The organism is Streptomyces sp. NBC_00859, from assembly GCF_045161865.1.
Lineage (GTDB): Bacteria > Actinomycetota > Actinomycetes > Streptomycetales > Streptomycetaceae > Streptomyces.
Window position 1 is genome coordinate 2,580,558 of sequence record NZ_CP108826.1, and the last position, 230,686, is coordinate 2,811,243.

The window sequence follows — 230,686 nt, forward strand, 5'->3', positions numbered from 1 at the left end:
CCGCGCGCTCGGCGACCTCGGCGGGTCCGAGCTCCACAGCCCGGTTGCACCACTTCTGCCCCTCGGGCAGCTCGCCGCGGCGGATGGCGAGCAGCGCGAGGCGCAGGGCAGCCCGGCCGTGGCCCGCGTTGGCCGCCCTGGCCCACCAGAGACCGGCCTCCCGCTCGTTGCCCTCACGGGCAAGGAGCAGCCCGAGGTTGAAGGCGCCGTTGCGGCTGCCCGCCTCGGCGGCCTCGCGGTACCACCCCGCGGCCGCCTCGACGTCGTTGCGGGAGGCCGCGAGCATGCCGACCCGGACCTGGGCACGGCGGTGCCCCTGCTCGGCGGCGCGCTCGTACCACTCCTCGCACTCGCTCTTCTCGGTGACGGGCTCGCCGAGCACGGGCGGGCCGGGCGGGGGCATCCTGGCGTCGAGGAGCGAGCCGAGCCGGAAGGCCGCCTCAGTGCTGCCGCCGCCCGCCGCGCAGCGCAGGTGGCGCTCCGCCGTGTGCTCCTCGCCGTCCCTGAGCAGGGCTATGCCTACCTGGAGCGCGGCCTCGGTGTGACCGGCCGCCGCCGCCCGCTCGTACCAGACGAAGGCACCCCGGTCGTCGTCGCGGCCCGCGTGCAGGATGCCCAGGTTGAAGGCGGCGTCGACGCTGCCCGCCTCGGCCGCCTTGGAGAACCACGGCTCGGCCCCGGCCGGGTCGCCGTTCTGCAGGAGCAGCACGGCGAGCGCGTTCGCCGCCTCGCGGTGCCCCGCGTAGGCCGCGCGGCGGTACCACTGCTCGGCCTGCGCCGTCCGCTCCTGGGCGGCGCAGAGCAGTGCCAGGTTGTACGCGCCGTTGACGTCGCCCGCGTCCATGGCCGCCCGGTACCAGCGCTCGGCTGTCTGCTGCTCGCCCCGGGCCGCGTGCAGCGCTCCCAGTGCGTTGGCGGCGTTCCCGTCGCCGTCCTGGGCAGCACGCAGCCACCAGACGGCGGCGCTCTCCTCGTCGCCCGCGTCGCGAAGCAGGAAGCCGAGCGCGCAGGCCGCGCGGGCCTCGCCGTCCTTGGCGGACGTCAGGTACCAGCGGCCGGCCTCCTTGAGGTCACCGCGCTTCTCCAGGATCACACCGAGGTGCAGCGCGGCACGGCGGTGGCCGCGTGCGGCCGCCTGCCGGTACCAGCGCTCGGCCTCCGCCGCGGGGTCCTTCCCCGCTGCGGCACGGTCCAGTGCGCGCGCCAGCCGGTAGGCGGCCTCGCGGTGGCCCTGCTCGGCCGCGGCGCGCAGCCAGCGCTCCGCGCCGATGTCGCCGCGGTGCTCCAGCAGGTCCGCGAGGGCGTACGCCCCCAGCGCGTGGCCCGACTCGGCGGACTGGCGCAGCCAGTACTCGGCCGCGGGCTCGTCCCCTCGTTCCCGGTAGTGCCTGCCCAGCGCGTGAGCGGCGGCCGCGGAGCCCGCGACGGCGGCGATACGCCACCAGCCGGCCGCCTCGTCCGCGTAGCCCCGCTGGTGCAGCAGTACGCCCAGGTTGTTCGCGGCGGCCCGGTCGCCCTCCCCCGTGGCGGCGCGCAGCCAGCGCTCCGCGCCGTCCAGGTCCCCGCGGCGCAGCAGCAGCGCGCCGAGCACGCTCATGGACGCGGCCTCGCCGCTCTCGGCACCGCTCCGGTGCCGCGCCTCGGTCTCGGCGTCAGCCGTGTCCTGCGCGTTGACGGCGTCGTGGCCGTCATCGGCGTGCCTCTGCACAAACCGCCCTGTCTCCAACAGAGTTGCCCTGTCCCCCATAAACACCATCGTCCCACTACGTGCAATCCGCGCACACCTGGTATATCGCAGCCGACAAGGTCACTACAGCGTTTTGTCGACTTCCCGCAGCGCGGTAAGTGAAACATGAACCAGTCCCAACTTCCCGTAGGCGGCGCCTTCTTCACAGGAGTCGCACGGACGGGCAAACGGGCGGACACGTCGGACAGGCGCATGAAGAAGGCCCGGATCTCTTTCGAGATCCGGGCCTTCGACTTCAGTAGCGGGGACAGGATTTGAACCTGCGACCTCTGGGTTATGAGCCCAGCGAGCTACCGAGCTGCTCCACCCCGCGCCGTTGTGTTGCAACCGTACCACGGCGCGGGCCCCTGCCTTACCGGCCTGCGATCGGGCCTGATCAGGGCTTTTACCTCCCGATCAGGCCCGAGCCCAGCCACGGTCAGCCGGTCTTGCCGCTCGGCTTGATCTTGGCTCCCGCGTCGGAAGCCCGCTGCAGGGCGTCCTGCAGCGCCTTCTGCGACTTGCCGTAGGCGGTCCAGTCCTGCGGGTTCTTCGCCAACGCGGCCTGGCCGTCCTCGTACGCCTTCTGAGCGTCGGAGATGGCCTTCTTCACCGTGTCGTTCTCCGGCGGTCTCGTGGTGTCCCCGGTGGACGGCGGGTTGGTCTCCTGCCCGTCGACCCCGAAGACCTTGTTCAGCGCCTCGCCCAGGCTGTTCTCGAACGCGGTGGTGTCCCCCTCCGAAGAGTCGGCGTCCGCGTACGAGACGGCCACCTTCTTCAGCAGCGGATAGTGCGCGTTGCGACCCTGGGCGTACACCGGCTCGACGTAGAGGAATCCGCCGTCGAGCGGCACGGTGAGCAGGTTCCCGTACTCGATGTCCGAGTCGGCGCCCTTCATGTCCCGGACGAACGTGCCGACGCCCGACGAGCCGTTCAGCTTGTTCTGCACCTGTTCTGGGCCCGGCACTTCGGATGTGACTCTGAGGAGTCTGATCGTGCCGTAGTCCGGACTCGCGGCGTCCGCGTTCACCGCCATGAAGCCGCCCAGGTTGGGACGCCCGCTGGGGGTGAAGGTGGTGGTGAGCGAGAACTGCTGTTTGTCGCTCTTCTGATCCGGCATCTTCAGTGACAGATAGTAGGGCGGTACGGCCCTGTTGTCCCTGGTGGTCGGGTCGTTGGGCACCTGCCAGGCGTCACTGCCGCTGTAGAACTGCTTGGGGTTCGTGACGTGGTAGCGCGCCAGCAGCTCCCGCTGGACCTTGAACATGTCCTGCGGATAGCGCAGATGAGCCTTCAGGGCAGCCGGAATGTCCGCCTTCGGCTTGACCGTACCGGGGAACGCCTTCATCCAGGTCTTGAGGACCGGATCCTTGTTGTCCCACTGGTACAGCTTCACCTCGCCGGTGTACGCGTCGACCGTGGCCTTCACCGAGTTGCGGATGTAGTTGACCCGGTTCTGCTGGGCGACCACCGCCCGCTGGTTGTCGGTCAGCGAGTCGGCGGTGCTGTCACCCAGCGTCGTACGCGAGGCGTACGGGTACCCGTTCGTGGTCGTGTACGCGTCGACGACCCACTGGATCCGTCCGTCGACCACCGCCGGATAGGAGTCGCCGTCGATGGTCAGCCAGGGGGCGACCGCCTCGACGCGCTGCTTCGGGGTGCGGTTGTAGAGGATCTTCGAACCCTTGCCGATCGCTCCCGAGTAGAGGATCTGCGGCTCGTTGAAGGCCACCGCGTACGCGGCGCGGTTCACCGGGTTTGAGATGTCCACCCCGCTCTTGCCCGTGTAACGGGTGGTCTTCTCACCGTTGTTCTCGTAGTCGAGTTCCTTCTGCGGGCCCCCGACGATCGAGTACTGGGTGGTCTTCTCGCCGTAGTAGATCCGCTGCTTGTACGGGGGAAGAGTGCCCTTGGTCGGCAGATCCGACTCGGTGAAGACCGGAGCCCCGTTGCTGTCCGTGGCCGTGCCCTTGGCCGCGATGGCGCCGTAGCCGTGGGTGTAGGTGAAGTGGTCGTTGATCCAGTTGTGCTTCGGGATGCCCGCGATGTTCAGCTCGCGCAGGCCGATCACTGTGTCCTGGCCCTTGTAGCGGTCCACGTCCAGCGTCGCGGGGAAGCCGTAGTACTTCCGCTTCTGCTCCTGCTGCTGGAAGGTCGGCGAGACGACGTTCGGGTCGATCAGCCGGTAGCTGGCCGCCGAGTTCGCATCGTCACGCTGCTTGGTCGTGTCCTTGGTGTTGCTCTTGCCCGAGTAGTCGTCGACGTCGGTGCCGGCGATGTTGTACGCCTGGCGCGTGGCGTTGATGTTCTTCTGGATGTACGGCGCTTCCTTGGCCTGCTCGTTCGGCTCGACCGTGAACTTCTGCACGATCGCCGGGTAGAGCCCGCCGATCAGGATCGCGGAGAGCACCATCAGGCCGAAGCCGATCACCGGCAGCTGCCAGGTGCGGCGCCAGAGCGTCGCGAAGAACAACAGGGCGCAGATGACGGCGATGCAGAACAGGATCGTCTTCGCCGGAAGATAGGCGTTGGCGTCCACGTACCGCAGGCCCGTCCAGTTGCCCGTGGCCTTGAAGTCGCTGGACTTGACCGCGAGCCCGTACCGGTCGAGCCAGTACGCCACCGCCTTGAACGCGACGAAGATCCCGAGCAGCACCGACAGATGACCGGTGGCGGCCGATGTGGCGCGCGCCCCCGGGCTGGTGACGCGCAGCCCGCCGTACAGGTAGTGCACCAGGGCGGCGGCGATCAGCGAGAGCACCGCGGCGGCGAAGCCGAAGCCCAGCAGGAAGCGGTACCAGGGCAGGTCGAAGGTGTAGAACGACACGTCCAGCTTGAACTGCGGGTCCTTCTGGCCGAACGGCACACCGTTGACGAACATCAGCCAGGTACGCCACTGCCCGGAGGCGGAGGCGCCCGCGATCAGCCCGACGACCGCCGTCACCCCGAGCAGCAGCCACTTCTTGTACGGGGCGATGCCCATCCGGTAGCGGTCGAGGTTCTGCTGCTCCAGCGACATCGCGCTGAGCGGCGGCCGGAGCCGGTGCGCCAGCCAGATGTTCAGCCCGACGGCGGCCGCCATCAGCACGCCGAAGACGAGGAAGAGCCCGATCTTCGTCCACAGGGTGGTGGTGAAGACCGATGAGTAGTGGACGGAGCGGTACCAGAGCCAGTCGGTCCAGAACCCGGCGAACATGACGAACGCCATGGCCAGGACCACCAGGACACCCAGTGTCATCAGCAGGGTCCGGGCCCGGCGGGACGGCCGTCCCACTCTGATCCGTGGCCCGGTCGGGCCTCCGCCGCGGTCCGGCATCTGGAAAGCCAACGTGCGCACCTCGAAGTCTGCGGTCGTGTGGAGCAGGCCCCGCGATCGTAGAGCCCACTCATGCAACTTACTGAGGCTTTACCCAGTTCCCGTTCCGGGGGTGGAAGAGGGCAGGATATTGCCCATGCCCAACCTTTCTTCGCCCTCAGGCCCTCCGATGGCCGCCAGTCCGCTCACTGTGGCGGTGCTCGAAATCGACGAGTACGCGTCCGGTCTCGGCTGGGACCAGCCCGCCCGGCTCTTCGCACTCGTGGACACCGCGAAGCTCCGCACCCAGGAGCCGGGCCTCGCCGCCCAGCTCGGTCTCGACGACGGGGAGCCCGCGGCGTCGCTGACCCCCGTCGAGCAGGACGAGATCCCGGACACCACGCCGCTCGACGAGTTCCTCGCCACCATCGCGTGGCCCGACGCGGTGGCAGGCTGCGCGATGACGGTCGAGCGGCTCATGCTGCCGCCGTCAGCCGAGGCGGCCGTACCGGACGGGATGGACGAGGCGCAGCTGACCTCCTGGGTTGCCCAGCACCCGGACCGGCAGGAGGTGCGGATGACCGTCGCGGTGCTGCGGGACGGCACCCGCGAATCGGCGCTGCGGCTGCGTGTGAAGGACTCGCCGAACGAGGTGCTCACCGGGTCGGAGCTGGTCCCCGGCCTGGCGGATGCGCTCTCGGTGACGTTCGAGGCGTAGCCGGCCCCGGCCGGAGCGGCTCCGCCGCTCCGGCTACCTGGCCGAGCAGCTCGGCAGTCCGGCGGTGTGCCCGGAGCGGATCTTGTCCATCGCCTGCTTCGCGTCCTTCATCGCCTTCACCTTCACCAGGGTGAGCCCCGCCGGGGTGTCGGCGGCGGCCGCCGCGCAGTTGTCGCTGGGCGTCAGGAAGTACTGGGCGCCCGCGTTGCGTGCCGCGACGAGCTTCATCTCGATGCCGCCGATGGGCCCGACGACGCCCTTGTCGTCGATCGTGCCGGTGCCCGCGACGAACTTGCCGCCGGTCAGATCGCCCGGTGTCAGCTTGTCGACGAGGCCGAGCGAGAACATCAGCCCGGCGCTGGGTCCGCCCACATCGGCGAGCTTGATGTCGATGTGGAACGGGAAGGTGTGGTCGGTGCCGGCCTGGATGCCGACGATGGCCCGGCCGGGGTCCGGAGCGGGGGCCTTGGCGGTGACGATCGAAACCTTCTTCGTGCCCTTCGGTTCGGCACCCGCCTTCTCGGCGGCAGCCGCGGTACCGGCCGGTACGACCGTGAAGACGACCGGCTGGCCCGGCTTGTGCCTGGTGACCAGTCTCGCCACGTCCCCGGGCTCCTTGACGGCGGTGCCGTCGACGGCCCTGATCACATCTCCCGCGTGCAGCTTCCCCTGAGCGGGGCTGTCCTTGACCACCGTGGAGACCACGGTCCGCGACTTGACCGGGATGCCCAGTACGTCCAGGGCGGAGACCTTGGCGCTCTCCTGGGACTGGCTGAACTCCTCGGCGTTCTGCTGGGTCGACTGCTGTTCCGTCGTGCCGTCCGGGTACAGCGTGTTGTGCGGGACGACCACACTGTCGTGGGCGAGCCAGCCGTAGACCGCCTCGACCAGGTTCATGTTGTAGTCGGACCTCGTGACCCTGACCGTCACCATGTTGAGGTGGCCGCTCGTCGGGTAGGTCTTGTGCCCGGAGATCTGCAGAACCGGTTCTCCACCGGCCTTGCCGAGCGTGTTCACGGTCGGCCCCGGGCTCATCTCGGCGTACGGGACGGTGAGGAACACTCCGCCGCACAGCAGCGCGATCAGCACGAGAGTGGACGTGAGCAGCGTCAGGGTGCGGCGTGGCATGGAACGACAGTACGGGACGGGTCTGCGCCCCACCGCTCGGGGCCGGGGCCTCGCCTCGTATGCGGATCGCTCCGGACCCGCTGGTCAGGGACCGTCGGGCTCCGAGCCCTTGTCCATCACTTCCCGGAACCGGGCGTAACCCTCCAGTTCGGCGCCGTCGCCGGCCGTGCGCTGCCGCGCGGCCCACCTGCCCCACAGGGCGGCTCCGACCGCGGCAAAGAGCGGAATCAGCAACCAGGCGAGCGCACCCATACCGACCTCCGGACCCCCGTGAACAGCCGCGAACCGACTGATCAGCAGATTAGTCATCTGCTGCTCCAACGCTCACGGCAGGGGTCCGGTTACGCAAATCGGGCACATGGCGGACACGGACAACCCGACAGGGGTGCCGCAGCCCGGCCGCCGTGCCCCGCGACCGCGTCAGATGCCGACCCACTCCTCCGTACCGTCCGAGAAGGTCTGGTGCTTCCAGATCGGCACGTCGTGCTTCAGTTCGTCGACGAGCATCCGGCAGGCTTCGAACGCCTCACCGCGGTGCGCGCACGAAACGGCGGCCACCACGGCCAGATCTCCCACGGCGAGATCGCCCACCCGGTGCACAGCGGCCAGCGCCCGCACCGGGAACTTCTCGGCGACCCGCTCGGCGACCCGGCGCATCTCGTCCTCGGCCGACGGATGGCAGGAGTAGCCCAGCCCGTCGACATCGGATCCGCCGTCGTGGTTGCGCACCGTGCCGATGAAGAGCGCCGTCCCGCCCGCCGCCTCGTCACCCACGACCTTGAACACCTCGTCGATGCTGAGCGGGGTGTCACGGATCTCCAGGAGCCGGATGGGGTCCTGAGCCGCGTGTTCGCCCGGGTGGTCGTCGGTGAATGCCATGCCTCCATGGTGCCGCACCGGACCGGCGGCACGGAATGCACCTTTCGACCGGCGCCGGCGCGTTTTACTTGGAGCGTCGTACAGGGTGGCGGCCCGGCCACCCCCGCGGCCGGGCACCGAGCCGTCAGATGCGGCCCCGCCGCGCCCTGCGCGCCCGGCGCACCAGCGCCGCCGTACCGAGCAGCGCGACCGTCGCGCCCGCCGCGCCCGCGGCCGTGGCGTCCTTGCGGCCGAGCCTGCGGCCCGCGACGGTGTGCCGTCCCGCCACCTCTTCGAGCAGTTCGGTCAGGACTTCCTCGTTCGTCCACCGAGGCCGCCAGCCCGCGTCGTGCAGCCTGCCGACACTGACCACCCAGGGGTGCATCGTGTACGCGAGATCACCCGCAGGCGACGGGGTCAGACCGATCCGGTGCAGCCGGGCGGCGGCGCCCAGGGCGACCGCCGACGGCAGTTCCATCCGGCGGATGGAGCTGAGCTCCTCCACCTCGTCCTGTTCCAGCCAGCCGTCGCAACCGACCGCGAACTCGCCGTCGACCTTTTCGAGTGCGGCGTACTCCAGCGCGCTGACGAGGTCGTCCACATGGCAGAACTGCCAGGTGGGGCGGGTGCCCGCGACCACCAGCAGGCGCGGGGACTCGAAGTACCGCGTCAGCGCGGTGTCCGTGCCGCCCACCAGAACAGCCGGCCTGACCACCGTGACGTTCAGCCCGGGGTGCGCGCGCGGCGCACGGCGGCCCAGGCGCTCGATCTCCAGCAGGTCGCCCACGCCGGTGGCCTCCGCGGTCGCCCGCAGCTCGGCGTCCTCGGAGAGCGGGATGTCGTTGTCCGGCAGCGCGCCGTAGACCATCGCCGACGTACAGAGCACGACACGGTGGACACCGGCGGCCGCCGCGGCCGTGAGGACCGTCTGGGTACCGCGGACGTTGTAGGCCGAACGAGCGGCCGCGTCCGTCTCCAGATCGAGGTCGAGTGCGAGGTGGACGACGACGTCTGCGCCGCGCAGTTTCTCGGCGATGGCCGGATCGCGTACGTCCAGGATGTGCCACTGGGCCTCGGCCACGTCGCCGCGCCGCTCGTCCAATGCCACGACCTGCTTGACCTCGTCCGACGCGGCCAGGCGCCGGGTCAGCAGGGCGCCGGTACCGGAGGCGGCTCCGGTGACGGCGATGACAGGTCCTCGGGAGGGCTTGGTTGAGAGGTTTCGCGCTGCGCGAACCTGCGGATCTGGGGAACTCACCGGGCGTCTCCAGCGGTTGTCTTCAGTACGTACGCGAACTGACACGTACGGACCAGGTGGCGTCCATCCTGCCGCAGCCCATGCGTCAGCCAAGCACTGAGCCCTCATCGGGCAGCGGTGTCTGTGGAGAGCCGCCCGGTCGGACCCGGCTTGACCGGGCGGTCACCCCCTACCCTGGGTGGTGTTGTCGGGCAATCGCTGTCGGCCAGTCGGCCGACGGCCCTACGAGCCGAGGAAACCCGTGAGTGACACTCCATTCGGATTCGGCCTTCCGCCGGAGGAGCCGGAGGACGGCGACGAGGGCAAGAACAAGGACAGCCGGGGCGGCGGAGGCTCCCCGCAGAATCCCCTCGGGTTCGGCCCCGGCAGCGGCGGTGACAATCCCTTCGCCGCGATGTTCGGTTCGATGAACCCGAACGACCTGGGTGCGGCCTTCCAGCAGCTCGGCCAGATGCTGAGCTACGAGGGCGGCCCGGTGAACTGGGACATGGCCAAGGACATCGCACGTCAGACGGTCGCCCAGGGCACCGCGGACGGCACCAAGGACACCAGTGTGGGCCCGGCCGAGCGGTCGGCGGTCGAGGAGGCCGTACGTCTGGCGGACCTGTGGCTGGACGGCGCGACCTCGCTGCCCTCCGGAGCCGGCACGGCCGTCGCCTGGAGCCGCGCCGAGTGGGTCGAGGCGACCCTGCCGGTGTGGAAGGAGCTCGTCGATCCGGTCGCGGAGCGTGTCGGGGCCGCCATGGGCGGGGTGCTCCCGGAGGAGATGCAGGCCATGGCGGGCCCGCTGCTCGGCATGATGCGGTCCATGGGCGGCGCGATGTTCGGCCAGCAGATCGGCCAGGCGGTCGGTGTTCTGGCGGGCGAGGTCGTCGGCTCCAGCGATATCGGCCTGCCGCTCGGCCCGGCCGGCAAGGCCGCACTGCTCCCGCTGAACATCGAGGCCTTCGGCAAGGACCTGGGCGTCGACAAGAACGAGGTCAGGCTCTACCTGGCACTGCGCGAGGCCGCCCACCAGCGGCTCTTCGCCCACGTTCCGTGGCTGCGCTCGCATCTGTTCGGCGCGGTCGAGGGGTACGCCCGGGGGATCAAGGTCGACACCTCGAAGCTGGAGGACGTCGTGGGCCAGCTCGACCCCTCGCACCCCGAGCAGCTGCAGGAAGCCCTTCAGCAGGGAATGTTCCAGCCGGAGGACACCCTGGAGCAGAAGGCAGCGCTCGCCCGGCTCGAAACGGCGCTCGCGCTGGTCGAGGGCTGGGTGGACGCCGTGGTCCACGAGGCCGCGAAGACCCGGCTGACCTCGGCGGACGCACTGCGCGAGACGCTGCGCAGGCGCCGGGCGTCCGGTGGCCCCGCCGAGCAGACCTTCGCCACGCTGATCGGCCTGCAGCTCCGTCCGCGGAGGCTCAGGGACGCCTCGCGGCTGTGGGCCTCCCTCACGGACGCGCGCGGTGTCGACGGCCGTGACGCCATCTGGGAGCACCCGGACATGCTGCCGACCGCGTCCGACCTCGACGACCCGGACGGTTTCGTCCACCACGAGCACCTGGACTTCTCCGAGCTCGACAAGATGCTCGGCGAGGCCGCAGGCGGCAGCGGCAAGCCGGGCACGGGCAAGCCCGACCTGTCCAAGAGCGGCGAGTCGGAAGCAGGGGCCGAGGACAGCTCCGCGGACGATTCCGGCGAGACCGGCACCACCGGCGAGAAGAAGGACGAAACCGACCAGTGACTTCCCGGAGCACCCTCCAGGACGACGCGGTCCTCGTACTGAAGAACCACCGGGGTCAGGAGGAGCTTCGGCAGAGCTATCTGGATCACCTCTCCGCCCACCCGGACGGGATGTGGAAGGCATGCGGCGCCGGGCACCTCACCGCGAGCGCCCTCGTCCTGGCCCCGGAGCGCGGACAGGTGCTGCTCACCCTGCACCGAAAGCTGCGGATGTGGCTCCAGATGGGCGGGCACTGCGAGCCCGGCGACCGCAGCGTGGCGGCGGCCGCGCTGCGCGAGGCGACCGAGGAGTCCGGCATCGAGGGTCTGACGCTGCTGCCGGGCGGGCCCCTGAGGCTGGACCGGCACTCGATTCCGGCACCCTGCACGCAGCACTTCGATCTGCAGTACGGCGCCGTGGTCCCGCCCGGAGCGGTTGAAATGATCAGCGACGAATCACTGGACCTGCGGTGGTTCGCCTATGACGAGGTGGCGGCCGTCGCCGACACGTCGGTCCGTCGGCTGGTGGACGCCGCCCGCGCGGCGCTCTGACCCGCGGCGGTGAGGGCAGAGATGGGTGAGGGGCCCGGCTGAGGCCCCTCACCCATGCGCCGGCGTTCAGTTCCAGGCGTTGCCCTGGTTCAGCCCGTGCGCACCCTGCTGCCCCATGCCGAACTGGGCGAGCACGCCCTCCCCGATGTTCGCGTTCTGCGGCGGCATCACCTCGCTGGGCTGCACCAGCGCGAAGCCCTGGCCGAGGAAGCTGAGCTCCCAGCCCTCCCCGGTGCTGCCGCGCCGCCGCCGTACCCCCGACGAGTGCGTCTGCGCCTGCATCTGCACCCGCAGGCCGGACGACCAGGCGACGACCGCGTCGGCGTCCGCGTTGATGTACTTGTCCGGTGTGACCTGCATCATCAGCGGCTGCCCCGAGGTCATCAGCGCGACCTTGCCCCGGCCGGTGATGTTGAGCTGGTACTTGCCCGACCCCGAGATGCCGTACTGGCTGTCGACCGCGATGACCGTGTGGTTCAGGCTGGAGTCCATCGCCAGGACATAGGCGCTGTCCACCGTCAGTCCCTCGTGGTCGACATCCACCAGGTGCACATGCTGTGCCAGGTTGGCGAAGTAGACCGTGCCCTGCCCGTGGCAGCGCATCAGGTCGAGTCCCTCCCCGGTGTACGCCCGCGCGCGCTGCTGCTGGTTCGACTGGTACTCGCCGTCGAATTCGACCAGCCCCTGGTACGCGACCATGGCGCCCTTGCGGGCGAGTACGTCGTCGTGCCCGGTCAGCGCGACCCGCAGCAACTGCGGATTCTGCACCGTGTACCGGTCCTGGGTCTGCTGTTCCGTATAGCTGAAAAGCGGGCTCTGCATGGTGTTCTGGCTCCCCTCAGTTCCGGATCCGCAGACGGTCGGTGCTGTCCTCGCTGGGCTGTACGACGACGATGCCCTGTCCGGAGAAGGCCATCTGGTACGCCTCTCCGCTGCCCCGCCCGATCAGCGAACCGGCCTTGAAGCTGCGCTTGCCCTTGACCTTGAGGTTCGGCGACCAGGCGACCAGGGCGTCCGGGTCGACATACGTCTCGTCCTCGCCCCTTCCGCAGTCGACGACGATCGGCGTGCCGCGGGAGGTGATGGCGACCCAGCCGGTGCCGGACACCTGGATGTTCCAGAGCCCCTGGCCGGCGAACTTCGCCATGCCCTTGACCCGCTCCACGCCCCAGGTGAGGCCGGCGTCGAAGGCGAGCAGATTGCTGCCGTTGACCGACAGCGCGTCGTTGTTGAGGTTGATCACGACGACGTCCGCCCCGTAGTCGGCGAGGTACAGCAGACCGTCGCCCGAGCACTTCATGAGCGGCGCGCCCTCGCCGGTGATCCAGTCACGGGCGATCTGGCGGACGGCGGGCGGATTCGGCTCGTACTGCACGAAGCCCTCGTAGGCGACCATCGATCCGGTCCGCGCGAGAAGGTCCTGGCCTGTCTGCATGGCGACCTTCAGCATTTTGCTGCCGTGGTTCTCCATGCGGGCCGTGACCGGGGTCGGGGCGTAGCCCGCGAACTGCTGATTCATGACGGGCTCCCTCAGACCTCGTACGGCTGGACGATGATGAAGTTTCCGGGGGCGCCCCGGAACTGGAGGTTCACGCTCTCGCCGCTGTCGCCCGCGTAGGCGTTCTGCCGCAGCCGCACCTGGCTGGAGACGATCACCTGCGAGGCAGAGGACCAGGCGACGACCGCGTTGCAGTCGGCGAAGGTGGTGGGGGTCACCGGAAGGACCACCGGCACCCCGTGCGTCTTGACGATCACCGTGCCGGTGCCCTGGAACTGCATCGTGAACAGGGCTCCGCCGGGGATGCCGTGTCCCTCGATCCTGCGGACCTCGTACTGCAGGGTCTCGTCGAAAGCGAGGACGTTCTCCGCTGAGACGCAGATGCCGTCACCCTGGAGCTCGATGGGGTGCAGGTGGGCGCTGTTCTCCGCGAAGAAGACCTGGCCCCGGCCGGTGCAGCGCATCAACTGCATTTCCTGACCGGTCGCGTGGCCCACGATCCGCCCCGCGAAGCCGGCTCCCTTGTAGCTGAAGTCGACCTTGCCCTGGTACATCACCATGCTGCCCTGTCGGGCGAGGACGGGGGTGTCACTGACGGTCAGGTCGGCGCGCACCAGGTACTTGTTCTGCGGGGTCCAGCGCTGGCCTGTGTCCGTTTCGCGGTACTTCTCGAAGGCGGCCTGCAGACCGGGGACCACGACCGTCGGCTGCTGCTGTCCGTAGGGAGCGGGCTGCCCCGGCGCCGGCTGCTGACCGTACGGGCCCGGCTGGCCCGCGGGGGCGCCGTACGGGCCCGGGGCTCCGGGCGGCGCCGCCTGGCCGGGCAACTGGCCGAACTGCGGGGGTTGTTGCTGCTGCGGAAGCTGGGGCGGCTGTGCGTACGGCGCCGGCGCGGGCGGCGGCGGGCCGCCCCCTTGCAGATTCATCGGGGCGGCCATGGTGGGCGCCGAGTGCAGCGGTGGCGGGGCGGGCGCCGGGAGCGGGGGCGGGGTCGCTGCTCCCGCGGACGCGGGCGCGGGCTGCGGCGGCGGGGCCGCAGCGGCCGGCGCTCCGAAGGACGGGGCGGGATCGGGAGCAGCGGCCGGCGCGGCGAAAGCGGGCGCACCGAAGGCGGGTGGCGCGGTCTGCTGCGGCGCGGCGGGCTCCTCTTCGGCGACCTCACCGCCGAAGTTCCTCAGGAGCGCGTCGAGTCCTCCGTCGAAGCCCTGGCCGACGGCGGCGAACCGCCAGACGTCCTTCAGGTAGAAGTCGCCGAGCATGACAGCGCGCTCGGTGGTGAATTCGGACCCGGTGAAGGCGTATCTGACGACCTCGTCGCCACCGGCGACGATCCGGATGTACCCGGGCCCGGCCTGCGACATCTGGCCGGCGCCGTCGATCGTCGCGGTGAACGAGAGCTTCTGGATGTTCGCGGGGATGCGATCGAGCGTGACCCGGAAGGATTCGGTGTCACCGGCCTGCGCCCCGAGGAGCTGGACCGACTCCTCCGGCGACTTCGGCTGGTTGAAGAAGATGAAATACCGGTCGTCGGAGAGCTGTTCGTCGGCGTCGAGCCCGAAGCAGCTGATGTCGAAGGTCAGCCCGGCACCCGCGATCTGTACACCCACATACAGATCCGTGCCCGCTGTCAGGTCACTGACCTTGGCCTTGTGCCCGCGTTGGAATTGCCTGGCCATACGTAACGACCGTCCCCCATCCCGAATGTGTTTCCGTCGCGCCAGGCTAACGGCTGGGACCGACATCCGGCCAAGCCGGGACGCACCCGGTACGCGGCCGGTACAGAGTCACGCGGTGCTGCGGAGTCACCGGGCGTCACTCACCGCGGGCGGCGGGGAGATGCGGCAACCGCTCGGCCGCCACCACACCTTCGAGGTACCCGCGGGCCCGCTCGGTGCGCGGGTACGCCTCCAGGAGCCGCCAGAACCGCGGGCCGTGTCCTGGCACCAGGAGATGGGCGAGTTCGTGGAGCAGCACATAGTCGACGACGTACTCCGGCATGCCCTGCAGCCGGTGCGAGAGCCGGATGCTGCCCTCCGACGGGGTGCAGGAGCCCCACCGGGTGTTCTGGTTGGTCACCCAGCGCACCGAATCGGGGCGGGCCCGGCCGGAGAAGTACTGGCCGGAGAGCCGCTCGGCGCGGTCCGCGAGCTCGGAGTCGCCGAGGACCCTCTTGCTCTCCTGAGCCGCGAGCTTGTCGAGCATCACGGTCACCCAGCGCCGTTCCTCCGCGTCCGACATCCGGGCGGGGATGAGCACGATGGTGCGGCCACCCTCCCGGTAGGCGGAGACCGTCCTGTTGCGCCGGGCGCTCCTGCGGACCTCGACCGGGCTCGTCGCCGCGCCACGGGGCGGCTGGCTCTTCGCGCTGCGCGGTGGACTTCCGGCGGTGTGCAGAGGGTCGACGGGCACGCCTCGACGTTACCCGCTGTCAGTGGGGGAAGTCCCGCGCCCAGGGCGGTCGAACCTTGATCCATTCCATAGAGTGCAGCATTCGACGTATCAGCACACCGGACCTGTGGATAACTTTTCGCACCGCCCGTGACCTCACGGCATTCTGACCACGGAGCCGCCGGAGCACCCGGCGGACGGTGGACGGGGGGCGTGCGATGCATCCGATGGTGAAGCCCGCGCTGCGGCGCGCATGGCGTGACCGGCAGGCCGTGCAGTTCGGGGTGACTCCCGCGCAGGCGGTGGTGCTCGGCCCGGTGGACCCGGCAACCGGCTGCCTCATCGGGCTGCTGGACGGCACGCGGGGAATGGACCTGCTGCGCGATGAGGCGCGGGCCATGCGACTGCCCGACGGCCAGGTGGACGAGCTGATCGCCCGGCTGGCCGGGGCGGGACTGATCGACGACGCGACAGCGGGAGGTGCGGCCGCCGATGCGCTCCGGAAACGGCCCGGCGCGCTGGACCGGTTACGCCCCGACCTGGCGTCGCTCTCGCTGGTCCATCCGGAACCTGGCGGTGGCACGGTCCGCCTTGCGGCGCGGCGGGCCATGCGGGTCCAGGTCCGGGGCGGCGGCCGGGTCGGCGCCACGCTCGCGGCGCTGCTCTCGGCTTCCGGTGTGGGCCGCGTGGAGATGCTCGACGGCGGCTGTGTCACCCCTGGCGACGTGGCGCCGGGCGGCTACCCGGCCGAGGCCGTCGGGGAGCGCCGGGACACTGCGGCGCGTCGGCTGGTCCGGCGCGTCGCGCCCGGACCACCACCGCGCGCGTCGGCCACCGCTCCGGGCGGAGACGGCGGGCCTGGGCTGTCGCTGATCGTTGTGGCACCGCGGGACGGGCTCGACGCCTACGCTCCCGACCCCGCACTCTCCTCTGAGTGGATCACTTCGGGGACGCCTCATCTCTATACGGGCGTGCTCGAAGGCACGGGACTGGTGGGGCCGCTCGTGCTGCCGGGCGGCACAGCGTGTTCGGGCTGCCTGGCGCTGCGCCGGACGGAGCGTGATCCGGGCTGGTCCCGGATGGTCGCGCAGTGGCGCTCGGGACGGCGTGGCCCCGTACCGGCGTGCGATCTCGGGCTGGCGACGGCGGTGGCCGGGCTCGCTGCCGCTCACACGCTGACGTTTCTCGACGGCGAACTGCCGGCGTCCACGGGCTCGCGTTGGGAGGCTTCGCTGCCGCTGCTCGACTGGCGATCGGCCCGTATCGCACCCCACCCCGACTGCCGCTGTGGTGCGGGTGGGCACACTGGAGGGGAGCGCGCCTCGGAGGCCGGGGCTCCGCACGACACAATGGCCGGGTAACCGCCGTACGCTCCACGGCAGTCTGGGATTTGGAGGGGCGCATGTCTGATCTTCCCCGGAAAGCGGTCACACGTACCGCCAAGCTGGCGGCACTCCCGCTCGGTTTCGCCGGCCGCGCCACCTGGGGCCTGGGCAAGCGGATCGGGGGCAGATCCGCGGAGATCGTGGCACGCGAGGTGCAGCAGCGCACCGCCGAACAGCTCTTCAAGGTGCTGGGCGAGCTGAAGGGCGGGGCCATGAAAATGGGGCAGGCCCTCTCGGTCTTCGAGTCCGCGCTCCCCGAGGAGGTCGCGGGGCCCTACCGGGCGGCGCTGACCAAGCTCCAGGAATCCGCTCCGCCCATGCCCGTACAGACCGTTCACGGCGTGCTGGATGCGCAGCTGGGGACGGAGTGGCGTGAGCTGTTCATGGAGTTCGACGACAAGCCGTCCGCGGCGGCGTCCATCGGGCAGGTGCACCGGGCGGTGTGGCACGACGGGCGCCCGGTGGCAGTCAAAGTGCAGTATCCGGGGGCCGGTGAGGCACTGCTGTCGGACCTCACCCAGTTGAGCCGCTTCGCCCGCCTGCTCGGCCCACTCATCCCCGGCATGGACATCAAGCCGCTCATCGCCGAACTGCGCGACCGCGTGTCGGAGGAGCTGGACTACGGGCTGGAGGCGGAGGCGCAGCGGGAACACGCCGCGGAGTTCGCCGGGGACCCTGACGTGGTGGTGCCCGATGTGGTGCACCAGAGCGACCAGGTGCTGGTGACCGAGTGGATCGACGGGATCCCACTGGCCGACGTGATCACGGACGGCACCGAGGAGCAGCGGGACCGGGCCGGTCAGCTGCTCGCACGGTTCCTCTTCTCGGGCCCGGCCCGCACGGGCCTCCTGCACGCCGATCCCCATCCGGGCAACTTCCGGCTGCTGCCGGCCGAGGCGCCTGACGGCCGCGGCGAGGCCGGAACCGCCGGGAGCCTCGCGGCCACGGACGGCGGAGCCGCGGACGAGGTGGCCGCGGACGGCGGGGCTTCCGCCGAGGAGGCGCCGGGCGACGAGGCACCGGCCGACGTGTCCGTGGCGGAGTGGCGGCTGGGGGTGCTCGACTTCGGGACCGTGGACCGGCTGCCGGGCGGGCTTCCCGCCACGATCGGCCACTCCCTGCGGATGACGATCGAGGGGGAGGCCTCCGCTGTCTACGAGATGCTCTGCGAGGAGGGGTTCGTCAAGGACTCCATCGATCTCGACCCGGAGGCGGTGCTGGAGTATCTGGTACCGATCATAGAACCGGTCCAGGCCGAGGAGTTCAGGTTCAGCCGGGGGTGGATGCGGACACAGGCGGCCAGAATCGCCGACCCCCGCTCCCCCGCCCACCAGCTGGGCAAGCAGCTCAATCTGCCGCCCGCCTACCTGCTGATCCACCGGGTAACGCTGAGCACCATAGGAGTGCTCTGCCAGCTCGGCGCGACCGTACGGCTCCGGGACGAACTCGAAGCCTGGATGCCGGGCTTCCTGCCGGAGACAGAGGAGGCCGAGCTGCCGGAGCAGGAACTGCCCCCCGCCGAGGCGCGCACCTGACCGGACCGGCGCCCGCGCCCACACTCACCCCCGCACCGGCACCGGCACCGGCACCGGCACCGGCATCGGCACACCAACGAGGGGGCCGGTCACCTGACCGGCCCCCTTTGTACGCCTCCTGCGCCTAACCCGCGCTTTCTCTGCGCTCGTCTCGGCGCTGTCTCGGCGCTGTCTTGGCGCCTTCTGCTTCTTCTCTGCTCTTCTCTTCGCTGCTTCGCCCTTCGCCGCCGCTGGGCGACGGCTGCTACCGCACAAGGGCCGCTACTGCATGACCGCTGTTACTGCATGACCGCCATGGCGAGCGCCCGGCGGGCGCGCAACGACACACGTTCGGCGCGGCGTTGCATACGGCGGGCGGCCACCAGGCGCAGGGCCTGACGTTCGACGTCGGCCTCCCTGCGGCGCTCGTGCATATGAGCACGGGCCATGGCTTCTGGAATGAGTTGCATCTCACGGGTCCTGTTCTGACGCGACGCGGTCGCGCCGATGGTGGTGACGACTGGTGTTGCGGAGCCGGACGGCTCACTGGTGGAAGAGGTCATCGGGTCCTGCTTCTGGGGATCGTGCTTGTGGGGACGGTCGATCGTTCCGGGGCCGGTGAGTTTCATGCCGCGACCGGGTTCTTGCGCGGACGCCCACGCGGACGCTTGCGGGCGACGACGACGCCCTGAACGAAGAGCTCGCCACCCCAGACGCCCCACGGCTCGCGGCGGTCCTTGGCCCCGGCAAGACAGGCCTCGACGAGCGGGCAGGTACGGCAGAGCGACTTGGCGTACTCGACATCGGCCGGGGTCTCGGCGAAGAAGACCTCCGGGTCGTAGGCACGGCAGGGCACGGGCACCTCGAGGCTCTCGATGGCGTCGTCGAGAACGGTCAGCGCGGTGAGCGGGAACACGGTGGGATCCTCCGGGGCATCAGGGGGCGAGAGTGTCTGTGAGGGCGGTACGGACGGGGCGTGCGCTTCGATTTGCACGGTGGTTTCGTTCCTCGTCTGGTCGTTCCGGTCTGTTTGACCGAAGGTCGTCTGGTGGCCCAGTACAAACAAAAGGGCCGCGGATCCCGGGTGGGGTTCCGCGGCCCTGAAGGCGCCTGCCTGATGCTGAATCAGACTGGATCACTCCAGGGTTCGAGCCCACGGAAGGCCCACATCGTGTGATGCTGCGTTGCCTGCTTCCCGAATTCGGCACCGGCTGCCGCAAACGCATAGGACGGCATCCCCGCGATTGCTACTGCTGCTTCCGGTGCCTTGGTCGGTCGCTCATTACGGTCCCGGACGGGAAGACCCGCCAGGGAAACAGGGCTGACGGCAGAGATGCCGGACAGACCGGTTCCACGAAGAGAAGCGCCGAGCAGGCAGGTGACGACGACCGAGCGGTCGGTCATTTTGGTGTTCAGGATGATTGCCACTGGTCTCGCCTCCTCTCGGCGTCTCGGGGACCGGAGGCCCGAGGGCCTCGTTCCCATGCGTATGTGGGTGAAGTACAGCACGGAGTCAGGGCTTCAGAGAAGTCGCTGTTCCCGTGGTTAAGAACCTAAGGGGGTTCCTGGGGCGTGCGCAAACTATTTTCTCAACGAGTTTCGGTCAGTCTTCCCCCTCGACATCCGCAAGCTCCTGACCTGCACAGATCGTCAGCACATCGGCTCCGAACCGCGCGATCTTCCGCGCCGGGACACCGGCGATCCCGGTCAGCTCGCTCTCGGTGGACGGCACGGCCTCAGCGATGGCCATCAGCGTCTTGTCGGTGAACACGCAGAACGCCGGCTGCCCGGTCACCTTCGCCTGGACCGCGCGCCACTCGTGCAGTCGCTCGTAGAGCGCCTCGTCCATGTCGGAGGGGCAGTCCTCACAGCGCATCAGCTTCATCTCGCCGCCGTCCGTCAGCGTCTTGCCGCAGACCCGGCACCGCACCGGTCCACGGTGCTTGCGGCGGGCCGCCACCCCCCGCTCGATCCCGCCTGCGCCACCGGCGGCGCCGCGCTGTCCGGCGGTGACAGCCGAGCCCGTCCGCAGGCCGCTCAGAAAGCGGCTGGGGCGACGGGAGGCCCTGCCGCCGGGCGACCTGGACAGCGCCCAGGAGAGTGTCAGGTGCAGCCGGGCCCTGGTGACACCCACATAGAGCAGCCGGCGTTCCTCCTCGACCTGCTCGTCGGTCTTGGCGTAGGTGATCGGCATCATGCCCTCGGTCAGCCCGACCAGGAACACCGCGTCCCACTCCAGGCCCTTCGCCGAGTGCAGCGAGGCCAGGGTGACGCCCTCGATCGTCGGGGCGTGCTGAGCCGCCGCCCGCTCATCCAGCTCGGCGACGAGATCCGACAGGGTCGCCCCCTCCCTGGCCCCGGCGAAGTCCTCGGCGAGGCGCACCAGCGCCGCCAGCGACTCCCAGCGGTCCCGGACCGCCCCGGATCCCGCGGGGGCCTCCGGCCGCCAGCCCTTGGTGCCCAGCACCGCCCTGACCTGGGACGGCAGGTCCGCCGCGTCGTCGAGCAGTGGGTCATTGCCCCCGGCCCTGGCCGCTCCGCGCAGCGCGACACCGGCCTCCCGCACCTCGGGCCGCTCGAAGAACCGCTCGGCCCCGCGCAGCTGGTAGGGCACCCCCGCGTCGGCCAGTGCCTGCTCGTACACCTCGGACTGGGCATTGATCCGGTACAGCACGGCGATCTCCGACGCGGGGACACCGGAGGCGATCAGGTCCCGGATCCGGCGTGCGGTGCCCTCGGCCTCGGTGGGCTCGTCCCCGTACTCCGTGTAGACGGGGTCGGGCCCCGGGCCGCGCTGGGAGATCAGCTCAAGCCGGTGCTCGGCCGCCCGGCCGCGGGCCTGGGCCAGCAGCCCGTTGGCCAGGTGGACGACCTGGGGTGTGGAGCGGTAGTCCCGGACCAGCTTCACCACCGTGGCCTGCGGATGGCGGACCCGGAAGTTGAGCAGGTGGTCGGGGGTGGCGCCGGTGAAGGAGTAGATCGTCTGGCTGGCATCCCCCACGACGCAGAGGTCCTCCCGGTCCCCCACCCACAGTTCGAGCAGCCGCTGCTGGAGCGGGCTGACGTCCTGGTACTCATCGACCACGAAGTGCTGGTACTGGCTGCGGATCCGGTCGGCGATGTCGTGCCGGTCCTGGAGGATACCGACGGTCAGCAGCAGTACGTCCTCGAAGTCGATCACTCCGCGGTCGCGCTTGAGCTGCTCGTACATCGCGTAGATCTGGGAGATCTCGGCCGGGCTGCGGGGCGCCTCACGAACCGATTTCGCGATGGCCGCCGGATAGTCGGCGGGGACGGTCTGGGTGACCTTGGACCACTCGATCTCGCCCGTCACGTCCCGCAGCTCGTTGCGGTCGAGCCGGACACCGCAGCGCGCCGCGGCCTCCGCGACCAGCTGGACCTTGCGCTCGACCAGCCGGGGCACCTCGCCGCCGACCGCCTTGGGCCAGAAGAACTGGAGCTGGCGCAGCGCAGCGGAGTGGAACGTGCGTGCCTGGACACCGCCCGCGCCGAGCTGGCGCAGCCGCCCGCGCATCTCGCCCGCCGCGCGGTTGGTGAAGGTGACGGCGAGCACCGTGGAAGGCTGCAGGATGCCGGCGCGCACGCCGTAGGCGATGCGGTGGGTGATCGCGCGGGTCTTGCCCGTACCTGCACCGGCCAGCACGCACACCGGTCCGTGCAGGGCGGTCGCGACCTCGCGCTGCTCCGGGTCTAGCCCGTCGAGCACCGCGTCGGCGGAGTCCGGAACCTGCGGGAAAGGAGAGGCGTGCGTTGCTGCTGTCACACCGCCATGCTGCCAGGTCCTACGGGACCGGCGGCCCCGTTGTCCACAGGGCCGCGGTCGCGGTCGTATTAATCGGTGCCATGTGACGGACGGCCGCCCCGGTACTCCCAGTGCCCTCGCCGGTCCGCACGTCCCGCACCACCGCATGCCGAGCACCCCGAACCCCGACCCCCCGAACCCCCGAGCAGCGCGGAGCCCTCCGAGCCCACCCAGCACCCCGAGCCCTCCCAGCACCCCGGGCCCTCGCCGAAATCGGGAATGGTGGCCGGGTCACGTACGTTCTACGGCATGTGACTTTCCCGGGTCCGCCCGCGGGAATCCCCATGTATCGGACGAAGCAGCACAGAAGGCTGCCACCGAAACAGCAGCAGAGGAGCGCGAGAGACATGCCGGGCACTGTGACGATGTACAGCACCACGTGGTGCGGCTATTGCCGTCGGCTGAAGGGCCAGATGGACCGTGAGGGCATCGCGTACACCGAGGTGAACATCGAGCACGATGCCGACTCCGCGGCTTTCGTGGAGAAGGCGAACGGTGGCAACCAGACTGTTCCCACCGTTCTGGTGGTTCCCGCCGACGGTGGGGCCGAGTCCGTCATGACGAACCCGAGCCTCGCCCAGGTCAAGCAGGCGCTCGGCGCCGCCTGATCTCCCCGCACACACAGAGTGGCCCTCGCCCCGGCGGGGGCCTTCTGCATCACCGAGGGCGCTCGGCGTACCAATCGCCACGGGTCTGAGCCGTGACCGGCAGGGCTTCGATGGCGTCGTCGCGCGGAATCCGCTCGGCGGTCTCCCCGGAGCAGCCGACACAGGTGGACAGCAGGTCATAGTCGGTGGTGACCACCCAGCCGCGATCGTCCGGCCACCAGAATTCCGGACCGCACTCACCGTCAGGACTCCCAGGACTTCGGGTCCCGATCCCGCTCGAACTCCTCCTCGCAGGGGATCAAGCCCTTACCGTTCGCCTCACCCCACTCGATGACGTCCGAGAGGCGACGGACCGACCGCTCGATGCGGTCGATCTTGAGGATGATGATGTGGTCGAAGTCGTCCTTCTTGTTGTTCGACCTGTCCCGCCCTCAGGGCGCGGGGCTCCCGCACACCCCCGGCAGCAGGTCGGTGCCCGGCAGTCTCCGGCGTTCCTCCTCCAGCTGCGTCAGCAGCTTGTCCCGAGTGGCGCTGTCGGGTGTGCTGAGGAATTTGAGCACCGCGTGCTGGAAGGCGTCGCGCAGCGTGGGAGGCATGGTGTCCGAGGCGTCGAAGCACAGTTCGTGCGTCGGCGCCTCGCTCGTACCCCCGGTGAGGAGCGTCGCGGCCTTACGGCCGAGCGGGTCCGTGGGCTGCGGGTCCGCCGCGCTCGGGAAGTGCGGTTTCAGCTGCTGTTCGGCCTGCGCCATCCAGATCCTGCGCCCCTCGGGTCCGGCCAGCCGGCTGAGCAGTTTCATCGCCGCCGGGCTGTCGCGGAACACCGCGGCCATGTCGGCCGACACCTCGTACGCGTCCTTGTGGGCGCCCAGCCCCGGGATCGTTCCGGCCGACGGCTCGAACGTCACGTCCGGGCCGTAGAGGTAGCGGATGAAGGTCCCCGCGTGCTCCTCCGTGCAGGTACCCGAGTTGAGCAGCCCCTTGCCTCCCCGCCCGGTGTACGGGATGTCGAGCGCGTTCCTGGTGTTCTGTCCCGCCATCAGTGAGGCCCACGTGCTCCATGCGTCCCGCACTTCGGGGCTGGTCCACGGCAGGGCTCCGGTGGCCCACTTCTCGTACGCGTCGGGGCCCGACCTGTGCAGCAGGATGTCCTCGATCCAGTCGGTGCCCGGCCAGCCCGTCGTGGCCTGTGCGCTCATGCCGAGGCACCAGCTGTGCGGCCGGACCGGCTGCGACGTCCGGGTCCACACCAGGCTCTTGATGTCGACCTTCAGCGGGACCCAGTAGCTGTGCCTGCTGCCGTTGACGACCAGCTCGGGGGCCCACGGCGGATACGCCTTGCTCGCCAGGCCGTTGCTGAGCGGGGTCAGCGCGCCCTCACGCGCGTACTCCAGGAGCTCGCCCTGGCTGTTGAGAATCGCCACGTCGGGCGGCGCGCCCGCCTCCAGCTGCGCGACCAGGGTCTCCCGCAGCGAGCTGGTGCCCTGGTAGCTGTAGGTGTACGGGGTGCCGTTGTCGAGCAGGTCCAGTGTCCTGGTGAACGCCGCCGCTTCGTTCCCCGTCCACGGCCCGAGGACGACGACCGTCTGTTTCCCTCCGCCGGAGCAGCCGCCGCTCAGCGCGGCGGCGAGCGCGATGAGCGTGCCGGCCAGCAGCAGACGCAGGCCGGTGCCCGGCCGGACGAGTCCGGGGCGGGCCACTGGGCGGCGAATCACTGGAAGGCCTCCCTCGCCGGTACCCGTACGTAGTCGCGCCGGTAGGCGAGGAGCGCCCAGCCGGTGACCGCCGCGCCGACAAGGCCGACGGGCAGGATGTACCCCGTCACCGAGGCCCAGCCCGCGCTGTGCGCCCGCCGCATTGCGCCGTCGATCCGCTGCTGCGACGCGTCGACCGAGCCCGGCACGGGCGCCGCGCCGCTGGTCCGGGCCGGCTGTACCGCTGGTGAGGTGGAGGAGATCCGGGCCAGATCCCCGTCGGCGATCCGGCGCACGGCCCCCTGCGCGTGCTGTACCTGCAGCGTTCCCAGCACCAGCACCGGCACGGCGAGCAGCGGCAGCGCGGTCGCCGCCAACGGCAGGCTCAGCAGCCGGAAGCGCTCCTTCAGGAAGACCAGGGTGCGGACCAGTCCGACCGCGAGCAGGGCGTACGCGGCGCAGGCGACGGCGGCGAGGACCGCGGGGCCGGTGCCCCACCCCGCCTCGTCGTCCAGATCCGTGCGCAGACTCCGCTCCAGCGAGCCGATGCGGTCCTGGATGGTGGTCGCCTCGTAGCCGCGTACGGCACGGTCGGCGCACCGCGCCGGGGTGCCCGCGCCGCCCCCACTGCCCGCCCCCTTGCCCGCGCTGCCCCCGCTGTCCGTCGTCTCGCAGAGCATGCTGAGCGCGTAGGAGAGGTAGGCGCGCTTGAGGGTGGGGTCGTCCCTGTTGCGGTCGGCGGTGCCGATGTAGCCGTTGTAGTCGACGACGAGACCGGACACCACCTGCAGGCCCTGGCGCTGGGAGGCGCTGAGCGCCGGCGACTGGGCCGCCTCGTTGAGGTTCTGGGTGGCCCTGGTGATCAGGGTCGGGTAGGTCTGGCCCAGGCCGATGAGTTCCGGTCCCCCGAGGACCGACTCGGCTTCCTTCTGTGCCTGGTCCAGGGCGATTTCGGCCCGGGTCAGTTCCACCAGGGCCGGGCCGGTGCGGTGGGCGATGCGGGACGAGTCGTCGTGCACGTCGCCGTACGCCAGGGCCAGCGATCCGAACGCGATCACCGTGAGCAGTGGCAGGGCGAGCAGCCGGTCGCGGAGGAAGGCGGGGCTCCGGCCGGCCGGCACCGGAGCCAGGCACAGCACGCGGCGGAGCGCGCCGAGCAGTGTGGACACCCGGTTCGTGCCGCTCATCGGGGGCTCTTCGTGTAGCTGGTGCGGATCCGGGCGTTCTCGATGTCGAACCGTCTGATGCGGGGGTGGAGTTGCACCTCACCGTCCGGACCGGGTGCGACCAGTTTCTCCAGGTGCTCCCGCATGGCGCCGTCGCCGACCTCCACCGCGAGCCGCCACGCCCTGCCGAGGGCCCGGCGTGCGGTCTCGGGGTCCCTGGCCCGCAGCGCCGCGCAGCCCTCCTCGAAACACCGGACCAGGTCCTCCTGGTGCAGGAAGTGCCCGACCTCGGGGTGCACCCGGCTGTACAGCCCGTGGTCGCCGGACCAGCGGACCACGACGGGCTGCGACGGCGGCAGTTCCACCGGCGGTCCGGCGCCGGTCTCACGGACCAGCTCCACCTCGGTCAGCATCAGTTCCGCGCCCCCGGCCCCAGCGGTGTGGCGGGCGGTGAGCGAGAGGAGGTAAGAGCGGGTCTCGTCGCCCCAGGGTTCGGTCGCGAACTCCCGCAGGTACTCCGTCTCCTCCACCGGTCGCAGCGTCCGCCGTGTCGGGTGCACTTGTCCGAAGGACCGAAGTTCGGCGTTGTCACTGCGGTAGAGGCGCAGCCGCAGCCCGGTGAGGTCACGTGCTGCCGCTCGTCTGGTCAGGTCGTGCAGTCTGGCGGGGAGCAGGCCGGTCTCCTCGAAGGCGTGCGCCGTGCCGTTGAGGCCGGTGGTGATCAGGAGCAGTTCGCCGGTGTCCCATCCGTCGCCGATGCCGATCGCGTCGCAGGTGAACTGCCCGGTGCAGTCCGCTATGCGGTCGGTCAGCTCCTCGCGGGACTCGTACCCCGGTTCGTTCCGGCCGTCGGTGAGCAGCAGCGCGTGCCGTACGAAGCCGGCGCCGCCGCCGGGGAGCCCGGCGAAGAGTTCCCGGGCCCGGCCCAGCCAGCTGCCGATGGCGGTGCCGCCGCCGGGATGGCAGGCGCGCAGGGTGTCCTGCGCCTCCTGCCGGGTGGCGTCGTCGGCGACAGCGAGGGTGCGGGGCGCGCCGGGCCGCTGCTTCGGGTAGACGGTGTCGGGCCGGTCGCGGCCCGCGACGACCGCGAAGTACGTCCCGTCGGGCACGGCTTGCACGGCGGCGGCTGCCGCGTTCCTGGCGGCGGTCATCCGGGCGGGCGGGTTCACCATCGACGACGAGTGGTCGATGAGGAACACCACGGCGTGGCCCGGCCCCCGGCCCGGCTCCGCGGCACGCCGGGCGTCCGGACCCGCGGGACGCCGCACGGTCACGGTGACGACGGCGTACATCCGCGCCCCGTTCCCCGCGTCGGGCACCGGCAGTTCGGGGACCTGGCTCACTTCGAGGAGGACCGTGGGCTCAGCCGGTCCCGGATGCGCTGCCGGTATGCCTTCCGCAGCCATGGGTGCCTCCTGTCGTGGCGGAAGCCCAGCGGGCGGACGCTGTTGGCCCGGTCGATGAGCGCTTCCGCGATCTCGGTGCTGTCCGGCAGGTCGGAGCGTCTGGCCTGGTCGGCGAGGCCCCGGTAGAGCAGGGAGAGCATTTCGGCCAGTTCCTGCGGGCTCTGCGGCGCGGTGAGCCGGCTGTCGAGCCCCGCGGTGAACTCGGCCAGCGACAGGTGCGGGACACGTTCGATGACCGTCTCCCAGAGCTCCGTCTCCAGCCGGCGGCGGGCACGGGGGTCGGTCAGGCCGTGCTCGTGGAAGAGAGGCCCCAGGCGGTGCAGGGCGTCCTTGAGCGCATCGTCGTCGGGGGGCGAGTTCCGTGCCCGTGCGGCCCTGATCCGGACGATGGCGGTACGGGCCGCCGTCAGATGGCGCGAGTGCGCCGGGACGAGTTCCAGTGCGGCCAGCGCGCCGGCCAGTCCTGCGGCGCGGTCGGCCGGGCCGCCGGTCGCGTCCGGTGCCCCCTGCGCGCCGTGCTCTCCCGCGGCGGCGGTGCTCCCGGCGGCATCCGTGCGGGGCGCCGCCTCGGCCAGGAGCACCCGCGCGCAGCCGAAGGCCGCACCGCCGAGGGAGTGGTTGCGCCGGCGGACCGCGTCGTAGAACCGCAAGGCCTGCGGCCACTGCCGGCGCCGCTCCGCGCAGTAGCCGAGTGCGATCTTGGGCGCGTACTCGCCGGGGATGGCGTCGTAGATGGCCTCGAACCGAAGTGCCGCGCGGTCGGTGTCGCCGGCCGCGAGTGCCAGGAGTCCCAGATGCCAGTCGATCCGCCAGTCGTACGGCGCCCAGCCGGGGGCGATGGCGCGCCGGGCCCTGCTGACCTCGGCGTACGCCCACCGCAGTGGCCGGGTGTCGCTGCCGGTGACCGCGAGCGCCATGTACAGGCGGCAGCGCAGCAGATGGAGTTCGGCCGATGGCTCCCATCCGCTGGTGCGCTGGAGCAGCGCGGTCGCGTCGTCCTCGGCGAGCCGGTCGAGGCGGGGCGCGTTCCGGTCGTCCGGGTCGGGCTTCGGTACGGGCAGTCCGCAGGCCATCTCCCCCGGTTCCGGGGGGACCGGCCCGAGCGGCACGGCGGGCGCGGCACCGCTCGCCCAGTGGCTGAGCGGCGGCGGTGAGCCGATCGCCCCGTCGAGGGCGTGGGCGGACTGGACGAAGACGGGTGACGGTTCGAAGGACTCCTGGGCGGTTCGCAGGGAGCGCAGTTCGCGCAGCACTCCGCGGAGCTGGAGGGCCATCTCGTCGGCGGTGGCGAATCTGGCCCTGCGGTCCGCGTGGGTGGCCCGGTCCAGCGCCCTGCGCAGGGACTCGGGGCCCAGCCCCTGCGCGGGCGGGGCCGCGGCGCTGAGTTCGCGCAGGGTCACGCCGAGACTGAAGAGGTCGTCCTGGAAGCGGGTCTCTCCCCTGGGACCGACACCGGGCGCGAAGTATCCGGCGGTCACCGGACCTTCGGCCCGCTCCTGGCGCACGCTCCCCACGTCGACGATCTTTATCTCGGTGCCGCAGTGCATGACGTTGTGCGGCTTGAGGTCGCCGTACACCTTCCCCTTCTGCTGGTGGAGGTAGCTGAGCGCGTGCAGGATGCGGATGCCGTAGCCGAGTACGAACTCGTGGAAGCGCACTCCGCCGAAAGCTCCGGGGTCGTTGACGACGCGGGCCCTGACTTCTTCCAGGCTCAGCCCGTTCGCGTATTCGAGCACCAGGAACTCGCCTGCGGGGTCGTGGCTGCCGTAGTTGAACACCCGGATGAGATCGGGGTGGTTGAGTGCGACGAGCTCCTGGCGTTCACTGCGCATCGCCTTCTCGTTGAGCCGGATGTCCTCGCGGCGCACGCTGTCCGGGTCCCCGTCGGGCTGGTGCAGGAACTTGACTGCCACCGGGCGGTTCTCGAGCCGGGTGTCCTCGGCGAGGTGCACCTCGCCCATGCCTCCGTACCCGATGCTCCTGATCAGCCGGTACTGCCCTGCGAGCATCCGGTCGGGCCCCAGGCCGAGGCTCCGCCGGAGGCCGGCGTCGTACGGTCCTGCCACCGGTGTCGCGGGCCGCACCTCGGGGAGAACCAGCGGGTCGTGTTCCCTCTCCGGGGGCGGGAGCAGCACCGTGGCGGCGGCCGGCCCGCCGTCGTGGTGGCCCGCCCGGGGCTGCGGGCCGGCGGGCCGGGCGGCCCCCGCGTGGCGGCGGGTCGCGGAGTCGACGCGCCGGCCGCTGCGCTGGCAGAAGCCCGCGGGGGTGACCCGGCTTCCGCAGCCGGGGTGGGGGCACGGGGTCACGGGTTCCCTCCCTCTCCGGTGGCTGGGGCTGCCTCGGACCCCTCACCGTCCCGCTCCGGACGGTCTTCTCCGGTGCCGGGTCCGCTGTCCAGCCGGGCGTGCACGGTCGTCACGAACGCCCCGACCGCGCGCTCCATGTCATCGAGGCTGTTCGGCCCCTCCGTCAGCAGCAGTTGCGCCTTCCGGTACTGGCCGGCGGCCACGGGGTCCTCGGCGCGCCGGTGGTCGGCGAGCCGGGCCTGCTCGGCGGCGAGCAGACCGCGCAGGTTCAGCATCCGGTCGAGGGCGGCGCGCAGCCGCTGTTCGATGTCCTCGGCCCGCAACAGCGAGCCCAGGACGGACTGTTCGGCGTACGACAGCATCTGCAGAAGGCCGGCCGCGGCGGTCCAGCTCCCCCGGGGCGCGGCTCCGTCCCGCCCGGCCCCTCCCCCGCTTCCGCGGGCCTCCCCGTACGGCGCGCCCTCCCCGGACCCCCGGCGCTCCGCCGGGTACGGCTCCCCCGGCGTGTGCTCCCGCGTCCGTTCCAGTTCGGCGGCGAGCTGCGCGGTCCACAGCTGGGCCTCCGGGCCGCGGCGTCCGGGCGGTCCGGGCAGTCCGCTCACGCGCGGCTCCAGCCTCCGCACGAGCTCCCTGATCGCGCGTTCGGCGCCGGAGAGCCGGTCCGCGTGCCCGGTCAGCCGCTCCAGCCACTGCGCGGCGCGGTCGGCAGGCAGCAGCTCACCGGTGAGTACGGGAGCGGGGCCGTGCAGTACGAGGAGGAGTCTGGCCCCGCGGTCCGCCAGTCGGCGCAGCAGCGCGGCAGTCTCCGCGGGGTCAGCTGCCGCCCGGTCGGGCAGGGAGACCACGACGGAGGTCAACTGCCTCGGCGGCTGAGGCTCCAGGTCCTGCGCGAGCTGTTCCCGGGAGCGGCCGGCCGCGGCGACCGCGAGGCTGATACTGCCGCGGTGCGGCACCGCTGGGCCGCCCGGCCGGCTGCTCCCGGTGGCCGAGAGCCCGGGTGAACGCTCACGGTCGGCCAGCCCCAGGGTCGTACGGAGAGCGACATCGGCCTCCTCGTCGTCCTCGCGCAGGTGGACGGTCTCGATGTCCCAGCTGCCGTCGTCACCGTTGAGCCAGCGGGTCAGCGTCGACTGGAGGCCCAGTGGGCGTCCGGTCCGCTGGCGCCCCGGGGCCACCGACAGCTGTGGGGGAATGACCGGGGGGCCCGTCATATGGTGTTCCGCCACGATCGGGAGATGGCCGGCGATGGTCGCGGCCGGGATCATATAGAAGTGGAAGAACTGGCTCCGGTCGGCGGACATGTCGTACACCGCCACCATGATCCCGAGCAGCCGGCCGCTCCCGGCCTCGGTGACCCCGGCCCCGCTGAAGCCGCGGGGATCGGGGTCGTGGAAGTCGAGCGGGTTGATCTGCACCCACTCGTCGCCATGACCCCCGGGCCCCTTCAGTAACGCGTCCACCCAGAGGCCGCCGGAGCGGTGCCGGGGGAAGCCGTCCACCATCACGCGGGTGTCGTACGGGGCCGGGTCGCGGTGGAGTACCGCCGTGGAGGTCACCGGGGCAGGCTCGGTGAGCCGCAGCAGCGCGAGATCGCCCTCGTCACGGCCGTAGCGCTTCACCCAGTGACCGTCGATGACCCTCGCCGAGCGTGAGACGCCCTTCGGTTCCCCGGCCAGCACCGGGAATTCGACCCGCACCGGCTCGGTGGGCCCCGGAACCACATGAGCACAGGTCAGCACCAGATCCCGGCCGAACAGGACTCCGGCGCCGAGCACGTCCCCCGGCTCGCCCCCAGGCAGCTCCGCATGCAGGCGCAGCCGCCAACTCTGTTGATCCATAAGCATGTTGAGCCATAACGGCTCCCCCTCCATGCTTCCCCAGAGTAGGCGCAAGGCGCGACAATGGGACCCGGGCTGCACCAGGGCCCGTCGAGGCAGCACCTAGGGGGAGCGATGAACGACGGGGCAGTGGCCGCACCGGTGACGGGACTGGCGGAGCTGATCAGCCAGGTCCGGACCGAACTGGCCGAGGCACAGCGCCGCATCGGGGACAGCGCGCTGCGCCTCAGCGTGGAGAAGGTGACCCTGGAGATCGCGGTGCAGGTCAGCCGGGAGGTCGACGGCGAGGGGAAGCTGCGGATCGGCGTGGTCACCGTGGGCGGCAGCCGGTCCGTGACGCGCGACAACACCCACCACATCAAGGTGGAACTCCAGCCCCGCAACACGGACGACACTCCGGGGTGGATCCCGGTGAGCCGCTGAGGGCCGTCCCGTCGTCGTACGTACCGCCGGCCTTCGGCACCGCACTCCCTGAAACACTGAATTCAACGTAAAATGCGGTCAATTCGAACAAGAAACGCCACTGTGGGACGGCACGCGCCACTGGCCGAGGGGGGTACGGGGCGCGACTGCGACGGACCCCGCATGCGGGACGGGAAGAAGTTTCCCCGCCCCCGGCGCCGGACCACACGGGCGACCCTTCTGCCCTCGCTGCTGATGGCCGTGCTCCCGCTCGCCGTGGTCCGCACGATCGGCGCCCACGCCGGTCCGCTGGCACCTGCCGTGCCGGCGCTCACCGGGCTGGCCGTACTGGTCTCGCTGTTCCTGCTCAAGTTCTGGCTCGCCGGCCTGACCGGCGCGGGAGGCCCGGCCGGGCCCGCCGAGCTGCGCCGGGATGCCGCCGTCGGGAGCGTCACGGCGTGCCGGGTCACGGTGGGGCCCGCCGTGTGGGCCGGCGAAGGCAGCGGGAGCTGCGTCGCGTCGCGCAGGCTGATGCTGTCGGGCGACGGGATGACGATCGCGCTGCGGACTCCGAACGAGGAGAGCCCGCAGTTCCCGTGGCTCGACCTGGAGTCGGCCGGTGTCCAGCAGGGCCGTGAGGCATGGCTGTGCTGGGCCGAGCCCAAGCCGACCTGGGTGCACACGGTGAGCCAGGTATGTGCCGCTCTGGTCACCGACGACGGCTGTGTGGTCTGGGGTTCCACGGAGCGTGGAGCCGCCGAAATCGCCTACAGATCGGGGCGTTGCTCCTCCCGCACAGCACCCCGCCGGGTGCGCCGGTCCCCGCGCGTCTCCCTCTACCGTCCCGATGTCCACGGGTACACGCTGGCCATGGCGGCGTTGACGCTGCTGGCTCTCCTCGCCGCCGAACGCGGGCTGGGTCCCGACCCGCTGTCCTGGTGCCTGGCGCTGCTCGCCGCCTTCACGGGTGTCCGTGCGGCGTTCGGCTTCACCGAGCGGCTCGCCGACCGTCCGGGCCCCGGCTGGGCCCCGGCGCCCGTCCGGGGGCGCCGCGGCCGGCGCAGCCCGGAAGCGCCGCCGGCCGCCCGCTGAAACGGGCCCGTCCGGTCGGCGCTCCTGCGGGCGACGGCCCTCCTCCGCGCTCCGGCCATGCCGGCCGGTGTGCGGTGAGGTGCCCCGGTCCGGTGTTCCTGCCGGGTGTTCCTGGCACGCGTCCTGTCACACGTTCCTGCCGGGAGAGCCGTCCCCGTCAGGGCAGTGGCTTCGGCAGCGGCTTGCCGTACCAGAGCTCCACCAGACGGGCCGCGATCGAGATACCTGCCGGGGGCAGCACCTCGCCGGACTCGATGGCGGCCCGCAGGTCCTCCCGCGAGAACCAGCGGGCCTCGCTGATCTCCTCGCCGTCCACGGTGATCTCGGACGACGTGGCCTGCGCCATGAAGCCGAGCATCAGACTGGACGGGAAGGGCCACGGCTGGCTGGCCACGTACTGCACCGTACCGACCGTGACGCCCGCCTCCTCGAACACTTCCCGTGCCACGGCGGCCTCGATGGACTCGCCGGGCTCGACGAAACCGGCAAGCGTGGAGAACCGCCCCTCGGGCCAGTGCACCTGCCGGCCGAGCAGCGCCCTGTCGTGCTCGTCCGTGACGAGCATGATCACGGCCGGGTCGGTGCGCGGGTAGTGCTCGGCCCCGCACGCCTGGCAGCGCCGGATGTGCCCGGCGGCGGCGATGACGGTGCGCTCTCCGCAGCGGGAACAGAAGCGGTGCAGCCGCTGCCAGTTCTCCAGCGCGACCGCGTGGACCAGAAGTCCGGCGTCGAGCGGCGAGAGCAGCAGCCCCGCCTCACGCAGACCGGCCGGACGGGCCGACTGGTCCATCCGGCCCGGCAGGGAATCCTTCTGGAGCGCGAAGTACCGCACTCCGTCCGTGTCCGTGCCGAGGAAGTAGCGGTGCTCCTCGGTGAGGGGCGCCTCGAAGGACGGGGTCTTGAGCAGCTCCGTCCGGCCGTCGGGCGTCTCGTCGATCAGCGCCTGACCGCCGGAGACCACGAACACCCGCGTCGTCGGGTGGCTCCAGGCCGCCGCGAGCCACGCCTCGTCGAGGCGGTGGTGCGCGGCCCTGTCGATGCCGTTCGGGGCCGTCAGGCCGATCGGCCGGTGCGGATCCTCCGGGGCGCGGGCCCCGGTGGGCCGGCCTTCGGCGGCATGGTCTTCGGTGGCATTGCTGAAGTTGCTCACAGGTGCTTCCAACTCCCCCTCATGGACTGGGTGGTTCGGCTCGGCGTCGTTCTGTTCAGCGGTCTCGCCGCAGGGCGGCGGCCAGGTCGCCCCAGAGGTGGGCGGTGGTCTCAACACCCTTGAACAGCAGGTCGAGTTCGACCTTCTCGTTCGGCGCGTGCCAGCCGTCGGACGGTACGGAGATCCCCAGGAAGAGCACCGGCGCGCCGAGGACGTCCTGGAGGTCGGCGGCGGGCCCCGAGCCGCCCTCCCGGGTGAACCGGATCTTCTCGCCGAACGCCCGGCCCATGGCCCGTACGACCGACTGGAGAGCCGGGTGGTCGAGCGGGGTCAGGCAGGGGCGGGTACCGGCGCTGAAAGTGATCTTCTGGCGGATTCCGGGCTGCGCCCGGCCGGCCGCCCACTCGGTGACCAGCTTCTCGATCCGCACCGGGTCCTGGCCCGCGACCAGACGGAACGACAGTTTCACCATGGCCGACGACGGGACGACCGTCTTGCCGCCCACGCCCTGGTAGCCGCCGCCGATGCCGTTGACCTCGGCGGTCGGGCGGGCCCAGATGCGCTCCAGCGTGGTGTGGCCCCGCTCACCGGCTGCCGCACGTGACTTCGCCGTACGCAGCCATTCGTCCTCGTCGAAGGGCAGCTCGGAGAAGAGCTCCCGCTCGGCGTCCGTGAGCTCCGCGACACCGTCGTAGAAGCCGGGGACCGTGACGCGCCCGTCGGCGTCGTGCAGCGCGGCGACCAGCCGGGCGGCCGCCGTGGCCGGGTTCGGGACGGCGCCGCCGAACGAGCCCGAGTGGATGTCCTGGTCGGGGCCTTCGAAGGTGACCTCGCACTCGGCGAGACCGCGCATGCCGGTACAGACGGTCGGTGTCGTCTCGGACCACATACCGGTGTCGGAGACGATCACGACGTCGGCGGCGAAGCGCTCGGCGTGCTGCTCGGCGAGGGCCCTGAAGTGCGGGGAACCGGACTCCTCCTCGCCCTCGACGAGGAGCTTGAGGTTGACCGCGGGCGCGGTCCGGCCGGTGGCGGCGAGGTGGGCACGGACACCGAGTGTGTGGAAGAACACCTGGCCCTTGTCGTCGGCGGCGCCCCTGCCGTACATCCGGCCGTCCCTGACGACCGGCTCGAAGGGGTCGGTGTGCCAGCCGTCCTCGACCGCCGCGGGCTGGACGTCGTGGTGACCGTAGACGAGCACGGTCGGCGCCTCGGGGTCGCCGGACGGCCACTCCGCGAAGACCGCAGGGGCACCGGGTGTATCGAGGATCTCGGTGACCGGGAAGCCGGTCTGCCTGAGGGTGGCGGCCAGCCAGTCGGCGCTGCGGCGTACGTCGGCTGCGTGATCCGGCTGCGCGGAGACGGAGGGGATGCGCAGCCAGTCGGCCAGGTCTTCGAGGAAAGGCCCGCGGTGCCGGTCTATGTACGTGCGGACAGCGCTGTCCGGGGTGTCGCTCATGCAGTCGAGCCTAACCGGCCGGAGGAGGTGGATCATCCGGTGGATCTCCCAGCAGGATCCGTTCGAGACCGGCCCGGCCCGGCAGCCGTGTGGGCCTGACCACTTCCCCGGTCCGTACGTAGAGGAACGCGGCCGTGACCGAGGTGAGCGGGATGTGGTACTGCTCGGCCCAGGCGAGCCGGTAGACGGCGAGCTGGAGCGGGTCCGCGGTGTGGGCGCGGTGGGTCTTCCAGTCGACGATGTCGTACGTGTCACGGGAGGTGCGGTAGACGGCGTCCATCCGGCCGCGGATCACCCGCCCGGCGAGGGTGAGGGTGAACGGGGCCTCGACCCGGTGGGGTGTCCGCCCGGCGTACGGGGTGCGCTCGAAGGCCGCCTTCAGTTCGGCCAGATCGCGCTCGTCGGCGATCTCCGGTTCGTCGTCGTCACCGCCCGGCAGTTCGTCGGGGCCGAGCATGGGCAGCGGCAGTTCCTCGAAGCGCGACTCGACCCAGGCGTGGAAGCGGGTGCCCCGGCGGGCTGCGGGCTGCGGCGGGCGGGGCATGGGGCGGGCGAGCTCGCGCGCGAACCCGTCGGGGTCCTCTGCGAGGCGCAGCAGCTGAGTGGCGGTGAGGGTGAGCGGCACCGGGACGTCGCGCACGGTGCTCCGGGCGCGGAGCAGCTCGGCCGTGAGGGCCTCCAGGTCACGGTCCCAGGAGGTGATGGTGCGGGCGTCCTCGGGGGTGAGCGGGGCTCGGGCGTGCGGCACGGGTGCCGTGGCGGGGGCGCCGGGCGGGGCCGCGTCGGGCGGGCCGGGCTTGTCGTGCGGGGCGGAGCCGTCGTACGGGGCGGAGCCGTCGAGCGGGGCCGGGGCCGCGGTGAGCTGGTTCAGTTCGTGCAGGACCAGCTCGGCCGCCGCCCTGCGGCGGGTCAGGGACGTCTCGTCCAGGGGCAGCGGCCAGGCGTGGTCCGCCGCCGCCTCCCGCAGGGCGGGGTTCTCCTCGTCCTCCTCCGGGGAGTCCGCCCAGACCTCCGTCTCGCCGTACCCCGCGGCGCAGTGTTCCTGCAGCGCCAGCAGGAAGTCCGACGGACCGCGCGGGCGCTTCTGGCTCGGGCCCCACCAGTGGGCGGAGCCGAGCAGCAGTGAGCGGGGCCGGGTGAAGGTGACGTAGCCGAGGCGGAGTTCCTCGGTGTGCTGGTGGGACTTCATCGCCGCCTTGAATCCGGCGAGTCCCTTCGCGTCCCACGCCGTGACCCCGGGGAGCGTCGCCGCGTCGCCGCGCAGCGCGTGCGGCAGCACCTTCGGCTGCGCCGTCCACGACTCGCGGGACTGCTCGCTCGGGAACTGCCTGGCCACCAGGCCGGGGACGGCGACCACATCCCATTCCAGGCCCTTGGACTTGTGCGCGGTCAGGACCTTCACGGTGTTCTCACCGCCGGGCAGCGCGTTGTCCAGACCCTTCTCGTACTGGGCCGCCGTCCGCAGAAAGGCCAGGAAGGCCAGCAGGCTCGACTCGCCGTCCAGCGAGGCGAAGCCGGCCGCCGTGTCGAGGAAGTTGGAGAGGGTCTCGCGCCTGCGGGCGGCCAGGGCGTGCGGTGAGGCCGAGAGTTCCACCTCGAGGCCCGTCGTGGCGAGCACCCGGTGCAGCACGTCCATGAGGGGGTCGGCCAGCGAGCGGCGCAGATCACGCAGTTCGGCTGCGAGCCGGGCGAACCGCACGCGGGCGTCGGCGGAGAACGGAAGCCCGTCGTCCGCCCGGCCGCCGCCCGCTCCGTCCGGGGAGCGGGCATCGGCGGACCCGGTGGCCAGGAACGTGTCCAGCGCGTCCGCGAGCGACACCACCTCGGCCGGGTCGACCCCCTCGACGGACTCGGCGAGCCGCTGGTCCGGGTCGGCGCCCCCGTCGCCCGCCGCCCTGTCGTGCTGCACGAGGAGGCGCGCCCGGCGCCCCAGCAACGCCAGGTCACGCGGGCCGATCCGCCAGCGCGGGCCCGTCAGCAGCCGGACCAGCGATGCGTTGGCCCCCGGGTCCTGGAGCACCTCGCAGACCGCGACCAGATCGGCGACCTCGGGCAGGTGCAGCAGCCCCGAGAGACCGACCACCTCGACCGGCACGTCGCGGGCCACCAGTGCGCCCTGGATCTCCGCGAAGTCGCCCGCGGTGCGGCAGAGCACCGCGATCTCGGCCGGTTCCTTGCCCGTGCGCACCAGGTGCGCGATCGAGTCGGCGAGCCAGCCGATCTCCTCGTCGTGGGTACGGAGCAGGGCGCACCGCACCATGCCGTCCCGCTCGGCGCCCGGCGCGGGCCGCAGCGCCTCGACACCGGCGTGCATCGCGCGCAGCGGCTCCGCCAGACCGTTGGCCAGGTCGAGGAGACGCCCGCCGCTGCGGCGGTTCTCGCTCAGCGAGAAGCGGGTCGCGGGGCGCCCGTCGGCGTACGGGAAGTGCTCGGGGAAGTCGTCCAGGTTGGCGACGGACGCGCCGCGCCAGCCGTAGATCGCCTGGCAGGGGTCGCCCACGGCGGTCACCGCGTGGCCGCTGCCGCCCCCGAAGAGCCCGGAGAGCAGCAGCCGCTGGGCGACTGACGTGTCCTGGTACTCGTCGAGGAGGACCACCCGGAACTCGTCCCGCAGCAGGACGCCCACCTCGGCCCTCAGCGCCAGTTCGGCGGAGAGCGCGATCTGGTCGCCGAAGTCGAGCAGATCACGGCTGCGCTTGGCCTCGCGGTAGCGGCCCACCAGGTCGAGCAGTTCACGGCGCGCCACAGCGGTCTCGGGGACCTTGCGCAGCTCGGCGTTGGACAGCCGCACGCCCTCCAGAGTGCCCAGCAGCCCGGAGTCGTACGCGCGCAGGTCCTCCGGGGTCACCAGATGCTCGGCCAGCTCCCCGTCCAGCGCCAGCAGGTCGCTGACCAGCGAGGAGAAGGACTTCGTCAGCGCCGGATAGGGCCCTGGTGCTTCTTTCAGTACCCGCGCGGCCAGCTGGTGGCGGGTGGCGTCGGCGAGGAGCCGGGAGGCCGGCTCCAGCCCTATGCGCAGCCCGTGGTCGGTCAGCAGCTGCCCGGCGAAGGCGTGGTAGGTCGAGATGCGCGGCTCACCGGGTGAGTAGTACGGGTCGGCGCTCGGCATCGGGTCCGGGGGGTGGCCCCCGCCGGGCGGGCCGATGGCGTCCGGGTCGGTCACCCCGGCACGCACCAGCGCCTTGCGGACCCGCTCGGCCAGCTCGCCCGCCGCCTTGTTGGTGAAGGTCAGACCCAGCACCTGCTCGGGCGCGACCTGTCCCGTCCCCACCAGCCACACCACCCGCGCGGCCATCACCGTGGTCTTCCCCGAACCGGCTCCGGCCACGATGACCTGCGGGGCGGGCGGCGCGGTGACGCAGGCCATCTGCTCCGGGGTGAAGGGGATGCCGAGGAGCTCCTTGAGCTGCTCGGGGTCAGTGATGCGTGGGGTCACATCGGAAAGGCTAACGGCGCCCTGTGACATTCAGCCGGGGAGCGGGCAGTGCGGCCGTCACTCGACGATGTGGCGGCCCTCGGGCAGGGCGCTGCAGGACGCGCGGAACGCGCAGTGCGTGCAGTGGCTGCCCGTCGTCGGGGTGAAGCGCTCGTCCAGCACTTTTCCGGCTGCGGTGGCCAGCAGGTCCCCGACCCACTCCCCCGCGAGCGGTTCCTGCGACTGGACCTTGGGCAGCGCGTCGCCGCCCTCCTTCCTGGTGGCGGCCTGCCGCAGCTGGACGAGTTCCGCGCCGCCCGGTTCCGGGCGCAGCCCGCCGAAGACGTCGTCCACCGCGCCCTCGCGCACCGCGAGCTGGTACACCGCGAGCTGCGGGTGCCGGTCCACCTCGTCCTTCGTGGGCGCCTGCTTCCCGGTCTTGAAGTCGACGACGTACGCACGGCCTTCCGCGTCCCGCTCGACGCGGTCCATGGAGCCGCGGATCCGGACCTGGAACTCACCGGCCTCCAGGGTGACGTCGAAGCCGTGCTCGGTGGCGGCCGGGGCGCGGCCGGCCCGGTCCATGACGTGCCAGCGCAGGAACCTCTCCAGTGCGGCGCGCGCGTTCTCCTTCTCCTGGCCGGACTTCCACGGGGCGTCGAAGGCGAGCGAGCCCCAGACCGAGTCGAGGCGCTCCATCAGGACGGCCAGATCAGCGGGGGTCCGCCCGGACGCCACCTCGTCCGCGAGGACGTGCACCACGTTGCCGAACCCCTGGGCGGCGGTGGCGGGCGCGTCCGCCTTCACCTCCCGGCCCAGGAACCACTGGAGCGAGCAGGTACGGGCGAGCTGGTCCAGCGCGCTGCCGGAGAGCGCCACCGGCTGCGCGGGGTCGCGCACCGGGGCCGCGGAGTGCGTCGGTTCGTACAGCCCCCACCAGCGGTACGGGTGCGCGGCGGGTACCAGCGGCTGGCCCTCCTCGTCCGCGAGGGCGGCAAGCCGGGCGAGCCGGTGGGCGGCGGCCTCCCGGAGCTCCGGGGATGCCGCGGTGTCGACGGTGGTCGCGCGCAGCTCCGCGACCAGCGGGGCCACCGCGAGGGGGCGCCGGGGACGGCCCGTGACGTCCCTGGGCTCCACCCCGAGCTCGGTGAGGAAACGCGAAGGCTGGTCCCCGTCGTCGGCCGGTGCCTTCACCGCCGTCACGACGAGACGCTCGCGGGCGCGGGTGGCCGCGACGTAGAAGAGCCTGCGCTCCTCGGCGAGGAGGGCCCCGGGGCTGAGCGGTTCGGCCAGCCCGTCGCGCCCGATCCGGTCCGCCTCGAGGAGCGATCCGCGCCGCCTGAGGTCGGGCCACAGCCCTTCCTGCACACCGGCGACGACGACCAGGCCCCACTCCAGGCCCTTGGCGCGGTGCGCGGTCATGAGCTGCACCGCTGCGGGCCGCACGGTGCGCTTCGACAGGGTGTCGGCGGCGATGTCCTGGGCGTCGACCTCTTCGAGGAAGTTCAGCGCGCCGCGCCCGCCGGTGCGTTCCTCGGCGCGCGCCGCGGTATCGAAGAGCGCGCAGACGGCGTCCAGGTCTCGGTCGGCGTTGCGCCCTGCGGCGCCGCCCCGCAGAGTGGCGCGCTCCAGACGCCGGGGCCAGCCGGTGCCGCTCCACAGCTCCCAGAGGGCCTGCTCGGCGGTGCCGCCGTTCTCCAGGAGCGCGCGGGTCCTGCTCAGGAGCTTGCCCAGCTGCTGCGCGCCCCTGGCGTACGCGGGGTCGTGCGCGATCAGCCGTCCGGGCTCGGCGAGCGCACGGGCCAGGAGTTCGTCGGACGGTGCCGGCAGCCGGTTGCCGCCGGCCCGTTCCTCGTCGCGCAGGGCGCGGCCCAGCCGGCGCACATCGGCGGCGTCCATGCCGCCCAGCGGCGAGGCGAGGAGAGTGAGGGCGGTATCGGTACTCAGCCGGGCCGCCGGCCTTCCGGGCCCGTCCCCCGCGCCGTCCAGCGCTGCCTCCGCCACCGCCCGCAGCGCCGTCAGCAGCGGGGTGACCGCGGGCTCGTGGCGCAGCGGTACGTCGTCGCCCGCGATGTCCAGCGGGACCCCGGCCGAAGTCAGCGCACGGCGCACCGCCGGGATCGAACGGCCGCCCGCACGGACCAGGACCGCCATGTCGTTCCACGGCACGCCCTCCTCCAGGTGGGCGCGGCGCAGGATGTCCGCGACGTTGTCGAGTTCGGTGCCGGCCGTCGGGTAGGTGTACGCCTCGACGCGGCCCCCGGCCCGTACCGAAGCGAGCTCCCGGTGCGCGCGGACCTTCGCCGCCGGCAGCCTGGGCAGCGGCATGCGCCGGGTGAGCAGCCGGGTCGCCGTCAGCAGGCCGGTGGCGGAGCGGCGTGAGGTGGTCAGCACCTCGACGGGGGCCGGGTGGCCGTCCCTGCGGGCGAACGCGTCGGGGAAGTCCAGGATGCCGTTCACATCGGCACCGCGGAACGCGTAGATCGACTGGTCGGGGTCGCCGAACGCGACGAGCGTCCGGCCGCCGCCCGCCAGCGCGTGCAGCAGCCGGACCTGAGCCGGGTCCGTGTCCTGGTACTCGTCGACGAAGACCGCGTCGTAGCGGAGGTCCGCCCGCTCGGCCAGTGGCACCGCCCGGTGCACCAGCTCCGCGTAGTCGATGACACCCTGCGCGTCGAGGACGTCCAGGTACTCGGCGAGGAATCCGGCCGCCGCCCGCCAGTCGGGGCGGCCCGTCCGGTCCGCGAACGCGGCCAGGGTGTCCGGGCCGAGGCCCAGCTCCCTGCTGCGGGCGAGCACCGCGCGCACCTCGTCGGCGAAGCCGCGCGTGGTCAGACAGGCGCGCAGCTCGTCCGGCCAGCGGATCCGGCCCAGGTCGAGCTGCCCGGCCAGCAGCTCCCGCACCGCGACATCCTGTTCCGGCCCGGACAGCAGCCGCAGCGGCTCGGCGAAGAGATCGGCGTCCTGGTGGGCGCGGACCAGGGCGTAGCAGAAGGAGTGGAAGGTGGTCGCCTGCGGCCCGTACGTGCCGAGCATCGCTCCGCCGCTCCCGCTGGTTCCGTCACCGGGGAGCGGCCCGCCACCGCCGCCCTGGATCCGGACGGCCATCCGGTCGCGCAGTTCCACCGCGGCCCTGCGGCTGAACGTGAGGACGAGAATCCGTTCCGGGTCCGTGCCTTCGGCGATACGCCGGGCCACCGCCTCGACCAGCGTGGTGGATTTGCCGGTCCCGGGGCCGGCCAGCACCAGCAGCGGCCCGGCGCGGTGGTCAACCACCGCATGCTGCCGTGCGTCCAGTACAGGTGGATCTACCGTGCCCGGCGGCGTGCGCACCAGTCGGTACGCGCCCGGGGCCCGTTGCCGTACCCGGTGGGAAGTGGAGGTGCTCACGTGGATCGCCGGTCCTGGAAGGGGTGCGTGGATGTGCGGGCGGGAGAGGCGGGGCCGGGCCCGCGCTGCCGGTCCGACGCTACGCCGTCGGCCCGGATGGCCGGGTCGGCAGGGGCCGGGGGCCCCACGCGTACTCCGTACGGGTCTCAGACCACCCGCCGGGCCACCGAATGGCGGAAGCTGTCAGACATGAGAGCCGTCGCCGCCGTCCCACCGCGCCCGCCGCATGTCCAGGCGCTGCAGATGGCCGTCCGATTCGCGTGCCGCCCGCGAGGCGTCCCGCAGCGGGGTGGACTCCGCGCGGTAGCGCTCCAGCGCCCGCAACTCGTGGCCCGCGAGCAGCGCGCCGTCCGCGCGCACCACCCGCCACCAGGGGGCAGCACCGCCGTAGAGAGCCATCACCCGGCCCACCTGGCGCGGGCCGCCCTCTCCCAGCCACTCGGCGATGTCTCCGTACGTCATGACGCGGCCGGGCGGGATCAGCTCCGCCACATCCAGTACCCGTTCCGCGTACTCGGGCAGCTCAGCACTCATCCGGTCCATCCTGCACCACGGCGCCGACAATGCGCGGGGCCTCCCGCGCAACGGCCGGTTTTCCCCAAAGGGGCCCTGATGCCCGCCCGCGCCTCCCGGACATGCCACCATCGTCCGGGCGGTGGCCGGACCCCGGACGGTCCGGGCCCGCCCGCTCCGTCCGCGGGGAAGGCATCCCGAGGTGGAGCAGCGCATTGATACCAGACAGATCAGATGAGCCGGACAAGACGGATAAGCCGGACAAGAAGGAACCGACGGAGGGGCCAGGCGTGCAGGAGCCACCGGCGGCGGCGGACGCCCCCGACTCCGAAACACCTTCCGGCGAGCCGGGGGCGGGCCCGGAGCACGGGGACGGCCCGCCGTCGGACGGTCCGGGGAAGGGCCAGGGGTCCGACGAGGGCACCGGATCCCGGACCGGGTCACACCCCGAGTGCGCGGGGGCGACGCCCATCGACCGGGTCTCCGGCGACGAGCCGCTGCTCGCCGCCCGGGTGCACCGCCCGTCCGACCTGCTGCGCCTGCTCACCGGCGTGCTGGCCATCGCGCTGGTCCTGGCCGTCGCCGCCTTCGCCCACGGCACCACATCGGGTCTCGCCGAGGACATCCACAACGGAACCGTCCAGACACCCGACCTGCTCCTCAAGCTCGCCGGGCTCTTCTCGTCCATCGCCATACTGATCCTGCCGGTCGCCTTCGCGATCGAGCGGCTGGTCAAACGGGACGGGCTGCGCATCGCCGACGGTGTGCTGGCCGCCGTCCTCGCTCACGGCGCGGCGCTCGCCACCGATCTCTGGGTCGCCAAGGCCGCACCCAAGTCGATCACCGAGGCACTCACCCAGTCCCTCACCGACGGCACGCTCACCGACCCCGTGCACGGCTACCTCGCCCCCGTCATCGCCTATATGACGGCCGTCGGCATGGCCCGAAGGCCCCGCTGGCGGGTGGCGCTCTGGGTGGTGCTCCTCGTCAACTCCTTCGCCGTGCTGGTCGGGCGGCAGACCACGCCCTTCTCGATCATCGTGACGATCCTGCTGGGCTGGACCGTCGCCTACGGCACGCTGTACGCCGTCGGCTCCCCCAACGTCCGCCCCACCGGCCGCCAGCTGCTCGCCGGGCTGCGGCACGTCGGTTTCAACCCGGTCAGCGCGATGCGTGCCGAGGACATCCCCGACTCAGCCGAACAGGGCGACCGCGGCCGCCGCTACTTCGTCACCCTCGAGGACGGCGCACCGCTCGACGTCACCGTCGTCGACCGGGAGCAGCAGGCCCAGGGGTTCTTCTACCGCGCGTGGCGCCGCCTGACGCTGCGGTCCATCTCCACCGGCCGCTCCATCCAGTCGCTGCGCCAGGCCCTGGAACAGGAGGCGCTCCTCGCGTACGCGGCCATCGCCGCCGGGGCGAACGCGCCGAAGCTGATCGCCACCTCCGAGCTCGGCCCCGACGCGGTGATGCTCGTGTACGAGCACACCGGCGGCCGCTCCCTCGACTCGCTGCCCGACGAGGAGATCACCGACGAGCTGATGCGGAGCGCCTGGCGGCAGATGCAGGCGCTGCAGTCCCGCCGTATCGCGCACCGCAGACTCGTCGGCGACGCGATCCTGGTCGACCGGTCGGGGCGGGTGATCCTCACCGATCTGCGGGGCGGCGAGATCGCGGCGAGCGACATCGTGCTGCGCATGGACATCGCGCAGCTGCTCACGACGCTGGGACTGCGGGCCGGGGCTGAGCGCTCCGTCGCCTCCGCCGTGGCGGTCATCGGTCCCGACAAGGTCGCCGACAGCCTGCCGCTGCTCCAGCCGCTGGCGCTGAGCCGGTCGACCCGCGCGACCCTGCGCCAGCTGGCACGCGAGCGGTCCCAGCGCGAGCGCGAAGCGGTGATCGAGGCATCGGAGGCGGCGAAGAGGTCGAAGAGCGAGGCCGATGCCGCACCGGACGACAGCCGCAAGGCCGCACGTGCCGAGAAGAAGGCCGAGAAGGAGGCCATCGACGACGCGCTGGACGGCGCGCGCGAGGAGGACCTGCTGTCGCAGATCCGCCACCAGGTGCTGCTGATCCGGCCCCAGGCGCACGCCGAACCGGTCCGGCTGGAACGCGTCAAGCTGCGCACCCTCTTCACGGTCATCGCCGGGTCCATCGCCGCGTACTTCCTGCTCTCGCAGCTCGCGAACATCCCGTACCACCAGCTCATCACCACCACGCGCTGGGGTTGGGTCGCCATCGCCGTGCTCTTCTCCGCGGTGAGCTACGTGGCGGCGGCGATGAGCCTGCTCGGCTTCGTGCCCGAGAAGGTGCCGTTCCTGCGGGCGGTGTCCGCGCAGGTCGCCGGGTCCTTCGTGAAGCTGGTGGCGCCCGCGGCGGTCGGCGGGGTGGCGCTCAACACCCGGTTCCTGCAGCGCGCGGGCGTACGCCCGGGGCTGGCTGTGGCCAGCGTCGGCGCGTCGCAGCTCTTCGGGCTCGCCAGCCACATCCTGCTGCTGATGGTCTTCGGGTATGTGACGGGCACCGAGCAGACCCCGTCGCTGACACCGTCCCGCACGGTGATCGCCGGGCTGCTGACGGCCGCGGTACTCGCCCTGGTCGTGACGGCCGTGCCGTTCCTGCGGAAGTTCGTCGTCACGCGGGTGCGTTCGCTGTTCGCCGGTGTGGTGCCGCGCATGCTCGACGTGCTCCAGCAGCCCCGCAAGCTGCTCACCGGTATCGGCGGGATGCTGCTGCTGACCGGCACGTTCGTGATGTGCCTCGACGCCTCGATCCGGGCCTTCGGCGGCGGCTCGACCATAAGTTACGCGAGCATCGCTGTGGTCTTCCTGACCGCGAACGCGGTGGGCTCCGCCGTGCCGACCCCAGGCGGCGTCGGGGCCGTCGAGACCGCGCTGACCGGTGCGCTGATCATCGCCCGGGTGGACCCGGGCACCGCCGCCGCTGCCGTGCTGCTCTTCCGCCTGCTGACGTTCTGGCTTCCGGTGCTGCCCGGCTGGCTGTGCTTCAACTACCTGACCCGCAAGGGGGCGCTCTGAGCCGGTGTCCGGCCGGGGCACCGCCCGCCGTCGTTCAGACGCCCCGCGCCCTGCTGCGCTCCAGGGTCCGCAGGATCAGCCACTGGTCGCCCCACGCCATCGCCGTGCCCAGCACGGCCATCACGACGCCGATCACTACGCTGCCCACTGCCGCCCCCACCGCGAACCCGGCGAGCGCCAGCGCGCCCCGTACCGCGAACCGCAGTGCCACCAGACCGACAGCCAGCAGCCGGGTCCGCTTGTTCTTCCAGAGCGCCCTCATGAAGCGCATCCGGGTGCGCAGGACCGTGAGCGAGAGCGTCAGGTTCACCACCGCGACGACGGGGATCAGCCAGTACGCGACCGGGTAGGCACGGGCGATGTCGAAGACGCCCGCGAAGACGCCCGCGATCGGGAAGTACCAGTTGGGCAGCGGGGTGATCTCCGCCGGCCGCGAGACCGTTCCCGCGATCGGCGCGACGGCCTGTGCGGTGCTCTGTTCCGTGCTGACTGCGGTCATTTCGGTTCCCCCTGAGGCTTCGTTTCCGACACGAGAACCATCCCGCGCCCGGCGCCTCCCGCGGCAGAGCGAAGCGTCCGCACTCCAGCAGGACAAATGTCCCGGCCGCCGGCTGCCCTGGCGCGGCTGTGCGGACCCGGCCCGGCCGCGCCGGTGGCCCGGAAGGCCCGGAGGGTCCTGGCGGCGGCCGGCTCAGCGGGCGGTGATCACCATGATCGCCGCGTCGTCCTGGAGCCGTCCGCCGACGTACCGGTGGAGGTCCTGCTCGATCTCCCGCACCAGGGCGGCCGGCTCCAGACCTGTCCAGCTCTCCAGCCGCCCGGCCAGCGGGTAGAACACCCCGCGGCCGTCCCGGGCCTCCGTGACCCCGTCCGTGAACAGCAGGAGCCGCACCCCGTACGGCAGTCCCACCTGCACCACGGGGCGCGTGCGCTCCTCGTCGGAGACCAGGAACCCCAGGCCCAGCGGCAGCCCGGCCTCGCCCAGCGAGACCTGACGGGGGCCGGGGCCGGAGACGGTGAAGGGCTCCAGGTGGCCGCAGTTCACCAGCCGCATCAGCTCCCGGCCCGGTTCGAACTCCACGAGCAGGGCGGTGACATGGCGCGGTTCCTGGCCGATGGTCTCGGCGTACTCGTTGTAGCGGTCCAGTATGTTCTCCATGCGCCGGGCCAGGTCCGAGAGGTCCGGCTCCTCGTACCCCGCCACCCGGAACGCGCTGAGCACGGCCGCGCCCGCGTTGATGGCGTTGAGCCCCTTGCCGCGCACGTCGGCGACGAGCACCCGGGTTCCGAACGGCGACTCGATCAGCTCGTAGAGATCGCCTCCCACCCGCGCGTACTCGTCCGCGGCGAGGTAGACCCCGTACGCCTCGAAATCCTTGGTCCGCAGCGGGAAGGGCCGCAGCAGCGCGAGCTGGACGGCCTCGGCGGCGCTGCGGGTCTGCTCCAGGAGGGACTGCCGCTGGGTGCCGAGCCGCGCGATGAGCAGGGCGAGCATCCCGACCGTCCAGGTCGCGGCGAGGACCACCGCCATCTGGGCGGGGTCGCGCTCGTGGGGCGCGAAGAGCGGGTACGAACCGGCGATGCAGATACCGGCGAGTGCGGCCAGCGCCGCGGTGGTCAGAACGCTCAGCACGAGGGCGCCGACCAGCGGGACCAGGCTCGCGAACAGCACCACCTTCAGGTCACCGGGGGTCACGGACTCCACGGCGACGATCGCGGCGAGCACCGCCAGGAGGATCGCCAGGAACACGGAGCGCTCCCTGCGCGTCGCCTTCCGCTCCATGAGCACACGCGACAGGCTGCGGGCGAGCGGCATGGAGAGATCCCATCTGGCTGATATGCGGCTTTTATCTCCCTCTGCCACAGTAGCGCCGACCCGGCGGCCGCACAGCCTCCCGGCCGCGGTACGCAGAGGAGGGGCGGCCCGCACATCCCGTGCGGGCCGCCCCTCCTCTGCGGTCGTAAGCAGGTCCGGCCGGACCTGTACTCCCAGGCCGTGTCCGTAAAGCCGCGCGCGGCGCGACTTCGCGGATACGGCCTAGTAGACCGGCTTCTCGGGCTCGATCTGGTTGACCCAGCCGATCACGCCGCCGCCCACGTGGACGGCGTCCGCGAAGCCCGCGGACTTCAGCACGGCCAGTACCTCGGCGGACCGGACGCCCGTCTTGCAGTGCAGGACGATCTTCTTGTCCTGCGGCAGGTCCGACAGGGCGGTGCCCATGATGAACTCGTTCTTCGGGATCAGCTTCGCGCCCGGGATCGAGACGATCTCGTACTCGTTCGGCTCACGGACGTCGATGATCTCGATCTTCTCGTCGGCGTCGATCCACTCCTTGAGCTGCTTGGGAGTGATCGTCGAACCGGCCGCCGCCTCCTGGGCCTCCTCGGACACGACGCCGCAGAAGGCCTCGTAGTCGATGAGCTCGGTGACGGTGGGGTTCTCGCCGCAGACCGCGCAGTCGGGGTCCTTGCGGACCTTGACCTGGCGGTACTGCATCTCCAGGGCGTCGTAGATCATCAGACGGCCGACCAGCGGGTCCCCGATGCCGGCGAGCAGCTTGATCGCCTCGTTGACCTGGATGGAGCCGATCGACGCGCAGAGCACACCCAGAACGCCGCCCTCGGCGCAGGAGGGGACCATGCCGGGGGGCGGCGGCTCCGGGTAGAGGCAGCGGTAGCAGGGGCCGTGCTCGGACCAGAAGACCGAAGCCTGGCCGTCGAAGCGGTAGATCGAGCCCCAGACGTACGGCTTGTTCAGCAGCACGCACGCGTCGTTGACCAGGTAGCGGGTGGCGAAGTTGTCCGTGCCGTCCACGATCAGGTCGTACTGGGCGAAGATGTCCATCACGTTCTCGGCTTCGAGCCGCTCCTCGTGAAGGACCACGTTCACCAGGGGGTTGATCCCGAGGACCGTGTCCTTGGCCGACTGGGCCTTGGAACGGCCGATGTCGGCCTGGCTGTGGATGATCTGGCGCTGCAGGTTCGACTCGTCGACCTCGTCGAACTCCACAATGCCCAGCGTGCCCACCCCGGCCGCGGCCAGGTACATGAGCGCGGGCGAACCGAGGCCGCCCGCACCCACGGCGAGCACCTTGGCGTTCTTCAGCCGCTTCTGCCCGTCCATCCCGACGTCGGGGATGATCAGGTGGCGGGAGTACCTGCGGACCTCGTCGACGGTGAGTTCAGCAGCTGGCTCGACCAGGGGTGGCAGCGACACGGGGACTCCGTTGGTCGGTATCTACGTACGATGGTTCTTCCGTAACACTGCCACGCCCCTTCTCATTCCGAGACACCCGGTCCGATCCGCGAGACGATTTCGTCCCAGTAGCCGGGCAGCGCCTCGAACGCGTCGTTCTCGCCCGGCCGTCCACCGCGGGCCCCCTGCCCACAGGGCGCGGCGCGGGCCGTGCGGTCGGTGAAGAAGATCGTGCCCGCTCCCTGCCAGCGGGCGATCCGTACCGCCTCCTCCAGATGGGTCCGCGGGACACCGTGCACGAAGTGGGCGAACCGCGAGGGGTCGTAATCGGCGGTCCACTCCGCGACCTGTGACCAGCGGTAGTCGGTCCAGGGCCCGCTGAAGGTGACCAACTGGTCGGCGGTCTCGGCGTATCCGGGGTACGGATGGACACCGTGCCCGAGTACGAGGTGGCCGCCGGGACCCGTCATGGACCTGAGAGCACCGGTGATCCGCCGGGTCTCGGGCAGGTCGGCACGGTCGGCGGGGGCCCGGTCGAGGCAGAAGCCGTCGGTCCGGTACCAGTCGGTGAACCGGTGGGCCTCCGCGATCAGCTCGCCGAAGGGGCGTGCTCCGTGGGCCATGTCGAGATGGCCGAGCACGCGCGTCCCCGTGTTGCGGAGCCGGCCGACCGCTTCCAGGCAGTGCGGGTCGGGCCGGTCGCCGGGCCCGTTGCCGACGTTGAGGACGACCCAGTGCAACGGCGTTCCCGGGCGCGCGAGTTCGCCCCATTCGACCGGCGCGACCAGCGGGTGGGCGTAACCGGGGACCCCGAAACCGAGCTCGGCCGGCCGGGTCGCCGCCGTGGTCAGATGCGGCATGCCGCCTCCATCCAGATATCGGCGAGCGACTCCTCCAGGTTGATGCGCGGGCGCCAGCCGAGCCGGTCGCGAGCGGTGCGGACGTCCGCCTGCTGCCAGCCGCCGCACCCGTCGGGGTACGGGGAGGGGGCGGCGAGATGGTCCATGACGGGCTCGGCGGGGCGCGGCGCGACCAGGCCCGGGTGACGGTGCTGGGGCGCGTCGAGCTCCTGGAGCGTGCCGCCGAATCCCGCGACCCTGGCCAGCACCGCGGCGGCGTCGCGCAGCTTGACGGCGTGGCCGGTGCCGATGTTCACCACACCCTGGGCGGCGGAGAGCGACGCCGCGTGGACGGCGCGGGCGACATCCCGTACGTCGACGAAGTCACGCTGCACACCGAGGCCGGAGAGCTTCAGCTCCTTGTCGCCCGCCTGCATCGCCCGCCGCATCGCCTCGGCGAGACGGCCCAGCGGCGAGCCCGCGGGGGTGCCGGGGCCGACCGGCGAGAAGACCCGCAGGACGATGGCGTCGAGGCCCGAGTTGAGCACCAGTTCACTGGCGGCCAGCTTGGACACCCCGTACGGGCCGCCGGGGCGGGGCACCGCGTCCTCGGCCGTTGACGAGCCCGGCTGGCTCGGTCCGTACTCGGCGGCGCAGCCGAGCTGCACCATCCGGGCGTTGCATGTGCTGCGGCGCAGCGCCTCGCAGACGGAGGCGACGGCGACCGTGTTGTGCCGGGTCAGATCGCGGGCGCCGCCGCGGGTGGCACCGGCGCAGTTGATGACGACACCGGGGTGGACGGCGTCCAGGAAGCGGGTGAGCGCTCCCGGGCTGCCGCTGGCGAGGTCGAAGCGGACGTCGGCGTCGTCGCCGCGTCCGAGGGCCGTGAGGTGCACGGCGGGGTCGGCGAGCAGGCGGTCGGCCACGTAGCGGCCGAGATATCCGTTGGCTCCGAGCAGCAGCACCCTCATCGCGTGGCCGCCTCTCGGTACCGACGGGACGGTGCTGAAGGTTCGGGGCTCATTTTTCGTTCTCCTTCTGAGGTGTTACCGGATGGTCGGGCCCGCGGCGTCGGTTCCGCGGGACGTTTCGGGTGGCGGTCCGGCGCGCGGCCGTCCGCTGGAAGCGCCGTTGTCCCGGCGCGGCACTAGGTGTGTGCCGATGCGCGGGAGAGCACGGCGGTGGCGTGGACCAGGAGTGCGAGGGCGGCCGCCCCGCAGACGACGGCCGGCACCGCTGTCGCGCCGAGTGCCTCGACGGGAGCGGCGACGAAGCCGCAGCCGGGGAGGCGGCCCGCGAGTACGGATGCCAGGGCCAGCGCCTCCCCCGCACACGCCGCGGTCAGAGCGGCCGCCGCGCCGCCGGGGGACCCGTGGACGGTGAGCAGCCTGGAGAGGAGGAGCAGGACAGCGAGGACGGCGGCTCCGGGGCTGAAGCCGGGGACGAGCAGCAGGGCGGCGGGCACGGCCGCGTACAGCAGGGTGACCGTGCCGACGAGCGGCCTGGTGTGCGCCGCGAACTGGGCTGTTCCGCGGCTGGTGAGGAGTTTCCGTCCGGCCAGCAGCGAGAAGAGCCGGACGCACCAGGCGGCGGGCGCGACGGCCACGGCGAGACCGACCGCCGCGAGGCCGGACAGGGGCCACGGCCCGGCGGGGCCGCCCCGCAGCAGCTGGTCGAGGAGCCCGTCACCGCAGACCGCGTAGCCGATCAGCCAGCAGACGGAGAGGCGTGCGGCGGGCAGTGGGCGCCCTGTGGCGTGCAGCGGACCGCGGCGCAGGGTGAGGGCGAGAGCGAGCCCGGTGAGCACCGCACCCGCCGCTGCCACCACCTGCCTGCCGCCGCCGTGGGCCGGCCAGGCGGCGAAGGCCGTCGCGACGGCGCAGGCGCCGGGCAGCAGTCCGTCGAAGGGTGCGCGCGGCGGGGCGGCCGGGAGGCGCGGGGGCGCGGTGCCTGCGGCGTCCGCGCCGCGGGGGACCCGGGCGTACAGCTCGTCGGCGAGCGCGAAGACGTCGCGGTGCCGGAAGCGCGCGGCCGTGCGGTCGGTGATCCCGTGCGCCTCCAGACCGGCGGCGATCTCCAGTGGGTCGACGGCGTGCTCGCACAGCTCGCGGTGCCGGTGCATCAGCGCGCGTACGGGGTCGGCGGGACCTCGGGCGCTCCTGCGTACGGGGGATTCCGGCCGGCCGGCAGCCGCTTCCCCGAGTACGGCCTCGGAACGGTCGTCCCACGCGTCGGCGCCCGCGGGCGGCTGCGGCCGGTCGAGCGGCTGCGGCTCGGTGGTGGGGGGCGTGCTCATACGGCAACCTCTCGGCGCTGGCTGGTCGGTGGGGGCCGGAGACGGCACCGGGGTGCCGGAGGCTGTACGCCCGGTCCGGTGCGGGGCCGGCCGGGCGCCGGGGTGCGCACCGGGGGCCGGTCCGGAGCCGGGGCATGCGCCGGAGCGGCGAAGGAGGTGCGGGGACGGCTGCCCGCGCGGTGCGGGCGGCGGGCCCACCACCGTCGGCCGTACGCCGGCGTACGCCCCCGCTGCCGCGTGCCCGCACAGCACACGACGGGCCGCGCGTGGCACTCGCCCGCGCGTATCCGTACGCGGTGCGCGCTCCACCGGGACGCGGCTATGGCCTGCCGGGGCTCCGGGGTCCCGTTCATCGGCCGCCCTCCCCCGCCGCTGCCACCGTGGTGGCAGTCCGCGACACCGGTACGGGGTCCGTCCGAACGGCGCCCGCGCCGGGCTCCGCCCAGCTCGGGGTACGGACCGCGGCCCCGGCCGTCCAGTTCCCGCGCACGTGCGACTCCGCGGGATGTGCGAACGGGCGGGGCTCCCCGGTGTCGTGCTCCGGCGCACGCCGGACCGGGCAGTGCGAGATCATGTCGAGGTAGATGCCGTGAAATGCCGCGACATTCTGCTCGACCGTGAACAGTTCGAGCGCCCGCGCGCGCGCCGCCGCACCGAGCCGCTCACGGCGCACGGGGTCGCGCAGCAGCGCGAGACAGGCGTCGGCCAGCGCGCGGGGGTTGCGGGGCGGCACCACGAGCCCGGTGCCGCCGATGACTTCCACAACGGCCCCGACATCCGTGGAGACCGTCGCACGGCCGCAGAACATCGCCTCCACCAGGCTCACCGGGAACCCCTCGACCACGCTGGAGAGCACCACGACCGCGCCGCCCGCGTAGGCGTCGGCGAGCTCGGGTGTCTCCGGACCGCCGATCTCCTCGAAGGTGACCGGGTTGGAACCGACGGCGTGCGCGCCGGCCGCCTCGTCGGGGAACAACTGGGCGGCCAGAGCCCGGCAGTGAGCGAGATAGCCCGCGCCGTCGGCCCCTTCGGCGGGGGCTCCGACGATCCGCAGCACCGCACCCGGCTCCTCCCTGCGCACCTCGGCGAAGGCGTGCAGCAGCGAGATCAGGTCCTTGGCGGGCTCGATGCGCCCGACCCACACCAGGGTCGCCGGGTCGCCCGCGTCGGCGCCGTCCCCCACCGCGGCGAAGCGTGCGGCCTCCATCCCGGGGTAGACCGTGCGCAGCCTGGCCGGGTCGGCGCCGCACTTCTCCTGCCAGCGTCTGGCGTGGGAGTTACCGGGGGTGATCACCGCAGCCTGCCCGTACACCTCGGCGGCGAGGCGCCGGTGGAAAGCGGCGAGCAACGCCCGTACCGGCGCGCTGCGGTCGCTCCCGGCGAGGAAGTGCGAGCGGAGCTGGACCCCGTACTCGGTGACCAGCAGCGGCACCCCGAAGAAGCGTTTGGCCAGCAGCCCCGGCAGCGCCGCTGTGCCACCCGCGGTGGCGTGGCAGAGGTCCACGGCCCCCAGTGCGTCCTCGGTGTACCAGTCGAGCGAGAGCGGCCGCAGCGCGCGTTCGAGCAGACCGGCGAAGGCCAGGTGGTCGGTGACCCCGGCCGCCTGCACGGTGCGGTCCGCGCCGGGCGCGCGGCAGGCGGACTCCAGGGCGCGAACGGCGGTTTCGGAGCGGAGGGCCGTGTGCAGCCCACCGCTCTCACGGGCCAGTCCGGCGAGGCCGTAGAGACCGGCGGCGAAGCCGGGCCCTCCGGCGCAGACGGCGCCCGCCAGCTCCTTGAAGTGTCCGGCGAAACGGCGGCGGTCACGGCGCCCGTAGGGGCGGTCGGCCACCGGCTCGGTCCAGAGCGGGGCGGTGCGCACCCGCCTTACCTGGGGCGGCAGTTCCAGCAGGCCGCAGGCCTCCTGGTGCGCGCCGCGGCTCAGGGCGTAGACATCGAACTCATGCTGTGCGAGGCCGCGCACCAGCCGGTCGCACCAGAGCCGTGACTCACCTGTCGCGTACGGATAACCACCGTCCGTAAGCAGTCCTGTCCGCATGAGCACACCCCCGGTCTCCCTTCAGTCAGCCGCCGTTGGTGACGGCGACTCGCAGCGGGACGACCGTAAGCGGACAGAGAGGTGGCGTGATGGACGGTTGTCCATCACGCCACCGGAAGGGGTGAACCGTCGTAACTTTCTCCCACCGGTCGCGTTCTGTGGCGCTACGGTGCCATTCGGTTACGCGGGGCCGGGCCCGTCAGACCACAGCCAGCTCCGTACGGGCCACCCGGCGCGCCGCTGCGAGCACCGGGTCGAGCGTGGGTACGGCAGCCAGCAGCTGCTTGGTGTACGGGTCCTGCGGATTGCCGTAGACGGTGTCCACGTCTCCCTCCTCGACGATCCGGCCGTGCCGCATCACGGCGACCCGGTCACTGACCTGCCGCACCACCGCGAGGTCGTGGGCGACGAAGACCAGTGCGAGCCCCAGCTCCCGCTGCAACTCGGCGAGCAGGGCGGTGACCTGGGCCTGGGTCGTCACATCGAGCGCGGAGACCGCCTCGTCGCAGACGATCAGCTCCGGCTCGGCGGCGAGCGCCCGTGCGATCCCGACCCGCTGGCGCTGGCCGCCGCTGAACTCGTGCGGATAGCGGTCGTACTGGGCCGCGTCCAGGCCGACCCGGCCCAGCAGATCGCGGACCCGGTCCCGGATCAGGGACTCGTCCCGGTCGCCGCGCGCCCGCAGCGGGTCCGCGACCGACTCCCCCACGGAGCGGCGGGGGTTGAGCGAGGACACCGGGTCCTGGAAGACCATCTGCACCCGGTCGACGCGGTGCAGCCGCCCCGACGTGGGCTCCAGCAGACCGACGAGCATCCGCCCCAGGGTGGTCTTGCCACTGCCGCTCTCACCGACGATGCCCAGGGTCTCTCCGGGGCGGACGGCGAGGGACACCCCGTCGACCGCCGCTAGCGCCGAGCGCCCCCGGCCGAACACCCGCCGGACGTCGACGGCTTCGACCAGCGGGGCGGCCCCTCCGGTGGCCGGGCCCCGGCCACCGGGCACCCGCGGCCCGCCCCCGTCCGCCCCGTTGCGTACGGCACCCGGCCGTACCGCCTCCACCCTCGGCACCGCGGCGAGCAGCGCCCGGGTGTACGGCTCGCGCGGTGCGCCGAGCACCTCGGCCACGGGACCGCGCTCCACGGCGCGCCCGTCCTTCATCACCAGTACGTCGTCCACCGACTCCGCCGCGACGCCCACGTCGTGCGTGACCAGCAGCAGTCCCATCCCCGTCTCCTGCCGCAGCCCGTGCAGCAGGTCGAGGATCTGCGCCTGGACCGTGACGTCCAGGGCGGTCGTCGGCTCGTCCGCGATCAGCAGCTGGGGCTCGCAGGCCAGCGCCATCGCGATCAGCGCCCGCTGGCGCATCCCGCCGCTGAACTCGTGCGGCCGGGACCTGGACCGCCGGGCGGCGTCCGGGATGCCCACCCGGTCGAGCACGTCGACCGCCCGCGCGCGGGCCGCGCGGCGGGAGGCCTTCGCATGGACGCGGTACACCTCGGCGATCTGGTCGCCGATCGCGTAGTACGGGTCCAGCGAGGAGAGCGGGTCCTGGAAGACCATCGCGGCCTTCCCGCCGCGCAGCGCGCGCAGTTCCGGATCGGACGCGTTCTGCACGTCCACCCCGGCGACCGTCACGGAGCCGGTGACCCGGGCGCCGCTCCCCCGGTGCAGCCCGAGCAGGGCGTAGGCGGACGCGCTCTTGCCGGAGCCGGACTCGCCGACGACACCGAGTGCGCCGCCCGCCTCCAGCGTGAACGACAGGCCGTCCACGGCCTGTACGGATCCGTCGAAGGTGACCGCGAGATCCCTGACGTCGACGAGACTCATGACAGGACCACCCGTCGGTCGGCCACCGCGTACAGCACGTCCGCTGCGACATTGGCGAGCACCACGAAGAAACCGGTCACGAGGACCATGCCGACCACCACCGGCAGGTCGACCACGTCGACCGCGTGGACGAGTTCGCGCCCGAGGCCGGGCAGCCCGAAGAGCGACTCGGTCAGCACGGCGCCGCCGAACATCGAGCCGAAGTCATTGGCGTTGAGCGCGATGATGGGGGCCAGCGCCCCGCGCAGCGCGTGCCGTCCGATGATCCGGCGCTCGCTGACGCCGTACGCACGGAAGGTCCGCACATGGTCGTCGGCCAGTGTCTCCAGCATCGAGGCCCTGGTCAGACGGGCGTACTTGGCGGACTCGATCAGCGCGAGCGAGAGCCAGGGCAGCAGCAGGTTCCACGCCCACTGCTGGGGGTCGTCGGAGAACGGTACGTACTCCGGGTACGGCAGCCAGCCCAGCGTCCCGCACACCACGATCATCAGCACCAGGCCGATGACGAAGACGGGTGTCGCGTTCCCGGCCAGGGTGATCCCGGTGAGCACCCGCTCGGTGGGGCGTCCGCGCCGCCAGGCGGAGAGGACACCGGTGCCGACCCCGAGGATCAGCCACATCACCATCGCGCCGAGCGCGAGCGAGGCGGTGACCGGCAGCTTGGTGAGGATCAGCTGGGTGACCTGCTGGTCCGTGCGGTACGACAGACCGAGGCAGGGCGCCTTGCAGTGCAGCACCGAGGTGCCGGTGGAGAAGTCCCGCCCGGCGAAGATGCCCTGCAGGAAGTGCCCGTACTGCACGTACAGGGGGTCGCCGAGCCGCAGTTGTTCGCTGACCTGGTGCACCTGGGCCGGGGAGCAGCGCGGTCCGCAGGTGATCTGGGCGACGTTGCCCGGGGCGACGTAGAAGACCGCGTAGATGATCACGGAGATCGCGAAGAGGGTGATGACGGCGCCGACGAAGCGCCGCAGCAGGAAGCCCGCCATGTTCATGCCGCCGCTCCCTTCTCGCGCCTGCGTCCGGTACCGATGCGCAGCCGGGATGCGGCGCGCGGGTCGAGCGCGGTCCGTACGCCGTCGCCGAACACCGTCAGTGAGAAGACGGTGAGGAAGAGCATCCCGGCGGGGAGCAGCAGATACTGCGGCGCGGCCTGGTACCAGACGTCGGCCGATGTGAGCATCTGTCCCCAGGACGGGGTGGGCGGCTTGACGCCGACCCCGAGGAAGGAGAGCGCGGCCTCGGCCGAGATGTTGGACGGGAAGAGCAGTGCGGCATATGTGATGACGGGCGCGGCCAGCGAGGGCAGCAGCTCACGGCGGGCGATCTGCCACTGGTTCCAGCCGCTGAGCCGGGCCGCCGCGACATGGTCGAGCGATTTGAGGCTCAGCGTCGCGGCCCGGACGATCTTCGCCGTACCGCCCCAGCCGATGAGGCCGATGACGAGCGCGACCAGCACGGGCCGGGGGAAGGTGTCGGGGACGATGGCCAGCAGGGCCAGCGAGAGCACCATCAGCGGCATCGCCACGACGACGTCGGTGATCCGGCTGAGAACGTTGTCGACGAGCTTGTTGCCGAGACCCGCGGCGACTCCGAAAGCGACGCCGAGCAGCACCTGTACGAGGGTCGCGGCGAATGCCACGGAGAGCGAGATCCGGGCCCCGTAGACCAGCCGGGCGAAGAGGTCGCGCCCGGTCTGCGGTTCGATGCCCAGCCAGTGATCGGCGCTGATGCCGCCGAGGGAGCCGGTGGGGACGCCGCCGCGCGCCGAGTCGATGAGGCCGGGGTGGTAGACGTTGGGGTCCTGGCCCTCCAGGGCGGTGAGCAGGGGCGCGGCGAGGGCGACCAGGATGAGCAGGGCGACGACGACCGCCGCGGCGGTGGTGGCGCGCTGTCCGCGCAGCCGCCGCCAGAACTGACGGGCCCCGGAGGCGGGGACCGCGGCCGCGGTCCCCGCTCCTTCGGCCAACAAGGCTTCTGACATGGTTACTTGACCGCTACCTGCGAGATGTCGAGCACACCGGTCCAGTCGCTGATCACGACGTTCTTGATGTCCTGGCCGTACAGCCGCTTGTAGACCGGGTGGAAGAGCGGCACGGTCAGCGCCTGTGCGCCGATCTTCTTGTCGAGCGCGCCCCAGCGCCGGGCCGCGGCGCTCAGGTCGGTGAGCTTGTTGATCGCGTCGATCTCCTTGTTGACCGAAGGGTCGTTCAGGAACCCGGTGTTGAAGTTGGCGCCGTCCCTGACGATCTGGCGGCCGTCGAAGATCGGGGCGAGGAAGGGGCCGCCGGAGGGCCAGTCGGCACCCCAGTGGGCGAGGAAGAGACCGGGCTCCGTCTTCGCGTTCTTGGTCTTGTCCTTGTAGTCGTTGTCCTCCAGGCCCCGGAGCTTGACGGTGATGCCCGCCTTCTTCAGCGACTCCTGGAGGGCGGTGGCGATCTCCGGACTGGTCTCGAAGTCCTTGGCGTTGGAGTGCGTCAGGGTGACGGTCAGGCCCTTGGCGTAGCCGGCCTGCTTCAGCAGCGCCTTCGCCTTCGCCGGGTTGCCCGTGGCCCCCGCCGGGAAGTCGTCGTACGGCGTGTAGCCGAAGGACTTCTGGTTGGGCAGGTAGGTGGTGGCGGGCTCGGCGAGCGCGGAACCGCCGGCCGCGTTGATCACCGAGGAGCGGTCCACCGCGTAGGAGACGGCCTGGCGCACCTTCGGGTTGTCGAAGGGCTTCACCTTCGGGTTGAAGGCGAGGTAGTTCGTGTAGCCGAAGTGGCCGGTGCCGACGCGCGCGGCGAGCTTCTTGTCGCCGGTGACCTTCGCCAGTTCGGCCGGGCCGAGGTTGGTGTCGGTGGTGACGGCGGCGGCGTCCGGGCCCTGGGAACTGGCCAGCCGCTGGTTGATGACCGAGGAGTCGAGTCCGGAGCGGACGTCGATGGTGTCGGGGTAGGCCTTGCGTTCGCTGTCGGTCTTCGCCGACCACTGGGGGTTGCGCGCGAGCGTGATCCGCTCACCGTCGTTCTCGTTCTTGACGACCTTGTACGGGCCCGACGAGAGCGGGTGCTCCTCGTACTTGGTGCCGGTGTCCTTGGCCTTCGGCACGGGGGTCGTCTGCGTCTGGGTCGCCAGGTAGGGGAACTCGCCCTCGGGCTTGTTCAGATGGAAGACGATCGTGCGGGCGTCGGGCGTCAAGATGGAGTCGAGGCCCTTGCCCTTCTTGCCGTCGGCTCCCGCCTTGTACGGGCCCTGGTACTGGGCCCCGCCTATGAGCCAGTCGCGCAGATAGGGCGCCCCGCCCGAGAGTTCGCCGGCGAACGACCGCTCGATGCCGTACTTGATGTCACCGGACGTGATGGGGGTGCCGTCCTCGTACCGCAGGCCCTTCTTGAGGGTGTACGTCCAGACGGTGGCGTTCTTGCTCGGTCTGCCCAGGTCGGTCGCGAGGTCGGGGACGACCTTCGCTCCGGCGGCCCCGTTCGCGCGGTGGCGGGTGGTGAGCGTACGGAAGACCAGCGACGGGACGTTGCCGCCGCCCGATGTGTAGAGGCGCGCGGGGTCGAAGTCGGTCTGGGGCTGGCTGTTGAGGACGGTGAGTCTGCCGCCCTTCTCGGGCTTGCCGTGGGCTCCGGACGTGGCGCTGCCGCTGTCCTTGGGCCCGGCGCAGGCGGCAGCGCCCAGGGCCAGGACCAGACTCGCGGCCGCCACGGACGCTGTGCGTGGGGACAGATGACGCATCGGAGAGGCACCTCTCGGGTGTGCTGAACGCGGAACGTGACAGGGATCTGATCCGCACAGGCAGCAGCGCCGGAAGAGGGAACACCGGAGACATACGAAATGCCGCGCCCGCGGGAGGTGAGGAGAGCCCCGGGCGCGGCAGCGAGGAAAAGGCCGGCACGCGCCAGGGACAGGCGGTGTCAGCGACAGAGAATGTCAGCGACGCAGTGCTCGGTGACGCCGAACAGCACCAGCTCAAGAGCGGTGCGGTCGGGGGACTCCGGGCAGTGCGGCATGCCGAGAAATATGAACGACCCACCGACTGATGTCAACGCGGATGGACGGGAAAGTGAGACAGCGGTCTCAGCCGGTGGGATAGACCCAGGGATTGGCCCGGCACTTGATCCCGTCGATGTCCAGCGACTTGGTCTGCTGCTGCATGACCGGCGCGAGCGCACCGGGGGTGCGGCAGCTCACGTGGTTGTGACCGAGCCGGTGGCCGACTTCGTGGTTGATCAGCATCTGCCGGTACGGGTAGATCTTGCTGTCCCCGTAGGTCGTCGATCCCTGGGCCCAGCGATAGGCATTGATCATCACGCGGTCCGTGGCCGCCGAATCGCAGGACACATTCTCTTCGAGCGTGTCGAGACCGGACTTGGCACACCAGTGCGCGGTGGTGACCGGGCTGGCCAGAGTAATCACGAAATCCGGGTCACCGGACGAAACGCGCTCAAATGTCTTGGCGCCGTTGTGCGCCCAACTCCGTTTGTCGTTCAGGGTCTTCTGGACCGCGTCGGCGAAGAGTGTGCCGTCGAGCCCCATTCCCTTCTCGATATCCACCCGGTAGCGGTATTTGTGCCCGTGCCCCGGCGCAACGGCCGATCCCGGGACCACGGAGAAATCGCCGGACGCCTTGAGTTTCGGGGCGAGGGGATACAGCTTCGACATCTTCTGCATATACGTCAGCGGCACCGGGGCAGCCTTCGGCGTCACCCGGTTGTCACCGCGCGAGACGGCCCCAGCCCCTGTCTCCCGGTTGACCGCGCCGGCGGCCTGCGGACCACTGTGGCCGCCGCCTCCGCCGACGACCTGGCCGGCGACCACGACCGCGAGCACGGTGGTCACGGCAGCGGCGGCGATCCCGGTGAAGGTGCGGCCCTTGCCGCCCTTGCTGCCGTCCGCGCCGCCGTCGGCGCTGTCGTCCGCGCCGTCGCCGTTGCCGCCCGCGCTCTGCCGGCCGCCTGCCGGAGAGCCGTCGGCTCCGGAATTGGCTGCGGGGGCAGCGGGGGCGGCGCTACCGGTGTCAGGACCGGCGCCCGCGCCCGGGAGTTCCTTGAAGGCCTCGACGAACTCCTTGCGCGGTCCGGGTACTCGGGGGCGCGGCTGCACGCCCTGCCAGGCGCCGTACCGCTCGGGCCCCGGCGCCTTCCCCTCGGAATCCTGGGGGTGTCCGCCCCGCACCTGCCCGGAATCCGCCGCCCCTTCGGGGGCTCTCCTGCGGCGCCCGGTTCCCGACCCGCCCGGTGCCGGGGCGCCGGTGTCCGCGCCGTCGCCGGCGGTGTCGCCGGAGCTGTCCTCCACGCTCTGAGGCACATCGCCCCGACGGCTGTGACGTCCCACTCCCCGGATCAGCTCCCACTGCTGTTGTTGTCGTCCACCAGCTCCCGGAAGGCCTTCGCGACCAGTTCCGGGTACTCCATCATCGCCACGTGCCCGGCGTCGGGCAGCGACAGCAGCCGGGAGCCGCGGAACGCGGCAGCCGCCTTACGGGCCATACGGTACGAGACCAGCTGGTCCCGGACCCCGTACACCAGCAGCGTAGGGGCCAGCACCCGTTGGGCCTGACGCCACAGCCCGTGCTGCCCGCCCAGTGTGTACGCATCGACGATGCCGCGTGCCGACCGGGTCATGGCATCCCAGAAATACGGCAGCCGCAGCCGCCGCTCCATCTCCTCGACCGCGTTGCGCAGGCCGTCCTCGCTGACGCGCGACGGGTCGCCGTAACAGAGTCCCAGCATGCCGCGCGTACGCATCTCGGGCGTCCACTCCCTGGTGAGCCGCAGGAACAGCGCGGCGACACCGGGCACCGCGAGCAGCGCGGTGGGCGCGGCCGTGCGCTGTACGCGCAGGTCGGGCAGGGCGGGCGAGATCAGAGTGAGCGTGCGCACCAGATCGGGGCGCAGGGCGGCGACCCGCGTGGTGACGGCCCCGCCCAGCGAGTTGCCGAAGAGGTGGACCGGGCCCCGGTCACCGGCGTCGAGCATCCGGATCACCGCACGGGCGTGCCCGGTGACGGAGTAGTTCCCGTCGTCGGGCGGCGGCGAGTCCCCGAATCCGGGCAGGTCGAGCGCCTCGCAGTCCACGGTGCCGTCGAGGAGCGCCATCAGCGCCGACCAGTTCTGCGAGGACCCGCCGAGCCCGTGCACGAAGAGCGCGGGCGGCAGCCCGGCACGGGTGGGGGGCCGGAAACGTACGTGCAGCGTCAGCCCGGGGAGCGTGACGGTCCGCAGTTCCTCTCCAGCCGCGATCCGTACGGTGCTCGCCCCGGTGGCCGGGACGGCGGCCGCGATTCCCGGCAGCTCGGTCGAAGACATAAGGCGATGTTACGAGACGATCACGCGGGCATCCGTGTGTTCGCCGTCACAGACACATCGCGCTCCGGGCCGTGTGCTCCTACTCTCGGTAGGGAGGGAAGGGAAGCAACATGCCGACCGAGCCCAGCGAAAGCGCGGATCCCCGGTACCCCGGTACCGGCGGCAGCGGTGACGGCGCCGCCGAGCCCCCCGAAGACATCACGGACATCGAGGGCGCGGAATCCGCACCGGACCGCGACGCCGAGGCCGATCCGGCCGACAGCGCGGAGCAGCGGAAGGATCTCACTCCGCAGGAGGACGACCCGCTGACCGGCATCGATCCGTCGAAAGCCGACGAGGCGGACGCCAGCGAGCAGGCGCGGGTGGTTCCTGTGGATGAGGACGACTACCGCTGAAAGCGCTTCCGCACCCGTCCGGTCCGTGAAATTCTGCGTCCGCACCACACACAGCCGGGTTACCCAAAAGTACGATGGCGTGCAGCGACGCACCAGCGTGTGCTTGTTCAACTGAGCTTGTTCAATCATTGGGAGGCGGCGTGACAGCCATCGAGCAGACCGAGGCAGCGCGCCCGCGGGGTACGCGGCTGCCGCGCCGCGCACGACGGAATCAGTTGCTGGGGGCCGCCCAGGAGGTCTTTGTCGCGCAGGGCTACCACTCCGCGGCGATGGACGACATCGCCGAGCGTGCGGGCGTCAGCAAGCCGGTGCTCTACCAGCACTTCCCCGGCAAGCTCGACCTCTATCTGGCGCTGCTGGACCAGCACTGCGAGTCGCTGCTCCAGGCGGTCCGTACCGCGCTGGCCTCGACCACGGACAACAAACTGCGCGTGGCCGCGACGATGGACGCCTACTTCGCGTACGTCCAGGACGAGGGCGGGGCGTTCCGGCTGGTCTTCGAGTCCGACCTGACGAACGAGCCGGCCGTCCGCGAGCGCGTCGACCGGGTCTCGCTGCAGTGCGCCGAGGCGATCTCGGACGTGATCGCGGGAGACACCGGACTCTCCAAGGACGAGTCGATGCTGCTGGCCGTGGGCCTCGGCGGGGTCTCCCAGGTGGTGGCCCGCTACTGGCTCTCCAGCGAGTCCGGTATCCCGCGCGACACCGCGGTGCAGCTGCTCACCTCGCTGGCCTGGCGCGGCATCGCGGGCTTCCCGCTGCACGGCAGCGAGCAGAGCTGACGTCCGTGTTCGCTGCGGGCGTGCGGTGCTGACGTCCTGCGGGGCGGCCGGCCGGGCTAATGTGTGCTGCGTACGGCGCGGCTGACCGCGCACCGCACGACCGTCGGAGGGACATAGCCGTGGAGGTCAAGATCGGGGTTCAGCACGCGCCCCGGGAGATCGTTCTGGAGAGCGGGCAGTCCGCCGAGGAGGTCGAGCGCTCGGTTGCCGACGCGCTGGCCGGCAAGGCGCAGCTGCTCAGCCTCACGGACGACAAGGGCCGCAAGGTCCTGGTACCTGCCGACCGCATCGCGTACGTGGAGCTCGGTGAGCCCGCTACCCGGCGCGTCGGGTTCGGCGCCCTGTAGGCAGCACAACAGCAGGACAGCACAGCAGAACGAACGACGGGAACGGCCCGGCGGTCAACATGACGGCCGGGCCGTTCCCGTGCGTGTGGTCCGTGCGCGGCAAGGATTGCGTTCCGCGACCACCGGGTAAGACGGCAAGCAGCAAGGAACCGCCCCTGCTCACAGCTCACTCACAGCGGCGCACGGAAGGGAAGACATGCTCTGGGAAGCTCTCGTATCCGTACTGCTGGGTCTGGCGCTGGCCTGGTGCGCAGCACAGAAGCTGCCCACTCGCCTGCCGTCCCGTCAGGTGGTCCTGGCCACCGGTCCGACCGGCGCACTCTTCGGCGCCTTCCTCACCCGCTCCGCGGTCGGCCCCGACCATGGCCCGTTGATCATTCTCGGCGCTGTGGTGATCGGCGCCGTGGTGCTCTCGCTGCTGCTGCGGCCGGTCCGCAGGATCCGCCGGTCACCTGCCCTCTAGGCCCTGCGGGCTGATCCGCCGAGGACCGGCCGGACAGAACCCCGGCACGGCGGCGGGAAAGGCACTGGCGGACGGGTCGCGGGCGCCACCAGAATGGCGCGATGGTTCTGATCAACCGCGGGTACCGGCTGCTCTGGGCAGGCCAACTGGTCTCCCAGATAGGGGACTTCGTCTTCAGCACGACGCTGGCCCTGTGGATCGGCACGGTCCTGCTCGGTGGCAGGTCCTACGCCCCCGCCGCCGTATCCGCGCTGGTCGTCGTCGTGGCGGTCGGGACGCTGCTGGTCGGTCCGATCGCCGGGGTGTTCGTCGACCGCTGGGACCGCAGGCGGACGATGCTGGGCGCGGACCTCGTACGGGCCGGGCTCATCGGCGCCCTGACCGTGGTGGCCTTCCTCCCCACCGGCACTCTGCCGGAGACGGCCGAACTCGTCGTCGTGTACGCCACCGTCCTGCTGGCCACCGGCGCCGCCCAGTTCTTCAACCCGGCCCGGTTCGCGCTCGTCGGCGAACTGGTGGAGCCGGACCAGCGGGCCAGAGCGGCGGGTATCGGCCAGGCCACCCAGGCGATCGCCACCATCGCCGGACCGCCTCTCGCCGCCCCGCTGCTGTTCTCGGTGGGAGTGCGCTGGGCGCTCCTGCTCAACGCCGTCTCCTTCCTGGTGTCGTTCGCCGCGGTCCGGGCGGTCCGTGTGCCGCGAGGCCGGGCGGCCCCGTCCCCGGTGGCCGGCGTGGAGCCGTCGACCGGAGCGGCCGGGGTGCGGAAGGAGCTGGCCGCCGGTCTGCGCCTCGTGGTCCGCAGCGGGCCCGTGACCGCGCTGATCGTCACCATCGCCCTGGTCACCGTCGGGGCCGATGCGCTGAACTCACTCAACGTGTTCTTCGTGACCGACAACCTCGGGGCGGCCTCGCGCTGGTACGGAACCCTCGAAATGGCGCTCGGCTTCGGCCTTGTCGCCGGTGCGCTGGGTGCGACCGTGCTGGCAGGGCGTTTCGGCGGGGCCCGGCTGTTCTCGGCCGGCCTCGTACTCACCGGGGCCGGTCTGGTGATCTACTCCAGGCTGACCGGTCTGGGGGCTGCGCTCGCCGTGCTGGCTCTGGTCGGTATCCCGCTCGCCGTGGTCAACACCGCTCTCACGCCGGTGCTTCTGGCCCACGTCCCGCAGTCGCACCTGGGCCGGGTCATCTCGGTGATCAACCCGGTGCAGCAGCTCGCCGCTCTCGTCGGTGTCTCGGTGTCCGGCTGGCTCGCCAGCACCGTCCTCAGCGATTTTCACGCCGAGATAGCCGGCATACGGTTCGGACGGATCGACACGATCTTCACCGTCGCGGGCTTTCTCGTGGTCGCGGGCGGCCTCTACGCGGCCGTTGCGCTGCGCTCCGCCGACGAGCCGCTCCCGGGACCAGCGCCGGCACAGTGACCGGCCCCGGCTCTGCGACGCCGGAGAACGCACGGGGGCGCGCCCGGGTCCGTCGCCCCGGGTGGCCGTCCCGGCTCCGGATGCGCTTCGTTACGCCGCAAGTCCCAGGGCGGCCATCCGCTTGGTGTGGGCCTCCGTGATCCGGGTGAACATCCGGCCGACCTCGGCGAGGTCGAAGCCGTCGGCGACGCCGCCCACCAGCATGGTGGAGAGCGCGTCCCGGTCGGCCACCACGCGCTGGGCCTGACTCAGCGCCTCGCCCATCAGGCGTCGTGCCCACAGGGCCAGCCGGCCACCGACCCGGGGCTCCGCCTCGATCGCCGCGCGTACCTTCTCGACGGCGAAGTTGCCGTGGCCCGTGTCGTCGAGCACCCCGAGCACCAGCTCACGGGTATCGGTGTCCAGCCGGGCCGCGACCTCACGGTAGAAGTCACTCGCGATCGAGTCGCCGACATACGCCTTGACCAGCCCCTCCAGCCAGTCCGACGGCGCGGTCTGGCGGTGGAAGTCGTCCAGGGCCTGCGCGAAGGGCTCCATGGAGGCCGTGGGCTCCACGTCGATCGCCGACAGCCGGTCGGACAGCCGCTCGAAGTGGGAGAACTCGGCGGACGCCATCTTCGCCAGTGCCGCCTTGTCGCCGAGCGTCGGCGCGAGCTTGGCATCCTCGGCCAGCCGCTCGAAGGCCGCCAGCTCGCCGTACGCGAGCGCGCCGAGCAGGTCCACGACCGCGGCGTGGTACTTCGGGTCGGCCGACGCCGTCTCCCAGTTCTGGGCGGCGATACCGGTCTGTTCCTTGGCGGTGTCAGGCGTCTGCATGGACCGCACAATAGCGCTCCGCCCGCCGGGGACGAATTGCCGAGCGGAGCCCGTCAGAGAGCCGGGCGCGCACCGGGCGGGCTTTGAGCCACCCTCTTGTGAGGGGCGGGCAAGGGGCGGGCGGGGGCCGTGTGACGGGCGGGAATGCGGGGCCGGAAAAGACCGGCGCGGGCGCCTGTGACCACTGTGTCCTTGGTCTCCTGATGAATTCACCCGACGCGCCTGCGCGATTTGGGGGTACAGTGGTAATGCGCCTGCCGAATGTTCAGCAAGTTCGGCGGGTCATCCGAATGAGGATGCCCGGTCGGTGGCCCGATCGGCTCCACCTGACCGCCCTCACCAATTAGATGTGAGGGGCCCCCTCAGCGGCACGAGCGCTTGAGCGAAGGCAGTGGTCCCGCGCCAGTCGGCACGGTACGACCCCCTTGTTCGCCTCGGTCCGCGTCTCACAGAAGAGGCAGCACCCTGACTACGTTCCGAGACCTCGGCATTCTCACCGAGACCGCCGAAGCCCTTGAGGCTGTCGGCATCACGTCCCCCTTCCCCATCCAGGAGATGACGCTCCCCGTCGCGCTCTCCGGCTCCGACGTCATCGGCCAGGCCAAGACCGGCACCGGCAAGACGCTCGGCTTCGGACTGCCGCTCCTGGAGCGCGTCACCGTCCCCGCCGATGTCGAGGCGGGCCGGGCCAAGCCCGACAAGCTGACCGACGCGCCCCAGGCGCTCGTCGTCGTCCCCACCCGCGAGCTGTGCCAGCAGGTCACCAACGACCTGCAGACCGCCGGCAAGGTCCGTAACGTCCGGGTGCTCGCCATCTACGGCGGGCGGGCCTACGAGCCGCAGGTCGAGGCGCTGAAGAAGGGCGTCGACATCATCGTCGGCACCCCGGGCCGGCTGCTCGACCTGGCGGGTCAGAAGAAGCTCAACCTGGGCCACATCCGCGCCCTCGTCCTGGACGAGGCCGACGAGATGCTGGACCTGGGCTTCCTCCCCGACGTCGAGCGCATCATGAGCATGCTGCCGCCGAAGCGTCAGACCATGCTGTTCTCGGCGACCATGCCCGGCGCCGTCATCGGTCTGGCCCGGCGCTACATGTCGCAGCCCACTCACATCCGTGCGACCTCGCCCGACGGCGAGGGCCAGACGGTCGCGAACATCACGCAGCACATCTTCCGCGCCCACTCCATGGACAAGCCCGAGCTCGTCTCGCGCATCCTCCAGGCGGACGGCCGCGGACTGTCGATGATCTTCTGCCGTACGAAGCGGACGGCCGCCGACATCGCCGAGCAGCTCGCGACCCGGGGCTTCGCCTCGGGCGCGGTCCACGGCGACCTCGGCCAGGGCGCCCGTGAGCAGGCGCTGCGCGCCTTCCGCAACGGCAAGGTCGACGTCCTCGTCTGCACCGACGTCGCGGCCCGCGGTATCGATGTCGACGATGTGACGCACGTCATCAACTACCAGTCCCCCGAGGACGAGAAGACGTATCTGCACCGCATCGGCCGCACCGGCCGCGCGGGCAAGTCGGGTACGGCGATCACCCTGGTCGACTGGGACGACATCCCGCGCTGGAAGCTGATCAACAAGGCGCTCGACCTGCCGTTCGACGACCCGGAGGAGACGTACTCCACCTCCGCCCACCTCTACGAGCTGCTGGGCATCCCCGCGGGCACGAAGGGTGTTCTGCCGCGAGCGGACCGTACGCGCGCCGGGCTCGGCGCCGAGGCGCTCGAGGACCTGGGCGAGACCGGTGGCCGCGGCCGCAGCAAGGCGTCCGTGCCCGCACCCGCCGTGAAGGAGGAGCGCGCCCCGCGTACGCCCCGCCAGCGCAGGCGCACCCGCAACGGCGCGCCGCTCACGGAGGCCGACACGGCAGCGTCCGCCACGGAGGCCGCGACCGAGGTGTCCGCCCCGGCGGACGCCGCCACCGCCGACGAGGCACGCGCACCGCGCCGCCGCCGCCGTGCGAGGTCGAGCAGCGCCGACGCGCAGACCGCGGTCGCCGAGGCAGCGGTGGTGGCTCCGGCCGCGCCGGTGGCCGAGGCCCCTGCCGCGGTCAAGCCGAAGCGGACCCGCACACGGACGGCCAAGGCCCCGGCGGCGGCTGCCGTCGAGGCGGAGCCGGCCGAGGCCAAGCCGAGGCGGCGCCGCACGAGGGCGCCGAAGGCGGCCCAGCCGGAGAGCTGATCGCACGCACCGGTGGCCCGGACCCCCAGCGGGGTCCGGGCCACCGGTGCGTGCTGGGCCCGCGCCCGCGCCGGCCACCAGCTCGCGCCGACACATCCGTGCGGCCCGGGTTCCGCGTCCCCGGACATCCAGGTCCTGTCCGGCCGAGGCGCTAGCCTCGTGCCATGAGCAGGCCTCCCACCTTCGCGCCGCCCGCGGGCACCCGTGCCCACTCCCTCCGGACCTCCCGCGGCACCTTCGCCACCCTGGTGGCCCCCGCCGCGGCGGGGGCAGCGGGGACCGGCGCACCGGCTGCCGGCCGCACCGCCCTGCTGCTCCCCGGGTTCACGGGGAGCAAGGAGGACTTCGTCGCGATGCTGCGGCCGCTGGCCACCGCCGGATACCGTGTGCTCGCTATCGACGGACGCGGGCAGTACGAGAGCGCCGGTCCCGACGACCAGGATGCTTACGCCCAGGGCGAGTTGGCCCGGGACGTACTGGCCCAGGCCGAGGCGGCCGGCACGCCCGTGCACCTGGTCGGGCACTCACTCGGTGGCCAGATCGCCCGCGCGGCGGTACTGCTCGACCCCACACCCTTCGCGTCGCTGACACTGATCTCGTCCGGCCCCGCCCGGGTCAACGCCGCCCAGCAGGAGAAGATCAGGCTGCTGAGCGACGCGCTCGCCGCGCTCACGATGGAACAGGTCTGGGACGCGATGCGCGCGATGGACCCGCCGCAGGATGCCGACCCCGTGGAGGAACCAGCCCTGCGGCGGCGCTGGTTGATGCACAACCCGGCGCAACTCATAGCCACTGGTCGGCAGTTGACGCACGAACCGGACCGGGTGGATGAGCTCGCCGCGCTCCCGCTGGCCCAGCACGTCGTCTCGGGCGAGCGCGACGACACCTGGCCGGTCCCCCTGCTCGACGAGATGGCCGTACGGCTCGGGGCTGCCCGGAGCGTCATCACCGGGGCCGAACACTCCCCCAACACCGACCGGCCCGAGCGGACGGCCGAGGTGCTGGCCGCGTTCTGGGACGCGGCCGGCTGAACGGATACGGGCCCGGCCTGCCGGACCGGCAGGCCGGGGCGCGCCGTCAGTACTGCGACTGCAGATGGTTCCAGAAGCCGTCCCGAAGCGCCCGCCGCAGGTCGCCGTGGCCACGCAGCGACCGCTGGAGCAACCGCTCCGCCTCGACCAGCAGATCCTGGTCCACGGGGCCCGGCAGGTAGGGGCGTCCCGGCAGCAGCTCGGCCAGCGTCTGACGGCCGCGTTCGGCGAGCCAGGTCGCCGCGATCTGCGCGCCGACGAAGCGGACGTCCTCACGGGACGGCGGGGCCGCCCCCTCCTCGTACACCGTGACCGGGCGGCGTCCCACGTACGGCTTCCAGAACTCCAGGTCGAAGGTCCGCTGGCTGTCGACCTCCCAGAGCAGCGGCTCGGCCTGGTTTCGGCCCTCCCCCGCTTCGATGCCCCAGAGGTGGACCCGCGCGCCGTACCCCTGAGCGGCCTCGACGGCGGAGACGAGGTCCTCGTCTCCGCCGACCAGTGCGGCGTCGCTGATCGCACGGTGCCTGGCGAGTGATTCCAGATCAGTGCGGATCAGGGAGTCGACGCCCTTCTGCTGGTTGTTGGCGTTCAGATTGCCGAGGCGGACCTTGACGTCCGGCAGCTCGGCGATCGACTGCTGTTCCGGGGTGTGGATACGACGCCGGGCGCCGTCGTACCAGTACACCCGCAGCAGCCTGCTGTCCGCGAAGATGGTCCGCGCCTTGTCGATGAACGCCTCGATCAGGCCCTCTGCGTCGAGGTCGAACGATCTGCGGTCCTCGTTCCCGGTGACCAGCAGGCCGGCCGCGGCGTACACGTATCCGGCGTCGACGAAGATCGCGTGCGTGGAGGGTGTCTTGGACACCTCGGAGAGCACGCGCTGGAGGAGCGCGTTGGTGCGCTCCAGCTGGGCGCTGATATCTGGATCGTTCATACAGGGCTCATTGTCTGTGGCGTCACCGAGTGAGCACAACCTGCGGCCCGACCCATCGGTCGTTAGGCTCGCGAAAATTTTCTTTAGCGTAGGGAATGTTTGCCAGGGGCAACCCGTTACTACCTACAGAACGTGTTGCTGCTAAGTCGCGCAATCACCTCTTAACGGACGGGCAACCGTCCGGACCCACCGCGGGACGAGACTGTGGAGCCCGCACCAGTAGTTCTCCTAGCAGGAGGATCAGACGAAGGGAGAAGCCTTGCGCTTCGAAATCATGCGACTCGATGATGTCGATGGCTCCGCCGTGGACAGCACCGTCGTAGACGCCGCCTCCGTCAACCGGATCGTGCAGCAGGCCGCCGCAATCGGCCAGCGCATCTACATCCGCCCGGCCGACACATCGGCCTCGTAACACCGGAAGATTTTCCAGAGGAAGCGCCCCCGTGCAGACGCACGGGGGCGCTGTGCGTCGGCGACCGCCCCGCGGGGCGCCACCTCGGCGCGGGGCCCGCGGCTCATCCGGCCCTGATGACCTGCGTGACACCGTTGATGATCTGCTGCACCGCGATGGCGGACAGCATCATGCCGGCGAGCCGGGTGACCAGCACGACACCGCCGTCCTTGATCACCCGGATGATCAGCAGCGAGTACCGCATGGTCACCCAGAGCACCACGTGCATCGCGACGATGGCGGCCCATACGGACACCTGCTGAGCCGCGGTCGACGCGTGCTGCACCGCGAGGATCACCGAGACGATGGCGCCGGGCCCCGCGAGCAGCGGCATGCCCAGCGGCACGAGAGCCACATTGACGTCCTTCGTCTGCGTCGGCTCGTCGGTCTTGCCGGTGAGCAGGTCGAGAGCGATGAGCAGCAGGAGCAGCCCGCCGGCGATCATCAGCGCCGGCACGGAGACATGGAGGTAGTCGAGGATCTGCTGGCCCAGCAGGCCGAAGACAGTGATCACTCCGAGTGCCACCGCCACCGCCTGCCCGGCCATCCGGCGCTGGACCTTGGCCGGGCGGCCCGCGGTGAGGGCAAGGAAGATCGGGGTGATCCCTGGAGGGTCCATGATCACAAAAAGGGTGACAAAGAGGGATCCGAAGACAGCGATGTCGAACACAGTGAGGGCCTTGCTTGCGTGGAGAGAGTGAGCAGGGAGGGTGGTGCCGGAGTACGTACCGGCACCGGAGGGCAGCACACCGGGTACCGCGGGAACGCGGCACACCGGGAGCGGCGGACGGGAAGCGGGCGAGCGGCGAGCGGCGCCGGACAGGTGGTCCGGTGCCGGTGCGGCTCGGGATCCTGGGCAGGACCTAGGCGGAGTCTCCGCCCGCGCCCGGAACGGGGAACGCCCCAGTCGCGCGCCGGATGATCTCGCCGTAGACCTCGGGATGCGTCGTACACGCTCCGAGCTCAACGGATTTGCGGCTGCCGTGGTAGTCGCTGGAGCCCGTGACCAGCAGGCCCAGCTCGGCGGCGAGGCCGCGCAGCCTGGCGCGGGTGGGCTCGTCGTGGTCCATGTGGTCGACCTCGATGCCGTCGAGGCCGCAGGCGGCGAGATCCGCGATCGCCGACTCGGGGACCACCCTGCCCCGCTTGGCGGCCTGCGGGTGAGCGAAGACGGTGACTCCACCGGCCTGCTTGACCAGCCGGACCGCCGTGAAGGGGTCGAGTTCGTGCTTCTCGGCGTACGCGCGCCCGCCGTCGCCCAGCCACTCGGCGGTGAAGGCGTCGGACACGGTCTCGACGACCCCCAGCTGCACCAGGGCGGTGGCGATGTGCGGACGGCCCAGTGACGCGTCGCCCGCGATGCGTGCCACCTGGTCCCAGGTGATCGGGACGCCCAGCTCCTGGAGCCTGCCGACCATGGCCCGCGCTCGCGGGACCCGGTCGTCGCGTACGAGTTCGCGCTCCCGCAGGAACTCCGGTTCGCCGGGGTCGAAGAGGTACGCGAGCATGTGCAGCCCGGTGCTCCCGGTGTCCTCGCCGCCTTCGCCGCCGGCGAGACGGCAGGAGAGCTCGGCGCCCGTGACGAGCGTCAGCCCGGCGGGCAGTGCCGCGCGGGCCTCGGCGTGCCCACGGGTCGAGTCGTGGTCGGTGAGCGCGACGACATCGAGTCCGGCGGCGGACGCGTTGCGCACCAGCTCAGCCGGGGTGTCCGTACCGTCCGAGGCCGTGGAGTGGGTGTGCAGGTCGATGCGCACGACGCGGGACTCCGGAGCTCGGGGACGTAGGACGGTCCGTCCACCAGGGGACGCTCAAGGGTAACCGGCGCGCGGGCCCGTCCCGGTCAGTCCAGGATGCGCGGGGACAGCGCCCCGCACGGCAGCAGTTCCATCTCCGTGCCCGCCTCCCGCAGGTCCGTGAGCACCAGCTCGTCGTACATCAGCAGCCCGGACTGCTCGGGCCAGAGAATCGCCCAGAGCCAGAGCCCGCGCGCTTCCCCCGCGAAGACCGCGCGGTCGGTGGGGGACTCGACGCGCCAGAGCGGCGTGGGCCGGCCCGCCGCCAGGACCTTGGCCTGCGGCGGTTTACCGACGTCGATGTACGGGGCGGGGTCGGGGCCCTCGACGCCCGCGTACCGCGCCCCGAGCCCCACGCCCAGCTCCTCGGCCACGAGCAGCAGCTCCCCCGGCCCTTCAAGCGGCCCTGGGCCCGAGCACGCCACAGCTGTGGCCCGGCCGCCGCTCCGGTCGTCGCCGGCGCTCACCACACCCGTGAAGAGCCAGCCGACGGGCAGCGGCCAGGGCATCCAGACGGGTACCCGCGCGCGATGGGCGACCACCTCCAGCGCCTCGACGCTGGGCGGGATCACCGGCTGCAGCGGATGGACCACGCCGTGCGCGTCGCACTGCCACGTGTCGGCGAAGAGGCCGGGTGCCCTGACCCGGCCACCACACTTCGGGCAACTGGGTTCGCCCCTCATACCTCCCAACGGTCCTCCCCGCCCGTCACCACGTCAAGGACGATCACCCGTCCGCCGCACACGCGTGCGGGCCGCCGGCGCTCCCCTCCCCGCCGCCGGCGGCCGCAGGGCCCCGGCAAAACTAGATGCATGTTGCATTCATTAGCCTCACTAACTTATTGTGTGTATAACACAACGATCCAGCGCGACGATCAATGAGAGTGAGGGCGTGCCATGCCGGGAGAGGATCCGTTCGACGAAGGGGCCGGAAGCATCCTGCGTCAGCCGATGGCCGTATGGGCCACGGCGGGTGCGTCGGTCGTGGCCTTCATGGGGATCGGGCTCGTCGACCCGATCCTGCCGTCCATCGCCAAGGGCCTGCAGGCGACACCGAGCCAGGTCTCCCTCCTCTTCACCTCGTACTTCCTGATCACCGCCGTGGCGATGCTGGTCACCGGCTGGGTCTCCAGCCGGATCGGCGGCAAGAAGACCCTGCTCGCCGGACTCGCGCTGGTAGTGGTCTTCGCCGCCCTTTCCGGCACGTCGGGCTCCGTCGGCGAGCTGGTCGGCTTCCGGGCCGGCTGGGGGCTGGGCAACGCGCTCTTCGTCTCCACGGCGCTCGCCGTCATCGTCGGCGCCGCGGCGGGCGGCAGCGCGGCAGCGATCCTGCTGTACGAATCCGCTCTCGGGCTCGGCATGGCCTGCGGGCCCCTGGTCGGAGCGCTGCTCGGCAACGCGAGCTGGCGCTACCCGTTCTTCGGTACCGCGGCGCTGATGGCCATCGGCTTCATCTGCATCTCGTTCCTGCTCAAGGAACAGCCCAAGCCGGCCAGGAAGACCGCGCTGCTCGACCCCATCCGGGCGCTCGGCCACGGCGGGCTCGCCTCCGTGGCGGGATCGGCCTTCTTCTACAACTACGCGTTCTTCACGGTCCTGGCCTTCACGCCGTTCGTTCTGAACATGACGCCGTACAAGTCGGGCGCGGTCTTCTTCGGCTGGGGTCTGCTGCTCGCGGTGTTCTCCGTACTCGTGGCGCCCCGGCTCCAGAAGCGCTTCGGCACCCTGAAGGTGCTGGGCGCCTCACTGGTGCTCCTCGCCGCCGACCTGGTGGTCCTCGGCTACGGCGACCACACGACGGCGATCGTCTGCACGATCGTGTCCGGCGCGTTCATCGGCCTGAACAACACCGTCTACACGGAGCTGGCGCTCGGTGTCTCGGACGCGCCACGCCCGGTGGCGAGCGCGGGCTACAACTTCGTCCGCTGGTTCGCGGCGGCCGCCGCACCCTTCCTCGCCCCGCACATCGAGGGCTGGACCAGCATCCACATCCCGTTCGTGGTGGCCGCGGCAGCCGCGGTGCTCGGCGCGGTGGTCGTATGGGTACGGCGTGCGGCGCTGACCCACGAGGCGCAGGAGCTGGAACCGGCGCACGCGACCGAGGACGGCGTGTCCGCCTTCGTCAACTGAGCCCCGGCAGACCGGTCAGTCCAGTGCGACGGACCTGCGCAGCGGGTCGCGCAGGTCCGTTCCGCGCGCCAGCCAGCGCTCCTGGAGCTCACCGGCGCCGTGCACCCGTTTCCACGCCGCCTCGTTGTCCGTCATGGGCAGCAGCGGCAGGAAGCGGACCGGGTCCAGCGGCGCGTCGAGCTCCAGGTCGTCGACGAGCCCGCCCGGCTCGGCGACGAGGACCGAGCTGAACGGCGCGCCGCTCCACAGGGGTTCACCCAGGTCGAGCGAGGCGCCGGGAGCCACAACGACACCTTCGACCTGCGGCGACGCGGCGAGCACGGCAAGCGGGCGGAGCACCTGGTCCGTCTCCGCGAGCCCGGCACGCACCGAGAGGACCAGTTCGGCTCGCGGACCCTGCACCGGGTCCGCGAGCGTCGCCGTGGGGTCGGACATCGGGTGCGCGGACATCCCGAGCGTGGCGTACCGGACGACGGCCGGGTCCCGGGCGTCCACGAAGCGCAGCACCTCGATCCGGTCCGTACCGAGGAACGTCACGGCCGCGCGGGCATCCGGTTCGCCCAGCGCTGAGCACAGCCGGGCTTCGACCAGAGCGAGAACATCTGCCATGCGCCCGAGCATAGAGCGCGTATCGAACAGGCAAAGTGGGGGCTTGACACTTCAGCCGGCTGATAGTCTTGGCCGCTGGTCAGGGCAGCATCATCGTCCCCTACGGGGGACCGGCCGGAGGAGGTGGGACTGCGATGGATCGAGATCCGAGTCGACCGTGCAGTACAAGCCGCTCTTCCGCGCATTTTCCGTGTTCTCTGTGACCCGAGACCCTGCATACCCGGCCGCCACGCCGGGAAACCCCTGAGTCTCATGGCATTTCGCACGCCGGAAGAGCATCTCGCTTCTGTCTGATCCGTGTCTGTAGCGAACGCCGTCACCGCGACGCTGCGGTTCCGCCCGCTTTGCGGACGTATGAGTCCTACGCCTCGATACGCCCTCATTCCGGGCAGTGCCACGCCCGCCGACGGCCCCTCCGTGAAGGAGTCCCGCCATGTCGATGATCCGTGACCTGCGCGCAGCGGTCCGTCCCGCCCTGCGCAAGAGCAGCTCCACGCACAGCAATTACGACCCCACCCGCGACCCGTCGGCCAGCAGCGCGGTCGTCGACTGCGCCGTCTACCTGGACGGCGTACGTGAATCGGGCGAGAAGTGCCTGACGCCGCGTGAGGCGCTGCGGCGCGCACACGACTCGGGCGGTTTCACCTGGATCGGGCTCCACGAGCCGACCGAGGAGGAATTCTCCGGTATCGCGGCCGAGTTCGGGCTGCACCCGCTCGCGGTCGAGGACGCCGTGCACGCACACCAGCGGCCCAAGCTGGAGCGGTACGACGACACCCTCTTCACCGTGTTCAAGACGATCCACTACGTCGAGCACGCCGAACTCACCTCCACCAGCGAGGTCGTCGAGACCGGCGAGGTGATGTGCTTCACCGGGCGGGACTTCGTGATCACCGTGCGGCACGGCGGCCAGGGCTCGCTGCGCGCGCTGCGACACCGCTTGCAGGAGGACACCGAGCTGCTCGCCAAGGGCCCGTCGGCCGTACTGCACGCCATCGCCGACCAGGTGGTCGACGGCTATCTGGCCGTGGCGTCCGCCGTGCAGGACGACATCGACGAGGTCGAGATCGACGTCTTCTCCGAGCCCGCGAAGGGAACTTCGCGGGGTACCGACGCGGGGCGCATCTACCAGCTGAAGCGCGAGGTACTGGAGTTCAAGCGGGCGGTCTCGCCGCTGCTGCGTCCGATGCAGCAGCTCAGCGAGCGGCCGATGCGGCTGGTCGACCCGGACATCCAGAAGTACTTCCGCGATGTCGCGGACCACCTGGCGCGGGTCCAGGAGCAGGTCGTCGGCTTCGACGACCTGCTCAACTCGATCCTCCAGGCGAACCTGGCGCAGGCGACGGTCGCGCAGAACGAGGACATGCGCAAGATCACCGCGTGGGCTGCCATCATCGCCGTACCGACCATGATCACGGGGGTCTACGGCATGAACTTCGAGCACATGCCCGAGCTCCACTGGCGGTACGGCTACCCGATGGTGATGGTGGGGATCCTGGCCCTGTGTGTCGGCATCCACCGCACGCTGAAGCGGAACGGGTGGCTCTGAGGGGGCCGGTCCCACCGGGGCGGGGCGGCGGGCGCCCTGCGCCTACCCTGGTCCCATGACTCAGACCTTCCTTGAGCGGGCCCTCGTCGAGGAGGCCACCAAGAAGTCCGGCCTCATCTGGGTGCGGGGCACGGGTCCTGCGCGGGCGCTCTGGCACGTCTGGCACGAGGGCGCCGCCCTGATCGTCGGTGACGGGCCCGGTGAGCAGCCGCTGCCGGGGCTCGCCGACGGGGCGGCGGCCGAGGTCACGGTGCGCAGCAAGGACAAGGGCGGGCGGCTGGTCGCCTGGACGGCGCTGACGGCGGAGCTCGCGCCCCGCACGGAAGCGTGGGAGGCGGCCGTGGCCGAGCTGAAGGGGAAGCGGCTGAACGCCCCGGACGGCGAGGCCATGGTGGAGCGCTGGGCGCGGGAGTGCCGCGTGGTGCGGCTCGTTCCCCGGGAGGCTCTCACGGCGCTGCCCGAGGGATCGCTGTCCGCCGCCCCGCTGCCGACGTCCGCGACAACCCGTCAGGAGATCCCGGCGGGCCTGCCCAAACTGCTGCTGAGGCGCAAGCGCCGCCGGTGACCTGGTACCGGGGCCGGGGCCGGGGTCCTACGACGTGGGCAGCTCGTGTCCGTAGTCCACCGTGTCGCCCTTGCCCGGCGGCACCAGCGTGACGTTGCTGTTCCACTGCGTCAGCTGGAGCGTGCCCGCACCGCCGGCCCGCTCGAACCGCAGCGGATACGGGGTCCCCTTCAGGGACACGTCGAGCCTGCCGCCCTTCCCGTCTCCGCCGGTGACCTGTACTGCCGGGACGCCGCCCACCTTGGTCCGGTCGCCCTTGCCCAGTGAGCCGTGCAGCCCCAGCAGCCCGCCGAGGAGGGCGTGCATGTCGGTGAACCCGCGGAACTGGTCGTATGCCGGGTCGCTCTTGGGCACCTTGACGTACTTGTCGTCCAGCTTGCCGGCGGCGCCCGTCCCGTCCTTGCCGCCGGTCTGCTTCCAGAAGTCCGCCCCGGCCTTCACATAGAGCGCGTCGCCGATGCGCAGCAGCGCGAACGTACTGCTCCTCGATGTGACGGAGCCGGTGCCGCCCTGCGCGTTGAGGCGCATGTCCAGCTGGTACGAGCCGCCCTTGCCGATCAGCGTGCCGGAGAGGGACACCGCCTTGGCCGCGTCGGCTGCGGCGCGGGCCTTCGCCTCGATCTGCTCCGCGGAGAGCTTGCCGACCCCGTTGGTCCCCGCGTCGGGGTCGCCCGCGCAGGCCGCGAGCGACACCGCCAGGACGGCGCACACCGCGCCTGCGAGGCCTGCCCTGCGGGCCCGGGTGGCCGGGGGAAATGCAGCCACGTGCGCACTGCCTCTCATACGAGTGTCCTCACCAGGAGACCGCAGCGTACCCGGGTCACCCGCGCTGAACGGAACAGAGCCATCCGGACCCGCTGCCGGGGCGGCACGGAACGGGACGGGCTAACGTGAAGCCCGAACAAGGCGCCGCAACGGCATGAACGGCACGAACCAGACACGGCACGGAGCGTACGAAGAGGAGGCGCGCGCGGATGGCGGCAGGCGTCCCCCGGATCTTCGTCTCGCACCTCGCCGGCGTCTCGGTCTTCGACCCGAACGGCGACCAGGTGGGCCGCGTCCGCGACCTCGTCGCGATGCTGCGGGTCGGCAGCCGCCCGCCGCGGCTGCTCGGACTGGTCGTCGAGGTGGTCGGCCGCCGCCGGATCTTCCTGCCCATGACCCGGGTCACCGGTATCGAGTCGGGTCAGGTCATCACCACCGGCGTGGTCAATGTGCGCCGCTTCGAACAGCGCCCCACGGAACGCCTGGTCCTCGGCGAGCTGCTCGACCGGCGGGTGCGGCTGACCGGTACGGACGAGCAGGTGACCGTCCTGGACGTGTCCGTGCAGCAGCTGCCGGCCCGCCGCGACTGGGAGATCGACAAGGTCTTCGTGCGGAAGGGGAAGGGCGGGGCGCTGCGGCGCAAGGGCGAGACGCTGACCGTCGAGTGGTCGGGGGTCACCGGTTTCTCGCTGGAGGAGGAGGGACAGGGCGCGGAGAGCCTGGTCGCCACCTTCGAGGAGCTGCGCCCGGCCGACCTCGCCAACGTGATGCACCATCTGACGCCCAAGCGCCGGGCCGAGGTGGCCGCCGCACTCGACGACGACCGCCTCGCGGACGTCCTGGAGGAGCTGCCCGAGGACGACCAGGTGGAGATCCTCGGCAAGCTCCAGGAGGAGCGCGCGGCGGATGTCCTGGAGGCGATGGACCCGGACGACGCGGCCGACCTGCTGAGCGAACTGCCCGAGGAGGACAAGGAGCGGCTGCTGACGCTGATGCGGCCGGACGACGCGGCCGATGTGCGGCGGCTGCTCTCCTACGAGGAGCGGACGGCGGGCGGTCTGATGACCACCGAGCCGATCGTGCTGCGCCCGGACGCGACGATCGCCGACGCGCTGGCCCGCGTACGGAAGGAGGACCTCTCCCCCGCCCTGGCCGCCCAGGTGTACGTGTGCAGGCCGCCCGACGAGACGCCGACCGGCAAGTACCTGGGTGCGGTGCACTTCCAGCGGCTGCTGCGCGATCCCCCGTTCACCCTGGTCGGCGCGATCGTCGACAGCGACCTCCCGCCGCTGCCGCCGCAGGCCACGCTGCCGGTGCTGACGAGCTATCTCGCCGCGTACAACCTGCTCGCGGCCCCCGTCGTGGATGTGAGCGGTTCGCTGCTCGGGGTGGTCACCGTCGACGACGTGCTGGACCACCTGCTGCCGAGCGACTGGCGCGAGACCGACTTCCACCAGGAGTCCGGCGTCACCGGTGACCCGGACACCGATGACGAGCGGCCCGACGAGGACGAAGGCCGGCCCGGCCCGGACGATCTCCCCGCGGAGGCCGCCGATGACCGCTGAGCCGACGTCCAGGGGCCGTCTCGACCAGCCGCTCGCGCCGAAGCGGCGCTGGCTGCCCGAGTACGACCCGGAGTCCTTCGGCCGGACATCGGAGCGGGTCGCGCGCTTCCTGGGGACCGGCAGGTTCATCGTCTGGATGACCGTCGTCATCGTCATCTGGGTGGTGTGGAACACCTGGGCGCCGCACGCGCTGCGCTTCGACCCGTTCCCCTTCATCTTCCTGACCCTGGTGCTCTCGCTGCAGGCCTCGTACGCGGCCCCGCTGATCCTCCTCGCGCAGAACCGCCAGGACGACAGGGACCGGGTCAATCTGGAACAGGACCGCCACCAGAACGAACGCTCCATCGCCGACACCGAATACCTCACACGGGAGATCGCGGCGCTGCGGATGGGCCTGGGCGAGGTCGCCACCCGTGACTGGATCCGGTCCGAACTCCAGGACCTGGTGAAGGACATGGCGGAGCGGCGTCAGGTATTCCCGCGGGAAAGTGACGAAGCCGACCACTGACCGCTCTTTCCCGCGGCCACTGCGGGCGCCGTACCATCGACGCATGGCTATGGAAGACGCGGTGCGTGAAGCACTGGCGACAGTGAACGACCCCGAGATCCACCGACCGATCACCGAACTCGGCATGGTCAAATCGGTCGACATCGGTGCGGACGGGGCGGTCGCTGTCACGGTCTACCTCACCGTCTCCGGTTGCCCGATGCGCGAGACGATCACCACCAATGTGACCGACGCCGTCGCCCGTGTCGAAGGTGTGACCTCGGTCAGCGTCGAACTGGACGTGATGAGCGACGAGCAGCGCAAGGAGCTCGCGACCTCGCTGCGCGGCGGCACCGCCGAGCGCGAGGTGCCCTTCGCCAAGCCCGGCTCGCTGACCCGCGTGTACGCGGTCGCCTCCGGCAAGGGCGGCGTCGGCAAGTCGTCGGTGACGGTCAACCTGGCTGCCGCGCTGGCCGCGGACGGACTGAAGGTCGGCGTGGTCGACGCGGACATCTACGGCCACAGCGTGCCGCGGATGCTCGGCGCCTACGGCCATCCCACCCAGGTCGAGAACATGATCATGCCGCCGTCCGCGCACGGCGTGAAGGTCATCTCGATCGGCATGTTCACGCCGGGCAACGCTCCGGTGGTGTGGCGCGGGCCGATGCTGCACCGCGCGCTTCAGCAGTTCCTGGCGGACGTGTACTGGGGCGACCTCGACGTGCTCCTGCTCGACCTGCCGCCGGGCACGGGCGACATCGCGATCTCGGTGGCGCAGCTCGTGCCGAACGCCGAGATCCTGGTGGTCACCACCCCGCAGCAGGCCGCCGCCGAGGTGGCCGAGCGGGCCGGATCGATCGCCGTGCAGACCCACCAGAAGATCGTCGGTGTCGTCGAGAACATGTCGGGCCTGCCCTGCCCGCACTGCGACGAGATGGTCGACGTCTTCGGTACGGGCGGCGGGCAGAAGGTCGCGGAGGGCCTGACGAAGACCACCGGCGCGACCGTCCCGGTGCTCGGCTCCATCCCGATCGACGTCCGGCTGCGGGAGGGCGGCGACGAGGGCAAGCCCGTCGTCCTGACCGACCCGGACTCCCCCGCGGGCGCCGCGCTGCGCGCCATCGCATCCAAGCTGAGCAGCCGTCAGCGCGGTCTGGCGGGCATGTCGCTCGGGGTCACCCCGCGCAACAAGTTCTAGATCTCCGCACAGCACACCGGGGGCGGGCCGCTTCGGCGGCCCGCCCCCGGTGTGCTGCTGTCATCTCACACGTACACGGTGATGTCCCTGGCCACCGCGAAGCCCAGCCCGTACGCGCTCATCCCGCGCCCGTACGCTCCCAGGTGCACCCCGCTCGACGTGGCCCCGGCCAGCACCCAGCCGAACTCCACCTCGCGGTAGGCGAACGGTGTCGGCTCCCCGTCCACCGGCAGCGTCAGCTCCGACCACTCCTGGCCGGTCAGGTCGTCCGCCAGCTCGAACGCGGCCTCGGTCTGCTGCTCCAGCCAGTCGTCACGCAGCGAGTGGTCCAGCTGGGCGGGCCAGGTGCAGGCCAGCAGCCCGGAGGCCGCCAGCCAGGCCGCGGACGAGACGGTGGTGGCCTCCAGTACGCCCGTACCGTCGCCGCTGCGCCGCACCGGGCTGGACGCGATGGTCACCACGACCGCGAAGTGGTCCTTCTCCGGGGTCGCGTCCGGTCTCACGGCGGGCTCGTCCCCATGGCCCAGGGAACCGTGCTGGACCGTGCCATCCGCGGCGATGCCGACCTGCATCAGCCGCCGGGGCCCGGTGAACGCCTCATCCAGGCCGTACCAGGCAAAGGGCGCCCTCAGATAGTCGTCGACCGTGCGCGTCCCAGTCCGACTCGTCGTCTCCATGTGCCGGCCGCCTCCTCGATCCTCAGCGTCCGAAGCGGCCCACCCCCACGGGCGCCCTCACTGCCGGACAGAGGGAGGATACTCAGGTGGCGTCGGCGTCGAAGGGCGGACGCTCGCCAGTGTCGACCGTCACACTCTTCTTCTGCAGGTCAGGGCCGCTCTTCTTGAGCATGTCCGGGCCTGTCGATGAGCCATTGGCACCAGCGGGGGCGATCTCGGCGGCGGTCTCCGCCTCGTCCTCGGTGATGCTGGACCTGCCGTTCACCACATCGGTGATCTCGGAGATCTCCTTCTTGAGATCGAAGCTGCTGCGGATCTCCTTCAGCCCCAGGTCGTCGCTGCCGTCCATCAGCTGCTTGCGCACGAACGTCTTGGGGTTGAGGTCCTCGAACTCGAAGTCCTTGAACTCGGGACCCAGCTCGGTGCGGATGTCCTCTTTGGCGCTCTCGGAGAACTCGCGGATCTTCCGGATCGTCCGGGTGACGTCCTGGATGACCTTCGGCAGCTTGTCCGGGCCGAAAACAATCACGGCGAGCACCACGAGGGTCACGATCTCAAGGGGGCCTACGTCATTGAACACTTTTGCTCCTGGTGTTCTCCGCGGCCCGCAGGTCGGGGTGTGGTCCGGGCCCCGACCACGGTACCCGGCGAAGCCACCCGGACGGTACCTCCCGCTGACCTTTCATGTGCCGTCGGCCGATCCAAGAGTCAAGGTCACAGGCCGCTCGCGGCCGTCCCTGCGCACCGTGAGAGCGAGTGCGTCACCCGGCCGGTGGGCCCGGATCGCGACGATCAGCTCCTGGGCGCTGTGCACCGGCTCACCGTCCACACCTGTGACGATGTCCCCCGGCTCGACGCCCGCGCCGGCCCCCACGCCCCCGGGCGCCACCGCGGGGCCGCCGTCGTTCGCCCTGTCCGCCACCCGGGCCCCGTCGCCCGCGTACCCCATGTCGAGTGTGACGCCGATCACGGGGTGGGTGGCCCTGCCGGTGTTGATGAGCTCCTCCGCGACCCGCTTGGCCTCGTTGACGGGGATCGCGAACCCCAGCCCTATCGAACCGCCCTGGCTCTCCCCCGTGTCCGGGCTGCCGTCGGCGGCACGGATCGCGCTGTTGATGCCGATGACCCGGGCCTTGGCATCGACCAGCGGGCCACCCGAGTTGCCCGGGTTGATCGGGGCGTCGGTCTGGAGAGCGTCGACATAGCTGGTGTCGCCGCCGTCCTCCTGCGCACCGCCCGACGCGATCGGGCGGTGCTTGGCGCTGATGATGCCGGAGGTCACCGTGTTGGCCAGGCCGAAGGGTGCGCCGATGGCCACCACCGGATCGCCGACCTGGACGTTGTCGGAGTTGCCCAGGGGCAGCGGGGTGAGTCCGGAGACGCCGGTGACCCTGACCACGGCCAGGTCGTAGCCGCTGTCCCTGCCGACGACCTCGGCCCTGGCGCTCTGGCCGCCGCTGAAGGTGACGGTGATGTCGCCGTCGGATCCGGCGGGTTCGACCACATGGTCGTTGGTGAGGATGCGCCCCTCGCGGTCGAGGACGAAACCCGTTCCGGTGTCCGCCCGGCCGCCTCCCCCGACATGCAGGGTGACCACACCGGGCAGCGCGCTCGCCGCGATCCCCGCCACGGTGCCGGGCGCGCGGGCGGGGCTCTCCCTGCCCGCTTGCGGGAGCCGCACCTGAGTCGAGCCGTTCAGTTCGGCGTACGCGCCCACTCCGCCGCCGATGGCCCCGGTGACGAGCGCGAGCACGACCGCTCCCACGACGGCGCCGCGGCGGCGTCTCTTCCCCTCGGCGGGCGGGGGCGGGGGCGAGGACACGAGCGGGGGCGCGCCCCACGGGTCGTGGCGCAGCCACGGCGACACCTGATGCACGGTCTGCTGCCGCATGGACTGGTGGCCGGGCTGTTGCATGGACTGATGGCCGGGCTGTTGCGCGGACGCATACGACGGTTGGGGCTGCTGCGGCGGGAGCGGCTGCTGGTGTGTCTGCGGCGGCAGTGGCTGGTGGGGTGCCTGCGGCATGTGGTGCTGCGGTGTCTGAGCCGCACCGGTGTACGGCGACGGGACGTGGGTGCCCCCTGCCGGTGTGGGGACAGGCCGCTGGACGGGCGGCGCCGGGGCCCAGGGGCCCGGCCCGCCGTAGGGCGGGGTGCTGTAGGGGTCGCGGTCGTGCAGCGCCCGTGGCCGGACGGCAGGGTTGCCGTTCCCTGCGGAGGCAGCCCCTGCGGCGCCGTCCGGGCCGACCGCGTGTTCCGGGCCTCCGGGAAGATCAGGCCGTGCCGACCGCGGAAGCTCGGGCCGGGTGCCGTCCCGTGGCGGCTCCGGCTGCTGTTCGGACCGCGGCTGCGCGGGGTGTTCGGCGGGGCTGCTCCACCACGTGGCGCCCCGCCCGGTGAGCTTCCCGTCGTCCATGCTCTCCCCGCACCCGCCCCACGCTCCGCCGCCCTGTGGCGGGCAGCCAGCAGCGATTCAACCAGGTTTCCCGCTCACCGGGGCCCGCTCGGCGGGCTCCACCCGGTGCCGGGCAGGAGTCAGTGCCGGCCGGAGGCCGGGAGCCCCGAGGAGCCGGGGACGGCCGGGCGGGCCGGTGACGGCGTGGCCGTCGGGCTCGGCTGCGAGGGCCGCGCGGGCGGGGCAGCCGCCATGGGGGGACGGACATCGGACAGCGACGAGACCGTGACCAGCGGGGTCGTGAGCGAGTACAGCGACTGCTGGGCGGAACGGCCGTCGGGTGCGGACGTCGAGCGCCGTGCGGCAAAGGCAGTGGGCAGGGCAGGGGCCTGTCCGCGGTCGTTCAGCGCGGCACCTGCATCCCCTCCGGCCCGGCGGCGGTGCAGGGCCGCGCCGATACCGACCGGGTCCGTGGCGCTCATCGGCGTCACGTTGCTCGGAACGCCGTCGTTGCGCGCCGGGGAGTCGCCCGCTCCGTCGAGCGGCAGCGTGCCGCCCAGCGCGATGGCGGCCAGGGAGACCGCACTGGCTGCCGCGAAGGCGAACCTCCGTCCACGCCAGGCCGATCGCTCCTGGTCGGTCCGGCCCACCGGGTGGATCCGGAAACCGTTGTCCGGGCCGCCGCCCGGAAGCGTGGTGGCATGCGGGCCCGCGGGAACATAGCCGAACGTGTCGATCCGGGGATCCGGGGAACGCCCGGCGGGCCCGAAGAGTTCGTCGGCGAAGCGTCCGCCGAAAGGTCCGCGCTGACCGGGGCCGTCCCCGCCCGGTCCGCCCGGGAGCCCCTGCAGGCGGGCGAGCAGCCCTTCGGACGGCGGCGGGGGCGCGGTCTCGGCGAAGAAGCTTTTGAGTCGGCGCTGTGCGTCGGCCTCGGTCTTGCACTTCGCACAGGTGGCGAGGTGGGCCAGCACCCGCTCGCGCGCGTCGTCCTTCAGCTCACCGTCGACCAGGGCGGCGAGCCGGTCCCCGAGATGCTGCTCGGCCGGGGTCGGACTGGATCCACTCACGCGGTCCCATCCTCTCCGTCCATGCCGGATGCCACCCCGGCCAGCGCGCGCTGCTCGGCGCGACGGGCCTCGGGCGAACGGTGCTTGAGCGCCTTGCGCAGGTGGGAGCGGCCACGGTGAATCCTGCTGCGTACGGTTCCGAGCTTGACGCCCAGCGTCGCGGCGATCTCCTCGTACGACAGACCCTCGATGTCACACAGGACCACGGCCGCACGGAACTCCGGCGCCAGCGTGTCCAGCGCCTGCTGGACGTCCGCGTCGAAGTGGGTGTCGTGGAAGACCTGCTGCGGCGACGGCTCCCGGCTCGGCAGCCGCTCCGCCGCGTCGTCCCCGAGGGCGTCGAAGCGGATCCGCTGCTTGCGGCGGACCATGTCCAGGAAGAGGTTCGTGGTGATGCGGTGCAGCCAGCCCTCGAAGGTGCCCGGTGTGTACGTCGACAGCGAGCGGAAGACGCGGACGAAGACTTCCTGGGTGAGGTCCTCGGCGTCGTGCTGGTTGCCGGTCAGGCGGTACGCGAGCCGGTAGACCCGGCCGCTGTGCGTGCTGACGATCTCCTCCCACGAGGGCGGAGTCCATGCCTGCGCGTCCGCGTCTGAGGCGAAGGTCGCGGTCTGTACGGAGTCAGCAGCGCTGGAGCTGTCAGCAATGTCGGTCACGGATTTCGGCTCACCCGCCGACCTGAGAAAGCGCCGCAGCACTCCTCCCCGATCCACAGGCGCAGCCGCACCTCCCCTGTCGGCTCTGGTGGTGTCCAGTGGAGCCCCTACCATAGCCACCTCGCCCGTTAGCTCCGGATAAGACTGATTGCCGGATTCCTCGTACATTCCGCATCCCCCCTGCCCTCCTACAACGCCCGGTCCCATCTGCGGGTTCCCGGACGCAGCGGATACAGTCACGAGTGCGCCAACTACGGGGACAGGAGAGGGCCATTACCGCCAACCGGCAGACGAGCTGGGCGTTCGCCGACGCTTTTGTCGCCGAGGACGAAGCCCTGCGCTGGGCCCGCGACCGGGCCCGCGACTCAGGCCTGCCCTCGGTCTCCCCCGGCACCGGCGCGGCACTTCGGCTGCTCGCTGCCACCACGGACGCCAAAGCGGTGGCGGAAATCGGCACAGGAACGGGCGTATCGGGCATCTATCTGCTTCAGGGCATGCGCCCCGACGGCGTCCTGACCACGGTCGACCCGGAGCCCGAGCGCCAGGGGTTCGCCCGTCAGGCGTTCCGCTCGGCCGGCTTCGCGTCGAACCGGGCACGCTTCATCCCCGGCCGGGCCCTCGACGTCCTGCCGCGCCTCGCGGACGGCGGGTACGACCTCGTCTTCTGCGACGGTGACCGGCTGGAGTCGCTGGACGTGCTCGCTGAATCGTTGCGCCTGCTGCGGCCCGGCGGCCTGGTCTGCTTCGAGGGTGTCTTCGCCGACGGACGTACGGTCGACTCCGCCGCCCAGCCCGCCGAAGTGCTGCACCTGCGCGACCTGCTGCGCACCGTGCGCGAGAGCCAGGAGCTGCTGCCCTCGCTCCTGCCGGTCGGCGACGGGTTGCTCTGCGCCGTACGCCTGGGCTGAACTCGCCACGAGGGCGGGCCTCCAGCCCCCCGGCCCGGCCCGCATCCCTGGCAACGCCCCGCAAAACAACACTGCCCCGGCCGGAGCCGGGGCAGTGGGGAGAACATTGGGGGCGTCCGCTTCAGCCGACGACCTTCTTCAGCGCGTCGCCGAGTGCATCGGCCTCGTCCGGAGTCAGCTCGACAACAAGTCGTCCGCCGCCTTCGAGCGGAACGCGCATGACGATGCCCCGCCCCTCCTTGGTCACCTCGAGCGGGCCGTCGCCCGTCCGCGGCTTCATGGCCGCCATGCTCGTTCCCCTTCCTGAAACCAGCTCATCGCAGCCGACAACCCAGGTGTCACCGGCATCGAACATATTGCTTCTCGGCCATTATCCCGCATCCCAGGACCCGATGACCAACATCGGTCTGCATCGCTTGCGCAACGCACTTCCTCAAAACCACTCAATTCGGCGTTCCTCCTGCGATACTGCGCCGCCTCGCGCACCATTCTCGACCTGCATTGTTTGACGCAGGTCACATGTTCGCCGCCGATGATCTCCGGCATGCTGAGCTGCGGACGACGAAACCGCATCACCAGCAGCCGAAACCCAGCAGTGGAGGGCCCCATGGCGGACACCGTGCTCTACGAGGTGACCGACGGACTCGCGACGGTGACCATCAACCGTCCCGACTCCATGAACGCGATGAACACCGAGACGAAGGCCGCCCTGCGTGACGCGCTGCAGGCCGCGGCCGCGGCCTCCGGCGTACGGGCCGTACTCCTCACCGCCACCGGGCGCGCCTTCTGCGTCGGGCAGGACCTCAAGGAGCACATCTCCTCGCTCACGTCCGACCGCGAGACGGGCACCGGGCGCACCATGTCCACCGTGCGGGAGCACTACAACCCGATCGTGCGCGCCATCACTGAGATGCCGAAGCCGGTCGTCGCCGGCGTCAACGGCGTCGCCGCCGGGGCCGGCCTCGGCTTCGCTCTCGCCGCCGATTACCGGGTCGTGGCCGACACCGCCAAATTCACCACGTCGTTCGCGGGTGTCGCGCTCACCGCCGACTCGGGCGTCTCCTGGACCCTGCCGCGGCTGATCGGCCAGAGCCGCGCCGCCGATCTTCTGCTGTTCCCGCGCTCGTTCGGCGCTCAGGAGGCGTACGACCTGGGAATCGCCAACAAGTTGGTGCCCGAGGCCGATCTGGCGGCGGAGGCGCTCGCCGTGGCCCGCGCACTCGCCGAAGGCCCCACCGTCGCGTACGCCGCGATCAAGGAGTCCCTGGCCTACGGGGCGGGCCACCCGCTGCGCGAAGCGCTGGAGAAGGAGGACGAGCTCCAGACACGTGCGGGCGCGTCGGAGGACCACCTCATCGCGGTGGAGGCCTTCGTGGGCAAGACGAAGCCGCGGTATCTCGGGCGCTGAGCACCACAGGACCGGTCAGCCGCCGGCCGGGGCCCGGCGGGCGAAGCAGTCGGCCAGGTGATCGTCGACCAGACCGCACGCCTGCATCAGGGCGTAGGCCGTGGTCGGCCCGACGAAACGCAGGCCACGCTTCTTGAGTTCCCTGGCCAGCGCCGTGGACTCCGCCGTCACCGCGGGTACGTCGGCGGTGCGGCGGGGCGCCGGGCGGCCGGCCGGGTCCGGGGCGTACGACCAGATCAGTGCGTCCAGCGTGCCGGGCGCCCAGCCCGCGAGCTCGCGGGCGTTGGCGAGGGTGGCGTCGATCTTGGCCCGGTTGCGGATGATCCCCGGGTCGGCGAGCAGCCGGTCCCGGTCGCCGTCCGTGAAGGCCGCCACAGCGGCGATGCCGAACCCGGAGAACGCCTTACGGAACCCTTCGCGCCGGCGCAGGATCGTGATCCACGAGAGCCCGGACTGGAAGGCCTCCAGGCAGAGCCGTTCGTACAGCGCGTCGTCGCCGTGCACCGGGCGGCCCCACTCGGTGTCGTGGTACTCCGCGTAGTCCTCGCTGGACACCCCCCAGGGGCAGCGGAGCCTGCCGTCGGCTCCCGGAACGGCGTCCGGTGTCATCGCCGGGGGTCCTCGTCGGTGACCGCGGCGGCCCGCGCGCCGGCGAGCGCCGCTTCCAGTTCCGCGATCCGCGCGTCGCGCTCGGCCAGTTCGGCACCCAGCCTGCCCAGCACGTCGTCCACGTCGGCCATCCGGTAGCCCCGCACCACCATGGGCAGGCGCAGCGCCTCGATGTCGGCGCGGCCCACGGGGCGGGCGGCGGGGAGCGGGTCGACGGGCAGTTCGGGGGACGTCCCGGACAGCGCGGCGCCGTCACCGCCGCCGATCACCGCGAGGGTGACAGCGGCGACCACCACGACCATCGCGATCAGCAAGAACAAGAACACGAGTGAGCCTCTCCCCGGGTAGCGGAACCGTGCGGGTCCGATCGTCCCATGCGTACCAGCCGTGCGTGCGAGGCCGTTAGGGTCACAGTCGGCTCAGGGGTCCTTGCCTGTGAGCGTCCGGTGAGCCGCGTGGTCCGGTGCCGTGCTCGCAAGGCGCCGGGGAGTCCGGGATGGGAGTTCCCCTGGCCCTGAAGGCCTTGGGGGTGGAGCCACCTGGCTTTTCGGCAACGCCGCGAGACGCGGTGCCGGACCACGCGACCCGGGCGGGCATAGTGCAAGGGCCCCTCGGAGGGGTCCGAGGATGACAGGCGAGAGGAGCAGACGGATGCTGCGGTTGGGACGGCGTGAGTTCGACGCGCACGAGCCGGTGATCATGGCGATCGTCAACCGGACCCCGGATTCGTTCTACGACCAGGGGGCGACCTTCCGTGACGAGCCCGCGCTGTCCCGCGTGGAGCAGGCGGTGTCCGAGGGGGCTGCCATCATCGACATCGGCGGGGTCAAGGCGGGCCCCGGCGACGAAGTCACGGCCGAGGAGGAGGCGCGGCGCACGGTGGGCTTCGTCGCCGAAGTGCGGCGGCGCCACCCCGATGTGGTGATCAGCGTCGACACCTGGCGGCACGACGTCGGTGCGGCGGTGTGCGAGGCGGGCGCGGATCTGCTGAACGACGCGTGGGGCGGGGTGGACCCCGAACTGGCCGCGGTCGCAGCCAGGTTCGGCGCGGGCCTGGTCTGTACGCACGCGGGCGGCGCCGAACCGCGCACCCGGCCGCACCGGGTCACGTACGACGACGTCATGGACGACATCCTGCGGGTGACGGTCGGCCTCGCGGAGCGGGCTGTCGCGCTCGGGGTGCGACCCGACGGCATCATGATCGACCCCGGCCACGACTTCGGCAAGAACACCCGGCACTCGCTGGAGGCCACCCGCAGGCTCGGCGAGATGACCGCGACGGGATGGCCGGTCCTGGTCTCCCTGTCGAACAAGGACTTCGTGGGTGAGACGCTCGACAGGCCGGTCAAGGAACGGCTCATCGGGACGCTGGCCACGACGGCGGTGTCGGCGTGGCTGGGGGCGCAGGTCTACCGGGTGCACGAGGTGGCGGAGACCCGGCAGGTGCTCGACATGGTGGCCACGATCGCGGGCCACCGGGAACCGGCGGTGGCCCGGCGGGGGCTGGCGTAACGGCGGCGTGGCGCAACCGCGGGCCGGGTCCCGCCCGGCCCGCGGGCCCCCGCAGCCCGGCTACAGCCCCGTCTCCTTCGTCACCAGCGCCACGGCCTCGTCCACGTCGTCCGTGACGTGGAACAGCAGCAGATCGCGCTCCGACGCCTTCCCCTGTGCCACCACGGTCCCGCGCAGCCAGTCCACCAGGCCGCCCCAGTAGTCCGTACCGAAGAGCACGATCGGGAACCGTGTCACCTTGCGGGTCTGGACCAGGGTGAGTGCTTCGAACAGCTCGTCCAGGGTGCCGAGTCCGCCCGGCAGGACCACGAAGCCCTGCGCGTACTTCACGAACATCGTCTTACGGACGAAGAAGTAGCGGAAGTTCACCCCGATGTCGACATGCGGGTTGAGCCCCTGCTCGAAGGGCAGCTCGATCCCGAGACCGACCGACACGCCGTCGGCCTCCCGCGCGCCCTTGTTCGCCGCCTCCATCGCGCCGGGCCCGCCGCCGGTGATCACCGCGAAGCCCGCCTCGACCAGCGCGCGGCCGATCCGTACGCCCGCCTCGTACTCCGGCGAACCCGGAGCGGTACGGGCCGAGCCGAACACACTGATCGCGCTGGGCAGTTCGGCCAGTGCGCCGAAGCCCTCCACGAACTCCGACTGGATGCGCATGACCCGCCAGGGGTCGGTGTGCAGCCAGTCCGCGGAGCCCTTCTCCGTGGTGTCGAGCAGCCGCTGGTCGGTGGTGCCGGGCTGGACCTGCTCCCGGCGGCGCACCACCGGGCCGAGTCGCTGTTCCTCCGGCGCCGGCGCTCCCTCAGGGTTGCCCATGTTGTGCTCCCTCCGCTGTACGTGTCCGGACAGACTAGGTCCGCACACGTGACGAATGAGGAAATTCAGCCGGTCAGCCAGGAGTGGAGTCGTTCCTCGGTCTGCGTGATCCGCGTGATGTCGACCCGCTCGTCGCGCTTGTGCGCGAGCAGCGGGTTGCCGGGGCCGTAGTTCACCGCGGGCACCCCGAGGGCGCTGAAGCGCGACACGTCCGTCCAGCCGAACTTCGGGCGGGCCTCGCCGCCGACCGCCGCCATGAAGGCCGCCGCCGCCGGGTGCGTGAGACCGGGCAGGGCGCCGCCGGTGTGGTCGTCGACGGTGAACTCGTCGATGTCGCATCCGGCGAAGAACTCCTTGACGTACGCAAGGGCCTGCTCCTCGGTGCGGTCGGGCGCGTAGCGGAAGTTGACCACCACCGTGCAGGCGTCCGGGATGACGTTGTTCGCCACGCCGGCCTCGATCCGTACGGCGTTGAGGCCCTCGTGGAACTCCAGGCCGTCGATCACCGGCCTGCGCGGCTCGTACGCGGCCAGCTTCGCCAGGATCGGGGCGGCCGTGTGGATCGCGTTGGACCCCATCCAGCTGCGCGCCGAGTGGGCACGCTCGCCCTTGGTGCGCAGGATCACTCGCAGGGTGCCCTGGCAGCCGCCCTCGACGTCACCGCCGGAGGGTTCCAGCAGGACGGCGAAGTCCGCCGCGAGCCAGTCCGGGTGCGCATCGGCCACGTGCTTGAGGCCGTTGAGTTCGGCTGCGACCTCCTCGTTGTCGTAGAAGACGAAGGTGAGATCCCGGTTTGGTTCGGGCACGGTCGCCGCGATCCGCAGCTGTACGGCCACGCCCGACTTCATGTCACAGGTGCCACAGCCCCACAGGACGCCGTTCTCGTCGAGCCGCGACGGTACGTTGTCCGCGATCGGCACGGTGTCGAGGTGTCCCGCCAGCACGACCCGCTCGGCGCGGCCGAGCTGCGTCCGGGCGACGACGTTGTTGCCGTACCGGTCGACAGTCAGATGCGGGAGGGCCCGCAGCGCCTCTTCCACCGCGTCGGCGAGGGGCTTCTCGGCACCGCTCTCGGACGGGAAGTCGACCAGCTGTGCGGTCAGGGCCGGGGCATCGAGTGTGAGGTCAAGCGGGGTCTCCGACATGGCTCAGACCCTAACCCGTGCTCCAGTACGGTGACCCTGTGTCCCAGCCCACTGCCGCGCCTCGCCGCGGCCGCATCGTCCGGATCGTGGCCGCCGTCGCCGTTCTGCTGGCGCTGGCCGGCTACGTCCTGGTGCAGTACATCAGCGGGGGCGGCGGCGGTCCGCGCTGCACCGCGGGCCCGCCGGACGGGAGCACCTACCGGCTCAGTCCCGAGCAGGCCGTCAACGCGGCGACGATCTCCGCCGTGGGCACTTCGCGCGGCATGCCGGAGCGCGCGGTGACCATCGCGCTGGCGACCGCGCTGCAGGAGTCGGGGCTGCGCAATCTCGACCACGGCGACCGGGACTCCCTCGGCCTCTTCCAGCAGCGGCCCTCGCAGGGCTGGGGCACGGCCGAGCAGGTCATGGATCCGGTCTACTCGGCGGGGAAGTTCTACGAACACCTGGCGAAGATCCCCGGCTACTCCCGGCTGCCGCTGACGGAGGCGGCACAGCAGGTGCAGCGGAGCGGCTTCCCGCAGGCGTACGCGAAGCACGAGCCGGACGCCGCGCTGCTGTCCGCCGCGCTGACGGGCCACGCGCCCGCCTCGTTCGCCTGCTCGGCGACGAAGAGCAGCAGGGCGGGCGACCCGGCCAGGGTGCGTGCCGCGCTGACGCGGGCCTTCGGGTCCGGGGTACTGCCCGCCGGAAGGTCCGCGCAGCCTTCGGAGGTCCTGCTGCCGGTCCGTACGACCACGGCGCGGGCCGTCGGGCCGGCGCCCGGCAGCGGTTCCTCGAAGCAGCGCGGCTGGGAGCTCGCGCACTGGGCGGTGGCCAACTCGGCCGCGCTCCACATCCAGCGGGTCTCGTACGCGGGCCGTGAGTGGGCCGCGGGAACGGGCGAGGCGTCCTGGCGCGGGACAGGCACCGGGCAGGGCGGCCCGACGGGGCGCGGCGCGGGCCGGGACGCGGACGAAGTCCGCATTACCGTCACGAAATAGACCCCCGGCAGCCCCCCGTACAGGCATACGAACCCTCACTCGGAAGCGGTTGCCGCGGCCGGCCCGGCAGCTGTTCGGGACCCCCTTCGGAGCCGCCCCCTCCCCTCTCCGGGGACCCCAGCGGGCCCAAGGGAAGTGACGGTTCAGCAGTACTGTCACCGCACTACCGTTTGTCCGTTTTTATCCGAACCCGATAATGCGACACATTACGTAGTCTTTACCTTGGTGCACCGCAACTTCCCCCTCCCCCCGAGCGGTTGTCACACCGTCCGGACGCCGGACAGTCAACGTCCCCTCCCGCTCAAGGAGCACCATGTCCCTCTCCCTGACCCGTCGGATCGCCCGTACCGCGCTGCTGATCGCGGCGGGCGCGGCCCCCGTGGTCGGTGCGGCCGGCGTCGCAAGCGCCGCGGAACTCCCGCAGGCCCCCAACCTGGGCGGCGTGACCGCCCTCGACGGCGCCGGCCTGGGCAACTCCGTCGACAGTGCGGCCCGGACGACCACCGGCATGGCCGGCGACGCCGGCAGCAAGGCCGTCAAGAAGACCGTCCCGGCCGCCGGGAAGACCGTCGGCGCTGTCGGCAAGACCGCCGCTCCCGCCGCCCAGAAGGCCGCCGGTGACACCGCGGGCAGCGCAGGCACCCTGGTCGGCGGCACCGCGCAGAGCGCCGGCGGCGCCCTGCCGACCGCGGGCAAGCTGCCGGTCGGCGGACTGCCCATCGGCCAGTAGGTCCGGGCCCGCCAGGGCCACGTACACGGCGAGGGGCCCGGGGAGTGCGCACTCCCCGGGCCCCTCGCCGTGTACGTGCGGCGGGCTACTTCTCGCCCAGCCGCTTCACCGCCGCCGCCACCCGCTCGTCCGTGGCGGTCAGCGCGACGCGGACGAACCGCTCGCCCGCCGCCCCGTAGAAGTCGCCCGGCGCCACCAGGATGCCCAGCTCGGCCAGGTGGGCGACCGTGTCCCAGCACGGTTCGTCGCGGGTCGCCCACAGGTAGAGGCTGGCCTCGCTGTGCTCGATCCGGAAGCCCCGCGCCTCCAGGGCGGTGCGCAGCGCGGTGCGCCGGGACAGGTACCGCTCCCGCTGCTCCGTCACGTGTACGTCGTCGCCGAGCGCGGCGACCACCGCTGCCTGTACCGGCGCGGCCGTCATCATCCCGCCGTGCTTGCGGATCTGGAGCAGCTCGCCGAGCACGGCGGCGTCGCCCGCGATGAACGCGGCCCGGTAACCCGCGAGGTTGGAGCGCTTGGAGAGCGAGTGGACGGCGATCAGCCCCTCGTACGTGCCGCCGCAGACATCCGGGTGGAGCACGGAGACCGGCTCGGCCTCCCAGCCCAGCTCGAAGTAGCACTCGTCGCTCGCGATCAGGATGCCGTGCTCCCGCGCCCAGGCGACGATCCGCACCAGCTCGTCCCGGCCGATGACCCGGCCGGTCGGGTTGGACGGCGAGTTGAGCCACAGCAGCCCGATGCCCTCGGGGTCCAGCTCCGTCGGGTCGTCGTACACGACCGGCTCCGCACCGCAGAGCCGCGCGCCCACCTCGTACGTCGGGTAGGCGAGCCTCGGGTACGCCACCCGGTCACCGGCGCCCAGGCCGAGCTGGGTGGGCAGCCAGGCCACCAGCTCCTTGGAGCCGACGACCGGCAGCACGTTGGTGTGCGCGACGTCGCGCGCGCCGAGTCTGCGCTCGCACCAGCCGCTTAGCGCGTCGCGCAGCTCAGGGGTCCCCCACACCGTCGGATACCCCGGCGAGTCGGCCGCCGCGACGAGCGCGGCACGGACGATCTCGGGGACCGGGTCGACCGGTGTGCCGACGGAGAGGTCCACGATGCCGTCCGGGTGGGCGGCTGCCGTCGCCTTGTACGGCTCCAGCTTGTCCCAGGGGAAGGCGGGGAGACGCGATGAGAGTGCGGACACGGGCTTCACTTTCTCGTACGTACGGAGGCTGCGCCGGCGTGGGCCGCGCAGGCTGGGGCCCCACGGCTGTGACCCCACGGGCCGGGACCTCACAGAAATGCCTCGGCCCCGTACGGCGAAGAGTGCCGTACGGGACCGGGTCGCTACGGGATCAGCCGTTCTGATTCTGCGGAGGAAGCGCCGCGATGAAGGGGTGGTCGCGCTCGATCAGACCGAGCTTGGAGGCGCCACCGGGCGAGCCGAGCTCGTCGAAGTATTCGACGTTCGCCTTGTAGTAGTCCTTCCACTCCTCCGGGGTGTCGTCCTCGTAGAAGATCGCCTCCACCGGACAGACCGGCTCACAGGCACCACAGTCGACGCATTCGTCCGGGTGGATGTACAAGGACCTGGAGCCCTCATAGATGCAGTCGACGGGGCACTCCTCGATGCACGCCTTGTCCTTGACGTCGACACAAGGCTGCGCGATGACGTAAGTCACGCTGTCGTTCCTCCTCGGTAGGGCTGCTCTGCGCGGGAGCGCGGCGTCGTCGATGCCCGCACCTAGTATCTCCGTTCCTGGGCGCGATCCGAACAGGAGGGGCGGAGAGAGCTGTGGAATTCACCACCGGCGGACGGCTTGAGGTCCGAATTACACCTGTTGACGTGGGCAAACGGGTATCAGTCAGGCAGCTGACCGATGGGGCCGCACCAGGCCCGAAATTCACCGACACGGTCGGTGTTCTCACATCTTGGGATGCCGGTGTGCTGTCCATCACACAGCGCTCCGGCGTGTCGGTGCGGATCTCTGAATCGTCGCTCGTCGCGGGGAAGACGGTACCTGCCGCGCCCGCGCGCAGGCGCGGCCCCTCGGCGACCTTCCCCGAACTGGCGCGCGCCACGGCCCGCGCCTGGCAGCCGGTGGAGAGCGAGCAGCTCGGCGACTGGCAGCTGCGGGCCGCCGCCGGATTCACGCGCCGCGCCAACTCCGTACTGCCCCTCGGCGACCCGGGCCGCCCGCTGGACGAGGCGCTGGCCCATGTGAACGCCTGGTACGCGGAGCGCGGTCTGCCCGCGTACATCCAGATCTCCACCGGGAACGAGGGCACCCAGGAGGCTCTCGCCGCCGCTCTTGAACAGCGCGGCTGGACCCGTGAGGTGAGCGCCCTCGTCAGGACCGGGGCGCTGGCCCCGCTGGGGGATCCGGCCCGCCCGCCGGAGGAGCAGGTCTCCCGGGTCGCGCTCTCCCGGTCCTGCGACGCGGCCTGGTGCGCCCGCTACCAGCGCTTCGGCACGCCTGATCCGGCCGTCCTGAAGGTGCTCGGCAGCGGACCTTCGACCTGGTTCGCGACCGTCCGGGGCCCCGGCGATGTGCCGGCGGCGATCGGCCGCTGCGTGGTCGACGGCCGGTGGGCGGGTTTCATGGCCATCGAGGTTGACCCGGCGGCCCGCCGGCAAGGCCTGGCGGGCGCCGTCATGACCGCGCTGGCCCGCCGGGCGCTCGACGAGGGCGCTTCGGCTGCCTGGCTCCAGGTCGAGGAGGACAACACGGCGGCCCGCGCGCTCTACGACGGCATGGGGTTCCGGACCCACCACAGCTACCACCACTACCGGCAGCACATCCCCACGGCATAGGCGGGTACGAGAGCGACATGGACGAGCAATCCACCGACTGGCGGCAGCAGTTCGCCGAGGAGGCCCGGTCCGAACGGCCCGATCTCGCGCTGCTGTGCCTGCTGGTGGGCACGGAGGCCGATCCCTCGCTCGGCCAGGACGGTATCGACGCGGCCCAGATCGAACTCGACAGGCTGGCGGGGACGCTGCCGTACGGGGTGACCGGAGCGCGCGCCTGGGCGAGCGCCCTCGGTGAACTCCTCGGCGCGCGCGCCGGCTTCAGAGGCAGCGACGCCGACTACCAGCGGCTGGAGTCGTCGCTGCTGCACGAGGTGCTGCGGCGCGGTCGCGGGCTGCCGATCCTGCTGTCGGTGGTGTGGACCGAGGTGGCGCGGCGGGCGGGCGCCCCGGTGTACGGGGTGGCGCTGCCCGGCCACTTCGTCGTCGGCTTCGGCGATCCCTCGGGGCCACCCGGCGAGCAGGTGCTCGCCGATCCCTTCGCGGGCGGGCGGCTGCTCACCGGCGAGGACGCGAGCACCCTGGTCTCCGGGGCCACGGGCGCGCCCTTCGACCCCGCGATGCTCGCCCCGGCGGATCCGCTGGAGGTCGTCCTGCGGATCCTGAACAACATCCGCGCGTGGGCCGCGGCCCGCCCGGAGCGCACCGACGTCCAGCTCTGGGCGGTCGAGCTCTCGCTGCTGCTGCCCGCCCATCCGGCGCGGCTGCGCTACGAACACGCCCAGCTCCTGGTCGAGCGGGGCGACTTCGTGCGCGGAGCGGTGGAGATGGAGGAGTACGCGGAGGTGGTCGCCGCGGTCGACCAGGGGGCCGCCGACGAGATCCGCGGACGGGCGAGGTCGGCGCGCGCGATGCTCAACTGACTGCGCAGGTCGACTGAGTGCGCAGGTCGACTCAGTCCGCCGGTCGGCTGAGTGCGCCGGTCGGCTGAGTGCGCCGGTCGGCTGAGTGCGCCGGTCGGCTGAGTGCGCCGGTCGGCAGACTGTACTGAACGACCGACTGCGGCCATGGCTGACGGTGCTGGCCCGCTGGATGAGCCGGTGACGCTCAGCGCGTGGGCCCGGTCCGTGCGTACTGTCCGGGCGCGATGCCCACGACGCGCTTGAAGTGCCTGGTCAGATGGGACTGATCGTAGAATCCGGTGACCGCCGCCACCTCGCCGGGCTGCCCGCCTTCCAGGAGCAGCCGCCGGGCCCGGTCGACCCGCCGGGACGTCAGGTACTGGTGCGGGGTGATACCGAAGGCCCCGCTGAACGCCCGTACCAGATGGGTGGGGTGGGCGTGCACCAGAGCGGCGGCCTCCTGCAGCGTCACGCCCTGGACCAGCCGCTCGTCGAGCAGCGCCCGCAGCCGTTCCGCGACGGAACGGCCTGGCTCCGCCGCCCCGCGGGTCACCGGACCGGGCCGCAGATGCCCGCGCAGCCGCTCACTGATCAGCGCGAGGCGGCTCTCCGCCTCCAGCTCGTCACCGCGTGCTGCCAGGGCTGTGTGCAGCCGGCCGACCGCGCTGCGCAGCACCGGGTCGACGAGGTCGGGCTTGTCGGCCGCAGCGCCGATGTAACCGGCGTCCAGCTGGGTCATGTCCAGGTAGAGCACCCGTTTGCGGAAGCCGCGCGGGGTGGCGGGCGAACCGTTGTGGGGCACCTGCGGAGGCAGCAGCGAGACGGTGTCGCGCGGGGTGCCGTGCTCCTGGCGGTCGAGGTCGTACCGCACCGCGCCGTCGTCGACGATCAGCAGGGTCCATGCCTCGTGGACGTGCATCGGGTAGGCGTGCTCGGTGAAGTGGGCGTGGAAGACCTCCACCACACCCGCCACGGGCGGGCGCCATGCGGAGATCTCCGGCCTTGCCACCATGCAAAGAACGTACAAGACGGGGCACCGGCCCACCCGGCAGTCTCGGAGCATGAGAACCGAGACTGTCCCCGACACCGACACCGTCGCCGGCGTCGCATCCGGCGCCCGCGACGACGCACCGGTCCGCTTCGACACCAAGATCGCCGTGCTGCTGCACGAGGATCTGGAGACCTGGCAGCGGCTGAATGTGACCGCTTTCCTGGTCAGCGGTCTCGGCGCTACGGTGCCCGAGGTGGTCGGCGGCCCGTACGCCGACGCCGACGGCACCGCTTATCTGCCGATGTTCCGGCAGCCCGTCATGGTCTTCGAGGGCTCCGGGCAGATGCTGGCCACCGCGCACTCCCGTGTCCTGTCCCGCGCTCTTCCCCGGGCCGTCTTCACCCGCGAGCTGTTCGGCACGGGCAACGACCGGGACAACCGGGCGGCTGTCCGGGCGGTCGGGCGGGACCGGCTCGATCTGGTGGGGCTGGCCGTGTACGGGCCGCGCAACGCGGTGGACAAGGCGCTCAAGGGGGCACGGATGCACCGGTGAGGACCGGGAAGTCCGTCCCGCCGGACGCCTGGGCGGACAACCCGGCAGGGCTGGACCTACAGCCAGCCCTTCTCGCGGGCGATCCGCACCGCCTCGGCCCTGTTGCGGGCCGTCAGTTTCTGGATCGCCGTCGAGAGGTAGTTGCGGACGGTGCCCTGCGACAGGTGCAGCGCCGCCGCCAGTTCCGCGTTGCTCGCGCCGTCCGCCGCCGCGCGCAGTACGTCGCGCTCGCGGTCGGTGAGCGGGTTCGCGCCGTCCGAGAGCGCGGCGGCAGCCAGGGTGGGGTCGATGACGCGCTCACCGGCGAGGACCTTCCGTACGGCGGTGGCCAGCTGGGCGGCGGGAGCGTCCTTGACCAGGAAGGCGTGGGCGCCAGACTCCATGGCTCTGCGCAGATAGCCGGGGCGGCCGAAAGTGGTGAGGACGACCACCTTGAGCGCCGGGAGCTCGCGCTGGAGCTGCGCCGCCGCCTCGATCCCGGTCATGCCCGGCATCTCGATGTCGAGCAGCGCGACGTCCACGGCGTTGGTACGCGCGGCGGCCAGGACCTCGTCGCCGCGGGCCACCTGAGCCACTACTTCGATGTCCGGCTCCAGGCCGAGCAGCGCGGCGAGGGCCTCACGGACCATGGCCTGGTCCTCGGCGAGCAAGAGCCTGATCATGCTCCGGATCCTAGGGGGACGCGGGCGGTGAGGGTGAAACCAGGGCCGGCCTGCGTACCGAGCGTGCCCCCCGCCTTGTCGAGGCGCTCTGCCAGGCCGGTGAGCCCGTTGCCGTGCGGGCCCGCGACGGCGTTCCTGCCGTCGTCGTGCACCACGAGTTCGATGCGGCGGCCCTCCAGGGTCTGGCGGGCCGTGAGCGTGACCGTGCACCGGCGGGCGGCGCTGTGGCGTACGACGTTGGTGATGCCCTCGCGCAGTGCCCAGGCCAGGGCGGCCTCCTGGTCCTCGTGCAGGTCGCCCGCCCGGCAGTCCTTCGGCACGTCGACGGGCACCACGGCTGTGATGCCCGCGGCCGCGAGCGCGGTGCGGGCGCCCGCGAGCTCGCCGGGCAGGGTGGGCCGGCGGTAGCCGGTGACCGCTTCCCGTACGTCCGTCAGCGCCTGTCTGCTGACCTGCTCGATGTCCGCGACCTGGGTGGCCGCCTGGCCGGGATGGTCCGGGAGCATGCGGCCCGCCAGCTCGGACTTGAGGGTGATGAGGGACAGGGAGTGGCCGAGGAGGTCGTGCAGATCGCGTGCCATCCGCAGCCGCTCCTCGTTCGCGGCGAGCTGGGCGACCGTGGCGCGGGCCTCCTTCAGCTCGACCGTCGTACGGATCAGCTGCCGCACCCCGGTCATCGCGAACCCGCCGAGCAGGGCCGGGATGAGCAGCGGTCCGGCGAGCCCCACCGGATCGTCGGCACGGAGCGCGAGGAGGCACATCAGCGCCGTGGCCCCGACGATCCCCCAGGTCGCCCGGCGCAGCGGCAGGACCGCGCCGCAGTTCACCGCCACGTACACGAAGAGGACGAGCCAGGGGGAGCCGAGGGCCAGGCTGAGCCCGATGGCGAGGGCGCCGAGGATGACGAGGGTGGTGTGGATCACCCGCGGCGGAAGCGAGCGGCTGGTGTTCCGGAAGACCATGACGAGGTACAGGCCGACGAAGACGGTCAGCCCGGTCCAGCCGAGCGCCTGCCCGGCGGGCGAGTAGCGGCCGTCGAGCAGTGCGCTGAGCGGAGCGCTCAGGAAGATCAGCCAGATGCCGATCCAGAGCATCTTCCTGGCCGCTTCCCGGGTGTCCTCCGGTACTTTCCCGATACCGACCACTCGTTCCTGGTTCACGCCTTCAGTGTGTCCTTCCGGTACAGCCAGGCGGCGCCGCCCGCGAAGATCAGGAAGTAGACGAACAGGATGGCCACGTCCTTGAGGTGCGGGGCGTTGCCCACCTCGATGGCCTGGCCGAGACCGGCGTACGCGTGGGTGGGCAGCCACTCGGCGATGTTCTGCAGCCACTTCGGGAAGGCCGTCGTGGGCAGCCACAGGCCGCCGAGGATGGAGAGACCGAAGTAGATGATCATCGTGATGGGCCGGACGGCGTCACCGCTCGCGATGTACCCGATGGCGACTCCGAGCGCGGCGAAGACCAGGCTGCCGGCCCAGATGACTCCGGTCAGGGCGAGCCACTGCCAGGCGTCGAACCGCACGTTCTTGGCGAGCGCCGCGACGATGAAGACGACGACGATGCAGGGCAGCGTGACGACCGCCGCGCTGCCGATCTTCGCCAGGACGTAGCCGCGGCCCGGCAGCGAGGTGAGGCGCAGCTGGCGTACCCAGCCCTTCTCACGCTCCTTGGCGATGCGCTCGCTGTTGCCCATGAGGACCGCGGTGAGCGCGCCGAAGGAGGCCATGGCGACCACGTAGAAGTTCTGCAGGGTGAGGCTGGTGCCGCCGATCTTGTCCGACGAGGACGCCCCGCTCGCGATGATCAGGTAGAGCATCGAGGGGTACAGGATCGAGAAGAACATGAACTTCTTGTTCCGCAGCGTCCGGGTGATTTCGAGCTTGACCAGGGTCTTCATGCTGCTTTGGCCTCCTCGGCCTCGGTGATGGCGACGAAGGCCTGCTCCAGGCCGAGGCCCGCGACTTCGAGGTTGCGGGGGTAGATGCCGAGCCCGTACAGGGCGTGGACGGTGGCGTCGGCGTCGGACGACTGGATACGGACGGTGCGGCCGGACACGTCGAAGGCCGTCAGGTACGGGAGATCGCGCAGCGCGTTCTCGTCGATGGCGCCGTCCAGGTCGAAGGCGATGCGCCGGGCCCCGGCCTTGGCCTTGATCTCGGACGCGGTCCCGTCGGCGAGCAGCCGCCCCTTGTGGAGGACCAGGACGCGGTCGGCGATGGCGTCCGCCTCCTCCAGGTAGTGCGTGGCGAAGAGGACCGTACGGCCCTGGTCGGCCTGCTCGCGCATGGTGGCCCAGAAGGCCTGACGGGCCGAGACGTCCATCCCGGTGGTCGGCTCGTCGAGGACGATCAGGTCGTTGTCCCCGGCCGTCGCGAGGGCGAAGCGGACCCGCTGCTCCTGACCACCGGAGAGCTTGTTGACCATCCGGTCGGCGATCTGGCCGATGCCCGCGCGGTCGAGCACGTCGGCGACCGGGCGCGGGTGGCGGTGCAGGTCACAGGCCAGCTGCACCAGCTCGCGGACCTTGACGTCCTCCATCAGGCCGCCGCTCTGCAGCATCGCGCCGACGCGTCCGTCCCTGATGGCCTGCTCGGGGGTGGTGCCGAAGACCCGGACCGTGCCCGAGTCGGCTTTGCGGAGTCCGAGCAGGAGGTCGAGGGTCGACGACTTGCCCGCCCCGTTGGGGCCGAGGAGCGCGACGGTCTCGCCGGGGTGCAGCTCCAGGGTCAGGCCGGCCACTGCGTGCACTTCGCCGTAACTCTTGTTCACGTTCTCGAAGCTCGCCACGGTGGTCGTGGTGGGCGGTGCTGTCGTCTGAGTCATGGAAACAGCGTCGCTCATTGATGTGCCCGGCGGCAGAGCCGCCTGTCGTGAGTCGTCGATGACAGATGTCATACCGGATCCATGAAGCGGCCCCCGCCGACGTGGTCGGCGGGGGCCGCTTGATGCGCGGATACGGTGCGGTCAGCTCGGGTCGAGGCTGATCGTGGCCACACGCTCCGCCGGGGTCTTGCCGAGCAGCGCGCTCTGCATGGCCTGAGCCACGTCCGTCGCCGAGACCTGGTGCTTCTGCCCGTCCCCCTTGGTGATCATGACGCCGTCGAAGACGCCTTCCAGGAGCTGGGTGATCGCGGTCCGGTTGTAGACCGGCTGGAGCCGTCCGTCGACGGGCTTCATGGAGAGGATCTTCGGCAGGGACCTCTCCGGGCCGAACTGGATCTGCTTGTTGCCCGCCTTGATCGTGATGAGCCCGGACATCGCGGGCTGCGCGAAGTCCTTCATGGCCCGGTCGAGCTCGGTCTTGGTGACCGTCGGCTGCCTGGCCGCGACGGGCAGCTGGACGGTGTGCGGCTGTCCGGTCTGGACCTGCGCGCGGAACGCGTCGCGGACCGCGACCATCGACTTGTTGACGTCCAGCGACTTGCCCGCCTTGCCCGGTACGGCGACGGCCTTGCCGGGCTCGAACTTGATCGTGCCGTCCGACGCCGAGCCGGAGACACCGGCCAGGTCGGTGAGCGCGACGCCGAGCTTCTCCTCGTCGGTCGGCAGGATCGGCTCGACCTGGCGGTGGCCGCCGAAGAGCGAACCGATCACCGAGACCGGGTTGTAGTCGCTTCCCGCGGCCTCGCGCACGGTGGCCTGGGTCTCCAGCGTGAGTCCCGCCTGGGCGGGCTTGAGCTGGGTCCTGTGTCCGTCGACGCTCAGCTGGATCGGGGAGTTGACCCGGCTGCCGAGGGTGCTGTCGAGCTTGTTGACGGCCTCGTCCCGGGTGCCGCCGCCGATGTCGACACCGAGCACGGTGGTGCCCTTGGGGACGTCGGAGTGGTTCATCAGCAGCCCGGCGCCGTACGCCACACCGGCGAGGACGACGACGCCGACCCCGATGAGGCCCAGCTTCGAGCGGCCCTTCCTGGCGGGTGCGGCCGGACGCACCGGTGCGGGCGCCGGAGTGGGGACCACCCCGGGGTGCCCCGACGGGCCGTCGGAGAGCCCGTCGTGGGCCTCCGCACCGGGGCCGGGAACAGCCCCGTGTCCGGCACCCGGTCCGGGCGGGAACGGCGCACGGCGGTCCGCCGGGGCCACCGGGACACCGCTGTTGAGAGTGGAGCCCGAGACATGGCCGGCGGCCGGCGGCCCGCCCTGGCCGCCGGAGCCCGGCCCGAACTCGGGCGCGGGCTGCTGCGGTGTCAGCACGGCGGTGTCGTCCGACATGGGCGTCCCGGTCCCCCCGGGGGCGGACGGGCCGCTGCCCAGAGGCGGTGTCAGCGAGCTGGTGCCGGTGACGGGACCCGTGGTCGGTCCGGAGGGACCGGCGGACCCGAGCGGCCCGAGGGACCCCAGGGCCCCGGGAGGGCCGGTGGGGCCGGGCGTGCCGAAGTCGGCGGACCGGTCGGACGTACCGGGCCCGGCGCCGGGACCACCGTTGCCCCGCTGCGGCGGCTCCGAGAAGTAGGGCAGGTCGGGGCGGTGGCCGCCGCCGTTCTGCGCTCCGGGTGCCCGCGGTGCCGGGGGCGCCGCAGGAGTGGACGGCGCGGCCGAACGCGGCGCTCCGTCACCTCCGTTGGTACCGCCGGCGCCGTTCGACGCGGCCGGCGCGGCGGGCGCGGCCGGCTTGCGCGGCGCGAACCAGTCGCTGGTGGGCCGCTCGGCCGGTGGCTCGTCGGCCTCCGGCTCGGGCTCGGGCGGCAGCGACATCGCGGCGGTGCGCTCCTGGTCGCCGCCGTCGGATGCGTCGCTGTCGCTCACGGGCGTACGCATGACGAGTGGCGGAATCGGCCGCGAGCCGGGGATGTTGATCCGGATACGCGTCGTCAGCGTGGTCTCGGTCCTGGGCTCGTCCGGCTGCGGCTCGGGGGCCGGCGCCGCGTCCTCCTCCGGAGACTGGCGGGTTCCGTACGGCGGCGTGCCCGAGGGGTACGCGGCCCCGCCACGCCCCTGGGGGCCGGTGGACGAACTGTCAGTTTCACGACTCAAGGCAGGTTCTCCCGGTTGGCTCCGCCGCCCGTTCTTACTTGTGCGGGAGGTTCGGCGGCGCGCACCACCATACTGGCCACGGCGCGATGACACCCCCCACCCAGCGGAATGCGACGTTCCGACGACCCGGCGATTACGTCCTGTTCACCGGGCGAAGCGGCACATCACTTCCCAGGTCGGGCGGAATCCGGCCCCGGCGAGGGCACTTTGCGCGCGGTGGCACAGATCACAGCGGCCACCATCCCGCCCAGCAGGAAGACATACGACCCCGTTCCCGCCCCGAAGACGAAGTCGCCCTCCGGGCGGGTGGAGGTCAGCAGCATGACAGCGATCAGCCAGCCGACCGCGGGAGCGCCGACCCCGAGCGTCGTGCCGGTCGCCACCCGGCCCCCGTAGAAGAGCGCCGCGGCGCCGAGCAGGGCGAGCACCAGCCCGCCGGGGAACCAGCCCGCCTGGACGAGCGCACCCGCGAGACCGGTCAGCGCGCCGAGGACGAGCAGCGCGAAGTAGGCAGCGCCACGGCGGAGGTTCGGCGGTGCCGCGATGCCCGTATGACCCTGGTTCGTACTCATTCGGCTGCTCCGGTGATGCCTGCGAATAGATCGGTCTCGCGTTCGCCGCCGGGCGCTCCCGACGCGCCCCGCACCAGTTCGTAGTACTCGCGTGCGAAGAGGGGCTGGCCCAGATCGTTGGAGAGCGCGAAGAACGGACCCTCCACCGCGATCTGGCTCGCGTGCGCCCGCATCGCCGCCGACTTGGCGGCGGCGTACTCCGTGCCGTCGATCTCGGCGGTGACGGTCGCGTCGTCCACGACCCCCGGAACATCGCCGATGGCCGCGACACCGGGGAATCCGGCGCCGGCAGCCGCGCGCAGCCGGGCGAAGCCCTCCTCGGCCACCGACCGCGGCACCCGGTTCCAGTAGATCTTCGCGATGGTGTGCGGAGCGCCGGACTCCGGCCGGAAGGCGGGCTCGGACGCCAGTTCCGCCGCGCGCATCGCGACGCGGTGCGCCTGGATGTGGTCGGGGTGGCCGTAACCGCCGTTGGTGTCGTACGTCACCAGGACCTGCGGCCTCACCGAGCGGATCACCTCGACCAGGTACGCCGCCGCGTCGTCGACCGCCGTGTTCCAGAAGGCGCCCTCGCGGTGGTTCTGCGCGACGCCCATCATCCCCGAGTCCCGGAAGCGGCCGGGACCACCGAGGAAGCGGTGGTCCCGGACACCCAGCTCCCGCATCGCGGCGGTCAGTTCGCCGGCACGATGGGCACCCAGACCGTCCTCGCGGTCGGACGCCAGGTGCGCGAGGCCGGGCGGAATGATCTCGCCCTCCTCGCCCAGAGTGCAGGTCACCAGCGTGACGTGGGCGCCTGCGGCGGCGTACGCCGCCATGGTGGCGCCGTTGTTGATCGACTCGTCGTCGGGGTGCGCGTGCACCAGGAGCAGGCGCCGGTCGGGGAGATCCGTCATGGGAACAGCCTACGAGCCGCATCCGCTTCGCAGGCCGCCCGTCCACCGTCTCAGAACTTGATACCGCCGATCATTCCGGCCACATTGGTCGTGAGCGAGTGGATGGTGGGTGCCACGGACGAGCTGGCCAGATAGAAGCCGAGAAGTGCACAGACCATCGCGTGCCCTGCTTTCAGGCCTGATTTCCTGACCATGAGCACGACGATGATCGTCAGCAGCACCACCGCCGAGATCGAGAGCGCCATGACGGTTCACCTCCACGTTGCGTACGGTCCAGGGGCATGCCACAACTGCCGGTAGCGCCATGCCCACCTAGCGCTACGGATCATAACTATCCAGCGGCCTGCATGATCGGTGCACGGCAGCACGAGGGGCGCATGGACGTACGCCCCCGGCAGAACCGTTCGGCACATGCCGCCGTGAGTGACTCCTCTAGGTTCAGTCGCATGACATCGAACGAACACTCCTTCCCGCGCCGGTTCGCCAGGACGCAGCGCTTCACGCTCGGCGCTCCGCGCGCCTTCACGGTGTCGCCCGACGGCAACCGGGTCCTCTACCTGCGCTCCCCCACCGGGACGGACCGGGCGAACCGGCTCTGGGTGCTCGACCTCGAACAGGGCGCACAGGAGCGCGTCGCCGCGGATCCCGACGCACTGCTCGGCGGCGCGGCCGAACAGCTGTCGGCCGGGGAGCGGGCGCGCCGCGAACGGAGCAGGGAGGGCTCGGCGGGCATCGTCGGATACGCGGTCGACGGCGCCGCCGAACTGGCCGTTTTCGCGCTGTCGGGGCGGCTGTTCACGGCCGGGCTGCGGACCGGCGGCACCCGGGAGATCCGGGTCCCCGGGCCCGTGATCGACCCACGGCCCTCCCCGGACGGCCGCCGCATCGCCTACGTGAGCGGGGGCGCGCTGCGCGTCGTCGGAGCGGAAGGGGACGACGACAGGGCGCTCGCCGAGCCCGAGGACGAGCACACCACCTACGGGCTCGCCGAGTTCGTCGCGGCCGAGGAGATGCAGCGTTCGCGCGGCTACTGGTGGTCGCCCGACTCGCAGTGCCTGCTGGTGGCGCGGGCCGACGACAGCGCGGTACGGCGCTGGTGGATCGCCGATCCCGCGCACCCGGAGCGGGAGCCCGCGCAGATCGGATACCCGGCGGCCGGGACGCCCAACGCCGATGTGCGGCTCTTCCTGTACGCCCTGGACGGCACGCGCACCGAGGTGGTGTGGGACCGCGTCCGCCACCCGTATCTGGCGGCCGTGCACTGGTCGGCCGATGGGGTGCCGCTCCTTCTCGTCCAGGCGCGCGACCAGCGCAGCCAGCGCTATCTGGGGGTCGACACGGAGTCCGGTGCCACCAGGACCGTCCATGTCGACGAGGACCCGGTGTGGCTCGACCTCTTCCCCGGAGTGCCCGCCTGGGCGCCGGCCGGCGGCCTGGTCCGGATCGCCGACGAGGGCGGCGCCCGGGTGCTGGCGGTCGGCGACCGTCTGCTCACCGGGCCGGAGTTGCACGTTCGGGCGGTGCTGGACATCTCGGTTGACGACGTGCTCGTCTCCGCGTCGGCGGGCGAGGCGGCCACCGTCCCCGAGACCGGCGAGATCCATGTCTACCGGGTCAACGAGCTGGGCGTGGAGCGCCTTTCGGAGGGGCCGGGCGTGCACGCGGCGGTGCGTTCGGGCGGTGTCACGGTCCTCATGTCGGCCCGTCCGGAGCAGCCGGGTACGGATGTCCGGGTGCTGCGGGGCGGCAAGGAGGTGGCCACGATCGCCTCCTGTGCGGAGCAGCCGGGCCTCACCCCCCGCGTGAAGTTCACCGAGGGGGGCGCACGGAGAATTCCGTGCGCCGTCCTGCTCCCCAGCGGCCACCGGGAGTCCGACGGCGCGCTCCCGGTGCTCCTCGACCCGTACGGCGGCCCGCACGGCCAGCGCGTGGTCGCCGCGCACAACGCGCACCTCACGTCGCAGTGGTTCGCCGATCAGGGTTTCGCGGTGATCGTCGCGGACGGCCGGGGGACACCGGGGCGCTCCCCCGCGTGGGAGAAGGCCGTCAGGGACGACTTCACACTCACTCTCGACGACCAGGTCGACGCCCTGCACGGCCTCGCCGCCCAGGGCTTCCCGCTGGACCTCGACCGGGTCGCCATCCGCGGCTGGTCGTACGGCGGCTATCTCGCCGCGCTCGCGGTGCTGCGCCGCCCCGATGTCTTCCACGCGGGTGTCGCGGGCGCCCCGGTCACCGACTGGCGGCTGTACGACACGCATTACACCGAGCGCTATCTCGGTGACCCGGGAGAGCAGCCGGACGTGTACGCGGCGAGCTCGCTCGTCACCGACGACGGGCTCTCGGCACCCGAGAACCCGGCGCGGCCACTGATGGTCATCCATGGCCTGGCGGACGACAACGTGGTCGCGGCCCACACTCTGCGGCTCTCGTCGGCCCTGCTCGCCGCTGGCCGCCCGCACGAGGTGCTGCCGCTCTCCGGTGTCACCCATATGACGCCGCAGGAACAGGTGGCCGAGAACCTGCTGCTGCTCCAGGTGGACTTCATCCGGCGGTCGCTGGACCGGGCACTGCCCGGGGCGCGTTGAACGATCGGGGCACGGCGGCCGGCCCGGATGCGCTGCACGGCCGGCGCTGAACGGTCCGACCGGGCCGGGGCGACCGGCCGGGGTGACACCTCATCCCGGCCGGTCCACGGCACCCGCACGGGCCGTACGACGTCCAGCCTGACGGCCGCGCATATCGCCGCCGCGACAGCGGAGTTGCTGCCGTGTGAACAATCCCGCGCAATGCCCGGCCCCTCGTCACGCGGGCCGGCAGGACGTCAAGCACGTACACACACCGGTCTGCAAAACCTTCGCCCAAGAAGTGCGCGGACGCAGCCCTTCCGCCGTCAGGCACTTGACGCACGTCGGCGCACCGGGCCACAGTCCGCTCAGCCGCGATGAGTCCTGCGCACAGCGGGCAGAGTGATGATGGGCCCATCTCACACCGCCGGCAGGGGAGTTGACGGCCCACCCCATGGCGGGCCGACCGGCCGGGGCCGGCACACCACATCCGAGGACACCCCACCTAGGAAGCGATACGACATGGCGCACGAGGCCACCATTCCCGCTCCCCGCGACAAGGCGCCCCGTCCGGGTGAGGTGCTGCTCTCCGCAGAGGGGCTGACCAAGCACTTCCCCATCATGGGGGGCTTCCCCTTCAAGCGCAGGATCGGCGCGGTCCAGGCCGTCGACGGCATCGACCTCACGCTGCACGCGGGCGAGAGTTTCGGTCTGGTGGGCGAATCCGGCTGCGGAAAGTCCACCACCGGACGGCTGCTGACCCGGCTCCTCGAACCGTCGGGGGGCCGGCTCGTCTACCGGGGCCAGGACATCACCCGGGCCGGCCGCAGACAGCTGGCACCGATCCGCCCGGAGATCCAGATGATCTTCCAGGACCCCTACTCGTCGCTCAATCCACGCCAGACCGTCGGCACGATCGTCGGCGGCCCGATGGCAATCAACAACATCAACCCGAAGGGCGGCCGGGAGCACCGCATCCGCGAACTCCTCGAGATCGTGGGTCTCAACCCGGAGCACTACAACCGCTTCCCGCACGAGTTCTCCGGCGGCCAGCGCCAGCGCATCGGCGTCGCCCGCGCCCTCGCCCTCGATCCCAAACTCATCGTCGCCGACGAGCCGGTCTCCGCACTCGACGTCTCCATCCAGGCCCAGGTCGTCAACCTCCTCCAGGACCTCCAGCGCGAACTGGACATCTCGTTCCTCTTCATCGCCCACGACCTGGCGATCGTCCGCCACTTCTCGCACCGCGTCGCCGTCATGTACCTCGGCAAGATCGTCGAGGTGGGGGACCGCGACTCCATCTACCAGTGGCCCCGCCATCCGTACACCCACGCGCTGCTGTCGGCGGTCCCGGAGACCACGCTCTTCCATGCCTCCGCGGACGGCGACGACGCGCCCCCCGGCCCCGGACGCATCCGGCTCGCGGGCGACGTACCGTCCCCGATCTCGCCGCCGTCGGGCTGCCGTTTCCGCACCCGCTGCTGGAAGGCCCAGGACAAGTGCGCGACCGAGGAGCCTCCGCTGGTACGCGTCGACGGCAGCCGTGACGGGCACCTGACGGCCTGCCACTTCCCCGAGGACCCGACGACGGAACGTGAGTCGGAGATCATCCTGGACCCGGCGCTGCAGGAGCTGGAGGGCGGCCACGCCGGGCCGGACGTGACGGCGGGGCAGGAGACGCCGTAGCGCACCCCGGCGGTCAGCTCCCGGCCCCCGGCGGCGCGGGGAGCCGGCATGCGGGACGGCCCTCAAGGACCTCTCAGCCGGGCGTAGCGCCGCCCGGAGCGCCGGGCCCGTCAGGCGACCGCCCAGGACCGGCGGGCGTCGCACCGGTGGGGGACCCGGCGGGCGTCGCGCCCGTGGGAGGCCCGGCAGGCGTCGCACCCGACGGGTTCCCGGACGGCGGGTTCCCGGGTGACGGCGGGGTGCCCCCGTCCGGGCCCGCGGCACCGCCGTCCGGACCCGCCGGGCCCTCGTCGGGGCCGCCGGTGTCCGGCACCACCTGCTTCTCCTCGGCGAAGTGACAGGCCGAGTCATGGCGCACCGGTCCGTCCACGGTCCGGAACACTGCGGGCACCGCCAGCGCGGGCACCTCCTGGGCGCACCGTTCCTGCGCCTTCCAGCAGCGGGTGCGGAACCGGCAGCCGGACGGCGGGTCGGCGGGCGACGGCACATCGCCGACCAGGATGATCCGCTCGCGCCGGTCGCGCACCGCCGGGTCGGGCACCGGCACGGCGGAGAGCAGCGCCTGGGTGTACGGGTGGGTGGGGTGCTCGTAGATCTCCGCGTCCGAGCCGACCTCGACCATCCGGCCCAGATACATCACGCCGACCCGGTTGGAGATGTGCCGGACGATCGACAGGTCGTGCGCGATGAACACGTACGCCAGGTCGAACTCCTTCTGGAGCCGCCCGAGCAGGTTGATGACCTGCGCCTGCACGGACACGTCGAGCGCCGAGACCGGCTCGTCCGCCACGATGATCTCGGGGTTGAGCGCGAGCCCGCGCGCGATGCCGATGCGCTGGCGCTGGCCGCCGGAGAACTGGTGCGGATAGCGGTTGATGTACTCCGGGTTGAGCCCGACGACGTCCAGCAGATCCTGGACCTTCCGCCGCCGGTCCCCCTTGGGAGCCACCTCGGGGTGGATCTCGTACGGCTCCCCGATGATGTCGCCGACCGTCATCCGGGGGTTGAGCGAGGTGTACGGGTCCTGGAAGACCATCTGGATGTTGCGGCGTACGGCCTTCAGCGCGCGGCCGGACATCTTGGTGATGTCCTCGCCCTTGTACCGGATCGAACCGGCCGTGGGGGCCTCCAGGTTCACCAGCATCCTGGCCACTGTCGACTTGCCGCAGCCGGACTCGCCCACGACGCCGAGCGTCTCGCCCTGGCTGAGCGCGAACGACACCCCGTCGACGGCCTTGACCGCGCCGACCTGTTTCCTGAACAGGATTCCCTGGGTCAGCGGGTAGTGCTTGACCAGGTCGCGGACTTCGAGGATCGGCTCCTTGTCGTGGAAGGCCACCTCCGCGTGCGACTTCTCCATCAGGTCGCGGTCCGCCTCGGCCTCCTCCCGTGCCTGGTCCCGTGCCGCGTCGCGCCGCGAGTGGTCAGCGTGCATTGAGCGTCTCCTTCCAGAAGTGGCAGGCGCTCCGGCGCTCCGGGGACACTTCGTACAGGGGCGGCACGTCGGTGCGGCACACCTCCTGGGCGAGCGGGCAGCGGGGGTTGAAGGCGCAGCCCGGCGGGATGTGCAGCAGGTTGGGGGGCAGCCCCTTGATCGCGTACAGCTCCTGGCCCTTCTGGTCCAGGCGCGGGATCGATTCGAGGAGGCCCTTGGTGTACGGGTGGGCGGGCGCCTTGTAGATCGGATGGACCGGCGACGTCTCGACGATCCGGCCCGCGTACATCACCGCGATCTTGTCGGCGACGTCGGCCACCACGCCCAGGTCGTGGGTGATGAGGATCAGCCCCATGTTGAACTCCCGCTGGAGTTCGGCCAGCAGATCCATCACCTGGGCCTGGACGGTCACGTCGAGGGCGGTGGTCGGCTCGTCCGCGATGATCAGGTCCGGCTCCAGGGCCATCGCCATCGCGATCATGATGCGCTGGCGCATACCGCCGGAGAACTGGTGCGGATACTGGCCGACCCGCTCCTTGGCGGCCGGGATCCGTACCGTGTCCATCAGCTCGATGGCCCTGGCCTTGGCGTCCTTGCGGGACATGCCCTTGTGGACGGTGAACATCTCACCGAGCTGATCGCCCACGCTGAGCACCGGGTTGAGCGAGGAGAGGGCGTCCTGGAAGATCATCGCCATCTTGGCGCCCCGGATCTTCCGCCGCTCCTCCTCCTTGAGCTTCAGCAGATCCTGGCCCTGGAAGATGATCTCGCCGCCCGCGATCCGGCCCGGCGGCACATCGAGGATGCCCATGATGGCCTGGGCGGTCACCGACTTCCCGGAGCCCGATTCCCCGAGGACGGCGAGCGTCTCACCGGAGTCCACCGTGTAGTCGACCCCGTTCACCGCCTTCGCGACCCCGTCGCGGGTGTGGAACTCCACGTGCAGATCGCGTACTTCGAGCAGCATGGTCCGGACTCCTCAGCGCAGCTTGGGGTCGAGGGCGTCGCGCACCGCGTCGCCGAGCATGATGAAGGCGAGCACCGTGACCGCGAGCGCGGCGGCAGGCCAGAGCAGCATGTGCGGGGCGTTGCGGATGTACGGGGAGGCGGCGGAGATGTCGATGCCCCAGGAGACGGTGGGGGGCTTCAGGCCGACGCCCAGGAACGACAGGGTCGCCTCCAGTGAGATGTACGTGCCGAGCGCGATGGTCGCCACGACGATCACCGGGGCGACCGCGTTCGGCGCGATGTGGCGCAGCAGCATCCGGGAGTTGGACGCGCCGAGCGCCCGCGCCGCCTGGACGTAGTCGTTCTGTTTGGCGGTGATGACCGAGCCGCGTGCGATGCGCGCGATCTGCGGCCAGCCGAGCAGCACCATGAAGCCGATCACGGGCCAGACCGTGCTGCTGGTGACCACGGACAGCAGCACCAGACCGCCGAGCACCACCGGGATACCGAAGAAGATGTCGGTGATCCGGGAGAGGATCGCGTCGCCCGCCCCGCCGAAGAAACCGGCCAGGCCGCCCAGGATGCTCCCGATGAGGGCCACCCCGACCGTCGCGCACACACCCACCGTCACGGACTGCCTGGCGCCGTAGACCGTGCGGGTGTAGACGTCGCAGCCCTGCCCGGTGAAACCGAAGGGGTGTCCGGGCTGGGAGCCCTCCTGAGCCTTGTCCAGGTTGCAGGCGAGCGGGTTCTGGGTGGCGATGAGCTGGGGCCAGATCGAGATCACCACGAGGAAGATGATGATCAGCCCCGAGATGATGAAGATCGGGTTGCGGCGCAGATCGCGCCACGCGTCGGACCAGAGGCTGCGGGCCTGCTCGTCCGGGCCCGGCCCGCCGCTGTCGGGCTGGTTCTCCAGTGTCACGCCCTCGCCCATGGCGAGGTCGGTGGCCCCGCCGGCGCCGGCGGCGGAGATGGCTTCGTCGGAATTCTGCGGCTCAGGCATACCGGATCCTCGGGTCGAGAACGGCGTAGAGGAGGTCGACGATGAGGTTCGCCACCAGGAAGACGATGACGAGGACGGTGACGAAGCCGACCACGGTCTGGCTGTTCTGGCGGACGATGCCCTGGTAGAGCTGGTAGCCGACGCCGTGGATGTTGAAGATGCGCTCGGTGACGATGGCTCCGCCCATCAGGGCCCCGATGTCGGTGCCGATGAAGGTGACGACGGGGATCAGCGAGTTGCGCAGCAGGTGCCGGACGATGATGCGGCGCTTCGGGAGCCCCTTGGCGGTGGCGGTCCTGACGTAGTCGGCCCGCCGGTTCTCCGCGATCGAGGTCCGGGTCAGCCGGGTGACGTACGCGAGCGACACGGAGGCCAGCACCAGGCCGGGCAGGATCAGCTCGTTGAACGGGGCCTCGGGCGAGACGGCGGGTCTGATGAGCCCCCACTTCACCCCGAACAGCAGCTGGGCCAGCAGACCGGTGACGAAGGTCGGCACCGAGATGACGACCAGGGTGAGCAGCAGGACGGACGAGTCGACCGGGTGGCCGCGCTTGAGGCCGGTGATCACACCGAAGGCGATACCGATGATCACCTCGAAGATGATCGCGACGATGGTGAGCCGGATGGTGACGGGGAAGGCACTGCCCATCAGGTCGGTGACCTTCTGACCGTTGAACGCGGTGCCGAAGTCGCCGGTGAAGACGTTGCCCATGTAGGTCAGGTACTGCTGCCACACGGGCTTGTCGAGGCCGAATTCGGTGCGCAGCTGGGCGGCCGTGGCCGGGTCGCAGGCGCGGTCGCCGCAGAGTCCCGCGACGGGGTCGCCCATCACGTTCACCATCAGGAAGATCAGCAGCGTGGCGCCGATGAAGACCGGGATCATCTGCAGCAGACGCCTGATCACATAACGTCCCATGAGGGGCTCCGGGGGTCGTCGTTCCGAGAAGCGGTGCGGCCCGGCGCGCGCCGCGCGCCGGGCCGGGCTTCCTCAGGCGTCAGTGGACCTTGATGTCGCTGTAGACCGGCACGCTGAACGGATTCAGCTTGACGTTCGAGACACGGTCGGAGTAGCCGGCGCTGCCGTTCTGGTACCAGAGCGGGATGGCGCCCATCTCGTCCCTGAGCACCCCTTCGGCGTCCTGGAACTTCTTGACGGCGGCGGCCTTGTCGGTGTCCGCGTTGGCCTGGTTGACCAGCTTGTCGAACGACTTGTTGGTCCAGTGGCCGTCGTTCGACGAGGCGTCGGTGTAGTACAGCGGCTGCAGGAAGTTCTGGATGAGCGGGTAGTCCATCTGCCAGCCGGCCCGGAACGGACCCGGCATCTTCTTCGCCGTGATCTGGTTGCGGAAGTCGGCGAAGGTGCCGATCGGGTTGCCGACGCAGGCCTTGTCGTTGCCGAGGGCGTTGTTGATGCTGTTGCAGAGGGCGTCGACCCACTCCTTGTGCGAGCCGGTGTCCGCGTTGTACGTGACCTTCAGCTGGCGGCCCGGGATGCCGCCGCCCTCCTTGACCAGCTTCTTCGCCTCGGCGGGGTTGTACTTGCAGGAGGCACCGCACAGGCCGGCCTTGTATCCGCCGGCGGCGCCGAGGACCGGGGACGTCCAGTCGGTGGCCGGGGTCCTGGTGTTCTGGAAGATCGTCTTGGTGATCTGCGGCCGGTTGATCGCCATCGAGAGCCCGATCCGTACCTTCTTGGCGCCCGGGGTGTTCCACTCGGGCCGGTAGAAGGGGAACGAGAGCGTCTGGATGATGCCCGCGGGGGTGTTGATGTAGCGCCCGCTGAGGTCGGCCTTGACGTTCTTGAGCTGCGCGGCGGGGACGTCGTCGACCAGGTCGAGGTTGCCCGCGGTCAGGTCGGTGTAGGCGGTGTTGTTGTCGGTGTAGACCTTGAGGTCGACGCCGCCGTTCTGCGCCTTGTCGCTGCCGGGGTACTTGGCCCACTTGCGCAGGCTCATCTTCGAGCCCTTGGTGTACGACTGCACGGTGTACGGACCGTTGCCGACGGGCTTGGACAGCCAGGCCGAGTGGTTCTTGTAGAACGCCGTCGGCAGCGGGGCGAAGGCCGGGTACCCCAGGGTGTCCGGGAAGGTGGAGAACTTCTGGTTCAGCTTCACCGTGAAGGTGGTGTCGTTGACCACCTTCAGCCCGGAGAGCGTGGCGGCCTTGGCACTGCCGGAGTCCGGGTGGACCTTGTCGTACCCGTCGATGTAGCCGAAGAAGTAGGCGTCCTTCTGGTTGTGCTTCAGAGACGCGCCGTAGTTCCAGGCGTCGACGAACGACTTGGCGGTGATCTTCTCGCCGTTGCTGAACGTCCAGCCCTTCTTGATCGTGATCTTGAAGTTGACCGAGTCGGTGGTCTCGATCTTGGAGGCCAGCATGTTCTGGGCCTTGCCGGTCTTCGGGTCGTACTTCTTGAGGCCCCGGAAGATCATGTCGAGGACCTTGCCGCCCTGGACCTCGTTGGTGTTCGCAGGCTCCAGCGGGTTCTGCGGATCACCCCAGGACGAGCTCACGACGCCGTTCGCCCCGCCACCTCCGCCACTGCTCCCGCCCCCGCCGCAGGCTGTCGCCGCGAGGGCGACGGCGACCGCGCATGCGGCCCACTTGGCGTGTGTGGCTCCGCGCATGGAGTGCCTCCTCTAGGTCCCAAATCATACTTAGGGCCCAATATCACTGGATAGCGCGACCAATGCACCTTCTCTGCGGCCGTCTGTGTCCATCCGTCACCAGAAACGCCCGGATGCCCCGCATAACGAAATGGACACACCTTTGACCGGACGCAGCTGTCCGAGACAGGTTGATTTGCGGTTTTCGTAAATCACCTGTCCACCCAGAGGACATCCTTTCTTCCTCAAGACAAGGTCAAGAACCTAAAGACCAGGTGTGGAGTTGCTACGCGCATTGACCGTTGTCAACTCGATTGATTGGGTCCGTTCCAACCCCTTAGCTCCTCCTGCCCGGAGGATGTTGCTTTCCGTACGGGGACAGGAGTTCGATGACCACGCCATCCCCGGCCCCCCTCGTTCCGGTGGACACCACTTCCATCGGCATCGTTGAGGGGTCCCGGCAACCCGACAGCCCGAACAAGGGCGCCGACGCCCGGAGCCCGAGCCAACTGGCTTGGCGGCGTTTCAAGCGCGACAAGACAGGCATGGTGTCCGCCTGCATCGTCGTGTTCTTCTTCGTGATAGCCATCGCCGCACCGCTGATCGCGAAGCTGTACGGGAAGAACCCGTACGAGACGTACGGCCAGGACAACCCCGGGCTGCTCAATGGTTTCGGCTATCCGGTGAAACCCAACGGCGGTATCAGCAGCGACTACTGGTTCGGCCTGGAGCCGTCGCTGGGGCGGGACATCTTCACGTTCCTGCTCTACAGCATCCGCACCTCGCTGATGATCGCCGCCGCGATCACGATCCTCCTCACCCTCGTCGGTGTGGTCGTCGGTGTCACGGCCGGATATCTGGGCGGCAAGACGGACTACTTCGTCGGCCGGATCATCGACATCCTGCTGTCGTTCCCGTCGACGCTGTTCTTCATCGCCTTCATGCCGGTGGTCTACGCCTTCTTCGTCCCCGACGACGACGAGATCCCGACCTCCCTGCGGGCCATCTCGCTGATCGTCGTCCTGGCGGGTTTCGGCTGGGCATCGATGGCACGTCTGCTGCGAGGTCAGGTACTGGCCCTGCGTGAAAGGGAGTTCGTCGAGGCAGCCAAGGTGACCGGCGCATCACCCGCGCGGATCATCTTCAAGGAGCTGCTTCCGAACCTCTGGACGCCGATCCTGATCCAGTCGACACTCGCGCTGCCCGCCATGGTGACGACCGAGGCCGGTCTCGCCTTCCTCGGTGTCGGCATGATCGACCCGACCCCGGACTGGGGCGTGATGATCGCGCGTGGGGCGGGCTACTACACGAACGACATCACCTTCATGCTCTTCCCGGGCATCACCATGGTCGTCTTCGTGCTCGCCTTCAATCTGCTCGGCGACTCGGTTCGCGACGCGCTCGACCCCAAGTCGAGGCGCTGAACCTCAGCTCCAACAGCCCGGCCGCTGTGGTCCGGCCTGTCGCACCTGCCTCGTCCACCGATCCCAAGGACCGATACGCCATGTCTTTCTCCCGTAGAAACTTCCTCATCGCCACCGGAGTGGCAGCCGCGAGCTCCACCGTCCTCAGCGCATGCAGCAGCGGCGGCGGCGGTGGCGACGGCAGTGGTGGCAAGGACGCCCCGAACGTCAGCAAGGGCAAGATAGCCAAGATCGAGGTCGGCACGAAGGCGGACTCCACCGGTCCTGCCGCCGAGGTCGCGGGCGCGGCCAAGGGCGGCACGATCTGGACGATGGACCAGCTCGACTGCGACCACCTGGACCCCGCACAGATCTGGTCGAGCTACGAGGGCTGGATCACCCCGCTCTTCATGCGCGGCCTGGTCGGCTACAAGGTCACCGACAGCGGCACCACCACCCTCGTGGGTGACCTCGCCACCGACGCCGGCACGATGAAGGACGGCGGCAAGACCTGGTCCTTCACGCTGAAGGACGGCGGCAAGTGGGAGGACGGCTCCGACGTCACGATCGAGGACGTCCGCCACACCTTCGAGCGGCTCTTCGCCAGCTTCATCACCTACGGCCCGCGCTACCCGCAGCAGTGGCTGGTCGGCGGCAAGGGCTACAAGGGCCCCTACGACGGCAAGCACCTCGACTCCATCGAGATCAGCGGCAAGACCGTCACCTTCCACCTCAACACGGCCCGCACCGACTTCAACTTCACGCTCGGTATGCGCGCCTTCTCCCTGGTGCCGAAGAAGCACGACACCAAGGAGGACTACGACAAGAAGCCGTTCTCCTGCGGTCCTTACAAGATCGACAAGCGTCAGATCGGCAAGTCGATGTCGATCTCCCGCAACCCGCACTGGGACCCGAAGACGGACCCGATCCGCAACGCGTACCCGGACAAGTGGCAGCTGCAGTTCGGCTTCCAGGCTCTGGCGTCCACGGACCGCTACATCGCCGACCAGGGCCAGGACCAGCACACCGTCTCGATGTTCAACGAGGTCGCCGCAGAGCGCATCCAGAAGGTGCTCAGCGACCCGGCGATGAAGAAGCGGGTCCTGACCCACCTCGACACCGCGACGTACTACTGGGCCATCAACACCACGCGCATCAAGGACGTCAAGGTGCGTCAGGCGCTCAACTACGCCTGGCCCTCGCAGCAGCTCCAGCTGATCCGCGGTGGCACGTCGGAGTCCGAGATCGCGACCACGATCATCAGCCCGCTCACCCCGGGACACACGGACTTCGACCTCTACGGCAAGCGGAAGAAGCCGGCCGGCGACCCGGTCAAGGCCAAGGCGGTCCTCAAGGAGGCCGGGAAGCTCGGCCAGAAGGTCGTCATCGCCTTCCAGCAGTCCGACAACGCCGTCAAGCAGGCTGTCGCGGTAAAGAACGCGCTCACCAAGGCGGGCTTCACACCGGTGACGAAGCAGGTCGACAAGACGACCTTCTACTCCCAGATCGCCCAGATCGACAACACCTACGACATGTTCGCGGCCGGCTGGTCCGCCGACTGGCCGGGCGGCTACACCGCCCTCCAGCCCACCTTCGACGGCCGCGTGATCGCCAACGGTGCCTCGAACTGGCCGCAGCTGAACAGCGCGAGCATCAACAAGGGCATCGACGCGGCGAGCGTGATCACGGACCCGACAGCGGCCGACAAGGCCTGGGGCAACCTCGACCGCCAGATCATGGAACTCGCGGCCTGCGTGCCGGACTACTGGCCCATCCGTAACTGGTTCCACGGCTCCAAGGTCGGCGGCCTGGTCTACGACTCGGGCGCCACCGGTATCGCGATCACCAAGCTCTACACCACGGCGTAGCCCGTCACCCGGGGGAGGGCGGCCCGATCGGCCGCCCCCCCCCGGCCCCGGCCCTCCCCCGCTCCCTACACCTCGGCGACGGCGCCCCACCCGGAAAGTCACGACCCCATGCTTCGATTTCTTCTCCGCCGCGTGACCGGCGCTCTCGTCATCCTGCTGGTCATCAGCGCCATCGTGTTCGTCCTCTTCTACGCGATCCCCCGTGACCCGGCGCGCCTGGCCTGCGGCAAGACCTGCACACCCGAGCTGGTCACCCAGATCCGGCACAATCTGGGGATCTCCGACTCGATACCGGTCCAGTACTGGCACTATCTGGTCGGTATCGTCGTGGGCCGTGACTACGGCAACTACGGCCACTGCCCGGCCCCCTGCCTCGGTTACTCCTTCACCAACCGCCAGCCGGTCCTCGGCACGATCCTGGACCGCATGCCGCTGACGATCTCGCTCGCACTGGGCTCCGCCGTCTTCTTCCTGGTCGTCGGTATCGGCGCCGGCATGATCGCCGCCGTCAAGCAGGGCAAGGCGCTCGACAAGATCGCCAGCTCCGTCTCGCTGCTCGGGTCGTCACTGCAGATCTACTTCGTCGGCTACATCGCGATGTTCCTCCTGGTCCAGCAGCTGGGAGTGCTCGACCAGCCCTCTTACACGCCGCTGACGGAGGACCCGGTCAAGTGGGCGTCCGGGCTGCTGCTGCCGTGGCTGGTGCTCTCCATCATCTTCACGGCGAACTACACCCGTATGACCCGCTCGCAGCTGGTCGAACAGCTCTCCGAGGACTACGTCCGCACCGCGCGGGCCAAGGGCCTCTCCCGCCGCAAGGTCTTCTTCCGCTTCGCCTGGCGCGGCGCGATGGGGCCGATCGTCACCATCTTCGGCATCGACCTGGGCACGCTGATCGGTGGCGCCATCATCACCGAGCAGGTCTTCAGCATCCAGGGCATCGGTCAGCTCGCGGTGCAGTCCGTCGACAGGAGCGACCTGCCGATGCTGCTCGGTGTCACCCTCGTGGCGGCCGCGGCGATCGTCTTCTTCAACATCTTCGTGGACGCCATCTACGGCCTCATCGACCCGCGGATCCGTCTCGCCTGACCCGCTCCCGCCCCTCTCCGCCCCGCCCCCGATCCCCGCAACACTTCCTGGAGCGTCCTCGTGACGAGCACCGATCAGCAGCCCTTCCTCTCTGTCAGGGACCTACAGGTCCACTTCTCGACCGAGGACGGCACAGTCAAGGCCGTCGACGGCCTCTCCTTCGACGTGGAGAAGGGCAAGACGCTCGGCATCGTCGGCGAGTCCGGCTCGGGCAAGTCCGTCACCAACCTGACGATCCTGGGCCTGCACGACCGGGAACGCACCCGGATCAACGGCGAGATCATGCTGGACGGCAAGGAGCTGCTCGGCGCCAGTGAGCGGGAGCTGGAGCGGCTGCGCGGCAACAAGATGGCGATGATCTTCCAGGACGCCCTGGCCTCGCTGTCGCCGTTCCACACCGTCGGCCGGCAGATCAGCGAGACCTACCGGAAGCACACCGGCGCCTCGAAGCAGGAGGCCCGGAAGCGGGCGATCGAGATGCTCACCCGGGTCGGCATCCCGCAGCCGGACCTGCGGGTCGACGACTTCCCGCACCAGTTCTCCGGCGGTATGCGCCAGCGCGCGATGATCGCGATGGCGCTGGTCTGCGACCCTCAGCTGCTCATCGCCGACGAGCCGACGACCGCGCTGGACGTCACGGTCCAGGCGCAGATCATGGACCTCCTCAAGGACCTCCAGCAGGACTTCGGCACGGCCATCGTCTTCATCACGCACGACCTCGGCGTGATCGCGGACATCGCGGACGACGTGCTGGTGATGTACGGCGGGCGCTGTGTGGAGCGGGGCACCAAGCGTGAGGTGCTCCGGGCGCCCCAGCACCCGTACACCTGGGGGCTGCTCGCATCGATGCCGAGCCTGACGGGCCCGGTCGACGTACCCCTGATGCCGATCCCCGGCTCCCCGCCCAGCATGCTCAACCCGCCGACGGGCTGCCGCTTCCACCCCCGGTGCACGTTCAAGGACCGGGTCGAGGGCGACGCCTGCTCCACGCAGCAGCCGCCACTCGAACTCGCCGCCGGGCGCGGTTCAGCCTGCCACCTCAGCCCGGCCCAGAAGAAGGCCATCTTCACCGACCAGATCCAGCCCCGGCTGAGCTGACCCAGAGCCAAAGGGAAAGAACGAACATGACCACCGACACCCCCCTGCTCGAAGTCACCGGCCTGACCAAGTACTTCCCGGTGATGGGCGGATTCCCGTTCAAGCGCAAGGTCGCCGACGTCCAGGCGGTCGACGGCCTCGACTTCGCCGTCCACCAGGGCGAATCGCTCGGCCTGGTGGGCGAGTCCGGCTGCGGAAAGTCCACCACCGGACGGCTGATAACCCGCCTGATGGAGCCGACGGCCGGCCGGATCACGTACCAGGGCAAGGACATCACGCACGCCTCCCGCAAGGAACTGGCGCCGGTCCGCTCCGAGATCCAGATGATCTTCCAGGACCCCTACTCGTCGCTCAACCCCCGTCAGACCGTCGGCACGATCGTCGGCGGTCCGATGGAGGTCAACAACATCAACCCGAAGGGCGGCCGGGAGCACCGCATCCGCGAGCTGCTCGAGATCGTGGGTCTCAACCCGGAGCACTACAACCGCTTCCCGCACGAGTTCTCCGGCGGCCAGCGCCAGCGCATCGGCGTCGCCCGCGCCCTCGCCCTGGAACCGAAGCTGATCGTCGCCGACGAGCCGGTCTCCGCGCTCGACGTCTCCATCCAGGCCCAGGTCGTCAACCTCCTTCAGAAGCTCCAGAAGGAGATGGGGATCTCCTTCCTCTTCATCGCCCACGACCTGGCGATCGTCCGCCACTTCTCGCACCGCGTCGCCGTCATGTACCTCGGCAAGATCGTCGAGGTGGCCGACCGCGAGACGCTCTACAGCGCCCCCCGCCACCCGTACACGCGGGCGCTCCTCTCCGCCGTCCCGGAGGCCACGGTCTCCGAGGAGGGCGTTGAGAAGGAGGACAACCGCATCCGGCTCGTCGGCGACGTCCCGTCGCCGCTGAACCCGCCGAGCGGCTGCCGGTTCCGTACGCGCTGCTGGAAGGCCACCGAGAAGTGCGCCACCGACGAGCCGCCGCTCGTCCAGCTGACCGACAGCAAGCCCGGCCACCTCACGGCGTGCCACTTCCCCGAGGACGCTCCGGCAGCGGCCTGAGCCCTGCCGGGCCCACCGGCCACCCGCAGCGCCCCGCACAGCAGTGCGGGGCGCTGTGCTGTGCTGCCGGAGCCGGGCACGTCCGGGCGAGGCAGGGCGAGTCCGGGCAGGGGCCCCGTCACCGGAACCGCCCGATCCGTACCTGCCGATGCCCCGGAAAATATAGGCTGCCCACGGCTCCCGTCGGCAACGACTGCGGGGCGGGGCCCGGCTTCCCTGCCCAGATTCGACGAACTCCCGCGCACCGGCGCCGATCCGTCACGGACTCTCTGGAGAAGCGCCTGTGGGAAGTCGTTACTACACCCTGCTGACCGCGTACATCACGTCCTCGCTGGGCAACTGGCTCTATCGGCTCGCCCTGCCACTGCTGGTGCTCAAGCTCACCGGTTCGGCCCTCAGCACGGGTGCGGTGTACGCGATCGAGTACATCCCGTTCTTACTCCTGTCCCTGCCCGGCGGGGTGTTCGCGGACCGCTTCGACCGACGCAGGATGCTCGTCCTCGGTGACCTCACAGCGGCCGTCATCGCCACCGGTCTCGCCCTGGTGGTATCGGCAGGCAGCCACGCGCTGTGGCCCATCTACCTCACGGCATTCCTGCTGGCCTGCGTGGAGCCGGTCTACCACCCGGCCTTCCAGAGTTTCCTGCCGGAGATCGTGCCGGCCGGCCGGCTCGGGCCGGCCAACAGCTGGATGCAGTCCGGTGACAACATCATGAGCATGATCGGGCCCGCAGCGGCGGGCGGTCTGGTGATGTTCCTCGGCTACGAGACCACCATCTACGTCAACGCGGCGACGTTCATCGTCTCGGCCGGCGCCATCCTGCTGATCCGTCACACCCCGGCCGGGAACGAGCGGCAGCCTCAGCGGAAGGCCACCTTCGGCCAGGACATCCGGGTGGCCCTGAGCTACGTGTTCCGGCGCAACCGGGTACTCGCCGCCGGCTCGCTGATGTTCACCGGAACAAACTTCGCGATCTGGCTGATCCAGGCGAACTTCCTCTTCTACCTGACCACTTACCGCCACCTGAGCCCGCGGGTGATCGGGGTGGTGCTGGCGGCCCAGGGCGTCGGCGCGGTGCTCGGAGCGGCGGTCGCGGGCCGCCTGGTGCAGAGGTTCCCGCCCGGCCGGATCCTGATCGCCACCACGGCGCTGGCGGGCCTGGGCACACTGCTGCTGATCCCGCTGCGCAGCCCGCTCGCCATCGGGGTCGTCTGGGGTCTGCTGTACGCGCTGGGCTCCATCAACCCGGTGGCCTGGTTCACCCTGCGCCAGAAGATCGTTCCGCGGGAGCTGCTCGGCCGGGTGGTCGCCACCACACGCATGCTGGCCTTCGCCTCCATCCCGGTCTCCGCCCTCCTGGCGGGCGCCCTGGAGTCCGCCTTCCACGACATGTACCTGATCATCGCGGCCGGCGCGGTGCTCCGTCTGGCGATCGCCGGGCTCGCGTACCTCTCCCCGCTGCGCACCCCGGTCGACGGTGTGGTCGAAGCCGGCAGCGCCGGTGCCGGGCCGGCTGCGGGGCCGGCGGGCGCGGAGCAGGCCTCCTGACGGGCTCGGCACCATGCCATTCAGGGCCGGTGCCCTCCGTCGCTACGCGTTCGGCACACTCGGCGTCAACAGCCGCTCCCGCAACTGCTGGAAGGCGGTGGGACGCGGACGGCCCGGCAGGAAATCCCTGATCCGTTCGGCGCACTCCAGCGGACTCAGCACGCTGGTGTCGCATTCGATGTCGTGGATGCCGTGCGCGTGCACCCGGGCGAACTGCTTCGCCGCGAGTCCCGACGGGCGGTCGCCGCGCTCCCCTTCGCGCCGCTCCAGCTCCGGCAGCGGACAACGCACCCCGACCAGGAGGACGTTCTCCGGGACGAAGACGGAGACGCAGTCGGCCACCCGCCAGCTCTGGCTGAACACGTGGTCCACCACGATGTTGTTGCCGCCGGCCGCCATGCCCGCCGCAGCCCGGTGGAAGCCGCGGCAAGTGCTGTCGAGGACGTCCTGGAACTGGTGCGGCAGGATCTCCCGCTTCGAGCGCATCGCGTGGAAGGCGTCCACCGGGAAGTGGAAGTACCGGTCGTCCAGAATGCGCAGCAGCTCGGTCGCGATGCTCGACTTGCCCGAACTGGACGTGCCGTTCAGGAAGATGACCGTGCCGCCGGGCGGCTGACCGGTGTGTGCGGGACCGCGGCGGGCGGTGTCGGAGGTGCCGGTATCCATGCGCTCACCCAACAGGGCTGGCTCGGGCACCGCAAGACACATGTGTTTCGATGCTCGGATGACTGCTCACGTACGCCTCCGCCGGGACTCCGACCTGGATGCCTGTGTCCGGATACTGGCCGAAGTGCACGCCGGGGACGCCTACCCCCTCCACTGGCCCGCCGACCCCGCCGGCTGGCTCACGCCGGACGGTCTGCTCGGCGCCTGGGTGGCCGAACTCGACGGCACGGTGGCCGGGCACGCGGTGCTCTCCGCGGGCGAGCGGCAGGGCACCTGCGAGGTGAACCGGCTGTACGTCTCCCCGGCCGCACGCGGCCACCGCATCGGTGAGCTGCTGATCGGCCGTCTCACCGTCGCGGCCAGGGAGTCGGGGCTGCGCCCGCTCCTGGACGTGGTCACCACCAACACCGCGGCGGTCGCGCTCTACGAGCGGCTGGGCTGGATACGGACGGCCACCGTGCACGCGTACTGGACCCCGGACCCGGCGGTGATGATGCACCAGTACCGGGGGCCGGCCTGACCGCAGCCGGGGCGGGAGCAGCCCCCGGAGCGACAGATACCCGGGCGCCAGCCTCGCTACCCTTCGCCTATGGACTACGCGAAGATGCGCGCGATCGCCGAGGATCTCACCGCCTACGCCGAGCAGCTGGAGGGGTCCTGGAATGTAGAGATCGGCCCCAGCGGACCTTTCCTCGCAATGATGAGCCCTTCGAAGCGCCACGAGGGCACAGTCCGTCGCATCCGCAACCAGCTCAATGAGCAGCTCGCCGCCACCCACCCCGGGTACATCTGTGAGAACGGCCCGGAGATCGAGCACCCCGAGATCGGTCGCATGCGGCGCCCCGATGCTCTCGTCATCCCCGAGGCGGCGCTCGACGAACCGGGGCTCGCCGTCGACGCCACCCAGGTCCTGGCCGTCGTCGAGATCGTCTCCCCCTCGAACCCGGAGAACGACTACGGCGACAAGCTCGCCGAGTACCCGGCCATGGGGATCGGGCTCTACCTGATCGTCGACCCTCGCACCGGGACCATCGAGGTCCACTCCGAGCCGTGCAAGGACCGCTACCGGCAGAAGGCCCCGTACATCTTCGGCGACACGGTGGCGCTCGGCCCGTGGGCCGTGGAGACGAGCGGCTTCCTCCGGTACGGGAAGCCCGGCGACCAGGTGCGCTGAGGACAGGGGCGGAAAACGCCCGGCCCCCCACCAGTCATGGTGGGGGGCCGGGCGGGGGCCCAACGGGCAGACCGGCGTCAGCGCTTGGCGCGCGAGGCGCTGCGGCCGCGCTCCTTCTGGTCCAGGACGACCTTGCGGATACGCACGGTCTCCGGGGTCACCTCGATGCACTCGTCGTCGCGGCAGAACTCCAGCGACTGCTCCAGCGACAGCTTCCTGGCCGGCACCACGTTCTCCGTGGTGTCCGCGGAGGCGGCACGCATGTTGGTGAGCTTCTTCTCCTTGGTGATGTTCACGTCCATGTCGTCGGCGCGCGAGTTCTCGCCGATGATCATGCCCTCGTAGACCTCCGTGGTGGCCTCCGTGAAGATGACACCGCGCTCCTGGAGGTTGACCATCGCGAACGGCGTCACGACGCCCGCGCGGTCCGCGACGAGCGAACCGTTGTGGCGGGTCCGCAGGTCGCCGAACCACGGCTCGTGGCCCTCGAAGATCGAGTGCGCGATGCCGGTGCCGCGGGTCTGCGTGAGGAACTCCGTACGGAAGCCGATGAGGCCGCGGGACGGGACGATCCACTCCATGCGGACCCAGCCCGAACCGTGGTTCGTCATGGTCTCCATGCGGCCCTTGCGGGTCGCCATCAGCTGGGTGATGGCGCCGAGGTGCTCCTCGGGCGAGTCGATCGTCATGCGCTCGATCGGCTCGTGCGTCTTGCCGTCGATCTGCTTGGTGACGACCTCGGGCTTGCCGACGGTCAGCTCGAAGCCCTCGCGGCGCATCTGCTCGACCAGGATGGCGAGCGCCAGCTCACCACGGCCCTGGACCTCCCAGGCGTCGGGGCGCTCGGTGTCCAGGACGCGGAGCGAGACGTTACCGACCAGCTCGCGGTCCAGGCGGTCCTTGATCTGCCGGGCGGTGACCTTGTGGCCCTTGCCGCCCTTGCCGACCAGCGGCGAGGTGTTCGCACCGATGGTCATCGAGATGGCCGGCTCGTCGACCGTGATCAGCGGCAGCGCGATCGGGTTCTCGGGGTCGGCCAGCGTCTCGCCGATCATGATGTCCGGGATACCGGCGATGGCGCAGATGTCGCCGGGGCCGGCCTTCTCGGCAGGCTTGCGGGTGAGCGCCTCGGTCATCAGCAGCTCGGTGATGCGGACGTTGGCGATCGTGCCGTCGCGCTTGATCCACGCGACGGTCTGGCCCTTGCGCAGCTCGCCCTGCTCGACACGGCAGAGCGCGATACGGCCGAGGAAGTTGTCCGCGTCGAGGTTGGTGACGTGCGCCTGGAGCGGGGCGTCCTCGTCGTACTCCGGCGCCGGGACGCTGGAGAGGATGGTGGAGAAGAACGGCTCCAGGTTGTCGCTGTCCTGCGGGACGGTGCCGTCCGCGGGCTTGGTCAGCGAGGCGACGCCGTCACGGGCGCACGCGTAGACGATCGGGAACTCGATCTGGTCCTCGTCGGCGTCGAGATCCAGGAAGAGGTCGTACGTCTCGTTGACGATCTCGTCGATCCGGGAGTCCGGACGGTCCGTCTTGTTCACGCAGAGGATGACCGGCAGCTTGGCGTCCAGGGCCTTGCGGAGCACGAAGCGGGTCTGGGGCAGCGGCCCCTCGGAGGCGTCGACGAGGAGAACGACCGCGTCCACCATCGAGAGACCGCGCTCGACCTCACCGCCGAAGTCGGCGTGGCCGGGGGTGTCGATGATGTTGATCGTGATGACGTCGCCGCCATCCTTGGGGTGGTACTTCACGGCCGTGTTCTTGGCCAGGATCGTGATGCCCTTCTCACGCTCCAGGTCGTTCGAGTCCATCATGCGGTCGTCGAGGTGCTCGGCGGCGTGCGCGGCGAACGCGCCGGCCTGCTTGAGCATGGCGTCGACCAGGGTGGTCTTGCCGTGGTCGACGTGGGCGACGATGGCTACGTTACGGATGTCGTGGCGCGTGGGCATGGGTGGCTTGCGCTTCTCTCAGCTCGTGGGATGCGGCGTCTGTCCTGGTACGCCCGCCGGGCGGACGCGCCACGGCCAGTCCCATGGTACGGGGCCCGCGAGCCCGGGGCTTCCCGGGCGGCGTTCAGCGGCCCTCCGGCCTTGCGCGGCAAGGGTTCGGCGGGCTCCTGGCGGGGTCCGCCCGCTGGGCCGTGGCGCTGGAAACGACCTTGCCCGCCGACAGGGCCGGCGGGCAAGTGGGCGATCGGGCAGCGCTCCGGTCGAAGACCGGCCGCACCGCGACGACCTGCGGTTCCACGGAGGTACGGAGGGTGGCTGCGGCAGCCGCTCAGGACCTCTTGGCGGACTTCAGGAAGCCGATGTCCTGGTAGACGGGGGAGGCGAAACCGAAGGCTCCGGCGTTCGCGACACCCCGCTTGGCCGCGATGAGTTCCGGCCGCTGATAGAGCGGAATCGATCCTGCGGTGGCCCAGATATGGGCGTCGGCCTGCTTCACCAGGTCCCGCGCCGTCTTGTCGTTCAGCTCGCCGGAGGCCCGGTCGAAGAGCTGGTCGATGCGGTCGGTGCCGACCCGGGTGTAGTTCTGGTCGATCAGGAGCGAGCCGTCGGACGCGACGCCGGGCTTGGCGTAGATCGGCCGGGCGTCGGTGGCGGGGAAGGCGGTGGCCGGCCAGGAGTAGATGGCCAGGTCGAAGTCGCCGGACGCGACGTGGTCCTTGAAGTACCCGGCGCTGTCGACCTTCGTTACCACCGTGCGGATACCGACCGCGTCCAGCTCCTGCGTGATCTTGTTGCCGACGCTGTCGATCACCTCCGAGCCGGGGCCCGACGGCAGGACGAAGCGCAGGGTCAGCGGCTTCCCGTTCTTGCCGAGCGCCGCTGCGGGCGCGGCTGCGGCCGGGGCCGGGGCCGCGCTTCCCTTGGGTGCGTACGCGCCCGCGACCTGGTGCTTCTCGTCCCCGGACACGGTGCCGGACTTCGAGTCGTCGGACGATCCGGCCGCGGACTTCGACGCCCCGGGCCCGGCTGACGCCTCGGGCCTACCCGACTGCTCGGGCTTCCCGGATGCCGCCGGGCCGGCCGAGGCGCTCGGCGTGCCCGATGCCTCGGGCTTGCTGCCCGCCTTGGTGCCCGGGTCCGTCTTGCGCGCCCCCTGGGCCGTCCAGCCCGCGTCGGCGAGCAGCGCCTGGGCCTGGCGTGCGTCGTGGCCACCGATGGCCCCGCTGTTGTCGGCGTAGTCGTCCTGGCCCGCGAGCGCGAGATGGCTGCCGGGCGGCAGGGCGGGCAGTCCGAGCGGCTTCAGTACGTCGGACGCGATCTCCTTGCGGTCCAGGGCTCTGGCCACCGCCCGGCGCACCCGTTCGTCCGTGAGCGGGCCCGTGCTGCCGTTCATGGCCAGCTGTGTGAAGGCGGGCTCCAGGGACTTGCGGAGCACGTAGCCGTGCAGGCCCGCCTGCTGCCGCGCGTACTCCTTGCGGTCCTCGCGGGTCTGCTCGGCGGCCCTGCTCGCGGCCTCCTGGGCCTGCGGGCCGTCCGCACCGTGCGCCGCAGCCCAGTTCAGCAAGGCGTCGGCGGGCTGTACGTCGCTGCCGGGGCCGTGGGTCAGCGGCTGCCCGTTGCTGCCGTCCTTGCCCGCCTGGGTGATCCGGCCGGCCAGCGGCCCGTCGACGTCCGCCAGGTCGAGGGAGCCGGCGGTGAGTGCCCCGGTGCGGTCGTCGGCCGGAACGGCGCTGAGGACCAGCGAGTCGAGCTTGGCCTGGTCACCCCACCAGTGCGGATTGCGTACGAGAGTGGTCTGCTTGGCCCCCGCGTTCACGCTCTTGATGCTGAACGGCCCCGCCGTCGCCGCGAGTGTCTTGCGCGCCCCGTCGTTGAAGCTGTCCGGGGTGCTCATGACCTCCTTCGGGTACAGGGGGGTGAAGAGCGAGCGCCAGTCCGCGTAGGGCTTGTTGAAGGTGACCTCGACCTCCAGGTCGTTCTTGCCCTTCTCGATCTTCTCGATCCGGTCGTAACCGGCGTTGCGCGCGGTCCAGAACCCCGAGTCCTTGCCGCTGAGCGCCCTCCACTGGGCCAGGAAGTCGGCCGCCCCGATCTCCCGGCCGTTGCTCCAGACCGCCTTCTGGTTGATCCGGTAGCGGACCACCTGCTTCGGCTCCTGCTTGATGACGTCGGCCGACTCCAGGTAGTCGGAGTTGAGCTTCGGCCGCCCCGAGCGGTCGAGTGTGAAGAGCGCGGGCAGCACCGCGCCCGCGATCCGTGAGGTGGTCCCGTCGGCGTCGGCCTGGAAGGTGTTCAGAGTGGCCGGCATCGTATCGACGGCCCAGTGCATGGTGCCGCCGTCCGCGACCCGGGCGCGCGACGTGGTCGCGATGTCCGGGCCCACCGACTTCGCGCTGCTGTTGTGCTCGTCACTCGAACCGCACCCGGCCAGCACGGGCAGCGCGAGTACACCGGTGGCGAGGAGCGCGACGCTGCGACGCTTCGCTCTCCCGTGTGAGACGCCGACGTGGGACATGGCTGGTACCTCCGGGGCCGACTCCGTCCACCCCTGCTGGGAATGAACGTGAATCTTGGGGTTTGGTGGCATTTCATGTTGATCACACCTATGACCCCTTCACTGAAGGGGAGGCCCCGCGCCGTCCGCGGGAGACACGGCGCGACACCCCCCGAACCCCACCCGTGCGGCGCAATGAGGGCGCGCACCGGCGCACCGGGGCCGCCCCGAGGGGGCACACACGGGCGTGCGCCACCGGTCCGCACGCGGCGGATCCGGCGGATCCGTCCGTATCCCTTCACAAGCGGGATGTGACGCGCGACACTCTCCGACGCGCGATCGTTTGCCGTCCGCACCGGCGGAAGTGAGGCACGCCATGCCCCTGCAAGACGACTTGACCGCTGCTCAGCGCTGTCTCGACGACCTGGTCCGCTCCCTCGGCCTGCTGGAACAGCGGCTCGGCAGCGGACTGGAGATCCGCCGGGTCCGTACGGACGCCGGCCATCTGCGCGAGAGCCTCGCGCTGCTGCGTGAGGCGGTACCGGCCGCCGGCCCGGCGGCCGGCCCCGATCTGGTCACCATGTCCGACACCCCGTACGACACCGCGCTCTGGTCGTCCGCCGCGTCAGCGGCGGCCGCCGACTACGTGGACGACGAAGGGATCGGCGCCCGCGACCGGCACGCCCCCTGAACTCAGGATCGGCCGAATGGAGCCCCCGTTGGCAACAGGCACGGAACCCCGGCCCAGCCCCGGAACAGGCGTGCACGACGCATCGCGCGCCGCTATCGCCGCCCGCCACCTGCGCACCGACCGCTGGTGGCTCTCACCCGCGGTGACCGCGGCCGGGCTGCTCGCCTTCGTCGTCTACTCGACCTGGCGGGCCTTCGCGAACGCCGACTACTACGCGGCGCCCTACGTCTCGCCCTTCTACTCCCCCTGCCTGGCCGACAGATGCGTACCCATGCGGCACGGGCCGAACTGGGACCTCTTCGGCAGCTGGTGGGGCATATCCCCCGCCATCCTGATCCTGGTCTTCCCGCTGGGCTTCCGGCTGACCTGTTACTACTACCGCAAGGCGTATTACCGGGGCTTCTGGGCCTCCCCGCCCGCCTGCGCGGTCGCCGAGCCGCACAAGAAGTACAGCGGCGAGACCCGCTTCCCGCTGGTCATGCAGAACATCCACCGGTACTTCTTCTACGCGGCCGTGATCATCGCCGGAATCCTGACGTACGACACCGTCATGACCTTCCGCGACGCGCACTACCACTGGGGCCATATGGGCCTGGGCTCCGTGGTGTTCCTGCTCAACACCGTGCTGATCTGGGCGTACACCGCCTCCTGCCACTCCTGCCGGCACATCGTGGGCGGCCGGCTGAAGCACTTCTCCCGGCACCCGGTGCGCTACCGGCTCTGGGGCTGGGTCAGCAGGCTGAACGCCCGTCATATGCAGCTCGCCTGGGCTTCGCTGGTCAGCATCGCGGTCGCCGATTTCTACGTCTACCTGGTCGCTTCCGGTGTCTTCGACGATCCGAGGTTCTTCTAGATGAGGTTTTTTGGATGACGACTCAGCTCGACCGGCAGCAGTGGGACGTCGTGGTCGTGGGCGCGGGAGGCGCCGGACTGCGCGCCGCCATCGCCGCCCGCGAACAGGGCGCCAGGACCGCCGTGATCTGCAAGTCCCTCTTCGGCAAGGCCCATACGGTCATGGCCGAGGGCGGGATCGCCGCGTCCATGGGCAATGTCAACTCGGGCGACAACTGGCAGGTGCACTTCCGCGACACCCTGCGCGGCGGCAAGTTCCTCAACCAGTGGCGGATGGCCGAGCTGCACGCGCAGGAGGCGCCCGACCGGGTCTGGGAGCTGGAGACCTGGGGTGCGCTCTTCGACCGAACGCCGGAGGGGAAGATCTCCCAGCGCAACTTCGGCGGCCATGAGTACCCACGCCTCGCCCATGTCGGCGACCGGACGGGACTGGAGCTGATCCGCACCCTCCAGCAGAAGATCGTCTCGCTGCAGCAGGAGGACGAGCGGGAGTTCGGCGACCCGGAGGCGCGGCTGAAGGTCTTTCAGGAGTGCACGGTCACCCGGATTCTCACCACCCCGCCGGAGGGCGGCGCCGCAACGACCGCGCCGGATGGCGGTCCCGCCACGGGTGACCGGGTGGCGGGCACCTTCTGCTACCAGCGCGAGTCCGGCCGGTTCTTCGTCCTGGAAGCACCCAGCGTGGTCCTCGCCACAGGCGGCATCGGCAAGTCCTTCAAGGTCACGTCGAACTCATGGGAGTACACGGGTGACGGGCACGCGCTGGCGCTGCTCGCGGGCGCGCCGCTGCTCAACATGGAGTTCGTGCAGTTCCACCCGACCGGGATGATCTGGCCGCCCTCGGTGAAGGGGCTGCTCGTCACCGAATCGGTGCGCGGCGACGGCGGGGTGCTGCGCAACAGCGAGGGCAAGCGATTCATGTTCGACTACATCCCCGATGTCTTCAAGGAGAAGTACGCGGAGTCCGAGGAGGAGGGCGACCGCTGGTACGAGGACCCGGACACCAACCGCCGTCCGCCCGAGCTGCTGCCGCGCGACGAGGTCGCCCGCGCCATCAACTCCGAGGTCAAGGCGGGCCGCGGCTCGCCGCACGGCGGGGTCTACCTCGATGTGTCGACGCGGATGTCCGCCGAGGTCATCAAGCGCCGGCTGCCCTCCATGTACCACCAGTTCAGGGAGCTGGCCGATGTCGACATCACCGCTGAGGCGATGGAGGTCGGCCCGACCTGCCACTACGTGATGGGCGGGATCGCGGTCGAATCCGAGACCGCGGCGGCGCTCGCCGTGCCGGGGCTGTACGCGGCGGGCGAGGTCGCGGGCGGGATGCACGGGTCGAACCGGCTGGGCGGCAACTCCCTCTCCGACCTGCTGGTGTTCGGCCGCCGCGCCGGCCTCCACGCGGCGCGCCACGCGGCGTCGCTCCCCGTACGGCCAGTGGTCGACGAGGACCGGATCGACGCGGCGGCGGCCGAGGCGCTGCGGCCCTTCAGCGCCGAGAGCCCGGACGCGGGGAGCGGATCCGCGGCAGCGGCGGAGAACCCGTACACCCTCCACCAGGAACTCCAGCAGACCATGAACGACCTGGTCGGCATCATCCGCCGCGAGGCCGAGATGGAGCAGGCCCTGGAGAAGCTGGCCGCGCTGCGGATACGGGCCCGCAGCGCCGGGGTCGAGGGGCACCGGCAGTTCAACCCCGGCTGGCACCTCGCACTCGACCTGCGGAACATGCTGCTGGTCAGCGAGTGCATCGCGCGCGCGGCACTGGAGCGCACCGAGAGCAGAGGCGGGCACACCCGTGAGGACTGGCCCGACATGGAGCGCGGCTGGCGCGGGATCAATCTGCTCTGCCGGCTGGCCGACCCGGCTGCGGCGGAGCCCGGCTCGGGCCAGATCTCGCTCGTCCGGAAGCAGACCGTGCCGATCCGTCAGGACCTGCTCGCCCTCTTCGAGAGGGAAGAGCTGGTCAAGTACCTCGCCGAAGAGGAGTTGAAGAGTTGAGTTCGTACGAAGCGCACTTCAGGGTCTGGCGCGGGGACCCGGACGGCGGGGAGCTGCGCGACTTCACCGTCGAGGTGAACGACGGTGAGGTGGTCCTCGACATCATCCACCGCATCCAGGCGACCCAGGCGTCCGATCTGGCGGTGCGCTGGAACTGCAAGGCGGGCAAGTGCGGTTCGTGCAGCGCGGAGGTCAACGGGCGCCCGCGGCTCATGTGCATGACACGGATGTCCGTCTTCGCACGGACGGACACGGTCACCGTGACCCCGCTGCGCGCGTTCCCTGTCGTCCGGGACCTGGTGACGGATGTGTCGTTCAACTACGCCAAGGCGCGGGAGGTGCCGGCTTTCGTACCGCCCGAGGGGGTGAAGCCGGGCGAGTACCGGATGCAGCAGGTGGACGTGGAGCGCTCGCAGGAGTTCCGCAAGTGCATCGAGTGCTTCCTGTGCCAGGACACCTGCCATGTGGTGCGCGACCACGAGGAGAACAAGGCGGCTTTCGCCGGCCCCCGGTTCCTGATGCGGGTCGCGGAGCTGGACATGCACCCGCTGGACGCCGCGGCCGATGCGGGGCTCGACCGGAAACGGACCGCACAGGAGGAGCACGGGCTGGGCTACTGCAACATCACCAAGTGCTGCACGGATGTCTGCCCGGAAGGCATCAAGATCACCGACAACGCGCTGATCCCCCTGAAGGAACGGGCCGTGGACCGGAAGTACGACCCGCTGGTCTGGCTGGGCAGCCGGATCGGCCGCCGCCGGGAGTAGCCGGGGCCGTCGGCAGCAGGTGGTTCTCCCCGGGGGGAACCGGGGCCGTCGGCAGCAGGTGGTGGTGCGCGCACGGCCCGGCGCGGGCACCCCGCGCCGGTCGCCGAAGGCCCGTAGGGGGTTGCCTTACCGGCGCCGGCCGCTGCCGCGGTCCCGGCCGGGTGACGTCTTCGGTGGCGGCCGGCGGTGCGGGGCCGTTTCAGTTCCACCCCTTGCGGTAAGCCGTCCAGTCCCCCTCCGTGGCGGCGAAGTCGACGTACAGCGCGACCCCGAATTTCTCCCGGTCGCGGTCCTGCCGGCCGAGGCCGAGCCGGACCCCGCGCACCGCTGCCGCGACCGTCTCCGCGGACGCGATGTGACCCGGCTTGGTCTCGTGGTAGAAGGGCAGACCCATCAGCAAGTCCGTTGATTCCGGGGTGACTTCGAGGGCGAGCTCCGTCTGCTCGGCGACCGCGCCCCCGTACAGGCTCGGCAGCGGCAGCGCGGTGTCGTACGACATCACGGCGATCTGGTCCACCCTGCGGGCGACCTCGCCGAAGAACCTCTGCGACCAGTACTTGGGGTGTCCGCTGAGCGCGCCCGCGACGGCGTGCGCTGCGGGCAGCGGGTCTATCTGGTGGGACGCGACGGACAGCAGCACGCCCCGGTCCCTGGTGAGTTCACGCAGGTCGTCGAGGAGCGCCAGGTAGTCGCGGTCGCCGGAGTGCAGCGGCTCCAGGTCGAAGTGTGTTCCCTCGAACCCCGCGTCGATGACTCCGCGCGCGGAGTCGACGATCGCGCTGCGGGACGCGGCGCGGGTGAGGTCGAGACCGTCCGGGCTCTCGGTGGCCAGCTTGTCGCCCAGCCATGCCTGGACACGCACGCCGGGGATCTTCCGGTGTACGGCCGCGATGAGCCACTTCGCCTTGGCGTAGCGGCCGGGCGGCAGGGTGCCGTCGTGCTCCAGGGGGCCCGCGTGCACATAGAGGTCCCGCAGTCCGGTCCCCCGGAGCCGGGCGGCGAGTGCGTCCACGTCGGCGTCCTTCTTGCGGCCGTCGACCCACGCGTGGCCGAGCCAGATGGCGTCCCGGCCTCGGGTGCGGGTGCCGTCGCGGTAGTCGCCCGCGTCGTTGGCGCGCAGCGCGATGCCCGCGGCGAGCACGGGGACGACGAGGAGGACGGCGGCCCCGAGCGCCGTCCGCTTCAGCCAGGTGCGCGCCGGTCTTCGCCCGGTCCTGCCGTGCGGTGCGCACCGGACGAGCAGCCCGGCCAGTGCGCGCCGCACACGTATGCCTGCGGATCTGACCTGCACCACGCCCCCCACGAGCTCGTACGGTCGGCCCCACAGACTAGGCCCTCCGGCCGCTCTTTGCGGGCCGGGCGTCGCGCGGCCGCGGAGACCGGCCGGACAGGGTCCTGGCTGCGGTCGCGGAGCCCACAGGACGGTCATACGCTCCCAAATGTGACGCCGCCCGAGATATCCGCACGGCCGCACACCGCCGTCCGCGCAGCACCGGCCGCCGTGCTCGCCGCCCTGGCCACCGTGCTCGCCGCGGTGTGTCTGCTGGCTGCCCCGGTGCCGGTCGCCCACGCTGCGGACCCGCCGGTCCTCTCGTCGAACGGGCAGGTCACCGACAAGGTGAACGCACTCGGGGACCGCAAGCACGCGGTCGCCGGGGCGCTCGCCTCGCTGTACCGCAAACGGCACGTGCAGCTCTTCGTCGTCTATGTGCGGGACTTCTCCGGGCAGCCCGCCCAGGAGTGGGCCCACACCACGGCGAACAAGAACGGGCTCGGCCGGGACGACATCCTCCTGGCGGTCGCCACGCACGCACGCCAGTACGCGTACTCGGCGGACAGCGGCACCACCAGGTTCACCACGGCCCAGCTCGCGGACGTCGCCCGCGTCGCCGTCGAACCGCCGCTCGTGCAGCACGACTGGGCGGGCGCGGCCATCGGGGCCGCGAACGGTTACAGCGCGGCCCTCGCGGGGCAGCCCGTGCCCACCCCGGCCATCACCCCCGGCGCGTCCGACCCCGGCGGCGGCAGCACCGTCGACATGGGCAACGGCGCCCTGCTGGTGCCGCTCGGCCTGGTGGTCGTGGTCGGCGGCCTGGCGATCTACGCGTACACCGTCAGGAGGCGGCGCGCGGAGAGCAGGACGACCCCCGGCAGTACCGCCCAGCAGCAGGGCTGGGGCGGCGCGGGCACCGAGGCGGTTCCGCTCTCGCAGCTCGACGCCGAGGCCGGAAAGCTGCTGGTCGGCACGGACGACGCGATCCGCACCAGCACGGAGGAACTGGGCTTCGCGGTGGCGCAGTTCGGGGACGGGGCCGCGGAGCCGTTCACCGCGGCGCTGACGTATGCCAGGAGCGAGCTGACCACGGCGTTCCGGCTCCGCCAGCAGCTCGACGACTCGTATCCCGAGGACGACACCGTACGGCGGCAGATGCTGGAGGAGATCATCGCCCGCTGCACGGAGGCCGACCGCCGGCTCGACGAGGAGTCGGAGAGCTTCGACCGGCTGCGCGCCCTGGAGCGGAACGCCCCGCAGGCGCTGGCGGCCACGGAGACCGCCTTCCGGGCCACCGCGGGGCGTACCGGGGCAGCCGAGTCCACACTCGCCGCGCTGCGGGAGCGGTACGCGGACTCGGCATCGGCTGCGGTGACCGGGAACGTCGAGCAGGCCAAGGACCGGCTGCTCTTCGCGACGAACAGTCTCAACGAGGCCCGGCAGTCGGTGGCGGGCGGCGACAACGGCCGGGCGGCGGTCCATGTCCGGGCGGCGGAGAGCGCCGTGGGCCAGGCCACCACGCTCATCGACGCGGTGGACCGGATGGCACGGGAGGTGGCGGAGGCGGAGGTCCGGCTGACCGGCGCGCTCACCGAGACGGACACGGATCTGGCGGAGGCCCGCGGCCTGCTCAGGGGCACCCCGGCCGGGACCTCCACGGCCGACCTCCAGGGGCGTATCGCCCGTGCGGAGACGGTGACGGCCGGGGTCCGGCAGGAGCAGCAGGCGGGACGGTACGACCCGATCGACGCGCTGCGCAGGACCGAGGAGGCCGACGCCTCCCTGGACAAGGCGCTGGACGGCGCCCGTGAACACGAGGAAGGCACCCGCAGGGCCGCCGAACTCCTCGAACCCGCGACGCTGACGGCGCGCTCCACGATCGGGGCTGCGGCCGACTACATCACGACGCACCGCGGTGCGGTGGGCACCCAGGCCCGTACCCGGCTGGCAGAGGCCCACCGCCATCTGGAGCAGTCCCAGGCGCTCGCGGCGACCGACGCCCAGGGAGCGCTGTCCGAGGCCCAGCAGGCCGACTCACTGGCCGGGCAGGCCCAGTACCTCGCCGAACAGGACGTACGGGCCTACGGGAACCAGTACGGCGGTGGCACGGGCGGAGGAATGGGCGGTGGCTCCGGTGGCGGCATGGGCGGCGCGGTGCTGGGCGGGATCATCCTCGGCGGACTGCTCGGCGGGGGGCGCGGGGGCGGCGGTTTCGGCGGGGGGTTCGGAGGCGGGAGCGGCCCGGGTCCCGGCAGCTTCGGCGGCGGCGGGACACGCGGCCGGATGGGCGGCGGCGGCCGTTTCTGAACGGAACGGCCACGGCGGACCCGACAGACACGCAACACACGCACGCAACACACGCACCGGTACAACGGATTCGACCAGCGAACGGAGCAAGACCATGCCGGAGAAGCAGACCGTGCTCGGCCGCGTGGCCCAGCTGGCCAAGGCCAACATCCACGCGATGATCGACCAGGCCGAGGACCCGCAGAAGATGCTGGACCAGCTGATCCGCGAATACACGGACAACATCGCGGAGGCCGAGCGGGCCGTGGCCGTCACCATCGGCAATCTGCGCCTCCAGGAACAGGACCACCGCGAGGACGTGGCCGCTGCCACCGAGTGGGGCGCCAAGGCGCTGGCCGCATCGAAGCGGGCCGACACCCTGCGCGCCGCGGGTTCGGACGCCGACGCCGACACCTTCGACAACCTCGCGAAGGTCGCACTCGGCCGCCAGCTCCAGTCGGAGAAGGAGGCGAGCACGGCGCAGCCCGCCATCGCCGCGCAGAACGAGGTCGTGGAGCAGCTCAAGTCAGGCCTGGACCAGATGAGGAGCAAGCTCACGGACCTGAAGTCGAAGCGCGACGAGCTGGTGGCGCGCTCGAAGACCGCCCACGCGCAGAACACGATGATGGACGCGGTCAAGAGCGTCAACGTCCTCGACCCGACGAGCGAGATCGGCCGCTTCGAGGACAAGGTCAGGCGCGAGGAGGCGAGGGCCATGGGCCAGCGGGAACTCGCGGCGTCCTCGCTGGACGCCCAGTTCGAGCAGCTGGACACCCTCGGGGACACGGCAGAGGTGGACGCGAGGCTGGCGGCGCTCAAGTCACGGGCGTAGGACCGCAGAGCCTGCGCGTCAGGCGCTCACGTCGCCGCGCTTCACGGCGGAGACGAAGGGCGCCCACCCGGTCGCGCCGAACGCGAGGACGGGGCCGTGCGGGTTCTTGCTGTCGCGGACGGGGACGACGTCATTGCAGCCGTCTGCCACCTCGACGCACTCGCCGCCGTCCTGATTGCTGTAACTGCTCTTGCGCCATGCAGCGGCGCTCAGCTCAGTGGATCGCACGGAACCCCCTCCAACATGCGCATGATGTATTTCCGCGACTCAGCGGGCGTCAGGGCCAGGTCGCGCACGGCATCGTACCGGAGCCGCAAGTTCTCAACGGTGCCGGCTTCTTCGATGAGTTCACCGCCCAGCCCGTTCTCCACGTACGCAACCGTACGCCCCTCCGGTAGCCGGAGAACATCGCTGTCATGTTCGCCAGCCCGTGAAGTCCGGCGCTCATCGGCAGCACTTGGAGAGCCACTTTGGGCCGCTCCCCCACCTCGCCCAGGTGCTCCAGCTGTTCCCTCCACGCCTGCGCGTCACGGCATGGCGTGCGCAGCACCACCTCCGAGAGGATGGTGCGAAACGGAGGGGCGGCGTGGCGCTCCCTCCAGGGCGCCACGGCCCACCCGAACGGCACGCCCGTAACAGCGCCGCTACGCACCGCAATTCATGGCGGGTGGGCCCGGCAGCAATACGGCACAACACCCGATGAACCGGCCCACAGCACGGCCGCACCGCCTCGGACTAGTACATGCTCAGCAGCTGCTCCACGCTCAGCTCGGGCGTGGGCGCGCCGTCCGGCAGGGCCAGTTCGAACCAGACCGTCTTTCCGCGCGGGGTCCTCCGTGAGCCCCAGGCCGCGCTCAGCAGACCGACCAGCTGGAGCCCCCGGCCGCCCTCGTCCGTGTCGCGGGCGCGGCGGCGGCGTGGCTGGACCAGACCCGCGTCCCAGACCTCGCAGACCAGGGTGCGGTCGAGGAGCAGACGGAGCCTGATCTCGCCCTCGCCGTAGCGCAGGGCGTTGGTGACCAGCTCGCTGACCAGGAGTTCGGTCGTGTCGACCAAGTCGTCCAGGTTCCAGTCGACCAGCTGCTCCCGGGCCAGCTCGCGGGCCCGGCCCACCGAGCGCGGCTCGCGGGGCAGGCTCCAGTCACCGACCGACTCCTCCGGCAGCCCCTGGATACGGGCCATCAGCAGGGCGATGTCGTCCTCGCCGTGCTCGGTGTCCAGCGTGTTGAGCACATGGTCACAGACGTCTTCGAGCGGGCGCTCGGAGTGGGTGAGGGCTTCGCGGAAAGCGCTCAGGCCCTCGTCCAGCGGATGGTCGCGGGACTCGACGAGTCCGTCGGTGTAGAGCGCGAGGAGCGCGCCCTCCGGTATCTCGACCTCGACCTCCTCGAACGGTTCGCCGCCGACACCCAGCGGCATGCCGGGCGGTACGTCGAGCAGCAGCGCCGGCTCACCCGGTTCGACCAGCACGGGCGGCAGGTGCCCGGCGTTGGCGAAGGTGCAGCGCCGGGTCACCGGGTCGTACACCGCGTAGACGGCGGTCGCGAGGTAGACCTCGGAGAGATCGGCCTCGCGGGACTTGTGCGCGGCACGTGAGGCCTGCTGCGTCCCGCTCGGGGTGCCCAGTCCGCGGGCGATCTCGTCGAGCGCTTCGAGTACTTCGGCGGGCTCCAGGTCCAGCAGCGCCAGCGTCCTTACGGCGGTGCGGAGTTCGCCCATCGCGACGGCGGCCCGCAGTCCGTGGCCCATGACGTCGCCCACGACCAGCGCCGTCCGGTGCCCCGGCAGTTCGATGACGTCGAACCAGTCGCCGCCGACCTCACTCGCCGTGTTGCCGGGCAGATAGCGGCAGGCGATGTCGAGCCCGGCCGCCTCGGGGTCGCCGGGCGGCAGCAGGGAACGCTGGAGTATCAGGGCACGTTCGTGTTCGCGCCGGTAGAGCCGGGCGTTGTCGATACAGACCGCGGCGCGCGCGGCGAGCTCCACAGCCAGCGAACGGTCCCGCTCGCCGAAGGGCTCGCTGCCCTTCGTACGGGAGAACTGCGCCAGGCCGACCACCGTGTCGTGGGCGACCATCGGCACGGCGAGCGTCGACTGGACATGGCCGCCCTGGGAGCCGGGCACGGAGCGCACCTTGCCGGTGCGCAGGGCGCTCGCGCACGGCGAATGGAACGCGTAGCGGTGGACGGCGCCGAGCTCGGGGCCGTCGTCCGAGCCCGTCAGCCGGACGTCGGAGACGGCGCTGGCATAGGCGACACGGCGCAGTTCGGCGCTGCCGTCGGCGCTGCCCTTGGGCGATTCGTCACCGGCCAGCAGCCCCTGGTACAGGTCGACCGCCGCCAGGTCGCAGAAGCCGGGGACGGCCACGTCGAGGAGTTCACGGGCGGTGGTCTCCAGATCGAGGGAGTTCCCTATCCGGGCGCCTGCCTCGTTGAGCAGGGCGAGGTTGCGCCGGGCGTTGGCGGCCTCACGGGCCGCGACGTGCCGGCGGGTGACATCGGTGCCCAGCCCGGCGACGCCGATGGGGGCGCCCGCACCGCTGTGCACGCGGTAGAGGTTCACCGACCAGTGCCTGTGTTCGGAACTCCCCGGCGCGGAACCGATCAGCTGGAGGTCGGTGACGGGGCGTCCGGTCTCCAGGACCCGCTTCAGCGCCGTGGTCATCCGGTCGGCCTCGGCACGGGCGAGGTAGTCGTGGACCGTACGGCCGCGGTGCTCCCCCACGTCGTCCCCGAACAGCTCCGCGAAGCGCTTGTTGACCCGCCGCACCGTCAGGTCCGTACCGAACAGCAGAAAGCCGAAGGGAGATTGGCCGAATATGGCCTGCGACGAGGCGAGGTCCGATTCGATCTGGCGGAGCACCCTGACGTCGACAACGATGCAGACAGCGGCCCGTCCGCCGTCAGCCGTCTCCGTGGGCATCACATACAGCTCGGCGAGCCCCTGCGCCTCCGGCCGGTCCGGCATCCGGAAGGGGACCAGCCCGGTCCACTCCTTGCCGTCCAGGATCTCGGCGACCCTGCCGTGCCCTCTGCCGCGCGCCTGCACCGGCATGAAGACCTCGACCGGGTCCACGCCCACGGCGTCACGGGCGTCCACGCCGAACAGCTCCTCGGCCCTCTTGCTCCACTGCTCCACCAGCCCGTCGGCCCCGATCGAGAACGAGGCGACCCTGATGTAGTCATAGATGGAGCCGGGCGGACTGCTCTGCCATACGACATCGCCCGTCGCACCGGATATATCGCTCACGCGACCGTCCCCTCCAGCTCACCACGCACCGAACCGACCCAGGTGGCACCCCGCAGTATTCAGCACTACGGCCCCAACCGGCACGGCGTTCACGATCACAGCACGGTCTCAGTCACTTTCGGACACCCGGCCGCGATCGCGTCCCACTCCTCTCCTAACCAGACTGGGCCAGCTCGAACCACACCGTCTTGCCCGATCTGCCGCGCGCCGTCCCCCAACGCTGCGCCGAACAGGCCACGAGCTGCAGTCCCCGGCCCCCTTCGTCGTCGGGACCCGCCGCCCGCTCGCGGGGCGGATCCGGAAGCGGGTCGGAAACCTCCACGCGCAGGGTGGCTTGATCCAGTCGCGCGAGCCTGACTCCGATCGGCCCGGACGCGTGCCGCATGGAGTTGGTCACCAACTCACTCACGAGCAGCGTCGCGACGTCGCCGAACTCGCCGTCGAGTTCCCACGCGCGCAGGGTGTCCCGAACCGCCCGGCGCGCGACACGTACGGCATCGGGCTCGGCGGGGAAGGTCCACTCGGCACATCCGTCGTCGGTGTCGATCAAGCCGATCACTTCCCCATGCCGACCATGGACATGCGCCTTGATGAATAGGAGCTAACCAGCACATACCCTGTATTCACCGCAGATATCGGCTACACCGCGCTATATGGCAGACAGTGGCACGAACGGCGCACAATCCCGACCGCCCGATCACCCGATGAGCGCGCTCCGGCGGCGCCCGGTCGGCATCCTGACGGGTCTTCGACGGGTTCCCGAGGCTTCCCGACGGCAGCGAGGTCGCGGGGACCGCGCGTAAATCCGGGTCGACCCCGGCGAACGTCCCGGCCCGCACCCCGTGGGACGTGCTGGATCAGCGGTCGGCAGCCGGTGGATCGCAGGTCAACGCGGTACGGCCGGTGGATCGCAGGCCAACGGGGCGTACGGCCGTACGCGAGGCACTCGCCGGGTGCCCACGGGGTGGGCGTGGAGGGCGGTCGCGGGGGCGCGCCTCCGCGGGAAGGGCTCCGGCCCGCATCACCCCTGCGGCGCGGCCCTCAAACGGCGCGCCGCCTCGGCCACAGCGGGCCGGTCCTGGTCCAGCCAGTCGACGGAGTCGATCTCGTCGGGCCACAGCCAGCGCAACTCGTCGTGGTCCTCCAGCGGGCGCGCCTCACCCGAGACCAGCCGGGCGGTCCACACCCGCAGCACAAGGCCGGCACGGAGCGGCCATTCTCCCGGGATGCGCTCCAGGGGTTCCGTTTCGACGCCGAGTTCCTCGCGCAGCTCACGCACCAGCGCCTGCTCGGCGCTCTCCCCGGGCTCCACTTTCCCGCCGGGCAACTCCCAGCGACCCGCCAGCTCGGGCGGAGCACTGCGCCGGGCGGCAAGCAGCCGCCCCTGGTCGTACAACGCCCCACCCACGACAACGCGATCAGCCATGGCGCGAGCCTACCGAGCACCCGCCGCGGCGCGGGCTCCGCTGCGCTCACCCCGGTGCGGCAGCCGAGTCGCCCTCACTCAACAGCTCTCGCTACTACTGCACGCTCTGGCCGACACGTTCGATCCAGTACATCTGCCGGTGCCCACGGGCACCGAGGGTGTCGGCCGTCTTCTGCGCCTCGTCCTTCGTCGCGTACCTTCCGACGCGATAGCGATTGCCGTTGTCGTCTTCACGTATCACCTGCCACAGCAGCATGACGTTGCTGTCCGTCACCGTGTACCCCCGTCGCACGCCGGCGTGCAGGCCATCTCTGATCTCCAGGAAACCGCAGTCCGCATATGCCCGAGCGTACGCCCGACCCTTACTGAGCGAATACGTGTTTTCACAAAGAGGTACGCATTAAGCCACTCTGCAATTTCCATTGAGTACGCAACGACGTGCCGCCCGGCGGCATATGTCCGCATATAACGGATCCGGGCACGCTTCCAGCCGACTCGTCGTCAGGAAGCGTGCCCGGATTGTTCGTGCCGTCAGCCGGTCCGGCGGCTCACTTCACCGGCAGGTGGTAGGCGATGCGGTAGCGGTCCGCCGGGACGACGATGTCCGCCGTCTCCACCGCCCGCCCGGACGCGTAGTACGTACGCGAGATGACCACCACGACATGGCCGGGCACCCCGCCGAGCGTGAGCAGCTCCTCGGCCAGACCGGGCCGGGCGCCGACCTCCTCGACGACGTTGTCCACGACGACATCGATCGCCGCCATCCGTTCGACGACCCCGCAGCCGCCGAGCGGCCCCTCCTCGGGAAGCATCACAGGCGTGCGCCCGGTGATCGTGAGGGGCTCCCAGGAGGTCGACAGCATCATCGTTTCCCCTGCGTCGCGGTAGACGTACCGCGTGCGCATCACCCGCTCACCGGGCGGGATGGAGAGCCGCAGCGCGGTGTCGGCCTCCGCGACGTCCTGCTCGCTGCTGGACTCCCAGGTGCCGCGCGCACTCTCGTCGGCCTGCTCCTGGCGGAACGGCGTCGCACCCTCGGGCAGCCGGTAGCCGGAGCGGGCGATACGGCGCGGGACGAGCCGCTCCCGGACGTAAGTACCCGACCCCGAGCGGCCCTCCACGAGCCCCTCGGCCATCAGCACCTTGCGCGCTTCGAGGGCGACCGTGTCGGAGACCCCGTACTCCTCGCGGATACGGGCCTGCGAGGGCAGTCGTGTGTGCGGTGGCAGCGAGCCGTCGGTGATCTTCTGTCGAAGATCACTCGCGACGCGCAGATAAGCCGGCTGCTCACCGAAAGTCACTGGCCACTCCCATATAGGTCGACAGACCGCAACAGCGTGGCAACTGTAGGTTGTTGACCGCAAGCAGGGGCCAAAGTTTCACTCGAAGTGATGACAGGTGGTCAGCGAAACCGTCCGTCCGGGCGAAACCCTGGCGGAGCCCCGGCGGTCGAGCAGCGCCCGCCGCCCGACGCCGCCGTCCTCGGACTCCCCCGCCGCAACTCCCCCGCCGCAGGCCCGAGTCGGGGCCGTCGGCGCAGAACGGCCGCGGCGCACCGGCCGGTTCCCATATCGAGCGGGGAACGCCGGTGCGCCGCGGCCGGGTCCGGCTCCCCGCCCCGCCGGTACGCGCGGGCGGGGGAGCCGTGAAGCGGTCAGCCGAGCAGCTTGACGATCGTCTCCGCGGTGTCCGTCTCGCCGAGGCGCGGGAAGATCCGCTCGACGGCGTTGCGGTGGGCCTCGGGGTCCATGTCGGTGACGGCGTCGGTGGCGACGGTCACGTGGTAGCCGTGCTCATGTGCCGACCTGGCAGTCGATTCGACGCCCATGGCCGTGGCGATCCCGGCCAGGACGACCTGGGTGACGCCCTGGCGGCGCAGCTGCATGTCGAGGTCGGTGCCGTAGAAGGCGCCCCAGGTCTGCTTGGTGACGACGATGTCACCGTCCTGCTGGTCCAGCTCGGGCACCAGCTCGGCCCAGTCCGCCGGGGGCGTGCCCTGCCGCGCGGGGCCCTCGTTGCGGCCGGGGGCGCCGCCCGTGACACGTACGAGAACGACCGGGAGGTCGTGCGCGCGGAACGCGGCGGCGAGCTGCGCGGAACGCTCGATGATCTCGGCGGCGGGATGCACGGTCGGCAGGCCGACGATGCCCTTCTGGAGGTCGACGAGGATCAGCGCGGTCCGGGTGTCGAGGGTGGTGGCTGTCATGGAATGGCTCACTTTCGGTTGCGGGCACGGAGCGCCCGGTCGGAGACGGTCAGTGCGACGAGCACCAGACCGAGGACAACGGAGACGGCGGCCATCAGGTGCAGTCCGCCGTCGCTCGCCCGCTGCCCGTAGGCGAGGGCGATGAGGCTGGAGGCCGTGATGGCGCCGATGTACTGGGCCGTCCGCTGGAGGCCGGCGGCCGACCCGACGGCCTCGGCGGGGGCGTGCTGGTAGACGGCGGCCTGGTTGCTGGTGCCGATCAGCCCCTGCGGGATACCGAAGCAGGCCCCTGTGAGGAGCAGCACGGCGACCGGGGTGGCTCCAGTGGTGAAGATCAGCAGGCCGCTTCCCGCCGCGACCAGGACGGCGGCGACGGTGAGCGGGGCCCGAATCCCCTTCGTACGGGCTCCGAGCAGGGAGCACACCAAGGCGGCCACCGACATGGGGAGCATCAGCAGACCGGTGTGCAGGGAGGAGAATCCGCGGCCGTCCTCGAGCCACTGGGTGAAGCCGTACATCACGCAGTAGATGACGAGGTAGCTCAGGCCGTGCCGCAGATAGGTGCGGGCGAGGGCGTGGTTGCGGCCGAGCATCCGCAGGTCGATGAAGGGGCGCGGGCACCGGAGCTGCCACCAGGTGAGGACGGCAGCCAGGACGGCGACGGGGCCGAGCAGCCACCACTGCGGGTGGGCCAGGTCGAGGAGGAAGAAGACCAGGGCCGTGAGGGTGCCGGTGAAGAGCAGGATGCCGAGCGGGTCGAGGCCGGCCGGTTCGCGCGACTGGCCTGCGGTCGCGCGCCGGCCGTCGTCCTTCGGGATCCACCGCGTGGCGCAGACGAACGCGACGAAGGCGAGCGGCACGTTGACGGCGAAGATCGCCCGCCAGCCCCAGGTGGCGACGAGCAGCCCGCCGAGGGTGGGGCCCACCGCCGCGCTGCCGAGCGCGGCGAAGGAGAGCCGGCCCAGGACGGGGCGGGGAGTGGGGGTGCCGAGCCTGCGCGACTCGGAGCGCAGTACGGCCATGGCCGCCGGGTAGGCGGCGGACGTGCCGATGCCGAGAAGCAGCCGGGAGGCGATCAGCCAGCCGAAGCCGGGGGCCACCGCGCCGACGAGCCCGGATGCCGCGACGACGGCGAGGCCCGCGAGGAACACACGGCGCGGACCTATGGAGTCGGCGAGCTTTCCGAGCACCGGCTGAGCGACAGCGCTGGCCAGATAGAGCACGGACACCAGCCAGACCGTGCTGGACGCACCGATCCCGAAGTGGTGGCCGATGGACACCAGAGCGGTGGAGATCATGGTGGTGTTGAGCGGATTGAGCAGCGAGCCGAGCAGCAGGGGCGCGGTGAGGCGGGCCCCGAATCCGGCCCCGTCCGGCTCGGCGGCCATCGTGGCGTCCGACCGGGCGGCTGTCGCGGTGTCCGCGCCGTCGTCTTCGCCCGGTGGCAGCCTGGTGCCCGGCGCAGCCCCCTCTGCTGCCGCTCCGGCACCGCCTGGGGCCGTCACTTCAGTACCAGCCGTTCGAGCAGCGCGACGGCGTCGTTGAGTGTGCGCCGCTCCGCCGCGTCCAGTTCCTCGCCGATGGCGCACGCGAGCCAGCTCTGCTTGTCGGCGCGAACGCCTTCGAGCGTGCGGCGGCCGAGAGCGGTCACCGACATGACGGACTGCCGCCCGTCGGTCGGGTCGGGAGCGCGCTCCACCAGGCCCGCGGTCTCCAGCGCGGCGACGGTCAGCCGCATCGACTGCGGCCTGACCAGTTCGGCGCGGGCCAGCGCGGCCGTGGTCGACGGGCCCTCCCGGTCCAGCAGGGACAGCGCCGACCGCTGCGACTGCGTCAGCTCAAGGCCGGGAGATGTCCTCCGCAGCCGCCGAGCCACGCGTCCGAGTACGACCGAGAGCTCTGCCGCGACCTGTTCGGGGCTGGGTTCGTCGTGAGAGGTGGCCATGGGGACCACCGTAAGAGATAGACAGGAAGCCTTGCAAGTTTGCCTGCCCATCTATCCCGGCCGGGCCCGCCCCACCGCGGCAAGGCCCGGCCTGCCCCGCACCGGCCCCGGCGTGGCGTTGCGGGCACCGGGTACCTGTAGAGCCATGGACCTCCACTCGAAGGCACTGCTGACAGTGATCGCTCTCGCGGTTCTGGCAACGCTTGTGGTCACGGTCGTCCTCGCCGTACGCCTGTTCCGCGCCCGGCGCTTCCTGCGGGACGCGGGCATCCCCCTCCAGAACAAACTCGCCTTCTGGGGTGCGCTGATCTACACCATCAGCCCGGTGGACCTGCTCCCCGATCCGATCCTGCTGGACGACATCGGGGTCCTGCTCCTCGCCCTGCACTCGCTGGAGCGGGCGGCCCGCCGGGCAGTCCCCCAGAAGCCTGGACACCCGTCGGGGAAATTTGGCACGGTGGGCCCACCGGCCCGGTAATCGAACTTGTGGCCGAATCTCCTTGGGGGCCCCGCCATGCCGTCCGCCAGCCTCGCGCCGGATGCCGCCGCGTACTACACGACCCAGAGCGCCTTCTCCGACCCCGGGACCCTCGCACCGCTGTATTCCTCGCTGCCCGCCGACCCTGCCGAACTCGCCCTTGCCGCGCGGGGCTTGGTGATCCACCGACTGGAGGGCGACGACTTCGGATACACCATCCCCCAGGACCGCCTCCACAACGACGCCGAGACCCGCTACATCGACGACATCCTGCGGATCATCACCGGCCGGAACGACGCACCGCTGCCCCAACCCCGGGTTCCCGCCGACCGGTTCGTCGGCATCTGCCGCGACATCGCCCTGCTGCACTGCTCGTTCCTGCGCCACGCGGGAGTACCGGCCAGGCTGCGGTCCGGGTTCGCCGACTACTTCGGCACGGACGGCTTCCACCACGACCATGTCGTCACCGAGTACTGGGACGCCCGCCGGGGCTGGCTGCTCGCCGACGCGGAGCTCACCGACCCCGCGATCGCGGCGCGCTACGCGGTGCCGTTCGATCCGATGGACGTACCGCGCGACCGTTTCCTGGTCGCGGGCGAGGCGTGGCGGGCGATCCGCGCGGGCGAGGCCGACCCGAAGACGTTCGGGCTCCTGATCCCCGAGGCCTCACTGATCGGCGAGTGGTTCGTCGCGGGCAACGTACGGCTGGACCTCGCGGCACTCAACCGCACCGAAACGCTGCTGTGGGACGTCTGGGGCGCGGGAGCCGACAACGCCGAGGGAATGACCGACGCTCTCCACCAGCTGTACGACGAGGTGGCGCGGGTGGCGGGCAACGAGGTGCGGTACGAAGCCGCGCGTGAGCTCTTCACCCAGCACGACGGGCTGCGGACGCCCCGGACCGTGCGGTGCCTGGCAGCCTTCAACGGCCCGCACGAGGTGACCTTGCGCGCCTGAGGGTCGCTCCGCGCCTGGGGCGGGGCCGCCGCGCTCGCCGTATGCCTGCGCCCCGACCGGGTGCTCCCGCCGCGCCTCGGAACGCGGGCAACAGGAACTTCTGGACTCCGGCGGACATCCCATAAGCGGAAGGGCGGAGAGGGATGTGAGGCCTCTCCGGCTTCTCAGCTCCCGGGCAGCGTCCGGCGGAGGGTACCGCGCGCCACCGCGCAGGGAAAGGCACCACGTGAAGCACACCAAGGCCGCCGCAGTCGCCGCGCTGACCATGACCGTCCTGTCTGCCACCACGGGCTGCACCACCGCTGCCACGGCCCCGTCCGGCAAGGAAGCGCCGAGGCCGTGCCTGTCCTCGGGCAAGTTGATCGGGGACCTCGACGGCGACGGACACCCTGACCGCATAACGGAAGCCCGCGCGGACGACAAGCCGCTTACCCTGGAGCGGGGCGACGCCTCCGGACACCTGGCCGAACCCGTCTCCGCAGCGGAGCTCGTCGGCGCCCGTACCGCCCATCAGGGCGCTGCCGTGGGCGACTTCAACGGTGACGGCACTCTCGATCTCGCCCTCTTCGCCAGCAAGGAACCCGAGGGCGACGACCCGATGGGCGCCGAGCTCGCCACCGTGAAGCTGGGCCCGCTCACCCACGGGGGCACCCGCAAGCGCACACAGCGGATCCACCTGGACGAGACCACTGCCATCGGCGTCACCGACTACAACCACGACCGGCGCGCCGACCTCGCGGTCATCGAGTACGCCGGCGACGGGATGTGGGAGATCACGGCGCGTCTGGGTACCGCGAAGGGACTGTCCGCCGCCACTCCCGAGTACGCCGTCACCGGCATCGACGCCGCGGGCCACACGCACCGCCCACTCTCCGCCGACGGCCTGAGCCACTTCTACGGACCCTGCGAGAACTGACTGCCACCCCCCGTCAGGCGCCCGGAAGGAACAGGCAGAAGAGATGGCCGTGGGGGTCGCGCATGACCCGTACGTCCTCCTGCGGCTGGTGCTCCTCCAGCGTCGCGCCCAGCCCGCAGGCTCGCTCGGTCTCCGCCTCCAGGTCGTCGACCTGCACGTCCAGGTGCCCCTGCATCTGCTGGGTTCCGGGGCGCGGAGGCCACACCGGGGGCGTGTGGCCGGTTTCCAGCTGGAAGCTGAGCCCCGGGCGTTCCCGTTCCGGAGCCCGCAGCCGGACCCACTCCGGCCGCCGATCGACCTCCTGCCACCCGAGCAGGGCCCGGTAGAAGTCGGCCAGGACGGGCGGATCGGGCGTACCGAGCACAAAGGCACCGAGCGTCGTCGTCATCCCCCAACTCTGCCCACGCCAATCGCCCCCACGCATCTGCGTGCAGGTCAGGAGAGCAGCGCGGTCCAGGACACCGGCTCCCTGCGATGCCGGCGGGGCATCGCGTTCGGAGATGTCGGCCCAGGACCGACCGTGCCGTTGTCAGGGGCCCCGGCTCAGCGCTCGGGGGTCCATCTGTGGATCAGCTCGTGCTGCGCCAGGTCCTTGAAATAGCGGTGGCGTGACCAGGCATCGAGGTCGCCGATGACGATGAGGCGCCGACGGGCGCGAGTGACGGCGACGTTGAGGAGGTTGGGCTTCTGAGCGGCCCAGTTCCGAGGCCCCGTCTGGCGGGCACCGGTGCCCAGCACCAGGATCACGATGTCCGCTTCCTTGCCCTGCGTGGTATGCACCGTGCCGTAGCGTTTGGAGGTGAGAGCCCCGCCCACCACCTTGCCGAGGCCGTGCACGACGTCACGAAACGGGCTGACGACGAAGACCGATTCGTTCAGGCGACGCTTTCCCTCTGCGGCGGGGCCGCCTCCCACAGCGTCGCCGGGGAACGCCTCACCGGTGTCGAGCCCCTCCTGTCCGACCGCCTCGTCGATACGAGTGCGGATCCGGTCGAGGGTGATCTCCAGGGCCCTTCCTTCCTCGGGGTTCCACTTCTCCTCGCCCGGTAGTGCGCGGACGTCCCACCACACACTGCGCTGCGCCAGCGGGAAGTCGTCCTGGTCCCGATCGACTCCGTAGACCATCATCCCGTCGTAGGCGATCTTGTTGCTGACGTCGAACATCAGACGGTCGCAGCGACGGTGCACCCGCAGGGGGGAGCCGAGCCAGATGTCCTCGCCGTCCTGGTCCTGCAGCCAGGTGCCGTACGGATTCAGCCGGTCGGCGAGGGTCTGGACGGAGGCGGCGGCGGGCGCCCACTGGCGGTCCACCGCGAAGTGTCCGGCCAGGCGCCGCTGGCCCGTCCACGGGAGGGCGACCACGGGTTCGAGCTGCAGCGGGTCCCCGACGACAACGGCGCGGCGGGCGCGCCACAGGGCGCCGACCACCTGTTGCGGGGCGGCCTGGCCTGCCTCGTCGACGAACAGCCAGCCCAGGGCCTCACTGCCCAGCTGGGCGAACATACGGCCCAGCGATGCGAAGGTCGTCGAAACGACAGGGACCACCAGGAACAGCAACTGCCAGGCGGCCAGCACCGTTTCAGCGTCCAGGTCCGCCGGCGCCTGCCCCTTGACCACCTCCATCACGGCCCGCAGATTCTTCCGCATGCGCTCGGGTGCAGTGGCCAGCAACGCGCGGTGCAGGTCCAGGGCCGTGAGGAAGAGCTCCGAGCGCGCCTCGGCGAAGGCGGCATCCATCCAGGGCGCTGACTTCTCCCGGGTCTCCATCGCCTGACGGTCATCGAGGGACGCCCGCCATTCGGGTCCCGGCACACATCCGCCCCACCGCTCCTTGGCCGCCGTCAGCCGGCGTTGCTCGGCTTCCTGCTCGCGCCGTCGGCGGGCAACCTGCTGCCCGGCCTCGGAGGTGGCGGCGGCCTGTCGCTCACGTGCCTGGCGGCACGCGGTGAGCCGGGCCTCGGTGCGCATGATCGCGGCCAATGCCTGATCCAGTGCCCCCTGTGCAGAGCGCAAAGCCGTGTGCCGTGCGGTCCGCGCGGACTCAAGCCCGGCAAGACGGGCATCGGCGGCCTCCATATCCGCCTGGAGTGGAAGACGCCCGGTCTCCCAGCGCCGCATGGGCTCGCGGGTGACCATCCTCCTCACCAGGCCCGGTTTGCCCGCGTCGTGGGCGTGGAGTGCCGACTCCGCTGTCCTGACGTCTTCCTCGCCCCGGCGGACTGCGGCTTCGGCGAGGTCGAGTCGGGTTCGCACGGAGGATGTCGCGTCCTGGCGCCGGACGTGTTCCTCCCGGTGGCCGGCCATTTCGTCCTCGGCTCGCCGCTGTTCCTGTTGCAGGAGCAGGAGGGTGTCACGGGCGCCGGATTCCCAGGCCACCAGTTCGTCCAGGAGGGCGTCGGGGCCGGCCAGCCGGGCGAGCAGATCCGCGATCTCCTGCCGCTCTCCGGCCAGCGTGCGCACGCGGCTGCGGGCCTGGACGAAGCGCCGGACCGCCTGCGCCCAGGTCCCTTGCCCGAGCGGCGCCGTCCCGTCGGCGACAGGGCTGGTGCCCGTGGTGCTCCGTGAGGACGTGGAGACGTGACTCTCCTGCAGCTGCAACATCTTGTGCAGGCCCAGGAGCGGGCGGTCCCCGCTCCCCTGCGGCCGTGGTCTGCTGTTGCCCTTGGCCTGCTCGCCCCACCAGAAGCGCTCGACGAAATCGGAACGATTGCTGCGCCGGCCCAGACGTGCGGCAATCGCGCCCCAGGCGTCTTCCTCCAGCGCCAGGCTGGCGGGACCGGCAAGGTAGTCGGCGCGTCCTTGCCACGCGTCACCGATCGCCCGCGCGCCGGGGACTTCCAGGGTGACGTTCTCCACCGCCCCGTTGTTGGACGAAGCGATCACGATCTCGAAGCCGGTGAGTTCAGGGATCAGGGGGTGGATGGTGCGCGGGTAGGTCTTGCCGGCGCTCTCTTCCGTGCGCCATGTGCGCGGCTTTCGTGCGAAGGCGTCCTCCGGTCGTTCCAGGACGGCCAACCGTTCGGCCCGCTGGACCACCAAGGCCGCGATCAGGTCGCGCAGCATGGTTGTCTTGCCGGTGCCGGGTGGTCCGTTGACCGCGTAGATGCCGCGGCCGTCGTCCTGCCCGAGACTCGCCAGGATCCGGTTGACCGCGAACTGCTGACTGAGCACCAGCGGCTTGTCGGTGTCCGCCGGCCACCGCCCCAAGGGCATGCTGGACGGCTGCACATTCTCCAGAACGACCTCGGGCAGGCGCCGCACGTCGAACCGGTCCATCGCATCCAGATCCGCCTCGGCCCGCAGGTAATCCAGCAGCGCGGTGCCGGTCCGGTCGGTCTGTTCGGCCTGGAGAGCACTGGCGACCCGTTCCAGATCGTCGGCGTAGAAGCTGTTGAGGAAGACGTCACCGCCTGTCTCATCCGCGTGCCGGGCCGCGACCTGGTAGCTCTTGACGCGGATCGCGTTGGGCACGAGAGCCTCGGCGACGCCGAGCTGCTCGACCACCCACCGGGTGACGGCGGCCAGGTCATGTACGTCCAGGACCTTCGTGCCCACCTCGGGCGGAGGCCCTTCCGGCTCCTCCTCGGGCTGTTCCGCTTCCTCTGCACTGCTGTCCGGACCCTGGCCGGACGCGGCGCTGTCGCCAGAGGTGCGGCCGGCGAACCGGGCCGCAGCGGAATCGATCAAGTCGCCGCCGGCCTGCTCGACCACCTTGGTGGCCACCGCCCCCACCACAGGCCCCAGCCCGGCACCCACCACCCCTGCCGCGGCCCCGAGCCCGCTCTTCGCCGCGCTGACGACCAGGCGGGACATCATCCCCGCGACCGGGCCGGGCCCTGGCTGCGGTGACGCAGAGCCGGCCGCCGGCCGACGATCGACTTCGATCTTCCCGTCGCCGAGATCCAGCAGCCGCTGCAGCAGACTCGTGCTGTCCTCGTCGAAACCGGTCAGCCACTGGTCGCCGTGCGGCCCGGGGTGCAGAGTCCGCCCGACCGCCCACGCACACGAGGACAGGGTGACACTGTCCTTGATCAGCAGCCCGTCCTGGTTCACGGTGAAGCAGAGCACGGCGCTGTCGCCGCCGAACCGGCCATCGAGGTCCTGCTCGGAATCCGGGGCACGGAAGGCCTGCAACAGGACGTCACGCACCTTGCCGACCGCGAAGATCCCGGCGTAGACCGTGTGCTGCCAGACGAGGCTCGGCCGCGGCGCGGTCCGGCTGATGGAGGAACCGGGTTCCCAGGGCAGTGGCCGATTCGGCCCCACTGCGACGAGGTTCTTGCGTGGATCCGCCGGGTCGACCTTCGGCGGCGAGAAATACTCCACGGCCCGCCAATAGCGAAGGATCCTCGCTTGACGCCGCTGCTCAGCCCTCGATCGACTGACGGCCCCCATCCGTCCCCCCTGTGATCGTCGATCCCGGGGCACGGTAGCAGAGGCCAGGAATGCGAAACCACCGTCCCGTATGCCCGCCCGTACACACGGTGCTGGTGCCGGCCGGGCCCCTGCCGGCTGAACCGGGAGTGCGCCGGATCAGCAACGTGGTGAGGCCCCGGCTCAGTCGGCGGTACCGGGCTCCGCGCCCCATCGGCAGCTCGCTCCCCGAGGCGCTCATGCCGAAGTCGCCGTCGGGGATCCTGAAGAACCTATCCAGCACCAATCCCGCACCGTAGTAATTCATCCAGCATGCCAGGTCGCAGCAAAGGACCAGGGCGGATCGACCGTGCATTGTGTACACATGAGACACTCGGTACACTTGAGCGCATGACGCAGCCCTTGCCCATAGAGTCCATCCGCGATGTGCGCGCACACCTGGCCGAGGTCGTGGAGCGGGCCGACCGAGATGACGTACCCACCGTGATCACGCGCCGAGGCAAGGAGGTCGCCGCCGTCGTGTCAATCGAGGTACTCCGGAAGTACCAGGAGTGGGAAGAGCGCGAGATCAACCGGATCATCGACGAGCGCATGGCGAATCCGGCAGCGGGCATTCCGATTGAGGACGTCATGAGGGAGACGCTGGCGCGCAATGAGTGAGTACCGCACCGTCTTCCGGCCTGAGGCTCAGGCCGAACTCCGCAAGATCCCTCACGACATGGCGCTGCGCATCCTGGCCAAACTGACCGAGCTGGAAAGCGACCCGCTCGGCTTCAGCACCACCGCACTCGTATCCCAGCCGGAACGCCGCCGGCTACGAGTTGGTGACTATCGAGTCGTCTGCACGATCGACAACGGTGAGTTGGTGGTGTGGGTCGTGCATATCGGGCATCGCTCCACCGTGTACGACACCTGATCCTGAGCCAAGGCACGTGCGGTCGGCCAGGATCCGCTGGAGTTAGGGACGCCGCCGTCCGGACCAGCAGGCCGGGTTGTCAGTGGCGACTGCTTTCATGACGCCATGAGTACCGTGCACGCGATCGCCACCCTCCTTCCCGCCCCAGTCGAACTCCGCTCCCACCTGCGCGCGTTGGCCGTCCTGGAGACTGCGATCGCCGAAGATCCGCGGTACTGCCATTACACCTTCGACGCCGCCTGGGGCCCCGGCGAAGAGGCAGCCTCGATGGAGAACGGCTCGGGGGACGACTTCTCTGTCCTCTTCACCCCGGCCGGCGTGCTCATACGCGGCTTCGACCACGAGTCGGCAATGAGCCCGTACGGGACGGACGACGAGCAGGTCTGGCCCGGAGTCATCGACGAAGTGCCCGCCGCACTGCGCCCGCTTTTGGACGACCCCGCCTTCCACGATGAGGACATCGACGCCCCTCGGGTCACTGTCTGCCTGTGGCGGGAGGTCGGCGACACGGCCTGGCGCACCGGCTCGGGCATTGACTTCCCGCCCGGCAGCGAGGACCCGGACGGCTCCGGTTTCCTCTTCCACCTCCTCGCCGACCGCTCCCCCGAGGCCGTCCAGGCCCACTTCGAGGACTACTACGAGCGCCCCGTCCCCCTCGAAGCCGTCCGCCACATCCTCGCTGGACATCCCCTCACCCCTGCGGTCGCCGCAGTTCTCAACCCGGCCGCACTCTCGGACAACGCCCTGCTCCGCAGGATCGCCGCGCATCCGGAGGTCGCCTCCTACCTGGCCGGCGACGGCGAGTTCGACCTCGCCCGCACCGACCCGATCGAGCCGATAGCCCTGCCCAACGGCCTCCCGGTGGAGCCTGTCGCCGGCTGTAACGCGGGCGGCACCCACTACCTCTGCGGCCCGGCCGTCCCTGACGGCGCCCGCCCTGTCCTCTACACCGACTCCGAGGGGCAGGCCTCCCTGATCGCCGAGTCGCTCGCCGAGGCCCTGACCCTCACCGTCGCCCTCCCGTCCTGGCACGACGCACTGGCCGGCTTCCGACCCCCGGCCCTCAGCTCCGACTACCTCGAAGACCACCCGGACCACCCCGCCATCCGCGACCGTCTCCTCGCCACGCTTCGGCTTCCCCCGGCCACCGAGCAGGAAGTCCTGGACCGACTCCTCGCCACTGCCGCCCGCACCGCCCCCGACGGCTTCCTCCCGCACGTTTCAGACGAAGAGAACTCCGCCTTCCAGCCGATGCTCGAACCGCTTGCCGACTAAGGCAGACAAGAGCGCACAGGTGACGAAGCGTCAGGATATCCAGCACCAGTCCAGCACGGAAGCCGGCGAGGGTCGACTCCCGAAAGAGCCGACCCCTTGCGCAGCCGGCGCCCAGTCGGTGGATGATCCCGTTGATCACCTGGCGGTGGTCTCTCCACCGGCCGCAGCGGCCGTTGCTTATGGGGAGCAGCGGCTCCAGCACCGTCCATTCGTCATCGGTGAAATCCCCCCTGCTGAGCACGCCGTGAGCCCCTCCGTTCAGGCAGCGTCGATGTCCGCTGCGAGCTGGTCGGTCACGGTCCGGGGTTCGCGGCCGAGGAGTTCGGCGAGCAGCGGGTCGACTCCGGCGAAGCGGCCTTCGCGGGCGGCCAGGAAGGTGGTGAGTGTCATCCGTGCCATCGCCTCCGGGGTGCCCGCGGCGACTTTGGCCGCGATCCACTCCTCGTCGCCGGGCGTGACGCGCGTGATGTCGCGGCCGGTCTTCTCGGAGGCCAGGGCGGCGACTTCGTCGAAGGTGACGGCCTGACGGGCGGTGAGGGTGACCGGGCCATCGAAGGCGCGCTCCCCGGCGAGGATCACCGCTGCCGCTTCGGCGGCGTCGGCGCGGTCGGTCCAGGAGACGGGGCCGTCGGCCGGGGCATTGATGGTGCCGGTCTGCTGCCAGGGGCCCAGCAGCCAGCCCAGGCTGTGAGCGTAGAAGCCGTTGCGCAACGCGGTCCAGGCGACGCAGGAGTCGGCCAGGAGCCGCTCGGTGGCGGCGTGGTCGCGCGCCGGGTGGAAGGGGCTGTCCGCGCCGGCGCCCTGGTGGCTGGTGTAGAGGATACGGCGGGCTCCCGCCGCGACGGCGGCGTCGATGCCGACGCGGTGCAGCGCGACGGCGTCGGCGTGCGGGTCGTTGGAGGAGACAAGCAGGACCTGCTCGGCGTCCTCGAAGGAGTGCCGCAGCGCGGCCGGGTCCTCGTAGGAGCCCTGGCGCACGCGCACCCCGCGGTCGGCGAAGTGCTGGGCCTTGGCAGGGTCGCGGACGCTGACGCCGATCTCTTCGGCGGGCATGCGCTTGATGAGGTGTTCGACGGTGGCGCCGTTGAGCGCACCGGTCGCACCGGTGATGACGATCATGTGAGGGGTTCCTCTCGTTCCCGCCGCGCGCTTCGGCGCGTGCGGGCGTGGGCTGGGGTCAGTGGGTGCGCAGGAGCGGCAGCAGAATGTCGTCGACGAGGTGGGCGACGAACGGGTCGTCGCACGGCTCGCCCGCGATCACGATGCGGTGCACGATGACCGCCGGGGCGACCTCGGCGAAGAGGCCAGCGGCGCGAGGGGTGAGCTGTTCTCCGTTCCGGACCGCCTTTTGCAGCGGCTCGTCGGTCATCGCGGCCTCGTCGCGGCGCAGGATGCGGCGCATTTCCTCCGCGAGCCGCGCGTCGCTGCGCATCCCGGCGAACAGTGCGCCGAGCAGGCCGATCTCCTGCTCGGCGATCTGCCGGGCCAGCCAGGAGACGAGGCCGAGCAGGTTCTCCCGGAGAGTGTCCGTGGCGGGCTCGGGAGGCGTGGCCTGTGCACGGTGCTCGACGGCGGCGGCGACGAGCGCGGCCTTGTCGTGGTAGCGGCGGTAGATCGTCGTCTTCGCCGACCCGGAGCGACTCGCGACCGCCTCCATGGACAGCTGCTCGTACCCCACCTCGGTCAGCAGCGACAGGGTCGCCTCAAGGATGGCCACGCCACGGCTCGTGTCACGTGGCCGCCCCATGACGGACGGCTCGTCCGTGCGCCCGGCCCGCGGGTCACTCGATGGGCTCGCCACTCCGGCTCCTAATTTCGATACGCTACGGTTGCGTATCGAAAGTAACCCGGAGCGCAGCTGGCGGCAACTTGAGCCGGTGCGGCCACGTGACACTGATCGACGAGACAGGCCCTAGTTCCTCGCTCACCGCGAGAGTTCTACCGAGAGTCACTCCGAAGAGCGCTCTGCCGAGCAGTCCTGACGATATGACCGCCCAATCGTTCGGCAACGGAAACCGTGGGGCGCTGCTCATCGGTACAGGTACATACGATCACCCGGAACTGCCGGAACTCCGATCGCCCGAGGTGGACTGCACTCGCCTAGACACCCTGCTACGTGACCCAAAGATCGGCGCCTTCGAGGTGCAGACACTCGTCGATGCTGCACCCAAGGCGTGGGCGGTGACAACCTAGGGCAGAGGACAGGTCACCTCCCAGCACTTAGCAGTTGCTGTTCCCAGCCCTCCTCCAGCAGCGACGCAATCTGCCCGACCCCTAGCAGGGCTTCGTCCGCTGCCCCGCCGTCGAAGTCCCAGTCCGGAACGTGCCCTTGCCACTGGAGGTCAACGTCATCGATCAACCGGTGCGCGAAGGAGTTGCGTCGTTTCCGGAGCCAGATCACATCCTCCTCAAGGGCTGCCGGGCAATCCCAGCACGGGCAGCCACCCGTATACCAGCACGACCCCAGCACGGCACGGATGACCAGGGATGACGACAGGCGACGAGGGGTCAGCTATCCCAGCACCATCCCAGCACGGGAAAAAACCAAGGGCCCGACTCCAAAGAGTCGGGCCCTCGCTGACCTGGGCGTTAGCCAGATCAGCGACGTGGTGATAGGTCAGCGGCTACACCTTGAAGCGGAATCTGTAGTACAGGGCTCTCATCTGTGGAAACGCGGGTTTTGCAGGGGCATCCCAGCACCATCCCAGCACGGGTACTCGATCCCAACACCACGCCGACCAGGCGGCCCTCGTACGCCTACGCAGCTCGAGTGTCAGCGCTCCAGCTCGCCTCCTCCGACGGCAGGGACGTCGCATCCGGGGGCGCGGGCCGCATGGCGCGCTGCAGTACCTCCCGGCAACGGTCCCACCCGCTGGGCAGCAGATGCCCATAGATGTCGACCGTCGTCTTGACCGAACGGTGCCCGAGCCAGCGCGAGACCTCATGGATTGGCACACCGTTAGCCAGAGCAGTCGAGGCGAAGAAGTGCCGCAGGCTCCGGGGCGTGTACTTGGCATTGCCGTCCAGATCGACAAGGCCGGCCGAGAGGCATGCCTTCTTGAACTGGTAGCCGTAGGACGCGATGGACGGCATCACGCCAGCGCCAGGCTGACGTGGAGCAAAGAAGGTCTCAAGCCGAATCCGTTTCCCCTTCTGACCAGTGAAGACGACGGGCACCGGCTTCCACTTCAGGAGGTGCGCGTTGATCTCCTCCTCAACGAACATGGCGGTTGGGACGTCTCGGCACTCCTTCTCCAGCCGATGCTTGAGCGGCACAAACGGTGTCTGGCAGTCCTCACGGTGCGCCTTGGCACTGACCTGCCATCGAATCCTGACGTAGCCAGGCCGCCTGCACTCGGTGGAGAAGGCCAGCACTTCGCTGGGGCGCTGGCCTGTCCCGGACTGAAGGTAGACGGTGAGGCGGAACCATGGCGCAATGTGCGCAGCGATCAGATCGACCTCAGCTGACGTCGGAACTTCGTCCGCGTCCACCGCCAGCGCGTCCCTGCGGGAGATCCGGATGCCCCGGGCCGGGTTCTCCGTGATGCGCTTGTCCACGACGGCCGCCTCCATGATGGCGGCTACCATCACCATCCGGTCGTTCACCGTCGATGCAGCTAGCCCTGCACCGCCTCGGTAGATGTCCTTGACGAACTTCTCAAAGTCCCGGCGCGCCAGCCCAGCCAGGGGCTTACGACCAAGGCTCGGCACGAGATGGTTGCGGATGAACCCTTCGTAGTTGCAGCGAGTCGCCTCTCCGATGGCTCGTCGCTCCAACCACTCCTCAGCCCAGACCGACAAGGACATGGCGCCGCGCGCAGGATCGATGCAGACACGGGCCTTCTTATCCTTCTCCACGACGGCAGCGAAAGCGTCCGCACCGTCCAGGCCGATCCTTCGTGGGAACGACTTCTCTCGCTGCCGCCCTCGCCTGCCGCCTGGCTCCCGATACCGCACGGTCCACGCGTGACCGCATCTGAACGCATGCGGGGATAGTTCCGATCACGGACATCCCGCTTGCACCTCTGAAAGACGCGCGCCACCCAACGCTCCGATCTGCCGGACGTCTGTCCTTGAGATCGTCGCCATCACCTCACATATAGGCAAGACACTCGCCGCTAATCCGCACTTTCCGGCGAACATGCCTCATCATCGCCAGATCGACGGCGCCAGTAAGCAGTCAGCTACATGAACCGGCGGGTCGCATGGCCGAAGGTCAAACCCGAGGGTTGAAAGCACCCGAAGATGCATTCACAGGGCCCACCATCAATCAGCCAGTCAGTCAGTCAGTCGACGTCCAGCTGATCTCCACCTGACGCTTCCTCAGTCCCGTCCGGAGCCGGGATCGGCGTCGGATGTTGCGACGGCTTGGACGCGTCCCCCTCCAGCGCGTATGCAAGCGCGAGAGCAATCCGCTCAATCCAGTTCAGCGCGTCTGTGACATCAGCCTCGCCAATCGGACGGCGCTGCTTGAGGTCACCGTCGATCAGATCCGCGTCGTGTGCGATCTGGTTTCGGCGGCGGAGCAGCAGGACGTACTGGCCGCGTAGTCGCTTTTCGTCGTATGAAGTCCGGTACTGGCTCCACCGGTTGACCCACTTCGCTGCCTCACGCCACACCTTGACATCGGTAACGAGCGCCATCACCTTCGCGATGGCGTCCGGGTTCTGCAGGGTCTGGTGGGCGATGTCCTGGCGTACCCGTTCCGCGACCACCTCGGCTGTGGTCGTCTCGCCCCGCTGCACCTGCTCCACGCAATGCAGCGGCAACGGGTATTCACGAAGCTTACGCGGCATGTCCGGATCGTCCTTGGCCGCTTCCTCGGCGACCCGGCGCAACACCTCTTCTTGTACCCAGTGTTCGAGGGCGGCGATGGACTGCACCCAGGCGGCTCGGTAGAAATCGGCGGTGTCGATGCCCTTGGGGCTGAGCACCTCCAGCGCCTGCCCAGCTCGCACCATCTTGCGTGCGTACGACAAGTTCGTGACGAACGATTCGAACTGACGGGTCTGGGGGTGCGCGATGGCCATGCATACCTCTGTTCGGCGCGTAGGGAGAACGGAGAGCTCCGGAACGTGGACTCCCGATGTTCCCTGTACTGCACAGAGGCTGGTCAAGCGGCTTTTCGGATCACGGTCAGATTGTGGCTCGATCTGATCGGTTCAGCTCCGGATCCGGCTCTTCCCTCCCTTATAGCAGGCTCCTGGAGCGCTCCGTGATACGTACGGGTTGGCCCAGGGATGTCCGCCGTGATGTCTGCGGCGACTGCTCCATCATCGGGCCAGTGCATCGTAGGGACTTCGGCATCGCCACCTCTAATGGAATAGCCGACAGTAACTGCGCGGGAAAGCCGAGGGCCGCAAGGCACTCGGCATTGCGGCACTCCAGCGCTGTGACGCCGCCCTTTCGGCCATCGTCAGACCTCTTCTGCCTCCGGTACATCAACATCCGCGCCCAAGGACTTCGCGATGGCCGTGAACTCGGCCAGGGCGGACTGAAGATCGCGCACGATCTCCTCGGCGATGACCTCCGGCTCCAGGTCGCTGTCCGCGTCCTCCAGGGCCGGGTCCTTCATCCACGTGATGTCGAGGTTGACCTTGTCGCGCCCGATCAAGTCCTCGTACGCGTACGGCTTCCAGCAGCCGTTCTCGTCCTCGTCCGCGACGCGGGCGGTCACCGGCTCGCCTGCCTTGTACTGGGCGACGAAGTCGTCCAGGTGGGCGCGGGTCAGCGGGCGCTGCTTCATGGTGAAGTGCTGGCCGGTGCGGAAGTCGTAGACCCAGGTGACGGTGGTGTGCGGCTTGCCGTCAGCACGCGGGGGCTTCTTGTCGAAGAACAGTACGTTCGCTTTGACACCGCCCGCGTAGAAGATGCCGGTGGGCAAGCGCAGGATCGTGTGCAGGTCGAACTCGTCAAGGAGCTTGCGGCGGACCTTCTCGCCCGCGCCGCCCTCGAACAGGACGTTATCCGGGAGGACGACGGCGGCCCGACCGTTGACTGCCGTCAAAGACATGATGTGCTGAAGGAAGTTGAGCTGCTTGTTGGTCGTGGTGGCCGTGAAGTCGTCACGCTCGTACTGGACGTCCTCCTTCTCGAGCTCACCGTCCTGGCCGATCACAGTGATCGCGGACTTCCGGCCGAAGGGCGGATTGGCGAGGACGAGAGAGGCGTGCCGCCCACTCGGCTTCTCGGCGAGCGCGTCCCCGACGTCGATCAGACTCGGGCCGTCACTCTTGCCGATGCCGTGCAGGAGCATGTTCATGGCGGCGAGTCGAGCGGTGCCGGTGACCAGCTCGTTACCCCAGATCTTGGACCCGCTGTCGTACGCCTTGCGGACGTCAATGTCCATGTCCTGGACGTGGTGCCGGGTGACGTACGCGTGGGCCGCGATCAGGAATCCGCCGGTGCCGCACGCGGGGTCGGTGATGGTGTCGTCCGGGCCGGGGCGGGTCACGTCCACCATGGCGTCGATGAGCGCGCGCGGGGTGAAGTACTGGCCGGCGCCGGTCTTGGTGTCCGAGGCGCCCTTGGCGAGCAGGCCCTCGTAGGCGTCGCCCTTGAGGTCGGTCCCGGTGACGGTCCACTCTTCGCGGCCGATCAGCTCGACGACCAGCTTTTCGAGCAGGGCGGGCTTGGTGATCCGGTTCTGCGCGTCGGCGAAGATCGTGCCGATGGTGGTGTGGGGCTTACGGCCGAGGTGCTCCAGGATGGCGCGGTAGTGCGCTTCGAGCTCGGGACCCCGCTTGCTGACGAGCGACTTCCAGTTGTAGTCGACGGGCACAAGGGCGCTGAGGTCGCGGCCACCCCACTCGTCCTTCTCGATCTCGTCGACCATCTTCAGGAACAGCAGGTACGAGAGCTGCTCGACGTACTCGATGGTGGACATGCCATTGTCACGGAGGACGTTGCAGTAGTTCCAGAGCTTCGCGACCAGCCTGTTGGTCTGCGCGGCGGCCTTCTTGGACTTCGCCGTCTCGGCGAGGGGGACGCCTTCGGAGGAGGGCGCGACGGCATCGTCTGTAGCGGAGGCGGTCACTGGAAGAGCTCCTGCTGAACGGTAGTAATGGGGGCGGGGGTTGGGGTGGGGGCGAGGGCCTCGGTTACCTTGGCCGCGGCGACCCCCTTTCGGGGACGCGCGGCGCGCTTCGCCGTTCGGGAGGGCTTGGCGGTGTTGCGCTCGGCAGCGATGCGGGCAAGGAGAGTGGTGGCCGGTTCGTCGGTGGGGTCCTGATCCGTCAGCCGCCCCTCGAAGGCATTACGCAGAAGACTGACGCGAAGATGGTGCGCTTGGCGATCGGAACGCCGGAGAACGTCCTTAACCCGCTGAACTTCCTCCGCCTGCGACTCCGCCTGCTCGACGATCGACCTCTGCTCGTCGACCGAAGGAAGCGGAATCGGAAGCTCCGCCAAGCGTGAGGAATTCAGATTGAACTGACCTGCGGAAGACGCCGCAACTCGCTCGAGATGCCTCCGCCAAATCTCGCTCTGCGTCACCAGTCGCACCCAGCGGGGATCTACGACCTTGAGGTTAAGGCGAAACCTAATGAGATACGAAGCAAACGCAACGTCAGTATCCTTTTCAGCCACACCTACTCGCCCAATGAGGCTCGGACTTCCATTGGTGCGAACGAAGAGAACATCTCCGGAGCGCACAAAATAATCCGAGAGATCCATGGTAGAGTCCTCGGCGAATTTCATATCCCCAGGGTCAACAACCCCTTTCTGCACATTCGGAATTCGCAGAACAGGAGTCCCCGTTCCTTCATAGGAGCACTTAACGGACGTCCCATACCCTCGACCAACGGCAAGGTCACCGAGACTGACCGTCGGCCATCTCGAGGACTCGACGAAGCCAGAAATGTTGATCGGATCCGTAGGTTTCCATTTCCTGTCAGCTGAACCCTTAGTGCTACTGCGTACCTCACCCACATTCAGCGGGAGAGGAAACTCACTCCTGGAATCGGCATCGGCTACCGCACGACTATTAAGCAACTTCCCGAGTGCCTCAGCCCGCCGTGTCGCGGCTTCGACGGACCTGGCGGCCGCATCGAGGCGGGAGAGCTGCTCTTCGAGGGCCTCGACGATGCGGTGCTGTTCGGCGAGCGGCGGAACCGGAACCTTGATGCGCTTCAAAGACGCACCAGAGATTCCCGCTTGCCCAGCAGATGTCTTGACTTGACCTCGCACTTGCTCACGAACCTGCGACGACGCCCACGCATAGGTAAGGAACCGGGAGTCCACAACATCGGAAGGCACGCGCACCCGGATCAGCTTGTCGGGATAAGCAAGTTGCGGCGCCCCCTCCGGAACCCTGGCCCCGGCACCTACGTATTCGGGGTTTCCGTTGTACCGAGTGAACAGCAGGTCCCCGGGAACAGCGTCGCCCGCCTGATCCAGCACTTCTCGCCAGTCCAACCCGGTGTACCTCAGGTCGGCCAGATTGAGCCGCATCGACCTTACAGCACCAATCCGAAGAATCGGCGTACCGTTCGGCTCCGTGCCAGGGCGTGACACGTACATCCCATTCTTGACGGACGAAGCGATCTGTCCGAGTTCCGCCCAGACCCACCCCTCCGGCAAATCGCCCATTCCCTTGCTCAAGCCAATTCCCGATTCAGCTCGTCCAACAGTTCCAGCGCCTGGTTCCTGCCACCGAAGGCGTTGGCGAAGCCCGGGCCGCCGCCCTTTTCGGAGAACGGCATGTGGCCGAAGTCCTCGCGTTCCATGCCCAGGTCGACCACGATCGCGTCCTTGATTCGGCGCAGCCACCACAGCTGGTCATCCGTGAATTCCGCACCCGCCTGGCTCTGCCGCAGCAGCCAACCCTCAAAGCGCTCCTCGACCACCGTACGGTACGGGCGAAGCTGGTCGTCCGCGCCGAGCGTGTAGCGGACGAGGTTCATAAGGTCGCCAAGGCCAGCCGTCTTCGACAACGACTCCGTCGCCTCACCGACCAGCTCGTAGTGGTCCCAGATGACCTTCGGTGTCCAGGTCCGCTTGGTCGCCTTAATGGAGGCCATCAGCTCCTTCAGGTGGGCCCGCGCCTCTTGCGGCCGGACTCGCGATCCGCTGCCGAGGATCACCTGGAGGGCGATCGCCTCCGCCGCCGCCTCGTCGCGCTTGCGGCTGTCCAGGAGCTGGCGCCATTCCGCCAGCTCCTTCGCCGCCCGCTCCTCCCTCGGGACCTCGTTCATCTTCAGCGTGACCTCGGTCGTCGCGTCGTACGTGAGGTCGTGCTGCTGTTTGATGCCGATGATCAGCTTCCGCAGTTCCGGGTGGGTGGTCAGGGTCTCGACCGAGTCGTGGACCAGTCGCCGCGCGTGGTCCGCGCCGCCCTCCCGGTATGCCCGATCCTGGGTGTCGACGTCCACCGCGTTGGCGATCTTCCGGACCACCTTCGCCAGTGGCACTCCGCCCGACGCCTGCTCGATCCGCTCCCGCTCCTCCTTCGTGAGCTTGCGGTCAAGCCGGGCCAGTCGACGCCCGAGTGTCTCGGCCTGTTCGGCCGTCAGCGAGCGGCTGCCCGCCTTGTCCATCAACTTGGCCAGGCTGAGACTGCCGCCGTCCGGCGGCAGCATCGGGCGCGTGTCGACCAGCGGCGAGGCAGTGACGCCCACCGCATCGACCAGGACGAAACGGTCCTTGGCGAGGTCAGCGGCCGGGTCCGGGGTAACCGCCTTCAGGTCGTCGGCGTCGATCGTGCGGGCGCCGCGTCCCTTCATCTGCTCGAAGAGGACGGGGCTGCGGATGGCCCGCAGGAAGATCACGCACTCCAGGGCCTTGACGTCCGTACCCGTGGCGATCATGTCGACCGTGACGGCGACCCGCAGCAACGGCGAGTTCCGCAGGTCGTTGACGAGCTGCTCGGGGTCGTCGCCCTTATCCCGGGAGCGGTAGGTGATCTTCTTGGCGAAGGCGTCTCCGCGCCCGAAGACCTCCTTGACCTGCTTCAACACCTCGTCCGCATGGTCGTCGGTCGCCGCGAAGACTAGCGTCTTGGGTAGTTCGGTCCGGCCTGGGAACCAGCGCTTCCAGTTGTTCTTGTACGCGGTGAGGACGGCCCGGATCTCATCCTCGGCGATTACTGTGCGGCCGATCTGGCCGACCGTGTACGTGAAGTCCTCGTCCAGCTCCTCGTAACGCTGGGCCCGGGTCTTTCGGTCGCGGATACGGACCGTCGTTCCCTTGTCGATCTTCGCGCCGCCGTCCTCGCGTATCGAGGAGTCCATGGTGACAACGTCGAAGTCGACGTTGACGCCGTCAGCTACGGCCTGTTCGTAGGTGTACTCGGAGACCATGTTGCCGTCGAAGAAGCCCTTGGTCTGCCGGGTCGGGGTGGCCGTGAGACCAACCAGGTGGGCGTCGAAGTAGTCCAGGACACCGCGCCACAGCCCGTAGATGGAGCGGTGGCACTCGTCGATGACGATCAAGTCGAAAGACTCGATGGGGACGGCCGGGTTGTACTCGACGGTGACCGGGCGGTCGGTCATGTAGTTCTCGTCGAGAGTGGAGGAGTCTTCGCGGTCCTCCGCCTCGGCGGTGTCCTCCAGTGGCTCGCCCTTGAGGAGCCCGTACATGCGCTGGATGGTGGAGACGACGACGGAGGAGGTCTCCTGGAGACCGGACCGGCCGAGCGAGTCGACGTTGTAGAGGTCGGTGAACTTGCGGTTCTCGTCCGGCGTCTTGTAACGGTCGAACTCGGCCTTGGCCTGGCGGCCGAGGTTGTTGCGGTCGACGAGGAAGAGAATGCGGCGCGCACGCGCATGCTTGAGCAGCCGGTACGACTCGGTGACCGCGGTGTAGGTCTTGCCTGCGCCGGTGGCCATCTGGATCAGTGCGCGCGGCTTGTCCTGGGCGAGTGACCCCTCCAGGCCGACGACCGCCTCTTCCTGGGCCGTACGAAGGTCGTGCGACTCCAGGACCGGCAGCGCGGTGCGCAGGGCAGCCCGGAAGGTGGGGGTGTCCGGGTGCTCGGTGGCGCGCTTCATCCAGGCCGCGAAGGACTCCGGGCGGTGGAAGGCGAAGACCGGGCGGGAGCGGGCGTGCGGGTCGAGGCGGTTGAGGAAGAACGTCTCGGCGCCGGTGGTGGCGTAACGGAAGGCGAACGGTTCCTTCTCACGCCAGACCGCCATGGAGTGTTCCTTGAGAACGCCGCCCGCATACCGCTCGTTCTGCGCGAGGGCGCCGGCCAGGGCAGTGCCCTCGCGCTTGGCCTCGACGACGCCGACGATCATGCCATCGACGTAGAGGACGTAGTCGGCGCGACCGGTGGCCAGGCTGAACTCTCGGACCGCGACGCCTTGGGAGGCGAGTGGGTTGAGGTCGCTGTAGTGCTGGACCGTCCAGCCCGCCTGGGCGAGCATCTCGTCGATACGGACGCGGGCCTGCACCTCGTTGAGCGGTTCGGGCCGGTGGGCGCGCTCAACGATCGCCTCACGAGCATTGACGGTGACCGACCGGGGCTTGAGACGCTCCTGGTCGTAACGGTCCTGGTAGGCGCGCCGGAGCCGCTCGATCTCATCCCGGTGGCGGGCCACCTCCGCCTCGGACTCGGCACGGGCCCGCTCAGCCGCCTCGGTCAGCCTCTCGGCCTCCTCCCGGCCACGCCGCTCGGCCTCCAGCCGGTCACCGACCTCGCTGAGGCGGGTTCGGGACTCGGCGAGGGTGCGCTGGTAGTGACCGAGCGCCTCGCGGAGCTCGGCTAGCTCGGCGGATCCGCCCGCCACCTCGCTCGGCAGCTGGGGCGGCACGAACGCGGCGATCTCTCGTACGTTGTCGATCGCCCGGGAGAAGAACTGGCCGAGCTGGAAGCAGAGCTCGACGGCCTTGAGGGCCTTGCTGGTGTCGAAGAGGTGATTGTGCGCGGCGTCGTTGCGCCCACGGCGGAGCGTGTCGAAGGCATCTCTGGTGCGGCCGGGGAGCAGGCCGGCGCGCTGGAGTCCTGCCAGCCGGTCGATCTGCCGGGTTCCCTCGACGCGTACCCCAGCCCGCTGCACTAGCTCCGCGGCGAGCAACTCGCCGAACTGGCCGGAGGCGACGTACGAGACGTTGGGGTTGGTGAAGACGGACTGCTCGGCCTGCGCACCGTAGATGGCCAACAGGGGCTGCATCGCGTAGAGCCGCCCAAAGTTGGGCGACTTCCGAGCCGCTGCCTTTAGCTGCTCAGGGACTTGCTCACGACGCCGTGCCTGCCCGCTCATACGCTGCCGCTCCTCGACCAGGCCACATCCGGCCCTCACCTGTGACAAGACCTCTCAGCCTATGTCCAACCAAGCGCTCCGCTCTGGCAAATGAACCGATCACGACAAGATCGACGGCCCCACAACCGCCCGCCCCCAAGGGTTGGTGTGCGTTCGGAATGTCAGCACGGAACAGCGTCCCGGGGGTGACCGCAGGTGCCGACAGGTGGTCCGAGTCGGCCCTCCGGGACCGCACCCAGCACCAAAGCACCGTCCGACCATCGATGGAGCCGCAAAAGGGGCCCGTCTCGGATTGACGGACCCCTCTTGACCTGCACCTTTACAGGACGTGGAATTTAGTTGAAACTTCAATTAAACATTGAAGCGGAACTCCACCACATCGCCGTCCTGCATCACGTACTCCTTGCCTTCCATCCGGGCCTTGCCCTTCGCGCGCGCCTCGGCCACCGAGCCCGTGTCGACCAGATCGGCGAAGGAGATGACCTCGGCCTTGATGAAGCCCTTCTGGAAGTCCGTGTGGATCACACCAGCTGCCTCCGGGGCCGTGGCGCCCTTCTTGATCGTCCAGGCGCGGGATTCCTTCGGGCCTGCCGTCAGGTAGGTCTGGAGGCCCAGGGTGGCGAAGCCGACGCGGCCCAGGGTGGCCAGGCCCGGCTCCTCCTGGCCCATCGACTGGAGAAGCTCCAGCGCCTCAGCGTCGTCGAGCTCGATCAGCTCGGACTCGATCTTGGCGTTGAGGAAGATCGCCTCCGCGGGGGCGACCAGGGCGCGCTGTTCGTTCTTGAAGTCCTCGTCGACCAGCTCGTCCTCGTCGACGTTGAAGACGTACAGGAAGGGCTTGGTCGTGAGCAGGTGGAGCTCGTGGAGGAGGCGGCCCTGCTCTGTGTCGGCCGTGATGCCCGCCGCGAACAGTGTGGTGCCCGCTTCGAGGATCTTCTGGGCCGCCTCGACAGCGGCCAGTACCGCCACCTTCTCCTTCTGGAGGCGGGACTCCTTCGTGAGGCGCGGGACGGCCTTCTCCACCGACTGGAGGTCGGCGAGGATCAGCTCGGTGTTGATCGTCTCGATGTCGTCCTTGGGCGAGACCTTGCCGTCGACGTGTACGACGTTCTCGTCCTTGAAGGCCCGGATGACCTGGCAGATCGCATCGGACTCACGGATGTTGGCCAGGAACTTGTTCCCGAGCCCCTCACCCTCGCTCGCGCCCCGGACGATGCCCGCGATGTCGACGAAGTCGACGGTCGCAGGGATGACCTTCTGCGAGGCGAAGAGCTCGGCGAGGACGGCAAGCCGGGTGTCGGGGACGCCGACGACACCGACGTTCGGCTCGATGGTGGCGAACGGGTAGTTGGCCGCCAGCACGTCGTTCTTGGTCAAGGCGTTGAACAGGGTCGACTTGCCGACATTCGGCAGACCGACGATTCCGATCGTGAGCGACACGTTGGCGACTTCCCGTAGCGAGAGCTGATGTACCGGCCCGGGGGTGGGCCGATCCCCCAGTTTACGGGCGTGTCGTGCGGGTCCCGGCGCCCCGCGGCATCGAACTCATCGCCAAGCTCACCCAAAGCGCGTGTCCAACGCCTGATTCCGCCCACCTTGCGACCTACTTTGGTCACGTGGAGCAGCGACCCAGGATTCGTACGACTCAACCCGACGGTCCTTCCGAGAGCACGATCGCGGCCCCCGCACCGGCGGCCGTCTACCGGGCGGCCCCGGTGCGCGGCCCTCGCCCGGCGCCGCCGGCGGTCGCCGCGCTGAGCCGGTTCCCGAACCCCCGGCTGACCGGTCTCGGCGGGGGGATCTTCAGCGCCGTCGTGATGTTCCTGGTCGGCTGTGCGGACTGGCTGCTCTTCGACGGCGGGCCGCTCATGTACGGGCTGCTGTTCCTGCCGGTCGCGGCGCTGACCGCGCTCTGGGTACGCCCCGCCGACCTGGTCACCGCGCCGATCAGCGTGCCGATCTCGTTCGCCTTCGGCACGCTGCCGATCGCGGGGGGCACCGGTGGGGCCGGCGGCCGCATCGTCGCCGTGATCACGACCCTCGCACTGAATGCCGGATGGCTGTACGGCGGGACGCTCGTCGCCGGGGTGATCGCCACCGTGCGGAAGATCCGGGTGATCCGGCGGCGCTACCGCTGAGCCACGGCCCGGGTGATCCGGCGGCACCCACCGCCCGGCGACGGCCCGGGTGATCCGGCGGCACCCGCCTCCGAGTGACGGCCCGGCTGGTCCGGCGGCACCCACCGCCCGGCGACGGCCCGGGTGATCCGCCGGCTCCACCCCGTCCACCGGCCCCGCCTCAGCGGCTGGACGCCGCCATCGCCGCGCCCACGATCCCCGCGTTGTTCTGGAGCTGGGCCGGCACGATCTCGGCCCGGACCCCCTCGATCAGGGGGAGGAACTTGTCGGCCTTGCGGCTCACGCCGCCGCCGATGATGAACAGCTCGGGCGAGAACAGCATCTCCACGTGTTCCAGGTACTTCTGCACCCGGTGCGCCCAGTGGTGCCAGCTCAGGTCCTCGTCCTCCTTGGCCTTGGTCGAAGCGCGCGTCTCCGCGTCATGGCCGTGCAGTTCGAGATGGCCCAGCTCCGTGTTGGGGACCAGGCTGCCGTCGCGGAAGAGCGCCGAACCGATGCCCGTACCGAAGGTGAGCAGGATGACCGTGCCCTTGCGGTCCCGGCCGGCGCCGAAGGTCATCTCCGCGATGCCCGCGGCGTCGGCGTCGTTGAGCACGGTCACCGGGAGACCGAGTCTGCCGCCGATGAGCTGCGCCGCGTCGACGCCGATCCAGGCCTTGTCGACGTTGGCCGCGGTACGGACCGTGCCGCCGGTGACCACGCCGGGGAACGTGATCCCCACCGTGCCCGTCCAGTCGAAGTTCTTGACGACATCGGCGACCCCGTCGGCCACACCGTCGGGTGTGGCCGGATGCGGGGTCAGCACTTTGTGGCGCTCCTGCGCCAGGTCGCCGCGGTCCAGGTCAACGGGAGCGCCCTTGATCCCTGATCCGCCGATATCCACACCGAAGATCTGCATGACTCCACGTTAAGGTGTGGAGCCCTCCGTCACTTGGTGAAGCCGGCGTCACCCGGTGAAGGCCGCCCCGCCTCGGCGAAGCCGCCGTCACCCGGTGGAGCCTGCCGTCACTTCGCGGACAGGTCGGCCGCCTCGGCGCGCAGGTCCCGGCGGAGTTCCTTGGGGAGCGAGAAGGTGATCGACTCCTCGGCCGCCTTCACGATCTCCACGTCGCCGAAGCCCCGGGCGGCGAGCCACTCCAGTACGCCGTCGACGAGGATCTCCGGAACGGAGGCGCCCGAGGTGACGCCGACCGTGGTGACGCCCTCCAGCCAGGCCTCGTCCAGCTCACCGGCGAAGTCCACCAGGTGGGAGTCCCGGGCGCCGGCGCCGAGGGCGACCTCGACCAGGCGTACCGAGTTCGACGAGTTCTTGGAGCCGACGACGATGACCAGGTCGGCGTCCGCGCCCATCTGCTTGACGGCGGTCTGGCGGTTCTGCGTGGCGTAGCAGATGTCGTCGCTGGGCGGCGAGATCAGCTTGGGGAACTTCTCCTTCAGCGCGTCGACCGTCTCCATCGTCTCGTCGACCGAGAGCGTGGTCTGCGAGAGCCACACGACCTTCGACTCGTCGCGCACCGTGACGTTCGCGACGTCTTCGGGGCCGTCGACGAGCGTGATGTGCTCGGGCGCCTCGCCACTCGTGCCGACGACCTCTTCGTGACCCTCGTGGCCGATCAGCAGGATGTCGTAGTCGTCGTTCGCGAAGCGGACGGCTTCCTTGTGGACCTTGGTCACCAGCGGGCAGGTGGCGTCGATGGTGGCGAGACTGCGCTGAGCGGCCTCGTCGTGGACGACGGGGGCGACGCCGTGCGCGGAGAAGACGACGATGGAGCCTTCGGGCACCTCCTGCGTCTCGTCGACGAAGACGGCGCCCTTCTTCTCCAGCGTCTGCACGACGTACTTGTTGTGGACGATCTCCTTGCGGACGTAGACCGGCGCACCGTACTGCTCAAGGGCCTTCTCGACGGCGATCACGGCGCGGTCCACACCCGCGCAGTACCCGCGAGGGGCGGCCAGCAGGACACGGCGGGCGCCGCTGCCCCGCGCGGCGTCTCCGGTCGGGGTGGCGGCGGGCGACGGGCTGGGCGTAGCAGTCATGCCGTCCATCGTAAGGCCGTGCCCGCCGGGCCGGGGCCTTCACTTGTGGGAAGACTGGTGCCATGACTCCTGACGAGACGGCTGCGGGCAGTAGTGCGAAGGCGCCGGAACTACGCCGGAATCTCGGATTCCGGGATCTTGTCGTGTACGGGTTGCTGTTCATCGCCCCAATGGCCCCGGTCGGGATCTTCGGCGCCCTCGACGCCAAGTCGCACGGCGCCGTCGGGCTGGTCTATGTCGCGGCGACGATCGCGATGGCCTTCACCGCTTTCAGCTACGCCCAGATGGTGCGGGTCGTCCCGCTGGCCGGTTCGGTCTTCGCGTACGCGCGCAAGGGCCTCGGGCAGGGGCCTGGATTCATCGCCGGGTGGATGGCGATGCTCGACTATCTGCTGATTCCGGCCGTCGCGTACCTCTTCTCCGGGATCGCGATGAACTCGCTGGTGCCCTCGGTGTCGCGCTGGGTGTGGACCGCGATCGCCGTCGTGGTGACCACGGCACTGAACCTGTGGGGCGTACGCGCGGCGGCCCGGGTCGGGTTCGCGGTGCTCGCGCTGGAGATCGCGGTTCTCGCGGTGTTCGTGGTCGCCGCGATCGTGGTACTCGTCCGGGACGGCGCGCAGCGCGGCTGGCTGTCGCCCTTCACCGGCGACGGAGGGTTCTCTCTGACAGCGGTCCTCGGGGCGGTGTCCGTGGCGGTGCTGTCGTATCTGGGCTTCGACGCGATCGCGTCGTTCGCCGAGGAGGTCACCGGCGGGTCGGCGAAGGTCGCCCGCGCGGTGCTGTTCTGTCTGGTCCTCGCGGGTGTGCTCTTCCTCGTGCAGTCGTACCTGGCGGCGGTGCTGGAGCCGATGTCGTCCGCACAGCTGGCCGCGAAGCCCGTCGCCCAGGGCTCGGCCTTCTACGACACGGTGGACGCGTCGGTCGGAAGCTGGCTGCACGACCTCGTCGCGGTGAGCAAGGCGATCGGCGCGGCCTTCGCCGCCCTGGCCGGGCAGGCGGCGGCCGGCCGGCTGCTCTTCGCGATGGGCCGGGACCGGCGGCTGCCGCGTGTTCTCTCCAGGGTGGACGGCCCGTCCGGGGTACCGCGGATCGCGGTGTTCCTCGCGGCGGTGGTGACGCTGATCGCCGCGGTGTGGGCGGCGCGGCGCGACGACGGTCTCGACCGGCTGGTCTCGGTGGTCGACATCGGGGCGCTGACCGCGTTCCTCCTGCTGCACGCGTCGGTGGTGGGCTGGTTCGCGGTGCGCAGGGCGGAGGGCCCGCCGGTCTGGTGGCGGCACGTGCTGCTGCCGGTGCTGGGTGCCGCGGTGACGATCGCGGTGATCGTGGAGGCGTCGAGCACGGCCCAGTGGGTGGGGCTGATCTGGCTGGCCGCAGGTCTCGTGGTGTTCGGCGTGCAACGGGGCCGCCGCACCGCGGACCCGGTGTGACGGGGTACGCCGGGGTACGGACGTCCTGTCGGTGGCAGCGCTTAACCTGCGTACATGGCTCTGAATACGAGTGCGGACGCGCCGCTGCCCGTCGGTGAGGTGTCACGCCTCATCGGGGGGTGGATCGACCGGCTCGGCGCGGTCTGGGTCGAGGGGCAGATCACTCAGCTCTCGCGCCGGCCGGGCGCGGGGGTGGTGTTCCTCACGCTGCGCGATCCCTCGTACGACATCTCGGTGTCCGTGACGTGCTTCCGGCAGGTCTTCGACGCGGTCGCCGATGTGGTGTCGGAGGGCGCGCGCGTCGTGGTCCACGCGAAGCCGGAGTGGTACGCGCCGCGCGGCCAGCTGTCGCTGCGGGCCGTGGAGATCAAACCGGTGGGCATCGGTGAACTACTGGCCCGCCTTGAGCAGTTGAAGCGCAAGCTCGCCGGTGAGGGGCTGTTCGCGCTGGACCGGAAGAAGCCCGTACCGTTCCTGCCGCAGCTGATCGGCCTGGTGACCGGCCGCGCGAGCGCGGCAGAGCGGGACGTACTGGAGAACGCGCGGCGGCGCTGGCCCGCCGTCCGGTTCGAAGTGCGGAATGTGGCGGTGCAGGGGGTGCGCGCGGTGCCGCAGGTGGTCGACGCCGTGCAGGAGCTGGACGGGCTGCCGGACGTCGACGTGATCATCGTGGCGCGGGGCGGGGGCAGCGTGGAGGATCTGCTCCCCTTCTCGGACGAGCAGCTGATCCGGGCCGTGGCCGCGTGCGGCACACCGGTGGTGTCGGCGATCGGCCACGAGCCGGATTCGCCCCTGCTGGACCTGGTGGCCGATGTACGCGCCTCCACACCGACGGACGCCGCGAAGAAGGCCGTGCCGGACGTCGGGGAGGAGCTGGAGCGCGTACGGCTGCTGCGGGACCGGTCGCTGCGGACCCTGCAGGGGCTGCTCGACCGGGAGCAGCGCGGGCTGGCCGCGGCGCTCGCCAGGCCGTCGATGGAGCGCCCGCAGCGGATGGTCGAGGAGCGCGAGGAGGTCGTCGAGGCCCTCCTGGAGCGCAGCCGCCGGACGCTGCGGCATCTGCTGGACCGGGCGGACTCGGAGCTCTCCCACACACGTGCCCGCGTCGTAGCGCTCTCCCCGGCGGCGACGCTGGAGCGGGGGTACGCGGTACTGCAGCGGGAGGACGGAGCGGTGGTGCGCGCGCCCGGCGAGGTCGCGGACGGCGAGACGTTGCGGGCCAGGGTCGCCGGAGGCGAGCTCGGCGTGACGGTGGCGCCGCGCCCCGGGGAGTGAGCGGACGGCGTGGACAGGACCAGGGCCGACGAGGCCGGGGACGAGAGCAGGGTGGATGAGATGGCACAGGCGAAGACGGACGGAACGGCTCTCGGGTACGAGCAGGCGCGCGACGAGCTGATCGATGTCGTGCGGCGGCTTGAGACCGGCGGGACAACCCTGGAGGAGTCCCTGGCCCTGTGGGAGCGGGGGGAGGAGCTGGCCAAGGTGTGCCGCGGCTGGCTGGAGGGGGCGCGGGCCCGGCTGGACGCGGCGCTGGCGGAGGGCACCGAACCGGGCGAGGGCTGAGGGAACCGGCGGAGCCCGGCCCGCACGATGTGAGGCCGGTCACGCCGGGATGGATTTAGTTGAAACTTAACACATCCTGGTCGTACAGTGGAGATATTCCTTGATCCACTGCATGTCCGGAAGGTACGCAACATGTCGCTCGTTCTCGACCCCGCCGCCCAGGACCTCCTCTTCCGTGAGGCCCGCACCGCGAACACCTTCACCGACGAGCCGGTGACCGAGGAGCAGGTGCAGGCGATCTACGACCTGGTCAAGTTCGGGCCGACCGCCTTCAACCAGTCGCCGCTGCGCATCACCCTGGTCCGCTCCCCCGAGGCCCGTGAGCGCCTCGTGCAGCACATGGCCGAGGGCAACCGGCCGAAGACCGCGGCCGCCCCGCTGGTCGCGATCCTCTCCGCGGACAACGAGTTCCACGAGGAGCTCCCGCAGCTGTTCCCGCACTTCCCGCAGGCGAAGGACGCGTTCTTCTCCGAGCGCCCGGCGCGCGAGCAGGCTGCTCAGCTCAACGGCGCCCTTCAGGCCGGTTACTTCATCGTCGGCGTGCGCGCCGCCGGTCTGGCCGCCGGCCCCATGACGGGCTTCGACTTCGCCGGCGTCCAGAAGGAGTTCCTGGACGGCGACCACACCCCGATCATGATCATCAACATCGGCAAGCCCGGCGAGGACGCCTGGTTCCCGCGCTCCCCGCGCCTCTCGCTCGACGAGGTCATCACCACCGTCTGAGCATCACGCACACGGCACGTGACGGGGCCGCCGCATCCCGACCCGGGGTGCGGCGGCCCCGTCATGCCGTCCGCACGCGTGACGGTCCCGCACCACGCCGCACGTCAGCTCCGCGCGCGCCAGGCACCGCGCTCGCGCGGCCGGGACCGGGGCGGGACAGACCGTCCAGGCCCGGACATCAGGCCCGGACATCAGGCCCTGGGGTCAGGACCGAGCGGCAGACCCGCGGGTCAGGACCTGCCGGCACTCGCCGTATCGCCGGAGCCCGCGGCCTTCCCGGAACTCTCCGGCTTCCCGGCCTTCAGGGCCGCCGCCATCCGAGCCAGCTGCCCGTACGGCGCCGTTCCCGTCACCGCGGTCGTGGAGCCGTGGTCACGCCGCACGAGCGCGTTGTACTTGGAGCCCTTCCAGCGCTGCCAGCTCGCACCGCCCGCCCGCTGGGTCTCCCGCGTCTTCGAGGCGTCCTTGCTGACGGTCGTGACGAACCTGTCCGAGGGCCCGGTGCCCTGCTCCACCGCGACGTACTGCCCCTCCGGGTCCAGGAATCCCAGGTGCCACGCGTTGCCGCTGTCCTGGGCGTACGAGACCGATGTCGCCTTCCAGCCCTTCGGGAGCCCGACCGGGGCCTGGACCGGATACGGCGCCGCACGCTGCGCCGAGAGCTGCTCGACGCGGTAGTCGACCGCCTTCACCGGCTCCGAGGTGCCACCGTGCGGAACGAACACGTAGATGACCGCGACGGCGGCCAGGATGACCACCATCGACTGGATCATTCCGCGCACTGTCTGCTTGCTTCGCGTACCTGCCACGGACCCATGGTCTCAGGTGGCCGCGCTGCTCATGCGTGGGGCCCGGTGCTCATTTTATCGACCGGACGATAGAATCGAACGAACCCTCTACATACGGCCGTCGTCGTATCAGAAAGGTGCGTGCCGATGACCGAGCATCATCTCCCTTCTCAGCTGGAGGTCTCTCCGGAGGCCCCCGACCGCAACCTCGCCCTGGAACTCGTCCGGGTCACCGAGGCCGCCGCCATGGCGGCCGGCCGGTGGGTGGGGCGCGGCGACAAGATCGGCGCGGACGGCGCAGCGGTCAACGCGATGCGCACACTCGTCTCCACCGTCTCCATGAACGGCGTCGTCGTCATCGGCGAGGGCGAGAAGGACGAAGCCCCGATGCTCTTCAACGGGGAGCACATCGGCGACGGCACGGGCGCCGAGGTCGACATCGCCGTCGACCCGATCGACGGCACCACGCTCAACGCCAAGGGCATGCCGAACGCCATCGCCGTACTGGCGGCAGCCGACCGCGGTTCGATGTTCGACCCGTCCGCGGTCTTCTACATGGACAAGCTGGTGACCGGCCCCGAGGCTGCCGACTTCGTCGACATCAACGCCCCCGTCTCGGTCAACATCCGCCGCGTCGCGAAGGCGAAGCACTCGTCGCCGGAGGACGTGACGGTGGTCATCCTCGACCGCCCGCGCCACGAGGGCATCGTCAAGGAGATCCGGGAGACCGGCGCCCGGATCAAGTTCATCTCGGACGGCGATGTCGCCGGCTCGATCATGGCCGTACGGGAGGGGACCGGCGTCGACCTGCTGATGGGCATCGGCGGTACGCCCGAGGGCATCATCAGCGCCTGCGCGATCAAGTGCCTCGGCGGCACGATCCAGGGCAAGCTCTGGCCGAAGGACGACGCCGAGCGGCAGCGCGCCATCGACGCGGGCCACGACCTGGACCGGGTGCTCTCCACGACCGACCTGGTCAGCGGCGACAACGTGTTCTTCGTGGCCACCGGCATCACCGACGGCGAACTGCTGCGCGGGGTGCGCTACCGGGCCGAGACCGCGACAACCCAGTCGCTGGTCATGCGCTCCAAGTCGGGGACGATCCGTCAGATCGACTCGACGCACCGGCTGTCGAAGCTGCGCGCGTACAGCACGGTCGACTTCGACCGGGCCAAGTAGGACGTCTGAGGACCTCTGCCGACGGCCTGCCGGAGACGGGCAGGCCGTCGGCGGGGCCCGCCGGAGACGGACGAGGCCGCGCAACGGCCGTACCAGGCCAGTTGAGCCGTGCAGTGCAGGACCTGCCGAAGGCGGACAGGGCCTGTCGAAGGCGTGACGAGCAGGAAGGGGCGCCCCCCGTGTGCGGCTGGGGGCGCCCCTTCCGTGCGTGAGCGATGTGCCTCTGCCGGTCAGCCCGCCTGCGCCATCGGGTCCTGGACCGTGGTCCTGAGCTCCACTTCCCGGCGCCTGCGCCGGGCGAGGACGACACGGCGCTCGGCGGCGGTCAGTCCGCCCCAGACGCCGTAAGGCTCGGGTTGCACCAGCGCGTGCTCGCGGCACTCCACGAGGACCGGACAGCGGGCGCAGACCCGCTTCGCCGCCTCCTCACGGGCCAGCCTGGCGGCTGTCGGCTCCTTGGACGGCGCGAAGAAGAGCCCCGCCTCGTCCCGGCGGCACACCGCCTCCGAATGCCAGGGCCCTGCCTGATCCTCCCGTGCGGGAACACGCTGCGGTGGCACGGCAGCGACCTGCAAGGACTGATGCGGCGGATGCAGCACGGTCTACTCCTGACGACGGCTTCGCGAGCGAGAGACGATGCTGCAGTCCCTACCCGCTGTGCGCACGCCTATGCACTGAGTTCCGGACAGCGCGGACCGGCCTGCCGCGCCTGCCGTCCGGGCGCCCACCGCGTGCCGTCCCGGGCGCCCACCGAGGCGAGCGGCCGGAGTACGCGGCCGACGCAGCCGTCGCGTCAGCCGGTCGAGGCATCCACCCGGAACGCCGGCCCCAGGCGCCGCCCGGAGCCGCCTACCCGAGGTGCTTGCGCAGTTTCTTGTCGACCAGTCCCCGCAGGTCCGCCACCAGCTTGCCCCGCTTGGGCTTGGCCTCGATGTTCCCGAAGACCGAGTAGCCGTTCACCACCACGACCGGCGCTTCCGGGCTCTCCGATTCGAGGGTCTCGACCTCGAAGTTGCCGAAGATCCCGGTGCCGCTGCCGCGCAGCGTGATGTTCTCCGGGACGCGGACCTCGACGTTGCCGAAGATCGCGGTGGCGTTGATGACGGTCAGCCGCTGCTCGAAAAGGGCCTCGGTGAGGTCGATCTCGATGTTGCCGAAGAGCGAGAAGGCGTTGGTCCTGCGGCCGATGCGCCAGCGGCCCTTCCGGGTCGAGCTGGAGAAGACCGCGACGAGGTTCTCGGCGGTGACCGGCGTGTCCGGGTCGTCCGCGACCGCGTACGCCGCGGAACCGGTGCCGGCGCGGGCGGCCGTGCCCGTGGCGGGCAGGTCCTGCACCAGCGGCTCCAGCTCGGCCAGGGTCTTCGCGCGGTAGACCGACTCGATCCGCTCGGAGTGCTCTTCGGCGTCCAGGCGCCCCTCGGCCAGGGCGTCCCGCAGGATGTCCGCGATCCGGTCACGGTCGGCGTCGGACGCGCGGATGTCGACGGGGCGCGGTTGCTGGGGGTGCTTTTCGAGGTCCACCGCCCCAGCGTACCCAAACGCGATAGATCGCGACTAGTGCGAGGGACGCCCAACTCCCCGTCTCTGCCGCCCCAGCGCCGCCGCCGGACCCCGCAGCAGGGCCGGGACCCGGGAAGTCCCACTGAGTCCTACCTCACCGCCGCGGGATCCCCCAGGGGTTCTACGCTGGTGAACGCTGTGCCGATGGAGGCCAGCCCGCGTCTGTCGAGTGAGGAATGGCCGTCATGCCAGAGTTTGCGTACTCCGATCTGCTTCCCGTGGGAGCGGACACGACGCCGTACCGGCTGGTGACCGCCGATGGCGTCTCCACCTTCGAAGCCGACGGGCGTACCTTCCTCAAGGTCGAGCCCGAGGCGCTGCGCACCCTCGCCGCGACGGCCATGCACGACATCGCGCACTATCTGCGCCCGGCCCACCTCACCCAGCTGCGCAAGATCGTCGACGACCCCGAGGCCTCGTCCAACGACAAGTTCGTGGCACTGGACCTGCTCAAGAACGCCAACATCGCGGCGGCGGGCGTCCTCCCCATGTGCCAGGACACCGGTACCGCGATCGTCATGGGCAAGCGCGGCCAGAACGTGCTGACCGGGGGCGGCGACGAGGAGGCACTCTCCCACGGCATCTACGACGCGTACACGAAGCTCAACCTCCGGTACTCGCAGATGGCCCCGCTCACCATGTGGGAGGAGAAGAACACCGGCTCGAACCTGCCCGCGCAGATCGAGCTGTACGCCACCGACGGCGGCGCGTACAAGTTCCTCTTCATGGCCAAGGGCGGCGGCTCCGCCAACAAGTCGTTCCTCTACCAGGAGACCAAGGCCGTCCTCAACGAGGCGTCCATGATGAAGTTCCTGGAGGAGAAGATCCGCTCCCTGGGTACGGCCGCGTGCCCGCCGTACCACCTGGCGATCACCGTGGGCGGCACATCGGCCGAGTTCGCGCTCAAGACCGCCAAGTACGCCTCCGCGCACTACCTGGACGAGCTGCCCACCGAGGGCTCCCCGACCGGGCACGGCTTCCGCGACACGGAGCTGGAGCAGAAGGTCTTCGAGCTGACGCAGAAGATCGGCATCGGCGCGCAGTTCGGCGGCAAGTACTTCTGCCACGACGTCCGCGTCGTCCGGCTGCCGCGGCACGGCGCTTCGCTGCCCGTCGCCATCGCCGTCTCCTGCTCGGCCGACCGCCAGGCGGTCGCGAAGATCACCGCCGAGGGCGTCTTCCTGGAGCAGCTGGAGACCGACCCGGCGCGCTTCCTGCCGGACACCACGGACGAGCACCTGGAGGACGGCGACGTCGTCGAGGTCGACCTGAACCGGCCGATGGACGACATCCTCGCCGACCTGACCAGGTTCCCGGTGAAGACCCGGCTCTCGCTGACCGGGCCGCTGGTGGTGGCGCGCGACATCGCGCACGCCAAGATCAAGGAGCGGCTGGACGCCGGCGAGGAGATGCCGCAGTACCTGAAGGACCACCCGGTCTACTACGCGGGCCCCGCCAAGACCCCCGAGGGCTACGCGTCCGGCTCCTTCGGCCCGACGACGGCCGGCCGGATGGACTCCTACGTGGAGCAGTTCCAGGCGGCGGGCGGCTCGAAGGTGATGCTCGCCAAGGGCAACCGCTCGCAGCAGGTCACCGACGCGTGCGGCAGCCACGGCGGTTTCTACCTCGGCTCGATCGGCGGCCCGGCGGCCCGGCTGGCGCAGGACTGCATCAAGAAGGTCGAGGTCCTGGAGTACGAGGAGCTCGGCATGGAGGCCGTGTGGAAGATCGAGGTCGAGGACTTCCCGGCGTTCATCGTCGTCGACGACAAGGGCAACGACTTCTTCCGGGCGCCCGCCGAGTCCCCGACCGTGCTCAGCATCCCGGTCCGCGCCCCCGGTCAGGCGTAAGGGGCCCTTGCACGATGAGCGCCCGATGAGGTCGCGTGGCCACGCGACCCGGTCGGGCATAGTGCAAGGCCCCTGAAGCCCCTCACCCCTGGCGTCGTCCGGCCCGACGACGCCAGGGGTGATCTTCTGTCCGGGGCAGGGAACACCCTCCTGTCAGACGTTGCTGTCCGATGTGGAGGTACGACGATGACTGAGCAGTACCGGATCGAGCACGACTCCATGGGCGAGGTACAAGTCCCCGCCGAGGCCAAGTGGCGCGCCCAGACGCAGCGGGCGGTGGAGAACTTCCCCATCTCGGGCCAGACCCTGGAGCGGGCCCACATCGAGGCCCTGGCCAGGATCAAGGCCGCGGCCGCCAAGGTCAACGCCGGGCTCGGGGTCATCGAAGATGATCTCGCGAAGGCGGTGCAGGAGGCGGCCGGCGAGGTGGCGGACGGGCGCTGGGACGGCGAGTTCCCGGTGGATGTCTTCCAGACCGGGTCCGGTACGTCGTCCAACATGAACATGAACGAGGTCCTGGCCACCCTCGCCACCGAGCGCCTGGGGCGCCCGGTCCACCCCAACGACCATGTGAACGCCTCACAGTCGTCCAACGACGTGTTCCCCTCGTCGATCCACATCGCGGCGACGGCGGCCGTCACCCGTGACCTGATCCCGGCCCTCGGCCACCTGGCCGAGGCGCTGGAGCGCAAGTCCGACGAGTTCTCGGACGTGGTCAAGTCCGGGCGTACGCACCTGATGGACGCCACACCGGTGACGCTGGGCCAGGAGTTCGGCGGGTACGCGGCGCAGATCAGGTACGGCGTCGAGCGGCTCAACGCCTCGCTGCCGCGCCTCGCCGAACTGCCGCTGGGCGGTACGGCCGTGGGCACCGGCATCAACACCCCGCCCGGCTTCTCGGCCGCCGTCATCGCGGAGGTGGCCGAGGCGACGGGGCTGCCGCTGACCGAGGCCCGCAACCACTTCGAGGCGCAGAGCGCGCGGGACGGGATCGTCGAGACGTCGGGCCAGCTGCGGACGATCGGCGCCGGGCTCACGAAGATCTCCAACGATCTGCGCTGGATGGCGTCGGGCCCGCGCACCGGCCTCGCCGAGATCTCGCTGCCCGACCTCCAGCCCGGCTCGTCCATCATGCCGGGCAAGGTGAATCCGGTGATCCCGGAGGCGGTGCTGATGGTGGCGGCACAGGTCACGGGCAACGACGCGACGGTCGCCGCTGCCGGGGCCGCGGGCAACTTCGAGCTGAACGTGATGCTGCCGGTCATCGCCAAGAACGTCCTGGAGTCGGTGCGGCTGCTGGCCAACGTCTCGCGGCTGCTCGCCGACCGGACGGTCGACGGGATCACCGCGCACGCGGAGCGGGCCCGGGAGTACGCGGAGTCCTCACCGTCCGTCGTCACACCGCTGAACAAGTACATCGGGTACGAGGAGGCCGCGAAGGTCGCCAAGCGGGCGGTGAAGGAACGGAAGACGATCCGGGAGGTCGTCCTGGACGAGGGGTACGTCGAGCGGGGGGATCTGACGGCGGCGGAGCTGGACTCGGCGCTGGACGTGCTGAGCATGACGCATCCATGACCCCGGCGAGCGGGAGGAGCGTGACCCCGGGCAGCGTGAGGAGCGGCAGAGAGCGGGCGGGCGGCGGAGCGGCAGGGGGCGGCACACCGGCACCCGAGTGACCCGGATCGCTGCGCCGCTCCCCCCTTGCTCCTAAGATCTCCGCATGACAGGTGCAGGAGGAACACATCGTTGGGCGCCCGGGGACCACATTCTCTGGCGCTACCGCAGCAACGCGTCCGACGACCTGCACATCTGCCGGCCCGTGACCGTCGTCCAGGACACGGACGAACTGCTCGCGGTCTGGCTCGCACCCGGCACCGAGTGTGTGAAGCCCGAGCTGGCCGACGGCACCCCCGTGCACATGGAACCGCTCGCCACCCGGTACACCAAGCCGCGCACCGTCGTGCGTGACCGCTGGTGGGGCATGGGGGTACTGAAGCTGGCACGCCCCCGCGAGCCCTGGTCCGTGTGGCTGTGGTGGGACCGGGAATGGCGCTTCAAGAGCTGGTACGTGAATCTGGAGGAACCGCACCTCCGATGGGCGGGCGGCACCGACTCCGAGGACCACTTCCTGGACATCTCGGTACTGCCGGACCGCAGTTGGCTGTGGCTGGACGAGGACGAGTTCGCCCAGGCCCGCCAGGTGGGCCTGGTGGACGCCGGGCAGGCCCGGCGGGTGCGGGAGGCGGGCCGGGCGGCGGTCGAGCGGATCGAGAACTGGGGGTCGCCGTTCGCCGACGGCTGGGAGGCGTGGCGGCCCGATCCGGAGTGGACCGTACCGGTCCTGCCGGACGACTGGGACCGCACGCCCGCGTACGTGCCGTCGTGAGACCCTTGATGCGCCCCCGGGGATCAAACGTAGGATCGTCCTCCGCAAGGCTGCGCCCTACAACGATCCCATGCAGCAGATGAACTGACCGAATGTCACTACAGGGGGGTGCGGCCATGACAGCGGGTATACGACCCCTCGAAGCGGTTGCATCGCACACCTGCCTCGGACGGACGGAATCCCTCGCGTGACGGAGCACACCACCTCCCACGAAGGCCGGCAGCCCACGGCTGCCCGGCCGCACGAACCCACTCGCCCCCGGCAGCAGGATGCCGATGTGGCGGCTGCGGGGGCCATCCCCGCTCCCCCGCCGGCACCACCGGTCTCCCCCGGACGCAGCGAGGGCGACAGACTCCGGTTCGTGGGGGCTGCCACCCGGCGTATCGCCCGGGGCATAGACCTCGACGAGATCGTTCTCGGCCTGTGCAGAGCGACCGTGCCGACCTTCTCGGACGCGATACTCGTCTTCCTCCGCGATCCGCTGCCGGTCGGCGACGAGCGGCCGGTGGTGCCGTTCGTGCTGAGGCTGCGCCGGACCGACCGGCTGCGTTTAGTCGACGAGGAAGACTCCGACGAGCAGCCTGAACCGCTCGCGGCCCAGCTGTGCGAGATGGACTCCGGGGGCGCGCTGGCCGAAGTGCTCCGGGGCGTGCGTCCGGTCTTCGGCGACTCCGCCGCGGCCCGCGCCGCGCTGCCGGAGCTGCTCGGCCCGGACCGGACCGTACCGACCGGGCACCGCACGATCCTCGCCCCGCTGCGGGGCAGACGCCGGGTGATCGGCGCCGCGGTGTTCGTCCGCCGCCCCGACCGTCCCGCCTTCGAGCCCAACGACCTGCTGGTCGCCGCCCAGCTCGCCACACACACCGCGCTCGGCATCGACAAGGCTGTGCTGTACGGGCGCGAGGCGTACATCGCCGACGAGCTCCAGCGCACCATGCTGCCGGACTCGCTGCCGCAGCCGACCGGCGTCAAGCTGGCCTCCCGCTATCTGCCCGCGGCCGAGACCGCGCGGGTCGGCGGGGACTGGTACGACGCGATTCCGCTGCCCGGCAGCCGGGTGGCGCTGGTCGTGGGCGACGTGATGGGGCACTCCATGACGTCGGCCGCGATCATGGGCCAGCTCAGGACGACCGCCCAGACGCTGGCACAGCTGGATCTGCCGCCCGCCGAGGTGCTGCACCACCTGGACGAGCAGGCGCAGCGCCTGGGCTCGGACCGGATGGCCACCTGCCTGTACGCCGTGTACGACCCCGTGCGGCACCGGATCACCATCGCCAACGCGGGCCACCCGCCGCCCGTGCTGCTGCACCTGGGCGGCCGGGCGGAGGTACTGCGGGTGCCGCCCGGCGCGCCGATCGGCGTGGGCGGCGTGGACTTCGAGGCGGTCGAGCTGGACGCGCCCGCGGGCGCCACCCTGCTGCTCTACACGGACGGCCTCGTCGAGTCCCGGCTGCGGGACGTCTGGACCGGAATCGAGCAGCTGCGGGAGCGGCTGGCCGCCACCGCCCAGCTGACGGGCCCCGACCACTCGCCGCCGCTCGAGGCGCTCTGCGACGACGTCCTGGACATGCTCGGCCCGGGTGACCGCGACGACGACATCGCGCTGCTCGCCGCCCGCTTCGACGGGATCGCGCCCAGCGACGTCGCGTACTGGTTTCTCGACCCCGAGGAACAGGCACCGGGGCGCGCACGTCGCCTGGTGCGCAGGGCGCTGGAACGCTGGGGTCTGGAGGAGATGTCGGACTCGGTGGAGCTGCTGGTCAGCGAGGTCGTGACCAACGCCGTGCGGTACGCCGAGCGGCCCGTGACGCTGCGGCTGCTGCGTACCGACGTCCTGCGCTGCGAGGTCGGCGACGACTCACCGCAACTGCCGCGCCAGCGCCGGGCCAGGGACACCGACGAGGGCGGCCGTGGTCTCTTCCTGGTGAACCGGCTGGCCCGCCGGTGGGGGGCTACCCGGCTCTCCACGGGCAAGGTGGTCTGGTTCGAGATCGCGGTGCCGGGCACACCGCCGGCGCAGGCCCCGGCAGGTTCCGCCAGGTGATCCCGGTCAGGTGACGGAGAACGCGAAGACCTCCGTGCGGTGAGTTCCCGTGAACTCCCACCGCACGGAGGTCTTTTGTTTCTGCCTTCGCTCCGGCCTTTGCTCCGTGTGCTTCGGGCGTTCGCTCCGGTTCGCTTTACCTCAGCGAACGACGCTCTGGATTTCCTTCACGGTCACGTCCTGCGGAGTTCCGTAGGTACCGTCCGACAGCTTGGTGGGGTCGGGGTGGTTCGTGCCGATCCAACTGATCTTCCAGGTAATGGTGGCCTTGAACCGGTAGGGACCCGAGCCGTCCGTCGAACGCAGATACTCCACCCCGCAGGGGGGATCGCCCTTGGCGCCCGGGGGCCGTTCCGTGCCGATCCTGCCATCGTGGATCGGGCAGTCGCCACCGGCCGGGTAGGTCTGGGCATCCGCGGTACCGGCATCGATGTGCATGCTCACGGGCGTGGCCGTTGTGGTCGCCTGGATGTTCAGTGCGTCGACACGGGCCGTGACGGAGACGGGGTGGAAGTCCGCGTTGTTCAGCCACACCCAGGTCGGCAGATTCACGACCTGGTCGCCGTCAGCCGGGGCCATACTGGCCTTGCCCTGTGGGATCTCAATCTCGGTATAGGCCAGCTGCGCGAGCACTTCCGGAGTGACGGCGTTGGGAACATCAGCGGGCGGCTGAGCGCCCTTGTCCACCCAGAAGGGCAGTTTGGTGCAGGCGTCGACGCCTGCGTCATCGAGACGATCGGGGTTCTGGTAAGAGCCCCACCAATAACCCTTGCCCTGGTTCTTGACATTGAAATTCTTGTACTTACCGTCGATGTACGCCTTGCGGTAAGTCTCCGCGTTCCCCTGGTCGTGGTTCGGGCTGAAGTCGAGACCCAGCCGGTCCTGTGCCGCCTGCTCAGGCGTCCACTTCGGCGCGTACCAGCACGCGGGAGGCGTCCAGTTACTCATCGGGGTCACTTGCCCCCCACCCTGAGTCCGAGGGTTTTTGCTGTAGTCGAATTGGACACCACCGGCGGTCGCGGACGCTTTACCGGCACCGGTATTGCCCTTCTCCTGCACGCTGCCCCTTTCCTTATGTCCGCCCTTGACGGCCCATGCGGGACTGGGACTCCATACGGCCACAGCAGCGGCGACGGCGACTGCGCTGGACAGCGTCTTCAAATACAGCTTCACGGCTGGCACTGTTCAGCCCCGCTCTTGGACGCAAACCCGATGGTCTGCCATACACCTGCATGGGACTTGACGAGGCGGCTGTTGTACAGCACGTAACCCACTGACGGGTCCGACGGCAGCGACCTGTCAACCTTGCCGGTCTTTCCGGACTTCGTGAATGCCTTGCTCTCGTCGCCGCAGTAGGTCACTGCAGCCGATCCATCCTTGAGGAACGTGACCTTGCGGTCGTAGTAGCGGGTCGTACCAACCCAGGTGTCTCGGTCCTTCACCCAGTCTTTGACATAGTCCGTCGCGGATCGGAGAGCCGGGCCAGTGTTGTACAGGCCGATCGCCGACGTGAACTCTTTTCCTCGGAAGATCGCATCGTCAAGGGAGTTCACCATTCGTGCGTTGTCCGCCAGCACCGAATCCTTCTTCGGATCGCCCGTGTGCTCCCCCTCGAAGACGTTCTTCGCAGAGCTGGGCAGCGTGATCTCCGGCCGCTTCACCCCGGAAGACGACGCCGAAGGGCTCGGTGTCGCGGAGTGCGAAGCCCCGTCCGCGCCCTTGATCTTGTTCGAGCTGTCGCCTCCGCCGCCCCCGCCACAACCCGCCAGCAGGAAAATTCCCGCAGTCGCAATCGCACCGGTACGTACCATGCCTCGCGTCACGCCCGCCCCCGTTCCTCGTCGCTCTGCTGCCACATCACTCTGCGGCGATGCCACCGTCACCAACAGCTGCCACACTAGGGGCGAGTTGGGTGCGACTGGCCACTGGGTTAGCCAATCGCAACCGGCATGTGCACTCGTGAGAACCGGATCGTGGCCATTACTTCCGCTAATTCCGCTTTGGCGGTCCAGTGCGGGAGTCCGGACAGAGCAGCCGGTGTATGAGGAGGGGCCCCGCGGCATCTGCCGCGGGGCCCCTCCTCATACACCGGCTGCTGCCGTCGGCCCGGTCAGTCCTGCAGGCCGTTCAGCGGTCCGTTGGTGGTGGAGCCGTCGCCGGCACCCGTCGTGGTGCCGTTGGTACCGGCGTTCGTGTTGCCGCCGGCCGTCGGGTCGCCCCCCGTACCCGCGGTCGTGCCGGAGTTCGCGCCTCCGTCAGTCGACGGGTTGCCGCCTCCGGTGGTTCCGGGGCCGCCGGTCCCGCCCGTGGTGTCCGTCCCGGCGTCGTTGCCGCCCGCGGCCGTTCCGCTGTGGCCCGGATCGGGGCTCGACGGCGGCGCATCGGGGGACGACGGCGGCGGGGACGCGGGGCTGGACGGCGGCGGGGCCGACGAGGTCGGCGGCGGATTCGAGGTAGGGGGCGCGGTCGGTGCGACCCCAGCGCCCTGGTCGGTGTCCAGGTCGAACTTGCTGGGCTTCATGTCGAGGCCGAAGACGTACCCGGCCCAGATCTGGGCCGGGAAGCCGGCACCGTTGATACGCCCGGTGGGGCTGCCGGCCGCGCCACTCATAGTGACCTGAGTGCCCTTCACGATGGTCTTCCCGTCCGGACCCTTGTGGGTCTTGGACGCCTCACCGAAAAGCCCCACCGAAGTCACCAGGTCCGGGGTGTAGCCGGTGAACCAGGCGGACTTGTTGTTGTCCGAGGTGCCTGTCTTACCCGCAACCTTCTGGCCCTTGTGCCGTACGGCGGTACCCGTACCCTCCTGCACCACGCCCGTCAGCACCGACGTGACAGCGTCCGCCGTCTGCCGGCTGACCACCTGGTCGCCGATGGCCTTCTGCGGGGTGAACGGCTCCCGGTCGGGGTGGGTCGCCGCCTTCACGAGGGTCGGGGTGACCTTCTTGCCGTGGTTGTCGAAGGTCGCGTAGATACCGGCCATCTCCATCGGGCTCGCGCCGTAGGAACCGAGCGTCATGGCGGGCACCGGGTCCGCGCCCTTCAACGAGCTCATACCGAGATCGAGACCGAGCTTTCTGACCTTGTCGAGTCCGACGTCCACGCCCATCTGCGCGAACACCGAGTTGACGGAGTTGTTCATCGCGGTCTGCACGGTGACCGGGCCGTAGCTGGTGTTGTCCTCGTTGGGCGGGGCGAAGTTGGCCTTGCTGCCATCGCTGTTCAGGACCGGCCGCCTGCTGTCACCGTTGTAGATGGTGTTCGCCTGGATCGGCAGGCCCTGCTGGGTCTTGGCGCCGGACTCCAGGGCGGCCGCCAGGATCAGCGGCTTGAAGGTGGAGGCGGGCTGGTAGTCGACGCGCTTGGCATTGCTGTACTCGTGCTTCAGGTAGTCCCAGCCGCCGTACAGCGCCAGCACCTTGCCGGTGTGCGGGTCCACCGAGACCGCACCCGCCTGGAGGTCCGCGTCGACCGGACGCGCCTTGGGCCTCAGCTTGTCGATCAGCTGCTGCTTCATCGTCTTCTCGAGCTGGGCCTGCTTCTTCGGATCGATGTTGAGCGTGACCGTCCAACCGCGGGCCTCGATCGCCGCCTCGGAGATGCCCTGCGCCTTCATCTCCTGCTTGGCGGCCTTCACCAGATAGCCCGTCTGGCCCTTCAGACCCTTGGACGGCTTGGGCTCCTGCGGGATCTGGAACTTCTGCGCGGCCCGGTCCGACTCGCTGAGCCAGTTCATCTCGGTCATGTTGTTGAGCGTGTACGCCCAGCGCGCCTTGACCAGCTTCTTGCCTTCGGCGGTCGCCGACGACCAGTCGTAGTCGCTCGGCGCCTGGAGCAGCGATGCGAGGTAGGCGCCCTGGCTGACGTTCAGTTTCGAGGCGTCGACCCCGTAGTACGCCTGGGCCGCGGCCTGGATGCCCCAGGCCCCGCGGCCGTAGTAACTGCTGTTGATGTACCCCTCGAGGATGTCCGATTTGGAGTACTTCTGATCCACCTTGAGGGAGATCACCAGTTCCTTGAGCTTACGAGTCACCGTCTGGTCAGCGGTGAGGAAATTGTTCTTGACGTACTGCTGGGTGATGGTCGAGCCACCCTGCTTCCGCCCCCTGACAGTGTTGTACAGGCCTCGGGCGGTGCCCTTCAGGTCGACGCCGTGGTCCTTGTAGAACGTCTTGTTCTCCGCGGCGACGAAGGTGCGCTGCACCTTGATCGGGACGTCGGAGAGGTTGACGTTCTCCCGGTTCACGGGGCCCTCGCGCGCCAGCAACTTGCCGTTGCTGAGCTTGAAGATGTTGCTCTGCTGCTGTGTCTGCGCGTTGACCGCCGGCACCTGGATAGTCATCCAGAGCACGATGAACGCGCCCATCGCCAGCAGGCAAAGCCCGAAGAAGGTGCCCAGCATCTTCTTCCAGGTGAAGAGCCGGCGTATCCCGCTCTTCGTGGATTTGCCCCGGCGCGCCCCGCGCTGCCGGGCTCGTCGATCGTCCGCACGGCCCATCGCTCTGTGACTCCGCCTTCTTCTCACCCAGACCAGCTGTCGAAAGCTAACACCGCTTCCTGAGCACCTTTGGACCGGGAGCGCCCCATTGGGCCCTTTTCCTCACGTGACAATCAGCACCTGTGTCATAGGGAACCGACGTACAGGGACCCAACAAGGTTGCCGCATCTGCGCGTTCTCTCTCGCAAGTCGACCACCTTGTTCGTTATTGTCATGATTCACAGACGCTATGCACCCTCGGTATACACAGCAGGTATACGCAGTGCGTATAGTCCTTGTCATGCCACCTCAGCCTCCGCTGCTCAGCGCATCGGCACTCCACAAGGCCTACGGGCCGACGCCCGCCCTGGACGGTGCCGACTTCGCCGTCGCGCCCGGGGAGATCGTCGCGGTGATGGGCCCTTCCGGGTCCGGCAAGTCGACGCTGCTGCACTGCCTGGCCGGGATCGTCCGCCCCGACTCGGGCACCGTCACGTACGCGGACCACGACCTCACCGCGATGAACGACGTGGACCGCAGCGCGCTGCGGCGTACGGACTTCGGCTTCGTCTTCCAGTTCGGCCGGCTCGTCCCCGAGCTGACCTGCACCGAGAACGTCGCACTGCCGCTGCGGCTGAACGGGACCAAGCGCAAGGAGGCCGAGCGCAGGGCCCTGGAGTGGATGGAACGCCTGGAGGTCGCGGACCTGGGACACAAACGCCCCGGCGAGGTCTCCGGCGGACAGGGCCAGCGCGTCGCCATCGCCCGGTCACTGGTGACCGGCCCGCGCGTGCTCTTCGCCGACGAACCGACCGGCGCCCTCGACTCCCTCAACGGCGAACGCGTCATGGAACTCTTCACCCAGGCCGCCAGATCCACGAACGCCGCCGTCGTCCTCGTCACCCACGAAGCGCGCGTCGCCGCCTACTCCGACCGCGAAGTCGTCGTACGCGACGGCAAGTCCCGCGACCGGTTCGCGCAGTACGCCGCGTGACGCGCCCAGGCAGCCTCCGTACCGAAAACAAGAAGGGCCCATCCCGATGTCCATCGGCCATACCCTGCTCGGCATCCTGGAGTCGGGGCCGCGCCACGGCTACGACCTCAAGCGCGCCTTCGACGAGAGGTTCGGTCACGACCGGCCCCTGCACTACGGCCAGGTCTACTCGACCATGTCCCGGCTCCTGAAGAACGGCCTCGTCGAGGTCGACGCGATGGAGGCCGGGGGCGGCCCCGAGCGCAAGCGGTACGCGATCACCGACGCCGGGGTCAGCGATGTCGAGCAGTGGCTCGCGACACCCGAGAAGCCCGAGCCGTACCTCCAGTCGACGCTCTACACCAAGGTCGTGCTCGCGCTGCTGACCGGCCGCCCGGCAGCCGACCTGCTGGACACCCAGCGCGCGGAGCATCTGCGGCTGATGCGCGTCCTCACCGACCGCAAGCGGCGCGGCGACCTCGCCGACCAGCTGATCTGCGACCACGCCCTGTTCCACCTCGAGGCCGACCTGCGCTGGCTCGAACTGACCGCGGCGCGCCTCAACCAGCTCGCCAAGGAGGTCAGCCCATGACACCGGCCGGTTCGCTGCTGTACGCCGACGACCTGCACAAGTCGTACGGGCCGACCGCCGCACTCGACGGGGCGGCCTTCTCCGTCCACGCGGGCGAAGTGGTCGCGATCATGGGGCCATCGGGTTCCGGCAAGTCCACGCTCCTGCACTGCCTCGCCGGTATCGTCCGCCCCGACTCGGGCACCGTGACGTACCAGGGGCAGGAACTGTCCGCGATGTCCGACGTGGACCGCAGCGCGCTGCGGCGTACGGACTTCGGCTTCGTCTTCCAGTTCGGCCGGCTCGTCCCCGAGCTGACCTGCACCGAGAACGTCGCACTGCCGCTGCGGCTGAACGGGACCAAGCGCAAGGAGGCCGAGCGCAGGGCCCTGGAGTGGATGGAGCGCCTGGAGGTCGCGGACCTGGGACACAAACGCCCCGGCGAGGTCTCCGGCGGACAGGGCCAGCGCGTCGCCATCGCCCGGTCACTGGTGACCGGCCCGCGCGTGCTCTTCGCCGACGAACCGACCGGCGCCCTCGACTCACTCAACGGCGAGCGCGTCATGGAACTCCTGACGGAGGCCGCCCGCGCCACCAACGCCGCCGTCGTCCTGGTCACCCACGAGGCGCGCGTCGCCGCCTACTCGGACCGTGAAGTCGTCGTACGCGACGGCAAGTCCCGCGATCTGGAGCACCTGGTATGAGCTGGACCCAAGACCTCACGATGGGCATGAAGTTCGCTGTCGGCGGGGGCCGCGAGGGCTGGACCAGGACACTGCTGACCGCGGTCGGCGTCGGCCTCGGTGTGGCGCTGCTGCTGATCACCACGGCGATACCGAGCGCGCTCGCCGCCCGGGACGCACGCGAGGACAACCGCAACGACTTCGGCGCGACGATGATCGACAAGCCGGGCGACAACACGATGCTGCTGGGTGTCGTGGACACCGTGTACAAGGGCACCGATGTCCGCGGCCGGCTGGTCCGCGGCGAGGGCCCGAAAGCGCCGATACCGCCCGGCACGTCCGCACTGCCCGGCGACGGCGAGATGCTGGCGTCGCCGGCGCTGCGCAGGCTGCTGGCGTCGGACAAGGGGGCACTGCTGCGCGAGCGCCTCCCGTACCGGATCGCCGGCACCATCGCCGACGCCGGTCTGACCGGCCCGAACGAACTGGCCTACTACGCGGGTGACGGCCACCTCACCCTGGACGACGCCGGCATGGTGCGGCGCATCACCTCCTTCGCGCATCTGCCGCCCCGCGAGGCCATGGACCCGGTCCTGAGACTGCTCGTCGTCATCATCTTCGTGGTGCTGCTGATGCCGGTGGGTGTCTTCATCGCGGCGGCCGTGCGCTTCGGCAGCGACAGCAGGGACCGCAGGCTGGCCGCACTGCGGCTGGTCGGTACGGATTCCCGGATGACCCGCCGTATCGCGGCCGGCGAGGCGCTGGCGGGCTCGCTGCTCGGGGTGCTCTTCGGCGCGGGTTTCTTCCTGATCGGCCGGTCGTTCGTCGGCGACATCGACGTGGCGGGGATCAACCTCTTCCCCGCTGACCTGGACCCGAGTGCGGCGCTGGCCGTACTGGTCGCACTCGCGGTGCCCGCGGCGGCCGTCGCGGTCACCCTGCTCGCCATGCGCGGTGTCGTCATCGAGCCGCTCGGTGTCGTCCGCACGTCGGTCCCGCGCCGCCGCCGGGTCTGGTGGCGGGTGCTCCCGCCGGTCGCCGGGCTCGCCCTGCTGGTGCCGATGCTGGGCAAGGGCCGCGACTCGGGCCACTTCAACAGCACGCTGGTGATCGGCGGCAGCGTGCTGCTGCTGGTCGGCGTGACGGCGCTGCTGCCCTGGCTGATCGAAGCCGTGGTGAACCGTCTGGGCGGCGGCAGCACCGCCTGGCAACTGGCCGTCCGCAGGCTCCAGATGACAAGCGGCACCGCCGCCCGGCTCGTCAACGGCATCGCCGTCGCGGTCGCAGGCGCCATCGCGCTCCAGATGCTGTTCGCGGGGATCGACGGCGACTACAGCAAGGAGACCGGGGCCGACACCTCACGTGCCCAGATGATCGTCCAGAGCGACTTCACGAAGACCCGGACGGTCGAGGCGCTGCGCTCCACGCACGGTGTGCGGAAGGTGCTCACGTTCGGCCGGGCCACCGCCGGGGGGACGAAGAACGCCGAGGAGACCAGCGACATGTACACCGGCGACTGCGCGTCGCTCAGGGTCCTGGCCACGCTCCCGTCCTGCGCGAACGGCGACGTGTTCATCGCCACCGGCGGGTGGGACGACAACCTCACGAAGATCGCCGAGCCCGGCAAACGGCTGTTCGTCAAACCGCCCTTCAGCGACCGGAACGACCGCGTCCTCACCTGGACCGTCCCGGCCGGGACCCGCACGGTGCAGGTCCTGGCCAACCCGGCCGGCGCCCCCGCCTCGGGGGGCATCCTGCTCACACCGGGGGCTCTCCCCGCGCTGCGGCACCTTGCCCTGGTCAACACCGACTACATCTCGCTCGACCCTTCGGAGCCGGACGCCGTCGATCTGGTCCGTAACAGTGCGGCGAAGGTCACTCCGCTGACCTCGGTCGACGCCCTGCACGAGACACGCGAGGACAACCGCTTCGCGAGCGTCCGCAAGGGCCTGTACATCGGCGCCACCGCGGTACTTCTGCTGATCGGCGCGAGCCTGCTCGTCTCGGTCCTGGAGCAGCTGCGCGACCGCCGGAAGCTGCTGGCCGCCCTGACGGCCTTCGGCACCCGGCGCTCCACGATGAGCTGGTCGGTGCTCTGGCAGACGGCCGTCCCGGTCGCCCTGGGTCTGCTGCTCGCCACGGTGGTGGGCCTCGGGCTCGGCTCGGTCCTGCTCTCCATGGTCGGTCACCCGGTCTCGGTCGACTGGCCAGCGGTCGCGGCGATGGCCGGGATCGGGGGCGGTGTCGTGGTCCTGGTGACGCTGCTCAGCCTGCCGCCGCTCTGGCGGCTGATGCGGCCGGAAGGGCTGCGCACGGAGTAGCCGCGGCGCCCGGGGACCGGCCGGGACGGGAAGAGGGGCGGGAGGCGGCGGGGCCCGGCGGACACACTGGCCTGGCCCCGCCGCTCACGCCAGCCAGACCGGCAGTGGCCGCACCCCTTCGCGCAGCGCCGCGGCGAACGCGGTGAACTCCTCCTGGCGCGCCGCACCCGACCGCATCGCGAGCGCGATCCTGCGCATCGGTGCGGGCTCCGCGAAGTACGCCGTGGCCAGCTGGTCGTTGCGGCCGGTCTCCACCCGTACCGCCGTACGCGGCAGCAGCGTCACCCCGAGCCCGCCCGCCACCAGCTGAACGAGGGTGGAGAGCCCCGCGGCCGTGGTCGTCACGGGCTGCCCGTCGGCGCGGCCCGCCTCCCGGCAGATGTCCAGTGTCTGGTCCCGCAGGCAGTGCCCCTCGTCGAGCAGCAGCAGATCCAGCTCGCGCAGGGCGTCCCGCGGAATGTCCGTACGCCCGGCCAGCCAGTGCTCACGCGGGGTGACCAGGACGAACTCCTCCTCGAACAGAGGCAGTTCCACCACTCCCGGCATGCCGAGGGGCACCGCGAGCAGCAGCAGGTCCAGCCGCCCGGCCGTCAGTCCTTCGAGGAGCGAGGACGTCTGTTCCTCGTGCACCTGGAGGTCGAGGTCCGGGTACTCGCGGTGGACCAGCCGCAGCACCGTGGGCAGCAGATACGGCGCGACGGTGGGGATCACGCCGAGTCTGAGCACCCCGGTGAAGGGCGCCCGCACGGCGTCGGCCTCGTCAAGCAGCTCACCGACCGCGTCGAGCACCGCCCTGGCCCGCACCGCCAGCCGCTCCCCCGCCGGCGATAGGAGCACCTTGCGGGTGGTCCGCTCCAGGAGCTGCACGCCGAGGGTCTCCTCCAGCGCCGAGACGGCGCCCGAAAGCGCGGGCTGGCTCATGCCGATCGCGGCGGCCGCGTCCCGGAAGTGCAGGTGCTCCGCCACGGCCGCGAAGGCGCGCAGCTGCGCCACGGTGGGCTGCTTCCCCTTGTGGGCCGCTCCGCCCGTATATACCTGGGTCACTGATAGGTACCTCCGATCACAACGAGCAAGTCTAGCTATTTCTGTGATCAATGGATCCTGTGTCACTCTGTAACCCGTCCAACCCCCCAGGAACACCCCAAAAGGGAATTCCTACACAGCAAGGAGAGTTCGTGCTCACTGTCGGTGACCAGTTCCCCCCGTTCGATCTGACTGCCTGTGTGTCGCTGGAGAGCGGCAAGGAGTTCGCGCAGATCGACCACAAGACCTACGAAGGCAAGTGGAAGATCGTCTTCGCGTGGCCCAAGGACTTCACCTTCGTGTGCCCGACCGAGATCGCCGCCTTCGGCAAGCTGAACGAGGAGTTCGCCGACCGCGACGCCCAGGTCCTCGGCTTCTCCGGTGACTCCGAGTTCGTTCACCACGCCTGGCGCAAGGACCACCCGGACCTCACCGACCTGCCCTTCCCGATGCTCGCCGACTCGAAGCACGAGCTCATGCGCGACCTCGGCATCGAGGGCGAGGACGGCTTCGCGCAGCGCGCCGTCTTCATCGTCGACCAGAACAACGAGATCCAGTTCACGATGGTGACCGCCGGTTCCGTGGGCCGTAACCCCAAGGAGGTCCTGCGGGTCCTCGACGCCCTGCAGACCGACGAGCTGTGCCCCTGCAACTGGACCAAGGGCGAGAACACCCTGGACCCGGTCGCGCTCCTCTCGGGCGAGTGAGCTGATTCCACGATGTCACTCGACGAACTGAAGTCCGCCGTACCGGACTACGCCAAGGACCTGAAGCTGAACCTCGGTTCGGTGATCGGCAACAGCGACCTGCCGAAGCAGCAGCTGTGGGGCACCGTCCTCGCCTGCGCCATCGCGTCGCGGTCGCCGCGGGTGCTCCGTGAGCTGGAGCCCGAGGCCAAGGCGAACCTCTCGCCCGAGGCGTACACCGCGGCCCGCTCCGCGGCCGCCGTCATGGCGATGAACAACGTCTTCTACCGGACCCGGCACCTGCTGTCGGACCCCGAGTACGGGACGCTCCGCGCGGGTCTGCGGATGAACGTGATCGGCAACCCGGGTGTGGAGAAGGCCGACTTCGAGCTCTGGTCGCTCGCCGTCTCCGCGATCAACGGCTGCGGCCAGTGCCTCGACTCGCACGAGCAGGTGCTCCGCAAGGCGGGCGTGGACCGCGAGACCATCCAGGAGGCCTTCAAGATCGCGGCCGTCCTGCAGGCGGTCGGCGTGACGCTCGACTCCGAGGCCGTGCTGGCCGAGCAGTAGCAGTACCGATGTGCGCGAAAGCCCCGGTGACGTGCGGAGACGCACCACCGGGGCTTTCGCGCTCGCCGGTCGGGGCCGGGACAACCGGTCCGGGTTTCCTGGGCCCGGGACCGTCAGGCGCCCGCCACCGGACCGCCCTCGTGGGCATTCGCCCGCCGGCTCAGTGCTTCAGCCGCTCCATCAGCGCGCGCATATCAGCGATCATGCCGGGCTGGAGCGCCTCCATGTCCGCGGCGCTCGGGTCGTCCGCCGGTCTCCCGGGGCCCCCGCGGTCCTGGTAGTCGTAGCTGGCGGTCAGCTGCAGGGTGAATTCGGCCGAGCCGTCGCGGACTTCCAGTCTGGGAACGGTGTTGGCGCCGTCGCCGAAGGTGGTCAGATACGCCTCGTCACCGAGCCCCGGCACCCCTTCGACCCTGGCCGGCGAACCGTCCTCGCTGAACCAGTCCGGCATCGCACCCGCCGCCCGGAACTCGGGTCCCGGATCGGTCCTGTGGTGCACTGCAGCGGTGATCCGGACTCCGTAGCTCATCGCTTTGGTCCCCTGGTCCGACGCGGACCGCTCGCTCTCCGGTGTCAGCCGCACGCTGCAGCTGGCCCGGTCGAGGGCGGGATCCCGGCCCGACCAGTGGGCGTCGTCCGACCTGCTGCCCAGCTCACCGGAGAGGGCCCGCAGCCTCGCGTCGCCGCAGAGGTCCTGGCTCAGGCGGTATCCGCGGGTGTCCGGGCCGGTGCCGTGCCAGGGGCCGTACGCGTACAGCGCCACCGCCCATCCCAGCGACACCACGGCCGCACCACCCAGCGCCCAGCGCCACGGGCGGGCAGGCCGGGGGCTGCGCGGCGGGCGCCCGCAGGAGTCACCGACGGCATCGGCGCCGTCGCCGGAGAGTGGGCCGCCCTCCATCTCCGGCTCGGATATCACTCGGCCGTCTCGGTCCCGAGCAGCGGTCCCCCGGCATCCGGCACGGGATCCGGTACCGGCGCGGGCTCCGCCGCCTGCCTCGGGGGCACGGCCGGACCGGCCCCGGCCGGGGACTCGTCCTGCTGACGGGGCGCCGCTTTCATCGCGCTCTCCTGGCTGTACTTGCGCAGGTAGCCGACCACCGTATTGGTCACCGCCACCAGCGGCACAGCCACCACGGCGCCGCCGATCCCGGCGATCATGCCGCCCGCCGCCACGGACAGGACCACCGCCAGCGGATGGACCCGCACCGCCCGGCCGAGGATGAACGGCTGGAGCACGTGGCCCTCGATCTGCTGTACGGCCAGGACCACGATCAGCACCATCAGTGCCGTGAACGGCCCCTGGGTCACCAGCGCGACGACCACCGCGAGCGCGCCGGAGATCACCGCGCCCACCAGCGGGATGAACGCGAACAGGAAGATGAAGACGGCCAGCGGGACGGCCAGCGGCACATCCAGGAAGAAGAGCCCGAGCCCGATGAAGATCGCGTCGATCAGTGCCACAAGCACCGTGCCGCGTACATAGGCCGTCAGGGTCCGCCAGGCACGCGGCCCGGCGCCCGCGACCCCCGGACGGGCCTGCGCCGGTACGAGCTTGAGCGTCCACTGCCAGATGCGCGCCCCGTCGTACAGCAGGAAGAGGGTCGAGAACATCGCCAGCAGCATGCCGGTGAGGAACTCCACCATGACCGTGACGCCCTGGAGGCCCGCGGACGTGATCTCGTTCGTGTTGGTGCCGACGGTGTCGCTCAAGTTCTTGGCGATGTCGTTGATCTGCTTGTCGGTCACATGGAACGGGCTGTGCAGCAGCCAGCGCCTGAGCTCCTGGATACCTTCCTGGACCCGGCTGGAGACCGTGTCCAGATTCTCCATCACCTGCCAGACCACGAACCAGCCGACCAGACCCATGATGACGAAGCCGAGGATCGCGGTCAGTGCGGTGGCCACGCCCCGCGGCAGGCCGGCCCGCCGGAGCCGGGCGACTGTCGGCTGCAGGAGCGCGGTGACGAGGAGCGCGGCGACGAACGCGAGGACGACCAGCTGGATGGCGCTGATCACCCGCATCAGCACCCAGAGGGTCCCCGCGAGGACAAGGAGCCGCCAGCCCGCTTCCGCCGCCACCCGCATGCCCCACGGCACGGCGGCCACCGGATCGGGCCGGGCCGCGACGGCCGGCGCGTAGTCCGGGGGAGGCGGCACCTGGCCCGGCGAAGGGTGTCCATCGGCCCCGGCGGAACCGTGCGACGCGGTTCCTGTTCCACCGGGGCCGCCGTCCGCTTCTTCCGCCGAACGGCGCTCCTCCAACTTTTCACCGAGGTGAGTGAGTTCGGAGCCCACACGTTCCAGCCAGTCCGGCAGTTTCGACATGCTGTTCCCCTTCCCCCGACCGGGCGCCTCATCCGGAGGCGACCGTACATGCATGGAGCCCCCCACCGAAGGACGGCGGGAGGCTCCATGGAGTTGAGCGGACGAGCGCTCTAATACCAGCTGTTGGCCTGCCAGAACGACCACGCACCACAGGGGCTCTGGTAGCGGCTGTTCATGTAGTTCAGGCCCCACTTTATCTGCGTGGCCGGATTGGTCTGCCAGTCGGCGCCGGCGGACGACATCTTCGAACCGGGCAGAGCCTGGACGAGACCGTAGGCCCCGGAACCGGCGTTGACCGCCTTGTAGTTCCAGCCGGACTCGTGGCTCACGATGTTGCTGAAGCACTGGAACTGGTCGGACGGCATCATCTGCCGCGCCATGGCCTGGACCTGAGCGGCCGAGTAGGAGCCCTGCGACGAGAAGCTGCTCGCGTCGCGCACGGAAGAGCGGCTGGCGGTCTTCGCCTGCTCGTCGCGCTCCTTCTTGGCCTGCTTGGCCTTGGCAACTGCCTCGTCGGCAGCTTCCTTCTTGGTCTTGGCGTCCTTGGCGGCCTGGATACGGGCCGATTCCTCCGCTGACTTCTTCGCTGCTGCGTCAGCCTGCACCGCCTGGGTGTCGGCCTGCTCCGTCAGCGACGCGACCTGGGCCTGCTGGCCGTCAGGAATGTCTGCGAGGGTCGTCGTGTCCGCGGCGGAGGCTGCATCGATGTTGTCGCCTGCGGGCACGGTGCTGCCCGATGCGACGCCGACAACTGCTCCTACGGTGGTGACCGCAGTGGCTGACGCCACCGCGAATCCCCGGACCGAAATCCGGCTCACACGGTTTCCTTCCAGCAGCGACCGCTCGTGACCTCGCGGACGCAATCGTGCCCTTGGCGCGGGCCTCCCTGGCGTACAGGTCACGGGAGGCACTGACCCGGTGGGCAACTCCCTTACGGAAGTGCCGCGTGGTACTCGGGCGGCATGCGGCGGCAAGTGTTGAGTTGTGTGGTGCTGCACCCCTGAGGGTGTACGTGTGCCGCATGCGGGGCCTGACGGAAGCAAGACTCTGCCCGACGCCCACGCTTCAAGGCAAACGTCGGCCGAGTGTTAAAGCTCACACCCCGTTTGGCGCACGAGTTTTCTGGAGACTGCTGCGCAACAGAGAGCCGCCCGGCTAGGCTCCTGCGCCTTGCCGGGCGGCTCCAACTGGCCGGTACCGTACTAGAGCTGCCCATCCTCCAGCATTTCGGTCACCAGTGCGGCAATCTGCGAACGCTCGGACCGGCTGAGCGTGACATGCGCGAAGAGCGGATGCCCCTTCAGTTTCTCTACGACGGCGACCACTCCGTCGTACCGGCCCACCCTCAGGTTGTCACGCTGAGCGACGTCATGGGTCAGCACGACCCGGGAGTTCGAGCCGATCCGGGAGAGGACCGTCAGCAGGACGTTCCGCTCCAGGGACTGGGCCTCGTCCACGATGACGAACGCGTCATGCAGGGAACGGCCGCGGATATGGGTGAGCGGCAGGACTTCGAGCATGCCCCGGCCGACCACTTCCTCGATCACCTCCCGGCTGGTCACCGAGGAGAGGGTGTCGAAGACCGCCTGCGCCCAGGGCCCCATCTTCTCGGACTCGGAGCCGGGCAGATAGCCGAGTTCCTGCCCGCCGACCGCGTACAGCGGACGGAAGACCATCACCTTCTGGTGCTGTCTGCGCTCCAGGACGGCCTCCAGGCCCGCGCAGAGCGCCAGCGCGGACTTCCCGGTGCCGGCCCTGCCGCCCATCGAGATGATGCCGATGTCCGGATCGAGGAGCAGGTCGAGCGCGATGCGCTGCTCGGCGCTGCGGCCGTGCAGCCCGAAGGCCTCCCGGTCGCCCCGCACGAGCTTCACATTGCCCTCGGCCGTGATGCGGCCCAGCGCCTTGCCCCGCTCGGACTGGAGCACCAGGCCGGTGTGCACCGGCAGCTCGGCGGCCTCCGGTACGTACAGGGTGTCCTCGCTGAACAGGAGATCCACCTGGTCGGGCGAGAGCGTCAGCTCGCTCATGCCCGTGTAGCCGGAGTCCGTGATCGCCAGTTCGGCGCGGTACTCCTCGGCGAGGAGCCCCACGGACGAGGCCTTGATGCGCAGGGGCAGATCCTTGGATACGACAGTGACGTCGAAACCCTCGGCCTGAAGGTTTCGCGCCACCGCGAGGATCCGTGAGTCGTTGTCCCCGAGCCGGTATCCGGCCGGGAGCACGCTGGGATCCGAGTGGTTGAGTTCGACGCGGAGGGTCCCGCCCAGCTCGCCCATGGGAAGAGGGGCGTCGAGACGTCCGTACCTCACCCGGAAGTCGTCCAGCAGCCGCAGGGCCTGCCGGGCGAAGTAGCCGAGCTCCGGATGGTGCCTCTTGGCCTCCAGTTCCGTGACCACGACGATCGGGAGCACTACTTCGTGCTCGTCGAAGCGGGTCATGGCGCTCGGGTCGGCCAGCAGGACGCTGGTGTCAAGAACGTAAGTGCGCCTGTCGGGCATGCGGCGCTTAGTACTGGTCACCACGGAAGGACGTACCCCCTTTGGACACAAGCCTGAGGTCGGGGAGCGACGGCGTCGCGGGCTGCTGGGACCGGGGCGGGCCTCCACCAGCGCGGAGGCCGGACCCGGCCCTCCACGTCGCCCGCGCTCACCGCACGGTCGTCCTGGTGCAAAGGGCCTCCCGGGCGAGCGGACCGTGCCGCTCACTGAGATACGACATCCGTGGACCGGACGTCGACCTGGAAGGGGTATTCCCGCGAACGCCCGCCGCCATGCCACGGCGTACGGCCGGTTCCTGCCAGTGGCGGTCGCCGCGGGGAGGAATTCACCCGCACGTCACCCGGGGCTGACCGGCGCGACGTCCGGCCGCCACCGGGTATCCGGTCCCGCGGTGCGAAAAGTTCAGGCCATCACCCGAAAGGGTGTGGGGAAGGCTCGCCCGGAGGGGGCGGCGAGGGGGATCAGGAGCCGTAGCGCCGGTGGCGGGCCGCATAGTCACGCAGCGCCCGCAGGAAGTCGACCTTGCGGAAGGCGGGCCAGAAGACTTCGCAGAAGTAGTACTCGGAGTGCGCGCTCTGCCAGAGCATGAATCCGGAGAGGCGCTGCTCCCCGCTGGTGCGGATCACCAGATCCGGGTCGGGCTGGCCGCGCGTGTAGAGGTGTTCCGAGATCCGCTCGACGTCGACGGTCTCGGCGAGCTCCTCGAAGGACGTGCCCTTCTCGGCGTGCTCCAGCAGGAGCGAGCGGACCGCGTCGGCGATCTCCTGACGCCCGCCGTAGCCGACCGCCACATTGACCAGTATCCCGGTGTTGTCCGTGGTCGCCTCTTCGGCTTCCTTCAGGACGGCCTGGGTGTGTCCGGGGAGCAGATCCAGCGCGCCGACGTGGTGGACCCGCCAGCGGCCGTCCGCCGCGAGGCCCCTGACCGTGTCCTCGATGATGCCGAACAGCGCGGTGAGCTCGTCCTGGGGGCGGTCGAAGTTGTCCGTGGAGAGCAGCCAGAGCGTGGCGACCTCGACCTCGGTCTCCGCGCACCAGCCGAGGAACTCGGTGATCTTGTCGGCCCCGGCCTTGTGGCCCTGTGCGGCCGTGCCTCCGGACGCCTTGGCCCAGCGCCGGTTGCCGTCCAGGATGAGTCCGATGTGCTTGGGCACCTGGTCGTGGTCGAGGCGGCCTTCCACCCGACGTGCGTAGAGCCCGTACACCAGGTCGCGCAAGTTCACTGCGATTCACCTCGCGATGTCGTGCCGGACGCCCTGCCCGACGTGCTTTTCCGGCTGGGGTCCCGGGAGGCGTCCCCCGGGACGGCACAGCACTGAGTCCAGACCTCCGTGCGGTGGCGATCGCCCGAGCCGCCACAGTACTGCGCAGGGGTCATGACAGCCCAACCCGGCCTGTCACAAGTCCGTGATAAGGAGGGGCCTGTGACTGATTCTCTTCGTTATTTCGCCGCTGATGACCGATACGACTCCATGGAGTACCGGCGAAGCGGCCGCAGTGGCCTGAAACTGCCCGCCATCTCGCTCGGCCTGTGGCACAACTTCGGCGACGACCGCACGCTCGACTCCCAGCGCGAGATCCTCCGCCGCGCCTTCGACACCGGCGTCACCCATTTCGACCTGGCGAACAACTACGGCCCGCCGGCCGGCTCCGCCGAGCTCAACTTCGGCAAGCTCTTCGCGCAGGATTTCGCCCCGTACCGGGATGAACTGGTCATTTCGACCAAGGCCGGCTATCTGATGCACCCGGGCCCGTACGGCGAGTGGGGCTCGCGCAAGTACCTGCTGTCGTCGCTGGACGCCTCGCTCACCCGGATGGGCCTCGACCACGTCGACATCTTCTACTCGCACCGCTTCGACCCGGACACTCCGCTGGAGGAGACGATGGGCGCACTGGCCTCCGCCGTCCAGCAGGGCAAGGCGCTGTACGTCGGTGTCTCCTCGTACAACAGCGAGCAGACCGCGGAGGCGGCCCGCATCCTCAAGGAGATGGGTGTCCCCGCGCTGATCCACCAGCCCTCGTACTCCATGATCAACCGCTGGACCGAGGACGAGAGGCTGCTCGACACCCTGGAGACGGCCGGCATGGGCTGCATCTCCTTCGTCCCGCTCGCGCAGGGACTGCTCACCGGCAAGTACCTGAAGGGCATCCCTGAGGGGTCGCGCGCCACCCAGGGCAAGTCCCTCGACCCGGACCTGCTGTCGGACGAGGTCGTGCGCCGGCTCAACGGGCTCAACGAGATCGCGAAGCGGCGCGGACAGTCCCTGGCGCAGCTGGCGCTCAACTGGGTGCTGCGCGATCCGCGGATGACGTCCGCGCTCATCGGCGCCTCCAGCGTGAAGCAGCTGGACGAGAACGTGGCGGCCCTGACCGCCGCACCGCTCTCCGCCGAGGAACTCACGGAGATCGACTCGTTCGCCGTCGACACCGCGGGCACCAACATCTGGGCCGGACGGAGCTGACCGCCGGAAGCGGCGCCGGACAAAAGGACGGGCCGGTCCGTGGGGGGGGGATACGGACCGGCCCGAGGGGGGGCTTCCACCATAACCCTTCATAACTGCTGCCGACTGCCACGCCGTGCCCGGCGGGACCGGTTATTACGCTCCGAATCCGCCGAGCAACAGACCGGTGAACGCACCCGCGACCATGAAGGGTCCGAACGGCATCGAACTCTTGCGTCCCGCACGCCCCCGCAGGATGAGGCCGACGCCGTAGAGGGCGCCGTAGACGAAACCGGCGAACGTGCCCAGCAGCAGGACCCCCCAGCCGTACCACCCGAGGGCCACCCCGAGGCCGGCAGCAAGCTTGACGTCACCGAAGCCCATGCCGTTCGGGTTGATGAGGAAGAGCACGAAGTAGCCGCCGCCCAGGGCCAGTCCGCCGAGCAGCGCCGTCGGCCACGAGCCCCGCGCGCCGGGCAGCAGCGCCGCGACCCCCAGCAGGGCGGCGGTCGCCCCCGCGATGGGCAGTGTCAGGACGTCGGGCAGCCGCTGTACGGCCCGGTCGACCAGGGCCAGCAGGACGAGGGCCGGCGCGAGCAGCACCCAGACGGCCAGTTCGGGGACGGGCCCCGCAGCCGCCGCCAGCGCGGCGCAGCACAGCGCCGTGACCGTGGCGGTCACGGGTGTGCTGGGCCCGTACCAGCCGCCGGTTTCGCGCGCCGGGCCGAGCCAGCCCGAGATGGGCCGGCCCGATGGGGTCGCGTCCTGCCATGGGGTCTCGGGGGCCACCGCGAGTCGGTAGGCGGGGCGCGGCAGCAGGGTCCCCACGGCGGCGCCGAAGCAGGCGGCGAGTACGACGATCAGCGCGGCAGACACCCGGCGAGTTTAGGCCCTGCCCCGGCCGTCCCCCATGGGCCGGTACACCCCCCTTTACCGTCCTGCCCAGGACCGGCCACTTCCCCGGGCCGGCCCGGGGAAGTGGCCGGTCGGGTGTGTTCCCTGCGGCGCCTCCCCTCAGCGCGCCGCACACGGGGGCGCAGGAAGGTGACGGCGTGAACCTGCGCTTGCAGCAAGGCCCTTGCTACCGTCGTACGGCCCGGCGCGTACTGCTTCGGGCGGGGCGCGGGCCAACGGGTCGGGCGGAACGGGGGAATGCTGTGGGTACGCCGGTGCGTGAAGTGGTACGGGACGTGGTGGCCGCCGTGGCGCCGCAGGAACTTTCGCTGCTCGACGGGCTGTCGGAGCTCAGCGAAGGCCGGGTGACGCACTTCTTCGCGGGTCCTGACCGGCGCGAGGACCTGCTCGGGTTCGGGCTCACCGAGGTCTCCACCCTGGTGACCCCGGTGGTGTGGATGGCCGTGGACGAGACGGCCCGCCGCGCGCTGGGAGCCGCGGTGGACTCGTCCGCCCGGCGGGCCTCCGCCACCGTGCGCCGAGTCCTGCGCCGGCCTCCCCAGGATCCGCCCCCGGTCGCGCCGTTGACGCCGGACCAGCTGGACGTCGTACATCAGCGGGTACGTGAGCTGGCGAGCGCCTCGTCCATCGGCGGGCCGCAGGCCGAGGCCCTCGCCGACGCCGTGGTGTCCCGGCTGGCACGCCGGCCGGGCGGCGCACCGGACTCGGGTACCGCCCATGGCAGGAGACAGGAACCGGAACCCGAGCCGGAGCCCGCGCCGGAGCCGGGGCCGGGGGGCTGAGATGGCCGGGAAGAAGGAACGGGAACTCGGGGACGGCACCACCAGGCGCTTCCTGCTTCTGCTCTTCCTGCTGGTCGTGTCCAGCCAGTTCCTGCTGTACGCGGTGGCCTCGCGGTGGCGCGACCGTACCGGCTACGACCGCTGCATGGACGCGGCCATCACCGGGCCCGACGGCAGGATCCTGCCCCTGGTACGCGACGACGAGGTACTGGCATTCGGCGACCGGGCCGATGCGTGCGAGCACACACTGCTGCACACCGCGTACCTCCAGGCGCTCTGCGGTACCGCACTCGTGCTGCTCGCCACCTTCGTCCTCTATCTGGCGATCCCCCGGTGGCGCGGGCGCGAGGGCCGTCTGCGCACCGTGGGACCGGGCAGCGACCCCGAGCTGTACGAGGAACTGCTCCGGCTGACCGGGCGGGCCGGGCTCGCACGTCCGCCGCGGTTCGCCGTGGACCCGCGTGCACTCACCGCGGGGGCGGTGGTGTTCGGGCGGGGGCGACGGCTGACCGTATGTCTGCACGCGGGGCTGCCGGCCCGGCGCACGTCCGACCCGCGCCAGTTCGAGGCGGTGGTCCTCCACGAGCTCGCCCATGTCGAGAACGCCGACATCGGGATGGTCTACGCGTCCGTCGCGCTGGGCCGGGTCTTCCTGGTCGCGGTGCTGCTCCCGTACGCGTTCTTCCAGGGCTGGTTGCTGCTGCGGGGCCATGTGCCAGGTTCGTCGGCGCCGCTCTGGAAGGAACAGCGTCCGAAGCGGGCCGAGTTGCTGTTCGCGGTGCTGCTCGCCCTGCAGGTCCAGTGGGCACGGGCGGACATCCTGCGCCACCGTGAGCTCTGCGCCGACCGGGAGGCGGTCGGCTGGGGGGCCGATCCGGAGGTGTGGCGGGCGGCAGCGCGAGGTGGCACCCGGCCGGCGGGCGGGCGGGCTCGCCCGCTGCTGCGGACACTGGCCCGCTGGGCAGCCCTGCCCTGGCGCACGCATCCGAGCTGGGCGCTGCGGGCACGCTCCCTGGACCGGCCCTGGCTGGGCAATCTGACGGCAACCGGACTCGCCGTGGGCGGCGGCTTCAGCCTGATCTACGCACTGAACGGTGTCCGTCGGACCGGTTACGGGGGTCCGCTGGACGGGCCGGTGTCGCTGATCGGTTTCGCGCTCGTCCTGGCAGTGGCGTACGCGGCCAAGCCGCAGGTGGACCCGGCGCTCGTCGCGGCCGTACGCGAGCGGGCGACCGAGATGTTCGACGATTTCGTCGACCGTTGGGAGGAGCGGAGGCGACGGAGGGGGAAGCGGGTGTCCTGATGCGGGCGACGAGGCGGCTGACGTAGCCGCGTCGGCCCGCCCGGTGCGTCACAGCGGCTTGCGGGCCTCGATCAGGAAGCGCGTCGTGTGCGCGAGGAACGGCCCCTCGGCCTCGATCTGCTCGTGCAGGGCCCGGAGCTGCGGCAGGTACGCACCGGTGGTGAAGCCGGGCACCATCCAGACCACCTTGCGCAGGAAGTAGATGACGGCGCCGATGTCCGAGAACTCGGTGCGCAGCCTCTCCAGGCGCAGGTCGGCCACCTCCAGACCCGCAGCCTGCGCCGCCGCCCGCGCCGCCTCGGGGTCGCGGCCCTTGCGCGCCTCGGGCTGCGGGCCGAGGAAGTACTCGACGAGCTCGAAGACACTGGCCGGGCCGACCTCCTGCGAGAAGTACGTGCCGCCGGGCGCCAGCACCCGGGCGATCTCCTGCCAGTGGGCCTTCACCGGGTGGCGGCTGACGACCAGGTCGAAGGCCCCGTCGGCGAAGGGCAGCGGCGGCTCGTCCGGGTCGGCCACCACGGCGGCGCCCAGCGGATGCAGCAGGGCGGTGGCCTTGGCGACGTTCGGCGGCCAGGCCTCGGTGGCCACCGTCAGCGGGGGCAGCTTCTCCACACCGGCGAGCACTTCCCCGCCGCCGGTCTGGATGTCGAGGGCAGCCGATGCCCGGCCCATCCTCTCCCCCATCGCGCGGGCGTATCCCCACGAGGGGCGTTCCTCGGTGGCGCGCCCCTCCAGCCAGGAGAAGTCCCAGCCGTCGACGGATACGGAGTCGGCCTCGGCCACCAGCTCTTCAAAGGTCCTGGACATGGGACCCGAGTCTGGCAGGCCCGGTGGCGGGCCTGCCAGCGCATTAAGGGGTCCTTGCACTGTGCCCGCACGGGTCGGGACGCTCATGGCGCAAGGGCCCCTCAGGGCCTGACGTCCGGGTCGGGCGGGCATCGCGGCCCGATCCGGACGGACGATCCCCGGCTCCCGCCGAGGAGGACCGCCCCGCCCCACCGGCCCGCGACGTGAGCGAGCTCACCGGCCCGGTGCGCCGCATGCCGCACCGGTGGCCGCGGTCCGCCGCGGCGATGGCGACGCGGTGGGCCGCATCCTTCAGGACGAGATCTCGGCGACGGTGGGACTGCTCGGGAAGTAACCGGCCAGCCCGGTGACCCGCAGCATCCGCAGATGCAGCGCGCGGGTGCAGACCAGGTCGATGGAGCCTCCGCGGTCGAGCACCCGCCGTCTGGCCCGGCAGAGCAGTCCCAGTGCGGCGCAGTCGATGAAGGTCGCAGGGCGGAGGTCCACGATCACCCACGCGCCCTGGGGAGCGGTGGCGGCGTCGGTGCACTCACGGATGCCGTCCGCCGCGAGGAGATCGATCTCGCCGCTCAGCTCGACCACGGTGAAGCGGCCCGCGGTGTAACTGCGGGCAACGGGGCCCGGAGTGCGCCGGCCCTCCGGCTCTCGCTTTTCCTTCTTGACGTCCAAGACAGACCCCCGGTCTCTGTGACTTCGGTTCGGTCGGCGGCAACGGCCGGGGCGACGTGACTCACCCTAGGAAGGCCCACGGCGCAGAAACGTGCATGCTTGCCGGGATTCACCTGGCCGAGTGAATACAGCGGTGAACGGCTCTTCTCCGCAGGCGGGTTGCCACGCGGTACGGCGCCCCACATTTCTGCAGGCCGTCTACGATGGCGGGTACGGCATCGCGCGTCGGTCACCGGCCGGGTGAGGCGTGGAGGTAGCCCGTGAGATGCCCGATGGAGGCATTCCACAGTGTCGGAATCAGAAACAGCAGCGACAGAAGCAGCAGTAGCGGAAGCAGCGACAACAGGGGCAGCGGTACCGGACCCAGCATCACAGCCCGGCCCCGATTCGGCATCCCGGACCTTCCCCGTCGAGCTGAACCACACGATCGTTGCCGCCCGCGACAACCGGGAGTCCGCCGAGTTCCTGGCCACCGTGCTCGGACTGCGGGCCGGGGCCGAATGGGGGCCGTTCGTCCCCGTGGAGCTGAGCAACGGCGTGACTCTGGACTTCGCGTCAGTGCCGCCCGGTGCCCCGCTCCCCCTGCAGCACTACGCCTTCCTCGTCCCCGAAGAGGCCTTCGACGGGATCTTCGCCAGAATGCGGGCCACCGGTACGGACTACTACGCCGACCCGCACAAGAAGCAGCCCGGCGAGATCAACCACCACCACGGCGGCCGGGGCGTGTACTTCATGGACCCGTCGGGGCACGCCATGGAGGTCATCACCCAGCCGTACGGCAACGCGGGCTGAGCCGGGGCCCCGGACGGCCCCCGTGGCCACCCGGCGGCATAGGACCGTCACGGTCCGGCCGCCCGGTCGCCGCGCCCCGGCGATCCGGCCGGACGGCACCTCTTCCTCGGCGCAGCCGCCCGAGTGCCCGGTGGCGGACCCTGAGCTGTCGGCGAAGCACCCGGCCCAGGTGTTCCGCCGCGGTGCACCGGCGAGGTGCCGGTCAGCTGCCGGTCAGCTGCCGGTCAGCTGCCGGTCAGCTGCCGGTCAGCTGCCGGTCAGCTGCCGAACCGTACCCGTACCTCCCTGGGCCCTCTCGTGAACACCCCCTGCTCGGCATAGCGCCGCCCTTCCGCGGGCCGCATGTCCGGCATGGCGTCGAGGAGCAGACCGACCCCGGTCGACACCTCGGCCCTGGCCAGCAGCGCCACCGCAGCGGCCGCCATGCTGGCCGCCCTTCCGCTGCCCGCACACGCCACGCCCCGTACGCGCTCCCCCGCCGTTCTCCGGTCGACCCCGCCGCTCTGAGCGCCGCACTCGCCGATCTGGAGCATCCCCGGGTCACGTCGGCGCAGATACGGATCGGTGGATCGGCCGGGAAGTGGTACGGGGCTTCGGGCGCCGCGGACCTCGCCGACGGGCGGCCACCCCGTACCGGGGACCGGATCCGGATCGGCAGTGTCAGCAAGGCGTTTGTCGCCGCAGTCGTGCTCCAGCTCGTGGCCCAGCGGCGGTTGGCACCGCACGACACGGTCCAGGGATGGCTGCCCGGCCTGATGCCCGGCCGTTTCCCCGCGATCACTGTGGAACAGCTGCTCAACCACACCAGTGGGCTGCCCGACGCCACCGGCCCCGAGCCGGTCACTCCGGAGGAGATCGCCGCGTACCGGGACAACCGGCTGACGCCGCGGCAGATGGATGACGCAGCGGATCGTCGCCACGGCGACAGCGCGCTGAGCGGGCGTACTCGTGCACCGGCTGGACGCAGTGGCCCGGTCTGACAGGTAACACGCTTGGTCCTGCGAAGTGTTGTGGCGCTTCTGCACCGCTGGGGCGTTCACTTCACCCTGGAGGGCTGGCCGGTGCTGCCGGCCGCCAGCGGGGAGCGGGCCAGTTCGACGCAGCCGAAGGCGACCAGGGCGAGCGCGGCCAGCTCCGGAAGCAGCCACCAGCCCACCCGCAGGGTCTCGCCGAACAGGGTGACGCCGTACAGGATGCTGATGAGCGCGTCGCCGAGTGTGAGCATCGGCTGGACCGCGACCAGGGTGCCTGCCTGGAGGGCGTTCTGCAGGAGGAAGAGCGCGCCGACCCCGGCGACCGCCGTGCCGTAGAGCTGCCATGCCTTCAGCAGTTCGACCCAGCCGTCGGCGTCACCGAGCCGCGCCACCGCGTCCTTCATGAGTGCGGCTGTGAGGGCGTAGCCGCAGGCGGCGGCGAGTCCGAGGAGAGCCCCCCGGGAGTTGCCGCGGGTCTTCAGAGCCGCGCCGACCAGGACCACCTCGAAGATCCCGGTGAAGATCAGTGCGGGGATCCACCGCAGACCGTCGACGGTCTCACTGCCGCCGCCCGGAGCGGCGGTCGCCATCCCGACAGCGAGCCCCAGGGTCACGGCCGCGACGCCGTACCAGACCTCCCGCGGCAGCCGTACGCGCAGGATGCGCCCGGCGAGCAGCAGAGAGGCGGGCAGCTCGATCACGAAGATCGGCTGCACCACGGCGATCGGCCCGGTGGCCAGCGCCACCGCCTGGCAGACGGCCGCGAGGATGACCAGCCCGATCCCGGCCAGCCACACCTTCTGACGGACCAGATGCCCGAGGAGGGACGCGTGCATCGCCTCCTCGTCAGGCACCGTCGCGGCGGCACGGCGCTGGAACACGGAGGCGGAGCCGTTACTGAGAGCGGTCAGCACGGCGAACAGGACACTGATCACCGGTCCATGATGAAGGCCGGTCCGGACGAAACGGGGATCCCCGGTTCAGCGGCCCGTCGCGGAGCGTGCCGTGGGGCGGACCGGTCAATGGGCTGTGGACGGAGAAAACGGAGAGAGGGGCCCGGCCCTACGAGGTGGTGCCGGATCCGGGCTTTTCCCCGCGGGGGAAGGAGATCTCGACACGGCGGTTCTTCGTACGCCCTTCCTCGGTGGCGTTCGAGGCGATCGGGTAGTCCTCGCTGTATCCCCGGATGTCGAACGTGACGTCGGAGCCGAGCGACTTGGCCAGCTCCTGCTGCACGGAGTCGGCGCGCCGCTTGGAGAGAACCTTGCCGTGCTCGTACGACCCGAGGTCGTCGGTGAACCCGAAGACTCGCACCTTGGTGGCGTACTGGGCCAGGGCTTCGTCGGCGATGGCCTTGATACGCGCCGTGGCCTCGGGGTTGAGCTTGGGGCTGTCCTTGGCGAAGAGGACTTCGGCCTGGAGCGCGAACGTCACATCGGCGTTGGTGTCCTCACGGCGCTCCTCACCGCCGAGGTCCTCGACGACCGACTTGATGTCGATGACATGCGGGGGAGCGAGGGTGGCCCCGTCACCGAGTTTGAGGCCGGGGGCCGCCGGGTCGATCGTGGGCGGCGGCGACGACGTCGTACTGTCCGGGGGCGCACTGGGGCTGGGACCGGCTGCCTGCGCCCCGGTGACGGACAGACCGGTGAGCAGGAGTGTGACGGCGAGGGTGGCCGCGGGGCGGCGGGGTCGTCTCATCGGTCACTGCCCGTCGGAGATGTCGATGGTGGCGGGAGGCATGTCCCCGATCTGGAACTCCACGGACTTGGTGCTGGCGGGCGGGGCGGGGAACTGGGCGTAGAAGGTCTTGGACTCATTCGCGTCAAACCCCCCGGTGAACCGCGTGCAGAGGCAGCGGCCCTGCGTGTCCCGGAGGACGAGATACTTTTTCTTCCCTGTTGCATCGACCAATGAAGCACCGGCCATGGAAGCCGAGTTGGCCGCTAGCTCCTGCTCGTCTCCGGCCCACTGGGCCGGGTTCCAGAACTTTCCGCTGCCGTTCGTTACTTTGCCGGTGACGGTGAGGAAGCCGCCCGTGTCGCGTAGCGCGGAAGCGACGGTGAGCGTGACCTCGTCGCCACCCTTCACCTCAGCCAAAACTCTGTCGCCTGCCGGAGCCGGGGAGCCCTGACTCTTGCTGGCCGTCACGCCGGGCGAGGATGGGGCATTCGACTCGGCCTTGCCGCCGCTGTCTCCTCCGCAACCCGCTGCCAAGAGGGCCAGACCGCCAGTGATCGCCACGGCAGTAAGTGCCCTACGGGCTTTCAGGGTGCGCCGCATGCTCATCTACTACTCATCCTCACTCGGCCAGGTGGACAGCGAACAGGTCGTTGGGCTGGGGAAGTTCAGCCGTGTCGAGCTTCTTCGGATCGATCTTCCAGTGTTGGCCGCCGTCGCAGTCGAATACGACGAGCTTCGGGTCGCCCGACGGGGCCGCCGTGCAGCGCGGCTCGATCATCGCGACGGCGTGGGCCTTGGCGTGCCTGCCCTCCGTACCAGGGATAACGGACTTGCCCACCGTGAAACGAGTGGTGATGGTCGCCTCGAAAGCGGGAAACCCGTCTTCGGTCGTCGGGGTGAGCCCATCGAGCGTGGCGTCGTTGTCGGCAGCGAGCCGGGCGGCGGCGTCACTCCCCGTACCACTGACAGGATGATTACCGAGAAGCCAGTCCACCCATGCGTCCTTCTGGCCGAGTGAGTCGGTCAGTCCGTCCGCCATCTGGTTCCGGACGTCCTGGGCCGCCGCGAGCGCTGCGGCGTCCGCAGCCGACTGAGCGCCGTTCCGTGCCACCGCGGCCTGCGCGAAAGCGAAATAGGCGAATGCCAGGAAGAGCAGCCCGCCCACCGCGACGACGTAGATGAGGATGGTCTGTCCCCTGTCGTCCCCGAGCCGCCCCTGTCTCAGCCCCCGCCGGTGATCGACTTCACCGCGCCGCCGATGGCAGTGGAGATGATCCCCTGCAACCCCAGCCCCCGCACCGCCACCACAATCAGCGCCACGATCACCAGAAGCCCGCCGTACTCCACGATGCTCGCGCCGCTGTCTCCCGCCCTCCTCCGCATCCGTGAGACGACTGTGTCGCGCCACGTGCCGAGCGCCAGATACGCCTTGAGCGTGATGTCCTTCGCCATGCTGTGCCCCTTCGGGAACGTACGACTCCGCCTCTGCGGCGGGGCTGCCGTCCGCGGCACCCCGCCTCCCCTCACCGCGCAGGGATTCAGCCATGGCGGCCGGGACCCAGCGCGGACGTTCCCAGCCATATCGGTGGTGCTGTACGGCTGTTGGTGCTGATTCGGGTACCGCTCCGCCCCATCGGGGTGCCGCCCGGGTGGGCCTTGACGGCCTTCTCGCAGGTGGGACGGGCAGCGGCGAACTGCTGGTTGCTCATGCCGGAGGCGGTGTGGTGCATGACCTCCGCCTCCCTCGGACTCGGCCCGAAGTCATATCCCTGGGGAGAGGGTGGCACATCGGATTGCAGCCTCGAAGCGGCTGACGGAAAGTGGCCGGATCCCACCCTCCGTGCCGGGGGAGTCACCGGGGGTTTCGCTGGTGACTCCCCCGGTGGTGGCTTCAGTGATTCGCTCGGCGGTCTCATCGGTCAGTTCCCGAAGAGCGAGCCGAAGTCGGTGGTGGAGCCCAGGAACATGTTTGTCACGATCAGGATGAGCGTCGCCGGGACCATCGTGATCAGCGTGACGACCGTGGCCTGCGGGATCGCCTTCGCCGCCCGGCGGCGGGAGTTCTGGGCATCGGTGCGGCGCATGTCGTTGGCGATCTGGATGAGCGTGTCAGCGATCGGTGCGCCCAGCTCCTCGCCCTGCTGCAGCGCGCTGACGAACTGCGAGACCTGCTCGGACTCGTTGCGCCGGCGCAGTTCGTCGAATGCCTGGCGGCGGCTGACGCCCATGTCCATCTGGCGCAGGGTGATGCGCAGTTCGTCGGCCCAGGGACCCTCGTACTTCTCGGCGACCCGCTCCAGCGCCTGCCGGAAGCCGAGGCCCGCGCTGACGACCACGGCGAGTACGTCGAGGAAGTCGGGCAGGGTGCGCTCGATGATGTCCTTGCGCTTGCGGACGGCCTGCCAGATCGTCGCGTCGGCTGCGAACGCACCGTAGGCGAAGGCGAAGACAGCGAATATCCAGCTGCCGTTGGTGAGCAGCGCGAGTCCCGCCAGGCCGCCGAAGATGCCGTACACGGCGCGCCGGGCCGCGTACCGGTCGACGGTCAGACCGCCCGGGTTGCCCGCCGAGTCGATCCTGCGGCGCTTCTTCTCCACCCCGCGGGGGCCCATCGCCCGGAGGACGGCGGGCGCGAAGCGCATTCCCGCGCGGTCGACCGCCGCCTCGGCGCCGCCCACCCGGGTGGAGCCCACCTCAAGTGCGACAGCGAGATCGCTGGGGATCTTCACTTCGGAGCGGTACATCCGGACACCCTGGAAGATCCCGGCGACAGCCACACCGAGTACGAGGGCGAGCAGCAGTCCGACCATGGGTGTTCCCCCCGTCCCCTCAGACTTCGATCTTGCCGAGTCGCCGCATGCCGACGAATCCGACGGCGTACAGGACGAGCGCGACGATCACGGCGGCCTGGCCGAGCGGGTGGCCGGTCATCCGGGCCAAGGAGCCCGAGTCCATCGAGTTGAGCATGATCATGGCTCCCACGCCGAGCAGCGGCAGGGTGTAAGCGGTGGCGTTGACCTCGGAGAGCATCGTGACGACCTCGCGCCGGGTCTCCTTGCGCTCCTCCAGGGTCTCGGTGAGGTTGCGCAGACTGCCGACGACCGTGCCGCCGGCCCGGTTGGACAGCACCAGGGTGGTGACGAGGACGACCAGCTCACGGGAAGGCAGCCGGGCGGCCAGCTCGCCCAGGGTCTCGTCGATCGACCTGCCGAGCGCCAGCTGAGCGGTGACCGTGGCCAGTTCCTCGCCCGCGGGGGCGTCCAGCTCCTCCGCCGCCATGCCGAGGGCGGTACGCAGAGCGAGCCCGGCGGCCGTCGCGTTGGCCAGGATTCTCGACAGCTCGGGGAGTTGGTTGATGAAGGCCTCGATGCGTTTCTGGCGCTGCCAGTTGAGGAAGGTGTTTCCCGCCCAGAGTGCGACGAGCCCGGCGACCGGGCCGAAGAACGGAGCGAGTGCGGCGGAGGCGATCAGCCACAGTGCGGCGACGCCCCCGATGACGTACACGGTGAACTCGCCGGGTGTCAGGTCCAGCCCGGTCGCGGCGAGTCGCAGCTGGAGCCGTTTGCCGAAGCCCGTCGCGCGGAGCCTGCGGTCTACTCCGCCGAAGCGGCGGGCGCGCAGCCCCGCCGGGTGCGGTCCGCCGGACGAGAGCCGGTCGACCAGGGCGTCGCGCTGGGCCTTTCCGGCGGCGTACACATGGATTCCGGCGACGGCGAGCACACCGCAGAGCAGCGTGCCGCCGGTCGCCAGCAGAGCGGTGTCGGTCATGGTGCTGCCCTACCTCGCCTCTCTCGTGTTGAGCGGGTCGACGCCTTCCACCACGCCGAACGCGGGCGGGAGCGCCTCGTTGGCGAGGTACAGGCGTTCCGCGATCCTGCGCGGCAGCGGCAGGTGTTCGAACTGGCCGTGCACGACCCGGTCCGCGTTCATCGGCTGCGCGCGGAAGCGCGAGACCGTGGAGATCTGGAATGCCTCACGTCCGTGGCTGACCAGCAGCACCAGCTCGCTCACCTTGCGGGAGCCGTCGGCGTGCCGGGTGAGCTGGACGATGACGTCGACCGCGCTGTTGATCTGGTCGCGCAGCGCCTCGAAGGGGATTTCCACCTCGGACATGGATCCGAGTGTCTGCAGCCGCATCAGCGCGTCCTCGGCGCTGTTGGAGTGCACGGTGGCGAGCGAGCCGTCGTGGCCGGTCGACATGGCCTGGAGCATGTCGAGGGTCTCCCCGCCGCGCACCTCACCGACGATGATCCGGTCGGGGCGCATCCGCAGTGAGTTGCGGACCAGGTCGCGGATGGTGATCCGGCCGTTGCCCTCGACGTTGGCGGGCCGGGTCTCCAGGCGGACGACGTGCGCCTGCTGAAGCTGGAGTTCGGCCGCGTCCTCGACGGTGATGATGCGCTCGTGGTCGGGGATGAGGCCGGAGAGCGCGTTGAGGAGCGTGGTCTTCCCGGAGCCGGTGCCGCCGGAGACGATCACGTTGAAGCGGGCCCGGACGAACGCGGAGAGCAGCAGCAGCATCTGCTCGTCCAGCGTGCCGAGCGCGATCAGCTCCTGGAGCCGGTAGGCGCGGGGGAAGCGGCGGATCGTGAGGGTGGGGCCGGTCAGCGAGAGCGGCGGGATGATGACGTTGACGCGTTCACCGGACGGCAGGCGCGCGTCGACCATCGGATTGGACTCGTCGACCCGGCGGTTGACGGTCGACACGATGCGCTCGATGGTCTGCATCAGCTGCTCGGTCGAGGCGAAGCGCATCGGGAGCTGTTCGACGCGTCCGGCCCGCTCGACGAAGATCGAGTCGGGGCCGTTGACCATGATCTCGGTGATGGACGCGTCTTCGAGCAGTGGTTCCAGTACGCCGAGGCCGAGGGCTTCGTCGACGACCCGGCGGATCAGCTGGGAGCGCTCGGCGGTGGAGAGTACGGGGCCCTCGCGGCTGATGATGTGGCCGAGGACCCGCTCCAGTCGGGCGCGCCGGTCGGCGGCGGCCAGCGACGACATCTCCGCGAGGTCGATCTCCTCCAGGAGCTTCGCACGGTAGGTGGCAACCTGATGGCCGTCCTCCCGGCCGCCGCCGTGCTCCTCGGGGGCGGCGATGCGGGCCCGCAGGCTCATGGTGCCTCCCTGACGGCTGTGGTGTCGTTCGGCATGACGACGGTGCGGTGGACCGGGCCGAAGAGGTGGATGCCCGGCAGGACGGACGGGACGGGGATGGTGGCGGTCGCGCTCACGGTGTCGCCGCCGACGACCGTGACCGAAGGGCTGAGCCAGCCGGACACCGCGTCGCGGCCGGCCGCCTGCCCGGTACCGGCCTCCAGGGCTTCGGTACGGGCGGCGGCGCGGGCCGCTGTGCCCGCCTGATTGGCGGTGTAGCCGACGATGCCGAGCTGGATGGCGGCCATGCCGATGAAGAGGAGGATCGGGAGCATGCCGGTGAATTCGAGGATGGCGGTGCCACGGTCGTCGAAGCGGTGCGTGCGGGCGCGGGGCATGCGGGGCTCGGATGTACGGATGTGCGTGCGCGGCTCGGGCGTGCGGGCGCGGGGCATGCGGGGCTCGGATGTACGGATGTGCGTGCGCGGCTCGGACGTGCGGGCGCGGGGCATGCGGGGCTCGGGTGTCCGGGACTCGGGAGTCCGGGCGCGGCGCATGCGGGACTCGGGTGTCCGGGGCTCGGGTGTCCGGGGCTCCGGGGCTCCGCAGCCGGTCACCCCGTCCGGAACCCGGTGCGAGCGGTGCCCCCTCATCCCCTCTCCCCCTCAAGTGCCGCCCCCGCGCTGCCGTCCACCGTCCACGGGAAGTTCCCGGCGCCCGGGAAGAGCACCGGGGTCCGCAAGTGCACCGTGGCCTTCATCAGGTCCCCCGCCGGATGGCACTCGACCGTCGCCGCACCGCGCCAGTTGGCGGGCAGCCGCTTCAGGCCCGCCTCCTGGCAGCCCGCCGTCGAACCGTCGACCGCGTGCGAGGCCGTGGCCGCGCGCGCTGCCTCGTCCGCCGCGTTGCCCGCGAGGGAGAACGTGTAGCCCCACAGCACGCACTGCCACATCGCCACCAGGACGAAGGCGATCAGCGGGGCCATCCCGGCGAACTCGACGAGCACAGCGCCGCGGTCGCTGTCCGGGCGGCTGCCCCGGCCGCGCAGCCGCCCTCCGCGGCCTCCCCTGCCGTGGGAGGCGGAGGCGGGTGCCTTCACCAGGCCGAGCTCCCCGGCCAGGCCCCACATCGCCTGCTTGACGGCGGATCGGCTGTCCAGGTCCTGCATCCGGCCGGCGTCCACCGCGGCCTGAAGTTCCTTGAATCCGGCCGGGATCGCGGCACGCGCCGACTTCGTACCGGTGATGCGCTCGACGAGCGGCGGCTGGATCTCCGCACCCCGGGTGGCCCGGTTGACGACGGTGACCGTCTCCTCCGCCTTGCGGACCTGGAGCCGGTCCCACATGCGCACCATGCGCTTGGCCGCCCGCACGGCCACCACGTCGGGGGTGACCAGGAGCAGTGCGTGGTCGGCCATTTCGACCGCGGCGGCGTTGGCTCCGGTCAGCTGGGTGCCGCAGTCGACGACCACGATCTCGTACCGGCCCCGCAGGGCGCTGATCGCCTGCCGGGCCACCCGGTCGGTGACCTCCTCGCCGCGCTCGCCCTCACCGGGTGCCAGCAGCAGTCCGAGCCCGGTCGGGTGGGCGTAGACCGCGTCCTGGATGACCCGCGGGGAGATGTCGGCGATGCCCGCCAGGTCCGCGATGGAGCGGCGGAACTGTACGTCGAGGTAGGAGGCGACGTCACCGGACTGGAGGTCGAGGTCGACCAGGGCGACGGACCGGCCGGACGCCTGTGCGGCCAGGGCCAGCTGGACCGCGGTGACGGTGGCGCCGACACCGCCCTTCGCCCCGGTGACCGTGACGACCGTGCCACCGGGCCCGGCGGCCGGATCGGGGCCGCCGCCCAGGTGGCGCCGGACACCGGTGGACCAGGAGGCCGCGTTCTGCACGCGGGCCGCCAGCTCCTCGTAACCGAGCGGGAGTCCGATGAGGCCACGCGCGCCCGCGTCCATCGCCGATGTGTAGAGGAGCGGGCTGATGTCCGCGGTGATGAGGACGACACCGACCGCCGGGAAACGCAGCGCCACCTCCCTGATCAGCTCCAATGCGGGGGCGGGGCCGATCCGTTCGTGGACCAGGACGACCTCGGGCAGCTCGTCGAGCGATTCGGCGGCCAGCCGGGCGAGCAGGTCGAGCAGCGAGGTCGAGTCGGCGACCGGCGGGAAGGGTTCCGCGTCGGGGAGCTGGCTGAGCAGCGTGATCACCGCGCGCGCCGCGTCCGGATCAGCGGCCACGGGCAGGATGCGAGTCGTCATCTGTCCCTCACTTGTCGCCGTCGAGGGTGTACGTGCGGTCGCGCTGCGGGACGGTCGCGCTGTCACCGGCCGCCACCAGCGCCAGCCGCACGTGTGTCGCGAAGGACTCCGCGTACGCCACGCGCTGGGCGTCGAGTGTCTTGAGGGCGAAGGTGATCGGGACGGCGTCGGTCGCCTGCCGGGAGCGGTCGCTCTGGCTCTGGTCCGGATCGAGGGCGGTGAGTTTGCCGACGTCCACGACGCGGGCGCCGGAGACGATGACCTTGGAGGTGTCGGGGACACCCTTGTCGTCGCCCTTGAACGTCGCGTAGATGTTCACGTTCGAACCCGGAGTGATCTTGCCTGCGACGCCGGTGGAGGCGTCGATCATGATGGCGATCTCCTGCTCACCCGCGGTGAGTTCGGGCTGCCGCACGATCATGTCGCTCTGCAGCAGCGAGCCCTTGCGCAGCCGGGTGACGGCGATCTTCCCGCGCACCTGGGCCAGGTCCGTCACCGCGTTGCCGGACAGCCAGCGCCGGGGCATCCTCGTCTCCTCGAAGTCGCCCGCGGTGAGCTGCTTGTACGGGGCTATGTCGGTCCGGACGCGGTACGCCGTGACCTCCGGGCCGACTTTGGTATTCACATTGCGGATGACCGAGAGCACCCCGACGATCGCGGCGACGGCACAGACGGCCGAGAGGATGAGCAGGACGACGCCGCGGCGCTGGCGGGAGTTCACTGGGCGGGCAACCTCTCGAGCTGGGCGTGCGGATCGGCGAACGGGGCGGAGCAGAACCCGCAGCGGTCCCCTATGAGTTCGAGCCCGCACCAGCGGCACAGCTCGCGGCGTACGGAGGAGACCAGCTGGTGGAGGACGGACAGGTCGGAAATGGCCGCGGCGAACTCCACCAGCCGGGGCGTGGCCCACCAGCCGGGCGAATCGGCGGGCAGGGCGGTCTCCAGATGCCCCTGGACCTGCCAGGCGGGAGCGAGCACCGTGGACACCCAGTCGGACTGGAGCTGTCCCCTGGCGATGAGCAGCCGCGTCACGAACGAGGGGCCCTCCGGCACACCGGGTTCGGCGCCGGTCACCTTGGCCAGCTGCGGCGTGGGCGATGCCAGTACGGCGAACTGGGAGCCCGGCAGCCAGGACCTGGCGTGCGTGGTCAGCGAGACCGGTACGTGGTCGAGGCGGGTGAGGGTCGGGAGCAGCGCGCCCGCATAGATGTAGTGGGCGAGCAGCCGGGCGGCCGACGCGAGGACGCCGGGGCTGAAGTCGCACACGGAGAGCTGGCGCAGCTGCCGGACGAGCACGGCGACGCCGAGCGGCGGCAGTTCGACCGGCAGCAGGGCGATGCGGTCGCTCTCGAGGACCGAGCGGACCGCGTGCAGCCGCTGGACATACGGCTCGGGCAGCGCTGCCGCGTACGGCACGATCACGTATCCGTGCTGTTCGAGGAGGGTGTGAAGCTCCTTGATGGAGGCTTCGAAGGACTGCGCGGACGGCGGCTGGAGTACGGCGGCCAGCGGGGTGTGCCGGTCGGACGGCGGCAGCACGAGATCGCCGCTGGTGACAGCTATCGCGGTCGGCACGTCGTGATCCCCCGTTCACAGCGGGTTGCTCCTGCACCAGCACTGTATCCAGGGGACACGGCGGAAGAGCCACAACTGCCCAAGAATCATTGGATCTTGGCGGAAGAGCCGCCGGCCGCCGAAGAGGGAGAAATGGTGGAGAACTTGCCGTCGCGCTGTCGGATCCCTTGACATTGGAATTGGTCTGGACCAGCTTGGTCGCACTCGGCGGTGGCCACCGTTCCGTACTCCTGACTCCGCTCCGTGTCTCAGCCCCCACCCCCCCACCTGGAGGCCGTACGTGAAATCCGCACGTTCCACCCGCGCCTGGCTGGGCGCGGCCGTGGCCGCCCTCGCGGCCGCCGCGTTCTCCTTCGCCGGGACGACAGCCCAGGCGGCCGACGCCACAACTGCCGCAGCCGCCCCGCCCGCCCACGCGGTCACGGGCTACTGGCAGAACTTCAACAACGGCGCCACCGTGCAGAAACTCAGCGACGTACCGGCGGACTACGACATCGTTGCCGTCGCCTTCGCCGACACCGGCAGCTCACCGGGCGCCGTCACCTTCAACCTGGACTCCGCGGGACTCGGCGGCTACACCGCCGACCAGTTCAAGGCCGACATCAAGGCAAAGCAGGCAGCGGGCAAGTCGGTCGTCATCTCCATCGGCGGCCAGAACGGCACCGTCTCGGTGACCGACTCGGCATCCGCCGCCAACTTCGCCGACTCCGTCTACGCGCTGATGCAGGAGTACGGCTTCAACGGCGTCGACATCGACCTGGAGAACGGCCTCAACTCCACCTACATGTCGCAGGCCCTGAAGTCGCTTGCCTCGAAGGCCGGTTCGGGGCTCGTCGTCACCATGGCCCCGCAGACCATCGACATGCAGTCCACGTCCGACGAGTACTTCAAGACGGCACTGGCGGTCAAGGACATCCTGACCGTCGTCAACATGCAGTACTACAACAGCGGCTCCATGCTCGGCTGCGACGGCAAGGTCTACTCGCAGGGCTCGGTGGACTTCCTCACCGCGCTCGCCTGCATCCAGCTGGAGGGCGGCCTCGACCCCTCGCAGGTCGGCATCGGTGTCCCCGCGTCGTCCAGCGCTGCGGGCAGCGGCTACGTCTCGCCGAGCATCGTCAACAACGCGCTGGACTGCCTCACCAAGGGCAGCAACTGCGGTTCCTTCAAGCCGTCGAAGACCTACCCGGGGCTGCGCGGCGCGATGACCTGGTCCACCAACTGGGACGCGACGGCGGGCAACGCCTGGTCCGGCGCGGTCGGCCCGCACGTCCACAGCCTGTAGCGACTGCGACCGCCCCACCCCGCGGCCGACCGCCGCACCCAGCACGGCAGCGCCGCCGCTCCCCCGGCGGCGCTGCCGCTGTGTGTACGGGAGCGCCGGTGCGTGGAGCTATCGCGGGCGGCCCGCGGTGTAGTAGCCGATCACCGGGGCCAGCTCCGCGAACCACTGCTGCAGCCTGCCCCTGCTGCGCGCGTCCACCGCGCACTCGAAGAACCGGCCGTCGGTCAGCACCACGGCCACCATGAGCACTGTGTCCCCGCGCCCCGTGTAGGGGACCGACTGGATGTGGCCCCAGGCGAAGTCCGCCGTCCGGCCGCCACGCTCGAAGGAGACCCCTTCGCTGTCGACGACGACGGCGTTGTGGCGGTCCGCCGCGAGGAAGTCGGGGCCGCCGTCGAAGGAGGCGGGCCCGGCCGGCTGCTGAGGTACGGGTGGGGGCGCCGCGGTGTACGGCCCGGCGTACGGCGGGGGCGGCGGCCCGAAACCCTGCGGAAGCGGTGCACCCTGCGCGGGTGGAGGCGGGGGCGCGGGTGGAGGCGGGGAGTACGGTCCGGGCGCCGCGTCGCCGTACTGTCCGGTACCTGCCATGCGCGGGCCCCCTCCGCTCTCGGTTCACCGTCCAGTATGACCGGGCACGCGACGGCGCCCGCCGGTCCCCCCCCCCCCCCCCCCCCCCCCCGGCGGACGCCGTCGCACACTTCCGTCAGGAACAAGTCCGTCAGGAAGACTCCCGGCCGATCCGGTCGGACCGGGCGTTACGGCTTGGGCAGTGCGCAGCCCGCGCGGTTCAGGTCGATCTTGTTGCCGGTGCCGATGCAGGGCACGATCCCGTAGGTCTCCTCGGCGTAGTTGATGCCCTGGTGGATGGTCACGTTGCCGTTCTCGTCCACCTCGCACGGGTTGTTGTCCGTGCAGCGCTCGCCGTCCTCATTGCCCGTGTTGTTGACGGCGACGACCTTGCCCGTCGCCGTGTCCACGACCGGCGATCCCGATGTGCCGCCGATGGTGTCGCAGGCGGAGGTGTAACGGAGTGAGTCCTTCCAGGTCCAGTCGCCCTCCTTGAGGCGGTAGACGAAGCCGTCCACATTGCAGCTGTAGACCTTCTTCCAGTACCCCGAGACCACACTGATCGCGGTGCCCGCAGTGGGGTGGGAGGCGTTGAGCTCAAGCGCCGTGATGCCGTACTTGCTCTGGATCTGCGCGTATGTGGAGGTGAGTTCGTACAGCGAGATGTCCGTGTCGGTCATCGTCGCGTACGCCACCTTGCTCGCCTTGAGCGTGGCGACCGAGCTGCCCGCGGCGTTGAGGAGCGAGAAGGTACGGCTGGATGGCTGGTCGGTGATGACCTCACCGGCGGCCGGGAAGCCGGTCTCCAGGCAGTGGCCGTTCGAGAGCACCAGCGCGGGGTCGTCCGGCTGGGAGTCCGGCGTACGGACGACGGAGCCGGAGCAGTTGCTCAGCGCCACCGTGCCCGCGAAGCCGGCCGCTTTGACCGTGGGACGGCTTGTGGCCGCCACCGCGGGTGTCGCTGCGGCGCCCATGAGGAACAGGGCGAGCAGTGCGCCGACGAGAGGCTTCTTCATGTGGGGGGTCCCCTCTGTGACCGAAGTTCTTCCGGTTTGACATGCGCATTGTTAGCGCATGTGGGGTCCGCACGGTAGGGCGCCCCGGATTCCGTGCCGCATCCGGGCCCGCCCGGCGAGCGCCTCCGGTGAACCTGCACAGCGAATACGCAGTCCCGTCACCGCGTTCCGGGAACGCGCACAATCCACAGAATTGGCCTGGTCCAACAATGCGGGAGTGTCCATTTTGCTGAAATTCACAGCACCCCACGCAATGCAGAACTGTGGATCCCGTGAAGGCAGTGTCCCGGCCCGGTGACGAGACCTGCACTCAGCCGCGATTACGTGTCCGCACAGCCCCTGACCGGGCACCTTCCGAGTGGATGTGCGTGGCGCCGCCGTGCTTTGATCCTCCGCACCGCGGGAGTCGCACCACTGATTCCCGCCCGCTCGCATTACCAATAAGAAGGGCCCGCTCACATCATGAACACCACTCCCCAGGTCCAGACCCTCGAAATCTCCGACGCCGACCTCGACAACGTCTCCGGCGGCCTCGTCGGCGGCCTCGCCAGCAACGTGACCGGCACGGTCGACTCCATCGCCCCGGTCTCCGGCCTCGTCGCCGGCGTCACCGGCACGGTCGAGGGCCTGACCGGTGTCAACACCGGCGCCGTCACCGGCGCTGTCACCGGCCTCACCGCCGGCGCCTGAGCCACGGCTCCGCACGGGCCCCGGAACCTTTCCCCCGGTTCCGGGGCCCGACGGCGCTCCCGGGCCTGCACTCGGGCCGGGTCCGCAACGTAAGGGAAGAACGCCGTGCAGTTCCGCCAACAGGCCCTGTCCAAGCTGCAGTCGCCCGAGGAACTCGACCTTCCCGTGCGTCTCGCCAGGCCGCAGGGGCTGCTCGCCCTGGTCGTGACGGTCGTCGTGATGGCCGCCGCGTCCGTGTGGGCGGTGACCGGGTCGGTGTCGTCGACGCTGCGCGCACCCGGCATCCTGACGCACGGGCAGGGCAGTTACGTCCTCCAGAGCCCCGTCACCGGCCAGGTCACGGGTGTACTCGCCAAGGAAGGGCAGCGCCTGGCCGCCGGTGCGCCGGTCCTCAGGGTCCGCACGGCGCGGGGCGACCGGCTCGTCCGCACCATCGACGCGGGCCGGGTCACCGCACTCGAAGCCGGGACCGGCGCCGTCGTGACCACCGGCGCCGATGTGGCCGCCGTGGAGAAGACCGGCAGCGCCGGGGACCCCCTGCTCGCCATGGTGTACGTCCCGGCGGACAGCGCGGGGACCGTGCCGGTCGGCGCGGACGTCGATCTCACCGTCCAGTCGGCGCCGGCCCAGCAGTACGGGCTGCTGCGGGGCCGCGTACAGGCGGTGGGCCGCGGTGCGCAGACCCGGCAGCAGATAGCCCGCTTCCTCGGCGACAACGCGCTGGCCGGGCAGTTCACGAAGGACGGCCCGACGGTCGCGGTCCTCGTGAGGCTGGTCAAGTCGGCCTCCACGAAGTCGGGTTACGCATGGTCGTCCGCGAGCGGCCCGCCGTACGCACTCGACTCCATGACCCCGGCATCCGGCGCCGTGCATCTCGCCGGGCAGCGCCCGATCGATTGGCTGCTTCCGTGAGTCCATCCCCCGCCGCCCACCAGAAGCTGCCGCCGGCCGGCCACGGCCGCCGCAGGGCACGCCCCGCGCCGGGACCGAAGCGCCGTCACCGGACGGTCCGGACCCCCACCGTCCTCCAGATGGAGGCCGTCGAGTGCGGCGCCGCGGCCCTGGCCATGGTCCTCGCCCACCACGGCCGCCACGTCCCCCTCGAAGAGCTCCGCATCGCCTGCGGCGTCTCGCGCGACGGCTCGCGCGCCAGCAACCTCCTGAAGGCCGCGCGGCGTTACGGTCTGACCGCCCGGGGCATGCAGATGGAGCCGGCCGCCCTCTCCGAGGTCGAAGCGCCCGCGATCCTCTTCTGGGAGTTCAACCACTACGTCGTCTACGACGGCATGGGCCGGCGCTTCGGGCGGCGCGGTGTGCACATCAACGACCCGGACAAGGGCCGCAGGTTCGTGCCCGCCGAGGACTTCGACACCAGTTTCACCGGCGTCGTCCTCGTCCTCGAACCGGGCGGTGACTTCCGCGGGGGCGGCCGCAGGCCGGGGGTCCTGCGGGCGCTGCCCGCGCGCCTGCGCGGCACCACGGGCACGATGCTCGCCGCCCTTCTCGCCAGCCTGCTCCTGGTCGCCACCGGCGCGGCGCTGCCCGCGCTCAGCCGCACGTACATCGACATGTTCCTGATCGGCGGCCGGACCTCGCTGCTCGGCGCGCTGTTCGCCTCGATGGCCACCATGGTGGGGCTCACCGCCGTGCTCACCTGGCTTCAGCAGGCGAACCTGCTGCGCGGGCGCATCATCTCGTCGACGCTCAGCAGCGCGCGCTTCCTGGGCCATCTGCTGCGGCTCCCCGTCACGTTCTTCGCGCAGCGCAGCCCGGCCGACCTGGTGCAGCGCCTCCAGTCGAACGACGCGGTCGCCGAGACGCTCGCCCGCGACCTGACAGCGGCCGGGGTCGACGGGGTGGTGGTGCTGCTGTACGCGGCGCTGCTGTGGACGTACGACCCGCAGCTGACGCTCGTCGGCGTGGGCATCGCGCTCGGCAACGTCGTCGCGATGCGGATCGTGATCCGGCTGCGCGCCACCCGTACGCAGAAGCTGCGCGCGGACACGGCCCGGCTCACCAACACCTCGTACACGGGCCTTCAGCTGATCGAGACGATGAAGGCGACGGGCGCCGAGAACGGCTACTTCCGGCGCTGGGCCGGGCAGCACGCCGCCACGCTGGAGGAGCAGCAGCGCCTGGGGGTGCCGAGCGCGTGGCTTGGCATCGTGGCGCCGACCCTGGCGACGCTGAACAGCGCGCTGATCCTGTGGATCGGCGGGCTGCGCGCGGTCGAGGGCCATCTGTCGGTGGGGCTCCTCGTGGCGTTCCAGGCGCTCGTGGTCCGCTTCACGGCGCCGATCACCCGGCTCAACGGCGTCGCGGGCCGTATCCAGGACTTCGCGGCTGACGTGACGCGGCTGAAGGACGTCGAGAACTTCCCGGCGGATCCCCTGTACTCCCGCTCAGGCGACGCCCCCTCAGGGGCGGCCGCGGGCACGCGCCGCCTGAAGGGCCATGTCACGCTGGACGACGTCACGTTCGGCTACAGCCCGCTCGACAAGCCGCTCCTGACCGGTTTCTCACTCTCCGTCGGGCCGGGGCAGCAGGTCGCCCTCGTGGGCGGATCGGGCAGCGGCAAGTCGACGGTGTCGCGGCTGATCTCCGGTCTGTACAGCCCGTGGGAGGGCACGATCCGGATCGACGGGCAGCGTCTCGACGACATCCCGCGGGGCGCGCTCACGGCGTCCGTGTCCTTCGTCGACCAGGACGTGTTCCTCTTCGAGGGCACGGTCCGTGACAACGTCGCCCTGTGGGACCCCTCGATCCCGGACGAGGCGGTCGCCGACGCGCTCAAGGACGCGGCGCTGTACGACGTCGTGGCGCGCAGGCCGGGCGGCATCCACGGCCGCGTCGAGCAGGACGGACGGAACTTCTCCGGCGGGCAGCGCCAGCGGCTCGAAATCGCGCGGGCCCTGGTCCGGCGGCCGAGCGTCCTCGTGCTGGACGAGGTGACCAGCGCCCTGGACGCCGAGACCGAGCACGTCATCATCGACAACCTGCGCCGCCGCGGCTGCGCCTGTGTGGTGATCGCCCACCGCCTCAGCACGGTCCGCGACAGCGACGAGATCGTGGTGCTCGACCACGGCCAGGTCGTGGAGCGCGGCCGCCACGAGGAGCTGGCCGCCGCCGGAGGCCCGTACGCCGACCTGGTCAGGGAGCACTGACGTGACGTACACACATCAGGAGAACGCCGCAGGCGACCAGGTGGCCGCCGCGTTCGGCGCTCTCGGCGTGCCGGTGGACTGCACCGGGCTGCGCAGCCTGTCGCTGGAGGGACCCCAGGCCCTCTGGTTCGTCGCCGGGGGCGCACTCGACCTGTTCGCGGTGGACGCCGTCGCCCAGGGGCACTGGCACTTCCTGGGCCGGCTGGAGGCGGGGACGCTGCTCCTCGGGCCGGTCGAGGGTCCCCAGCACACCCTGGTGGGGCGGCCGCTGCGGGGCTGCGCGCTGCGCCGCATCGCGCTGCGGGAACTGCAGGGCCCCGGCCACGGCGGCGGCCCGTGGACGTACGACCAGCAGTACCTCAGCCAGTACGACACCCAGGACTCGGCCCTGAGCCTCCTGGAGCACGCTTTCGCCCTGGGCGTGGGCCGCAGCCAGCGGGTGCTGTTCGAGGCTCCGCTCGACGGCAGGACCGCCGGCGGCGATCCCGTGGGCGACGACGACATCCTGTGGCTGCCCGTCATGCCGGGCAGCGTCCAGTACGGGGCGTCGTACAGCGCGGACGCCGCCGGCGACCTGCTGGTCGACGGGTCGATGTGGCAGCGCATGGTCAACCAGCAGTTCCGGCTGCTCTCGGCACTCGACCGTTGGATCGAGCGTCTGGAGAGCGCGCACGAGACGCGGACGGCAGCTGGTATCAAGGCGGGCGAGACCGTCCGCGAGAACGCCGACCGGACACTCGTCGCCTCCATCGGCCGCCAGGGCAGGGGAAGTTCACGGCGCACGGCCTCCGGAGGCGGTGACGACGCGACGTACGCCGCGTGCAAGCTGGTCGCCGACGCGGCCGGGATCGCGCTGACGGAACCGGCGCGGAGCGGCGTGGTGAGCGAACGGACCGACCCGGTGGAGCGGATCGCGGTGGCCTCGCGGGTCCGCAGCCGCGCCGTCCGTCTCGACGGCCGCTGGTGGCGCGAGAACGCGGGCCCCCTGGTGGGGTACCGGGCCGCGTCCGGCGCACCGGTCGCGCTCCTGTGGCGGCGCGGGCGGTACGAGGCCGTGCATCCCACCAGCGGACGGCGCACCCGGATCGACGAGGCCCACCACAACACGGGCGACTTCGAACCGCGGGC

205 protein-coding genes, 1 tRNA gene and 3 pseudogenes (2 of these 209 only partly in view) are annotated in these 230,686 nt (G+C 70.5%); 79 read left to right on the top strand and 130 right to left on the bottom strand.

All coding sequences use genetic code 11. The annotated features are described in order from the left end of the window. From OG584_RS10835 to OG584_RS10845, 3 genes are all read right to left on the bottom strand, one after another. A protein-coding gene (locus OG584_RS10835; RefSeq protein ID WP_405777391.1) for a tetratricopeptide repeat protein crosses the window boundary here: on the bottom strand, positions 1-1,756 show its 5' portion. It extends 41 nt beyond the left edge of the window; the window shows 1,756 of its 1,797 coding nt (coding positions 1-1,756); it begins with the start codon at positions 1,754-1,756; its stop codon lies beyond the left edge, outside the window. A 230-nt stretch (positions 1,757-1,986) separates the two neighbouring features. Next, positions 1,987-2,060 (bottom strand) — tRNA-Met (locus tag OG584_RS10840). A 105-nt stretch (positions 2,061-2,165) separates the two neighbouring features. Next, a complete protein-coding gene (locus tag OG584_RS10845) occupies positions 2,166-5,042 on the bottom strand; it encodes a UPF0182 family protein (RefSeq protein WP_405783995.1) in 2,877 nt (958 codons plus the stop codon). Between the two features lie 136 nt (positions 5,043-5,178). Here OG584_RS10845 and OG584_RS10850 point away from each other — a divergent pair, with 136 nt between their 5' ends. Beyond that, on the top strand, positions 5,179-5,739 hold the full coding sequence (locus OG584_RS10850) for a PPA1309 family protein (protein ID WP_405777393.1): 561 nt from the start codon (positions 5,179-5,181) through the stop codon (positions 5,737-5,739). Between the two features lie 33 nt (positions 5,740-5,772). On the opposite strand, the gene OG584_RS10855 is transcribed toward OG584_RS10850, so the two are convergent. The 4 genes from OG584_RS10855 to OG584_RS10870 all read right to left on the bottom strand — a co-directional run bounded on the left by OG584_RS10855 (position 5,773) and on the right by OG584_RS10870 (position 8,983). Next, positions 5,773-6,867 (bottom strand): PDZ domain-containing protein, encoded by a 1,095-nt coding sequence (locus OG584_RS10855; RefSeq protein WP_405777395.1) that lies wholly within the window; start codon positions 6,865-6,867, stop codon positions 5,773-5,775. An 84-nt stretch (positions 6,868-6,951) separates the two neighbouring features. Continuing rightward, positions 6,952-7,176, bottom strand: a complete 225-nt coding sequence (locus OG584_RS10860; RefSeq protein ID WP_405777397.1) for a hypothetical protein — start codon at positions 7,174-7,176, stop codon at positions 6,952-6,954. A 111-nt stretch (positions 7,177-7,287) separates the two neighbouring features. Next, positions 7,288-7,746, bottom strand: a complete 459-nt coding sequence (locus OG584_RS10865; RefSeq protein WP_405777399.1) for a molybdenum cofactor biosynthesis protein MoaE — start codon at positions 7,744-7,746, stop codon at positions 7,288-7,290. Between the two features lie 124 nt (positions 7,747-7,870). Then, entirely contained in the window at positions 7,871-8,983 is a 1,113-nt protein-coding gene (locus OG584_RS10870) for an SDR family oxidoreductase (RefSeq protein WP_405777401.1), read from the bottom strand. A gap of 241 nt (positions 8,984-9,224) precedes the next feature. On the opposite strand from OG584_RS10870, the gene OG584_RS10875 reads away from it, so the two are divergent. Together OG584_RS10875 and OG584_RS10880 are read left to right on the top strand one after the other, a co-directional pair. Continuing rightward, positions 9,225-10,712: a zinc-dependent metalloprotease gene (locus OG584_RS10875; protein WP_405777403.1), complete on the top strand. Its 1,488-nt coding sequence runs from the start codon at positions 9,225-9,227 to the stop codon at positions 10,710-10,712. Further along, positions 10,709-11,242 carry an NUDIX hydrolase gene (locus tag OG584_RS10880; RefSeq protein ID WP_405777405.1) on the top strand — a complete coding sequence of 178 codons (534 nt, stop codon included), beginning with the start codon at positions 10,709-10,711 and terminating at the stop codon, positions 11,240-11,242. Before OG584_RS10875 ends, OG584_RS10880 begins: the two co-directional genes overlap by 4 nt. A 66-nt stretch (positions 11,243-11,308) precedes the next feature. Here OG584_RS10880 and OG584_RS10885 read toward each other — a convergent pair whose 3' ends face one another. The 4 genes from OG584_RS10885 to OG584_RS10900 form a co-directional block, all read right to left on the bottom strand. Continuing rightward, on the bottom strand, positions 11,309-12,064 hold the full coding sequence (locus tag OG584_RS10885; RefSeq protein WP_405777407.1) for an AIM24 family protein: 756 nt from the start codon (positions 12,062-12,064) through the stop codon (positions 11,309-11,311). A gap of 16 nt (positions 12,065-12,080) precedes the next feature. Further along, on the bottom strand, positions 12,081-12,761 hold the full coding sequence (locus tag OG584_RS10890; protein ID WP_405777409.1) for an AIM24 family protein: 681 nt from the start codon (positions 12,759-12,761) through the stop codon (positions 12,081-12,083). A gap of 11 nt (positions 12,762-12,772) precedes the next feature. After that, positions 12,773-14,416, bottom strand: a complete 1,644-nt coding sequence (locus OG584_RS10895; RefSeq protein WP_405777411.1) for a TerD family protein — start codon at positions 14,414-14,416, stop codon at positions 12,773-12,775. A gap of 136 nt (positions 14,417-14,552) precedes the next feature. After that, positions 14,553-15,149, bottom strand: coding sequence for a M48 family metallopeptidase (locus OG584_RS10900; protein ID WP_405777413.1), 597 nt, complete (start codon positions 15,147-15,149; stop codon positions 14,553-14,555). A gap of 197 nt (positions 15,150-15,346) precedes the next feature. On the opposite strand from OG584_RS10900, the gene OG584_RS10905 reads away from it, so the two are divergent. Continuing rightward, entirely contained in the window at positions 15,347-16,489 is a 1,143-nt protein-coding gene (locus OG584_RS10905) for a TOMM precursor leader peptide-binding protein (protein ID WP_405777415.1), read from the top strand. Positions 16,490-16,530: 41 nt separating this feature from the next. Beyond that, a complete protein-coding gene (locus tag OG584_RS10910; RefSeq protein ID WP_405777417.1) occupies positions 16,531-18,048 on the top strand; it encodes an ABC1 kinase family protein in 1,518 nt (505 codons plus the stop codon). A gap of 278 nt (positions 18,049-18,326) precedes the next feature. Here the strand turns inward: OG584_RS10910 and OG584_RS10915 are convergent, their stop codons facing one another. From OG584_RS10915 to OG584_RS10930, 4 genes are all read right to left on the bottom strand, one after another. Further along, positions 18,327-18,656 (bottom strand): hypothetical protein, encoded by a 330-nt coding sequence (locus OG584_RS10915; RefSeq protein ID WP_405777418.1) that lies wholly within the window; start codon positions 18,654-18,656, stop codon positions 18,327-18,329. Continuing rightward, complete coding sequence (locus tag OG584_RS10920; RefSeq protein WP_405777420.1) at positions 18,653-19,021, bottom strand: WhiB family transcriptional regulator; 369 nt, start codon at positions 19,019-19,021, stop codon at positions 18,653-18,655. Before OG584_RS10920 ends, OG584_RS10915 begins: the two co-directional genes overlap by 4 nt. Positions 19,022-19,152: 131 nt before the next feature. Beyond that, entirely contained in the window at positions 19,153-19,431 is a 279-nt protein-coding gene (locus OG584_RS10925) for a hypothetical protein (RefSeq protein WP_405783996.1), read from the bottom strand. A gap of 199 nt (positions 19,432-19,630) precedes the next feature. Then, complete coding sequence (locus OG584_RS10930; RefSeq protein ID WP_405777422.1) at positions 19,631-21,811, bottom strand: ATP-dependent DNA helicase UvrD2; 2,181 nt, start codon at positions 21,809-21,811, stop codon at positions 19,631-19,633. 386 nt (positions 21,812-22,197) lie between these two features. On the opposite strand from OG584_RS10930, the gene OG584_RS10935 reads away from it, so the two are divergent. Then, on the top strand, positions 22,198-22,458 hold the full coding sequence (locus tag OG584_RS10935) for a mycoredoxin (RefSeq protein WP_405777424.1): 261 nt from the start codon (positions 22,198-22,200) through the stop codon (positions 22,456-22,458). 49 nt (positions 22,459-22,507) lie between these two features. Here OG584_RS10935 and OG584_RS10940 read toward each other — a convergent pair whose 3' ends face one another. The 6 genes from OG584_RS10940 to OG584_RS10965 form a co-directional block, all read right to left on the bottom strand. Then, positions 22,508-22,654, bottom strand: a complete 147-nt coding sequence (locus OG584_RS10940) for a hypothetical protein (protein WP_405777426.1) — start codon at positions 22,652-22,654, stop codon at positions 22,508-22,510. Positions 22,655-22,889: 235 nt separating this feature from the next. After that, positions 22,890-24,170 carry an extracellular solute-binding protein gene (locus OG584_RS10945; protein WP_405777428.1) on the bottom strand — a complete coding sequence of 427 codons (1,281 nt, stop codon included), beginning with the start codon at positions 24,168-24,170 and terminating at the stop codon, positions 22,890-22,892. After that, on the bottom strand, positions 24,167-25,336 hold the full coding sequence (locus OG584_RS10950; protein WP_405777430.1) for a hypothetical protein: 1,170 nt from the start codon (positions 25,334-25,336) through the stop codon (positions 24,167-24,169). Before OG584_RS10950 ends, OG584_RS10945 begins: the two co-directional genes overlap by 4 nt. Then, the gene (locus OG584_RS10955; RefSeq protein WP_405777432.1) at positions 25,333-26,721 is read right to left on the bottom strand and encodes a VWA domain-containing protein; all 1,389 of its coding nucleotides are present in this window, start codon (positions 26,719-26,721) and stop codon (positions 25,333-25,335) included. The genes OG584_RS10950 and OG584_RS10955 overlap by 4 nt, the downstream gene beginning before the upstream one ends. Further along, positions 26,655-29,027, bottom strand: coding sequence for a tetratricopeptide repeat protein (locus tag OG584_RS10960; RefSeq protein WP_405777434.1), 2,373 nt, complete (start codon positions 29,025-29,027; stop codon positions 26,655-26,657). The genes OG584_RS10955 and OG584_RS10960 overlap by 67 nt, the downstream gene beginning before the upstream one ends. Continuing rightward, the gene (locus OG584_RS10965) at positions 29,024-30,865 is read right to left on the bottom strand and encodes a serine protease (RefSeq protein WP_405777436.1); all 1,842 of its coding nucleotides are present in this window, start codon (positions 30,863-30,865) and stop codon (positions 29,024-29,026) included. Before OG584_RS10965 ends, OG584_RS10960 begins: the two co-directional genes overlap by 4 nt. A 114-nt stretch (positions 30,866-30,979) precedes the next feature. Between OG584_RS10965 and OG584_RS10970 the strand changes: the two genes are divergently transcribed. After that, positions 30,980-31,288: a trypco2 family protein gene (locus OG584_RS10970; RefSeq protein ID WP_405777438.1), complete on the top strand. Its 309-nt coding sequence runs from the start codon at positions 30,980-30,982 to the stop codon at positions 31,286-31,288. Between the two features lie 162 nt (positions 31,289-31,450). Next, positions 31,451-32,359 carry a hypothetical protein gene (locus OG584_RS10975; protein WP_405777439.1) on the top strand — a complete coding sequence of 303 codons (909 nt, stop codon included), beginning with the start codon at positions 31,451-31,453 and terminating at the stop codon, positions 32,357-32,359. A gap of 157 nt (positions 32,360-32,516) precedes the next feature. Here the strand turns inward: OG584_RS10975 and nudC are convergent, their stop codons facing one another. The 5 genes from nudC to OG584_RS11000 all read right to left on the bottom strand — a co-directional run bounded on the left by nudC (position 32,517) and on the right by OG584_RS11000 (position 42,316). Beyond that, the gene (gene nudC, locus OG584_RS10980) at positions 32,517-33,509 is read right to left on the bottom strand and encodes an NAD(+) diphosphatase (RefSeq protein ID WP_405777441.1); all 993 of its coding nucleotides are present in this window, start codon (positions 33,507-33,509) and stop codon (positions 32,517-32,519) included. A gap of 55 nt (positions 33,510-33,564) precedes the next feature. Further along, the gene (locus OG584_RS10985; RefSeq protein WP_405777443.1) at positions 33,565-34,968 is read right to left on the bottom strand and encodes a dipeptidase; all 1,404 of its coding nucleotides are present in this window, start codon (positions 34,966-34,968) and stop codon (positions 33,565-33,567) included. A gap of 10 nt (positions 34,969-34,978) precedes the next feature. Next, positions 34,979-38,404: a UvrD-helicase domain-containing protein gene (locus OG584_RS10990; protein ID WP_405777445.1), complete on the bottom strand. Its 3,426-nt coding sequence runs from the start codon at positions 38,402-38,404 to the stop codon at positions 34,979-34,981. Between the two features lie 57 nt (positions 38,405-38,461). Continuing rightward, the gene (locus OG584_RS10995; RefSeq protein WP_405783997.1) at positions 38,462-41,716 is read right to left on the bottom strand and encodes an ATP-dependent helicase; all 3,255 of its coding nucleotides are present in this window, start codon (positions 41,714-41,716) and stop codon (positions 38,462-38,464) included. A 240-nt stretch (positions 41,717-41,956) separates the two neighbouring features. Beyond that, positions 41,957-42,316: an MGMT family protein gene (locus OG584_RS11000; protein WP_405777447.1), complete on the bottom strand. Its 360-nt coding sequence runs from the start codon at positions 42,314-42,316 to the stop codon at positions 41,957-41,959. A 92-nt stretch (positions 42,317-42,408) separates the two neighbouring features. Here OG584_RS11000 and OG584_RS11005 point away from each other — a divergent pair, with 92 nt between their 5' ends. Continuing rightward, on the top strand, positions 42,409-45,324 hold the full coding sequence (locus tag OG584_RS11005; protein ID WP_405777449.1) for a lysylphosphatidylglycerol synthase domain-containing protein: 2,916 nt from the start codon (positions 42,409-42,411) through the stop codon (positions 45,322-45,324). A gap of 34 nt (positions 45,325-45,358) precedes the next feature. Here OG584_RS11005 and OG584_RS11010 read toward each other — a convergent pair whose 3' ends face one another. From OG584_RS11010 to OG584_RS11075, 14 genes are all read right to left on the bottom strand, one after another. Then, on the bottom strand, positions 45,359-45,823 hold the full coding sequence (locus OG584_RS11010) for a hypothetical protein (RefSeq protein ID WP_405777451.1): 465 nt from the start codon (positions 45,821-45,823) through the stop codon (positions 45,359-45,361). Between the two features lie 192 nt (positions 45,824-46,015). Continuing rightward, entirely contained in the window at positions 46,016-47,140 is a 1,125-nt protein-coding gene (locus tag OG584_RS11015) for a PP2C family protein-serine/threonine phosphatase (RefSeq protein WP_405777453.1), read from the bottom strand. A gap of 222 nt (positions 47,141-47,362) precedes the next feature. Next, on the bottom strand, positions 47,363-48,541 hold the full coding sequence (gene moeZ, locus OG584_RS11020) for an adenylyltransferase/sulfurtransferase MoeZ (RefSeq protein WP_405777455.1): 1,179 nt from the start codon (positions 48,539-48,541) through the stop codon (positions 47,363-47,365). A 62-nt stretch (positions 48,542-48,603) separates the two neighbouring features. Next, positions 48,604-49,380 (bottom strand): spherulation-specific family 4 protein, encoded by a 777-nt coding sequence (locus OG584_RS11025; RefSeq protein ID WP_405777457.1) that lies wholly within the window; start codon positions 49,378-49,380, stop codon positions 48,604-48,606. Beyond that, on the bottom strand, positions 49,368-50,330 hold the full coding sequence (locus OG584_RS11030) for an NAD-dependent epimerase/dehydratase family protein (protein WP_405777459.1): 963 nt from the start codon (positions 50,328-50,330) through the stop codon (positions 49,368-49,370). Before OG584_RS11030 ends, OG584_RS11025 begins: the two co-directional genes overlap by 13 nt. 176 nt (positions 50,331-50,506) lie before the next feature. After that, entirely contained in the window at positions 50,507-51,655 is a 1,149-nt protein-coding gene (locus OG584_RS11035) for a hypothetical protein (protein WP_405777461.1), read from the bottom strand. A gap of 349 nt (positions 51,656-52,004) precedes the next feature. Continuing rightward, entirely contained in the window at positions 52,005-53,693 is a 1,689-nt protein-coding gene (locus tag OG584_RS11040) for a DUF3492 domain-containing protein (protein ID WP_405777463.1), read from the bottom strand. Between the two features lie 199 nt (positions 53,694-53,892). Continuing rightward, a complete protein-coding gene (locus OG584_RS11045; RefSeq protein ID WP_405777465.1) occupies positions 53,893-55,521 on the bottom strand; it encodes a dipeptide ABC transporter ATP-binding protein in 1,629 nt (542 codons plus the stop codon). Beyond that, positions 55,518-56,507: an ABC transporter permease gene (locus OG584_RS11050; RefSeq protein ID WP_405783999.1), complete on the bottom strand. Its 990-nt coding sequence runs from the start codon at positions 56,505-56,507 to the stop codon at positions 55,518-55,520. The genes OG584_RS11045 and OG584_RS11050 overlap by 4 nt, the downstream gene beginning before the upstream one ends. A 2-nt stretch (positions 56,508-56,509) precedes the next feature. Then, positions 56,510-57,502 carry an ABC transporter permease gene (locus OG584_RS11055; RefSeq protein ID WP_405777467.1) on the bottom strand — a complete coding sequence of 331 codons (993 nt, stop codon included), beginning with the start codon at positions 57,500-57,502 and terminating at the stop codon, positions 56,510-56,512. Between the two features lie 2 nt (positions 57,503-57,504). Continuing rightward, positions 57,505-59,238 carry an ABC transporter substrate-binding protein gene (locus tag OG584_RS11060; RefSeq protein ID WP_405777469.1) on the bottom strand — a complete coding sequence of 578 codons (1,734 nt, stop codon included), beginning with the start codon at positions 59,236-59,238 and terminating at the stop codon, positions 57,505-57,507. Between the two features lie 179 nt (positions 59,239-59,417). Next, positions 59,418-59,513: an Ms4533A family Cys-rich leader peptide gene (locus OG584_RS11065; RefSeq protein ID WP_405777471.1), complete on the bottom strand. Its 96-nt coding sequence runs from the start codon at positions 59,511-59,513 to the stop codon at positions 59,418-59,420. 67 nt (positions 59,514-59,580) lie between these two features. Beyond that, on the bottom strand, positions 59,581-60,798 hold the full coding sequence (locus tag OG584_RS11070; protein ID WP_405777472.1) for a DUF3152 domain-containing protein: 1,218 nt from the start codon (positions 60,796-60,798) through the stop codon (positions 59,581-59,583). Between the two features lie 47 nt (positions 60,799-60,845). Next, the gene (locus OG584_RS11075; RefSeq protein ID WP_405777474.1) at positions 60,846-61,811 is read right to left on the bottom strand and encodes an alpha/beta fold hydrolase; all 966 of its coding nucleotides are present in this window, start codon (positions 61,809-61,811) and stop codon (positions 60,846-60,848) included. 110 nt (positions 61,812-61,921) lie between these two features. Here OG584_RS11075 and OG584_RS11080 point away from each other — a divergent pair, with 110 nt between their 5' ends. From OG584_RS11080 to OG584_RS11100, 5 genes are all read left to right on the top strand, one after another. Next, the gene (locus OG584_RS11080; protein WP_405777476.1) at positions 61,922-62,206 is read left to right on the top strand and encodes a hypothetical protein; all 285 of its coding nucleotides are present in this window, start codon (positions 61,922-61,924) and stop codon (positions 62,204-62,206) included. 140 nt (positions 62,207-62,346) lie between these two features. Then, positions 62,347-62,988 (top strand): TetR/AcrR family transcriptional regulator, encoded by a 642-nt coding sequence (locus tag OG584_RS11085; protein WP_405777478.1) that lies wholly within the window; start codon positions 62,347-62,349, stop codon positions 62,986-62,988. A gap of 119 nt (positions 62,989-63,107) precedes the next feature. Further along, positions 63,108-63,335 (top strand): DUF3107 domain-containing protein, encoded by a 228-nt coding sequence (locus tag OG584_RS11090; protein ID WP_266853361.1) that lies wholly within the window; start codon positions 63,108-63,110, stop codon positions 63,333-63,335. A 196-nt stretch (positions 63,336-63,531) separates the two neighbouring features. Further along, positions 63,532-63,798: a hypothetical protein gene (locus OG584_RS11095; protein WP_405777480.1), complete on the top strand. Its 267-nt coding sequence runs from the start codon at positions 63,532-63,534 to the stop codon at positions 63,796-63,798. Positions 63,799-63,899: 101 nt separating this feature from the next. After that, positions 63,900-65,219, top strand: coding sequence for an MFS transporter (locus tag OG584_RS11100; protein ID WP_405777482.1), 1,320 nt, complete (start codon positions 63,900-63,902; stop codon positions 65,217-65,219). Between the two features lie 90 nt (positions 65,220-65,309). Here OG584_RS11100 and OG584_RS11105 read toward each other — a convergent pair whose 3' ends face one another. Next, positions 65,310-66,035, bottom strand: coding sequence for a ferritin-like fold-containing protein (locus OG584_RS11105; protein ID WP_405777484.1), 726 nt, complete (start codon positions 66,033-66,035; stop codon positions 65,310-65,312). A 555-nt stretch (positions 66,036-66,590) separates the two neighbouring features. Here OG584_RS11105 and OG584_RS11110 point away from each other — a divergent pair. Continuing rightward, positions 66,591-68,219, top strand: a complete 1,629-nt coding sequence (locus tag OG584_RS11110) for a DEAD/DEAH box helicase (protein ID WP_405777486.1) — start codon at positions 66,591-66,593, stop codon at positions 68,217-68,219. Positions 68,220-68,383: 164 nt separating this feature from the next. After that, positions 68,384-69,250, top strand: a complete 867-nt coding sequence (locus tag OG584_RS11115; protein ID WP_405777488.1) for an alpha/beta fold hydrolase — start codon at positions 68,384-68,386, stop codon at positions 69,248-69,250. A gap of 46 nt (positions 69,251-69,296) precedes the next feature. Here the strand turns inward: OG584_RS11115 and OG584_RS11120 are convergent, their stop codons facing one another. Next, on the bottom strand, positions 69,297-70,184 hold the full coding sequence (locus OG584_RS11120; protein WP_405777490.1) for an NYN domain-containing protein: 888 nt from the start codon (positions 70,182-70,184) through the stop codon (positions 69,297-69,299). A gap of 259 nt (positions 70,185-70,443) precedes the next feature. Here OG584_RS11120 and OG584_RS11125 point away from each other — a divergent pair, with 259 nt between their 5' ends. Further along, on the top strand, positions 70,444-70,596 hold the full coding sequence (locus OG584_RS11125; RefSeq protein ID WP_266659153.1) for a hypothetical protein: 153 nt from the start codon (positions 70,444-70,446) through the stop codon (positions 70,594-70,596). A 103-nt stretch (positions 70,597-70,699) separates the two neighbouring features. On the opposite strand, the gene OG584_RS11130 is transcribed toward OG584_RS11125, so the two are convergent. The 3 genes from OG584_RS11130 to OG584_RS11140 all read right to left on the bottom strand — a co-directional run bounded on the left by OG584_RS11130 (position 70,700) and on the right by OG584_RS11140 (position 73,111). Beyond that, complete coding sequence (locus OG584_RS11130; protein WP_405777492.1) at positions 70,700-71,305, bottom strand: MarC family protein; 606 nt, start codon at positions 71,303-71,305, stop codon at positions 70,700-70,702. A gap of 193 nt (positions 71,306-71,498) precedes the next feature. Beyond that, positions 71,499-72,389 carry a PHP domain-containing protein gene (locus OG584_RS11135; RefSeq protein ID WP_405777494.1) on the bottom strand — a complete coding sequence of 297 codons (891 nt, stop codon included), beginning with the start codon at positions 72,387-72,389 and terminating at the stop codon, positions 71,499-71,501. Between the two features lie 86 nt (positions 72,390-72,475). Then, positions 72,476-73,111, bottom strand: coding sequence for a DUF6758 family protein (locus OG584_RS11140; protein ID WP_405777496.1), 636 nt, complete (start codon positions 73,109-73,111; stop codon positions 72,476-72,478). A 213-nt stretch (positions 73,112-73,324) separates the two neighbouring features. On the opposite strand from OG584_RS11140, the gene OG584_RS11145 reads away from it, so the two are divergent. Next, positions 73,325-74,557, top strand: coding sequence for an MFS transporter (locus tag OG584_RS11145; protein ID WP_405777498.1), 1,233 nt, complete (start codon positions 73,325-73,327; stop codon positions 74,555-74,557). 15 nt (positions 74,558-74,572) lie between these two features. On the opposite strand, the gene OG584_RS11150 is transcribed toward OG584_RS11145, so the two are convergent. Then, a complete protein-coding gene (locus OG584_RS11150; RefSeq protein ID WP_405777499.1) occupies positions 74,573-75,166 on the bottom strand; it encodes a suppressor of fused domain protein in 594 nt (197 codons plus the stop codon). 433 nt (positions 75,167-75,599) lie between these two features. Here OG584_RS11150 and OG584_RS11155 point away from each other — a divergent pair, with 433 nt between their 5' ends. After that, positions 75,600-76,715 (top strand): magnesium and cobalt transport protein CorA, encoded by a 1,116-nt coding sequence (locus OG584_RS11155; RefSeq protein WP_405777501.1) that lies wholly within the window; start codon positions 75,600-75,602, stop codon positions 76,713-76,715. Positions 76,716-76,770: 55 nt separating this feature from the next. Further along, entirely contained in the window at positions 76,771-77,280 is a 510-nt protein-coding gene (locus OG584_RS11160; protein WP_405777503.1) for a hypothetical protein, read from the top strand. Between the two features lie 27 nt (positions 77,281-77,307). Here the strand turns inward: OG584_RS11160 and OG584_RS11165 are convergent, their stop codons facing one another. After that, on the bottom strand, positions 77,308-78,045 hold the full coding sequence (locus OG584_RS11165; RefSeq protein WP_405777505.1) for a hypothetical protein: 738 nt from the start codon (positions 78,043-78,045) through the stop codon (positions 77,308-77,310). Positions 78,046-78,254: 209 nt separating this feature from the next. Here OG584_RS11165 and OG584_RS11170 point away from each other — a divergent pair, with 209 nt between their 5' ends. Genes OG584_RS11170 through OG584_RS11180 form a run of 3 tightly spaced genes read left to right on the top strand, consistent with a single transcriptional unit; the run spans position 78,255 to position 81,295 of the window. Further along, positions 78,255-79,610: a magnesium transporter MgtE N-terminal domain-containing protein gene (locus OG584_RS11170; protein ID WP_405777507.1), complete on the top strand. Its 1,356-nt coding sequence runs from the start codon at positions 78,255-78,257 to the stop codon at positions 79,608-79,610. Beyond that, positions 79,600-80,118, top strand: coding sequence for a DUF1003 domain-containing protein (locus tag OG584_RS11175; RefSeq protein WP_405777509.1), 519 nt, complete (start codon positions 79,600-79,602; stop codon positions 80,116-80,118). The genes OG584_RS11170 and OG584_RS11175 overlap by 11 nt, the downstream gene beginning before the upstream one ends. 43 nt (positions 80,119-80,161) lie before the next feature. Next, complete coding sequence (locus tag OG584_RS11180; RefSeq protein ID WP_405777510.1) at positions 80,162-81,295, top strand: Mrp/NBP35 family ATP-binding protein; 1,134 nt, start codon at positions 80,162-80,164, stop codon at positions 81,293-81,295. A gap of 65 nt (positions 81,296-81,360) precedes the next feature. Here the strand turns inward: OG584_RS11180 and OG584_RS11185 are convergent, their stop codons facing one another. The 5 genes from OG584_RS11185 to sigE all read right to left on the bottom strand — a co-directional run bounded on the left by OG584_RS11185 (position 81,361) and on the right by sigE (position 86,204). Further along, the gene (locus OG584_RS11185) at positions 81,361-81,972 is read right to left on the bottom strand and encodes a hypothetical protein (RefSeq protein WP_405777512.1); all 612 of its coding nucleotides are present in this window, start codon (positions 81,970-81,972) and stop codon (positions 81,361-81,363) included. Between the two features lie 82 nt (positions 81,973-82,054). Continuing rightward, a complete protein-coding gene (locus tag OG584_RS11190) occupies positions 82,055-82,552 on the bottom strand; it encodes a sec-independent translocase (protein WP_405777514.1) in 498 nt (165 codons plus the stop codon). 102 nt (positions 82,553-82,654) lie between these two features. Beyond that, positions 82,655-84,388 carry a S1C family serine protease gene (locus OG584_RS11195; RefSeq protein ID WP_405777516.1) on the bottom strand — a complete coding sequence of 578 codons (1,734 nt, stop codon included), beginning with the start codon at positions 84,386-84,388 and terminating at the stop codon, positions 82,655-82,657. Positions 84,389-84,507: 119 nt separating this feature from the next. Next, positions 84,508-85,434: a zf-HC2 domain-containing protein gene (locus OG584_RS11200; protein ID WP_405777518.1), complete on the bottom strand. Its 927-nt coding sequence runs from the start codon at positions 85,432-85,434 to the stop codon at positions 84,508-84,510. Further along, the gene (sigE, locus tag OG584_RS11205; RefSeq protein WP_405777519.1) at positions 85,431-86,204 is read right to left on the bottom strand and encodes an RNA polymerase sigma factor SigE; all 774 of its coding nucleotides are present in this window, start codon (positions 86,202-86,204) and stop codon (positions 85,431-85,433) included. The genes OG584_RS11200 and sigE overlap by 4 nt, the downstream gene beginning before the upstream one ends. A 128-nt stretch (positions 86,205-86,332) precedes the next feature. On the opposite strand from sigE, the gene OG584_RS11210 reads away from it, so the two are divergent. Continuing rightward, on the top strand, positions 86,333-86,998 hold the full coding sequence (locus OG584_RS11210) for an O-methyltransferase (RefSeq protein ID WP_405777521.1): 666 nt from the start codon (positions 86,333-86,335) through the stop codon (positions 86,996-86,998). Positions 86,999-87,119: 121 nt separating this feature from the next. Here the strand turns inward: OG584_RS11210 and OG584_RS11215 are convergent, their stop codons facing one another. Then, positions 87,120-87,287: a DUF3117 domain-containing protein gene (locus tag OG584_RS11215; RefSeq protein ID WP_003966491.1), complete on the bottom strand. Its 168-nt coding sequence runs from the start codon at positions 87,285-87,287 to the stop codon at positions 87,120-87,122. 318 nt (positions 87,288-87,605) lie between these two features. On the opposite strand from OG584_RS11215, the gene OG584_RS11220 reads away from it, so the two are divergent. Beyond that, positions 87,606-88,406, top strand: a complete 801-nt coding sequence (locus OG584_RS11220; protein ID WP_405777523.1) for an enoyl-CoA hydratase/isomerase family protein — start codon at positions 87,606-87,608, stop codon at positions 88,404-88,406. Between the two features lie 15 nt (positions 88,407-88,421). On the opposite strand, the gene OG584_RS11225 is transcribed toward OG584_RS11220, so the two are convergent. Both OG584_RS11225 and OG584_RS11230 read right to left on the bottom strand, forming a co-directional pair. Continuing rightward, a complete protein-coding gene (locus OG584_RS11225) occupies positions 88,422-89,015 on the bottom strand; it encodes a DNA-3-methyladenine glycosylase I (RefSeq protein ID WP_405777525.1) in 594 nt (197 codons plus the stop codon). A gap of 8 nt (positions 89,016-89,023) precedes the next feature. Further along, positions 89,024-89,341, bottom strand: a pseudogene (locus OG584_RS11230) (DivIVA domain-containing protein); the annotation flags it as partial. 325 nt (positions 89,342-89,666) lie between these two features. On the opposite strand from OG584_RS11230, the gene folP reads away from it, so the two are divergent. After that, positions 89,667-90,527, top strand: coding sequence for a dihydropteroate synthase (folP, locus tag OG584_RS11235; protein ID WP_405777527.1), 861 nt, complete (start codon positions 89,667-89,669; stop codon positions 90,525-90,527). Between the two features lie 60 nt (positions 90,528-90,587). Here the strand turns inward: folP and OG584_RS11240 are convergent, their stop codons facing one another. Beyond that, the gene (locus OG584_RS11240; protein ID WP_405777529.1) at positions 90,588-91,343 is read right to left on the bottom strand and encodes a TIGR00730 family Rossman fold protein; all 756 of its coding nucleotides are present in this window, start codon (positions 91,341-91,343) and stop codon (positions 90,588-90,590) included. Between the two features lie 65 nt (positions 91,344-91,408). Continuing rightward, positions 91,409-92,488, bottom strand: coding sequence for a succinyl-diaminopimelate desuccinylase (gene dapE, locus OG584_RS11245; RefSeq protein WP_405777531.1), 1,080 nt, complete (start codon positions 92,486-92,488; stop codon positions 91,409-91,411). 38 nt (positions 92,489-92,526) lie between these two features. Between dapE and OG584_RS11250 the strand changes: the two genes are divergently transcribed. Both OG584_RS11250 and OG584_RS11255 read left to right on the top strand, forming a co-directional pair. Continuing rightward, entirely contained in the window at positions 92,527-93,468 is a 942-nt protein-coding gene (locus OG584_RS11250) for a hypothetical protein (RefSeq protein ID WP_405777533.1), read from the top strand. Between the two features lie 313 nt (positions 93,469-93,781). After that, the gene (locus OG584_RS11255; RefSeq protein WP_405777535.1) at positions 93,782-94,198 is read left to right on the top strand and encodes an ATP-binding protein; all 417 of its coding nucleotides are present in this window, start codon (positions 93,782-93,784) and stop codon (positions 94,196-94,198) included. 85 nt (positions 94,199-94,283) lie between these two features. On the opposite strand, the gene dapC is transcribed toward OG584_RS11255, so the two are convergent. Together dapC and fdxA are read right to left on the bottom strand one after the other, a co-directional pair. Next, on the bottom strand, positions 94,284-95,384 hold the full coding sequence (gene dapC / locus OG584_RS11260; protein ID WP_405777537.1) for a succinyldiaminopimelate transaminase: 1,101 nt from the start codon (positions 95,382-95,384) through the stop codon (positions 94,284-94,286). Positions 95,385-95,535: 151 nt separating this feature from the next. Further along, positions 95,536-95,862: a ferredoxin gene (gene fdxA / locus OG584_RS11265; RefSeq protein WP_319092146.1), complete on the bottom strand. Its 327-nt coding sequence runs from the start codon at positions 95,860-95,862 to the stop codon at positions 95,536-95,538. 113 nt (positions 95,863-95,975) lie between these two features. Here fdxA and OG584_RS11270 point away from each other — a divergent pair, with 113 nt between their 5' ends. Both OG584_RS11270 and OG584_RS11275 read left to right on the top strand, forming a co-directional pair. Then, positions 95,976-96,995: a GNAT family N-acetyltransferase gene (locus OG584_RS11270; protein ID WP_405777539.1), complete on the top strand. Its 1,020-nt coding sequence runs from the start codon at positions 95,976-95,978 to the stop codon at positions 96,993-96,995. Positions 96,996-97,012: 17 nt separating this feature from the next. After that, positions 97,013-97,855: a transglutaminase-like domain-containing protein gene (locus OG584_RS11275; protein ID WP_405777541.1), complete on the top strand. Its 843-nt coding sequence runs from the start codon at positions 97,013-97,015 to the stop codon at positions 97,853-97,855. 184 nt (positions 97,856-98,039) lie between these two features. Here OG584_RS11275 and OG584_RS11280 read toward each other — a convergent pair whose 3' ends face one another. Further along, positions 98,040-98,846, bottom strand: a complete 807-nt coding sequence (locus OG584_RS11280; RefSeq protein WP_405777543.1) for an AraC family transcriptional regulator — start codon at positions 98,844-98,846, stop codon at positions 98,040-98,042. A 49-nt stretch (positions 98,847-98,895) separates the two neighbouring features. On the opposite strand from OG584_RS11280, the gene OG584_RS11285 reads away from it, so the two are divergent. Then, entirely contained in the window at positions 98,896-99,378 is a 483-nt protein-coding gene (locus OG584_RS11285; RefSeq protein ID WP_405777545.1) for a DUF2000 family protein, read from the top strand. A gap of 56 nt (positions 99,379-99,434) precedes the next feature. On the opposite strand, the gene OG584_RS11290 is transcribed toward OG584_RS11285, so the two are convergent. From OG584_RS11290 to OG584_RS11325, 8 genes are all read right to left on the bottom strand, one after another. Continuing rightward, positions 99,435-100,040, bottom strand: a complete 606-nt coding sequence (locus OG584_RS11290; RefSeq protein WP_405777547.1) for a response regulator transcription factor — start codon at positions 100,038-100,040, stop codon at positions 99,435-99,437. Next, on the bottom strand, positions 100,037-101,200 hold the full coding sequence (locus OG584_RS11295) for a sensor histidine kinase (protein WP_405777549.1): 1,164 nt from the start codon (positions 101,198-101,200) through the stop codon (positions 100,037-100,039). Before OG584_RS11295 ends, OG584_RS11290 begins: the two co-directional genes overlap by 4 nt. Next, positions 101,197-101,937: an ABC transporter permease gene (locus OG584_RS11300; RefSeq protein WP_405777551.1), complete on the bottom strand. Its 741-nt coding sequence runs from the start codon at positions 101,935-101,937 to the stop codon at positions 101,197-101,199. Before OG584_RS11300 ends, OG584_RS11295 begins: the two co-directional genes overlap by 4 nt. Next, entirely contained in the window at positions 101,934-102,863 is a 930-nt protein-coding gene (locus OG584_RS11305) for an ABC transporter ATP-binding protein (RefSeq protein ID WP_405777553.1), read from the bottom strand. Before OG584_RS11305 ends, OG584_RS11300 begins: the two co-directional genes overlap by 4 nt. A 141-nt stretch (positions 102,864-103,004) precedes the next feature. Next, the gene (locus tag OG584_RS11310; RefSeq protein ID WP_405777555.1) at positions 103,005-105,014 is read right to left on the bottom strand and encodes a hypothetical protein; all 2,010 of its coding nucleotides are present in this window, start codon (positions 105,012-105,014) and stop codon (positions 103,005-103,007) included. A 164-nt stretch (positions 105,015-105,178) separates the two neighbouring features. Continuing rightward, positions 105,179-105,586 (bottom strand): DUF6113 family protein, encoded by a 408-nt coding sequence (locus OG584_RS11315; protein WP_405777557.1) that lies wholly within the window; start codon positions 105,584-105,586, stop codon positions 105,179-105,181. Further along, positions 105,583-106,482, bottom strand: coding sequence for an N-acetyl-1-D-myo-inositol-2-amino-2-deoxy-alpha-D-glucopyranoside deacetylase (mshB, locus tag OG584_RS11320; RefSeq protein ID WP_405777559.1), 900 nt, complete (start codon positions 106,480-106,482; stop codon positions 105,583-105,585). Before mshB ends, OG584_RS11315 begins: the two co-directional genes overlap by 4 nt. Before the next feature lie 50 nt (positions 106,483-106,532). After that, the gene (locus tag OG584_RS11325) at positions 106,533-106,727 is read right to left on the bottom strand and encodes a hypothetical protein (protein ID WP_328319450.1); all 195 of its coding nucleotides are present in this window, start codon (positions 106,725-106,727) and stop codon (positions 106,533-106,535) included. 201 nt (positions 106,728-106,928) lie between these two features. Here OG584_RS11325 and OG584_RS11330 point away from each other — a divergent pair, with 201 nt between their 5' ends. Beyond that, positions 106,929-109,070, top strand: coding sequence for a prolyl oligopeptidase family serine peptidase (locus tag OG584_RS11330; RefSeq protein WP_405777561.1), 2,142 nt, complete (start codon positions 106,929-106,931; stop codon positions 109,068-109,070). 501 nt (positions 109,071-109,571) lie between these two features. Further along, positions 109,572-110,735, top strand: coding sequence for an ABC transporter ATP-binding protein (locus OG584_RS11335; RefSeq protein ID WP_405777563.1), 1,164 nt, complete (start codon positions 109,572-109,574; stop codon positions 110,733-110,735). Positions 110,736-110,808: 73 nt separating this feature from the next. Here OG584_RS11335 and OG584_RS11340 read toward each other — a convergent pair whose 3' ends face one another. From OG584_RS11340 to OG584_RS11360, 5 genes are all read right to left on the bottom strand, one after another. After that, complete coding sequence (locus OG584_RS11340; protein WP_405777565.1) at positions 110,809-112,170, bottom strand: ABC transporter ATP-binding protein; 1,362 nt, start codon at positions 112,168-112,170, stop codon at positions 110,809-110,811. Continuing rightward, positions 112,160-113,137 (bottom strand): ABC transporter ATP-binding protein, encoded by a 978-nt coding sequence (locus tag OG584_RS11345; protein ID WP_405777567.1) that lies wholly within the window; start codon positions 113,135-113,137, stop codon positions 112,160-112,162. The genes OG584_RS11340 and OG584_RS11345 overlap by 11 nt, the downstream gene beginning before the upstream one ends. A gap of 12 nt (positions 113,138-113,149) precedes the next feature. Beyond that, the gene (locus tag OG584_RS11350) at positions 113,150-114,124 is read right to left on the bottom strand and encodes an ABC transporter permease (protein WP_405777569.1); all 975 of its coding nucleotides are present in this window, start codon (positions 114,122-114,124) and stop codon (positions 113,150-113,152) included. Further along, positions 114,117-115,040, bottom strand: coding sequence for an ABC transporter permease (locus OG584_RS11355; RefSeq protein WP_405777571.1), 924 nt, complete (start codon positions 115,038-115,040; stop codon positions 114,117-114,119). The genes OG584_RS11350 and OG584_RS11355 overlap by 8 nt, the downstream gene beginning before the upstream one ends. A 79-nt stretch (positions 115,041-115,119) precedes the next feature. Further along, complete coding sequence (locus OG584_RS11360) at positions 115,120-116,751, bottom strand: ABC transporter substrate-binding protein (RefSeq protein WP_405777573.1); 1,632 nt, start codon at positions 116,749-116,751, stop codon at positions 115,120-115,122. Between the two features lie 368 nt (positions 116,752-117,119). Here OG584_RS11360 and OG584_RS11365 point away from each other — a divergent pair, with 368 nt between their 5' ends. The 6 genes from OG584_RS11365 (at position 117,120) to OG584_RS11390 (ending at position 124,783) form a co-directional block, all read left to right on the top strand. Continuing rightward, complete coding sequence (locus tag OG584_RS11365) at positions 117,120-118,154, top strand: ABC transporter permease (protein WP_405777575.1); 1,035 nt, start codon at positions 117,120-117,122, stop codon at positions 118,152-118,154. Positions 118,155-118,234: 80 nt separating this feature from the next. Next, positions 118,235-120,001 (top strand): ABC transporter substrate-binding protein, encoded by a 1,767-nt coding sequence (locus OG584_RS11370; protein ID WP_405777577.1) that lies wholly within the window; start codon positions 118,235-118,237, stop codon positions 119,999-120,001. Between the two features lie 108 nt (positions 120,002-120,109). Then, positions 120,110-121,090: an ABC transporter permease gene (locus OG584_RS11375; protein ID WP_405777579.1), complete on the top strand. Its 981-nt coding sequence runs from the start codon at positions 120,110-120,112 to the stop codon at positions 121,088-121,090. Positions 121,091-121,150: 60 nt separating this feature from the next. After that, positions 121,151-122,188, top strand: coding sequence for an ABC transporter ATP-binding protein (locus OG584_RS11380; protein ID WP_405777581.1), 1,038 nt, complete (start codon positions 121,151-121,153; stop codon positions 122,186-122,188). Between the two features lie 26 nt (positions 122,189-122,214). Further along, complete coding sequence (locus OG584_RS11385) at positions 122,215-123,234, top strand: ABC transporter ATP-binding protein (RefSeq protein WP_405777582.1); 1,020 nt, start codon at positions 122,215-122,217, stop codon at positions 123,232-123,234. A gap of 283 nt (positions 123,235-123,517) precedes the next feature. Then, positions 123,518-124,783, top strand: coding sequence for an MFS transporter (locus OG584_RS11390; protein ID WP_405777584.1), 1,266 nt, complete (start codon positions 123,518-123,520; stop codon positions 124,781-124,783). A 42-nt stretch (positions 124,784-124,825) separates the two neighbouring features. On the opposite strand, the gene OG584_RS11395 is transcribed toward OG584_RS11390, so the two are convergent. Continuing rightward, positions 124,826-125,449 carry a chloramphenicol phosphotransferase CPT family protein gene (locus OG584_RS11395; RefSeq protein ID WP_405777586.1) on the bottom strand — a complete coding sequence of 208 codons (624 nt, stop codon included), beginning with the start codon at positions 125,447-125,449 and terminating at the stop codon, positions 124,826-124,828. Positions 125,450-125,507: 58 nt separating this feature from the next. On the opposite strand from OG584_RS11395, the gene OG584_RS11400 reads away from it, so the two are divergent. Both OG584_RS11400 and OG584_RS11405 read left to right on the top strand, forming a co-directional pair. Next, complete coding sequence (locus OG584_RS11400) at positions 125,508-125,969, top strand: GNAT family N-acetyltransferase (RefSeq protein WP_405777588.1); 462 nt, start codon at positions 125,508-125,510, stop codon at positions 125,967-125,969. 69 nt (positions 125,970-126,038) lie between these two features. Continuing rightward, on the top strand, positions 126,039-126,623 hold the full coding sequence (locus OG584_RS11405) for a Uma2 family endonuclease (RefSeq protein WP_405777590.1): 585 nt from the start codon (positions 126,039-126,041) through the stop codon (positions 126,621-126,623). A 77-nt stretch (positions 126,624-126,700) separates the two neighbouring features. On the opposite strand, the gene typA is transcribed toward OG584_RS11405, so the two are convergent. Then, complete coding sequence (gene typA, locus OG584_RS11410) at positions 126,701-128,572, bottom strand: translational GTPase TypA (RefSeq protein WP_405777592.1); 1,872 nt, start codon at positions 128,570-128,572, stop codon at positions 126,701-126,703. A gap of 328 nt (positions 128,573-128,900) precedes the next feature. Then, positions 128,901-131,087, bottom strand: coding sequence for an ABC transporter family substrate-binding protein (locus OG584_RS11415; protein WP_405777594.1), 2,187 nt, complete (start codon positions 131,085-131,087; stop codon positions 128,901-128,903). A gap of 355 nt (positions 131,088-131,442) precedes the next feature. Between OG584_RS11415 and OG584_RS11420 the strand changes: the two genes are divergently transcribed. From OG584_RS11420 to OG584_RS11435, 4 genes are read left to right on the top strand one after another with little or no spacing between them, the layout of a single operon-like run. Further along, a complete protein-coding gene (locus tag OG584_RS11420; protein ID WP_405777596.1) occupies positions 131,443-131,757 on the top strand; it encodes a hypothetical protein in 315 nt (104 codons plus the stop codon). A gap of 28 nt (positions 131,758-131,785) precedes the next feature. Then, the gene (locus OG584_RS11425; protein WP_405777598.1) at positions 131,786-132,610 is read left to right on the top strand and encodes a hypothetical protein; all 825 of its coding nucleotides are present in this window, start codon (positions 131,786-131,788) and stop codon (positions 132,608-132,610) included. Between the two features lie 14 nt (positions 132,611-132,624). Then, a complete protein-coding gene (locus tag OG584_RS11430) occupies positions 132,625-134,607 on the top strand; it encodes a fumarate reductase/succinate dehydrogenase flavoprotein subunit (protein ID WP_405777600.1) in 1,983 nt (660 codons plus the stop codon). Then, complete coding sequence (locus tag OG584_RS11435) at positions 134,604-135,374, top strand: succinate dehydrogenase/fumarate reductase iron-sulfur subunit (RefSeq protein WP_405777602.1); 771 nt, start codon at positions 134,604-134,606, stop codon at positions 135,372-135,374. Before OG584_RS11430 ends, OG584_RS11435 begins: the two co-directional genes overlap by 4 nt. Positions 135,375-135,573: 199 nt before the next feature. Here OG584_RS11435 and OG584_RS11440 read toward each other — a convergent pair whose 3' ends face one another. Beyond that, on the bottom strand, positions 135,574-136,560 hold the full coding sequence (locus OG584_RS11440; RefSeq protein WP_405784000.1) for a glycoside hydrolase family 18 protein: 987 nt from the start codon (positions 136,558-136,560) through the stop codon (positions 135,574-135,576). Between the two features lie 315 nt (positions 136,561-136,875). Here OG584_RS11440 and OG584_RS11445 point away from each other — a divergent pair, with 315 nt between their 5' ends. Both OG584_RS11445 and OG584_RS11450 read left to right on the top strand, forming a co-directional pair. Next, the gene (locus OG584_RS11445; RefSeq protein ID WP_405784001.1) at positions 136,876-138,954 is read left to right on the top strand and encodes a TPM domain-containing protein; all 2,079 of its coding nucleotides are present in this window, start codon (positions 136,876-136,878) and stop codon (positions 138,952-138,954) included. A gap of 94 nt (positions 138,955-139,048) precedes the next feature. Further along, the gene (locus OG584_RS11450; protein WP_405777604.1) at positions 139,049-139,765 is read left to right on the top strand and encodes a PspA/IM30 family protein; all 717 of its coding nucleotides are present in this window, start codon (positions 139,049-139,051) and stop codon (positions 139,763-139,765) included. 18 nt (positions 139,766-139,783) lie between these two features. Here the strand turns inward: OG584_RS11450 and OG584_RS11455 are convergent, their stop codons facing one another. The 10 genes and pseudogenes from OG584_RS11455 to OG584_RS11500 all read right to left on the bottom strand — a co-directional run bounded on the left by OG584_RS11455 (position 139,784) and on the right by OG584_RS11500 (position 148,591). Next, positions 139,784-139,993, bottom strand: a complete 210-nt coding sequence (locus OG584_RS11455; protein ID WP_405777606.1) for a DUF397 domain-containing protein — start codon at positions 139,991-139,993, stop codon at positions 139,784-139,786. Further along, a pseudogene (locus tag OG584_RS11460) lies at positions 139,975-140,348 on the bottom strand (DUF5753 domain-containing protein); the annotation flags it as partial. The pseudogene OG584_RS11460 and the gene OG584_RS11455, both read right to left, overlap by 19 nt. 152 nt (positions 140,349-140,500) lie before the next feature. Beyond that, complete coding sequence (locus OG584_RS11465) at positions 140,501-143,014, bottom strand: SpoIIE family protein phosphatase (RefSeq protein ID WP_405777608.1); 2,514 nt, start codon at positions 143,012-143,014, stop codon at positions 140,501-140,503. Between the two features lie 154 nt (positions 143,015-143,168). Next, positions 143,169-143,573, bottom strand: coding sequence for an ATP-binding protein (locus tag OG584_RS11470; RefSeq protein WP_405777610.1), 405 nt, complete (start codon positions 143,571-143,573; stop codon positions 143,169-143,171). A gap of 462 nt (positions 143,574-144,035) precedes the next feature. Beyond that, positions 144,036-144,440, bottom strand: coding sequence for a (deoxy)nucleoside triphosphate pyrophosphohydrolase (locus tag OG584_RS11475; protein ID WP_405777612.1), 405 nt, complete (start codon positions 144,438-144,440; stop codon positions 144,036-144,038). Between the two features lie 94 nt (positions 144,441-144,534). Then, positions 144,535-144,714, bottom strand: coding sequence for an SPOR domain-containing protein (locus tag OG584_RS11480; RefSeq protein WP_405777614.1), 180 nt, complete (start codon positions 144,712-144,714; stop codon positions 144,535-144,537). Positions 144,715-144,988: 274 nt separating this feature from the next. After that, entirely contained in the window at positions 144,989-145,741 is a 753-nt protein-coding gene (locus tag OG584_RS11485) for a GntR family transcriptional regulator (protein ID WP_405777616.1), read from the bottom strand. 353 nt (positions 145,742-146,094) lie between these two features. After that, positions 146,095-146,646, bottom strand: coding sequence for an isochorismatase family protein (locus OG584_RS11490; protein WP_405777618.1), 552 nt, complete (start codon positions 146,644-146,646; stop codon positions 146,095-146,097). Positions 146,647-146,654: 8 nt separating this feature from the next. Continuing rightward, positions 146,655-148,034 carry an MFS transporter gene (locus OG584_RS11495; protein WP_405784003.1) on the bottom strand — a complete coding sequence of 460 codons (1,380 nt, stop codon included), beginning with the start codon at positions 148,032-148,034 and terminating at the stop codon, positions 146,655-146,657. A gap of 113 nt (positions 148,035-148,147) precedes the next feature. Then, positions 148,148-148,591 carry a MarR family winged helix-turn-helix transcriptional regulator gene (locus OG584_RS11500; RefSeq protein WP_405777619.1) on the bottom strand — a complete coding sequence of 148 codons (444 nt, stop codon included), beginning with the start codon at positions 148,589-148,591 and terminating at the stop codon, positions 148,148-148,150. A 145-nt stretch (positions 148,592-148,736) separates the two neighbouring features. Here OG584_RS11500 and OG584_RS11505 point away from each other — a divergent pair, with 145 nt between their 5' ends. From OG584_RS11505 to OG584_RS11515, 3 genes are all read left to right on the top strand, one after another. After that, positions 148,737-149,069: a YkvA family protein gene (locus OG584_RS11505; RefSeq protein ID WP_405777621.1), complete on the top strand. Its 333-nt coding sequence runs from the start codon at positions 148,737-148,739 to the stop codon at positions 149,067-149,069. A 36-nt stretch (positions 149,070-149,105) separates the two neighbouring features. Continuing rightward, a complete protein-coding gene (locus tag OG584_RS11510; RefSeq protein ID WP_405777623.1) occupies positions 149,106-150,026 on the top strand; it encodes a transglutaminase-like domain-containing protein in 921 nt (306 codons plus the stop codon). 226 nt (positions 150,027-150,252) lie between these two features. Further along, complete coding sequence (locus OG584_RS11515; protein ID WP_405777625.1) at positions 150,253-150,942, top strand: FG-GAP repeat domain-containing protein; 690 nt, start codon at positions 150,253-150,255, stop codon at positions 150,940-150,942. A 13-nt stretch (positions 150,943-150,955) separates the two neighbouring features. Here OG584_RS11515 and OG584_RS11520 read toward each other — a convergent pair whose 3' ends face one another. Then, on the bottom strand, positions 150,956-151,330 hold the full coding sequence (locus OG584_RS11520) for a VOC family protein (RefSeq protein WP_405777627.1): 375 nt from the start codon (positions 151,328-151,330) through the stop codon (positions 150,956-150,958). A 155-nt stretch (positions 151,331-151,485) separates the two neighbouring features. Next, complete coding sequence (locus OG584_RS11525; protein WP_405777629.1) at positions 151,486-155,268, bottom strand: AAA domain-containing protein; 3,783 nt, start codon at positions 155,266-155,268, stop codon at positions 151,486-151,488. 438 nt (positions 155,269-155,706) lie between these two features. Between OG584_RS11525 and OG584_RS11530 the strand changes: the two genes are divergently transcribed. From OG584_RS11530 to OG584_RS11540, 3 genes are all read left to right on the top strand, one after another. Next, positions 155,707-155,976: a type II toxin-antitoxin system Phd/YefM family antitoxin gene (locus OG584_RS11530; protein WP_405777631.1), complete on the top strand. Its 270-nt coding sequence runs from the start codon at positions 155,707-155,709 to the stop codon at positions 155,974-155,976. Continuing rightward, entirely contained in the window at positions 155,969-156,232 is a 264-nt protein-coding gene (locus OG584_RS11535) for a type II toxin-antitoxin system RelE/ParE family toxin (RefSeq protein WP_405777633.1), read from the top strand. Before OG584_RS11530 ends, OG584_RS11535 begins: the two co-directional genes overlap by 8 nt. A gap of 105 nt (positions 156,233-156,337) precedes the next feature. Next, complete coding sequence (locus tag OG584_RS11540) at positions 156,338-157,507, top strand: hypothetical protein (protein ID WP_405777635.1); 1,170 nt, start codon at positions 156,338-156,340, stop codon at positions 157,505-157,507. Positions 157,508-157,765: 258 nt separating this feature from the next. Here OG584_RS11540 and OG584_RS11545 read toward each other — a convergent pair whose 3' ends face one another. From OG584_RS11545 to ychF, 8 genes are all read right to left on the bottom strand, one after another. After that, positions 157,766-158,626 carry an NmrA family NAD(P)-binding protein gene (locus tag OG584_RS11545; RefSeq protein WP_405777637.1) on the bottom strand — a complete coding sequence of 287 codons (861 nt, stop codon included), beginning with the start codon at positions 158,624-158,626 and terminating at the stop codon, positions 157,766-157,768. Between the two features lie 58 nt (positions 158,627-158,684). After that, positions 158,685-159,308 carry a TetR/AcrR family transcriptional regulator gene (locus OG584_RS11550; RefSeq protein ID WP_405777639.1) on the bottom strand — a complete coding sequence of 208 codons (624 nt, stop codon included), beginning with the start codon at positions 159,306-159,308 and terminating at the stop codon, positions 158,685-158,687. 956 nt (positions 159,309-160,264) lie between these two features. Next, a complete protein-coding gene (locus tag OG584_RS11555) occupies positions 160,265-161,365 on the bottom strand; it encodes a tyrosine-type recombinase/integrase (protein ID WP_405777640.1) in 1,101 nt (366 codons plus the stop codon). Between the two features lie 428 nt (positions 161,366-161,793). Then, complete coding sequence (locus OG584_RS11560; protein WP_405777642.1) at positions 161,794-162,537, bottom strand: hypothetical protein; 744 nt, start codon at positions 162,535-162,537, stop codon at positions 161,794-161,796. 386 nt (positions 162,538-162,923) lie between these two features. Continuing rightward, on the bottom strand, positions 162,924-164,543 hold the full coding sequence (locus OG584_RS11565) for an N-6 DNA methylase (protein WP_405777644.1): 1,620 nt from the start codon (positions 164,541-164,543) through the stop codon (positions 162,924-162,926). Next, positions 164,540-166,108 (bottom strand): restriction endonuclease subunit S, encoded by a 1,569-nt coding sequence (locus OG584_RS11570; protein ID WP_405777646.1) that lies wholly within the window; start codon positions 166,106-166,108, stop codon positions 164,540-164,542. The genes OG584_RS11565 and OG584_RS11570 overlap by 4 nt, the downstream gene beginning before the upstream one ends. Further along, positions 166,105-169,617, bottom strand: a complete 3,513-nt coding sequence (locus tag OG584_RS11575) for a DEAD/DEAH box helicase family protein (RefSeq protein WP_405777648.1) — start codon at positions 169,615-169,617, stop codon at positions 166,105-166,107. Before OG584_RS11575 ends, OG584_RS11570 begins: the two co-directional genes overlap by 4 nt. Before the next feature lie 441 nt (positions 169,618-170,058). Then, entirely contained in the window at positions 170,059-171,147 is a 1,089-nt protein-coding gene (ychF, locus tag OG584_RS11580) for a redox-regulated ATPase YchF (RefSeq protein WP_405777650.1), read from the bottom strand. A gap of 233 nt (positions 171,148-171,380) precedes the next feature. Between ychF and OG584_RS11585 the strand changes: the two genes are divergently transcribed. Then, entirely contained in the window at positions 171,381-171,845 is a 465-nt protein-coding gene (locus OG584_RS11585) for a DUF6542 domain-containing protein (RefSeq protein ID WP_405784004.1), read from the top strand. 160 nt (positions 171,846-172,005) lie between these two features. On the opposite strand, the gene ppgK is transcribed toward OG584_RS11585, so the two are convergent. Next, on the bottom strand, positions 172,006-172,743 hold the full coding sequence (gene ppgK / locus OG584_RS11590; protein WP_405777652.1) for a polyphosphate--glucose phosphotransferase: 738 nt from the start codon (positions 172,741-172,743) through the stop codon (positions 172,006-172,008). A 107-nt stretch (positions 172,744-172,850) separates the two neighbouring features. Continuing rightward, positions 172,851-173,882, bottom strand: coding sequence for a 4-hydroxy-3-methylbut-2-enyl diphosphate reductase (locus OG584_RS11595; RefSeq protein WP_405777654.1), 1,032 nt, complete (start codon positions 173,880-173,882; stop codon positions 172,851-172,853). Positions 173,883-173,944: 62 nt separating this feature from the next. Between OG584_RS11595 and OG584_RS11600 the strand changes: the two genes are divergently transcribed. From OG584_RS11600 to OG584_RS11615, 4 genes are all read left to right on the top strand, one after another. Then, the gene (locus OG584_RS11600; RefSeq protein ID WP_405777656.1) at positions 173,945-175,315 is read left to right on the top strand and encodes an APC family permease; all 1,371 of its coding nucleotides are present in this window, start codon (positions 173,945-173,947) and stop codon (positions 175,313-175,315) included. Between the two features lie 54 nt (positions 175,316-175,369). Continuing rightward, complete coding sequence (xseA, locus tag OG584_RS11605) at positions 175,370-176,590, top strand: exodeoxyribonuclease VII large subunit (protein ID WP_405777658.1); 1,221 nt, start codon at positions 175,370-175,372, stop codon at positions 176,588-176,590. A gap of 60 nt (positions 176,591-176,650) precedes the next feature. Next, positions 176,651-176,878 (top strand): exodeoxyribonuclease VII small subunit, encoded by a 228-nt coding sequence (locus OG584_RS11610; RefSeq protein ID WP_405784006.1) that lies wholly within the window; start codon positions 176,651-176,653, stop codon positions 176,876-176,878. Positions 176,879-177,010: 132 nt separating this feature from the next. Continuing rightward, on the top strand, positions 177,011-177,601 hold the full coding sequence (locus tag OG584_RS11615) for a malonic semialdehyde reductase (protein WP_405777660.1): 591 nt from the start codon (positions 177,011-177,013) through the stop codon (positions 177,599-177,601). Between the two features lie 230 nt (positions 177,602-177,831). On the opposite strand, the gene OG584_RS11620 is transcribed toward OG584_RS11615, so the two are convergent. Next, on the bottom strand, positions 177,832-178,410 hold the full coding sequence (locus tag OG584_RS11620; protein WP_405777662.1) for a DUF4245 domain-containing protein: 579 nt from the start codon (positions 178,408-178,410) through the stop codon (positions 177,832-177,834). Between the two features lie 126 nt (positions 178,411-178,536). Between OG584_RS11620 and glpX the strand changes: the two genes are divergently transcribed. After that, a complete protein-coding gene (gene glpX, locus OG584_RS11625; protein ID WP_328319401.1) occupies positions 178,537-179,568 on the top strand; it encodes a class II fructose-bisphosphatase in 1,032 nt (343 codons plus the stop codon). A 230-nt stretch (positions 179,569-179,798) separates the two neighbouring features. Here glpX and OG584_RS11630 read toward each other — a convergent pair whose 3' ends face one another. Continuing rightward, a complete protein-coding gene (locus tag OG584_RS11630) occupies positions 179,799-180,167 on the bottom strand; it encodes a WhiB family transcriptional regulator (RefSeq protein ID WP_405777663.1) in 369 nt (122 codons plus the stop codon). A 250-nt stretch (positions 180,168-180,417) separates the two neighbouring features. Further along, on the bottom strand, positions 180,418-181,089 hold the full coding sequence (locus OG584_RS11635; protein ID WP_405777665.1) for a DUF1707 domain-containing protein: 672 nt from the start codon (positions 181,087-181,089) through the stop codon (positions 180,418-180,420). A 224-nt stretch (positions 181,090-181,313) separates the two neighbouring features. On the opposite strand from OG584_RS11635, the gene OG584_RS11640 reads away from it, so the two are divergent. The 4 genes from OG584_RS11640 (at position 181,314) to OG584_RS11655 (ending at position 187,408) form a co-directional block, all read left to right on the top strand. Next, the gene (locus tag OG584_RS11640; RefSeq protein ID WP_405777667.1) at positions 181,314-182,978 is read left to right on the top strand and encodes a fumarate hydratase; all 1,665 of its coding nucleotides are present in this window, start codon (positions 181,314-181,316) and stop codon (positions 182,976-182,978) included. A 186-nt stretch (positions 182,979-183,164) separates the two neighbouring features. Next, positions 183,165-184,553, top strand: coding sequence for a class II fumarate hydratase (locus tag OG584_RS11645; RefSeq protein ID WP_405777669.1), 1,389 nt, complete (start codon positions 183,165-183,167; stop codon positions 184,551-184,553). Between the two features lie 145 nt (positions 184,554-184,698). After that, the gene (locus OG584_RS11650) at positions 184,699-185,364 is read left to right on the top strand and encodes a DUF402 domain-containing protein (protein WP_405777671.1); all 666 of its coding nucleotides are present in this window, start codon (positions 184,699-184,701) and stop codon (positions 185,362-185,364) included. 187 nt (positions 185,365-185,551) lie between these two features. Beyond that, on the top strand, positions 185,552-187,408 hold the full coding sequence (locus OG584_RS11655; RefSeq protein ID WP_405777673.1) for a SpoIIE family protein phosphatase: 1,857 nt from the start codon (positions 185,552-185,554) through the stop codon (positions 187,406-187,408). A gap of 141 nt (positions 187,409-187,549) precedes the next feature. Here the strand turns inward: OG584_RS11655 and OG584_RS11660 are convergent, their stop codons facing one another. The 3 genes from OG584_RS11660 to OG584_RS11670 all read right to left on the bottom strand — a co-directional run bounded on the left by OG584_RS11660 (position 187,550) and on the right by OG584_RS11670 (position 191,906). Continuing rightward, on the bottom strand, positions 187,550-188,581 hold the full coding sequence (locus OG584_RS11660) for a hypothetical protein (RefSeq protein WP_405777675.1): 1,032 nt from the start codon (positions 188,579-188,581) through the stop codon (positions 187,550-187,552). Further along, positions 188,578-189,231: a hypothetical protein gene (locus tag OG584_RS11665; protein WP_405777677.1), complete on the bottom strand. Its 654-nt coding sequence runs from the start codon at positions 189,229-189,231 to the stop codon at positions 188,578-188,580. Before OG584_RS11665 ends, OG584_RS11660 begins: the two co-directional genes overlap by 4 nt. A 287-nt stretch (positions 189,232-189,518) precedes the next feature. Further along, positions 189,519-191,906: a transglycosylase domain-containing protein gene (locus tag OG584_RS11670; protein WP_405777679.1), complete on the bottom strand. Its 2,388-nt coding sequence runs from the start codon at positions 191,904-191,906 to the stop codon at positions 189,519-189,521. A 280-nt stretch (positions 191,907-192,186) separates the two neighbouring features. On the opposite strand from OG584_RS11670, the gene OG584_RS11675 reads away from it, so the two are divergent. Genes OG584_RS11675 through OG584_RS11690 form a run of 4 tightly spaced genes read left to right on the top strand, consistent with a single transcriptional unit; the run spans position 192,187 to position 196,433 of the window. After that, positions 192,187-192,879: an ABC transporter ATP-binding protein gene (locus tag OG584_RS11675; protein ID WP_405777681.1), complete on the top strand. Its 693-nt coding sequence runs from the start codon at positions 192,187-192,189 to the stop codon at positions 192,877-192,879. Between the two features lie 46 nt (positions 192,880-192,925). Next, complete coding sequence (locus OG584_RS11680) at positions 192,926-193,450, top strand: PadR family transcriptional regulator (RefSeq protein ID WP_405777683.1); 525 nt, start codon at positions 192,926-192,928, stop codon at positions 193,448-193,450. Then, positions 193,447-194,133, top strand: coding sequence for an ABC transporter ATP-binding protein (locus OG584_RS11685; RefSeq protein WP_405777685.1), 687 nt, complete (start codon positions 193,447-193,449; stop codon positions 194,131-194,133). The genes OG584_RS11680 and OG584_RS11685 overlap by 4 nt, the downstream gene beginning before the upstream one ends. Further along, positions 194,130-196,433, top strand: a complete 2,304-nt coding sequence (locus tag OG584_RS11690) for an ABC transporter permease (protein ID WP_405777687.1) — start codon at positions 194,130-194,132, stop codon at positions 196,431-196,433. Before OG584_RS11685 ends, OG584_RS11690 begins: the two co-directional genes overlap by 4 nt. An 84-nt stretch (positions 196,434-196,517) precedes the next feature. Here OG584_RS11690 and OG584_RS11695 read toward each other — a convergent pair whose 3' ends face one another. Then, positions 196,518-197,477: a hydrogen peroxide-inducible genes activator gene (locus OG584_RS11695; protein ID WP_405777689.1), complete on the bottom strand. Its 960-nt coding sequence runs from the start codon at positions 197,475-197,477 to the stop codon at positions 196,518-196,520. Between the two features lie 131 nt (positions 197,478-197,608). On the opposite strand from OG584_RS11695, the gene OG584_RS11700 reads away from it, so the two are divergent. Both OG584_RS11700 and OG584_RS11705 read left to right on the top strand, forming a co-directional pair. Then, positions 197,609-198,163, top strand: coding sequence for a peroxiredoxin (locus OG584_RS11700; protein WP_405777691.1), 555 nt, complete (start codon positions 197,609-197,611; stop codon positions 198,161-198,163). Between the two features lie 12 nt (positions 198,164-198,175). Further along, entirely contained in the window at positions 198,176-198,712 is a 537-nt protein-coding gene (locus OG584_RS11705; protein WP_405777693.1) for an alkyl hydroperoxide reductase, read from the top strand. Positions 198,713-198,872: 160 nt separating this feature from the next. Here the strand turns inward: OG584_RS11705 and OG584_RS11710 are convergent, their stop codons facing one another. From OG584_RS11710 to OG584_RS11730, 5 genes are all read right to left on the bottom strand, one after another. Further along, positions 198,873-199,631: a hypothetical protein gene (locus OG584_RS11710; RefSeq protein WP_405777695.1), complete on the bottom strand. Its 759-nt coding sequence runs from the start codon at positions 199,629-199,631 to the stop codon at positions 198,873-198,875. Beyond that, positions 199,628-201,040, bottom strand: a complete 1,413-nt coding sequence (locus OG584_RS11715) for an AI-2E family transporter (RefSeq protein ID WP_405777697.1) — start codon at positions 201,038-201,040, stop codon at positions 199,628-199,630. Before OG584_RS11715 ends, OG584_RS11710 begins: the two co-directional genes overlap by 4 nt. Positions 201,041-201,150: 110 nt before the next feature. Then, complete coding sequence (locus OG584_RS11720) at positions 201,151-201,858, bottom strand: transglycosylase SLT domain-containing protein (RefSeq protein ID WP_405777699.1); 708 nt, start codon at positions 201,856-201,858, stop codon at positions 201,151-201,153. A 384-nt stretch (positions 201,859-202,242) separates the two neighbouring features. Continuing rightward, positions 202,243-203,565, bottom strand: coding sequence for a PhoH family protein (locus tag OG584_RS11725; RefSeq protein ID WP_405777701.1), 1,323 nt, complete (start codon positions 203,563-203,565; stop codon positions 202,243-202,245). 437 nt (positions 203,566-204,002) lie between these two features. Next, a complete protein-coding gene (locus tag OG584_RS11730; protein ID WP_405777703.1) occupies positions 204,003-204,764 on the bottom strand; it encodes an isoprenyl transferase in 762 nt (253 codons plus the stop codon). 201 nt (positions 204,765-204,965) lie between these two features. Here OG584_RS11730 and mgrA point away from each other — a divergent pair, with 201 nt between their 5' ends. Further along, positions 204,966-206,003, top strand: a complete 1,038-nt coding sequence (mgrA, locus tag OG584_RS11735) for an L-glyceraldehyde 3-phosphate reductase (RefSeq protein WP_405777705.1) — start codon at positions 204,966-204,968, stop codon at positions 206,001-206,003. 135 nt (positions 206,004-206,138) lie between these two features. Here the strand turns inward: mgrA and OG584_RS11740 are convergent, their stop codons facing one another. Then, entirely contained in the window at positions 206,139-206,858 is a 720-nt protein-coding gene (locus tag OG584_RS11740; protein ID WP_405777707.1) for a prepilin peptidase, read from the bottom strand. A 281-nt stretch (positions 206,859-207,139) separates the two neighbouring features. Between OG584_RS11740 and OG584_RS11745 the strand changes: the two genes are divergently transcribed. Further along, the gene (locus OG584_RS11745) at positions 207,140-207,679 is read left to right on the top strand and encodes a hypothetical protein (protein WP_405777709.1); all 540 of its coding nucleotides are present in this window, start codon (positions 207,140-207,142) and stop codon (positions 207,677-207,679) included. A 1-nt stretch (position 207,680) separates the two neighbouring features. Continuing rightward, positions 207,681-208,982, top strand: a complete 1,302-nt coding sequence (locus OG584_RS11750; RefSeq protein WP_405777711.1) for a M48 family metallopeptidase — start codon at positions 207,681-207,683, stop codon at positions 208,980-208,982. A gap of 48 nt (positions 208,983-209,030) precedes the next feature. Here the strand turns inward: OG584_RS11750 and OG584_RS11755 are convergent, their stop codons facing one another. Both OG584_RS11755 and OG584_RS11760 read right to left on the bottom strand, forming a co-directional pair. Beyond that, on the bottom strand, positions 209,031-209,789 hold the full coding sequence (locus OG584_RS11755; RefSeq protein ID WP_405777713.1) for a class I SAM-dependent methyltransferase: 759 nt from the start codon (positions 209,787-209,789) through the stop codon (positions 209,031-209,033). A 291-nt stretch (positions 209,790-210,080) separates the two neighbouring features. Further along, complete coding sequence (locus OG584_RS11760) at positions 210,081-210,458, bottom strand: anti-sigma factor antagonist (RefSeq protein WP_405777715.1); 378 nt, start codon at positions 210,456-210,458, stop codon at positions 210,081-210,083. A 414-nt stretch (positions 210,459-210,872) separates the two neighbouring features. Between OG584_RS11760 and OG584_RS11765 the strand changes: the two genes are divergently transcribed. Then, the gene (locus OG584_RS11765; RefSeq protein WP_405784007.1) at positions 210,873-211,250 is read left to right on the top strand and encodes a VOC family protein; all 378 of its coding nucleotides are present in this window, start codon (positions 210,873-210,875) and stop codon (positions 211,248-211,250) included. A gap of 257 nt (positions 211,251-211,507) precedes the next feature. Here OG584_RS11765 and OG584_RS11770 read toward each other — a convergent pair. Further along, positions 211,508-211,657: pseudogene (locus OG584_RS11770) on the bottom strand (cytochrome P450); the annotation flags it as partial. Between the two features lie 153 nt (positions 211,658-211,810). Between OG584_RS11770 and OG584_RS11775 the strand changes: the two are divergent. Continuing rightward, positions 211,811-212,230, top strand: coding sequence for a serine hydrolase domain-containing protein (locus tag OG584_RS11775; protein WP_405784008.1), 420 nt, complete (start codon positions 211,811-211,813; stop codon positions 212,228-212,230). Positions 212,231-212,286: 56 nt separating this feature from the next. On the opposite strand, the gene OG584_RS11780 is transcribed toward OG584_RS11775, so the two are convergent. From OG584_RS11780 to OG584_RS11840, 13 genes are all read right to left on the bottom strand, one after another. Next, positions 212,287-213,159, bottom strand: coding sequence for a DMT family transporter (locus tag OG584_RS11780; protein ID WP_405777717.1), 873 nt, complete (start codon positions 213,157-213,159; stop codon positions 212,287-212,289). A 127-nt stretch (positions 213,160-213,286) separates the two neighbouring features. Continuing rightward, a complete protein-coding gene (locus OG584_RS11785) occupies positions 213,287-213,925 on the bottom strand; it encodes an OmpA family protein (RefSeq protein WP_405777719.1) in 639 nt (212 codons plus the stop codon). Positions 213,926-213,928: 3 nt separating this feature from the next. Beyond that, entirely contained in the window at positions 213,929-214,513 is a 585-nt protein-coding gene (locus OG584_RS11790; protein WP_405777721.1) for a hypothetical protein, read from the bottom strand. Between the two features lie 13 nt (positions 214,514-214,526). Further along, on the bottom strand, positions 214,527-215,132 hold the full coding sequence (locus tag OG584_RS11795) for a pilus assembly protein TadG-related protein (RefSeq protein ID WP_405784010.1): 606 nt from the start codon (positions 215,130-215,132) through the stop codon (positions 214,527-214,529). Then, positions 215,129-215,359, bottom strand: a complete 231-nt coding sequence (locus tag OG584_RS11800; protein ID WP_405777723.1) for a hypothetical protein — start codon at positions 215,357-215,359, stop codon at positions 215,129-215,131. Before OG584_RS11800 ends, OG584_RS11795 begins: the two co-directional genes overlap by 4 nt. An 86-nt stretch (positions 215,360-215,445) precedes the next feature. Continuing rightward, a complete protein-coding gene (locus OG584_RS11805; RefSeq protein ID WP_405777725.1) occupies positions 215,446-215,637 on the bottom strand; it encodes a hypothetical protein in 192 nt (63 codons plus the stop codon). 189 nt (positions 215,638-215,826) lie between these two features. After that, entirely contained in the window at positions 215,827-216,717 is an 891-nt protein-coding gene (locus OG584_RS11810; RefSeq protein ID WP_405777727.1) for a DUF5936 domain-containing protein, read from the bottom strand. A gap of 19 nt (positions 216,718-216,736) precedes the next feature. Beyond that, the gene (locus OG584_RS11815) at positions 216,737-217,675 is read right to left on the bottom strand and encodes a type II secretion system F family protein (protein WP_405777729.1); all 939 of its coding nucleotides are present in this window, start codon (positions 217,673-217,675) and stop codon (positions 216,737-216,739) included. A 9-nt stretch (positions 217,676-217,684) separates the two neighbouring features. Then, complete coding sequence (locus OG584_RS11820; RefSeq protein ID WP_405777731.1) at positions 217,685-219,022, bottom strand: CpaF family protein; 1,338 nt, start codon at positions 219,020-219,022, stop codon at positions 217,685-217,687. After that, positions 219,019-219,654 carry a TadE/TadG family type IV pilus assembly protein gene (locus tag OG584_RS11825; RefSeq protein WP_405777733.1) on the bottom strand — a complete coding sequence of 212 codons (636 nt, stop codon included), beginning with the start codon at positions 219,652-219,654 and terminating at the stop codon, positions 219,019-219,021. Before OG584_RS11825 ends, OG584_RS11820 begins: the two co-directional genes overlap by 4 nt. Next, complete coding sequence (locus tag OG584_RS11830) at positions 219,651-221,261, bottom strand: CpaE family protein (RefSeq protein WP_405777734.1); 1,611 nt, start codon at positions 221,259-221,261, stop codon at positions 219,651-219,653. Before OG584_RS11830 ends, OG584_RS11825 begins: the two co-directional genes overlap by 4 nt. A 7-nt stretch (positions 221,262-221,268) precedes the next feature. After that, a complete protein-coding gene (cpaB, locus tag OG584_RS11835; protein ID WP_405777736.1) occupies positions 221,269-221,982 on the bottom strand; it encodes a Flp pilus assembly protein CpaB in 714 nt (237 codons plus the stop codon). Further along, positions 221,979-222,836 (bottom strand): hypothetical protein, encoded by an 858-nt coding sequence (locus OG584_RS11840; protein ID WP_405777738.1) that lies wholly within the window; start codon positions 222,834-222,836, stop codon positions 221,979-221,981. The genes cpaB and OG584_RS11840 overlap by 4 nt, the downstream gene beginning before the upstream one ends. Before the next feature lie 280 nt (positions 222,837-223,116). Between OG584_RS11840 and OG584_RS11845 the strand changes: the two genes are divergently transcribed. Beyond that, a complete protein-coding gene (locus tag OG584_RS11845) occupies positions 223,117-224,121 on the top strand; it encodes a chitinase (RefSeq protein WP_405777740.1) in 1,005 nt (334 codons plus the stop codon). A 108-nt stretch (positions 224,122-224,229) separates the two neighbouring features. Here OG584_RS11845 and OG584_RS11850 read toward each other — a convergent pair whose 3' ends face one another. Then, on the bottom strand, positions 224,230-224,709 hold the full coding sequence (locus OG584_RS11850; protein ID WP_405777746.1) for a hypothetical protein: 480 nt from the start codon (positions 224,707-224,709) through the stop codon (positions 224,230-224,232). 167 nt (positions 224,710-224,876) lie between these two features. Further along, positions 224,877-225,704, bottom strand: coding sequence for a serine protease (locus tag OG584_RS11855; RefSeq protein ID WP_405777750.1), 828 nt, complete (start codon positions 225,702-225,704; stop codon positions 224,877-224,879). A gap of 462 nt (positions 225,705-226,166) precedes the next feature. Between OG584_RS11855 and OG584_RS11860 the strand changes: the two genes are divergently transcribed. The 4 genes from OG584_RS11860 to OG584_RS11875 form a co-directional block, all read left to right on the top strand. Beyond that, on the top strand, positions 226,167-226,394 hold the full coding sequence (locus tag OG584_RS11860) for a type A2 lantipeptide (RefSeq protein WP_405777752.1): 228 nt from the start codon (positions 226,167-226,169) through the stop codon (positions 226,392-226,394). 105 nt (positions 226,395-226,499) lie between these two features. Beyond that, positions 226,500-227,306 carry an HlyD family efflux transporter periplasmic adaptor subunit gene (locus tag OG584_RS11865; protein ID WP_405777754.1) on the top strand — a complete coding sequence of 269 codons (807 nt, stop codon included), beginning with the start codon at positions 226,500-226,502 and terminating at the stop codon, positions 227,304-227,306. Beyond that, positions 227,303-229,558 carry an NHLP family bacteriocin export ABC transporter peptidase/permease/ATPase subunit gene (locus tag OG584_RS11870; protein ID WP_405777756.1) on the top strand — a complete coding sequence of 752 codons (2,256 nt, stop codon included), beginning with the start codon at positions 227,303-227,305 and terminating at the stop codon, positions 229,556-229,558. Before OG584_RS11865 ends, OG584_RS11870 begins: the two co-directional genes overlap by 4 nt. A gap of 1 nt (position 229,559) precedes the next feature. After that, positions 229,560-230,686 carry the 5' portion of an NHLP bacteriocin export ABC transporter permease/ATPase subunit gene (locus OG584_RS11875; RefSeq protein WP_405777758.1) on the top strand. 1,735 nt of this gene lie beyond the right edge of the window, so the window shows 1,127 of its 2,862 coding nt (coding positions 1-1,127); its start codon is at positions 229,560-229,562; the stop codon falls past the right edge of the window.

Excerpts from the sequence above, each read along its gene's own strand:
- OG584_RS10845 (WP_405783995.1), bottom strand. The coding sequence starts at position 5,042 with ATGCCGGACCGCGGCGGAGGCCCGACCGGGCCACGGATCAGAGTGGGA.
- OG584_RS10850 (WP_405777393.1), top strand. The coding sequence starts at position 5,179 with ATGCCCAACCTTTCTTCGCCCTCAGGCCCTCCGATGGCCGCCAGTCCG.
- OG584_RS10855 (WP_405777395.1), bottom strand. The coding sequence starts at position 6,867 with ATGCCACGCCGCACCCTGACGCTGCTCACGTCCACTCTCGTGCTGATC.
- OG584_RS10860 (WP_405777397.1), bottom strand. The coding sequence starts at position 7,176 with ATGACTAATCTGCTGATCAGTCGGTTCGCGGCTGTTCACGGGGGTCCG.
- OG584_RS10865 (WP_405777399.1), bottom strand. The coding sequence starts at position 7,746 with ATGGCATTCACCGACGACCACCCGGGCGAACACGCGGCTCAGGACCCC.
- OG584_RS10885 (WP_405777407.1), bottom strand. The coding sequence starts at position 12,064 with ATGCAGAGCCCGCTTTTCAGCTATACGGAACAGCAGACCCAGGACCGG.
- OG584_RS10890 (WP_405777409.1), bottom strand. The coding sequence starts at position 12,761 with ATGAATCAGCAGTTCGCGGGCTACGCCCCGACCCCGGTCACGGCCCGC.
- OG584_RS10895 (WP_405777411.1), bottom strand. The coding sequence starts at position 14,416 with ATGGCCAGGCAATTCCAACGCGGGCACAAGGCCAAGGTCAGTGACCTG.
- OG584_RS10905 (WP_405777415.1), top strand. The coding sequence starts at position 15,347 with ATGCATCCGATGGTGAAGCCCGCGCTGCGGCGCGCATGGCGTGACCGG.
- OG584_RS10910 (WP_405777417.1), top strand. The coding sequence starts at position 16,531 with ATGTCTGATCTTCCCCGGAAAGCGGTCACACGTACCGCCAAGCTGGCG.
- OG584_RS10915 (WP_405777418.1), bottom strand. The coding sequence starts at position 18,656 with ATGAAACTCACCGGCCCCGGAACGATCGACCGTCCCCACAAGCACGAT.
- OG584_RS10925 (WP_405783996.1), bottom strand. The coding sequence starts at position 19,431 with ATGACCGACCGCTCGGTCGTCGTCACCTGCCTGCTCGGCGCTTCTCTT.
- OG584_RS10935 (WP_405777424.1), top strand. The coding sequence starts at position 22,198 with ATGCCGGGCACTGTGACGATGTACAGCACCACGTGGTGCGGCTATTGC.
- OG584_RS10950 (WP_405777430.1), bottom strand. The coding sequence starts at position 25,336 with ATGAGCGGCACGAACCGGGTGTCCACACTGCTCGGCGCGCTCCGCCGC.
- OG584_RS10955 (WP_405777432.1), bottom strand. The coding sequence starts at position 26,721 with ATGGCTGCGGAAGGCATACCGGCAGCGCATCCGGGACCGGCTGAGCCC.
- OG584_RS10965 (WP_405777436.1), bottom strand. The coding sequence starts at position 30,865 with ATGGATCAACAGAGTTGGCGGCTGCGCCTGCATGCGGAGCTGCCTGGG.
- OG584_RS10970 (WP_405777438.1), top strand. The coding sequence starts at position 30,980 with ATGAACGACGGGGCAGTGGCCGCACCGGTGACGGGACTGGCGGAGCTG.
- OG584_RS10975 (WP_405777439.1), top strand. The coding sequence starts at position 31,451 with ATGCGGGACGGGAAGAAGTTTCCCCGCCCCCGGCGCCGGACCACACGG.
- OG584_RS10985 (WP_405777443.1), bottom strand. The coding sequence starts at position 34,968 with ATGAGCGACACCCCGGACAGCGCTGTCCGCACGTACATAGACCGGCAC.
- OG584_RS11000 (WP_405777447.1), bottom strand. The coding sequence starts at position 42,316 with ATGGACCGGATGAGTGCTGAGCTGCCCGAGTACGCGGAACGGGTACTG.
- OG584_RS11005 (WP_405777449.1), top strand. The coding sequence starts at position 42,409 with ATGCCACCATCGTCCGGGCGGTGGCCGGACCCCGGACGGTCCGGGCCC.
- OG584_RS11010 (WP_405777451.1), bottom strand. The coding sequence starts at position 45,823 with ATGACCGCAGTCAGCACGGAACAGAGCACCGCACAGGCCGTCGCGCCG.
- OG584_RS11015 (WP_405777453.1), bottom strand. The coding sequence starts at position 47,140 with ATGCCGCTCGCCCGCAGCCTGTCGCGTGTGCTCATGGAGCGGAAGGCG.
- OG584_RS11025 (WP_405777457.1), bottom strand. The coding sequence starts at position 49,380 with ATGCCGCATCTGACCACGGCGGCGACCCGGCCGGCCGAGCTCGGTTTC.
- OG584_RS11030 (WP_405777459.1), bottom strand. The coding sequence starts at position 50,330 with ATGAGGGTGCTGCTGCTCGGAGCCAACGGATATCTCGGCCGCTACGTG.
- OG584_RS11035 (WP_405777461.1), bottom strand. The coding sequence starts at position 51,655 with ATGAGCACGCCCCCCACCACCGAGCCGCAGCCGCTCGACCGGCCGCAG.
- OG584_RS11040 (WP_405777463.1), bottom strand. The coding sequence starts at position 53,693 with ATGCGGACAGGACTGCTTACGGACGGTGGTTATCCGTACGCGACAGGT.
- OG584_RS11045 (WP_405777465.1), bottom strand. The coding sequence starts at position 55,521 with ATGAGTCTCGTCGACGTCAGGGATCTCGCGGTCACCTTCGACGGATCC.
- OG584_RS11050 (WP_405783999.1), bottom strand. The coding sequence starts at position 56,507 with ATGGCGGGCTTCCTGCTGCGGCGCTTCGTCGGCGCCGTCATCACCCTC.
- OG584_RS11055 (WP_405777467.1), bottom strand. The coding sequence starts at position 57,502 with ATGTCAGAAGCCTTGTTGGCCGAAGGAGCGGGGACCGCGGCCGCGGTC.
- OG584_RS11060 (WP_405777469.1), bottom strand. The coding sequence starts at position 59,238 with ATGCGTCATCTGTCCCCACGCACAGCGTCCGTGGCGGCCGCGAGTCTG.
- OG584_RS11065 (WP_405777471.1), bottom strand. The coding sequence starts at position 59,513 with ATGCCGCACTGCCCGGAGTCCCCCGACCGCACCGCTCTTGAGCTGGTG.
- OG584_RS11075 (WP_405777474.1), bottom strand. The coding sequence starts at position 61,811 with ATGTCTTCGACCGAGCTGCCGGGAATCGCGGCCGCCGTCCCGGCCACC.
- OG584_RS11080 (WP_405777476.1), top strand. The coding sequence starts at position 61,922 with ATGCCGACCGAGCCCAGCGAAAGCGCGGATCCCCGGTACCCCGGTACC.
- OG584_RS11095 (WP_405777480.1), top strand. The coding sequence starts at position 63,532 with ATGCTCTGGGAAGCTCTCGTATCCGTACTGCTGGGTCTGGCGCTGGCC.
- OG584_RS11100 (WP_405777482.1), top strand. The coding sequence starts at position 63,900 with ATGGTTCTGATCAACCGCGGGTACCGGCTGCTCTGGGCAGGCCAACTG.
- OG584_RS11105 (WP_405777484.1), bottom strand. The coding sequence starts at position 66,035 with ATGCAGACGCCTGACACCGCCAAGGAACAGACCGGTATCGCCGCCCAG.
- OG584_RS11110 (WP_405777486.1), top strand. The coding sequence starts at position 66,591 with ATGACGCTCCCCGTCGCGCTCTCCGGCTCCGACGTCATCGGCCAGGCC.
- OG584_RS11115 (WP_405777488.1), top strand. The coding sequence starts at position 68,384 with ATGAGCAGGCCTCCCACCTTCGCGCCGCCCGCGGGCACCCGTGCCCAC.
- OG584_RS11120 (WP_405777490.1), bottom strand. The coding sequence starts at position 70,184 with ATGAACGATCCAGATATCAGCGCCCAGCTGGAGCGCACCAACGCGCTC.
- OG584_RS11140 (WP_405777496.1), bottom strand. The coding sequence starts at position 73,111 with ATGAGGGGCGAACCCAGTTGCCCGAAGTGTGGTGGCCGGGTCAGGGCA.
- OG584_RS11145 (WP_405777498.1), top strand. The coding sequence starts at position 73,325 with ATGCCGGGAGAGGATCCGTTCGACGAAGGGGCCGGAAGCATCCTGCGT.
- OG584_RS11150 (WP_405777499.1), bottom strand. The coding sequence starts at position 75,166 with ATGGCAGATGTTCTCGCTCTGGTCGAAGCCCGGCTGTGCTCAGCGCTG.
- OG584_RS11155 (WP_405777501.1), top strand. The coding sequence starts at position 75,600 with ATGTCGATGATCCGTGACCTGCGCGCAGCGGTCCGTCCCGCCCTGCGC.
- OG584_RS11160 (WP_405777503.1), top strand. The coding sequence starts at position 76,771 with ATGACTCAGACCTTCCTTGAGCGGGCCCTCGTCGAGGAGGCCACCAAG.
- OG584_RS11170 (WP_405777507.1), top strand. The coding sequence starts at position 78,255 with ATGGCGGCAGGCGTCCCCCGGATCTTCGTCTCGCACCTCGCCGGCGTC.
- OG584_RS11175 (WP_405777509.1), top strand. The coding sequence starts at position 79,600 with ATGACCGCTGAGCCGACGTCCAGGGGCCGTCTCGACCAGCCGCTCGCG.
- OG584_RS11180 (WP_405777510.1), top strand. The coding sequence starts at position 80,162 with ATGGCTATGGAAGACGCGGTGCGTGAAGCACTGGCGACAGTGAACGAC.
- OG584_RS11185 (WP_405777512.1), bottom strand. The coding sequence starts at position 81,972 with ATGGAGACGACGAGTCGGACTGGGACGCGCACGGTCGACGACTATCTG.
- OG584_RS11195 (WP_405777516.1), bottom strand. The coding sequence starts at position 84,388 with ATGGACGACGGGAAGCTCACCGGGCGGGGCGCCACGTGGTGGAGCAGC.
- sigE (WP_405777519.1), bottom strand. The coding sequence starts at position 86,204 with ATGGTAGGGGCTCCACTGGACACCACCAGAGCCGACAGGGGAGGTGCG.
- OG584_RS11215 (WP_003966491.1), bottom strand. The coding sequence starts at position 87,287 with ATGGCGGCCATGAAGCCGCGGACGGGCGACGGCCCGCTCGAGGTGACC.
- OG584_RS11220 (WP_405777523.1), top strand. The coding sequence starts at position 87,606 with ATGGCGGACACCGTGCTCTACGAGGTGACCGACGGACTCGCGACGGTG.
- OG584_RS11225 (WP_405777525.1), bottom strand. The coding sequence starts at position 89,015 with ATGACACCGGACGCCGTTCCGGGAGCCGACGGCAGGCTCCGCTGCCCC.
- folP (WP_405777527.1), top strand. The coding sequence starts at position 89,667 with ATGCTGCGGTTGGGACGGCGTGAGTTCGACGCGCACGAGCCGGTGATC.
- OG584_RS11240 (WP_405777529.1), bottom strand. The coding sequence starts at position 91,343 with ATGGGCAACCCTGAGGGAGCGCCGGCGCCGGAGGAACAGCGACTCGGC.
- dapE (WP_405777531.1), bottom strand. The coding sequence starts at position 92,488 with ATGTCGGAGACCCCGCTTGACCTCACACTCGATGCCCCGGCCCTGACC.
- OG584_RS11255 (WP_405777535.1), top strand. The coding sequence starts at position 93,782 with ATGTCCCTCTCCCTGACCCGTCGGATCGCCCGTACCGCGCTGCTGATC.
- OG584_RS11275 (WP_405777541.1), top strand. The coding sequence starts at position 97,013 with ATGGACGAGCAATCCACCGACTGGCGGCAGCAGTTCGCCGAGGAGGCC.
- OG584_RS11280 (WP_405777543.1), bottom strand. The coding sequence starts at position 98,846 with ATGGTGGCAAGGCCGGAGATCTCCGCATGGCGCCCGCCCGTGGCGGGT.
- OG584_RS11285 (WP_405777545.1), top strand. The coding sequence starts at position 98,896 with ATGAGAACCGAGACTGTCCCCGACACCGACACCGTCGCCGGCGTCGCA.
- OG584_RS11290 (WP_405777547.1), bottom strand. The coding sequence starts at position 100,040 with ATGATCAGGCTCTTGCTCGCCGAGGACCAGGCCATGGTCCGTGAGGCC.
- OG584_RS11300 (WP_405777551.1), bottom strand. The coding sequence starts at position 101,937 with ATGAAGACCCTGGTCAAGCTCGAAATCACCCGGACGCTGCGGAACAAG.
- OG584_RS11305 (WP_405777553.1), bottom strand. The coding sequence starts at position 102,863 with ATGACTCAGACGACAGCACCGCCCACCACGACCACCGTGGCGAGCTTC.
- OG584_RS11315 (WP_405777557.1), bottom strand. The coding sequence starts at position 105,586 with ATGAGTACGAACCAGGGTCATACGGGCATCGCGGCACCGCCGAACCTC.
- mshB (WP_405777559.1), bottom strand. The coding sequence starts at position 106,482 with ATGACGGATCTCCCCGACCGGCGCCTGCTCCTGGTGCACGCGCACCCC.
- OG584_RS11325 (WP_328319450.1), bottom strand. The coding sequence starts at position 106,727 with ATGGCGCTCTCGATCTCGGCGGTGGTGCTGCTGACGATCATCGTCGTG.
- OG584_RS11330 (WP_405777561.1), top strand. The coding sequence starts at position 106,929 with ATGACATCGAACGAACACTCCTTCCCGCGCCGGTTCGCCAGGACGCAG.
- OG584_RS11335 (WP_405777563.1), top strand. The coding sequence starts at position 109,572 with ATGGCGCACGAGGCCACCATTCCCGCTCCCCGCGACAAGGCGCCCCGT.
- OG584_RS11340 (WP_405777565.1), bottom strand. The coding sequence starts at position 112,170 with ATGCACGCTGACCACTCGCGGCGCGACGCGGCACGGGACCAGGCACGG.
- OG584_RS11345 (WP_405777567.1), bottom strand. The coding sequence starts at position 113,137 with ATGCTGCTCGAAGTACGCGATCTGCACGTGGAGTTCCACACCCGCGAC.
- OG584_RS11350 (WP_405777569.1), bottom strand. The coding sequence starts at position 114,124 with ATGCCTGAGCCGCAGAATTCCGACGAAGCCATCTCCGCCGCCGGCGCC.
- OG584_RS11355 (WP_405777571.1), bottom strand. The coding sequence starts at position 115,040 with ATGGGACGTTATGTGATCAGGCGTCTGCTGCAGATGATCCCGGTCTTC.
- OG584_RS11360 (WP_405777573.1), bottom strand. The coding sequence starts at position 116,751 with ATGCGCGGAGCCACACACGCCAAGTGGGCCGCATGCGCGGTCGCCGTC.
- OG584_RS11365 (WP_405777575.1), top strand. The coding sequence starts at position 117,120 with ATGACCACGCCATCCCCGGCCCCCCTCGTTCCGGTGGACACCACTTCC.
- OG584_RS11370 (WP_405777577.1), top strand. The coding sequence starts at position 118,235 with ATGTCTTTCTCCCGTAGAAACTTCCTCATCGCCACCGGAGTGGCAGCC.
- OG584_RS11375 (WP_405777579.1), top strand. The coding sequence starts at position 120,110 with ATGCTTCGATTTCTTCTCCGCCGCGTGACCGGCGCTCTCGTCATCCTG.
- OG584_RS11385 (WP_405777582.1), top strand. The coding sequence starts at position 122,215 with ATGACCACCGACACCCCCCTGCTCGAAGTCACCGGCCTGACCAAGTAC.
- OG584_RS11395 (WP_405777586.1), bottom strand. The coding sequence starts at position 125,449 with ATGGATACCGGCACCTCCGACACCGCCCGCCGCGGTCCCGCACACACC.
- OG584_RS11400 (WP_405777588.1), top strand. The coding sequence starts at position 125,508 with ATGACTGCTCACGTACGCCTCCGCCGGGACTCCGACCTGGATGCCTGT.
- OG584_RS11405 (WP_405777590.1), top strand. The coding sequence starts at position 126,039 with ATGGACTACGCGAAGATGCGCGCGATCGCCGAGGATCTCACCGCCTAC.
- typA (WP_405777592.1), bottom strand. The coding sequence starts at position 128,572 with ATGCCCACGCGCCACGACATCCGTAACGTAGCCATCGTCGCCCACGTC.
- OG584_RS11415 (WP_405777594.1), bottom strand. The coding sequence starts at position 131,087 with ATGTCCCACGTCGGCGTCTCACACGGGAGAGCGAAGCGTCGCAGCGTC.
- OG584_RS11420 (WP_405777596.1), top strand. The coding sequence starts at position 131,443 with ATGCCCCTGCAAGACGACTTGACCGCTGCTCAGCGCTGTCTCGACGAC.
- OG584_RS11430 (WP_405777600.1), top strand. The coding sequence starts at position 132,625 with ATGACGACTCAGCTCGACCGGCAGCAGTGGGACGTCGTGGTCGTGGGC.
- OG584_RS11450 (WP_405777604.1), top strand. The coding sequence starts at position 139,049 with ATGCCGGAGAAGCAGACCGTGCTCGGCCGCGTGGCCCAGCTGGCCAAG.
- OG584_RS11475 (WP_405777612.1), bottom strand. The coding sequence starts at position 144,440 with ATGGCTGATCGCGTTGTCGTGGGTGGGGCGTTGTACGACCAGGGGCGG.
- OG584_RS11490 (WP_405777618.1), bottom strand. The coding sequence starts at position 146,646 with ATGACAGCCACCACCCTCGACACCCGGACCGCGCTGATCCTCGTCGAC.
- OG584_RS11495 (WP_405784003.1), bottom strand. The coding sequence starts at position 148,034 with ATGGCCGCCGAGCCGGACGGGGCCGGATTCGGGGCCCGCCTCACCGCG.
- OG584_RS11500 (WP_405777619.1), bottom strand. The coding sequence starts at position 148,591 with ATGGCCACCTCTCACGACGAACCCAGCCCCGAACAGGTCGCGGCAGAG.
- OG584_RS11505 (WP_405777621.1), top strand. The coding sequence starts at position 148,737 with ATGGACCTCCACTCGAAGGCACTGCTGACAGTGATCGCTCTCGCGGTT.
- OG584_RS11510 (WP_405777623.1), top strand. The coding sequence starts at position 149,106 with ATGCCGTCCGCCAGCCTCGCGCCGGATGCCGCCGCGTACTACACGACC.
- OG584_RS11520 (WP_405777627.1), bottom strand. The coding sequence starts at position 151,330 with ATGACGACGACGCTCGGTGCCTTTGTGCTCGGTACGCCCGATCCGCCC.
- OG584_RS11530 (WP_405777631.1), top strand. The coding sequence starts at position 155,707 with ATGACGCAGCCCTTGCCCATAGAGTCCATCCGCGATGTGCGCGCACAC.
- OG584_RS11535 (WP_405777633.1), top strand. The coding sequence starts at position 155,969 with ATGAGTGAGTACCGCACCGTCTTCCGGCCTGAGGCTCAGGCCGAACTC.
- OG584_RS11540 (WP_405777635.1), top strand. The coding sequence starts at position 156,338 with ATGAGTACCGTGCACGCGATCGCCACCCTCCTTCCCGCCCCAGTCGAA.
- OG584_RS11545 (WP_405777637.1), bottom strand. The coding sequence starts at position 158,626 with ATGATCGTCATCACCGGTGCGACCGGTGCGCTCAACGGCGCCACCGTC.
- OG584_RS11560 (WP_405777642.1), bottom strand. The coding sequence starts at position 162,537 with ATGGCCATCGCGCACCCCCAGACCCGTCAGTTCGAATCGTTCGTCACG.
- OG584_RS11575 (WP_405777648.1), bottom strand. The coding sequence starts at position 169,617 with ATGCAGCCCCTGTTGGCCATCTACGGTGCGCAGGCCGAGCAGTCCGTC.
- ppgK (WP_405777652.1), bottom strand. The coding sequence starts at position 172,743 with ATGCAGATCTTCGGTGTGGATATCGGCGGATCAGGGATCAAGGGCGCT.
- OG584_RS11595 (WP_405777654.1), bottom strand. The coding sequence starts at position 173,882 with ATGACTGCTACGCCCAGCCCGTCGCCCGCCGCCACCCCGACCGGAGAC.
- OG584_RS11600 (WP_405777656.1), top strand. The coding sequence starts at position 173,945 with ATGACTCCTGACGAGACGGCTGCGGGCAGTAGTGCGAAGGCGCCGGAA.
- xseA (WP_405777658.1), top strand. The coding sequence starts at position 175,370 with ATGGCTCTGAATACGAGTGCGGACGCGCCGCTGCCCGTCGGTGAGGTG.
- OG584_RS11610 (WP_405784006.1), top strand. The coding sequence starts at position 176,651 with ATGGCACAGGCGAAGACGGACGGAACGGCTCTCGGGTACGAGCAGGCG.
- OG584_RS11615 (WP_405777660.1), top strand. The coding sequence starts at position 177,011 with ATGTCGCTCGTTCTCGACCCCGCCGCCCAGGACCTCCTCTTCCGTGAG.
- glpX (WP_328319401.1), top strand. The coding sequence starts at position 178,537 with ATGACCGAGCATCATCTCCCTTCTCAGCTGGAGGTCTCTCCGGAGGCC.
- OG584_RS11640 (WP_405777667.1), top strand. The coding sequence starts at position 181,314 with ATGCCAGAGTTTGCGTACTCCGATCTGCTTCCCGTGGGAGCGGACACG.
- OG584_RS11645 (WP_405777669.1), top strand. The coding sequence starts at position 183,165 with ATGACTGAGCAGTACCGGATCGAGCACGACTCCATGGGCGAGGTACAA.
- OG584_RS11650 (WP_405777671.1), top strand. The coding sequence starts at position 184,699 with ATGACAGGTGCAGGAGGAACACATCGTTGGGCGCCCGGGGACCACATT.
- OG584_RS11670 (WP_405777679.1), bottom strand. The coding sequence starts at position 191,906 with ATGGGCCGTGCGGACGATCGACGAGCCCGGCAGCGCGGGGCGCGCCGG.
- OG584_RS11675 (WP_405777681.1), top strand. The coding sequence starts at position 192,187 with ATGCCACCTCAGCCTCCGCTGCTCAGCGCATCGGCACTCCACAAGGCC.
- OG584_RS11680 (WP_405777683.1), top strand. The coding sequence starts at position 192,926 with ATGTCCATCGGCCATACCCTGCTCGGCATCCTGGAGTCGGGGCCGCGC.
- OG584_RS11685 (WP_405777685.1), top strand. The coding sequence starts at position 193,447 with ATGACACCGGCCGGTTCGCTGCTGTACGCCGACGACCTGCACAAGTCG.
- OG584_RS11690 (WP_405777687.1), top strand. The coding sequence starts at position 194,130 with ATGAGCTGGACCCAAGACCTCACGATGGGCATGAAGTTCGCTGTCGGC.
- OG584_RS11705 (WP_405777693.1), top strand. The coding sequence starts at position 198,176 with ATGTCACTCGACGAACTGAAGTCCGCCGTACCGGACTACGCCAAGGAC.
- OG584_RS11715 (WP_405777697.1), bottom strand. The coding sequence starts at position 201,040 with ATGTCGAAACTGCCGGACTGGCTGGAACGTGTGGGCTCCGAACTCACT.
- OG584_RS11750 (WP_405777711.1), top strand. The coding sequence starts at position 207,681 with ATGGCCGGGAAGAAGGAACGGGAACTCGGGGACGGCACCACCAGGCGC.
- OG584_RS11755 (WP_405777713.1), bottom strand. The coding sequence starts at position 209,789 with ATGTCCAGGACCTTTGAAGAGCTGGTGGCCGAGGCCGACTCCGTATCC.
- OG584_RS11785 (WP_405777719.1), bottom strand. The coding sequence starts at position 213,925 with ATGAGACGACCCCGCCGCCCCGCGGCCACCCTCGCCGTCACACTCCTG.
- OG584_RS11790 (WP_405777721.1), bottom strand. The coding sequence starts at position 214,513 with ATGAGCATGCGGCGCACCCTGAAAGCCCGTAGGGCACTTACTGCCGTG.
- OG584_RS11800 (WP_405777723.1), bottom strand. The coding sequence starts at position 215,359 with ATGGCGAAGGACATCACGCTCAAGGCGTATCTGGCGCTCGGCACGTGG.
- OG584_RS11805 (WP_405777725.1), bottom strand. The coding sequence starts at position 215,637 with ATGCACCACACCGCCTCCGGCATGAGCAACCAGCAGTTCGCCGCTGCC.
- OG584_RS11810 (WP_405777727.1), bottom strand. The coding sequence starts at position 216,717 with ATGGTCGGACTGCTGCTCGCCCTCGTACTCGGTGTGGCTGTCGCCGGG.
- OG584_RS11815 (WP_405777729.1), bottom strand. The coding sequence starts at position 217,675 with ATGACCGACACCGCTCTGCTGGCGACCGGCGGCACGCTGCTCTGCGGT.
- OG584_RS11820 (WP_405777731.1), bottom strand. The coding sequence starts at position 219,022 with ATGAGCCTGCGGGCCCGCATCGCCGCCCCCGAGGAGCACGGCGGCGGC.
- OG584_RS11825 (WP_405777733.1), bottom strand. The coding sequence starts at position 219,654 with ATGAGGGGGCACCGCTCGCACCGGGTTCCGGACGGGGTGACCGGCTGC.
- OG584_RS11830 (WP_405777734.1), bottom strand. The coding sequence starts at position 221,261 with ATGACGACTCGCATCCTGCCCGTGGCCGCTGATCCGGACGCGGCGCGC.
- OG584_RS11850 (WP_405777746.1), bottom strand. The coding sequence starts at position 224,709 with ATGGCAGGTACCGGACAGTACGGCGACGCGGCGCCCGGACCGTACTCC.
- OG584_RS11855 (WP_405777750.1), bottom strand. The coding sequence starts at position 225,704 with ATGAAGAAGCCTCTCGTCGGCGCACTGCTCGCCCTGTTCCTCATGGGC.
- OG584_RS11860 (WP_405777752.1), top strand. The coding sequence starts at position 226,167 with ATGAACACCACTCCCCAGGTCCAGACCCTCGAAATCTCCGACGCCGAC.